This window comes from Microcoleus sp. FACHB-831, from assembly GCF_014695585.1.
In the GTDB taxonomy this organism is placed as follows: domain Bacteria; phylum Cyanobacteriota; class Cyanobacteriia; order Cyanobacteriales; family FACHB-T130; genus FACHB-831.
In genome coordinates, this window is record NZ_JACJON010000075.1 from 57,672 (window position 1) to 223,760 (window position 166,089).

Consider the following 166,089-nt stretch of genomic DNA (forward strand, 5'->3'; position numbering starts at 1 on the left):
AGTAATGCGCTCGCTGCAATGATTGTAGGTATACTCGCTCAAAATAATATCGCAGCCATATTCTTTAGTTACGCTTTCCAGCCGCGAACTCAGGTTAACTCCATCCCCAATCACCGTGTAATCCATTCGTTTTTGCGAACCAATATTTCCGCTTACTACCTCTCCGGAACTAATCCCAATTCCAATATGAATTTGAGGCTGGTTTTCGCAAAACCTACCCCGATTAAACTCTTCCAGACGCCGACGCATATCTAAAGCCGACTGGATAGACATCCAAGCATGATTTTCTTTCAGTGGAAGTGGCGCACCGTAGACAGCCATTAATGCATCGCCGATGAATTTATCCAACGTGCCTTCGTAGTTAAAGACAGCCTCGACCATTGTTTCAAAATACTGATTCAGAAGCGACACCACCTCCGAAGCACCCAGATTTTCTGTCAGTGTCGTGTAGCCGCGAATATCGGAGAACAAAATTGTCACATCCTGGCGAGTGCTGACCATTAGGCCATCCTTGCCTGTTGCCATAACTTGTTCGGCCACTTTGGGCGACATATAGCGATATAGAGTCGCTTTAATGCGTTTTTCGTGGCTGATGTCTTCCAATACTACTAAGCCTCCCTGCGCCCCGCCTTCGGGATTGGTGAGAGGATTAACTGTGAGGTTGATGCTGCGTTCAATTTCCTGAACTTCTGAATTATGAAGGATCGATGACGCATGATGCAGGCCACCTGTATCGGTTGGTGGGTCATTCCAAGGAATGTAAATATGGGGGTTGGTCTTATCGGGAACTGCCAAGATATAAAATTCTTCGCAGCTATCATTTGAGGGATCGCACGCACCTGACTCTTGAGCGCTAACCCCCACTATTAAGCTTTGCTCTGGCACATAATGCTTGGCTCCACACTTTAAACTATCCTTGAGGCGAAACTCTAGATTTTCAATCGGTACCACTTCCCAAACGAAGCGCCCAACGAGTTTCTGCTCCCACAGGTGCTTGTTGCATTTACCCACTGCTTCTTTAATAGGACAACCAAGCAACTCCAACGCCGCTTCATTAATTGTCACTATTCTCCCCTGCATATCTGTTGAAATAACCGCATCAGAGAGGCTTTCTAAAATATCTTTCTGATACTGCTTTTCTAGGAGAACGTTTTCAAATAGTTTGGCATTTTCTAGAGCAATTCCTGCCTGAATATTAAACGCCCGCATGAACTCTTCATCAGAACCTGTGAAGCTACCTTGGTGCTTGTTAATTAGCTGGGTGACGCCAATCAGTTTTTTTTCTGAGTTAAATACTGGCATGCATAAAATATTGCGCGTCAAATATCCCGTTTGCCTGTCTGTTTCAGGATTAAATCGGGGATCTTCGTAAGCATTGGCAATATTCAGCGTCTCGCCAGTCGAGGCAACATATCCAGCAATTCCTCTGTTAGCTGGAATGCGAATTGGTATAATTTGCGTGCCATCTTTGTTGGCTACTTTCGTCCACAGTTCTCCACTCTCTTTACTCAGCATAAATAACGTGCTGCGATCTGCCTGCATTAGGTGTCGAGCTTGTTCCATAACTGAGCGCAGTGTTGCTTCCAAATCCAGGCTTTGACCGAGATAAGTAGTTGCTTTGAGTAGTGCTACCGCTCCTCGCTGATTCCTTGCCGCCATGTAAAATGATTGGCAGCTTTCTAGAATAATGCCTATAGAGGAAGCAAAATCGCGAAATCGCTGCTCGTCCTCTTCATCGAAAGGTTTATCTCCGGCTTTATTCAAAAGCTGAACGACGGCGACGACCTGGTTTTTGCTGCTGTAAATTGGCATGCAAAGCAGGGTGCGGCTGCGGTAGCCAAAGCGTTCGTCAACTTCTTTGTTAAATAGCGGGTGGTTATAGGTGTCGGCAATATTGAGGCATTCTCCTGTCGTAGCGACGTGACCCGCAATGCCAACATTAATGGGAATCCGCAGTTCTCTAGGCTTGCCATTGTCGAGATGGGTTATCTTAGACCATAGCTGACCTTTCTCGGCGTCAACCAGAAATATGGTGGTGCGGTCGGCTTCCAGTATTTGACCGATTTTTAAGGTGAAGGCATCTAACACCTGCTCTAGCATTGTTTCTAGGGCTTCGTTGTTAATCAAGTCGATCGCCCTAATAAATTGCTGGAATTCTGCGGTGATAAAGTCCAGCAAACATATAAATTCTGGAACCGAGAGGTCTTTGACCCGGCTCGTCAGCGCACTCGTGCGATTCAATTGAGTGAGCTGAGTCAGTGTAGCCAGAACGCTACCTGTGTTGGGGAGTGTCATAATCATGACTCTTTCCTAAGCTAATGTGGCCCAGCCGAGCGATAAAAACATCACTAAATAACAATACACTCAAATAACTTTAGTCAAGTTTTAAGCACCCACAACCATACTTTAACTGTCAATGCTAATAATCCCCAGTATCTTTTAGATAATAGAGATCTGCCAAAAGTGTGAAATTTTAATTGCTAATTGTCGATGGCGTTGTTTATGCACGAAACCTGCGAAGCTATGAACCCGCTAGCGCGATCGCTGTTTTAGTATGTCAATCGTAACGGAAACACTGGGTATAGAGTGTGACTGCGATCGCGTCTGCAAAATTTATCACCCCAGCAGCGATCGCTCCATCCTCTCGTCACTTATAAGTTTTATACCTATACCATAAAATCGACAATATTTCAAGATTTATTAACAAAGTTTCTCACAGTTTTTAAATCAACGCAAGGCTATTGATGTCGATAGAAATGTGGTGTTGGGCGGAAATCTGCTCCAACCCACCACGCCTAAGTAGTGGAGAAAAGATTATAATTATCTGCCCTTAATTTATTAACAACGGGGGGATAGAGACGATTAATTGCTAGGCAGTAATATATTTTACTTATCACATACACCGCCAGTTCAAAAAGTGCATCAAGCCAGGAACTTGCTAAAGAAATATCATTAGGTAAAGTCTGATGTTTACCACAAATTCAGATTTTACCTGATGAGATATACAGCTATTAGTGCATCCGACCAGGTTGAGCTTTACGAACTTAAGCAAGAGCCAAAATTAGCTATAAGAGCTATTGCCAAGCTGATGGGATCTCACCCACGTAAGTTGTCTTGTGAATTAAAGCGCAATCAATTTAAAAAAGGCAGCTGCTTACCAGATATTGCTAATCCAAGAGCTTTAGAGAGATGTTTTGAGGCTAAGACAGCGTTTACTAAAATTTGAACGGAGACTTTAACGGAGATTAAACATCATCGTGTAGATGAGCTACTTGATATTTACGCAGAAGTTAAGGGGTAATTAATAAGAGGTAATAGGTAATCGGTAATGGGAATTTATGAGTTATGAATTATGAGGTAGGGGAGGCGATAAATCGCCGTCTCTACAAGAGAGGGGGGGCTGGGCAAAACTCCGATTTTATCCCAATTCCCAAATACCCATTCCCAAATACCCATTCCCAATGAAAATTGCAATTTTCGGTTCTAGCCTTGTCTCCGCTTACTGGAACGATGCGGCAACATATTATCGCGGTATCATTCGAGCATTAAGCGATCGCGGGCATCAAATTACTTTCTACGAGCCAGATGCTTACGACCGCCAAAAGCACCGCGATATCCCAGATCCCGACTGGGCAAAAGTCATTGTTTATCCAGGTACTAGCGAAAATGGCGTTTACCTAGCGCTTGATGATGCTCGTAGGGCTGATTTAATCGTCAAGGCTAGCGGCGTCGGCGTCTTTGATGAATTGCTAGAAGCAGAGGTTTTGAAAATAAAAAGACCTCAAAACTTAGTTGCGTTCTGGGATGTAGACGCACCCGCAACTCTTGAGAGAGTACAACACAACCCAGCCGATCCATTCCGTTCCCTGATCCGGCGCTACGACCTCATTCTCACTTACGGCGGCGGCAAACCTGTCGTTAACGCTTACAAGGCGCTGGGTGCGCGTGAGTGCGTTCCCATATACAACGCCCTCGATCCTGCCACTCACTACCCGGTTGCGCCAGATCTCCGATTTGCTGCCGATCTGGGCTTTCTGGGAAACCGTCTGCCAGACACAGAGGCGCGTGTTGAAGAATTCTTCTTGCGTACAGCATCCCAATTACCACAAAGCAAATTTTTAATGGGTGGTGACGGTTGGGACAATAAGCCAATGTCCAGCAATGTTAAATATCTGGGACACGTTTATACTGGCGACCATAACGCCTTCAACTGCACGCCCCTCGCGGTTTTAAATATCAGCCCCGCGAGTATGGCACGTTACGGCTTTTCGCCAGCGGCGCGAGTGTTTGAGGCTGCGGGTGCGGGTGCTTGTATCATTACGGATGCTTGGGAAGGAATAGAGTTATTCCTGGAGCCGGGACGGGAGATTTTGGTAGCTGAAAATGGGAAAGAGGTGGGAGAACACCTCCGCCAACTGACGCCTGAAAAAGCCCGTGCTATAGGTGACGCTGCCCTCAAGCGGGTTTTAGCTTCACATACTTACGCCCACCGCGCCGTCCAACTTGAAGCTTTACTCGCTGGAAAATTGAAGTGCTAAGCTCAATCTCTCATTTGCTCTTCCTACTTGCTCTAAACGGGGCAGTTTAAATTTTTAGGGCAAAGTGGAAGATGGCAAAATCAATTGTAGGCAATCGGTAATTTTGCTTTGTCCGATATGTTAACCACAAAACTAATTGCCAATTACCAATATTGATGAAACTTGTCATCTTGGGATTAGCAATCACTTCCTCTTGGGGAAATGAACGCGCTACCAGCTACAGGGGGTTGGTGCGCGAATTGGTGACTCTTGGGCATGATGTTCTGTTTGTTGAGCGAGATGTGCTTTGGTACGCGGCAAATCGCGACTTACCCAGTCGTCCTTACGGTCGTACTAAGCTTTATTTAAGTCTTAATCAGCTAAAAGACAGGTTTGCTTCTGATATCGGTGATGCCGATTTTGTGAGGGGTGGATCTTATGTGCCCAGCGGCGTGGCGTTGGGTGAGTGGGCGATCGCAGCTTTTCCTCGTGCCCGCGTGTTGGCAGAACATACAGCTTCCCACCGCGCCGCACAATTGGAAGACTACGTGTTTGAAGTACTAAAGTGGCGATCGCAGCAATCTTAGATTTTAGAGATTAAATTTTAGTTTTTTCTCAATAAAAAATCCCTCTGTCGTATCATTATTGCTAAATGATAAATCTGGAAAGATCAGTGTTTTTACATAGGTGAAAACATTCATCGATCTATCTTTAGGGCTACTAAAGTAGCTTCATGTTTGTTTAAGGTTGAATAGGCCTAACTAACGCATCTACATTTCAATATTTAGTTGGTCAAATAACCTTGGGGCTTGGCAAGACTGCCTAATGCCGGATAGCTACAAATAACACGTAAAAATCCTTACGCAATAAGGAGTATCAAATTTGAGACATAATATAGTAATAATACTAGCCTGATTGTTCGAGCTGTTTAACCTTATCTTCATAATTCAGTTTCATGGCAAACCAGCAAGCCAATTGTGGTGCGATCCAAAACCTCTCCCCAGAGTGGATGTATGACGGCGCTCTGGCAGCAACATGCTGCGGAGTTGTCATCGCCGATGCAAGCCAGCGGGGATATCCGATTATCTATTGCAATCCGGCTTTCGAGACGATAACTGGCTATTCACAAAATGAGGTTATAGGGCGCAGTTGCCGATTTTTACAGGGCGCAGACACCGATAAAAATGCTTTGGAAAAGCTGCGTCAGGCGCTGGGTGAAAAGCGAGAATGTCAGGTAGTTATAAAGAATTACCGGAAAAATGGGGCTGTTTTCTGGAATGAGTTAACAATTTCTCCGCTGCGCGACACAACTGGTACGGTGACGCACTTTATCGGAGTCCAGAAGGATATCACCGAGCAGAAGGAGGCTCAAGAAGCACTGCGAGAAAGCGAGACGCGGCTGAGGCTGGCACTAAACGCGGCGAATATGGGCGTTTGGGACTGGGATGTGCAAACTGGCAAGCTAAATTGGTCTGAGGAAGTCGAATCGCTCTTTGGTCTGGCGGCGGGTTCGTTTGAGGGCACATATGAGGCTTATCTCCAGCGCATTCCTTCTTCAGATTGCTACCGCGTGACTCAGGAAATAGTCTCTGTCATGCAGGCAAAAAACGATTATCGTTTAGAACATCCTATTTTGCGTCCCGATGGGACGATTCGGTGGGTGCAAAGCAGGGGTGCGGTTTTGCGAGACGAAACCGGGAAAGCGATCAGGATGACCGGGACAGTCATGGACATTACCGATCGCAAAGCGGCTGAGGAGGAGTTGCGACAGCAAGCGGAAAGAGAGCAGTTGACGGGAGCGATCGCCCAACGCATCCGCCAATCTCTTAACTTGGATGAAGTCCTCAACACTGCTGTGGCAGAAGTACGGGAATTTCTCAAGACTGACCGCGTAGTGCTTTATCGGTTTTACCCCGACGGAAACGGGGTTGTGATCGTAGAATCGGCTGGCGATGGTGTGACGCCAATTCTGGGAAGTAATATAAAAGACCCCTGCTTTGGGGAAAAATACGTGCTTCCGTACCAACAAGGTAGAATTCGAGCGATTGAAGATATCTATAATGCAGGTATCAAGCAGTGCCACATCGATTTACTAGAGCGGTTTGGGGTAAAAGCAAACTTGGTAGTGCCAGTTCTGCAAGGACAAGACTTGTGGGGACTGTTGATTGCCCATGACTGCTCGAATCCAAGGAAATGGGAGCAATCGGAAGTAAAATTGCTGCAACAGTTGAGCGTGCAACTGGCGATCGCAATTCAACAATCCAGCCTAGTCGAACAACTTAGAACTGAACTCAAAGAACGCTTAATAGCAGAAAGGCACTTGCGCGAGTCAGAAAATTGCTTGAGGCAAAAAGCTACTGAACTAGAACAAGCACTATCCGAGCTGCGACAGACCCAAGCACAGCTAATCCAGATCGAAAAAATGTCCAGCCTGGGGCAGTTGGTTGCTGGTGTTGCCCACGAAATTAATAACCCAGTTTCCTTTATATATGGCAATCTGGAGTATGCCAATCAGTATGTCCAAGATCTCCTCCAGCTATTGCAAGTCTATCGTGTCGCCTATCCCCAACCAGCGCCATCTGTTGTAGACGAAGCTGAAAAGATTGATTTAGACTTCCTAATTCAAGATTTCCCCAAACTACTGACTTCTATGAAAATGGGAGCAGACCGCATCCGCGATCTAGTGCTGTCGTTGCGTAACTTCTCCCGCCACGATCAAGCTGAGAAGAAGCCAGTTGATATTCATCAAGGCATTGATAACACTCTGTTGATTTTGCAACACCGATTGAAGGCAGAAGGAGAAAATCCCGCCATTCAAATTGTTAAAGAATACGGTGATTTACCTCCAGTAGAGTGCTACCCTGGCCAACTTAACCAAGTATTTATGAATATCCTCAGCAATGCTATTGATGCTTTGGATGAGCCAAAAAACCAAGGAGGCGCACAGAAATACGCAATTCACAATCAAAAATCTAAAATCCCAAATCGGCAAATTAGGATTTGCACCGAACTTCAAGACCAAAATCGAGTGATAATTCGGATTGCAGACAATGGCTCCGGCATTCCGGAAACTGTCAAGGAAAGAATATTTGACCCTTTCTTTACAACTAAACCTGTAGGAGAAGGTACGGGGCTGGGCTTGTCTATTAGTTACCAGGTTGTTGTCGATCGTCACGGCGGTCAGCTCAAGTGTTTATCAACACCGGGACAGGGTACAGAGTTTATTGTGGAAATTCCTCTAAAGCAAACGGCTGCTGTTGCGCCAATAGCCGCTTACTGTCGCCTACCCCTACAAGATAAGGCTCCGTGTGTGGCCTAGAAAGTTTACCGATTTTTAGATTTTTAATTGGGAATATTCCCAAAAACACAACTCTTGTAGTAAGTCGTTGTAATTAGATGTTTGACATTTAATTTGCCTATAGCCAATAGCTATCAGTGCAACAGCTTTTTGTGTTTTGCCTGACAGCTTTTTGATTTACTTATTAGGCGGAAAAATTAAAACCCGCAGAAGTTTGGAGAGCATGGTTTCAACTTAAACAGGTTGTATGTATGCTCGCGCGGTTAGGCTGCGGGTATATTTATGTTGTAACACAATGCGGCTAAAATAGCCAAATTTTTACATAGCAAAAGGTTTGACAGCAAAATCGCCCAAAGTTACCGTGAAACTTTGCCGCTGCCCAGCCGCAGCAAAGTTAACGATGACTTCCGAGGCTACAGCAACACTCAGCATGACTAAATTGCGTGCTAGCGGGTAGTCGCAGACATCATCATTTGCTGGGGAGGGGACGCGATAGATTTCGTTCCAGATGATTTCGGCATAATCGCCACCTAGTCCAACGTGGAGACACGGGAGATTAGCATTAGCGCAGTAATCTTTAACTGCGCCACGCGCTACGCTGTTGTCGAAGGTATCGATTACTAAGGCGCTACCTTCTAACATTTGGGCGGCGTTTGCAGGTGTAAGTTCTTTGGGACGCGCATCGAGGGAGACTCCCAAGGCGCGATAGAGGGTATTGGTGAGGATTTTGGCTTTATAAGCGCCAACATCGGAACGATAGTAAGGTTGGGTGGAGAGGTTGCGTTCTTCGATGCGATCGCGGTCGATAACTCTCAGTTTGCCAAAGCCAGAACGTGCAAGATTTTCAGTAATATTAGCGCCTAAAGCTCCAGCACCGCAGACAGTTACGGGGAAATTTTTTAATTTCTCCATAATTGTTGGTGTTCTTTGCAGTTGTTCGTGGAAGAAGATAGACATTTTAGGAATTGGGAATGCGAATTGGGAATTTTAGATTCAATCCAAAATCCAAAATCTAAAATCTAAAATCAAAAGTCCCAGTAGCCTCGCGCTTCGATAACGCCGACGAGAGATTGCAAGTCAAAATCGCGATCGCGTCCGCTTAGACAGATGCCAGAACTAATGACTGTAAGATGTTTTTTGTCAATAGCAGATGTGTGACGTTCGCCTCTAGTGGTAGTCCATTCAATTTGCCAAAAGTCACCGCGATCGCGGAATTCTTCTAGTTCGCCGCCACCCATTTGCAGCGCATTCCGCAAACGTTTTTCATCGCTGTTTTGTATCTTGAGATATTGAGCGCGATCGCGCCGTTCTTTTTGCTTGAGTTTTTGATTTTCCCGTAACTGTTTTTTGCGTTCTTGCTGCTGTTGCTGGCGTTGTATTCGAGCTTGATATACTGCCGTTTGTTGCAATGCCAAATCGTAGACTGTACGCATCTCTGGTGTCATTCCAGCAAAGCGCAATGTTTCTAATGGCGTTAGCTGGCGGAGATGTTCTCTGAGTTGTTGAGCTACTATTGGATCGGCGCGGCGATCGAGTTCGTCAAACCACCAAGCACGACCATCAAAACGCGCGATCGCAGGCTCAAAAGGATCGCCTTCAGTTACCAAATATACCGGAAATGGTTTGGCGATACCGATGCGCTGCTGCATATCGGATTCGTTGACAGGGTAAGCGAGCCACGTTTGTCCTTCCAAAACATAGGCGAGCCGCAGGCGCACAGGCTTTAGCAGGCGCAGGTATTCTGCAACTTGGGGTAAGTTTGCCTCCTCCACGAGTTCTGCTGTTTTGGAGTTTTCCGGCTGGAAAATACCCCAGCCTTCAAAGTCTTGCGGTTTGGGGGTGAAGGTATAAACCATGCCCGCGACGGATGCCCGTACAGATCCGCCCCGCACGCAAGGAGCAAAAAATTGAGTATTGCCTAGCTGGGATTCCTGGGCGGCAATTTGGTTGAGGAGATTGCGGATATCTGCCACGATATTGCCCTAATTGTTTGATTCTGAGGAGTTGGGCGGTAATAAGTCTGTAGTGGTACTGAGCATCTGCGATCGCAGGCTGGCAACTTGTTCAAGCATGAATTTCTCCATCGTACCCGCTTCCATTGCGTTCATCCAGCGAATTGTAGAGGAGACAAATAGCTCTTTCAGGTAAGCGAAAGAGAAGCCATCGGTTAATTCAGCAATCTGAGTTACAACCTCTCCAGACAAACGCATTGCTGGCTTTAAGCTATCGTTCCAAAATGTTATATAAGCCAAGCGTTCTGTCAAAGCTGGTAACTCGAAATGATACTTGCGATCGAAGCGGCTAGGTCTGTTAAGAATCGCCGGATCTAAACGTTCTGGATGGTTAGTTGTAGCCAGAGTTAAGATACCTTCGTTTGCAGCAAAACCATCAAGTTCATTGAGGAAGAAAGAACGATTTTCTCCAGTTACCAGAGAATCTATATCTTCCAAAACTAGAATGCATGGCGCGGACTGGCGAGCGCGATCGAATACTTCGCGGATATTTGCGTTATCAATAGCAGAGGAAGACTTGACGCTTTTGACATACAAGCAGTTTTGCTGCATTTTATTGATTAGCGCTTTAACCGCGTGGGTTTTGCCATTTCCAGGAGAACCGATAAACATAATTCCGCGCTTCCAAGGTACGTCATAAGCTTTATAAGTCTCGCGGGAAGCAAAGAAGTTTGCTACATCATCTTGGATATCTTGTTTGAGGCGATCGCGCAGAACAAGGTTATCAAAAGTTGCACTTTTGATTGCCTTAGATAGTTCTTCACTTTTCTGCCAGTAACCATTTTCAAATACTAGAATCTCATCATCTTCAATCTGACAGTACCACTCGCATACAGCAGCAAAAAATGATTCTGCAATTTCTTTAGTATCTGCGAGTATCCAGTAATATCGAGTAGTAGAGCAACCTTCTGGCCAAGTCATTAAGATTACCTCAAGCTTATTTCCTTGCCAAGCCACACGGAAATAGGCGTGTTCTGCATTAGCAGTTATTGATTTTTTCCACGAGTTCCAGCTAGTTGAAATCTGGTTGTGGATATACGATTGAGGTTCAAGCGTACAAAAATTTTCTGCTGCATAGCCTTGGACATTGAACGACCACTCACTACCTTCGATAATGGCTTTATCGGGATAAAGGGCGCTCAATCCTTGGCTGACATTGTAGGAAATAGCAGCCATAGGAAGCGAGAGCGATTTTGAAATTAACTTGTTTATCTTCATTAGATTTGTTCGGCAATTTTTTTACTAAAACTAGGAGCAATTTGCCTCAATTCCCCTTTAATAAATGCGTTTTGTGCAAGTTCAATACTTCTCATATAACCCCTCTCCTTGCAGGAGAGGGGCAGGGGGTGAGGTTGGTGGGAAGCTTGCGTAAATTTTGTCTACAAAACATTTGGGATAGATTCCTGATATCTCACCTAAAAATTCTGGACTCATCTTCCTTAAAATACTTATCTAACTCTGCAAGCAAAGGATTGATAGTCTTTTTTTGAATCGCATGTGGTGGCTTCCATTCCATCCATATAAAACTATCGTGTTCGCTGACTTGTATATTTACATCCTCTTTCAACCATCCCAAAAATATCACCACAGTCTTGTTAACTATTTGATTCCCAAAGCGCGGGGACTGGGTTTGATAATTAGTAGTAAAACGAAATGTATTATCCAAGTCTAAATTGCTAGCTTGAATACCAGTTTCCTCATATAGTTCGCGTAAAGCGCAACTCCACTCATCCTCGCCAAATTCCATGTGACCTTTTGGCAAGTCGTAGCGGTGGGGATGCTGCATCAATAGAAAGCTCAATTGCGGCTTATTTCGCATCACTATTACACCGCAAGACTTTTTCTCTAGCATAGCTATATATGAAATTAGAGTTGATGTAAATACTCAGGGGGAACGTTATCCACTAGCCATACACCATTTTCAGAACAGTAAAACGTGTATCCGGCTTTGTGCATTGCAGCGGCATCTACAGCAAAAACAATGGGACGACCGTGCCTAGCGCCGACAGCTTTTGCTGTTGCTATGTCGGCTGATAGATGGACGTGGTGACGCGACATTTTGCACAAACCCTTGCTAAGAATTGCATCGACTGCTTTATGACCCGTACCGTGATAAAGCACATCTAGGGGGACAGCAGGAGCTAATTGTAAATCTACTTCTACGCTGTGTCCTTGATTGGCGCGAATTAGACCTCCTGTTTCGTCGAATGAAAAGCGTTTTTTGTCGTTATTTGCGACAATTTCATTCAACTCGGCACGGTCGATAGGGAAGCGATCCTTTTTACAGGCGGCTAATAGTTCATCTACAGAAATCCAGCCGCCTTCGCCAAGTTCTAGACCAATTTTATCGGGACGATGCCGAAGCACGTAGCTGAGATATTTGCTGATTTTAACTAGCCGAAACTCGTTCATCATACAAATCGGTGAATAAATTCATAGGTAAAATCAACTCTACCCTTGCGTAACATAGCTGGATCTAGTCTTTCAGTAGTGTTGCAAGTCATCAATACAACAAGTTTCTGCTCTGCTTGAATACCAGCTTCGTCAATTACGCTTTGATACAGAGTTCCATCTAGCAAACTCAAAATATGCTCAGTTTTGCTATTATTCTGGGCTGCTTCCGAGGCGCGGTCTTTAGCTAAGTTATCAGCTTCGTTGATAATGATACAAATTTTCTCCAAATAGGTTGGTGGTACAAAGTTCTCAACTGCATCGTGATCGAGGATAAAAATTACATACCCTAGAGGTGCAAGAATTTCTTTAGCTACTGCTTGCGTCCAGACTGTTTTCCCCGTACCAGGCTTACCGTATACAAGAACAGCTAATTTATTACTGTTAATAATCTCCTGCTGTACGTTGTCAGTAAAGCTTTGAATGTCTGCGGGAAATGTGCGAATTGGGTACTGGCTGTTAACTTTTCCTACGCGGCTTTGATACCCGCTAAGCATCACTGCTAGATTGTAAGTTGCCTTGTTAACAAGTTGCCCTAATTCTTTCGCGGTGAGCGTATAACGTCGCTGTCTCTTACCACAATTGACGATATGCAGCCAGATGTCATGCTTCGACCAATATGCTAAAACTGTGCCTGCTATTTCGATGCGGTTCCAGTCAACAAATTTATGTACGGGGTAATAAAAATGACGCTCTTCGTAAGCTTGGGTAATGAGATCGGGACGTCCTAATAATTCAACGACTTTGAGGACTGCGATCTCTTGTAGCCGCTTAAGAACGTGTTCGATGGGAATGGTGTCGCGGCTGACTGATTGGTTGAGAGGTGTTTCGGTACTGAGATTCTCGTCATAGCGATCGTCGGGTGCTGGGGGTGCGGGGGTAATATAGTTCCAATATTCATCAACTCTGTCCCGCGTGTTTTCATAGAAAACATTCAATATATTTGCCCACCAAGCATAGTCGTTGCGCCCTAAAGCATCAGCAATATAACTGGCTAAGTCTACAGTTTTGTGAGTTATCTCTAGAGGTTCGTTAGACGCAAGCTGCCACAGATAGCCCCAATCAACTTCTCGGTATAATGGTTGCCAACCAGCTCCAAGTAATTCTTGCGTTTTGCTTTTTTTGTACATGGAGTTTGTTCTTAGTTACTAAAGTATCTATGCGCGATCGCTTCTTATATTCCCAGTAACGGGGACGGACATTATTTAACTACACAACAAGTGCAAAAGATTCCAGATGTCTAAGCGGAAAATAGCTGCGATCGCGTTGATACTTTTAATGTAACTCAGTTCCGTTTTGGCGGAGCAGGTAGCGATCGCTTATCAATTTCAACACAACTCGTCCTATTTCTGGATGCGTCTTCTCTACAAGCGGCTGTACAACAACACCCTCCATCATGCAATCTGGACTCAGCACGCTATCAGCATTGTTAAACTGCGATACCGCTTCCCAGCTATAACCGCCAGCATAGAGTACAGGCACTCTGGGCAAAGAAAACTCTTCGCAAAAGGCCACAAACTCTTCCCAATTCAAGAAGTTAGCGCCCCGCCGAATGGCAAATATAGCAATGCCAATTTTGCCATTATTCAAACCATACTTAATATCTTGCACCCCATATATTTCCCCAAATACCTGAGTGCCTGTTGGCAATTTTTGCAAATATAGATTCTCGTTGTACGCTCGGATATACACGAGATTTTTATTATTCTCGTTGTTCTTCCAAAAGTAGTTATGGCTGCCAATGTGCGTCGTTCCATTAGCATCTACTAAAACACTAAAATTGGTTCCGTGAATCTTCTCCGTCACCACAACTTCTTCCCCATAATGGAGAATATCTCGATAGCGCTTCAAATTCTCTGGGCTGGGGAACTTGTAATGACCAATCGGGGCTTCTGCATCCCCATTCATGCTTTGCGGCAGAGGGTATTCATACTTTGTAACCCCGAAATATTCTGTGCAATCATCCCCCACATTCCCCTGGAAATTATCCCCAACAGGGATAAGCAAACCTTCAGAGAAAATCCCGCGCAGTTTAGCTGCCCGCAGTTTCTTAGAATAGTAAGAACCAATTCCAAATTCATCTACAAACTTGTCGGGAATAATGCTATCGATGGGGAAGTAATACGCCAAATCACCAGACTTAAAATTACCTTTGGCAGTAATTACCTGATACGCCATTCCTTCAAAGGTCGCAATGTCCAGCCTGTCTGCATTGGGGTGAGAAGCGATACTATTTATTTTTACAACTTCTACTTTAAACGTACTCATCTATTGCCTGTGTGAGTTGAGTAAATTTCACGAATTTGTTGAAAATTTTCACGTTTACCTTAACCCGGCGAATTTGCTGGATTACCTCTAAATCATCAGGATGAATTTCGGTAAGTCGTTGCTGGACTGCAAGCGCTACCAGTTTGTAAGCTGTTTTGATATCGCTCATGCGCTTAACTCCAATTAGATAAAACAGAGGCAGAGCCTCTTAACCTCGTTCCCAGGCTCAGCCTGGGAACCAGAAACGGGAGGCTGAGCCTGAGAACGAGAATCTGGAGGGAGTGCCTCCCCAGGGTCTCTACCACTCAAAACTACTTGTCATCGCGAACTGGCAAAGGTATCTCCAGAATTTCCATCAGCAACTCTAGACGCGAAGAAGTGCTTAAGAATGGAATTAGATTAGGCAGCGAGTAGTAGTCACCTGCAAAGGTAAAAGTATCTACCTGTGCTTGTCGTTCTTTCAACTTTTTTTCTAGCCAATTGTAGGGATAACCCACTTTAACTATTAGGACGCTTGGCTCTACTTTTAAATCGCGCTTGTAAGCGTCGTAAGTTTCGGTAAAGTAAGGCGCTGCGTTTTCTCCTTCGTCTGTCACTATGATGATTTGCTCAACCAGTTGCTTTCTCAAACGCATTGCTTCCAACGCACACCCGATGCTGGTTGCACCGCTTGCTTTTAGGTGTTGAAATGCTCGTTCCCAGTCGCTTAATTCTTTGCCATTCGCTTTGATTGGGTAAGGCATAGTATCGAAGGCGTAGACGAATAAATCTGCCTGGGTAATGCCAGAAATTAGCGCGGCGATGCGCTTTCCCACATCAATTGCAGTATCCATAGAACTGGATTTGTCTACTAGCAAAGCTGTAGGCTTGCTAATTTTTCCACGCTTTTTTACCTGCTCGTCGGTAATGCGTTCTAGTCGCGCTACTGTCTCTGCATCTAACTCGGTAGCGTCGGCGGCGACACGAGCTTTAAATGCCGATACGTTTGTGCTTTTAGCGGCTTGCTCTAATTTTTCATCAATCAGCGCTTTGACTTGCGGGTTATCCATCGCACCCCGCGATCGCAGCGAGTTGAGGTTATTAATTACCTCTTGTGGCGACATGGAATTAATTAGCGCCACCAGCACTGTAGGCGTCATTTGCTTGACAGCACCTACTGCAACCGTGTAGGGGATTTTGTATTCTACAATTAGTTGCGCTTGCTCTAGAGGAGAGGATGCGATCGCCAGCAGTTTCATCACGTAAGCTAAACTATCTTCTGGCGGATTGTCTTTAAATAAAACTGCATCGGCACGCTCCCCAGGCTTAATATGTAAGCTAGCATACAGATGCTTCATAGCATCACGCGCTCTTAATGCCGCTCTATCAAAAAACGCAGTATTCTTCTCCCTTTGCTTTAAATAACGCTGCACTGCTGTACGAGTTGAACGCGGCATTTTACCGCGATGTTTCTTCATGAAATCTACAATTCGCGCCACCTGATAAGGCGGAAGTTCTTGCAGCATCATGAAACCAGCATCGCGATGTTCTGTTAGCTTGCTAGTTAACAAATTGCCAATAAATACTTCTTTGTGGTCGCGTACATCGCCTTTTTTTTGATACCATACGGCTAAGTGTCCGTAAAATATCGGATCGTTTTGCACCATCTCGTCATGGATTTTTGCTACCTGCTCTACTTCTCGGTGCGGCGTTGTCAGCAGACTATTAAGAATATCTAAACGCAAGTCGCGCTCGGTTGCTTGCATGGAAACCACCTCAATCTAGACAAATAAAAAAAATCCCTTTCTAGGATGTCGCACGCTTGCGAGTACAGTTTACCGCGCAAGTCGAGAAAGTAAATTAGTGCTTTTACTTTTTCAGTTGGGACGCGGCGACAACCACTATTATTCAAATAAAATTCAATATCCTGGTTTTAGTGAAACTTTCGCTCCAGCTGCTTCTAGCTGTCGCTTAATATCCTCAGCTTTACTCCCATATACTCCTTTCTCAACCAAATTCGGCGCTGCTTCTACAAACTTTTTTACTTGTGGTAAAGTCCAATCTGTCAGATGGCGTAACACTCTAATAACAGCGATCTTATTATCTACGGGTACTTCTTCTAAAACAACCTCATATAAAGGATCGTATTCGCCATCATCCCAAACTTTACAACGTAGATATCTACCTGTAACATCAACACCAAAACATTCTTCGATTTGAGAAACCAGATCCGCAGCTTCAAGTAAAGTTATTGATTTTAATTGTTCCAGGATTTCGCTGGTTTTCATTTTTGATTTTGGATTAAACAAACTAAGGGTATTGTCCATCAAAACACCTGGAACCAAAATTAGATCGGATGGTGGGCAATGCCCTCATACAATTTTGAATTTGGGATTGTAAAAACAAAGTCCTCAGTCATGAGTAATTGGGTTAAAAATAGCGATCGCGCAAGTTGATAAAGCTTGTGGTTACTTTAACGAAGTATGTAAGCTTTATTCGTTAGGGCGCGAGCGCTCCAAAATTATCAATTTGTGGGCATTATCTAAAGAAAGCTGCTACAAAGCAACGAGCAATGATGTCTTTGCTTCACCAGTCAGCTCGCAGAGTGGAAAACTTAGCCGTATACTGCTACTTAGTTGTAGGGAACTGTGCTAACTTACACAACGAACTACAACTTATGCACTGCGGACTGCGGACGATTTATGTGTCATTTTTATACTACATAAATAATACAAGACTGTCAAGCGACTGGCAAAATATTTTTTAGAGCGGTGGATGGAATGCCTGACTTATATCAGCGACCGATTGCTGTTGATTTATTTGCTGGTGTCGGTGGATTTTCGCTGGGGATTGAGCAGGCTGGCTTTGACGTGCTGGTAGCTGTTGAACAAGATCCCGTTCACGCCGCCGTGCATAGTTTTAACTTCCCCCGCACTAAGGTTCTGTGCGCTGATATTACCAAGCTGTCGGGTGAGGAAATTCGGCAAGCGTGCAAGGGAAACCCAATTGACTTGGTGTTTGGAGGGCCACCCTGTCAAGGTTTCTCAGTCATGGGTAAGCGCTTAATTGATGATGACCGCAACGACTTAGTGTTTGATTTCTACCGTTTGGTAGTAGAACTCCGACCCCGCTACTTTGTAATGGAGAACGTACCGGGGATTTGCCAGGGGAAACACGCTGTTTATCTCCACCAACTGTGCGAGAAGTTTGTCTCAGCAGGATACGAGATTGCAAAGCCGCGAGTTTTGAATGCGGCTGATTTTGGCGTGCCGCAAAATCGTAAAAGGCTGTTTTTGCTGGGTTCTCGCATTGGGGAACGGCCTTTAGCCTATCCCGAACCAAGTTGTAGTAGCAAAACTACAGTCAGGGACGCGATCGCATCCCTCCCCAACCTGGACGACTTCCCCGAACTACGCCAAACCGATGAAGTCTGGCTCGACGACACGCACCTGCACCAAATGCAGGTATCAGCCAGCAAATATGCCAAAATGCTGCTAGGCTTGGAACCCGACGCGGATAATTTTGGTTATCCCCGGCAGTGGTATACCAAAATGCTGACTAGCTCAATGCGAACCCAGCACAGCGATACCTCAATTGAGCGATTCAATAGCCTAAGCTGTGGGCACTTAGAACCGATTAGCCGACTGCGACGCCTCGACTGGGACGGACTTTCACATACTTTGCGTGCTGGAACGGGTGCGGGGCGCGGTCGCTACACATCTCCCCGTCCCATCCATCCAGATTATCCCAGAGTTATTTCTGTGCGAGAAGCGGCTAGGTTGCACTCATTTCCCGACTGGTTCCGCTTCCATGCAACCAAGTGGCACGGGTTTCGGCAGGTTGGCAACGCCGTTCCCCCCATGCAAGCAAGAGCAGTTGGTAGGCAAGTTATTAACGCTCTTGGTATTAAACCACCTAAGTACGTCGAACCGATGCATCCCTTGCTGCCGCTTGGTTTCGCGCCCTCAAACACGCAGTTGCTCAGGTTTAACCTCAAAGAAGCAGGACAATATTGGAAACAAGTCAAGCCGTGTCGTTACAGTTTCACTCCATTGTATGAGGACAGGCATCCGTAAAGTAAGCCATGCTAGTTGTAGTAGATAGATATAGACAAGACCCTAGCTGTGTTGGAGGGAAATCAAGATGAAACTGAAGATTTTTGCTACTTTAGCTTTACTAACGACTCTATCGGTAGCAAATCCGGTTAAAGCTGACAACCCCGAACACGTCAAGCAGTTACTGGAAACCAGTGCATGTGCCAAGTGTGACTTGACAGGAGCAGATTTGACAGGCGCTCACCTTATTGGTGCTGATTTGAGAGATGCCAATTTACAGGGAGCAATCCTAGTCAATGCCAATTTAGAGGGCGCTGACTTAACTGGTGCTAATTTAAGCGGAGCAAATTTGAAGGGCGCTTTTGTTAGCGGTACTAGCTTAAATTTGGCTAACCTGACCAATGTTAATTTTAGTCAGGCTATGTTGCATAATGCTGACGTAACTGGTGCTACTTTGGTTGATATCACCTTAACCGACGCTGATGTATTTAACACAGGGATAAGTATTGGTGGAGAATATCCCAGCGATAATTAGGTAATATTATTGGTGTTGCACTGATTAGTTTACAGGTCGGGCGGCAATTGAAAATATATTGTTTATTTTGCCTTAGTCGCTGACTTAACAAGATGAGGTAAGTTTCTATGAACTGGCATGAACTATTAACCTTAGTGCTGATGCTCACTCCCGGTCTTTTGCTATCTATCTTGATAATGGGAGCGTTCGCAGCAGGCGGCTGATTTTATCTATAGAAGGTAAGAGTAGTGAAGTAAATTAGCACTTCTTATCCTGCTTGGAATAATAAGAACCAAGCTATTAGCTTAAGGAAAAACGGTGTACGGCGTCAGGCGCGTTTAGCAGCCACTAGAAGACGCCGTTTTACCTTGTTTTTGGCGGCTCATTTCCATGGCTGACTTGAGTAGAGTCAGTTTATGGCAGTCAATCACTTGATTTGTCGCCGCTACCTGGTTTACGAGGCAAAGAACCAGTGCCTGCGATCGCATCATCTAGTTCCATGCGTTGTTCCATCTGACGCAAGAAATATCCCGTCATCATTGCTGAGGCAAGCAGACCAGCTAAGTTTTCTCGGTCTGTGGTAATTTGAACGTTGAAATGGTCAGACGGTAGCATACCTACCAATCCTTGAACGTTTTGCGAGATGATTTGTTTGATGTCAGGAGTTGCTGACTTGGCTACTCGCGCTAAAACTTCGGGAGATTGGTGTTGCAGATATTTCAAAAGCTGATTGACTTGGGTATCTTCAGCATCGCAATTGAAAAAGTCAGAGTTAAATGCCATTTCGACTGTTAGGTATTTGACTTGTTATTTCTACTCTAAACGATCGTGTTAGCCGCTCACTTCGTACTTAAAGACTAGGTTTTAAGACTCAGAAGCCTGGTTGAGTTGCTGGGGTAGTTGATTCAATTCAAAATATTGAGGGAATTTGTCTGTAACCTGCAACCAGTAAGAGCGACTATCGGCTTGGCGGCGTTTGCGGATAAAACCTAGTTCTACGAGTTCTTGGACGTGCTGATAAGCTCCAGAACCGCGCATATTAACAAGGTCAGATTGAGTGAGGGGGCCTTTAAGCGCGATCGCGGCTAGGGTTCTTAATGCTCCCACTCCTAAGTTTAGGGGTACTAAAGTTTCTACCAGATTTTGAAAGGGCGATCGCAGTTGTAAGCTGTAGCCATCTGAACTTTCAACTACTTCCAAGGCACTATCTCTATGGGCGTAGTCGGACATTAATTCAATTATCGCGTCTTTAGCGTCATCGCGATCGCATCCGGCATATTCCGCGATCGCCCCAATTGACAGCGGCTGTCCTTTCAAGTATAGAATCGCTTCTATTTTTGTAGCTAGGTTAGGCATGGAGATTTTGCATTTTAGATTTTAGATTTTAGATTGAGTCTTCGTAGGAGTCCAGAGGGGAAACCTCTACAATCTGCAAATCCTAAATCATCCCTGCCCCAACCTCCCTAGTGCGAAATCCAAAAATCACCCATCTTCAAAATAATGCTTCCTCATCAAGCATTGAGCTTAAAGTATTGCCACCAACATCAAAGGCTACTAAAATTTCACTTTCTTGGTCTTCTCTCTCTTGTAAAGATTGCCAGCCAGCTTGCCATTGAGAGCGGTCTTTTAGCAGTTTGGCATTAGTCCAAAAACGGACGTTGGGATCGCACGCGGAGACCATTTCGGCAAAGACAAAACTACCTTGGTTTTTACGATTGACGACTTGAAAATGTCGCCATCCCCACATTTTTTGCTGAGCCGTCCATTTGGAACCGACCAGGTAGGGAAATTTCTGCTTCTTCTGCATTTCCTAATCAATCAGATATTTCTTGAGGGAATACGCTCGGCATTCCAACCCATTTTTTTCTATACATATTACTAGCCGATCTACTTTTGGTTCCCAAATCCACCTGACCCGGTTGGCAATTTTTTGTCGCTTCTGGATCAGGCGTTTTAGTATGACTTCGTTGGGGCAAAGTATCTGGAAAGTAATTTGTCCGTCTTCTTCTATCTCGCGAAACAGGCAATCGCGAAGTATTGCACGGATGCTGCTGTCGAATTGACTGTGAAACTCCTTTAGCTGCTCAATCCAAGTTGTTTCCCTACAGTAAGGTGGTAGATTTTCTTCGTCGTCGTTAGGGTAGATGGGAAACATAGTTTTTAGAGGCTAAGGTTTTGTCCATCTTAGTGATATTTTGGGGTTTAAAAATCTAACCGGGCGATCGCTGCTTTGATTTAGCCAAGATTCGTGCGGCTATTACTCCGCCGATTAATCCAAACAAGTGCCCCTCCCAAGATATGCCAACTCGTGAAGGCAAAACTCCCCAGAGAACGCCGCCGTAGAAGAAACAAACTATTAAGGATAAGATAACGGCGATCGCGCTGCGTTCAAAAAAGCCGCGTAGCAACAAAAATCCTAGATAGCCAAATATAACCCCACTCGCGCCAATGTGGATGCTATTGGGTGCGCCAAACAGCCACACGCCAAGTCCGCCGACCAACATGGATGCGGCGGTTACGATGAAAAAGTCGCTAATCTCTCTGAGCATAATCAGCCAGCCAAGCACCAAGAATGGTACGGTGTTAGCGACTACGTGAGGCAAATTTGCGTGTAGAAAAGGTGCGAACAGAATGCCCCGCAGCCCGATAGTGGTGCGCGGTGCTATACCGTACAAGTTAAGCCTGCCTCTAAAAAACGCTAAATCAGCGATTTCCAGTATCCAAAAGATAGCGACGAATCCACCTAAGATAATGGCTTGGGTTTTAAGTTCGCGAGCGATCGCTGCTTTGTCTTCCCTGCTCATGCCTTTGCCTCTGGGCTAGCCCATTTTGGAGTGATATTTCCAAGGTAGCAATTTGCTCCCGGATGGTCAAAGCGCGATCGCTCCTTTTGGCTAATCTAATCTAATTCCAAATTCAGCGCTTCTAGAATTTTGTCGATATACCAAGCGCGATCCTGGCTTGCACTGATGCAACATATTACGCAGGCTGCATTATTAGCGCCCTGCACCGTCATTTTTAACTGATTTTAGGTTTATTTTGCCTTAAACTCAAACGCGGGATGCTAGTAAATAGTCAATCTTGGCCTAGCCTTTCCGTTTTTATCTCTGGGGCTTTTTTAGGTAAATCTTCAGTATTTTCTATCCCAGCAGCTTCTTTTGCATTTTGTTCATCAACTTGCTCCTGGAACTCCGTCAGCGTCTTAAACATCTCTGGGCTAATCTGGAATACTGGCTTTTCTTCTGACATATATTTACCTCGATTTTTCTATTTATAGCCCAAGACAGTAATGTAATCGGTTTAAGTTCCGCATTCGCTTCCCCTAGCTCACCTTAAAAAAGGTGAACCATGAGCATTTGCGATCGCCGCCTCGTTTTTGAAAGTAAACTATCTTTTATAGCCACCCTTCAAAAGAGGCATTGAGTGGCTCTATTCGCTATTATCACACTTCTCTATGATATCGATTCAAACACCATCTGCGGAACTAGCAGATGTTCATCGCCTGAATTAACTAACTGAGCGATACCTAAAAAAACGCCATCTTCGCGATAAACCTGCAACAGTTCAGGTAGCGATCGCTCTGCGATATCCTCCCATAAAATCCGCTGTCCCTGACGCCATTTGTGTGCTTGTGTTGATGCTAAACTTACAGATGCTAAATGCTCTAAAGCTGCTGCTGGTGTAATTGGGTTAAATGTTCCTTCCTGTAGCTTAGTTTCTAATTCTTCTAAGGTTAAACTATCTGCAAGTTGCAACCCGCAACTTTCCGTACGGATTAATTTAGCAAGAGTTCCACCAGTTTGAAGTGCTGCACCTAAATCGCGAGCGATCGCTCTAATATAAGTACCAGGACCACACGCGATCGCTACTTCCAATTCTGGAAATTCACCATCCCGCCAATCCAAAATTTCTATTTTATTGACTTCAACAGTCCGCGCCTCAACTTCTATAGTTTCCCCAGCCCGTGCTAACTCATAAAGACGCTTACCCTGTCGCTGAATAGCACTATAATTAGGTGGCACTTGTTGAATCTTTCCCTCAAATTGCCCTAGTGCTTGTTTGACCTCTTCCAAACTTAACCCCGTTACGGGGTTAGAAGTTATAATTTCTCCTTGTAAATCGTCAGTTGTTGTGGCGACTCCCAGGCGAATTGTGGCGCGGTAAGCTTTATCCCCACGCAGATATTGTAAGAGGCGAGTAGCCTTCCCCAGAGCAATAGGTAAAACGCCAGTAGCAGCGGGGTCTAAAGTCCCCCCATGTCCCACACGTTTGAGGCGCAAAAGTCGGCGCGATCGCGCTACACAATCGTGGGAAGTAATTCCAAATGGTTTGTTTAAATTAAGAAAACCTTCCACTACAAAATCCTATAATTTTCTACTTATTTGAGCATAGCCTTGAACGAAACGCATCGTCTTAACTTTAGCTGACGCTTAATTTCAAAACTATGCTTATGCTTAAAGACAGCTTTTGACGCTCGTTAACTAACTGAACATAATACAATAAGAGGCTTGTAAAATATCCAAATTTAATTATTTGTAGGATGGGTAGAGTGCCAGCGAAACCCATTAAATTATTTAAAGCTTTGGGTTTCGTACCTCAATCCCACCTACAAAATGACATAAATTAATTCAATTCTCCTACTTATCGTGGTGGTATTGGTGGTGGAGTGGAATTAGCGCGTTCTTGCTTCTTTTTGATATCAGTGAGTGACTGAATGAGGTTCAAAGGCATTGCATATTGACTAATACTATTGGCATAAGAAGCGCTAAGGTAGGGCTGATATTCTGGATTACCTGCGATGTATGTTTGAAAAAAAGCTAGGCTCAAAGCTTTTACATAATCAAAAGCTATCCTTTGATCTGGCCCAAGCGCTCCTTCGGGAAGCGGTATATCCTTCGGCGATCGCGCTAACGTAGAAAAATGCGTTCCCTCTTTGAACAGAGCAAGATATTTATTTTGCTCCGTCACCCACGTAAATGGTTGAATCTGTTCTGGTAAAGCAGGTGTTACCGTATCCGCACTGCTAGCAACAAGCATCAGCGGTACTTGGATGTCACTCATGCCAGGTTGGCCAAAAACAGTGCTAGAAATTGGATTAATAGCGATCGCTGCCTTAATTCTTTCATCCTGCAAATTATAATCAGTAGGCGGCACTAAAAGCGCACGGCACTGAAGCAACAGGGACACATTTAAAGAATCATTCGATAGCTGGCAATCTTTCTGGATTTGCTCAAAATTAAGCTTTGCACCAGCAACAGCCAAAGCTGTATAGCCTCCAAAAGACTGACCAATTGCACCAACTTTTTGCAAATTCAGCCGACCTCTATATATTCGCTGCAATTCATTAAGCAGATCCTTCACATCTAAAGGTCGGTCAATAAATTCTCGCGGAGGAGCAGGTTCCCGCGCAAATCCGTTGATAACCTCCTGCAATCTATCGGCATTGCTGCCAGGATGTTCCGGTACGGCAACAGCAAATCCATAAGATGCTAAATGTTTAGCTAAATAAACAAAAGTTTCGCGGTTATTTCCCAGTCCGTGAGAAATTACTATTACTTGTGCATCACGTCCGCTCAACTGGGGAAGATAAATATCAACAGAAAAAGAACGGTTGCGGGCAATATTATTAACAGTAAATGTTTCTTTATCCCAGCTTAAGGGGCCTGGTTTTCGCAAATCTCGCATCAAGCGATCGCCTACCACTACTTGGTCAGCGCCAGCAGTTGGTCGAAACAAAGGCATCAGACGAACGCTATCGCTAGGAGTTTCGGCTGCTAGTTCAGCAAGCGCCTGCTGTTCAACAGCGCCGATTGCTTGCCCCGATTGACGGATAGTGTTTGATAGCTCGTCAATAATATCAAAGCCGCGCTGTGAGTTGATGCGAATGCCGTAAGTGGGAAACTTTCGTAAGACGTTCAGCGGTGTCAAGCCTTCATTTTTATCAGCAGCTGCTTGAATTAAAGCCGCGCGAATCGCATAAAAACCCGATTGGCCCGATTTCGTTTGAATTACCTCGCCCACCCGTCGCAAGATAGTTTCGCCCTGCGGCGAGTAGAGAAACTGGGCGATCGCTACAGGACCAACATCAGCCTTCGTTTGCAGAACCTGTCGCAACTGCGCTAACTGATCCGGCTTAAGATATCCAGCATAATTTGCTAAGTCGCCGCCAATTTTCCCTTCCTTCGCATAAAATTCCAGATCTTCTATAGGGAGAGTAAATTGCAATGGGCCGTAGTTAATATAAATTCGCTCCGCGCTCAAGGCTTTTTGCGTCATTGCAGTCCCGCTGCACAGCAAAAATCCCAGGTTTAACAGTGCGATTCCCAACTTAGCCTGTGAGGGCAGCCTATACCTTGCTCTCGCAGAAATCTGTTGGGGAGAAAGTTTGCTCGTTACATTGAGCGCATCAGGAGAAAGCCAGTTCATGTTAAGCTCCATGCGTTTAAAGCGCACAACTAAAGATGAAAATGTCCTTGTCGCTTCCGACTCCCGCACTTTCTTAGTGAAAAAGGGCAGGAGGAGCGCAACTTTTTCCAAATAGCGGCTATTGCCGTATGGACTGAAGATGCACTAGAGTTTAAGGTTTAAAGTTTGTAGACTCATCGGGGACAAGAGTTTGGAAGCACTGAAAGGAAGAGATTTACTGAGTTTGGCAGACCTGAATGCTGAGGAAATTCAGGGACTTTTGCACCTAGCCACACAGCTAAAAAGCGGTGAGGTAAAGTTGCGCTGTAACAAAGTTTTGGGACTGTTGTTTTACAAAGCTTCTACCCGCACCAGGGTTAGCTTTTCTGTTGCGATGTACCAACTAGGAGGACAGGTTATCGATCTCAACCCTAATGTAACTCAAGTCAGCCGAGGAGAACCGCTGGCAGATACAGCACGGGTATTAGACAGGTACCTGGACATTATGGCGATTCGGACGTTCGATCAGCGGGATTTGGAAGCGTTTGCCAGCTATGCCAAAATCCCGGTTATTAATGCTTTGAGCGACTTGGAGCATCCCTGTCAGGTTTTGGCGGATTTATTAACCGTTCAAGAGTGCTTTGGTTCTTTGGCGGGGCTGACTTTGACTTATTTGGGAGATGGCAATAATATGGCTAATTCTCTCATGCTGGGTTGCGCTCTGATGGGTATGAATGTCAGAATTGCCACGCCCCCAGAATACGAGCCGGACATCAGCATTCTAGAGCAGGCGCGGGCGATCGCTGCTGGACGTAGTGAAGTGATGGTGACAAATGATGCTAAAGCTGCGGTTTCCGGAGCGCAGGTACTATATACCGATGTCTGGGCGAGTATGGGGCAAGAAGATTCCGCTGATGCCAGGATTCCGATTTTTCAACCTTATCAGGTGAACGATCAACTGTTGAAGGGTGCGGCAAAAAACGCTATTGTCCTGCACTGTTTGCCCGCCCACCGCGACGAAGAAATTACTGATGCTGTCATAGAAGGTTCTCAGTCGCGAGTTTGGGATCAGGCGGAAAACAGAATGCACGCTCAAAAAGCTTTGCTGGTGAGTTTACTGGGAGCCGATTAAAGTTTGGGACGCACCACAAAACCCCGAATACTTTCTTGTGCGGCAGGCATCCCTCTTAGATAAGTGGAGGTAAGGGGGATTATCTGCCATTCCAGGCAAATTTATATTTTAAGTTTATTTTTTCTAAGCTATTTTATGGCTAATTAGCTAATCGCTACTAGACAGATTAGGGTATTTAGTAGTACGAATGTTCTATGAGGCAACTGTAAAAAAAAGATGAAGGCTAAAATTTCATACTTCAAAGTTAATACTTTGTACTTCAAACTTTTGCCTCTACACCAAAGCCTGTAGCTATATTGCCTTTAATTATGCAACTTCTAACTGACGCACAACAACAACTCTATGACTGGCTGGCAGATTACATTCGCCAGCATCAACACTCTCCTTCTATTAGACAGATGATGGAAGCGATGAACTTAAAGTCGCCAGCCCCGGTACAAAGCCGCTTGGAACACTTGCGCGATAAAGGATATATTGACTGGGCGGAAGGCAAAGCCCGCACAATTAGGATTTTGCGACAAACTGCTCAGGGATTGCCAGTTTTGGGAACGATAGTAGCTGGTGCTTGTGTTGAACCGTTCACTGATGCTGTAGAACAACTGGATTTGTCTCACTTATTCCAGCAGCCAGATTACTTTGCTCTGCGGGTGACTGGAGACAGCATGATTGACGATTTGATTGCCGAAGGTGATGTGGCAATAATGCGATCGCTGCCAGAATCAGACAAGGTAAAAAATGGCACGATTGTGGCAGCAAGAGTGGAAGGACAGGGCACAACATTGAAGCGCTTCTATCGTCGGGGCGATCGCGTTACCCTCAAACCAGCTAACTCTAAATACGAGCCAATTGAAGCCAAGGCGGCTGATGTCCAAGTGCAAGGTGTCCTCGTCGGCGTCTGGCGCGGATATGACCCCGTTCCCGTCAGGGTAGGAACAAAGAGGCGATTTTCCAAAACAGATGGGAAGCTTCCGCATTAGCTTATGGCACAACTCTTCTAAGCTCTAAAAAGCCAAGCATTTCAGGCTATCTTCCGCCCCTATGGGGAACAAGATCTGCATTTAGTTAAAAGCCAACAGGGTGCATAGATAAGCTATTTGCAACCAGTCTTTATTTACCTTCTCCGGAAATAAGCTCTCTCCTATGGCAAGATATCTCAAGTCATAGGAGTTATCGCATTTGCCGTGAAACCAACTCAATCGTTGCTGCAAGTTTTTCAAAGCCGTAAGATGGCGGCGCTTTTGTTCATCGGCTTTTCGTCAGGTTTACCCCTGTTCTTGACGAGTAAAACGCTGCAAGCCTGGATGACTTTAGAAAAAGTGGATCTGGGTGCGATTGGGTTGTTCAGCTTAGTGGGGTTGCCTTACTCGCTCAAGTTTATTTGGTCGCCTTTCCTGGATAGGTTTGTGCCACCATTTTTGGGGCGTCGTCGCGGCTGGCTGGTTGTGACGCAGGTGGCGTTGCTGCTAGCGATCGCCGCCATGTCTATCCAAAATCCCGCTCAATCGCTGCAACTTTTAGCAGTAAATGCCTTACTGATTGCTTTCTTGAGCGCTAGTCAAGACATCGCCGCTGACGCCTATCGCACGGATGTACTCGAACCCCTAGAAATGGGTGCGGGTGCAGCAGTTTTCGTCTTAGGTTATCGTATTGCCCTGCTCGTTACTGCTTGGCTAGCATTCAGATTAGCCGATCAAATGCCTTGGCCAGTTGTCTATTTGTTGATGTCGGCTTTGATGATAGTGGGCATCGTAAGTGCGATTTTTGCTCCAGAACCAGAGACACGCGATCGCCCCCCGGAATCTTTAGCAGATGCTGTCATCAAGCCGTTCATTGAATTTTTCCAACGTCACGGTCAGATACGTGCATTTTTCATGCTGCTGTTCATCGTCCTCTACAAATTTGGCGATGCTCTAGTTAACAATATGTCTACGCCCTTTTTGATCCAAACTGGCTTCACCCAAAGCGAACTTGGGGATATTCAGGGCGGCATGGGGCTAATAGCTACTATTGTTGGAACCTTATGCGGCGGGTCGCTTCTGAGCAAAATCGGCATTAATCGCTCGCTTTGGGTGTTTGGCGCACTGCAAGCCGTAAGTAACTTAGCCTACTTGGTTCTAGCGCAGGCTGGTAAAAGTTATCAGGTTTTGGTAATTACCATCAACATTGAAAACTTTTGTGCTGGATTGGGTACAACCGCCTTTATTGCCTTTTTGATGAGTCTGTGCAACCAGCGCTTCTCGGCTACTCAGTATGCCTTACTCTCTAGCTTGATGGCTGTAAGTCGGGATATCCTAGTTGCCCCAGCAGGGGCGATCGCGCAAGGAACTGGCTGGCCAATGTTTTTCCTGATTAGCGTCCTCGCTGCTTTACCCGGATTACTCCTGCTACCTGTCTTTGCCCCCTGGAACTCTCGCCCAGTAACAGATATGCCCAGATCGGGACTCGATGACGACGACGATGGCTCCGGTCGGTTGTAGGATAGAAATAGCAAGCTTTACAAAACTTAAGCTTAGTTTTCAGAAAACTCCCCCGCTGTCATCGCAGGCGAGATGCCTGCACCACAAAAATAAATATGGTTATCATTCGTCAGTACATCGCCCCTTTAATCGCAGTGCTAGTATTTTTCGTGGCGCTAGTAGCAGTAAGCGCTCGTATCTTTTTGCCCGCCGATATGGCTTCCCCCGCACCAATTGAAGAAGTCAGTCCCCAGCCTGAAAACGTCCAGACACCGACGCGCAGCCCAATTATGTAGCCCGGCAGTTAACCCCCCTTACAACTAAATTCACCCATGTCTGATGTGCTGCTACCGGGCTACCAGCTTCGCAATGGCTCTGGGATAGATCGAGCGTTGCTGGTAAAGTTTATGCGGCTAACTTACCAGGAGCTTTTTCCAAACCAGAATTTTTCCCATCTGGCTGAAACTGTTGAGCAATATTTTTCTAGAGATACACCTTTGTGGTGGGTGGAGCGATCGCTAGACACAAACCAGCTCGTTGCTTGTCTGTGGTTGGGGAATGCAATAGATCAAGTAACGGGCGATCGCCACGCTCACATTTTTTTACTCTACGTCTTGCCAGAACACCGCCGTTGTGGTCTAGCAAAAGCATTGATGAATCATGCCGAAGACTGGGCCAGAGCAAGGGGCGATCGCCAAATGGGTCTGCAAGTCTTCCAAATCAACCAACCTGCTTTGAATCTTTACCAGCAGCTAGGCTATCAAAATCAGTCCATTTGGATGCTAAAACCCCTGTCCCAAAGGCAACCTGAATGAGTCGAACAGGGGAATGGGGAAAGTTTTGAGTTTTGATTTTTGAATTAATAACTCAGACCTCATAACTCCTAACTCTATTCCCCATATCCAACTCAATACCTATCACTTTTTAGAACTGCCAAAGCCTTTAGCTTGTTTCTTAGCCTTACCTCGACTATGGGCGGGCTTAGCTGGCATACTTTTGCTAGACTGAGCCTCTAAGGCAGGATCGGCGATCGCAAACTGTCTGCCGCAGTCTTTACAAACGTACCTTTGCTTTTCGTTACGATGCCCATTTTTTCTGAGTTCGGTAGAATCGCATTTGGGACATTTAATCTCGATTTTCTCTTCTTTAGCCGCTGCTTCTACCGCAGGTGCTGGGGTATTTTTCTCGGTCGCATCAGCTATCGCTGACTGCCGATCCTCTGCGGCTGCATTATCCAGAGGCGCTGGTGTTGACTCAACAAGAGGCGAAACTTTCTCTAAGCGTACTGTCGAATCCTTCGTCGCCCACTGTGGGGATAGAACCCCAGGTAGAAAAGCGGTTAAGCGCCTATCTGCTTGAGACTCCTTCGCGCTTTCTTGAGCATTTTCTGTTTCTGTCCCGTTCGCCTCGGTTGGTGTCTGTTCAACTAGAGCAACAGTAGGCATGGTGGCTGCAACATTATCCTCAGATTGATCTTGATCTAACGATGGTGCTGCCTCTAGCGGTGTTTTTTCTATCTCAACTGTTGCCAACTTTGCATCAGTATCTGGGGCAGCATTGGTTGGTTCTTCTACTACTGCTTCATCAGCAACTAAATCTTGGTCAGTAGTTTCGGCAAGATTTATAGTTGGTTCTTCTACTACTGCTTCATCAGCAACTAAATCTTGGTCAGTAGTTTCGGCAAGATTTGTAGTTGGTTCTTCTACTGCTTCATCAGCAACTAAATCTTGGTCAGTAGTTTCGGCAAGATTTGTAGTTGGTTCTTCTACTGCTTCATCAGCAACTAAAGCTTGGTCAGTAGTTTTGGCAAGATTTGTATTTGCTTCTTCTACTTTTTCTAGGGCAACTAAATCTTGTAGAGGAGTTTCTGCAACTTCTGTTGCTGGTTCTTCTACTACTGTTTCCTCACCAACTAAATCTTGTAGAGGAGTTTCTGCAACTTCTGTTGCTGGTTCTTCTACTACTGTTTCCTCAGTAACTAAATCTTCTTCAGTAGCATCATCCTCAATATCGGTAGCTGGAGCTTTTACTTGAACAGTTTCAGCCGCGATCGCAGTTGGTGCAGAGGTTTCCCAGCCAGTCACCCTATGCTCTTGTACAACAGTAGGAGCAGGCTTCCAGTTGGGGTCTGGTTGGGGAATTTTGGGCTGAATAATAACGTGATTTACTACCTTGGGGGGAGCCAATCGACTGATGCGATCGCCTATATTTTCTGCGATCGCATACGTTACGGGAACAACCGTTGGCTTCGAGACAGCATCCCGAACCAAAGCAGCGATGTGTTCAGAATGATTGGGGGTTGGCCCATGTACATATTCAGGGGCAGTAGATACCCACGAATTTTGATTTGAGTTAATCGGTGGCGGTGGTAGTACTGGCTGCTGGTTAGACTCTTTAAGCGCGAGTGGCGGCATAAATCGCAGCGATCGCACCATCCGTCGATAAGGCTCTAAGTGATCTGTCATATCAAATCCGTCTGAATACTCATTGTTAATCTTTCTACCGTGCCTCTGTGTCCCTTAGCCCCTAATACCCGTGCTACCCTGACTCATCGGCTCTTAAAAAGCTCTTAATGTGGTGTAATATACCAAATTCACCTTCTTTGAAAGGCTAACCAGCGTCGGAATGTTAGTTTTCTTAACTTTTATTGAACCCCATATTGCCGATAGAGCCTCTTGGAATCAGGTAGGATAGGTTACAAAACGCCTGCCAAAGACAATGCCCATACCATGCGCGGGGAGTGGGAGTCAATTTAACAGCTATGTATGACGAAGACGACCTAACGGTACTCGATGATATCGATGCCGAGCTAGAAAGCCCCCTGGATACCATAGAACCGCTCGATGCCGAGTCAGTTGCACCAGCGCCAGATCCAGAAGCTATGCTGGCACTGCTGGAAGCACCAGAGACACAGCAACGCATGCTGGCAACGCGAGCCTTTTGCGAACTTCAGGATGAACGAGCAATCCCCCATCTAATTCGCTTGCTAGCAGATGGATGCCCGTTAGTGCGCGTGAGTGCTGCCTATGCGTTGGGGCGCAATCCCAGTCCAACCGCAGTAGAGCCATTAATAGTACAGCTAAACCGAGATTGGAATGGCTATGTCCGCAAGGGAGTAGTTTGGGCATTGGGAAACTGCCGCGATCGCCGATCTCTTGTACCGCTTACCGATGCCTTAAAAACTGATATTTCTGCCGTGCGTCTTTGGGCTGCAAGTGGATTGGCTCAAATGGCCTCAGTCGGCTACGAAGCAGTCGTAGCATCAATTCCACCATTAATTGAAGCATTAATGCAAGACCCCGTAGCCGCAGTCCGCAGTAACTGTGCCTGGTCATTAGGGCAACTCTGTCGCGAACTACCCTCTAACGTCGTCTACGCTGGTGCTATTGATGGATTGATAGAAGCATTAGCGGAAGACGAAGATCTAAGCGTCCGCGAAGATGCCAAATCAGCTTTGTTAAGAGTCGGAGATCCGCGCGGACTACAAATAATTGAAACGTTAGAAATGGAAGGAATATAGCAAAAAGAAACAGGGCATAATTCTATGTCTGCCCTGTTTAATATCTAGGTATCAATTGACCGCCCAGCACATAGCTAATAGTGGGGATGAGCAACAGCTTTCTGCTTCCCCACACTTGTAACAAAAAAGGCTATTTTCCTAACTGCTTAATCGGAGCTAGCGTATTAGTCGTTTTCCCCTGTAACTTTTTCCAGAGCCTTCTGGACTTTTTGTTCGATTGACAAGGTACCTTGGGAATTTTCGGGCCGTTTCATTTTATCTATATCAGCGGCTCCTTGGATTTCATTGAGACCTTCATTCGCTTTCTTCTGTGTCTTGTCCAGCGAGTAGGGGTCGTCTAAAACCGCCTCTTGTGCCTCTTTTTCAATCTTCAGCAGATTAGCCTCTCCGCTTGTAGGGCTAGATTTGGGGCTGCTGTAAGCAGGCATAGCCTGAGAGAACAACACCAAGGCGCAAACAAACGCAGCTAGAAGCACGCGCACCGGACGCACCCAAGCAGACAGGTTGAAGCGGAGCGATTTCATAAAGTAAGTTCTCCTAATTTTTTGAAGTTGGCACAATTTACGTCGTTGACCACTCCAAACATAGGTCACGACATTATTTTATTTCATCAAAATTTTGAGCCAGTGACATCTATAGCAGGGTAGATCTCCTATAATGCTTTAATGAGCAATTATTTGCCAAATATCGCCTCAACTGGGGGATAAAAACTCAATTCTGGGTATTAAAGGGTCTTGAACGAGTCCGAACCCGGTAAACCCCCACCTTTGAACCAAATTTTTTAACTGGCTTGCAGAAACCGACTCGACAGCAAAACGCGAAGCAACATCTGAGCCGTGAGTGTTGAGATAGCTAAGGGCATCAAAGTTTTCGCGAAACATCAACACATACCCGGCTCCAGTTTGCTCTGTATCTGGGTTGGGATGGGCAACGACATAGCGCCCATCGGCTGTTGAACGCAGCAAATAGTATACAGATGAAAGCATGGCAACTACAAAGTTAAGTGAGAAAAAGGGATTAGGGATTGAGGATTAGGGGTTGGGAAGAGGAAGGAGCCATCAATATTTTTCCCATTCCCCATTTCTTATTACCCATTCCCCCATTCACTATTCGCTTATTTAAGATTTTCTAGCTTGATTCGAGGATCAACAGCCTTTAGCAGCAAGTCTGCCAATAAGTTACCCAAAATTAGCATAAAGCCGCCCATCATCAAGCTTGCCAAGACCAGGTAGAGGTCTTGAATCAGCAACCCCTGTAAAATTAGTCGCCCTAAACCAGGCCAGTTAAAGAAAAATTCCGCAATAAATGCACCACTTAATAAGCTGGCGAATTCAAAACCTAGTAGCGTCACTAGGGGATTGATAGCATTGCGGAGGGCGTGAATGTAGATGACGCGGTTTTCTGGAAGCCCCTTAGCGCGAGCAGTCTGGATGTAGTCTTGGCGCAGAACGTCTAGCAATTCCCCTCTGGTAATCCGCTGCAAACCAGCAAAGCTGGTGATCGATAGAGCAATGGTAGGCAAAATCATGTGCCAGCCGATGTCTAAAATTTGACCCAATGGGGTTAAATCTATGTGATTGATGCTGGTTCTGCCTCCGACGGGGAAAAGCGGGGAGGTCAACTGGGCAAAGATCAGCAGTATCAGGGCGGTGATGAAGCTAGGAAACCCTTGACCCATGTAGCTCAAGACTTGCAGTATGCGATCTGCCCAACGGTTTTGGTTAACAGCGCCGACAATGCCAAGGGGAAGAGCGATCGCCCAAGTGACAATTAACGACGCGATCGCTAGTTCCAACGTCGCCCGTACCCGGTCCCACAACAGCGATGACACTGGTTGTAAATACACAAAACTCGTCCCAAAGTCCCCCTTGGTTATTACCCTCGAAAGCCACAAAAAATACTGCACCGTTGCTGATTTATCCAGCCCAAATTGTTGCTTGTATTCCTCAATTCGTTCCGGCGTAATCTTAGGATTCTGTCGCAGCGTATCCAGATAATTCCCCGGAGCAAGCTGAATAATTGCAAAACTCAGAACCGACGCTATAAGCAGGGTTAAAAGCGCCTGCCCCAGACGCTTTACTAAATAGAGAAAGGTTTCACTTGATATCAGTCTTTTGAACCAATTCCAACCAGAATCCGAACCCTTCTCAATCGAAGAATCATTACTAGAAGTCATAACAAGTGTATGAAGTATGAAGCCCTAGTTTTAGCGGCGCAACACACGTAATAATAGCTAATAGCTAATATTCAACCAGCGTTACAATTGGGACATCAGGCAGCCGTTGCCGCCCACCCAAATCCTTTAACTCAATAATGAAACCAAATCCTACCAACTGACAGCCAATTTGCTGGAGTAGCTCAGCCGTAGCACTCGCCGTCCCCCCAGTCGCAATCAGATCGTCCACAATGAGAACGCGACTTCCCGGATGCAGAGCATCCTGGTGTACTTCCAGGCTATCCGTACCATACTCCAGTTCATACTCTACCCTGTGAACAAGTGCAGGTAGCTTCCCAGGCTTCCGAACCGGGATAAAGCCAATTCCCAGCTTGTAGGCTAGGGCTGCCCCAAAGATAAAGCCACGCGACTCCATCCCAACTATATATTCTGGGGATAAGCTAGCGCACTTTTCGGCTAATGTGTCAATCGTGTAGCGCAGTCCCTCTGGCTCTCGCAGGAGGGTAGTTATATCCCGAAATAGAATTCCTGGCTTGGGAAAATCTGGAATGTCGCGAATCAGAGACTTTAGATCCATAACGCTCGTTATATGTGGGTTGCAAGTAAAATCAACCTCTATTGCCTGGGAGAAAAGTCTACCCAATAAAGTGCAAAGAGATACCTGAAAAATCGTACACTAGAAGGTTGCACACTTTTTGGCTCTTTGGTTATCGCTCGACCGCCCACATCTCCGGTTCCACCCACACCGCCATCAAATTGCCCAACATTTGGGTTAAGACATTGGCTAATGTGGCTTTCTGGCTGGAGGGAAAAATAGACACAAGCTTAACCGCGCTTGTAGCTAACGGGCACAAAGACGCGCTCCACAAGTCAATTATCCTGATGCAAAATATGTTTGAGTGAAAACTATAAACTATGGACTATAAACTATGGACTAAGAACGCGGGTCATTAGTAATTTCTCCGCGATATGTAGGATTCTAAAGGCTGCATACTTAGCTCGTTGGTGAAAAGCTTTAAAGTTTGAACCAAAAACAAGGGCGGCGTCTAAAGTTTAGAATCTCAGTCTAAAGCGTAAAGTCTAAAGTTAGTTTTACTCAGTCTAGTTCACCTGAAAACAGCTTTTCCAAGGAATCGTTCTGTGAGCGTAATGCCATTAAACAGTTCGCCTGCCCAGTCAACGCCTTTGATTTTGGACAGTCTGCCAGATCCACCCATTTCTCAGAGTGGGTGTCCGCGTAGAACTCGGATGCAAATTGACCTGATTTTACTGGCAATAGAAGCCCTGGAATTGGGAGGTTCGGAAGCAATGTTGGCTGTAACCTACGAGCTGGAACTTCAGGGTATTATCAAAAATCGAGTTATGCTGTGGCGGCTACGCAGTACCAACCCTCTGCGCCGTTCTCATACGCGGCGACAACTTAGCTTGGTAGAGGCGAAAGCGTTAGTAGCGATCGCCAGCTCTTTGGCACGACGCTTAAATGGTAATATCCGCCAACTGCTACTCTACAATCAACAACTCAGCCAAAAGGATCTACCCCTCGATACTAACTATCGCTTGTCTGAATATCTAGAACGTTTCCGCGCTCACTTCCGCAGCCGGATGAATCGACGACGAGCGATTATTGCTGCCTACAGTTCCGATGATAAGTTGAACGAGCTAGCAATTGAGCTATTGGGTAAACTCCTATTCTGTACGGGAATGTCAGGAATGCAGCGGTTTTGGAGCAGTCTGTTTGATGGAGAGGTAATATGACGATTCGGCGGCAGTATAGTTTGCCCAATTGCACGCTGATCTTGGAAGGGTATCCTGACGCAAGCACTACTGGTCAGCTAGACCCACGCCCCTTGATGTCTATTCTGATCAATGCAGAGTGCCATTTTGTGGGTAATAAATCGTCCCTGAGTGGCGGACGAGAATTTTTTGAAAGTTTAGTGACATCCGTCAGCAGCTATGCTCAGGGATTCTTGAGTGGAGTGCCTCACCCGCATATCCAAGGGGATAAGCCAGTTGGGGTACAGTTACACAAGGTCAGCGACCAGTTGCACAGGTTGACAGTTCAACCAACCACAGAAAATACCCAACCAGCCCAGATTGATTTGACGACTTTGCAGCTGTTTGATTTGGTGGATGCCATAGATCAATTTCTGGCTGATAGTCGCACGCTGCCCGACTTACGTCTGGCAATACATCCAATTTCCAAGCGCTATGTTGTGGCGAACGAACCGCTGGCAAAGCGCGCTGCTCCAGCGGCGGTGGGGGTATCGACTTTGGCCGCAGCAGCACTTCTCTTTGGCTTGGTTCCGATTCCCAAAGTTGAAAAACAAAACGATCCCTTACCACAGCCCCAAGCTAGCGCAACGCCAACGAGCAGCCCCACAGCCACACTAACGCCAACACCCGCACCCACTGATAGCCCTACACCAACAGCCACACTAACGCCAACACCAACAGCCACACCAACAGCCACACTAACGCCAACACCCACTGATAGCCCTACACCCACACCAACAGCATCAGACTTACAGGCTCTTTTGACCTCCGGGCAAGAAATAACCGATCCGACCATACTGCGCTTTTTGGAACGGAAACTTCAAAGGAAGATAAACGAAGTCTGGCAAACCAGACAGCGGTTTGGCGAACCATTAGCCTATAAAGTGGGCGTGGGCAAAGATGGAGCAATTGTAGGTTACGAAGGCGTCAATCAAGCTGCCAGAAATCGCGTGCAGGAAACGCCGCTACCCAAATTGGGCTATATCCCAGCTAACAGCAGCGTCCCCAACAACGAGCCTATTGCTCAATACAAAGTAGTGTTTACAGCACGGGGCGTTCCCCAAGTTAGTCCCTGGAACGGCTACAAAGGTAAACCTGGATTAGGGCCAGAAATTACCGATCCTACACAGTTGCAGGCTTTGCAAGGGCAGCTACAAAATCAGCTCGGCCAAAACTTGCCAACAACCCCCGCTTACTCGCGGAATTTGGTCTACCGCGTCGCTGTAACCAAAGATGGTGCTATTGCTGACTACGAGCCAAAAAATCAATCTGCTTTCGACTATGAAAAAGAAACTCCCCTGCCTAACTTAATCAAGTCCAGCGATGCAACGCCTGCTATTCCCCAAGAACCTATGGCTCAATTCCAAGTAGTGTTCAAACCCCAGCAGGGTGTAGAAGTCGCGCCGTTACCTGACAGACGCTAATCCGTTTTAAGTTGTAGAGGCGGTTGTTTGTTATGCACCAAATATTTCTGAAATCCGAAATATTTGGTGCAGATGGAATTAAAAATTGAGTTCGGCAGTTTACTTATCGGACAACCCGACGCATATAGTTTCCCCAAAGTTGGGCGGCTTGGGCACTGCTACCATTGGTCGGGTTGTTGTTGTCGTTTCCCAACCAGATACCTGTTACTAAGTCGCGACTGGGAATATAGCCAACAAACCAGAGGTCAACGCCGCTGTTGGTGGTGCCAGTTTTACCTGCTTCTTCTCCCAGTCCAATATTTGCGGCTTTACCCGTACCGCGTTGAACGACACCTTGAAATAAGTTGGTCATGGTGTCTGCAACGCCACGTTCTAGCACTTTCTTAGACTCAGATTCATCTTGGTTGAACTTGTAAATTACCCGGCAGGTTTGCCAGTCTTTGTAATCCTTACAATCCGAGCTGTCGCGTACTTGTTTGATGGCGTGCGGGCGGTTCCAGACGCCGTGATTGGCTACAGTACCGAAAGCACCTGTCATTTCCAAGACTGTGGTTTCGCTTTCACCGAGTACTAAGCCGGGGGTAGATCTAAGTTCAGAGTTGACACCCAGCCGTTTAGCCATTTCGATTACTCTATCTAGACCGACATCCTGGGCAACGCGCAGAGCGATCGCATTCTCCGACTGAGCAAGCCCAGTGGTAATATCTGTACCTGCGCCGCCAACCCTTTCGCAGCCTTTATAACGCTGGCCCTGCCAGAATACTGGAGCGCAAGAATAAAACTTTCCTGGCGAGATACCTTGTTCGATGGCGCTAGTGTATGCAAACAGCTTGAACGTCGATCCCGGCTGTCGCTTGGCTTGAAAGGCGCGATTAAATTGGCTTTGTTGGTAGTCTCGACCGCCAACTAATGCTTTGATTTCCCCAGTGCTGGAGTCGAGAGTTACAAGAGCAGCTTGAGAAAATCTCGCGCTTGCTCCATTGGTGGTTATGGCGTTCCGTACAGCGGTTTCTGCCTTCTCTTGTGCTGAGAGATCCAGGCCAGTTTCAATAATAAAGTTGCCCTCTTTGGCTAGATCTGCGCCTACTACGTTTGGCAGTTCGTTGAACACGTAGCTGTAAAAGTATGGGGCAGTAGTGCCGCTGAGGGTGAATGCTTCTCTGGCTTTAGGGCTGACATCTATGCGCGATCGCCTTGCTCTATCTGCTTCTTCTTGCGTAATAAACCGCAGCGACGCCATACGATCTATCACCCGATTTCGCAGCCCGAATGAAGTTTTATAATCTTTGATTGGATTAAAAGCATTAGGCGCAGGCAAAATTGCCACCAAAGTCGCCGCCTCTGAAAGATCCAAATTTGCAGCCGACTTGTCAAAGTAAAACCGCGCCGCATCTTCAAACCCCGTCGTACCTTGCCCTAAATAGATGCGGTTTAGATAATTCCGCAATAACTCGTCCTTACTGTAAAACGTCTCCAACTTCAGGGCAATTACCGCCTCGCGGATTTTCCGACCAGCATTATCTTCCCTTCCCACATATGCGCTAAACATAGTACGAGCTAGCTGCTGCGTGACCGTACTACCTCCTTGCTTAGTTCCACCCGCCCGCACATTAGTCACTACGGCTCGCAAAGTGCCATAAGGATCTACGCCCGGATGCCAATAAAAACGGCTGTCTTCCGAAGCAATAACAGCCTTGGGCAGGTAAGGGGAAAAATCTTTAAGCCTGCGAAATTCTCTATGAGCCTCTATCCGGCGACGCTGCAAGGTGGTTTTTTTGTCACCTGCATAGACTAGCACTGGCTGCTGAAGATTGACGGGCAATCTTGTAACTGATGGCGAGTTTAGCAACGCCCCGCCCAGCCATAACGCTGCCAAGCCGACCAGTCCGCCCGCACCGTAAAGGCTGTAACGAATTGCCAGCACGTACCAGGGCGGCGGATCGTAAAATTGTACGCGGACAGCATCTGCCAGTTCCGGTGGGCCAAGGGTTAGCACATCGCCGTGTCGCAGGGGGATGCTGTTTAAGCGTTTTCTGCCTCGGTAAACTCCATTGGTGGAGTTTTCATCTTTGAGGACAAAGTGGTTCTGCCGTCGCCCAGCCCGCGATAGGGAGAGATGAACCTGGCTGACAACTGGGTTTTTTACCACAATGTCGCAGGATTTAGAACTGCGTCCCAAGACGTATCTTTCTCCCAATAGCGGATAGACATCTGCTTTGGGGGCACCTGCTTGCTGCACCCAGAGTTGAGGCACTCTGGCATTGGGTTTCAAGGATACCTGAGAAAAATTAACCTTGGCTTGAATTGTCTGTATGGCCTGGGTTACTTGACCCAGAATGGTTTGAGGCTGGCGAGGGGGCTGGGGAGGAGTCATTCTTGCGACAATTCCGCGATTGGCTTCGTCAGCAGTCAGCAAAGATTCAATTACTCTGACTTGCTTTGCTTGCTGGATATTGACTATTCTACTCGCAAGGTTAGGAAGGCGTTGTCTCTCCCTTTGCCTATCTGCGATCTTTGATGGGCGATCGCATCCTTATTTCAACCGCATCACCCAGCTAAAACCAGCTTTTTACCAAGTTAAGGCAACTTAAATTAAATATGGCCACGCATACAGAATTTTGGTTTCTATTTGCAATTTATAATTAATATCGAAAATATCAGCGCCCAAGCTGCCTGCTCGGAGAAATATGTGTGAGGACAAACCAAGCAGGAAAATACAGGCTAGTGAAGCGTCTGCGTGCTTAAGCAATTTAAAATCAACTCAAATTGCGCTTAAGCGCTCGCCTTAGTCGATGCGATCGCCATCCTTTTTTTCGTTGCCGAAGTGGGCAATCAGCCAGCAGGCAATTCCCACATTAATAAACACATCTGCGAAATTAAACACGGGAAATTGAATCAAGCGAAAGTCCAAAAAATCGACAACTCGACCGTCTATAAACCGATCGATCCCATTGCCCAGCGCTCCTCCTAAAATGAAGCCATAGCCCAGTTGTTCCCAGCGGTTAAAAGCGGGGCCAAATAAAGCAAATGCTATCAAAGCAAGACTCACCAACAAAGACAGCCAGCGCAACCAGCCAACCCCATCTTTAAAAAAACTAAACGCTGCGCCTGTATTCGTAACATACGTGAAGTGGAATACACCGGGCAATAGAGGCAAAGTTTGGCCCAGGACAAAATTTTGCACTAGCCAATATTTGGTCAGTCGGTCTATAAGCAGACTGACCAAAGCGGCAATCCAAAAAAGGTGATTTTTGAAATTCATTGCGATCGCTTAAAGCTAATAGCTAATACTCTATAGATGCCATTAATAGCATCTCCACTAGCTTCTTTAATAAAACATTAGCTGCCGCAGAGCCAATGCCAATACCGTAACCGCACAAACAACCACCAATTGTCCGGGCAATGGATAGAAGGAGTACGTCTCAACCGCCTGCAAAAGTGACAGCGACTTGGTAGCGGACGGAGTAAAAAACTGAGTGGCAATCAAATACGTTAGTCCGCACATATGGACGATCAACAAGCCAGAGATACAGCTGACAGCCAAAGACTCCAAGCGGGGAGGTACTTTAAAAGCCAGAAAACCGCACAACCAAGCACCGGGAACAAAGCCCAGCAAGTAGCCAAAGCTGGGTTCTTTGAGATAAGCCAGCCCTCCTCCTTGGTAAAAAACTGGAAACCAAGGAGTTAAGCCCAACACTAAGTAAGCTATTTGCGATAGTGCCCCCGCATTCTTTCCTCCCATACAGCCGACTAGGAGGACGGCACCAATCTGATAACTGACGCCAAGCGATTGAGTCTGAATGCCTTGCTGACTCCAATTCCAGGGAAGGTTGGTGACGTGCGCTTCTAGAAACGTGCCACCAATGGTGAGCAGCAAGCCAATCAAAGCCCACAGTAGTTCATGGGGAGCAGACACTATGCGGTGTTTTGGTTTTCGCGTCTTGGATCTTTGGTTTCGGGTCTTATATCTTGGGGATTGGGTCAACAGTCCTACCTAACACCTAAAAGTAACACTCCTAACCGGGGTGATATTCACCAGGGATCGGTGCTTCACCGCCAATGAGTCCAAGGGATTCGAGCATGGATTGGTCTTGATCTGGGGCTTGTCCGAGGGTAGTTAGGTAGTGTCCAATTAGCATGGCGTTAATCCCGGCTTTTAGACCCAAGCTTTGCAGTTCGCCCATTACGGCTTCTCGCCCTCCAGCATAGCGCAGGATTTGGGAGGGGAGGATGAGTCGAAAAATAGCGATCGCTTTTAGTGCTTCATACGGATCTAGTTTGGGGCGATCGCCTAGTGGTGTGCCTGCCCTTGGATTTAATAAATTCAACGGCACGGATTCTACTTCCAACTCTCGCAATGCTAGGGCTAAGTCTACGCGATCTTCCCAGCTTTCCCCCAGTCCAAGTATTCCCCCGGTGCAGGCTTGAATCCCCGCAGCTTTGAGATTTTTGATAGTCTCGACGCGATCGCGCCATTTATGACTTGTTACTATCTGCGGGAAAAAATTCTCCGACGCTTCCAAATTATGGTTGTAGCGCGTTACTCCAGCTTCTTTAAGTGCCTGGGCTTGTTCTAGGGTAACTTCTCCCAATGCACAACAAGGCTTAATGCCAGTTTCACCAACAATTTGACGTACTGTTTCCAGAACTTGTTCAAATTCTGTAGATTTGGGGCTGCTGTACTTTGGCCCGCGTCCTTGAGAAACTAAGCAAAACCGTTTTGCGCCTGCGGCTTCGGCTGAAGCGGCTTGAGAGAGAATTTCCGCACTAGATTTTAGCCCGTATATCGGCGAATCTTCCCCAGGATGGTGGGCAGATTGAGAGCAAAAACCGCAGTTTTCAGAACAGTTGCCAGATTTGACGTTGACAATGCTGCACAAGTCTACAGTGTTGCCGCAGCAAGCTTCACGTACTTTGTCCGCCGCTTCGCATAGCAGCAAAATATTTTCTTCACCTTCTATCTGGGCGATCGCGATCGCTTCCTCTCTTCCAATGCGATCGCCACCAATTATTCGGTTTGTAAGGTTATTTAGCCACTCGCGCAATGAAGATGGCGACTCGCAAATGTCTGCGACGTCTGGCTGCTCGATAGATGTTGACAGCGGTGCTTGAACCACGTTCGGCCCTTTAATTACATCTTGAACCGTAGGCATTGTATCAAACTCCGCGACAGCAGTATAAGGTAGTGCTGTCTTTTGCTTAACCTTATCTTTACATTTGAGCGTTAAACTTTAAGAAAAATGCAGCGGTAAACACTTAAGTAATTTCCCTAATTGACAAACTCACTTCTCAGGTTGAGACTGCTCTATCAGGCAGCTATGCCCACTTTATGATAAAGGCGTTATATAGTTTTTTACCCCACCAGTGCTAGAGGAAAAAATATCGTGAGTTCGCTAACCAGCAATACCCAGACAATAATTAAGCCTCGCTCGGAGTTAGATCGAAACCTGGATCGAGGGTTTATTTTGCTCACAATGCTATTTGCCCTAGCGGTTGCTGGCATATTGATCTGGATAACCATTTTGGTGGCAAATATAGCTCTCCCTGCAATTCAACAATTTGGTCTGGGGTTCATCATTTCCAGCACATGGGACCCTAACCGCAATCTGTACGGAGCGCTTCCCCAAATTTACGGAACTGTAGTCAGCTCAATCATCGCTCTAGTAATCGCTATTCCCATTGGCCTTGGTGTGGCTCTGTTCCTGAGCGAAGATTATTTGCCGCCAAAAATCCAGCTAGTATTAGTTTTTCTAGTAGAACTTCTGGCAGCTATCCCCAGCGTGGTATATGGCCTTTGGGGAATTTTTGTGCTGATTCCTTTCTTAAAGGGGCCAGCAGCGTTACTTAACGCTTATTTAGGTTGGGTACCAATTTTTAGCACTCCACTGAGGGGGCCAGGAATGTTCCCAGCAGCCGTTGTCCTGGGAATTATGGTTTTACCAACTATCGCTGCTCTTTCTCGCGATGCTCTTATATCTCTACCACCAGACTTGCGACAGGCAGCGGTGGGACTGGGAGCAACGCGCTGGGAGGCAATTATCAATGTGATGCTACCAGCGGCTTTCTCCGGAATTGTTGGTGCTGTCATGCTGGCACTGGGTAGAGCCTTGGGGGAAACGATGGCTGTAACGATGTTGATTGGGAATTCAAATAATATCAACCCGTCGATTTTGGCTCCCTCAAACACGATCGCTTCTCTGCTTGCCAGTCAATTTGCCGAAGCTAGCGCTCTGCAACGCTCTTCACTGCTATATGCGGCGTTAATTTTATTTGGCCTGACATTGGTCGTCAATATGCTCGCTCAGTTACTGGTTCGGCGAGTACAGCGAATTTAAATACTTTGGCGATCGCGAAATGCTTAAGACCTAATAAACAAACAACAAACAACATCTACAATGTCTGAAATTCAGGATCGTAGTCCTTCGGGATTTCCTAGCGGTACTCTGAGGCGATCGCCCTCTTCTCCCCGAACGCTATTTGGGCTGGTGATGACGGGATTGACTTTTCTGTGCGCTGCCCTTGCTATCTTGCCTCTACTAGCAGTGCTTTTCTACGTTGTCGTCCAAGGTGCCAGCCGCCTCAATTTGACCGTACTAACCAGTTTGCCACCGCCTCCATGTTCGGGTACTGGCTGCGTCGGCCTTCCCCAAGGCGGTTTTGGCAATGCCATTATGGGCACCTTAGCTATGGTGGGCATTGGCGCTCTCATTAGCATTCCCTTTGGTGTCTTGGCAGCAGTTTATTTGTCTGAGTTTAGTGCTAATAGTAAGCTGGCCTACTGGATTCGCTTTGCCACCAATGTCCTGGCTGGCGTTCCTTCGATCATTGTTGGCGTTTTCGCCTATGGAGTTGCAGTTCTTGGAATGCAAAAATTTCTAAACCTTTCTGTTCCTTTCACTGCATGGGCTGGAGGGTTTGCTTTATCGATATTGATGTTGCCGATTGTGGTTCGCGCCACTGAGGAAGCGTTGAGGTTAGTCCCCCAAGAAGTAAGACAAGCAGCGGTAGGGTTGGGAGCTAGTAACTTTCAAACTGTGTCGCGGGTGGTGTTACCTGCTGCGCTCCCGGCAATTGTAACTGGCACAACTCTAGCAGTTGCAAGGGCGGCTGGTGAAACCGCACCCCTGCTATTTACCGCATCATTTACCCAGTTTTGGCCTAACTGGAATAATGGCATGCTGGAGCCAACTGCTTCTTTAGCGGTTTTGGTTTACAACTTCGCTACGGGATCGTTTCAAAATCAGCAGGAACTCGCTTGGGCAGCTTCTTTTATCTTGGTTTTACTGGTTCTCTTTACCAGTATTGTTTCGCGTCTGGCAACGGCGCGGAGAGTTTATTAAGCAAACTTCAAGCAAATATTGTAGGGGTAGGGCGGCGATAAGCGGGGAAAATAATTTACTGCAAAATTGGATACATTTCAACTTTCAACAGTATGATAATTGGAGGCAATATTAAAAATTAGGGTTAAAACCTAGTAAATGTGTGGTAAAGAGAAAGCCTAATCTAAAAATTGGCTGTTGAAGTGAATGTTAAATATGCATCAGTGGGTGAGTTACTAGGGCGATCGCTTTCTCGCTCTTGGTGGAGCAAATAGTGGGTTGAGTTTTACAGAACCCTGTAAGTTTCACCTTTGCAGTCTTAGCGGAAATGTCAACTTAAAAGAGATACTTGGACTCTTTATGTCTTCTAATAATCAGACAGTTAATCGCACGGAAACCGTTTTAAGGGCACAGAATGTTAATGTCTACTACGGGAATTTTCTAGCGCTTCGGGATATTAATTTAGATATTCCAAAGAACAGCGTGACGGCCTTTATTGGCCCTTCAGGGTGTGGCAAAAGTACGTTGCTGCGATGCTATAACCGCCTCAATGACTTAATTAAGAGTTTTCGTGCAGAGGGCAGCATAACTTATCACGGTCAAAACCTCTATGCGCCTGAGATTGACCCAGTAGAGGTACGGCGTCGGATTGGGATGGTGTTTCAAAGACCGAACCCTTTTCCGAAGTCTATTTATGAGAATATTGCTTTTGGTGCGCGGATTAATGGTTATCGCGGCGATATGGATGAGCTTGTGGAGCGATCGCTTCGTCAAGCTGCTTTGTGGGATGAAGTGAAAGATAAACTTAAGACCAGCGGACTGGCGCTATCGGGTGGTCAACAACAACGTTTGTGTATTGCTAGAGCGATCGCGGTTCAGCCAGATGTTGTCTTGATGGATGAACCATGTTCTGCGCTTGACCCCATTTCGACGCTGCGAGTGGAAGAACTGATCCACGAACTCAAGGAGCAGTACACTATTGTTATTGTCACCCACAATATGCAGCAAGCCTCCCGGCTGGCGGATTTGACGGCATTTTTTAATGTTGAGCCGACTGAAAAAGGCGGAAGAATGGGTTATTTGGTAGAGTGCGATCGCACCGAGGTCATTTTTCAAAGTCCCAAACAGAAAGCTACGCAGGAATACGTTAGCGGTCGCTTCGGCTAAACTATTCCAATCGCTCAGTCACAAATTAAGCGTTCCCCAATAAAATCAGTTTGCCCATCCAAACCTGGTATTGGGGAACGCATGAGCATCAAATTAGTAAAGTTACCATAAGCTAGCGGCACCCACAGACGCAATTAAAGCAGATGAAACCGCTTCATTAACAGGAGTGGGTTCTGAGACCAAAGAGTTTACTCCTCTGACTATGCAGGGTAATCCCCTCAAGACAGAGACAGAAGTTATTCTTTCTAACCCACTTTTAAAGAAAACCATAAACCAATTAAATCTCAAAGATAAAACAGGAAAGATCAACAATGAGTTAACCCTAAAACGTCAGATAAAAGTAAAAAATATTAGTGGCACAGATTCACAGCCTAAGTATGCGGCTCCTTAAGGTGGGGCTAAAATTGTCTTATTTGTTACAACTTATGTTGCGAGTAAAGGCGTAAAGCCATGTATGCTATGGAAGTCTTGCGCTCGGCTGCTCCAATCCAGGATAGGATTAAATATAATTTGCAAAGTTTTGTATAGTGTCGGAATTGGGAATAATGCTTATGAAGCGCTACTTGTCACGTCTGCTTGCCTTGGCTATGGTTGTGACCATTGGGTTGATGGGCTGTTCTTCAACCAGCGCCAGCGGTCTAACAGGTGATTATCGCCAGGATACGCTGAGCGTAGTGAATAGCTTGAGAACGGCCATCCAATTACCAGAAGATGCACCGGAAAAAGCACCTGCCCAAGCAGACGCGAAGCAGAAAATTAATGATTTTGCATCTCGCTACCAGCGAGATACTTCAGTAGCCAAGCTTAATTCCTTCACTACAATGAGAACAGCTTTGAACTCTCTAGCTGGTCATTACAGCTCTTATCCCAATCGTCCCGTGCCACAAAAGCTGAAGGATCGTCTAGAGCAGGAGTTCAAGCAAGTCGAGACTGCTTTGAATAGAGGGTATTAGAAGAATATGAAATATGAATTAATTCATATTTCATGCCTGAAAAGTGAGAACTTCTACCCAGCTAATTGTTCAGTTTTTACCCTTGAGCGTAAGGCATAAAAATGGTGCTAGCCTTCGCCAAGGGTAAGGCACGGAAGTGAGAAATTGCCAAATAGCCCCGTTAGGGGCGTAGGCTTAATACCAGAACCAGGGTGCATAGTTGCAGATACTTGAGCTTATAATTGACCGGAAACGCTGTTCATGAGCGTAATTAAGTCAACATTAAGTTCAAAGGAACGGTAGTTGCTTCCATCAGTCTAATGAGATTGATAATGCCTGGTTTTGGTTTATTTGTGGTGGTTGCAGGAATGTCCAACGGTTCGATGAAAAGGACGCAATACAGGCGTAGTATATATCGCGGCATAGTTGCAGCGCTAGTGACCACTGGTAGTTCGCTTGGTCAGTGCTGGTTTAGCCAACCCGCGACTGCACAGACGAAGGCATATTGCCAGTTTCCACAAGACGCGATCGCTCAAAAAGATAGCCTTCGCCTGACGGCATTGAAAGGAAATTCAGATGCCCAGAATAACTACAGAGCCGTTATAAAACAACACTCAGAACGCTTGCGGCAGTGCCGCAGCCAGACTTGGCCCCGCATTCAGGCAATATGGCTGCGCCTGCACCCCTGCGATGCACGTCCGGGAGCGCTGGATGAAATTTTCGATCGCCTCGTAAACCTGGGTTACAACCAGGTTTACTTGGAAGTCTTTTATGATGGCCAGGTGCTGCTACCTGCTTCTGAGAACTCGACACCTTGGCCGTCAGTGCTGAGGACGCCTGGAAGTGAGAAAGTAGACTTGTTCGCGCAAGCCCTGCAAAAAGGACGCGATCGCGGTATGCGCGTTTATGCTTGGATGTTTGCCATGAATTTTGGCTACTCCTACGCCCAGCGTTCTGACAGACAAAGCGCCCTAGCCCGCGACGGTAAGGGAAATATCAGTTTGGATGTTGTTGATGATGGCTCTCAAGTCTTCATCGATCCCTATAATCGGCAAGCCAAAGCAGATTACTACCAGATGGTTCAGGCGCTCGTTAGACGCCGCCCTGATGGTGTGCTGTTTGACTATATTCGGTATCCGAGGCAGGGGGGAGCAGATTCGATAGCCAACGATGTCAAAGATTTATGGATTTACGGTGAGGGTGCCCAGCAAGCTTTGTTTGAACGCGCCCAGAACAGTAAAGGGCTAGAGCTGATCCGGCGATTCGTGAGTCAGGGATACATTAATACCGGCGATATTCAAGCGGTAGATAAGTTATATCCTCAAGAGGGTTCGCCCCTTTGGCAGGGACGCAATCCCCCTACGGACGAAGTAAAAATAAGCGCTGCAAAGCGTCGCCCAACCTTGCAGTGGGAACTCTGGCAGTTGACTGTTGCTCACGCCGCGCAAGGCGTCGTTGATTTTCTGGCATTAGCCAGCACGCCAGCGCGTCAGGTCGGCATCCCAACCGGGTCAGTATTTTTCCCCGAGGGGAACCAAGCCATCGGTCAAGGATATGATTCGCGAGTGCAACCTTGGAACAGGTTTAGCAGTACCCCTGAGTGGCATCCGATGTCTTATGCTCTTTGTGGAAATTCTAGCAGCTGTATTGCGGCGCAAGTTAAAAGGGTGCTGACTGACGCACAACCTGGAACTCTAGTAATTCCGGCACTTGCGGGGGTTTGGGGCAAGTCCTATAAAGAGCGCCCGCCTCTGGAAGCGCAGATGCAAGCCGTGCGCGAAATAGCACCACAACTCAATGGGGTGAGCCATTTTGCATATTCTTGGCAAGAACCAGAATATGACCGCGATCGCAAGTCTTGTAGTGCGCGATAAGCGAGCGAGTTGGGGCTTTTTTGTCTCCAACTCACGTTAATTAAATGGTAAGAAAGATCGCTCTTTTTCTCTAAACTGAGTGTTTGAAAGGAGTGCGATCGCACTCCTTTTTTTTAACCCACTACAAAATTCACCAACTTCCCAGGCACGACAATAACCTTCTTTATCTCCTTACCCTCAATAAACCGCTGCACAACTTCTGATTCGCGGGCGTATTTTTCCAACGCTTCCTTGTCAGCTTGCGACGGAACCTGAATAGTCCCCCTTACTTTGCCCATGACTTGAATCACTAAGGTAATTTCATCGACAACTAGGGCAGTTGGATCGGCTTTAGGCCAACTTTGGGTGTGTACCGACTCCTTGTGACCGATAGCGTACCAAAGTTCATCCGCGACGTGAGGCGCAAAGGGTGCCATCAATAGAATTAGGGTTTCAATTGCTTCCGTATAAACTGGGGAGTTTTTGCTAGTAGAGTCAGCGATCGCATTACTCAACTTCATCAACTCCGACACAGCCGTATTAAATTGATATTCCCCTTCCAAATCCTCAGTAACTGACTTAATCGCCAAGTGAATTGCTCTTCGCAAATCCTTGTCAATTTTAGATTTGGGATTTTGAGTTTTTGCTTTTTCTGTTCCCTGTGTTAGTTGCTGAGTGTTAAAATCTGCAACCAAACGCCAGACACGATTTAAAAAGCGGAATTGTCCCTCAACATCCGCATCATCCCATTCCAAATCTTTCTCTGGCGGTGCTTTAAAAAGCACAAACATCCGCGCCGTATCAGCGCCATACTTACCTAAAACTTCCAGCGGATCGATGCCGTTGTACTTAGACTTAGACATTTTTTCATAAAAGACTTTCAACGGTTTACCCGTCTCTGGATCTTTTGGATCTTCTGGATTTACTTGTGCTGCTGGGATGTATTTTCCCGTGTCAGGGTTTTTGTAAGTTACCCCCTGAACCATACCTTGAGTTAGCAGGCGTTGGAAAGGTTCGTCGAAATTTAACAGGGAGCGATCGCGCAAAACTTTAGTAAAAAACCGCGAATACAATAAGTGTAAAATCGCGTGTTCAATTCCACCCACATACTGATCTACAGGCATCCAGTCATTAGTTTTCGCGGGGTCGAAAACTTGCTCTTCGTTCCTAGCATCTGGATAGCGCAAGAAATACCACGACGAATCAATAAAAGTATCCATCGTGTCAGTTTCGCGCTTCGCCGACGAACCGCAAGTCGGACAAGAAACATTCACCCAATTCGATATCTGAGCTAAGGGAGAAGCACCGCGACCAGTGAATTCTACATCTTCTGGCAACTTAACGGGCAACTGGTCGTCAGGAACCGGAACCATCCCACAACTAGGACAGTGAACTACAGGAATCGGCGCACCCCAATAGCGTTGCCGAGATATTAACCAATCTCTCAAGCGATATTGTACCCGTGCCTTACCGATACCTTCTTTCTCGGCATATTCGATAATTGCCTGTTTCCCTTTAACCGAATCCACCCCATCGAAGGAACCGGAATTAATCATAACTCCCGGTTCTGTATAAGCTGCTTGCAGTACAGGTGTCTCGCCTGCATTATCTCCTGCGGGGACAATTACAACCTTAATAGGGAGTTGATTTCCCTTAGCAAATTGGAAATCCCGCGTATCGTGAGCAGGTACGCCCATTACCGCACCCGTGCCATACTCGTAAAGCACGTAATCGGCAATCCAGATAGGAATTTCTTCCCCAGTGAACGGGTTAACTGCCTTCCCGCCAGTGGGAATCCCCCGCTTGGGCTTATCTTCAGCGGTGCGTTCCAACTCGCTTTGGCTAGAAACTTCTTTGACAAATGCTTCTACCTCAGCTTGTCTTTCTGGCGTAGTAACGCGCTTGGTCAAAGGATGTTCTGGCGCTAATACAACGTAGGTGACGCCATAAACCGTATCGGGACGAGTGGTATAAACACCAATCTTTTCATCCATCCCGACGATGGGAAATTCTAAGTAAGCGCCAACAGATTTACCAATCCAGTTGGCCTGCATCAACTTAACCCGTTCTGGCCATCCCGTCAATTTGTCTAAGTCGTTGAGCAATTGCTCGGCGTAGTCGGTAATCTTGAGGAACCACTGGCGCAACATTTTGCGCTCGACTTTTGCACCGGAACGCCAGGATTTACCCTCGTTATCGACTTGTTCGTTAGCTAGAACGGTTTGGTCGATGGGGTCCCAGTTTACGGCAGATTCTTTCTGATAAGCTAGTCCTGCTTTAAAGAACTGCAAGAATATCCACTGAGTCCACTTGTAATAATCTGGCGAACAGGTGGTGACTTCTCGGTTCCAATCGATGGAAAGACCCAGTTGCTGCAATTGTTGCCGCATTTGGGCAATATTTTGCTCTGTCCATTTTCCTGGGGGAACGCCTCTATCGATGGCGGCGTTTTCTGCTGGCAAACCAAAGGCATCCCAACCCATGGGGTGAAGTACGCGATACCCTTGCATCCGCTTGAGTCGGGCAATTACATCCGTAATGGTGTAGTTGCGGACGTGCCCCATGTGCAAACTACCCGATGGATAGGGGAACATGGACAGGGCGTAAAATTTCGGCTTATTACTATCTGTAGGGGTCTGGTCTAAGCCAAGTTCTGCCCAATTTTTTTGCCACTTTTCCTCGATTGATGCTGGGTTGTAACGGGACTCCACACTAATGCTCCTACTGGACTTGGCGATCGCGTCTGTCCCCATATTTTGACACATCCAATTATCCATAATCGGCAAAACCGCTGTGTATTACAATTGTAATACACAGCGGTTAGCGAAGATATTTTGAATAAACTAAAAGTTTTTGTCTACGGTACTCTCAAACCAGGAGAGCGCAATTATCAAAAATACTGTGCGGGTAAAGTAGTCGAGGCGAAAAGAGCGATCGCATTCGGTCAACTTTTTGCCTTGCCTATGGGATATCCAGCCATGACCCCCGGCGATACCCCAGTTAGCGGCTTTTTGCTTTCGTTTGCCAATCCAGATATTTTACACATCCTGGATGAACTAGAAGATTATGACCCTAATAGAGCGCAGGCACAAAATGGTTACAACCGCGTGCAAATCGACACTTATAAACCAGGCGGCGAACCTCTAGCAACAGCATGGGTATATTTGATGACGCCGGAGCGGGTTAGCCTTCATAGAGGGGTGCTGCTGCCCTTGGGTTGGTGGAGCAGTAGCGGGCGATCGCCAAGCGCATAACTAAAGCTACTTGCCAGCCTACCATTAAGGTGTTTCCTGGGTTATACCAGTTCTGTTTAAGATTGTGGCGTTAAACTCCCCAAACTACCTACTGGGGAGGCTCGCCAAATCCCAACTCCAAAATGGTATTACGCCCAACCTACTGCTTTTCTAGCGTGCTATTGACAGCTTCTGGTGGAGCTGCTATTGCGGCTTTGGGAATCTCGATAACTGGGCGATTCAAGGCAACCATTAAAGGTGCGGGAGCTGGTGCTGGAGCTTCTACCACCAGCAGTGGCTGGCGACTTCCAGGGGCAATGCTTGAGATAGCGCCAACAAAGAGGGCGGCGATCGCTGCTCCTCCCCACACAACACGTCGCTTGTTCTGACGACGGTCGATTTCTGCAAATACTCTCTGTGTCGTCTGTTGTACCGATCGCTGCGATTGAGGTACTGTCAGCGTCTGCATACCTCCGCGTATCATTACCAGACGGCTATACATACCTTTCACCTCTGGATCGTTTGCCAGCCATTCCTGCACTTGCTGGCGTTCCGAGGCTGTCACCTCACCATCGAGATAGGCACTTACCAATTCAAAGCGATCGCGTTGTAAAATATCCATTTTTTTGGAGGTTTGGGTTTCGGCAGGTATCCGTTGCCCAGAATACTTGCGCTCTTCAAATTCAGGGTTCATTTTCACGTCACCACCACGTCAAAGAAGGGGGTCATAATACTAGGTAACGCTAAAGGCTAGTCTACTAGGCTGCTGGTTAGGATCGCAATATCTAAAATGCAGATTTAGCAGCCATCGCAAGCGATGCACAACCATGACTGCTAGACTAGCCACCGTTCAAATAGTTTTGCAGTTGAGATTGCAGACGTTGACGCGCTCTAGCAATTCTAGATTTTACGGTTCCTAGCGATACGCCTGTGATTTCGGCAATTTCCTCATAAGCCATGCCTTCGATTTCTCTAAGGACAATGGTTGTACGAAATACCTCTGGCAGATCGGCGATCGCTTCGCGCAGTTGTTCGTAGAACTCCCGCGTTGTCATATCTTCGTCTGGACTGGGATTATCTGATGCAATTTCCCAATCCATCTCCCCGTCGTCCATCATGCGGGGAGCATCAAGAGAGAGCGGATTAGATACCCGCTTGCGTTTTCTCAGTTCGTCGTAAAACAGGTTTGTGGCAATACGGCTCAACCACCCCCGGAACTTTTCTGGTTCTTGCAGGCGTTTGATATTGCGGTAAACCCGAATCCAGACTTCTTGAGCTAGGTCTGCCCGATCCTGCCAGTCAGGAGCTAGGTGGTACAAAATTTTATCGACGTGAGACTGATAGCGACGCATAAGTTCCGCAAAGGCGGAACGTTCCGGGCGCGCATCGGCCTGACACCGTAAAATCAAGTCATAGTTCGGAAGTTTTTCTACTTGTTGCACCGGCGTTGGAGGAACCGTTGCGTCAACCGTTGACCAGGATACAGTCGATTGGCTCATGGATGGAATGGGATACTACAACATCCTTCCCTCAATGACGCGGTACTTTAATTAAGGTTCCCGCCTTTATTTGGGGGTTGGACAAGTTGTTTACTCATCCCAGCTAATTAGATCCAATTCATTAACTGTAAGTGTCTCATTTTTAAAGTTTAAGGTCATCCCCCACAAGGATAATTTAAGACTCTGGCCGTTTGGTTACCGCAACTGTCTATAGTATTGTGAGAAATCAAACACAAGGATAATTTAAGCCTCTAGCGGTTTGTTTGCCGCAACTGGCTGTAGTATTGTGAGAAATCAAAGCTTGTGGATAGCCACTGTTGAGGCTGCATAACTACACCCACTAATACGCAGCAAATCCATCCTTCTTCCGGATAGCGTTTGGGGGAAAATGATTTGGGATTTTGAAGTTAAGACGAGCGCTAAAATCTCAAATTATAAATAGACTAACTTTATGAGAAGAGATGAAACCCTTTCTCGCAGCTTAATGCTCCTCTGTTTTGGGACAGCGATCGCCTTGTTCTTTGCTTTACCGCAGACAAATTCGACAATAAAGCAAGCAGGCAATCGCGACAGTCAAGATGGTGTTAGCAGCGCTCGTTTTGCGCCCCGCGAACCAAACAATAAACCTGTGCCGCAGTCGGTTTCGCGATCGCGCCTCGCGAAACCGACTGCGGCAAATATTGATAACGCTGAGTTAGTGGTGGATTTAAGCGATCGCCGCGTATACGTTTACCGCACTGGCAAGCTAAAAGCCAAATACCCCATAGCTGTTGGGCAGAAAGGTTGGCAAACTCCAACGGGCACGTTCCCAGTTCTAGCAAAGTACCGCAACCCATCATGGCTTCACCCAATCACCGGGGAGGTGGTGAAAACTGGCCCTAAAAATCCTTTAGGAGATAGATGGATTGGCTTTTGGTCTGACGGACGCCATCAAATCGGCTTTCACGGCACTAATCAAGAGAAGATGGTGGGACAAGCCGTTTCTCACGGCTGCTTGCGAATGCGAAATCAGGATATTCGGGCGCTATACGAGCAAGTGGGCAAAGGGACGCCAGTTGTTGTCCGCAACTAGGCGTTACGGGAGCGATGCACTATGGCTACATAGCTCCCGTAGCTAACTACTCGCTAATATTGTGACTCGGTTTTGGTTCGTAGTCGGGAGCGTAGATTTGCAGCCAGTTATTGATCTGATTGAGGACTTCGTTACCGGAACTTTTGCCAATGGGTTCCCGTTCGGGGAAGAATTCAGGTCGATCCAGGTTGCGGGCGATCGCTTCGCTCACTTGCTGAGTAATCAACTCCTGTAGTTCCTCCTTTGCCCGTTGCCGTTGGTAGCGTGCGCCTTCTTCGGTCGTGGCATAGAGTGGGGGCAGTCGATTTAGGGCGTAGGCGGCAATATCTCCTACATCAAGGACTTGATCGCTGGTGGCTTCAATTTCTGCCGATCGCGCGATCGCTTCCGTCAGCACCAACTCTTCCATGACATTGATGAACTGTTTCCTGGGCACCGCAACAACTTCCCCGGTCAGCAGCGCTCCCATCAGCCGATCCAGAGCCATGTATTCTTCAATGGACAGCTCCGATGCCGTGTCACAGATCCGTCCCACCTCTGCTTCCATTGCTGGTGTCAGATAACCATCTTGCAGGGCTTGTTCAACAATCTTTTCAATACTCATGACTTCTGCTGTAGTTCGCGGTACCATCTCCAATCCAGCCACCCTGCTACAATCTTTCTTCAAGTGAACACAAAATTTATCAACCTCTCCTAAAATTTCATTAAAACTTTAAAAAGAGGTCATTATTATTATTCCTTAGCCCTTAGTCATTCGGGGAACTTTGCACGTAGGACAAAGTATGAATGACTAAGATAAGCTGTCCAGAGTCAGCTTTATTCAACTCCCGATCCGCGCCAAGGTGCTGGATCGATAGACTTTCCATTAACATACAATCCCCAGTGTAGATGTGGCCCCGTTGAAGCACCTGTTGAGCCAATGGCACCAATCCTTTGCCCTGGTTGCACGATATCTCCTTCCTGCACGTCAATGCGGCTCAGGTGCATAAATATACTGGTGACGCCTTGACCGTGATCGATTCCAACGGCGTTGCCGTGAACTCGGAAACCCTGAGACACCCGACCCACCATAGCAACCCGGCCTGCGGCTGGTGCTGTAACTGCTGAACCATACCCACCAGCATAGTCTACCCCCCGATGGTAATAGTCGTTAGCAAATTTACCATTGTAGTAGCGGCGAACTCCATACACAGATGAAATTCGTCCTTTGTTGGGCTGGCGGAAAGCACCATTCCAGAATTTTTCTGGTGTCGCTAGCCTTTTCAAAGCTGCTACGCGGTTGAGTTCAAACTCTGTCGCACTTTGTCCGGCTTTTCCGGGGGGTAGAGTAATGCGCTGTACGGGAAATTTGCGATCGCGCAGTGACACAGCCAATGTCTTCACCTCACCATCACCAGCCACCTGAATAGCCAATTTTCCAGGCTTATCTAAAGGTGTTGTTGGTACAAAAGCCCGATAACGATTTCCTCCCATAGGAAACGCTGGGTAAGTCTCACCTTTCATTGAAACCCTTGGATTCTCCGAGCTTTGTGAATCCACCTGAAAGATAACTGATAGCGTATCCCCTAGCTGAGGATTGCTAGGAGTCACTTGCACCTGAACGGCAGAGAGGGGTAAAGAAAAAGCAAGCGGTAACAAGCAAGAGACAACAGCCAACAGGGACAACAAAAATTTGCTTTGGCTTTTTACCTTACGTCTTACCCATCCCAACAAGGTATTAGGCTTGGTCGAGTCAGATTGTGGCAGATTAAGTTTAAATTTTACCAGAGAGAAAAGCGAAGACACAGATAGTACTGCCCCGATCGGGGTTTTAACAACGGCGTAGGGATAGACTATCATTCTGCCGCTGCTGTTTCCAAGCGAGTGCAAATTTTATATTTGCGCTTATAATTTTAAGTTCTTTAATTCGCACTATCCCCATTTATCGAAAACTCGTATCCTAAAGTTAATACAGCTTAATACTTTGCTCATAAAAGAAACTTGTGCAAGAAGACTTCAGACTAATCGTAGATTTAGTAACCGTTCTAGCTGCTGCTGCCACAGGTGGAGTATTGGCAGCGCTATGCCGTCAACCAGCCTTACTTGGCTATATTGTGGGAGGAATGATTGTTGGGCCAGCAGGGTTAGGGCTAATAAAAGAATTGGTTCAGATAGAAACCCTGGCTCAGTTTGGCGTAGCCTTTTTGTTGTTCGCTTTAGGGGTTGAGTTCTCGTTTACGGAACTTAAGAAAGTCAAGGCGATCGCTCTGGGAGGAGGCGCACTGCAAATTACCCTAACCATTGCGTTCACCGTTTTTGTATGTTGGGCAACTGGAGCCTGGGCCACCTTACCAGCCAAAGGAATATTTCTGGGGGCGATACTCTCCCTCTCTTCAACCGCCGTCGTTCTCAAGTGCCTGATGGAACGGAACGAAATGGCAACCCCTCACGGACAGGTAATGCTCGGCATTTTAGTAGTACAAGACCTGGCGCTGGGCTTGATGCTAGCAGTGTTACCAGCCCTCGATCAACCACCAGAAGCCATCGGCCAAGCTGTCGCTTTAGCAGTATTAAGAATAGCGTTATTTGCTGGTGGTGCTGTGGCGGCAGGCATCTGGCTAATTCCACCCTTGCTGCAACTGCTAGCTAAAACAGAAAGCAAAGAACTATTTTTACTTGGCGTAGTTACGCTGTGCTTAGGCATTGCCCTGCTTACAGAACAACTAGGGCTTTCCATCGAAATGGGAGCTTTTGTCGCTGGTTTAACAATCTCAGAAGTCGAGTACGCCGACCAAACCCTAACCTATGTAGAGCCGTTGCGAGATGTGTTTGCGGCGCTATTTTTTGCTGCAATAGGGATGCTAATAGACCCAGTTTTCCTGTGGAACAATCTGGAATTAATTCTGGGATTGGTACTTCTGGTATTTGTCGGCAAGTTTTTGATTGTGACGCCAATAGTCAGGGCGTTTCGGTATCCCTGGAAAACCGCATTAATTGCAGGGTTGGGTTTATCTCAGATTGGGGAATTCTCCTTTGTGCTGGCAAGTTCCGGACAAGCGCTGGGATTGGTTTCTCGCCAGATTTATTTATTAATTTTGGGGACAACAGCAGTCACGCTGGTGTTAACGCCGTTTGTACTGCGCCTAGTGTCGCAATTATTCGAGATGCCAGGGATACAGCAGTATTTCGATCCGATCGACGCTCCTCTGGAAGTTTCATGCGATTTGCCCATGCAAAACCATGTCGTGGTGTGCGGCTATGGAGGAGTGGGGCGCAATTTAGTACGACTCTTACAGGAGCATAACTGCCCCGTGTTGGCGATCGACCAGTCGGAAAGAACTATTCAAAAATTGCGAGATCAGGGCATACCGTATGTTTATGGGAATGCTGCTAGCTTGCACGTATTGGAAAAAGCGGGAGTGGGGAAGGCGCAGTCGATGGCGATCGCTCTCCCAGACTCTATGAGTACCCGACTCGCTATCAAACGCGCCCTAGAAATAGACCCAAGCTTGGATATTGTAGTTCGCGCTAACCACGATCGCGATATCGAACTGCTGTACCAGTTGGGAGCGCGTGAGGTTGTGCAGCCAGAATTTGAGGCAAGTTTGGAAATAACTACCCACGTACTCACGCGGCGGGGAATGCCTCTGTGGGGCGTTCAACGGGAAATGCAGCAAATTCGCAACTCTCACTATCTAGATTTGCGACCGCAAACGCCTGCTGAAATTTCGAGAGATATGCAGGCGGCGCTCAACGGAACGGGGATGAATAGCAAGTGGTATCCCCTACCAGATAATTCGCCTCTAGTTGGCATGACGCTAGAAGAAACTAACTTGCGCTGGTTGACTGGCGCCAGCGTGGTGGCGATTCGCAGAGCGTCGGGAGGCGAGATAGACTATCCCTCGGAGCGCACAATTATGGAAGTGGGCGATCGCCTGCTGCTGGTGGGAGACCGGGAAGAACTTGCCGCCTTTAACGAACTGGCTAAGGGAGAGCTAACGATTCCGGGAGCAAGTACCCCTTGTCAGTGGTTGGTGGTGTCAGATGATAGCCCAGCTATAGGCAAAACATTGTCAGAGCTACATTTCCGGCGTCAGTACGGCATCCAGGTGCAATCAATTCGCCGAGAAGGAAAATTTATCCGCTTCCCAGATGGACGCGAGCATGTGCGCTCAGGCGATCGCTTGCTCTTGTGCGGCGGCAGTTATCCCCTAAATCAGTTGCGACAATGGATTGCGCCCTCATCAGCGACGCCGAGTGTTTCTGTTCCTGTAATTAAGGCTCCCGTAAGCGAAGCTATGCAAGAGTACCTGCCACTAGATACTCAGCGAGAAGTTTAAATTGGGCATGGGGTATTGGAAATCGGTAATTGCTCTTCCCAATTCCCCATTAACCAACTCAGCCTTTGGCCTTGAGATAGGCGATCGCCCCACGCCAAACTATTGTCTGCTGCTCGTTCTCGTCCATGAGACACACGCATTGTGTATCCTGCCAGTGGATATTACCAACCAGCGATTCCTGGGTAATGAGTTTCAGCTCGACTTGCTTTTTGTCTCTTATCAAACTTTGAATTTGGCGAAAGCTAGGCAATCCTGTTTCTAATTCAGCCATATCAGTCCTTAATCAAATGTTTTTAATCTGTTGTCTGTTGGAGGTGCGGGGGTTATATTTCCCAGCACATATGTCCCTTGTCCTTACTACCGAGAGGTGTCACCGCTGATAGTTGACGGGGGCTAATAACCCGTTAACAATGCCAGGGGCACAAATCTGATAGCTTGTATTTGATAGCGCTTTGCGGAGAAGTGAATGGCCATCGAATTTACAAAGTATCACGGACTGGGAAATGATTTTATTTTGATTGATAACCGCTCGTCTGAAGAACCGTTTCTGACTCAGGAACAGGCTGTTAAGGTGTGCGATCGCCATTTTGGGATTGGCGCTGATGGCGTCATCTTTGCTCTACCCGGACAATCGGGCACTGACTACACGATGCGGATTTTCAACTCTGATGGCTCTGAGCCAGAAATGTGCGGCAATGGCATCCGCTGTTTAGCTAAGTTTCTATCTGACTTAGAGGCTGGCTCAAACCAGAGTAGAAATGAATATCGCATTCATACCCTTGCTGGTGTTATGGCACCCCAAGTGCGGCCTGACGGTCAAGTCACTGTCGATATGGGTTTGCCGCGATTGCTAGCAGGTGAAATTCCGACAACGCTTTGCTCGCCTGACGAGAAAGTTATCCAGCGATCGCTCGAAGTTGCTGGTACTACATGGTCTGTCACCTGCGTCAGCATGGGTAATCCCCACTGCATTACTTTTGTCGAAGATGTGGCGGCTGTTCCCCTAGAAAGTATTGGCCCTCTGTTTGAGCATCACCCCGTTTTCCCCCAGCGCACCAATACAGAATTTATTCAAATGATACGACGCGACTATCTAAAAATGCGCGTTTGGGAACGGGGGGCTGGTGTCACCTTAGCCTGCGGTACGGGGGCTTGTGCGTCTCTAGTTGCTGCTGTTTTAACCGGAAGGAGCGATCGCGTAGCCACAGTGGAACTCCCTGGTGGCTGTCTGCAAATTGAATGGTCGCAATTAGACCAACGGCTTTTTATGACTGGGCCAGCCGAGTTAGTTTTTACAGGTCGGCTGTAAGTTAGCGGCTAATAAAATTTTAAATTTTATTAGCCGTTTCTAGAGGCGATTAACTGTTTAGTTTGCTGCAAAATTTCTTCTAACCCAGCATCTTTAGAAAAAAAGTCATCAGCTTGAGGACAAATCTGTTTCCCTGCTTCTAAATTGTTTTTGCTGACAAATCCTGTCGCTAAAACTAGCAAAGGAGGATTTTGTAAAGTTGCTTTTAAATGGCAAATTAGTTGGCAACCATCCATGTCCTTTTCATAAGAAGCTGGTGGTATAGAAAAATCAACTATCACTAGATCGTAGTTACTTGGTTCGTGTAAAAAAATAGAGATTCTTTTAAAAGTTGATACTTCAAAATCATTTCTAAAAAATCGCTTAATTACCAAACACCAGTTTTCATCGTCATCTACTACTGCTATTTTGTGCATACCTGGTCTTTCCTACATCGAAAAAGGGAGTTTATTTTATTAAACATACTTTTTTATTATTTTAAATAAATTTATTTAAAATCAGCGTTTTTAAACTTTGATATTTTATAAAATATACTTTTAATACTGCTAAATTTAATCTACCTAAATGGATATTTGCTAAAATGCTCTTGGATGAAAGCTCATGGTTATTGCTTCATCAGAATCTGTTAAGTCAGTACAGTTGTCAAAGTTGAGCAATCAATTCTAAAAATTCTTCATAATTGGTGATAGGTTTGGCGCAAAACTTATCTGCACGAGAGGTTTCTAACAGAGTTTTCTGTTCAAACAACATAGCATAAGCTGTAACTAAAATGATGGGAATATGAGCAGTTTGATGTTGAGTTTTGAGGATGTAAGACACATCTGCTCCGCTAACTGGCTTACCCTGCCACAGCGCTCCCCCCAGGTTAACATCCATCATCACCAAATCCACCACTCCCGACTCACATCGCTGAAAAATTTCTGCTGGTTCGCCCGTAATATGGACTTGATGCCCTCCAAGGCGCTCAAGAAGTTTAGCAGTACTCTTGGCTAAGATGTAATCGTCATCAACAAGTAATATGTTCATTTTCTGGCAAATTAGTAATTAGTAAAAAGAAGGAGCGAGGAGGCACGTAATTTACAAATTGCTAGTTGGCTACGCTAACAAAACTGGATGTAGAACGCCTCCGGCTCCGCGCCAAACTTTGCCATTACTCAAAACTTACAAGTGAGGAGGGACGTAATTTAAAACGTGCTGCTTGGCTACGTTAACAAAGTTCAAAAATTCCCTAGCTATTACCAATTTGCGTTAACTTCTTTGGCAGGGAGAGTAAAAGTTACAGTTGTACCCCGATCGATGCCCGGACTTTCCAACCAGATTTGACCGCCCATAAGTTCTACCAGACGTTTGCAAATGGTCAAACCAAGCCCAGTCCCACCATAGCGACGTTTAATGGAACCATCTGCTTGAACAAAAGGCTCAAACAATGGATCTTCTTTACTAAGCTCGATACCTATTCCGGTGTCAGCGATGGAAAATTCGATTACAGGTTCTACGACTCGTTGGATTACTCTGAGCTTAACCTTACCTTGTTCGGTAAATTTAAAGGCATTAGAAAGTAGGTTTGCCAGAATTTGTCTGAGCTTTATTTTATCAGCCCAGACGCTATCAACTTCGCATTCCATTATCAGGTCGATATGTTTGCGATCGCTCTCCAAACGGAATAAACATCGTTGCTCTTCCAGCAGCCGATCTAGATTAATTAATTCCCAATTCACACTCATCCGCCCTGCTTCGATTTTGGCAATGTCTAAAACATCGTTAATAATAGCAACTAGATTTTCAGCAGATTGATAGGCAACACTAATAAATTCTTTTAACTCTTCTTCATTGTCGTATAAACCTTCTTTGAGCAGTTTTAAGTAGTTGAGTGTAGAGGCTAGAGGCGTCCGCAGTTCGTGGCTGGTAGTTGAGAGAAAATCTGATTTCAAACGCGAAGCTTCCTCGGCTGTATTACGGGCATTATTAAGTTCTTTGTTCCGCATTTCTACGAGAACGCGCTGCTGGCGTTCGCACGCTGTTAGGCGATACTGCATTACTGCCATAGTTACGTGTGTTGCTATAGATCTAACGAGTTCTATTTCTCCACCAATCCATTTTCTTGTCTGGCCGTGTTTCAGTTCTCGCCAAGCCTCAAAGGAAGTTCTTACCCTTGAATTGCGCTCGTCTGGATCTAATCTTCCTGCCCAGAGTATGTCGGTATCAATTTCGTCTCGAAATAGAGTTAAGCAACCTAGTGATTTGCCACTATACTGAAGCGGTACGATCAGTATGCTGCGAATGCTAGTAGAGCGGAAGAAAGGGGCAATTTCTATTAGTTGCGGTTCTTGGTAAAGATCGGCGATCGCGCCTAAGTAAGAAACTGATTTATTATCAATATCACTTCTTAAATATGCAAAATTAACCATTTCGACAAATGGGTTTTCTGGGTTTAGCAGTTGTTGCCAAAACGGGTAATTTTCCAGCCTTGCTTCAGGCGTACCTACTGACAAGCTGGGCTGATTTCCATCGATGTAGAGTTCATCTTCCCAGTCGCAAGTTGAGGTGAGATAAAGCCTCCCACCGCTAGCATCAACGGCTTCAACAATTTGCTCTATAACGATTTGGAGAATTTTTTGGATTGCTAGGGGTGAGTGTAGGAAGGTAGAAATTTGATTGATCAGTGCTTCGCGATCCGCTTTTTCGCGGGCTTGGGCGAGGAGATGGGATTGAGCGATCGCTATCGAAACCTGATCCGCTACAGTCTGAACTATTTCTAAGTCTTCCTGGCTGAAAATTTTTGCTTGCGAATGATGCGAAGCCAGCAAACCCCACAAATTCTGGTTGTACAGAATAGGAACGACAAGCGATGACTGCACGCCCATTGCAGTGAGGTATTCAACATGGCAGGGGTCTACAGGGCGCTGTATTATATTTGCGTCCGCAGCCTGCTGGCGATCGCTGCTTGTGTCTGCACAATCGAGGTGATTCAGGGTAGTTAGTTGAGCCGCAACATCTACAATTACCCGCGTTCTAGCATGAATAAACATCTCGCGGGCATGGGGGGGAACGTCTCCGGCGGGAAAGTGCAACCCCAGCAGCGATGGTAGGCGATTTTGAGCGATGGATTCGGCAATCACTTGCCCCGTACCATCAGCAGCAAATCGGTATATTTTTACACGGTCTGTATCCAGAAACGAGCGCATTTCTTGCACGGCGCATGACAGAATTTCCTGTAACTCTAAAGATTGTCGGATGCGGTTTGTCATCCGATTCAATAAATTGCCCTGAGTTACCGCGTGTTCTGTACTGGTGCTTGTGGGTCTGCGCTCCATTTACCCTCCTTTGTTATCTATCTTTATGCATAAATTTTAACTTATTTATAGTTTTTTTAGAATTAATAAATCCCGCTACTAGCAGTATATTTAAAATAAAAAAGTATCGTTAGTTACATTTACTTAAATTAGAGTAAGCCAGATTTGACATTGGTGGCTAAAAGCTAAATCCAGTTAAAAAATACTATAAATATGCAATATAAATAGGTTAAAACGGCATTTACCCGCGATCGCAGGTATCAAAAAATTTACATTTTCACTAAATCTATTGAGCTGTAATATGCATTTACGCCCGCTCAAATAAGTAGAAAAATAGAATTAAAAAATATCATTTTCTAGCGCGGTGTTTAAAGTACAAAACCCAACGTTTAGTAGGATTTGATGGGTTTCGCTGTCGCTCTACCCCTAGTTTGGCGAATTAATTTATGAAGACACGTTATGGTGTTAGGTTAGGGAGGATTTAAACAAGCGATCGCTCCAGAACCGTTTTAATAAATCTATCAAGTTTTATTTAGCTAGCACATTTACAAAAAAACTGTCTCACTTGCAGACAAAACTAGCGATGGTTGTTAGCAAAATACCTGGATCGACGGGCTTAGACAGGTGAATTTGGAAACCTGCGGCGATCGCTCTGTCTTGTTCCTCAAGTCGAGTGTAAGCTGTCAGCGCGATCGCCTGAATCTGAGAATTTTTATTTTGTTTTGCCTCCATTGCTCTCAGCTTGCGAATCAGGCTGTAGCCATTTTCTCCAGGCATCCCAATATCGCTCACCAAGACATCAAAATTATCTTGTGTCAAAGCTTGTAGCGCCTCTTGCGCGGAGGAAGCGACAACTGCGATCGCGCCGCACTGTTTGAGAGCAATTCTAATAAACTCCCTCACGTCAGCTTCGTCATCTACCACAAGTACCCGCAAGCTATCTAAATAGGAATTGGGCAATAAACAAGCAGTTGGTGAAAGTTGAGCGCTCGTTTCTAACTCAAAACTTGTATCTGTATCATTTTCATCTCCCCTTGCCCATTGATTGGTAGCAACCGACAAAGGTAAAAGGGGCATTTGGACGGTAAATGTCGCCCCTTGATTTTCCCCGGGACTTTCCACACCAACAGTCCCGCCGTGCAGTTCGACTAAATTCCGCACAATCGCTAATCCCAAGCCGAGTTTACCTTGCAGCTTGGTCATGCTGCTGTCAGCTTGACGAAAACGTTCAAAGATCGATGGCAACATCTCAGGATTTATTCCTATTCCCGTGTCGCTTACCCGCAGAGTCGCATGGTGATCGCTTTGTTCCAATCTGACTTCAACACGTCCCCCGCTTGGGGTAAATTTGATGGCGTTGTCTATCAGATTCCAGACAATTTGTTGCAAGCGTACCGCATCCCCCAATACCCATAGCGGTGGAGAAGATGATTGAGAATTGAATTGTGCCCTAGCTTCTGTGTATTTCTGCTCCTCAATTTGGGGAAATACCACATCAAGTGCGATCGCTTTATACGAAGCCTGCTCCGCCACAATTTTTAGTGCTGCCTCAACAACAGATATCAGATTGACTTGATTTACATTAAGCCGAAGCGTGCCCCTGATCGTGCGCGAGATATCCGCAAGATCGTCAAGGCGTTGAGCCTGCACGCGGGCGTTGCGCTCGATTATTTCCAGGGCGCGAACAGTGATGCCTTCGTCAAAATTGCGAGTAGAAAGCAGCCTAGACCACCCCAGAATAGAGCTGAGGGGCGATCGCAGTTCGTGGGAAACTATGGCTAAAAACTCGTCTTTGGCGCGGCTAGCCTCTTCTGCCGCCCTCCTTGCTGCTTGCTCGTCAGCCAATAACCGCTGATATTCTTCCTCCGTCCACTTGCGCTCATCTATCTCGCGCTGAATGGATATCCAGTGAGTGTACCAGCCTTTTTCATTGGCGACGGGCGTAATGCTCAGTTCCACCCAAAATTGCGTGCCATTTTTGCGGTAGTTCATCAGATCGACTTCTACTGGTTCCCAGCGTTCTAGCGCCGTGCGAAGTTTATCTAGTTTGGCGCGGTCTGTTTTTGGCCCTTGCAGCAAGCGCGGGCTTTTCCCAAGTACCTCCTCAGCGCTGTAGCCTGTCATCCGGGAGAACGCTTCGTTGACGTACAATATTCTCGGCCCAGGATAGTTAATCGGCTCTGCTTCGGTGATTAGTATGGCGTCGTTGGCGTTGACGACCACTGACTCAAGCAGCCGCAACCGTTCTTCACTTTGTTTGTGGTCTGTGATGTCGGCGATTAACGCCATAATGCCGCAGATATTGCCTTCGCTGTCATGTACTGGCGCTGTCCACAACCGGATCTCATAGGTATCTGGGCTGGGGGAAACCTCAGATTGAGTATTTTTATTAGGAATTGAAGTTAAATCGGCACTTGCCACAATTCCGCCTTGCAGCGTAGTTGCGAACATTGTCCAGAATTCTTGCTGTTGATTTTCGGGAACGATTGCCAGAGGGCGATCTAGCACCTCTTGCGGACTCCAACCGAACATTCGTTCCGCTGCCTGACTCCACGCCTTGACATTTCCGTTATTATCTAGGCTGATAGTAGCCATCGATCGGGCTTCAATTAGCGTCTCCAGCGCCTGATTTTTTTGTTGCAATTCCTCCAAGGCTTGCAAGTTTTGGGTGAATTCAGCCAGCAGTTGTTCCTCGCGGCTATAACTTTCCTCCCTCACGCGATCGCTATAGTTGCGGAAGAAGTCAGCTAAACGCGGTTCTTCTACAAACAACATACCAATGCGATCGTAAGCTGGCTTGTCAAGTTGATAGGCAAGTTGTGGGTGTGCTTCTACCCAAAGATGACAGGTTTTTATATAACCCAAGAACGCCATCAAGTTGTTGTAATTCTCAGATCCCAGCATCCGTTTTAGCTGTGAGCCAACAGTAGCAGCGATCGCGCCTCCACCAACAATGTTGGGGTGCAAAAACATGAAAATAGCACATGAAAATATAGCTTTTTCCCCTTCCCAATCTGCTTCTAGCCAGATTTCCTCTGAAAGCGACGGCACAGCATTCAATTCTTCTTCAATGTTCTTTGCTGTTGGCGTCGGCGTTTCCAGAAGTTCCAATATTGCTTTTGATTGCATCCCCAAGCTGCGAGCTTCACAACTGTGGCAAATGATGCAGTATGCGACGCTACAATAACGTGAAAGGTACGCAAAAAGCTTTTCTTTGAACAATACTGGAAGCGGATTGTTGACATAGCAGATCTGCATCTGCTGCCACAGGTTTTCCAGCACTAAAGGCGTATCACTTGCAGCAATCAAAAAGGCTGGTATAAAGCCCAACTCGGACTCGATTTCTAAACTTTTTTGTCTACTAATCACGGATTACACTCCGCAGGTCAAATGCCCGTGCGATTCTTTATTCAGAAAATATTTCATATCAAATTCGGCATTTTTCCCACATTTTATGTAACCTTGGGAAATTTGGGAAATAGTAGTTGTACCCTTTTACCCTGAAAAGCAACTGTAAAAAGCAAAAGAAATTATATTTTTTCTTTTGCTTTTTATTTGTGAGTTGTTAGCTGCAACTATCTACTTTATAAATTTTAACATTATATCGGCTAACTCCTGTTAATTTACTGTAAAAGCTGTGGATTATTGTTGATATTACCAATAAGTATTCCTTACCCTAGCGGCTTTTGAGAACCACCTGCAATTATTTTTGTGTTTCTTCTACCGAAAGAGATAGGTTATTTTTAAATAAATTTGTATCTTTGTATACAATAAACGCCTCTTGTGGGGTCAACTCTAACTAAAACGAAATTTTGATTAATAGTTAGCCATAACAAATCCCCAGCCGCGATCGCCAGCTACTCAGATTAATCCATGTGTGCGATCGCTACTACATTCTAATCTCATACCTAGCTCTTATAAACATAGGTTTGGTTTACCATAGTAAAACCAAACCTACAATCACAAGACTTATCCGCCATACTAGACATACAGGAGGAATGCATAGCTATGCGTCCCTACAAATGGCTGCTAAGTTGTCAGTTTTTGTAAAACCTAGATTATCCTTAAGCGAATTGATATTTTAATAGATACCTATTCTCAATCTGCCGCTTTTTCAGCATCAAGAAAGCAGCGAATAAAATCCCCATAAGCGTCTTTCATCGGCAGTTCCTCATCCACTTTCAACCGCCGCCGCTTAGTCACAACTGCTTTATTTTCAATTGGGTTAAAACCTTCTTTCTCGTATTCTTCCCAATACAAACCTACCCCCCGACGCTGCCAAGTAGGTAACTCATTAAAATTGATTCCGTGTTGAAACAGCAATTCATTCTTAAAAGCAGTAGACTGACCCTCAAGCGCCGCCGTAGCCGCAGCCTCACTTGCACCCGAAGAACGTAGCGTCCAGTAACACCAGCCATTTAAAGCGCAGCGCGTAGCATCAGCCTGACGCCAGCGAAAGTAATCTACCACCTGCGACTTAGAAGCACCCAGCCAGACGCGGCTATCGAAATTTACTATAGTTCCGCAGGCGTGGGTAAAAGTCGCACTGGCAATGCTGGCAGAAATTGACACAACTTTTTCCAAACTGCGGTCAAAAAAATCCCAATTTGGACGAAACAGCAAGGATATTTCATCGCTTTCCGTATACGCATAGATGCCTTGCAATTGTTCCAGAAGGGATGAGGTTGTTTGCACCATTAGTTCGTGGAATCTTAGGTCAAAAGGCTTATCAAATTTTGACGACGCCGTAAACCCCGAAAAAGAGCGACCATCTAGGCGAATTACTACCCAAACACCAGGCAACAAACGCAGCGAGTGGAAGTACTCCAAATCGCGCATTTGTTGTTCAAAGGTATCGTTATCCATCTATTACCTCATCTTCAATCCAATCAGAAACTTCAAAAGTCGATTTGCTAACAATTCGCACGTAGAACAATTTGTGAAATCCTTCCGCATAAGAGGGAGGTTCCAGCTTCTTAATTGTGCTGTAAATTGCCACATCAGGTACTCTGGCTTTACCCTGGCGTTGCTGATTGCGATCGCGGCACTGGCTCACTTGCGATTCAAAGTAGTAACCAACAACAGAGGCATCATACTTACAACCCAACTCAATTATTGACTTTCGCTCCTCTCTTGTTGGGTTGGTGTTATCGACTACAACTGAAAGTTGAGCTTGAAATGCTGTTTCCATCAGTTGCGCTTGCCTCCTAGAAGGTTTTTTATTGTTAGGGAATAAGTCTTTGCTGATATGCTCGTGGTTTGCGGCAAAATGGGTGCTAAAAAAAGTGCTTTTGCCGCTACCTTGCAAGCCTATAAAAATAACTAACTCCACAACGATAGTTCATAGTCCATGTTAATTTAGCGGCTCGATAGTGGCTTTTAAAGCTTTGCTATTGAGGGTTTGCAGCATTTCTTCAGCGTAAATGCGATCGCTATAAATTCCCACTTGCAGCACCCGCCGACCTTGAGAGACAACGTGAAAAGCATTAGGTACGAGGCTGCGTACCTTATTTTCTTCACCTCCATTTTTCGTATCGACCACAACCCGGTAACGCATACCTCGCGCCGCTACAGGCGATGCTTTTCTGGTCGCAGCCACGTCGTCTTCAGGTGCGGTTCGGTTAGCCCCAAGAGGGCTAGAAATACGAGCCATTCCAACAAAATTCTGGCTGTTTCCAGTGTTTGTAGCTGGGGTATTCTGGCTCAAAGTGGAAGAAGTGGAAATTCCTTGTTGAACGCCGGATTGCGTAGGTGTTCCCAAGGGTTGCTCGAATACTAACGAACGATTGATGTCGTTTTGGTTTGAGGTAGGTGTTGGTACGGGGATGTCAATTTTCGCTGGTTGCTGGTTGCTGGATGCGACTGGTGAGGAATTACCCAAGCTAGTTGGAACAGGAAAAGAGGAAGCCGAAACGCGAGATGGGCGGGGTAGCACTGGCGATGTGTTTGGTATAGCAATACTGGCGCGATCGCTCGTTTGTGTAGGCTGTGAGGGTAAAGCAGTCGGTTGACTATTGTTGGCTATAGGGCGATCGCCATTTAGGGGATTGACGCTGCTAACGCTCGTTTGTGTAATCTGTGAGGGTAAGGCAGTAGGTTGACTATTGTTGGCTATAGGGCGATCGCTCGTTTGTGTAGGCGGCGAGGGTAAGGCAGTAGGTTGACTATTGTTGGCTATAGGGCGATCGCCATTTAGGGGATTGACGCTGCTAACGCTTGCTTGTGTAATCTGTGAGGGTAAGGCAGCACCCCCAGTATTGTTAGCAATAGGGCGATCGCTATTTTGAGAATTGGGACTGCTAACGCTTGCTTGTGTAGGCGGCGAGGGTAAGGCAGTACCCCCAGTATTGTTAGCAATAGGGCGATCGCTATTTTGAGAATTGGGACTGCTAACGCTTGCTTGTGTAGGCTGTGAGGGTAAGGCAGTACTTTGACTATTGTTGGCTATAGGGCGATCGCCTGAAGGATTATTGGTTGTTACGGGGTTTTTCGGGGTAAGCGGTGACGGGCTGGGGCTGCTAACAATTGCTTGTGTAGGCTGTGAGGGTAAGGCAGCACTTTGAGTATTATTTGCAATAGCGCCTGAAGAATTTCTCGAAGGCTGGTTATTGGCGATCGCCGGGGAGTTAGAGGGCTTTGAAGCAACTGGCTCCTGCTGTGCTTGTCTTGGGGAATTTTCTCCTCTGCTTGGCGTTGCTGTTACCTGGGCTGGGGTGGCGACAGGAGGGCGATTGGTTGAGACAGTTGGGGTGGGAATCGGGGAATTTTGACTTCCAGCCAAATCAAGCCGCCCATCTATTCGCTGACTCATCTGATTTCCAAAGGCTGAAAAAATCTGATTAACAGTTTTATTACTAATATCGAAGCGACCGTTACCGCGAAAAATGTTGCCCCCAGGCTGACTGGAGATTCCCAAATCGGGACGCGACCAGTCGATCGCTACTAACCCATCTTCCTGGTTATTTTCAATAATGTTGTTTCGCAACACAGGTTGAGCGTTACCTTCTACCGCAACACCAGCTTTATTGTTGCTAATGCGATTGCCAGTTAACCGAGGCGCGGCATCCTGGGTAATGTTGAGCGCGTATCCCGTATTGGAAAACACATTATCGCGGACTTCTGGCCGCGATGTCCCAGATATAATAATTCCGTTGCCGCTATTGTCATAAAAATAGTTGCTGCGGATCAAGGGCGCACTATTTCCATTGACTGAAATAGCACCTTGTTTGCTGCCCGTGAAGGTATTCTCCACCACTACAGGGCTGCTGGATTCAATCCAAACAGCATAGCCCCGCTGATTTGGATTGGTGATAGTGAGGCCAGTTATACCAGCGTGGGACGCGCCCACTATCGTAACGTCAACATCACCAGCAGTACGGCTGGCAAATATACCGCCCCCAGCAATAACAATATACTCACCTCGGGTGCGGGGGTTGCCCTGAATTGTCACGCTGGGTTTAAGCATCAGAGGGAAAGTTTCGCCGCCTGCTTTACTGTAGGTTCCAGGTGATAGGAGAATTACCGTGTTTTGCCCAGCCACGCGCAGCGCTTGGCTAATGGTTTTGAAAGGCGATCGCTCCATTCCAGTATTAGCTATGTCATTCCCCGTCGTTGGGTTGACAAATAACTTATTAACTTGCGACGCCACCTTCCCCTGGCTTACCGTCTGTGCCATCGCTGGCAAAGTGAAATCGAGACTAAAGCAACTAACGACAGGCACAAGAGAAGCCAAAACGCAGCCTGTGAAAATTTTTCTTAATTTCGCCATTTGGAGTGCGGATAGGGGGGGGAAGGGGCATGGTAGAGATCTTGTCTGCAACGTCTCTAGGGCGATCGCGTTGTACGTGTGGGGGCGTCTTAAACTCACGGCTCTACTCCTGGGCGGGGGATTATTTAAACTAGGGACTGCAATCAGTCGATCATCTTCTATGCGAGTAAGTCTTGTCCCCAAAGGGAATCGCTTGATAAAGGTGTTTTTGTACGGTAATCTTTGGGTTCTAGTAGATTCCGCTGAGGGCTGCAACTTTCCAAGTTAGCAATTTTTAGCAATCCTTACAGCCAAATTTTTTGATTTTTAACTCTTAGCTAATCGCTATTTAAGTTTCGATAGAAGCATTTTGGTAGTATCGAGTAATAAGGGAGTAATTGCTGATGGGTCAGAAACACAGCCAGGGTAAATTTGCACAACCAGCAGTTTGCCGCATTTTAGACGCCAATTTAGACCGCGCCAGGGAAGGGCTGCGGATAATTGAAGAATGGTGTCGATTTGGTTTAAACAGCATGCAGCTAGCGGCTGAATGCAAACAAATGCGTCAGGAGTTGGCTAGCTGGCATACTCCTGAGATCCGGGCATCGCGGAACACGCCGGGAGATCCGGGCACCAGTCTTACACACCCCCAAGAAGAACAACGCTCTAGCATTCAGCAATTGTTGCAGGCGAACTTTGGTCGCGTCGAAGAGGCGATGCGGGTAGTGGAAGAATATGGCAAGCTTTACAACCCAGATATGGGCGGCGTATTTAAGCAAATGCGCTATAAAGTTTATACGCTAGAGAGCAATTTGCTGGCTTATCGTCGCCATCAATTGCTGGCGCGATCGCGTCTCTACCTTGTCACGTCGCCCTCAGACAATTTATTTAGTACTGTTGAAGCCTCTCTGCAAGGTGGCTTGACCCTCTTACAGTACCGCGACAAAACGGCAGATGATTCCATCCGTCTCAGCCACGCCCACAAACTCCGCCAGATGTGCCATCACTACGGCGCTCTGTTTATTATGAACGACCGCGTGGATCTGGCTCTAGCTGTCGATGCTGATGGCGTTCATCTAGGACAGCAAGACATCCCAATTGCCCTAGCGCGGCAGTTGTTGGGGCCGCAACGCATTATAGGACGCTCCACCACCAACCCCGACGAAATGCAACGAGCCATCCAAGAAGGCGCGGATTACATTGGAGTTGGCCCTGTCTTTGAAACCCCCACTAAACCGGGCAAACCTGCCGCAGGCTTCGATTATGTCCGCCACGCATCTGAAAATTCCCCTATCCCTTGGTTCGCTATTGGGGGAATTGATATGAATAACTTGAACGAAGTATTGGCGGTGGGGGCTGAACGAGTCGCAGTTGTCCGCGCTATTACCACTGCTGAACAGCCGACTCTGGTGACGCAGTATTTGCTATCCCAACTGTCGAGAGTACAAACTCTCCGCAAATTTGAAGCCGACGTTGACCTCTCCTATGCATAGCGCCGATGCTAACCTGAAGCTCCAGGTGAATGGCGAACCCTGTACTTGTTCGCCGCAAACCAATCTGCCACAACTCCTCGAACAACTGGGGTTAAATCCCCGGTTAGTTGCCGTAGAATACAACGGCGAGATTCTCCATCGGCAGTTTTGGTCTGAGACACACATGCAAGAGGGCGATCGCCTCGAAATTGTCACCATTGTCGGTGGTGGCTAATGTTATGGAGGCTCTGCCTCCAACCCTCTTTCCCAGGTTGAACCTGGGAACGAGAATTTTTGGGCGGCTGCCTCTAGATTCGTTACTGTGCAAAGACAAAAGCGAAAAAACCAAAATTATTTAATAGTTTCTTTATTTTGATATTTTTCTCTTTTTTTTGCCCTCGTTCCCAGGCTCCCGCCTGGGAATTCTTTCTACTTTTTACTTCTCAAGGTACGGATATCTACCCCTGCAATCCGCTCTGAGAGCAGACCTAAGCTTGGAGCAGAAGCGATAGATTAAATATAAGGCTGGTTGAAGGATGCTTAAAGCCGCCATAACCGCTACAGTTTAATGAGTTTGAATAGGCACAGCGTATATGCGTAACAAACTGCTTTCAGCAATAAAACCAATTTTGAAATCTCTTTTCCTCGCTGGTCTTGTCCTCAGCCTAGCTCTAGGCAACGCTGACGGAGCATTGGCTGCTCGCAGTGGCGGGCGGATTGGCGGCGGTTCTTTCAGAGCGCCCAGCCGCACCTATTCGCCTCCTTCTCGCACCTATGCACCGCCATCTGGGGGATACTACCCAGGCGGTGGTGGATATTATCCAGGCGGTGGAATTGGCTTCCCGTTCCTGTTCCCCTTCTTTGGTATTGGGGGTGGATTTGGCGGTCTATTTACTATCTTGCTTTTCCTGGGTCTAGCTAACTTTCTAGTGCAAACCTTCCGCAACATCGGCACTAGCAATGAAGAAGTAGACTCGCTTGGCTACAGCAATTCTAAAGTTTCCGTCGCTAAAGTACAGGTGGGTTTATTATCTCAAGCCCGCAGCCTGCAAGGTGAACTAAACGAGCTAGCTAATAGCGCTGATACTGGTACTGCCGAGGGTCGCGCCCAAGTGCTGCAAGAAAGCACGCTAGCTTTACTACGTCACCCCGAATACTGGGTATATGGCGCGACTGAAGCTCAACAAACAGCTTTAGTAGCCGCAGAAGCTAAATTTAATCAACTTGCTCTGGGCGAACGCAGCAAATTTAGCGCCGAAACTCTCTCCAATGTAAACAATCAACTGCGTCAAGCGCCTGCAACCGCGTCTTTGCCTGCTGCTGGTGGGGAATTGGCAGAACAGTTGAAACAATTGTCTGGTGAGTACATTGTTGTGACGATTGTTGTGGGTGCCGAGGGCAATCTGCAACTACCCAAGATCGACAATACAGACGATTTGCGTCAAGCGTTGCGTCAGATTGGGGGAATATCGAGCGAGCGCCTGCTAGCTGTCGAAATTCTCTGGACGCCTCAAGCAGAAGGCGACACGCTGACTACTGACGATATGCTCGCCGAGTATCCCGACCTGAAGTTAGTGTAAGCAGTCATCCAATAGTTTAGTTAAGTAGGGTGGGCAGTGCCCACCTTTTTTTATGCTATGTAAGTCCTGCTGCATTAATCAAAATTAGATTATGCTTTGCTACTTTTTACTGCTTATTTGATACGTTTTTGTTCGCTTTGATAAGTGATGTATTGGGCAAGAAATCCTGCTACGCCTGAGATTATCATCAACATAACGCTGAGGGCATTGATATCTGGTTTAACGCCAGTGCGTATGCGGCTAAAAATTTCCATTGGTAGAGTACCCGAACCGGTTCCGGAAGTGAAGCTGGCAATCAGAAAATCATCCATGCTGAGAACAAATGCTATCAGACAGCCTGAGATAATACCGGGCAGCAATTCGGGAAGCAAAACTTTGATGAAAGCTTCTACAGGATTTGCACCTAAATCGAGTGCGGCTTCTTCGAGGTGAGGATCTAAGCCGCTGAGTCTAGCAGAGACAGCGATCGCTACATAAGCTAGACAAAAAACGACGTGGGCGGCGACGATTGTCCAGATACTAAGGCGAATCCCAATAACTGCTAGAAATATCAATGTAGCGACTGCGATCGCAATATCGGGAATAATTAAAGGCAGAAAAGAAATCCCCCGATACAAGCTTTTGCCCGTAAACCGATAACGGGCTAAACCTACAGCCATAAGAGTACCCAAAACAGCCGCAATCCCCACAGCGCTGAACGCCACTGTGAGACTATTTTGCAATGCTGTAAAAATACGCCCGTCTTTAAGTAAATTGCCGTACCATTTCAACGTGAATCCTTCCCAATTTGCGCTGTAAGGAGACTCATTAAAGCTATACAAAGCTAGTACCAGGATCGGCAGGTACATATAAAAAAACATCACAATGGAGAAAATGGCCTGCCAAGAGAAACCGGGTTTATCCTTAGATTTCACCATATCTACGGGTATTTCCTCCTGTTTAAGCCTCATGTCTACCATCAAATATCACCATTAGCTAAGGTGCGATATAACTCTTTAAGGTTTGGTTGTATTATCGCCGTATTTAATTAAAAGCGCGATCGCAATACTCACGGCCATTATTAACACCATACTCAAAGCCGAACCAAAGCCCCAATTTTGAGTTGCCCCCAAAAACTGGTTATAAATCATGCGGGATACTGTCATGCTTTGCGCTCCGCCCAGTAATTCTGGATCGACAAAATCCCCTAAAGTATTAATAAAAACTAGCAAACACCCAGCAGCAATTCCCGGCAATGTTTGGGGGACAGTTACTTTCCAGAAACTTTGAATCGGATTAGCACCCAAATCGGCTGATGCCTCAAGTAAACGCTTATCAAGTTTTTCTATAGAGGCGTATAAAATTAACACCATATAGGGAAGATAACTGTAGCCCATGCCGATAAAAACGGCTGGCCAGTCGTTGAGTAAATCTAAAGCAGGCAATCCTATACTTGTCAGTAAAGTGTTGAGGACGCCAGTTCGCCGCAAAATTGTCACCCAGGCGTAAGAACGCAGGAGGGATGATGTCCACAAAGGCAACACAAACCCCAACAGCAGCAAATTACGCCACTTCTGGGGTGCCATTTGACCAATCCAGTAAGCGACGGGGAATCCTAGAAGCAGAGAAACCAGCATAGTGCCAAAGGCGAAGAAAAGCGATCGCTTTATCACCTGTAAATATATTGGCTGGAATACTTGGGCGTAGTTCTCAAATCCACTGGGATTGACGATATCTCCCGGTCGAATATTTGGCACCAAACTCAGCTCAAAAATCACCAAGGTCGGTAGCACCAACAACAGTATCAACCAGATACCAGCTGGGCCAAGCAACGCTACAGGTTCCAACAACTTTGACCACGCCAGACGCTTGCTGGTATCTGGCTGGGAGTTTGGAGAGGGGGGTGAGGATTTGCTAGACAAAACCACAATTAAAAAATTTTTGAATTTTAAGTTTTTAGCTTTGAGTTATTAGTTGGGCATCTGAAGAAGAGATTTGAGGTTTGAGTTATTAATTAAAAACTAATTACTAACTCAAAACTCTTTCCCATTCCCAGTTACTAACTACGTTCTCAATTGAGTCCAATATCTGTCATAAACTTCAGCAACTTTACCAATTTGGGCAACACTTTCACATTTTTGCAGCACTTCTTCTGGCGGAAACAGGCCGAGATTGTTGCGTACTGGGGGGGGTAATTCGTTGAAAGCAGCTTGATTTGGGGTCGCAAACTTTAATCGTTCGCATATTTGCGCTGCTACATCTGGCTGCAACAAAAAATTAATCCAAGCATAAGCACCATCAGGGTTGCGTGCTGTTTTAGGAATTACCAGCGTATCCGTCCACACCGAAGAACCACTGCGGGGAATAACATACTGTAATTTATTGTTTTCTTGGACAACTTTAATAGCATCTGATGAGTAAGACATGGCGAGCAGTAAATCTCCTGCTACGATTAGAGGTTGCCATGCGTCGGTAGTAAAATTGGCGATCGCAGGTTTCAGAAGCGATAACTTTTCATAAGCCTGCCTGAGTTGTTGGGGATCGGTGGAGTTGTAAGAATACCCCAAACTTTTTAACGTTGCCCCCATCACTTCTCTGACATCATCAAGCAAAGTCATCCGCCCCGATAGTTGCTTCTGATATTCCCAAAGGTAATTCCAATCCTCTGGTGGTGGTGAGAGCTTTTCGCTGTTGAAAATCAAAACAGTTGTTCCCCAGGCCGTTGGTATGCTGTGGCGCAGATCTGGGTCAGCAGTAGGGTTCTGGAACCGGGGAAAGAGATTTTTTAGACCGTTAAGGCGAGAATGATCTAATTCAGCCAGCAGATCCAGCTCCACCATTCTGCTCACAGTATAGTCAGAGGGGTAGATGATGCTGTAGTCCCCGCCTCCAGACGCTTGAATTTTGGCTAGCATCTCGTCATTAGAACCATATACGTCCGCACGCACCTTAATGCCAGTCTCAGCGGTAAACCGCTTTAGCAAAGCATCATCTGTGTAGCCCGCCCAAGTGTAAATGTCCAAGGACTTTGGATCGCCACTGCCGCTTCGGTTCGGTGTTGCTTTCACTTCGGCAAGCTTCCAGCCGCAACTAGACAATGCCATGCAAGATAGCGCTGCTGCTGAGGTTTGTAAGAAACTACGCCTACCCTTGGATGTAGGATTTTGGTGGGTGGGCTTGAACAAAGGGAGATAGGGTGGGTTGGATTTTGGATTAATCGGCATTCCTCTAACTTCTAGCCCAAAGCCTGGGGCATTTTGGATTTTTGATGGGTGGATAGTTGGATTAATAGGTTGCTTGCCAGTTGTAATAGCCTCTGGGTCGCCTGTATAACCAAATCCAAAATCGGCAATCTAAAATCTAAAATTTTCTAGTCCCTAGTTAACAGTATCGTACTGATTGCTTTAACGGGAGGGGTTCGCCCGTTTCGGCGTGGGTGTTTTGACAGGTAAGCATGTAAGGACGAAGCAGAAGAGTTTTTTATGGGTAGCCAGGTGATACCATTTTGGATTTTGGATTTTGGATTGGAAACGCCGATGCCTGTAGGAAATTTCAGCTCTTCAAATGTAGCCAGATTAAAGCCAAATGGTATGAGTTAATCGATTTGTGGACTACAAGAGGGCAAATCAGGAATAATTCTCTGGATAGCCGTAAGTCACAAGATTGGCGTATTCCTGTCAACTCAACGCCGGAAATCCTCGCCACGAATTGATATAAAAGTGGCGATCGCTCTTTGAGGGCGAGATTTTAACTGGTGTAAAAACCATAAAAATCTATTCCCGCAAAGCCAGACAATCTATTGCTGCCCAGTGGGCGTATATTGGGGTGTTGAGATCTGGCAAGCTACCAACAGTGTTTGGCTGGCGAACTGTCAAGCGATCGCCTGTTGCTAACTCCACCACATAATTAACGTGGGTTCCTAAGTACATTACGTGCGCCAAACGCCCTTCAAAAGTGTTAGTCTCGACGGTGGGCGCATAAAGGCTGAGGTGGATTTTCTCAGGTCGCACGCTTACGACAACCTCCGTGCCTTTCCCACCAAGATCGACACTATCTATTGGCTGCACGAAAAGTTTTAGCCCGTTGCCCGTGACAATCTGGATACTGGTACTGTCAGACGATTCGATTCGCCCTTGAAATAAATTCGTATCGCCAATGAAATCAGCCACAAATGGCGTCTTGGGACGTTCGTAAATTTCGGTAGGCGTACCGATTTGCTCGATTTTGCCACCCCGCATTACCGCAATCCGATCGGAAAGGCTCAGGGCTTCTTCTTGGTCGTGAGTGACCATAACAAAGGTCAAGCCCAAGTCTTGATGCAAATTGGACAGTTCCACTTGCATTTCTTTACGGAGTTTTAAATCCAATGCTCCCAAGGGTTCATCTAGCAAAACCACAGCGGGACGATTTACCAACGCTCGTGCCAAAGCTACCCTTTGCTGCTGTCCCCCAGACATCTGGTTGGGAAACCTATTGGCGAAGGATTCCATTTTTACCAGCTTTAGGGCTTCTTTTACCCTAGCTTCAATTTCTGCCCCAGACAGCTTCTTAATCCGCAGGCCAAAGGCGATATTCTCCCAGACACTTAAGTGCTTAAACAGAGCATAGCTCTGAAAGACGGTGTTCACAGGACGGCGGTAGGGGGGGACGTTGTTCATAGACTGTCCCTGAATCAGCACCTCGCCAGCCGATGGCATATCAAACCCAGCCATTAAGCGCAGGGTTGTAGTTTTTCCACAGCCAGAAGGCCCAAGTATACTAAAGAATTCTCCACGATGGATGTCCAAGTCAACACCACGAACAGCGGTTTCTCCATTGAAAACCTTGAAAACCTTGCGGAGTTCAACATCCAGGTGAGTAGCTGTATCCGGAGAAGAGAGTTTTTGCACAGAAGTTTGAGACATAGTGACCATTCCCGGCGGCGATGCCCCACATAGTTAGATAGTTTTGTAGGTTAGGGGGAACCCCTCCATACAGATTTTTTAGTTATGTGAGTGCTAGTTCTAGAGTAGTTTGCTCTCGCGTTATCGTACTTGGGTTTATTTTATCCGGCCTGCAACTCGGGGTCGCGTTGTGATGACGTGCAAAATACAGGCGGTACACTATTTACAAATCGCTTGTAATTTTTTGTTTCAATCCAAAAAGCTGATTATTTCTTGCTATGACTTTGGTTAATTCTTCCTCTAGCGTTCGTCAACCTAATTCTCGCACTGTTGGACGCAGTTACCAGTCGATTCTGATCATGCTGGGCATTACCGTCCTCATGCTGGGTGGTATTGGCTCGCGTCTGGCTTATCTGCAACTGGTGCAGGGCGAGAGCAGTATCAAGCTAGCTGATAAAAACCGCATTCGCACAATTCGCAAACTGCCAGTGCGGGGTAATATTTTCGACCGCAAGGGCAGACTTTTGGCCAGCAGCAAGTTATCCCACTCTGTCTTTTTATGGCCAGTGGCTCGCAAAAAGGAAGATTGGCCAGCGACGATCCAACAACTTGCGCCAATTTTGAACATGTCGGAAGCTGAGATTAAAGAACGCCTGGAAGAGGCAGGCTATGGCTATCGAGAGCCGTTGCGGATTGCGCGTGGTATTACTCCAGAACAGATAACAGCGTTGGCAGAACACAAAACCGAGCTGGAGGGGGTGGAGGTTGATATTGAACCCGTGCGGAACTATCCTAACGGAGAGATTGGCTCTCACGTTCTAGGGTACACGGGCGAGATGAGCGATCGCGAACTCACTAAGCGCAAAGATGAGAACTATCGCTTAGGCGATGTGGTTGGCAAGATGGGGGTTGAATCGGCTTTTGAGCAAAACCTGCGGGGAGAATGGGGGGGTCAGCAGTTTGAGGTAGATGGCAAAGGGCAAGTGATACGCTTTTTGGGTCAAAAAGCAGCGAGGGCGGGGAAGGATGTACATTTAACTTTAGATTTGGAGTTGCAGAAGACGGCTGAAAAGGCGCTTGGCAATCGCAGGGGCGCGATCGTGGCCATAGACCCCAACAACGGTGCTATCTTAGCCCTTGCCAGCCGTCCCGGCTTCGACCCGAATATCTTCTCTACTCGGATCAAACCACAGACCTGGAAGGAACTGCAAAAAAAGGATCACCCCTTTGTTAACCGCGCCCTGCGGGTCTTTCCACCTGCGAGTACGTTCAAAATTGTCACAACTACTGCTGCTCTTGAATCTGGTAAGTTTTCTCCCCATACCGTGTTGCAAACTTATGGTTCGCTAACTATCGGCGGGGTGCGGTTTGGAGAATGGAACCATGCTGGATTTGGCCCGTTAGGATTTGTGGGTGGGCTTGCTATGAGTAGCGATACCTTTTTCTATCAAATTGCCAAGGGAATTGGTGGGCCAACCCTGATTGACTGGACTAGGCGCTATGGCTTTGGCAAAAAAACGGGTATTGAGTTGACGAGCGAAGAATCCGCTGGTTTGGTCGCCGATGATGCCTGGAAGCGGAAGAGGATGAAGCAAGAGTGGACGATAGGGGACACGGTAAATATGTCAATTGGTCAGGGATTTCTCCAGACCAGTCCGCTACAAGTGGCGGTGATGTTTGCCGTACCTGCTAATGGTGGCTATCTGGTTAAGCCGCACTTGCTCAAGGATGATGAAGACTCTAAAAAATGGCGAGAGTCTTTGAATCTCAAGCCAGAGACTATTCGCATCCTGCGCCAAGGTTTGCGGACTGTGGTAACTGGCGGTACTGGTAAAGTGATGAGTTCGCCAACTATACCGCCTGCGGCTGGTAAAAGCGGTACGGCTGAGGCTCCTCCGGGAGAGTCTCACGTTTGGTTTGGTAGCTATGCGCCTCATGATAAACCGGAGATTGTGGTAGTGGCTTTTGGCGAACACTTGGGCGGCGGTGGCGGTAAGGTGGCGGCACCTATGGTGTTACAGGTAATAGAGACTTATTTTAATAGTAAGAAGTCTGGAAAGCCTGATGCCAAGAAGTCAGTAAAGAGAATTTAGTTAAATTGAGTATTCGTTGTTGGTTGTTCGTGGTTCATCGCCAGCAAAAATCAACAACGAATGCTAACAAGTAGCTAAATATTGGGGGCGATCGCGTTTGCCTTCTGGCGTTAGTCAGATTTGACTTAGAGGGCGGTTAACTCTCTCAATAGCGATCGCTTACTCAAATACTACTGTCCGATTTCCATAAACTAAGACGCGATTTTGTAAGTGCGATCGCACTGCTCTCGCTAACACTACTCTCTCTAAATCTTTCCCCTTCCTTACCAAATCTTCTACGTCATCCCGGTGACTTACCCTCACCACATCCTGCTCGATAATTGGCCCTGCATCCAATTCCGCTGTAACATAGTGAGCAGTTGCACCAATAATTTTTACTCCTCTTTCGTAAGCTTTGTGATACGGATTTGCCCCCACAAATGCAGGTAAAAATGAATGGTGAATATTTATAACTCGCGAAAATTTTGATACAAAATCATCGCTGACAATTTGCATATACTTCGCCAGCACAACTAAATCAATTTTGTACTGTTGCAGCAATTCTAATTGCTTCGCTTCCTGCTCTACTTTATTCTCTTTATTAATAGTAATGTGATGATATTCGATGCCAAATTGAGCGGCGACATCTTTTAAATCTGGATGGTTACTGATAATTAGCGGAATTTCAGCAGCAAATTCTTTTGCTCTGTGTCGCCAAATTAGGTCAAACAAACAATGATCTTGTTTGCTCACCCAAATTGCCATTCGGGGTACTGTGTCGGAAAAGTGCAATTCCCACTTAGCTTGCAAAGGTTGAGCGATCGCATTAAATGCTGGAGCAATATACTCTCGTGGTAAATTAAAATCTTCTAACTGCCATTCAATGCGCGTGAGAAACAACCCAGCGGCAAAATCCGTGTGCTGATCGGCATGAATAATATTGCCCCCATTAGAGTAAATAAAGTTGGCAATTTTTGCTACTAATCCCCGCTGATCTGGACAAGAAACTAGCAGCGTTGCAGTCGGTTTAAGCATGGTTATGGTGATGGAGTTGGACTAGCTTTATCTAATTTAGACGGCGTAGCTTTATCCGACTTAGCAGGCGATGGAGTCGGGCTAGCTTTATCTAATTTAGACGGTTTAGCTTTATCCGACTTAATAGGCGATGGAGTGGGACTCGCTTTATCCGACTTAGCAGGCGATGGAGTGGGACTCGCTTTATCTAATTTAGATGGCGTAACTTTATCCGACTTAGCAGGCGATGGAATTGGACTCGCCGGGGGTGAATTTCCTGGCGTAGCTTTACCAGACGGAGTGGGTGATGGCGAAGGACTGGCGGTGGGTGATGGCGAAGTTATTGAGGTATCGGGAACTTCTTCTTTAACTTGTTTCCATTCTGATAAAGGGCGCTTCACAGCATTCTCAAAATCTATCGGAACTAAAAGCACGTCTAGTTTTTGAGGCGCGATCGCGGGTGGATTCGTCTGAGCATAATAGAAACTGCGGTTGAAGTTAGGCTTACCCAAAACTAGCTTATAATTTTGCTGATTTTTCAGCGATACTTCTACAGTAGCTAGAGGTTTGTCTAGACCATATTCCTGAATTTGATTAGCAGGAACAGAAAGAGTGCGATCGCTCTTTCCCTTCGCCAGTAAATCCAGCAAATAAGACACTACTGCATCGCTAGCTGGTTCGTCACTTGGCTCCTTCATTTGCCATCGAGACAGCTTCGACTTATCAGCAGCTTTCCCATCAGCACGCTCAAATCTTAACGTCGTCTCCTCGCTTCTAACTATCAAAGATTGAATCTGATCTTCTTCAAAAGAAAAGATTTTATTCTGCTTAGCTTGCGCCGCTTCGCGTTGAGCAGCACCCTGAATCTCATAGAAATAAACGAAACCACCCAAACCCAGTGCCAAAAGTATCAGAATTAGAGTTGTTCGCTGCAATTTCATAATCGACAGAAGATTTGATTTGAGATTCTAACCAAAATTAACGCCGACGCCACCACGTAACCAAAGCTGTAATAAAGCCAACCAAGGGCATGATAATCAGAGCAGTCCAAGCGAGGCTTCTTGATTGCTGAACTGACATATTGATGCGGCGATTTTTTACTTCCTTGGGGCGGATAGAAAGAACCTGCTCATCCCGTTTGCTCAACCAGGAGATGGAGTTAATAAACACATCTCCATTTAGCTGTTTGTCAAATAGATTATCAGTAGCAAAGTCAGAATTGCCCAAGACTACCAAGCGCGACACGGGTAGTTTCTGGTTAGGATTTGCAAGTGTTGGTGTCGGGGATGGCGTTGGTGCAGCCGTCGGACTAGCACTAGGCGACGAAGGGGGTAAACTGCTGGGCGTCGGTGTCGGAGAGGGCGATGCTGCTGTTGTAGGCGAGGCGGAAGGGCTGCTTGTTGGCGACGGCGTGGGTTCTAAAGACGCAGTTTGGGGGGGATACGTGCGGCTGAGGGCGACACCTATAGCAAGAGGCCCTTGGCGATCGCTTTGTGGATTAAACTCCAGCGGTGTCTTGTCTGGGTTGCTCTCCCCCCAACTCTGGTCGCTGGTAATCAGCAAAGGTGATTGATCGATACCAGTTATCGGCGTCACATCCACTGGTCGCGCTAGGGGATAGAAGGAAAATCCCTCAACAAAATCTTTAGTTATTGGATGCTGACCGTAGCGGGTCACTAGGGGAGTCACTGGCCCCAAATCGAAATTGCGATCGTTATCAGAAGCGTCAACAATTAGACGATTATCCAGCTTCACGCCCCATTCTTGCAGCAGGGTGTCCAGTCCGGGATTTATATTTGGATCTACCATCAGTAGCACGCTACCGCCGCGCTGGAGATAATCCCTAATAGCGGAAACTTCTGCCTCAAATAAAGCCCGTTTAGGCCCAGCGATGACGATAGCTGCTGCATTTAGGGGAATTTCCAGGCGTTCGTCCAGCTTTAGCGGTTGAACGATGTAATTTTTTTCCTTTAGCGCCGCCAACGCCTGAGATATTCCACCTTGGACAGCTTCGAGGGGATGTTCGCCGTGTCCTTGGAGGAAGTATATGTTGTCAGTGCGATCGCTGAGTATTTTTCCTATTTCCAGAGTTAACTTTGCCTCAGATATGCGATCGCCTGGGTTCACCACTTGCACTAGCGGTCGCTTCTCGCCAGATTCTAGATAAACTTCACCTGCATTTGACGCGCCAACGCCAAACTTTTGTGCCAGCGTGGGGTTTGCATCTGGGTCAACAAACTCAAAACTAAATTGGGAATTATATTTGCGGTAATTTTCTAGCAATTCGCGATTGGCTGGGTCTTGGTTGCGGTCAAATACCAAAACTTTAACGGGCTGCTGTAAAGTCCGCACTAGCTGTTGCGTTTCCGGCGCAAGCGTATACAGTTGATTTTCAGTGAAGTCAACGCGGACTGTATAGCGAGTTGCCAGAAAGTTAACTAGAGCCAAAATTACCACAACTGAGAGGCTGGCGATCGCGGCATTAGTCCCCACAGATGTAGACCGCTTTCCCCAAAATCCATTTGACGAACTGACTACATATACCAGCCACAACCCAATTATTACTAACCCGCTAATCAGCAACCCCAAGGTTATAGCATTCCAAATGCCAGAGATAAACCCAGCGGTTAAACCCATTATGGTTAGTATTGGGCCTAGCCAAAACAGATTTGTTAAATATTTCCAATTATTCTTGATTTGTTTCATAGTTCATCTTTTATCGTTCCCCATTCCCCAATATTTAAGAACGCTGAAAGCGCAACGCATCAATTGATTGAGCAGTTAGGAACACGCCTAAAAATATATAACTGGCCAATACAATCAGGCTGCTCGTATCCACAACGCCTAGCACCAAGTTATTGTAGTGTTTCAGCAAAGATAGATGCCCTAAAGCATCTCCCAAAAAGCCGCCTATATTTTTTCCCACTAAATCGATTACCCAGAGAAACAACATTAGCGCGAAGGTGAAAACCGCCGCGATAATCGAACTTTCGGTGAGTGAAGAGATAAACATTCCCAGCGATAAAACAGCCGCCGCCAGTAAAATTAAGGCCAGATGACCCAATAAGGGCACTTCCGGGCGGATGGGTGGAGTTGATGCACTAAACGCGATCGCTTCATACGCTAGCAACGGCACTATCATTGTGATAAAAAACGTCAGCACTCCCAATAATTTACCCACAGCTACCGCCCAGTTGGTAACTGGCGATGTCGCTAATAATTCCAAAGTCCCCCGCTTGCGTTCCTCGGAATAAAGCCCCATCGATAAAATTGGCAGCACGAACAAAGCCAGCGTTCCCATTACGCCTAAAAATATTTGTAGGAACACGTAAGGGACATCAAAAGACTGTGTTTCCCCGCTTGGTTGTCCTTGGACATCGCTGAAAGCTGCTTGCTGAATTAGGCCATCCTGTCCTAATAGAATTGCCACAAAAAAGTATCCAGATAAGAGCCAGAAAACTCCAGCCACCACATATGCTAATGGCGAAGCAAAATAACCCTGTAATTCCTTGCGGTAAATCGCCACAATGTTACTAATCGCAATTAACATTTATATTTTTCTCCTAACTTTGATAACGATATAAATCGGTCTATATACAAATTTACTAACTGTCAAATGCAACTTATAACAGCTTTCCTTCCTAACTTACAAACTCACTAAAGCGGAGTTTATACAATTTCTTTAACTGCAAAACCCAACTTTTAATCAGCTAGACATAAATAAACTAAAAAAATCTAACCCCAAAAAACCTTTCCCTACAAGTGAAGGAGACAAAGTTCTCCCTTTGCCTTGCAGTAGAGGGTTTGGGGGTGAGATCAATATTTTATGTTTAATTATGTCCATCTAATCATCAGCTATCAACTTTTTGTTCGTTATTGTCTGTTGTATCTACGGGAATTTCTGTTCCCCCAAATCCCTGGCCGGGAAGCGCTAATGGCTCCGGTATCTTTTCTTCGGTTGTCAGTTCTAAAAACACATCCTCAAGGCTAGCCTTAGTGCGTCGCATTTCATACAATACCAATCCTGCGCCAACTAATACAGCCGAAATATCGCGTCCCGGTTCCGCACCAGGTTCGGAGATGACGCGGATCTGACATCTATTATTTTCGGATAAATCTGACGCTTCTCCAATTGGTTCTACCAGTCGCACTCCTGGCAAAATCTTGATCAACTGTTGCACTTGTTCGATGTCTCCCTCTACATCTATTTCATAACCCGAACCACCAGCTAACTGCGCCATCAAGTTTTCTATGGTGTTCGTCGCCACAACCTTGCCACGATTGATAATTGCTACGCGGTTACAGGTCATGCTGACTTCTGGCAAAATATGGGTCGAGAGGATGATGGTGTGAGTACCAGCGAGGCTTTTAATTAAGTTGCGTACTTCTATGATTTGCCTGGGGTCAAGGCCAATGGTGGGTTCATCTAAAATGATCGCGGGTGGGTCGTGGACTATTGCTTGAGCAATGCCAACTCGCTGTTTATATCCTTTAGACAGCTTGCGGATTATTACTTTGCGCTTGTCTGTTATATTGCAGCGCTCCATTGCATCGTTTACCCTAGATTTGCGATCGCGCCCTTTAACTCCCTTGATCTGCGCCACAAAATCCAAAAATCCCTCAACGGTCATGTCTGGATATAAAGGCGGTATCTCTGGTAAATACCCAATCCGCCGCCTCACTTCCATCGAATTTTCATGCACGTCATACCCGGCAATTCTCGCCGTTCCCCTGGTGGCGGGTAAATACCCCGCCAATATCCGCATGGTTGTTGTTTTACCAGCTCCGTTGGGGCCGAGGAATCCCACAATTTCCCCTGGCTCTACAGAGAATGTAACATCCTCAATGGCTGGCGTGGAGCCATAAATTTTGCTTAAATTCTCAACTTCAATCATAAGAGGCGCTTGCGCTAGGGGAAGAGAGGAACTAAAAATTAGCGACTAGATAGGGCTATTAATCAGCTTTGCAGCTTGACAGACAATATCAGAATATTAAACTAATAGCCGTTATCCTGTTCCTTAAGCCTGTTCGTGGTTCATGCCTAATGGGTAATGGGACATGGGCGTGGGGTAGAAAAAAGAATCAAACTGATGATCTCCAATACCCAATTCCCAATTACTCATTACCTAAGACAATTAGCCCAGAAGCAAATATGGCTCCATCAACCTTATATGTCAACGCAACAACTGGCAAGGATAGTGGCACAGGCACTCAATCTGCCCCATTGAAGACGATTGCTAGGGCGCTGCAACTAATTACCTCTGGAACTAGAATTCAACTGGCTGCTGGCACTTACAGCACCGCCAGCGGTGAGGTGTTTCCCCTGGTTATTCCTGCTGGCGTTGTGGTGGTGGGCAATGAAAGCACTAAAGGCAAGGGGATTGCGATCGCAGGTGGTGGAGCATACGCCAGTCCCACTCTTGGCAACCAAAATATCGCTCTGCGGTTAGATGCCAATTCCCAATTGCGCGGGGTCACAGTAACGAATTCTGCCCCACAGGGAACGGGAGTCTGGATTGAAGCGGGAAACCCTACGCTAGCTAACAATACTTTCACGGGTTGCGGTCTAGGCGGCGTTTTTGCGACGGGAACGGCAAAACCAATTATTCTTGATAATCTGTTTGTTCAAAATGACACGCGCGGTTTGTACTTGGGACGCAACGCCAAAGGCGAAGTGCGCCGAAATGTTGTAGAGAGATCCGGCAATGGCATGGCGATAAGCGATCGCTCTGCTCCCTTAATTGCTGATAACAAAATTTTTGCCAATACCGCTGGAATCGTTCTCTCTAACGATGCGCGTCCTGTTTTGCGCCGCAATCTTATAGAAAAAAACTCACAAGCTGGTTTAATTGTCAAGGATAACGCCAGACCAGCTTTGGGCAGCAACCAAGACCCCGCGGGGAACATCCTGCGCGATAATGGTTCAGTCGATTTACAAAATGCTACAAACTTTAAGCTAGTTTCCTCTGGAAATCAGCTTAATCCGGCACGAGTGCAAGGCCAGATGGAATTTGTTGCAGCTATTGTTCCCCAACGTCCTCTCGGCCCTGCACAATTTAGCGATGTTGCTGGTTATTGGGCGGAGGTGTTTATTCAGGGATTGGTTACAAGAGGTCTAATTAGTGGCTTCCCCGATGGCAGCTTTAAGCCAGAAGCTAATATTACTAGAGCTGAGTATGCGGCAATTATTGCCAAAACTTTTAAATTGCCCCCACAGGCGGGACGGACTGGGGTTTTCAAGGATGTGCCAACCAATTTTTGGGCGGCGCCAGCAATTCGCTCTTCAGCACAAATGGGGTTTATTTCTGGGTTTCCCGATGGCACGTTTCGACCGGGGCAAAATCTTACTCGCATCCAGGCGATTGTATCCTTGGTGAGCGGTTTGGGATGGAGTGGAGGAAATACTAATTTGGTGAGTATATATCGCGATCGCGCCCAAATTCCCAGCTATGCCACAAATGCCGCCGCAACCGCCACGCAAAAACGTCTGATTGTGAACTATCCCCAAGTTGACCAACTCGAACCGATGCGCGATATTACCCGCGCCTCCGTTGCAGCACTAATCTACCAAGCATTAGTCGCAACGGGACAAGCATCGGCAATTAATTCGCCCTACATTGTCAATCCCGACCCATCAGCCCCCAGTTTTACGGATATTCAGCAACACTGGTCAGAACCTTTTGTGCGCGGATTAGCAACCCAAGACTTAATCGGAGGATTTGCCGATGGTAGTTTTAAACCAGACGAGCAGTTAAATCGCGCAGCTTATGCCGCTTTGTTGGTAAAAGCCTTTAACCCGCCTCCCAAACGTCCAGCCATAGAATTCAGCGATGTCCCGCCTGATTTTTGGGCATATAAAGCGATTCAGCAAGCAACAATGGGCGGCTTTATGTCTGGATATCCCGACGGAAAATTCCGTCCAACCCAAAATCTGCTAAGACTTCAGTTGATAGTGTCCCTAGCCAATGGTTTGGGACTACCCGCCGGAGACGAAAAAATTTTAACCCGCTACGATGATTATTTGGCGATTCCCGCCTCTGTCCGCTCCAGTGTCGCTAGTGCAACACAAAAAGGAATAAATATCAACTATTCGGGTATGGAGCAAATAAATCCCACCCGCGAAGTCACAAGAGGCGAGGCAGCTGCTATGGTTTATCAGGCGTTAGTCACGGCAGGGCGATTGCCTGCCATTAAATCGCCTTATGTTGTTATTGAGCGAAGCGTTGCGAATGCGCGATCGCATTAATGTTGGATGATAGAGCAACAGTCCCAAGACTCAGCAGCCGCCTACGCAGAGGTATTGCTAGTTCACTACTCTTTTGAACTGGCAGGGTACAAAGCTGAGGAATTAATTGGCCAGTGGCTGAAAAACTATTCAGCCAGTTGGGTTCGTCTGGCTGTTATTGAGGCGCTATATCAGGGACGTTACAAATCGATTTCTGTTGAGCAAATCTTAGCCGTCTGGTCTCGACGCGGCAGAGCTTTGTATCACTTTAACCACGAATTTGAACGTCTAATTTGTCGTAAGTTTCCTCAAAATCTACTAGAAGTTTGGATGGATGATGCCACACTTCCCAAGGCCGAAACAGAAGCACGCTCCATCTCGCCCGTCCCTGCCAGCGTTCGACCCCCCTCAGAGTCAGAAATTAAAACTCACGATATTCCAGAGGTGAAACCGCAAGAAAAAGTCACCCCTCAAGAATGGCCAACTCCCACCTATGCCCTAGAAGGCCGGGAAGGGGCAAAACTCAGAACTCAAAATTACCCCCAAGTGGGGGCGGTGTCGGCTGAAACCGCTCAGAACCATTTCAAGCCTAAAGAACACCTCCCAGAGCAGCCAACTGATATCGGCAAAGCCACCGGGGCGCTAGTGCGGCAAAGTCCCGCACAAATTGTTTCTTACCAAGCGGATTGGTCGCGCTGGGATGCCAGCAAGCGCCCGATTGACCAGTTTACCCCCCCGCCAGATGCTTCTGACTTTTACCAGAAGCTTAAGTCTGTTGCCCAGCACCAAAAAGAAAAAGGGACTGGGAAAAGTTAGAAGTTTTGTCTCGACGCGATGCATCGCGTCTGAGTTTTGAGTTGGGAGTTAAAAAACTCTTCAACTGATAGCGCCTAATTTATATAGCGGTTCTCACTCGCATTCATAAAATTTAATCTAGGGGCGCAAAGCTTTGCACCCCTGCAATATTAATCGAGCCGAATTGAGAACCGCTATAACTTTTAACCGTGTTATCTTCAAACACTGGCAGCGGCATCGGTTGCCTTTGCGGGTGTCTGAGTGCCGCCCATGCGAATCTCTGAGCAGAAAGACGCCATGCTAAAGCCGCCAAATCGCTTTAAAATGCTGGTGCGTAGCCGCAGGTTTGGGCTGGCAAACCAAATGCGCTCTTCCGAGTACATGGTTTCGTAGTCGGTAATCAGGGTCATTGCATCATCGCTGCCCATTATGTACCGACCCGCAACAGAGGCTTTTTCGGCATAGCCAACGTCCCGCAGTAACTTGCCTTCGTTGGGTTTATCAGCATCTGGGATGGGGACGAGAATGGTGGAACCAGCGTGTTTTTCTTTATCCCATTCCATTGTGCCGTCCCAAGTGACGCGAGCTGCCCCCCAAGCTAAGGCTGGGTCGATTTCGTATTGCTCGCACAGCTTGATTACTTCTGGATCGTCTTTAGGGAGCATCTCAATCTTGATTTCTGACTTACCGCTTTCGGCTTGTCTAAAAGCCAGATGGTGACTGGTGCGTTGTGAAGACCAGTTGCCAGCGCTCTGCTGAAAAAACTCTTGAATATCCATCAATCAAATTATCCTGTGGCTGGGGTGTTTAGATTGCTTTCAATATCTTAAATGACCATTCGCAAGAGAGAGCCTTAGCGATCGCGTGCGATCTATAAAAAAAGAACTAATTCCTTTGTTGAGTGTCTTGCTATTTCTAGGTAAAAGTGCATCATGTCAAGAATTCACGGTACTCCCGGCAATGATTGTATAAACGCCACCCCAGGCGATGATGTTATTCTCGGCTATGCAGGCGATGATAAGCTGATCGGTCGCTGTGGGAATGACCTTATTCACGGCGGTCAAGGCAATGACACCATCGAAGGGGGAGAAGGCGACGACTCTCTGTTCGGCGAAGCTGGGGAAGATTATTTAGTAGGTGGAGCGGGACGCGATCGCTTATTCGGCGGCAACGGTAATGATATCTTGGTTGGCGGCGAAGGTAACGATCGCCTCAACGGGGGCGCTGGCAATGACCTATACGTTTACTGTCCCCGTGATGGCTTTGACATAATTGAGGACGAATCCGGAATTGATGTGCTACACCTACAGGGCATCTTTTCTGATGATGTCGAGGTCAATTTTGTCATCGGTGGTTGGCTGTGTGTATACTATCGCGGCCAGCCCATCGTTAAAATGCGGGGTTTGGAGTATATCCAAACTGAAGACGGGCGCTTTTCCGTCGTTCGATGGCTGATGGCTAGCTGAGTTATGAATGCTGAATTTAGCATTCATTATTCTGGATTGAGGATTGGGCATCTACCATCAGGTATTCCCCATTTACTATTGCCGCTAATCTCCCAGTCCCTTCACGATTGATAAATTCTTTATTGGTTGTTGCTTTCAGACAAGCGCTGGAGCGAGATGGTGGCAGCTTGAGAAACTTGGGTATGAGCGTCTTTTTCCAGATATTTTAGAGCTGAGATGCTCTTTTCGCTGGGAAGATGACCCAAAGCTTCTGCTAAACGCTGACGTACAAGCCAATCTTCTGACTGAGCAAAGCGAAGAATTTTATCGACAGATTCTATAGCTTTGATTTCTCCTAAAGCGGCGATCGCTGCCTGTTGCAACACCACTTCTTCGCAATCTAAAGCTTGAACTAAGACGTCGTAGGCGCGGATATCTTTCAAGTTGCCCAAGCTAACGGCGGCGCTGAAACGCACGAGCCAGTCTGTATCTTCGTAAAATGCCCGCGCTAGGGGTTCAAATGCTCTCCCATCAGCTAGATAACCCAATGCACCAGCAGCATCAGCACGAATGCCGTAATCTGGGTCATTTTCGAGCAATTTCACGAGAATCGCATAGCATTCATCGGTCTGTTTTATCCCCAGCGCAAAGACTGCCATTGACCGTATTTGCAGGTTTTCGTCATCTAAAACCTTTTTAATCAACGGTACTGCATCTACTGCTGGGAAGTTCCGCAGTCCGGCAAGCGCCAACATGCGATCGCGCGAGTTGCTGCTGTCTAGCTGAGTGGATATTTGATCTAGGCTCGTATGATTCATGGATTTTCCCATTCTTCTTAACAAATTTTAATATATATTCTCAGGAATCGACCTTTACGGTTAACCGAAAGGCGGTGTAGGGTGAGCTATTTTTAGGCTAGATGAGCCGATGCACGGGGGCGATCGCTATAACCGCGACAAAACTCCAAAAACTGACTTTTGAGGAGTTTCTGGCACAGTACCCAGATGGCTGTGGCATCTACGAACTTGTAAATGGGTTTGTCCAAGTAGAGTTAACCAAAGCGCATAAGAATGTAGCCAGGTTTTTACTGTTTGCCTTTAACGATCGAATCAGCCGCCGAACTAGAGCTAACTGTTGAGAGAATTGTCCAAAGCAGTCAAATCAGAAAGCTATAACAGGCTGGGATGGCAAATTCACTTGAGGCGAAAACGACCTAAATGCTCCTCACCTGCACGTTGCGGGATGGAATTAGTTACTGGTTCTAGAGAAAGAATTTCAAAATCTGCCTCAAAGTATTGGCGAATCTCACTAGGGGTGGAGCCAAAAGGAGGGCCACCCGGTCGATTGTGAGTAAAAAACAAGCCAATTATTTCTCCTTGGGGTTTTAACAACGAGCGGACTAATTGCACGTAAGATGGTCGTTGAGAGGGGAGAATAGCGCAAAAGCAAGTATGCTCTACCACATAGTCAAAATAAGTAGAAAAATCACTTATTAAATCAAAAATATTGCTTTCGACGAAACGAGCGGTACTACCGGTTTCTTTAGCCAGAGATTTTGCCTGCGCGATCGCAGAAGGGGAAAAATCAAACCCGATTGCCTCAAATCCATAGCTTGCAAACAGCAAGGCTTCATAACCGCGACCGCAACCGAGAACCGCAACGCGACCCGGTAAGGGTGCCAGCGATGACTCTAGCAAGCCGACGATGGGCGGCGCAGCAAAGCCCAAATCCCAGCGCGTTGTGAGTTCCTGATATTGTTGTTCCCAATAGTTAGAATCATTCACAGATACCATAGTTATTACCCTCCCATTGGCAGCTAGTTTATCAAGATTAATTAGCCCGGTGGGGACATTTGTTACATACATCGACAGGCAATCGAGCAAAGTTTAAATTGATACCATACCCCATCTGGCCTGATTGGGGCATTCAACAGCGCCGCTATGACACCTGAACAGCTCCAAATCCTGCGTGAATGTTGTCGAGATGATGCAACCTTTGAACAGTTGCAACAATTTTTTTTAGGACTAGAAACAAAATACAAAGGGGTGAGCGAACAAAGTCGCTTGCAAGCTTCACTCCTAGAGCAAGTTTCTAACGCTGTAATTGCTACCGACACAGAAGGTATTATCTTCTACTGGAATCGTTTTGCCCAAAAGCTTTATCAATGGAAAGCTGAAGAAGTTATTGGTAAAAATATATGCGAAGTGATATTTACTAGCGAGCATCGCCAGAAGGCAGAAGCAACTCTAGCTTTAAGGCTCCAGTCGGAAATATCTTCAGAAGAACTTGTAGTTCAGCGCAAAGACGGCAGCCAGTTTGTTGCCGAAACGACATATTCCCTCATCCGAGATGCTAATGGCATAACGGGAATTGTTGGCATTTCTGTCGATGCCACCCGTCGCAAGCAAGCAGAAGAGGCATTAAAACAGTCAGAAGCAAAATTGAAGGCAATTTTTAACAGCAGCCTACAAAGTGTTTTGTTAATTGACAGGGAGCAGAAGATTCAAGCTTATAATAAAACTGCTAATGCCTGGAGTAAAAGAATTAGTAACAAGGAGCTTGAAGAAGGAAAGCTGTTTTATGAATTTATTGCTTTAGAAAGTTTAGCTGACTTTAAGGCTAATTTTAATAGAGCTATTCAAGGTGAATTAATTAGTGCAGAGAATTATATTGAAGCTGTTGATGGTAGTTTGTATTGGTTTGAAATAAGCTATTGTCCAGTATTTGATGATAATGGAGTTTGGGGAGTTTGTCAAACTTTCGCGAGTATTGATAATAAAAAAGAAAACGATCTTGAATTTTTAAAAATTCAAGATCGTTTTCGCTCGCTTGTACAAAATTCCTCCGATCTAATCGCAATTTTAGAAGCAGATGGGACTATTAGTTATGTAAGCCCCTCGGCAGAGCGAATTTTGGGTTACAAACCTAAAGAACTTATTGGCAAAAATGCTTTAGATTACATTCATTCATCTGATATAACGACAGCTTCAAGCAGATTCAGCGACGCACTTAAACAGCCGGGAGTTGTTATTTTAGGTGCGTTTAGAGTGCGCCATGCGGATGGTTTCTGGATTTATCTAGAAGCGGCTGCTAATAATCTCTTAAACGAGGCGAGTACAAAAGGCGTGGTGGTAAACTCGCGGGACATCACAGAACGGAAAGCATCGATAGAGGCGCTGCGACAGCAAACAGAACGGGAAAAGTTAATGGCGGCGATCGCTCATCGCATTCGTCAGTCTCTAAACTTTGAAGAAATTCTCAATACAACTGTGGCGGAAGTGCGGCAATTTCTCAAAGCAGATCGCGTAGTCATCTATCAGTTTCAGCGCGATTGGAGCGGGGTCATTGTAGTAGAATCTGTCGCTGATGGTTGGTCTTCAGTCGTGGGGATGAAGGTTCGAGATTCTTGGTTTGCAGCCAACTATATCGAGCCTTACCAAAACGGAGCTATGCAAGTTGTAGAAGATATCTATAAATCTGGTTTGAGCGAGTGTCACATCGAGTTGTTGGCTCAGTTTCAGATAAGAGCAAATCTGGTAGTTCCGATTCTGAAAACCGAACAACAAGGAGAATCGAAAACTCAAAATCAATTGTGGGGACTTTTGCTTGCTCATCAGTGTAGCGAACCGCGTCAGTGGCAGCAGTGGGAAATTGATATGCTTGCGTCACTGGGAACGCAGGTAGGGATGGCGATTCAGCAGAGCCTTCTTTACAGGCAAACTCAACAACAGGCTCAACGGGAGCAAGCTCTTAACAGGTTCACGGGCACGATCCGCAGCTATTTAGATCTAGATACAATATTTGCTACTGCTGCCAAAGAAATTAGCCAATTATTGCAGGTAGATAGGGTAAAAATTCAGCAACATTTGTTGAGAAAGCAAGTTTGGCTAACAGTTTCAGAACATCGAAAACAGGGTGGCGTTCCCAGCAAGTTGGATATAGAAGTTGTCGATGATGATAATGAAATTAGTCGCACGCTAAAGCAGTTAAAAGTAGTGCGAATTAACGATACAAATATTTTAGAGGATGAGGCGAGTAGAGGGTTAGCTGAAACTTTTGGGGGTGCGTGGTTGATGGTGCCGCTGCATTTTCAAGGGGGTTTATGGGGAAGTTTGTGGCTGATGATAATTGGTCGCTCTTATGAGTGGGAAGACTCAGAAGTGGAATTTGTTTGGGCGATCGCGAGCCAACTGGCAATGGCTATTGGACAAGCTCAGTTGTACGAGCAGATTTCCTCACTCAACGCCGACTTAGAACGCCAAGTACGCGATCGCACCCTAGAACTAGAACAAAAAGTTCAGGAACTGCAACAACTAAATATCCTCAAAGACGAATTTCTCAGCACCGTATCCCACGAGTTGCGGACGCCCTTGACTAATATGAAAATGGCTATGCAAATGCTAAAAATTGCTCCAGCAGGCGATCGCCGTCAGCGCTATATGGAAATTTTGGAAGCTGAGTGTGCCCGCGAAACCGAGCTAATAAATGACTTACTGGATTTGCAGCGGCTAGAAGCCGCTGCATACCCTATCCGCCTCGAACCTGTAAACCTGCAAACTTGGTTGCCAGTGCTGGTTGCACCTTTTTACTCTCGCGTTCAGGAACATCAGCAAACCCTCTTAGTAGACCTACCAGAGTCTATTCCCGCCCCAATGGCAGACCCCCTAAGTTTGGGACGAATGCTCGCAGAATTGCTTAATAATGCCTGCAAATACACCGCTAGCGGCCACCAGATCGTTCTCAGGGTCGCTTACGACGAAGCTGTGGCTCCTGCACCAGTAATAAAATTTATTGTTAGCAATCAAGCTGAAATTCCTGCAAACCTTCTGCCGCGCATCTTTGAGAAGTTCTACCGGGTTCCCAAAGCAGACCGCTGGAACCAAGGCGGTACTGGCTTGGGGTTGGCTTTAGTCAAGAGGTTTGCCGAGCAACTAGAAGGAACAGTTCAGGTGGAAAGCAGCGGGGGATGGACGACTTTCACCATTCAAATCCCCGCTACTCCCGGCGAACAGCTTAAGAGTATTAGCAAAGTTGTCTTAATCTGAAATGGCGTTGGGGAGTAGGGAATGAGTTTTGAGTTTAATCTCCCACTCTCGCGCTATACCACAACAGGCAACTTAAAGGCGTGACAGCTTACTAAGTCGGCTATGTCTCACATTAACAATGTATGAAGCTTTTGCTTTTTGCTGGCTCAGTCGTTGGAAAATAGCGCTACGGTGTAAGTGAGAGCCATATGTCCTTGTTTTGGGGATAAATTTGGCAATCTTTATGCAAATCATTCGCCACGAGCGTTATCCATCTATCTGCTAATTACTATGCGACTTTTTAACCGTCCTCCTCAGTCAGAGGAACAAACGCGCACCCGGATTTTACGATCGGCATTGCGGCTGTTTGCCCGCCAAGGTTATGATGGCACGACGACACGGGATCTGGCTGCCGATGCTGGTGTTGCTGAAGGAACATTATTTCGCCACTTTCCCAACAAAAAGGCGATCTTGATAGAAGTGGCAACTCAGGGATGGGTGGAGATTTTGACGGATTTGCTGACTGAATTGAGCGAAATGGGCAGCTATAAGGCTGTGGCTCAGGTAATGCAACGCCGGATGTTGCATTTGCACAAAAATGCAGATATGCTGCGCGTTTGTTTTATGGAGGCGCAGTTTCACCCCGATTTGCGCGATCGCATCCAAACTGAAGTTATCGTCAAAATGACTGACGTGGCTGAAGCTTTTTTTCAAACAGCAATGGACAAAGGCATTTATCGCCGCACGAATCCTAGAGTTGTAGCTCAGGTGTTTTTAGGAATGTTTACTGTTGCAGGGTTTAGCCAAAATACCATTATGGAGGAGGGATCATCACCCACAGAAATGCTAGAAATGGCAGAAGGGCTGGCTGATATTTTCCTCAATGGTGTGTTAGCTAAAGACTAATTTTCAATCACCAAGGTCTGAGGAAAACGATAGCTTAGGGATACTGGCGGGCAAAAGGTTTTACCCCCCTCCATCAGCCAAAATAGATTAATCCCCTGATATTAGGCTTCTGCTATGTACTTCCCGAGCGTTCCTGCAAACCTTGCAAAAACCCTGCGCGATCGCCGCTCAAGACTAGCCGCACTTGTTGATTTCCCTGTTATTCTTTGGTCTGGACGCAGCACTCCGCGCAATTATCCGGCAAATACTTTTCCCTTTCGGGCTAGCAGTCACTTTCTCTACTTTGCCGGGATACCGCTGGAATATGCTGCGATTCGGCTAGAAGCAGGTTCGCTAGAACTCTTCATGGATGACGCTTCGCCCGCTAGTGCGCTTTGGCATGGAGAAATGCCAAAACGCTCGGAAATCGCCCAACTTATTGGCGCTGATGCCGCATTTCCCCTAGCAAAACTGGCGTCACGCGCAGCGCGTGCGGCGACGCTTGCCGTGCAAGATGCTTCTACCTACTTGCAACAGTGCGAAGTCCTCAACCGCCTGGTGTCCCTAGCTTCTTCACCTCTGGGGATTGATTTGGAATTAGTGCGGGCAATTATATCCCTGCGCCTTACTCACGACGCTGATGCTCTAACAGAGGTGCGACAGGCAGCTGCTTGTACTGTTGCAGCGCATAAGGCTGGGATGGCTGCAACCCCCGGCGCTAAGACAGAAGCCGACATCCGCGCCGCAATGGAGGCAGTAATCATATCGCGCAATATGACTTGTGCCTACCCAAGTATTGTTAGCGTGCATGGGGAAGTTTTACACAACGAGCAGTATCACCACCAGCTACAGCCTGGAGATTTGTTGCTAGCGGATGTCGGTGCTGAAAGCCATATGGGTTGGGCATCTGACGTGACGCGCACTTGGCCTGTTTCGGGCACTTTTTCCCCTACGCAGCGAGATATTTATAATGTGGTGCTGGCGGCGCACGATGCTTGCATCGACAAAATCCACGCTGGTGTAGAGTATCGAGATATTCATTTGCTGGCTTGCAAGGTTATTGCCGAAGGATTGGTGGATTTAGGCATTTTGCGCGGCGATCCAGAATACTTGGTAGAGATAGATGCTCACGCGCTATTTTTCCCCCACGGAGTTGGCCATCTGTTGGGCTTAGACGTGCATGATATGGAGGATTTGGGGGATTTAGCGGGGTATGAAGAGGGGAGAGCGAGGAGCGATCGCTTTGGATTAAACTATCTGCGTTTAAATCGAGTTTTGCAACCAGGAATGTTAGTAACTATTGAGCCTGGTTTCTATCAAGTACCAGCAATTTTGAATAACAGCGATCGCCGTTTAAAATTTCAGGATGTCGTGAATTGGGAGCGCCTTGCTCAATTTGCCGACGTGCGCGGTATTCGCATTGAAGATGATGTCTTGGTCACGGAAACAGGAAGCGAAATTTTGACAGCAGCTTTGCCGACACAAGCTAATGATATTGAGCAATTAATCCAGGGAGAACGCACCTCAAATGTAGGTTGGACGGCGGGTAAATTTGGGTTAAAATCCCAGCCTCGTGGGGGATATATGAAGCGCTGTCGGGAAATTTTTGAGAAAATACGTCCGCAACTAATCGAGGAGCGCTCTGGCTGGTTTGTTGCCATTGAAGGATATAGCGGGGATTATTTTGTTGATGCTGATAAAGCAGTTGCCAAACAAAAGGCGCGTCAGAAATATCCAGAGGGGAGACCTGTTATTTTTCAGCTAAAATCTGTCGAACAAGAAGCTAAAGAAAAGGCTGAATATGAAGTCGGCGACCAGCGCGGTCGAGAAATTTTTGAGCAAATACGCGATGAATTAATAAAAACTCACTACAACTGTATTGTGATAGTTGAACCAGAGAGTGGAGATTATTTCATTGGTAGTAAAGAAAGCGTTGCTCTAAAAAATGCTCGTGAAAAACACCCGCATAGCAGGCTTTACGTTTTTTGTTTGAATTAGACAGGAGCGTTGAGGGGAATGCTATTTTAATAGCAATCAGAGTTTAAGTAAGATCGCCTCGCTGGGGTAGGGGCGATCGCTTTCTCGCTTGCCTTTACTAAAAAGCTTCTATAATTGCACGGAAGTTTCTTTTTTTCCACTTTGCAAAAGCAGCCAACCAATTACAGCAACGGTTGCACCAAAAATCAAAAATCCGATATCCCAAGCTAACTCGTTCGGGCCTGCTTTAACGTGATGAATACCTAAAATTTGGTGGTCTATAATCCCTTCAACCACATCAAATAATCCAGCACCGATGAGTATAGAGCCAACGAATATTTTGGAAGACCAAGCAACGGCTTTATTACCACCTGCACGCCACAGTAACGAGATTCCAATTACAGTTATTATCCAATTAGCAGCATGAAATATACCATCGCCTAAAGTATTTATCTCTATATTAGGCAAATTAACAGCAGGACGAAGACCCGTAAACATATGATGCCATTGGAGGATTTCGTGCAGCAATATACCATCAACGAAACCTGAAAGACCTGTGCCAATCAAGAAGCCACTAGCAATCAGAATTCCGCTGCGATTAGATTGCTCAGTATTAGATTGCATATAGGATATTAGGATAGTGTTTGTGTTTAAGCTTAAGTTCGCACAATCGATAAAGAGCGGCTTCCACCATTGGTTAGAGTTTATGTGCAAGCTGCATTATGTAGGGTTCGGCGATCGCTACAGCAATATGCTAAATAAATTATGGAAAAACAGAAGCTAAATTCAGAGATAATTCGGGAAAGTTGGGAACTGCGATCGCTGCATTTTGCAAGCTAATGCGCTTTGATATATAGCCAAAATTTCCTTGCATATCTTGATAAGGTTCGCTGTAAGCTTCCACCTGATTAGCTACTAAGTTAAATATCCAGTAATCAGAAACACCTGATTCCGCATAAAGAGATAATTTCGTAGTTTAGTCATACTTCAGCGTAGAATCAGAAACCTCAATTATTAATAAAATATCAGCAGGATCGGGATGACTAGATAGGTAACGATCTGCTCGATTTCGTGCAATGACGACATCAGGTTCAGGTTCGCTGTCAGGAGGTAAAATAATCGGTTCTTGTCCTCGGACGACTGCGTTCTCTCCCACCAGCATGACTAACTCCCCAAACACTGCTGAATTGCAAACAGAGTGAAGCGTACTTTTTGCCGCCATTTGCATGATTTCTCCGCGAATTAATTCAACTCGGTCATCCTCACCGAGGAATCCTAGTTCTCCCAGACGGTTATATTCAGCTATGGTAAAGCGCTTACGAGTAACAACATTCATAGACAAATCATTAGTATTGGTAAAAAGGTTTAGCTGTCATTTTATCGCGGAATTCACGCTAACCCTCCTCAAAAATTCCCCCCCGCTGCTTCAACTCAACTTTCATCGACTGCGAAAGTCCTATCCCCGCTCCAAATAGTGCATTTTCTACATTTGCACCGCTGAAATCTGTACGCTTAAGTTCAGCATTTTTCAGATTGGCGCAATGGAGATTAACACCGCTCATATCTGCATCATTCAAACCAGCACCGGATAAATCTGCTTTACTAAGATTCGCCTTCGGTAGATAAGCACTCGTCAAATTCGCTCTGCTCAAATTAGCTCCGCTGAGATCGGCGCGAGGCATTTTAGTCCGCAAATCCGCTCTACTAAAATTAGTTCCCACCAATATTGCATCGCGCAGATTAGCATTAATCAAGCAGGCTTCTTCTAAGTTTGCGCCACTTAAATTAACCCGGCTCAAATCGGCAAATGTCAAGTCAGCGCCGTCTAGGTTTGCATAAACTAAGTTGGCATTTTTCAATTCAGCAAAACTGAGATTTGTCCCGCTCAAATCCGCACCGTGCAAATCCGCGCCTCTCAATGCACAGCGGGTAAGATTAACTTGACTCAAATTAGCTCCAGCTAAATCCTCAAATGGATCTAAACCCACTAGCTGCGCTATGTTTGTAAAGTCATCTGATGACCCTGCTAATAACATTTCTCGCGCTATTAATATCTGCTGCTGCTGGTAATCTTTTGCTTGTGTCAAATTTCCTAGTGAAGTGTAAGCTAGGCGCAGATTTTTAACAGCCGCGATTCTTAGGCGATTGTCCTGCAATTCGAGAGCGATCGCTTGTTGCTGCGTGCAAGCCTCAATTGCTTTGGTATATTCCTCTAAATAATAGTAAGCAGCGCCTAAATTACCCAGCGTTTGCCCTTCGGCTTGGCGATCGCGCAGTTCCCTGACAATAGCTAAACGTTGTAGATAATATTCAATTGCTTTTGCATCATCACCCAGCGCGTAATAAGCATTTCCCAAGTTCCCTAACGCATTCGCTTGACCTTTGGTGTCTGGAATTTGCTGTGATATGCTCAAATGCTGCGAGAAGCAAGCGATCGCTTGTGGTAAATCTCCCAGAAGTTGATATGCTGCTCCCAAATTTCCTAAAGCTGCTCCCTCACCCTGCAAATTTTGTCTTGTTCGATACAGACTAAGAGCCTGTTGCCAAGATTGCAACGCCGCCTCCAACTGTCTCGACTGATATTGCTCAAGTCCTTGTTGTAGCAGATCGTCTGGAGTCATATCGTGGAAACACCTCGGCTAAATTGAGAGAATTATCCCCCAAAAAGCCAGCGCGAACAGCTCCTATGGGAATAACTGCGCGATCGCGCTGACTTTTTCTAACCTTACCAAAAGTGATTTAAAATCGGGAATTTTTAATCTTCAACTATCGCCTTGCGTCGCTTCAGACTGTGCTTCATATCCTTAGAAAGCCCGGAATTTCCCGCGAACCTAGCCCTTTCGACTTTTACGCTACTTAGGTTAGCGTCGCTTAAGTTAGTACCGCGCAAGTCTGTAAAACTTAAGTCTGCACCGTACAGATCCGCACCGCACATATCTGCATTAGTCACGTTAGCGCGGCGCAGGCTAGCATGACTTAAGTTAGCACCACCCAAGTTAGCACCGCTTAAATTCACATTAAGCATGTTAGCGCGACGGAGGTCTGCACCGCAGAGGTTGACCTCGCTGAGATCGCCATTTATTAAGGTAGCGCTGTACATATTGGCGCTGATCGAGTTAGCGCAACTCAAACTAATAGCGATCGCGCTGGTATTGCTCAAGTTAGCACTAATCAGGTTGGCATTATTCAGTTTTGCATTGTTCAGGTTGGCCTCGCTGAGATTGGCAACGCTCAAGTCAGCATAGCTCAGGTCAGCACTAACTAAAATCGTTCTTATCAAATTGGCACTGCTTAAATCGGCACCGCGCAGGTCAACACCGCTTAAATTAGCACCAGCAAAATCTTTAACAGGGTTTAACCCAGCAATTTGGGCTAATTCAGAGAAATTCTCTGTATCTGCCTCTACAACGCGACGGATCAGGTCTCTCAGTCTTTGGAGAGATTTCTCCTTACGAAGATTCAAACTTTGATTGACCTGCATAGGAATTTAGTTTGCACTCTAATACCCACAGGGCAATAACTCTTTCTATTACTGCCCTCTTGTTACGGTTAATATTCTTCCCCCGTAGGTCAGACGCATCCGGATGAAAATCTTTAAATCCATTTTCTTTTTCTAGTTCCCCCAAAACTCCTTCTAACAACAATGGCAGATCCTCGCCTGATTGGTTATAAAGCTGCTCTAGTTGAAATTTTGTAGAATTACGGGATTGCATTTTTAGTCTCCGGGTAATTGCTTAGTTATTTAATACAAAGCTAGCCCACAAGCCGCGATTTGTGTAGGAAGGGGCGACAAAAATTTAGCTCTATGCGCGGCGAACTTATCCCGCATGACTAATACGATTTAGTATTTTGGATTGTTTACCAACTGTTCAGCAACTTTGCGGAATTTTAGCTCTTCAAAGTATATTTTTTAGTAAGTTTTATTTGCTCTAATGAGAAAAATACTGATTTGTTCTATGTCGCAGACTACACAGCGTATTTACTTAGCAATATTTGTGGACTACTTTTAAGCCCAAACTGGTGCTTATATGTGTTCTTCACCTAAGAATCCCAGTTCACCCAAACGGTGATATCCAGCAATAGTGAAGCGCTTAACAGTGAGAGCAGTCATAGGTGAGCAACAACTAGAGGAGCGATCGCGTGAGACGGTGAGCAATGTCGGGCTACTACTACTATAGAACCCATTTGAGATCTATTCCTGAAACTAAAAGCCTTGCAGCTAGCTGGTTTTATCCCTGTTCTTGCAAAAAACAGTCGAGTTTAAGCAGGCTCTATCATTGATCGCAAAGTAACGGGTTACTTCAAAGCCAAGCACCCCAGCAAAAGATGTCAAATGGGTTCTATACAAGAGGGCAATCGAATTTGGGTGAACTACGAGCTAAGTTACAAATTTTATAGATTGATCGTCAGGATTTTTTTCTTGCTTTTTTTGTCGCTCAACACGACTGTATTGTAGGGTGATGTATCCGTTCCCAGCGGAATTGGCAGACTAAAAATGTGGCTTTTATTATGATCATCGAGTTCGCCTAAATCAATGCTTTTCGTTATATCGCCATCTGTTGCCAGATAAGCGGTAAGTTCGCCTTTATAATCTTCAATTAAAAAGTCTCTAAAGAAAAGGGCTTCCCCAGCATCAGGATCTATACCAAGGATGACCGTACCGCTGAAAGTTGCGCCTTTTCGTTCTTCATCAACCGTTGCCATTATGATTTCCGAGGGGTCTTGACCGGACATATCTGCCATAAACTTTTTCCTGGGCGAATTCTCAACAATTGAAAATGATTTTACAAGAGCGCTATGGGCGATCGCAAAACTCTCAGGACGTATTTCTGCATCGGTCTTGCAAATGTATAGCCAAGTTACTTCGGGTTTAACGCCTAATTGGAAGATTGAGTAGGGATGAGTAGAGGCTGAAAGCGATCGCGTTAGCGAAGCGAGGCGTTAGCCTAGCGTTGCTGCTCTTCAGAGCGCATCGCAGAAACCTGATAGAGGGGAGACGTTGAGAAGTTTCCGGATTCTGTTCTAGCAACCTACGAGAGCTACGGGAAGGGGTAGGCAGACCAAGGTCAAATGCTTGTAGGTCATTTTCAAGGGGTCAGGAAGCGATCGCCTAAACAGCATCCCAGCACAAAAGGGTAGTACAGAGATAAGCTTTGCCATGCCTATACAAGAGGGTCTAAAGTATTTATGTACAAGAGGACAAGGCAGGGATAAGCTGACCATGCATACACAAGAGGATAATGCAGGGATAGAGAGGCTTATGCCTATACAAGAGGGTCTAAGGTATCTATGTACAAGAGGATAATGCAGAGATAGGGGCTACCATCCCTATAGAACCCATTTTAGATCTATTCCTGAAACTAAAAGCCTTGCAGCTAGCTGGTTTTATCCCTGTTCTTGCAAAAAACAGTCGAGTTTAAGCAGGCTCTATCATTGATCGCAAAGTAACGGCTTACTTCAAAGCCAAGCACCCCAGCAAAAGATGTCAAATGGGTTCTATAAAAGCCCGCCTTAATGGCGGGCTTGGTTTCTATTGCCCCAGGTTTCACCCTGCGTACAGCCCTATTATTTGACAGCGATATAATCCTGAAGCGCCTTCACCTCTAAAGGAGTTGACTGCAAAGATCGTATCGCCGCCGCTGTCGCCTTCGCACCCGCAATCGTCGTGATCATCGGAATCTTATAACCCAAAGCGGTGCGACGAATTAAACGCCCGTCAGCTTGCGCTTCCGACCCTGAAGGGGTAGTAATAATTAGCTGAATCTGACTGTTTTTAATCGCATCCAAGACATTAGGACGACCCTCGTGCAGTTTCAGCACCAACCCTACATCAAGTCCATTCTCTTTAAGGACTTTGCGCGTGCCTTCAGTCGCTACCACCTGAAAGCCCATCTGGAGAAAGTCCTTGACAACGGGCACAAGCGGTAATTTATCGCGTTCGTTCATAGAAACGAACACCGTCCCCGATAACGGCAATCGCTGATTAGCGCCCAACTCTGCCTTAGCAAAAGCCGTACCGAAATCGGCGTCAATGCCCATCACCTCGCCAGTAGAGCGCATTTCTGGCCCCAAAATCGTGTCTGTGCCAGCGAATTTCTCAAATGGCAGGACGGCTTCTTTTACCGCAACGTGGCTGGGAATGACCTCCTTAGTGAAGCCCAAAGATTCCAAAGTTGCACCCGCCATAATCCGCGATGCATACGCAGCTAGAGGAACTCCCGTTGCTTTGGCGACGAAAGGCACAGTCCGCGAGGCGCGGGGGTTGGCTTCGATGATGTATACCTGGGGTTCGTAGCCGTGCGCCCCGACTACGGCAAACTGGATATTCATTAGCCCCACTACTTTGAGTGCTTTGGCTAGCTCGAAAGTCCACTTGCGAATTTTATCTACAGTCGGTGGAGTTAAGGAGACATAAGGCAAAGAGCAAGCGGAGTCGCCGGAGTGAATTCCTGCTTGTTCGATATGCTCCATGATGCCGCCGATTACTACCATGCCAGTATGGTCGGCGATCGCATCCACATCTACTTCAATCGCATTCTCCAAAAACTTATCTACTAAGATAGGATGATCTGGCTCCACTTGCACGGCATAAAGCATATACCGTTCTAAGTCAAAATCCGAGTAGACTATCTCCATCGCTCTTCCGCCCAACACATAAGAAGGACGCACCACGACTGGGTAGCCAATCTTAGTAGCGACAATCTGAGCATCTTGATAATTCCGAGCCATGCCATTCGCTGGCTGCTTGATGTCCAGTTGGCGGAGAATTTTCTCAAATCGCTCTCTATCTTCAGCGGTGTCAATCGAATCTGGTGATGTTCCCCAAATTTTTGTTTTTGAGTTGCTTTCGGTTAAATATTTCTGCAATGGAACTGCCAACTTCAGCGGCGTTTGTCCGCCAAACTGGACGATAATCCCCTCTGGATTTTCCGCTTCGATGATGTTGAGGACATCTTCTTTAGTTAGGGGTTCAAAATAGAGGCGATCGCTTGTGTCGTAGTCAGTCGAAACTGTCTCTGGGTTCGAGTTGACCATAATAGTCTCAAACCCTTCTTTCCGCAGAGCATAAGACGCATGACAACAACAATAATCAAACTCAATTCCCTGCCCGATCCTATTAGGCCCGCCCCCCAAAATCATCACCTTACGCTTATTAGAAGGCAATACTTCTGATTCTTCCTCGTAAGTCGAATAGTAATAAGGAGTAAACGCCTCAAACTCAGCCGCACAAGTATCTACAAGTTTGTATGCTGGCACTATACCCAACTGCTTGCGGTAAGCGCGGACTTCATCTTCCCCTGTTTTAGTAGCATAAGCAATTTGGCGATCGCTAAAACCTTGCCGCTTAATATCCCAAAGTTCTTCCTTTGTCAGATCGCCCAACTTGCTGCGCTTGAGAAACTTTTCTGTTTCTAGCAATTCCTGCATCTTATCCAAAAACCAAGGATCGATCGCAGTAAGCTCGTAGATTTCCTCAACCGTCATCCCCATCAACATCGCGTGACGGACTGTAAATATCCGCTCTGGATTAGGCGTTCTCAAACCAGCGCGAATTTGCTCCAAACTCGGCAATTTCTCTGGCTTGTCGCAACCCCATCCAGCACGTCCAGTTTCTAAACTCCTTAACGCCTTCTGAAAAGACTCATTGAACGTTCGTCCCATCGCCATCGCTTCACCGACGGACTTCATCGCTGTAGTTAGTCTTGGTTCAGAGCCGGGAAACTTTTCAAACGCAAACCGAGGAATTTTTGTTACTACATAGTCAATTGTCGGCTCAAAACTCGCTGGCGTTTTCTTTGTGATGTCGTTAGAAATTTCATTTAGCGTATAACCTACAGCCAATTTAGCCGCAAATTTAGCAATCGGGAACCCAGTCGCCTTGGAAGCTAAAGCAGAACTGCGAGAAACGCGGGGGTTCATCTCAATGACAATAAAATCACCCGTGACAGGATTAACCGCAAACTGGATATTAGAACCGCCAGTTTCTACACCAATCTCGCGAATAATCTTAATCGAGGCATCGCGCAAACGCTGATATTCTTTATCAGTCAGCGTTTGTGCTGGAGCGACTGTAATGGAGTCGCCCGTGTGAATGCCCATTGGGTCGATGTTTTCAATCGAGCAGATAATAACTACGTTATCTGCCAAATCTCTCATTACCTCTAACTCATATTCTTTCCAGCCGAGTAGCGACTGCTCAACCAGGATTTGCGATACTGGGCTAGCCTCAATACCCACTTGAGCCATTTCTTCATATTCTTCCTGGTTGTAGGCAATGCCTCCTCCCGTACCGCCGAGGGTAAAAGCAGGACGAATAATCAGGGGATAAGAGCCAATTTTTTGGCCAACGGCTTTTGCCTCATCCAGGGTCGAAGCAATACCCGAAGGGCAAACCGCAACGCCAATTTTTTCCATCGCTTCTTTGAACAGTTGCCTGTCTTCCGCCTTTTCAATTGCCGGAAGCTTCGCCCCAATTAACTCAACGCCGTACTTTTCTAGCACCCCATTTTTAGCCAAGGCGACGGCTAAATTTAGGGCAGTTTGTCCCCCCATTGTTGGTAGCAGGGCATCAGGACGCTCCTTGGCAATTACCTTTTCTACCAATTCGGGCGTCAGTGGCTCAATATAAGTTCGGTCGGCTGTTTCTGGGTCGGTCATAATGGTAGCTGGGTTTGAGTTCACCAGCACCACTTCGTAGCCTTCTTCTTTAAGTGCTTTACAAGCTTGTGTGCCGGAATAATCGAACTCACAGCCTTGTCCAATCACAATGGCACCAGAACCGAGTAGCAGGATTTTGCGGAGGTCGTTGCGTCGCGGCATAGTTGTTCGTAGCTTTACACTATCTGAATCCAGACCATTTTAAGGGTATTCATCCCAATAACAACCCCATAGGCTGCCAAGTTTGACAAGATTCGATGACTTTGAGGATTTGGTGGCTACAGTTCTCCAAGCGCCATGCACCAGCCAGACGCGATCGCCATTCTGGGTAGAAGGCTGCATTGTCCAAAGTAGTAAGCCCACAGGTATTGACGCGAGCCAGCTCCTTTTGCTACGGTTTGTTGTTATAGGTAAATAATCAATTGTCAAACTATACAAGCGAACAAATGTTCACTAGCAGCTATTACTTTTATTTTTGGTTCCCCGCGGTTCACAGGCAGTGAATCCAGTGTAAGCATTGGAACCGCCAAGTGAACCGCAGACCAAAAATCTGCGGTTTTTTGTTTTTTACAAGTAGTTGAATTTTATGGCGATCGCTCATCTTCTTAGCTGGTTTTATGGCTTTTACTTTTGGCACGGCGCAAGTTCCGGGTAAGTAGAGTCATGCAGCTTATTCTCAGCCCGGAACTGCCAGACAGTTCCGGGCTTTTTGTTTGTCTATCTGTTTTCAAGACCGCATGTTCCAATTCACTCAGTCCGCACTTATTTAAGGAGAAACTCTCATGTTCAACACCAAACTAGCAACCCAATCTCATCCAAACCACCAAACTATTGTCAAACTCTCCAATCGTGTCGCCATTGGTGGCAAAGATCTTGTTATCATCGGCGGACCTTGTACCGTAGAAAGCGCCGAACAGATGGAAATAGTCGCCAGCCAGCTTGCATATGCTCCCATCCAAGCTTTGCGCGGCGGTGTCTACAAACCCCGCACTTCTCCCTACGCTTTCCAGGGAATGGGACTAGAAGGACTGGATATTTTGGCTTCAGTGCGATCGCGCTATGGATTGCCTATCGTCACAGAGGTAATGTCCATCGGGCAAATTGAAGATCTTGCAGCAAGCGCTGATATGCTTCAGGTTGGCAGCCGCAATATGCAAAATTTCGATCTTCTTAAAGCTTTGGGTAGTGCTGGCAAGCCCATCCTCCTCAAGCGCGGGTTAGCCGCAACTATAGAGGAGTTTATCAATGCGGCAGAATATATCTTAAGTCACGGCAATCCTGACGTGGTGCTGTGCGAACGCGGTATCCGCAGCTTCGATACTTATACGCGCAATGTATTAGATTTAGCAGCAGTTGCGGCGCTGAAGCAGCTAACTCACTTGCCAGTTATTGTTGACCCATCACATGCGGTAGGCAAGCGAGAACTGGTAGCACCGTTGGCTAAAGCAGCGATCGCCTGTGGGGCAGATGGATTGATAATTGAGTGTCACCCAGAACCAGAAAAATCAGTTTCCGATGCGCGTCAGGCGCTTTCTTTAGAAGATATGGTGAAATTGGTTGACGAATTAAGACCTGTAGCCACAGCAGTGGGACGTAATATAAGAGCGATCGCGCCAGAAAAGCCCGCGATCGCTCTTATTTCTTGTTCAGCCTAATTTCGTCTTAGGGTGGGCGATGCCCACCTTATTCCAAGCAATCCTAGTTAGCCCCAGCCTTCATAAATCCCAGAGTCAGGCTGTCCTGAGCGAGGAAGTGAGATAGATGATATGCTCGCTCCTCGGTTTTTAGCAAGATTTGTTCGTAGAGATAGCGGGTGGCGCGATCGCCCAAACTTTCCGCTTGCGCCGCCTGACGCCGGATTAGCTGGATGATAGCTTGCTCTGCTGCCAAGTCGTGTTCTACCATTTGGCGGCAAGAAAATACACCTTCTTCTTCTGGAGTAAAGCAGCAAAGTTCCGCTAACTTAGCAAAGCCCGCTACTGGCACGCCTCCTAGCCCATCCAAGCGCTCGCCAATGTCGTGGACGTGCCCTTGCACTTCTTCGTAGCTTTCCGAGAAGAACTGGTGCAGCATATAAAATTCCGCACCTTCAACCACAAAATGATGCTTTTGGTATTGCAGGTATAGCGCCTGAAAACTTGCCAGTGCTATGTTAAAACCCTCGCAGATGGGCGCTGTAACATTGCGATCCAGCAAGATCGGATTGTCATAAACCTGACCGAAGGAGCGTAATACGCTTTGAGTTTCTGACATGGTTCTCCTCTCTGTGGCAATTTTGGTTGCCTGAGTGTATCAAATTATTACAATTTTAGTCTCGTCAAGCCTTACTGAGACCTTGATAAACGTGTCTTCCCTCTATGGGGGGAATTTTTTTTGCTTTTTAACGCTGCCTACAACTAACCAAATCTTGAGGCAGAGCTAAAGCGATCGCCTGTATATAACGCTTTAGCTTATACCTCTCCCTATATACAGCGCCGAATTGAGTATTAGTACTTAGACATAAGTAAGAATCATTTGCACTTGTTAGAGCTATATAAAAAGGATCGCTTTTCCGGAAAAGTTGAGAAATTACGGGAAGTAGTAGTAGAATAATTGAGAATTGATTGCAGTAGTGGGAGAAAATGAATCCATTAAATCTAGACGCAGCAGTCCAGGAGGCTGTGGAGGTGAACCGAGCCGACAGGTGGCAAGTTTATCTACGCTTGCAAGATTTAGGTATCCCTTGTGAGTGTCCGAGCGACCAACCGTTGAGAGTTCAGATACAAAGTGCTACCGCAGCAATGCAACTCTGGAGCGTGGTAAAGCAATTGACAGCTTCTCGGCAAGATTTAGTGGAATGGCTTGAACGCTGCTTCGATAGATAGTTTTAAGTTTTGAAGTGTGAGTTTTGAGTTAAAGCGAATTATTAATTGTTTCGCTTGACTGCCTGCTCAGAACTCATTTTGACCGCTGACTGCTTGGAGTAAAATTTCTCGATTTCCAAATTAGGAGCAAAATGAGTAAGCACAGTCAAGTTGAAGAATTTACTATCGAGGGACGCTTGTTAGGGTTTGTAGTAGAAGATGGCTACCAACTCAAATACTTGCGACTGGGTACTGGGACGGGCGAGTTTTGGTTCAAGCTCTCTAAAGAGTTACGTGCGTCTCTTGATAGTGGCTTAGTTGCAGGCGAGTGGATTCACGTTAGCGGTGAGAAAAAGCTCGACCTGAAAAAAGGCAAAATCAAACTGAAAGCTTATTCTTTAACGCGGGTTGCTCCTCATTCTGGGAAACAAGAGGATGCTTTGCCAGTTAACAGCGAAAATGCCTCTGCCAAAAGTCCTAAAACTACAAAACCAAAAGCAGCTATCTTAGTATGTCAGAAGTCTGATTGCTGCAAGCTAGGAGCCAAAGCGGTTAGTCAGGCTATACAAGAAGAGTTGCGCGATCGCGGTCTAGAAGACCAAATTACTATTAAGGGCACTGGTTGCATGAAGCGTTGTAAAGCAGGGCCAAATATAGTTATGCCAGATAAAACTCGCTACACTCGGATTGACTCGTCCGAAGTATCTGAAATTATAGATAAACATTTTCCCGCCGAGACTATAGCGGAACCGTTAACTGCACAATGCTTGGCGTGTGAAGCTGTAAGCATTCATTAATAAATATAAATTCCCCAATCCCTACATTCCCTAGCGGAAAAAGGGGGGTTTGAGCGAAGCTTTCCAGTGTTTTGGCACTGGGAAGCTTTGTTGTTGAAGGAGACAAGCGATCGCGCTGCATTATTTAAAATAAAATAACCAAACAATAGCTTTTATTTCCCTGGAAGTTTGGCGACGCGATCGCATATTAGCCAATAAGATTAGTAGCTAACGCAACTGGTTTATACACGCCGTCTCGCAGCGCGATCGCTGGGTAAAAACCAGCAGCGTGTATCGTTAAAAACTAGATAATTTAACATAAAGCCATTCGCTTGGTACACGAGCGAGCTTTGCTGGCTAAGTAAGCTGATCGATAATACGTTTTATAGGACAAAGGCGATCGCTGCTTTGATGAGACGGCGGCATATACTCCGCGTTGGGATAGCAGGCACCGCTGGGGCAATGGCGGCAGCGTGCGCCACTTTTGGCAGGCCAAGGAGAGACTCTATGACAACAGATAAACAAAATCAGTACGGTAGACACGCTGCCGAAAATGGACGCCTGCGGGCGCGACCGGGTCAGCCAGAACAAAATGCACCAGTTGGCCTGCAACCGTTGGGGCTAGATGGCAGACGTGACGGTTTCCTATATGTACCCAAAACCTACCAGGCTTCTCGACCCGCACCCTTAGTGATGATGCTGCACGGCGCGGGTGGCAACGCACGCGACAGCCTAGCGCCGTTAATGCATGGGGCTGATGCGGCTGGACTGCTTTTGTTGGCGATTGACTCGCGCCGCCAGACGTGGGATTGGGATATGCTCGTTGGCGGGTATGGTTCCGATATCACCTTTATCGATGGGGCGCTAGGGCAAACTTTCAGCCGCTACGCTGTAGACCCCACTCGGTTGGCAGTGGCGGGTTTTTCTGATGGTGCGTCGTATGCGCTGAGTGTCGGCATTACCAACGGCGACCTGTTCACTCATGTCATCGCATTTTCGCCAGGGTTTATGAAGCCAGCAGCGCAAATTGGTTTGCCCCGCTTGTTTATTTCGCACGGCACGCGAGATGAGGTTTTACCAATCGATGTTTGCAGCCGTCGGCTCGTGCCGCAGCTAAAGCGTGCTGGCTACGATTTGCTATATCGGGAGTTTGATGGCCCCCATATAATCCCCCCAGAAATTGTTCGCGAGGGACTGGCTTGGTTTGGTTAGAGAATTGATTGGATGACGCAAGCAGAGTTTTGATTTTTAACTCTTTTTGCTGCGATCGCTCTTAACATCTAATTTCCAGGCTGACAATTATTCTGATGGCTAGAGATGGGCAATAGCGGGCTACATTGCTTCTAGCTTTTGGCGCAGCTTACTACTCAAAGCATCGATCGCAGTCACAACTACCAACAACACCAGCATCATCGTAGTTGCCTTAGTATACTCAAAGCCACGAATGTAATTAACTAACTCAAAGCCAATACCACCCGCACCTACAACACCCAACACAGAGGCGGCGCGAATATTGTACTCAAACATCCACAAGGTATAACCCAATCCCAAGGGCAATACTTGTGGCAAAATTCCATATTGGGCAATTTGGAACGGCGATGCTCCCGATACTTGCAAAGATTCTATAGAACGCGGATCGACTGCTTCTATTGCTTGTTGATAAAATTTTCCTAAATATCCAATCGTGTATATTCCTAATGCCAAAGTACCCGCTGGTGCGCCTAACCCTGTTGCGGCTACAAATAACAGACCTAATACAATAGAAGGAACAGACCGCACGGCATTTTGTAGCAAGTTAGCCAACCATTGCAGCCAAACTGGTGATAAATTGCGGGAACTAAGCATCGCAATTGGTAGAGAAACAATAGCGCCGATTGTAGTTCCCCAAACCGACATTTGTATTGTCTCAATCAGCTTTTCTACAGCAATATGTAATACTTTTAAATCGGGTGGCCACAACCGCGATATAAAATCAATTACATATGGCCAACTGTTTTTAAGTAGTTCTAAATCTACCTTAAGACCGCGCAACGCCCAACCGTAAACAAGTATGACGCTGCCTAAGATGAGCAGGCGATTAATCCAGGGATAGCGCCTCCAAAACTCAGCAATATTTTTCACTAAGATGAGCAGGCGATTAATCCAGGGATAGCGTCTCCAAAACTCAGCAGTATTTTTCATGTTTAGATAGTTTTATAACCCTGATTTAGATCGTGCGGGGAGTTGAGCAAATTGCGATTCTAAATTGGTACATTCGCCATTGTAAACAACACGACCAGCATCAAGAACGATCGCTCGTTGCGCGTAATTTGCGGCTATGCTTAAATCGTGCAATACCACCACAATAGTCATTGCGCGATCGCGGTGCAATTCTGCTAGTATGTCCATCACTTGTTTAGCTGCCATTACATCTAAACCAGCAATGGGTTCATCTGCTAAAAGAATTTTTGGGGATTGAATTAAAGCACGCGCGATCGCTACTCTTTGTTGCTGTCCGCCGCTGAGTTGTCCAGTTTTTTGATAAGCGCGATCCTTTAACCCTAACTGATGCAGCAAATCCAGAGCATGACGCCTATCATGTTTGCTAAATCCCCACAGGGTTTTCCAAGTTGACAATTCACCCAAACGCCCGCAAAGTACATTTTCTAGAGCAGAAAGCTGACGAATCAACCCTCCCCCCTGAAAAATTAACCCAACATCGCGCCTAATTTGAGGCAAATTGCGGGGTGTTATTGCCACATTATTAATGCGAATTTCTCCCCGCTGTATGGGAACTAAACCAACAAGCGATCGCAATAGTGTAGACTTACCCGCACCATTCAACCCCAACAAAGCGACAAACTCACCCTGCCGAATTTCGCAGTCTATCCCATTAAGAATGGGACGATTTAGAGATGGGGCATAGGGAGTTTGTACCTGTTGACACTCAATGGTCATAGTTCATTGTTCATTGTTCATTGTTCATCGCTCATGGTTCATGCCAATCCACAATGAACCATCAGCATTGTTCATCGTTCATTGCTGATAGTTCATGCCAATCCACAAGGAACCATCAGCAATGAACCATCAGCAAATATCTATGGTTAAAACCCAGCGCGTTTTAGCGCATCGCGCATTGGTTGCAAGTGACTGTTGTGTTCGACCTTAACCAATTCATTTGAGTTATACAAACTCTTTAGCAATTGATTGTTGGCTGGCTGATTTAACTTCAGCATCGCATTGATAATTCTTTGCCGCGTTGCAGCCGGAACGTCATCATCAATAGCAATTCCGTGCGCTGGTACGCCTGAAATTGCATGAAGAATCCGCAACTTACTAGCTTCCTCCGCCGTAATGTACGGGGGATACATCGCGTATTCTGATACAGCGGCAACATCTGCCTGACCTCTCAGAACAGCTTGCAAAGCTCCACTGTAGTTATTACCGTAAGCGACTTGTCCGAAGAAACCATTTAAGCGATCGCGGTTTGGTACTAATCCTGACTTCACCAACTCTCCAACTGGGAAAATAAACCCAGATCCAGAAGTAGGAGAAGTAAAGGCCATTTTCTTGCCGCGCAATTGTTCTAGCGTCTGCTTCGCGGAAGATTTGCCTTGCAGCGGACTATTTTTGGGTACTACAAAAATCGAGCGATAGGTGTGTTTTCCAGAATAATTTGGACGCACTTCAGCCAGATACAACCGTGCGTTTGCCAACTCCTGTGCTTTCAGCGCCGGACGGCTGCTCAAGAACGCAACATCAGCGCGATTAGCTCTCAAAGCTTCTACCGTTGCTGTCTCATCGGCTACTACAGCATTAACTGGCATTCCCAGTTCTTTAGACAAAAACTGTGCAACACCATTTGCCTTGGTTTGTAAATCTGTCGAGTCAGCGCGACCGGGGAAAGCAATTGTCAGAGGTGTGCCAGGAGCCTGAGCGAGTAAACGCGATCCCTGATGAGCGGAAGTTTGTTGCGCGATCGCTGGTGGGGTTTTCTCCGCTGCGCCTATACTCAAACCAGTCACCGCTACCAGCGCAGCACCGACACCCAATAAAATCTTTTTTCTCACGACTCTTATCAACTCTCCATCAAAGACAATATCTTTGCCAATCTTTATAGAGAAATACTGGCAATAAGCACTTAATCAAGTCTTAAACGTTTGCTCGCAAAAGTCAATGACTTTTGCGAAATAAAGTCAATAAGAATTGAAAGCAGCGCGAGGCGCTAGAACCATCAGCAAAACTGTAGCTTTAAATCACCGCAATACAATCAATTTCTACAAGCACATCTTTAGGCAGACGAGAAACCTGAACGCAAGCACGAGCGGGAGCTGTGGCCTCATCAAAATATTTGGCATAAACCGCATTCACTGCGGCGAAATCGTTCATATCTGCCAGAAAGACTGTTGTTTTTACAACATCTTGAAAAGTAGCGCCAGCAGCAGTCAGGATTGCTTGCAGATGAGCCATTACTTGTTCTGTCTGTTTGGCTACATCGTCTCTGTAGAGAATATCTCCGAGTCTGGGGTCGATGGCAATTTGACCAGCAACAAAGATTGTTTGACCGGAGGCGACAATGGCTTGATTATATGGCCCCACTGGTGCGGGTGCTTGTTCGGTACGAATTACTTTACGAGTCATGGGGATTACTTTTTCTAACGATGCTTGAGGTTTGCGGGTTTCTGTATCAGAGTCTGCCGACCTGTAGAATTCTCCATCAGGCATTATCGCATCAGTTAAGTCTGCATCCTCAAAACTCGCTCGATAGATGTTTGCGCCAGTCAAGTCTGCTCTGTTCAGGTTTGCTTTATCCAGATTTGCCCCGATCAAATTTGCCCAGCGCAGATTTGCTCTTTCTAGATTTACCCCTCGAAGACAGGATTTTCTAAGGTTTGCACTTTGAAGGCGTGCTGCTTTTAAATCTGCATCAGCTAAATTCATGCCTGACAGATCAACTTGATAGAAATTAGTTTTCTGGAGTTTAGCTTGCTGAAGCTTTGCATCTTTAATGGTTCCCTCAGCCAAGGTTGCCAAACTTAAATCTGCTCCAATCAAGTATGCTTCGCTCAAATTTGCCTTATTCAGGTTGGCTCTACTTAGGTCTGCTTCAGCCAAAGAAGCTACGCTTAGGTCTGCACTGCTCAGGTTTGTACCACTCAGTTTTGTTTTGTCTAAGTTGGCATAGACCAAGTTGGCGCTAGTTAGGTTTGCCCCTGTCAAATCCGCCTTTTCTAGGTTGGCATAATTCAAGTTAGCACTACTCAGGTTTGACCAACTCAAGTCAGCATTACTTAGATTTGCCCAACTTAAATTTGCTGAAGAACCCTGCACCCCGCTCAAATTTGCTCCTAGCAGGGATGCCTTATAGAGGTTTGCACTGTTGAGGATTGCCCCACTCAAGTTTGCCTTACTTAAGTCGGCTCCGCTCAAATTTGCACTAGATAGGTCTATCCCGCTCAGGTCTAGACCTGTGAGGTTTTCCTCACTCAAATTTGCCCCATGAAATTTCCGTTGCCCTGCTTCGTATTTTTCTATAAATTCTTTAGCATCCATAGTCAGCCACCGCGATCGCCCCTGCATCAGTTTAGCGCCGGGATACCCTGGCGATTGGAAATCGCGGCTACACAAACAAAACCCGCCTGCGCGGGTTTCAAATTATTAGTCCGCGAAGGCGGACTTCGTTCGTATAGCCCCAGACTTCCAGTCTGAGGGCAATATGCGCTCCCTACACCGACAAACTCGGTCTTACCCCATAATGCCGATAACGCCAATAATCCCGCAAAATGCGATCGTGGTCAAAACACAAATTACCCGGAACCCGCCAAGACTCAAAAACCCCCAACCCCTTCGCATCATCCCCCGCCTTCGGTTCCCCCGTCGCCGTTGCAATAAACACAACGCTCATAGTGTGCTGGCGCGGATCGCGGTTCGGGTCAGAATAAACATGGAACTGCTCTATCAACTCCACATTTAAACCAGTTTCTTCCTCTGCTTCCCGCCGCGCCGCCGTTTCCACCGTTTCTCCATAATCAACAAAACCGCCCGGAAGCGCCCAGCCTAGCGGTGCATTGTGGCGCTCAATTAGCACTATTGGTCGATGCGGTCGGTCAAGCAGCTCGATAATTATATCGACTGTAGGTGTGGGATTTCTGTAAGTAGTCATAATCAATATTTTCCCTTAAATATGATTCATCGCTGCGGAAATAACCCTAACCCTGCGGGCGTCTTGCAACTGCCGATCCCATACCCTCATGTGCGATCGCCATTTTGCTTGTACCATCCGTGATAAATTCGTCAAATCGATTGCTCATCGTTCAGGTAAAGTATGCCTTTTCCCAGATCCAGCGGCATTTTGCTGCATCCCACTTCTTTCCCCAGTCGGTTTGGTATTGGGGACTTGGGGTTAGAAGCATATAAATTTATCGATTTTTTGGCCGAAAGTTCTCAATCTTACTGGCAAGTATTGCCCTTGGGGCCTACTGGGTTTGGCAATTCTCCGTATGCATCTTATAGCGCGATCGCGGGCAATCCTCTACTAATTAGCCCCGAACTGCTACGAGATGCCGGGTTGCTCTATGAAGAAGAATTGGCTAATTTTCCAGATTGTCCCGCTGAAACCGTAGATTTTGACCGCCTTATTCCACGGAAGATGGAATTGCTTTGGGCTGCTTACGAGCGTTTCACATCTCAACCAGAACATAAACAAGAAGAATTTGAAAAATTCTGCGGGGAAAAAGCTGGCTGGCTAGATGATTATGCCTTATTTATGGCGATCAAAAAAGTCAATCGGGGAAGAGCTTGGAATGCTTGGGAACCGGAAGTCGCCAAACGCAACCCCGAAACATTAAAAGCCTGTCAGCAATGTTTGAGAACTGAAATTCAGTTTCACAAATATCTTCAATTCGAGTTTTTCCGTCAGTGGTCGCAGTTAAAGCGCTATGCAAACGAGCGTTATGGGAGCGATCGCAATGGCAACAAACAGGGTATAGAAATAATTGGCGATATCCCCATCTATGTCGCTCACGATAGCGCCGATGTTTGGTCAAATCCCGAAATCTTTTGCCTAGATGACGAAACAGGCGAACCATCTCTAATGGCTGGCGTTCCCCCCGACTACTTTAGCGCAACGGGACAACTCTGGGGCAACCCCGTCTATCACTGGGAACGATTGCAAAAAGATAACTTTAAATGGTGGATCGGGCGCTTTGAGGCTCTGCTAGATTATGTAGACATCATTCGCATCGACCACTTCCGAGGCTTCGAGGCTTACTGGGCGGTGAAGCAGGGAGAACCAACAGCTCTCAATGGCCAGTGGCTTAAGGCTCCGGGCGATGAATTCTTTCAGGTACTTAACCAGAAGTTAGGCAAACTGCCCATCTTAGCTGAAGATTTGGGAGTAATTACCCCAGATGTTGAAGCGCTGCGCGACAAATTTGCATTCCCTGGCATGAAGATTTTGCAGTTTGCATTTGGTTCAGACCCAGGTAATGGCTTTTTGCCCTTCAACTATGTTCGCAACAGTGTTGTTTACACGGGCACTCACGACAACGATACAACAGTAGGCTGGTTTAACAGTCTGTCAGATGGCGAAAAGCAACACGTAATGCTTTATTTGGGTTGTATCAGTTCTGAAGGCATCAACTGGGATTTAATCCGCCTAGCTTTGAGTTCGATAAGCAACCAAGCGATTATTCCAGTCCAAGATTTATTGGGTTTGGATACTGAAGCGAGGATGAACTTTCCCAGTAAAGCTGAAGGGAACTGGGGGTGGCGCTATCGTTCTGATGCTTTAACTGACGAAATTAAGGAGCGGCTTAAGACTCTAACGCACGTCTTTGGCCGCGATCCGATTAGACAGACATAGAGTGGGGATTGGGAAGCAATACGGTTGAGTTAAGAACAATTTGTACTAAGTGAACCGTCTTGGAGGGGCAAGAGGAAGGCAAAAGGCAAAAGGAGGAATATTCTCTTTTTACTTTTGCCTTTTTACTTTTTACTTAAGCTGGGCTTAAGACCTTGATTTTGCCCCAAAGGTAACTTCCTTCACTTTACCGGGAGCGCCCATTTTTTCGGCTTTTCCATCATTAACAGCAACCAAGACATTACCAGCATCGCCTGCTCTTACAGTTAATTGCTCGTCAGCACCCCAACTCAGTTGAGCGCCTTTGGGCAAATCGCCCTCAAACAACGTCTTGCCATCAGCCACAACGCGCAGCCACGATGGAGCTTTGAGCGTAACGCCAACACGTACTGGCTTGCCATTTGAAGCAAGCTTGGTTGTTGTATCTGGTAGGACTGGGCCTAATTTTTCTAGCGACGTTATCTGTATTTCTTTGGCTTTTACAGCTGATTGTTGGGGCGATCGCTGTTGATATCCTTGTATATTATTAGCCTGCACGACAGAACGGTTGAGCAGGTAAGATAGCCCATTCACCGAGCAGAAAATTATAAACACGTACAACAAATAAAGATGAACTGGTCGCAGTTGAGTGCCTGAGAAATGCTGCCAGTAAGGCCGTATAGACGGCAACACATACCTGGGAGTGGGAAAGTCTTTAGAAAACTCTTTGCCATTTAAGCCAAGCGCAGAAGCATATTGCTTGATAAATCCCTGAATGTAAATTGGCTCCGGCAATTCTTCCATTCTGGCTTCTTCAATTGCTTTGAGCAGTCGTGCTTGTATCCGAGTTTTGGCAGCTACGTCATCTAAGGAAACAGACTGTTGTTCGCGAAGCTGCCGGAGATGAACCCCCAAATCTTTCAGCTTCTCGAACTGTTGCTGCTGAATATAGAGTTGATTCTCCTTCATACACGGCGCTCCTTCAGGTCTGCTGATACCTTTACTGATGTTAGGTTGAGTTGGTCTTGGAGAAAAGCAATTTCAAAATCTTCGAGAGGACGATATTGGCCTCGGGGCAAACTAGGCTTTCCCGGTTGTTTTAATTGAATAGGGCCAATCGCTGTTCTGTGGAGATGCACCACTGGATAGCCCAATAACTCTGCAACGCGACGAATCTGCCGATTTCTCCCCTCAGTTAAAATAACTTCTAGGAGTGTTTCGGAACCACGTCGCTCTAGCACCCTGACTTGAGCGGGTAAAGTTTTTCTACCCGACAGAACAATACCACTTCTCCACGCTTGCACGGCCAAGTCGGGTATATTCCCCTCTAGGCAAACGTGATATGTTTTGGGAACGCAATGGCGGGGATGGGTTAGGTGAAACGTCAGTTCCCCGTCATTGGTTAGTAGCAATGCGCCCGTAGATTCAGCATCTAAACGTCCCACAGGATGGATGCCCTGACTTTCTCGAAGTTCGGGGGGCAGTAAATCGAGAACCGTGCGGCGGTTTCTAGGATCGTGACATGTTGAAACCACTCCGGCTGGCTTGTGTAGTAAAAGGTATATCGGTTTGGGACGCGAAGCTGTTTTGACAGGGATGCCATCGATTTCAATTTGGTCTTGTTCTGGATTAGCTTTTTGTCCCAGATGCACGACGGTGCCATTAAGTCGCACTCGTCCTGAGAGGATCATTTTCTCAGCTTCTCGCCGAGAGGCAATTCCCCATTGGGATAGAATTTTTTGTAGCCTTTCGGCCATAGTTGAGATTTGCAGTTTTAGACTTTCTAGTGGGCTAAGGTCAAACCAAATCCAAGTACGGATCTGGCTACCCTATGTACAAATATTACAGTAAGAAGGAAAATCATTGACGACCCAGCAGAGCCGGATTATTAGCAAAGTGTTGTCGCCTGCGGTGCGACTGTGGTTGCGATCGCAGCTTGAGCAAGTAGAAGACCTGAATGTAAAAATTGAAGGGCGCTCCGGCCAAATCTTCACGGGCTATGTTCCCAGCGTGTCTGTTGCGGCTCGCAAGGCTGTCTATCAAGGACTGCACTTAAGCCAAATTCAGCTAGGCGGGGAAAACATTCGCATCAACTTGGGTGGGGTTCTTAAGGGTCAGCCCCTGCGCCTCCTGGAACCCGTTCCTGTCAGCGGCTCTCTGCTTCTAGAAGAAGCCGACCTCAAGGCTTCCCTCCATTCTCCCTTATTATCCACTGCCTTGACGGAATTGTTCGCTACGCTTGTCCCCAAGCATATCCTAACTAACTCAGGAATTGACTTAAAAAACTGCAAAATTACTTGGGAAAAGGTTGCTATTGACAGCAACTCTTTGACTCTGGGGGGTACTTTAGCAACGGCTACGGGAAATCAAACGCCTTTTGTCCTTTCTGCTGGTTTGCAGCTTGCTTCTAGTCATCAACTACGACTCGCTCCCCTGCAAATACAATTACTCCCAAGCTTGTCACAAAGCAATTTAGAGGCGTTTGAGGTCGATTTGGGTGAGGAAGTTGATATCGAGGAATTAACCCTTATTAGCGGGCAAATTGTTTGTCGCGGTAGCCTTCGAGTGATTCCGTAAAACTGTAATAAATCTTTAATTCTAATTTTTTTATTAAGCTTTGTGTTTTTGTTACATATGCTACGGAATGGCTATGATGTAATGAAAGTAGCAACACAGAACTGGCGAAGAGTTTGGTAGTTGGATAGATTCCAATTAAGTAAATAAAGCTCGATAAAACAACTGCCACGCGATCGCGATCGTTTGCTAATTAACCCTTAAGACTCCGGCTGCGGAATGTTTATAATCTCCAGCCAAAGTCTAAAATTCTTGCATCTAAATTCTAAAGTCTGTACGAGCATATTGCTATGCATTCGTACAAAGTTTAAGCAGTCTCAATTGTGGAGAATCTGTGAGATGTCTGATTCACTATTTGCTGATGCCAGTAAGAGACTAGAAGAAGCAATGAAATATGTTGCTATTTCTGACGATGCTCTCGAACATTTAAAATATCCCAAATCAAGTTTAGCTGTTTCTATACCAGTCCGAATGGACGATGGCTCTTTGAAAATTTTTCAGGGATATCGCGTGCGGTACGACGATACCAGAGGGCCGACAAAAGGAGGAGTGCGATATCATCCAAATGTTTGCATGGATGAAGTGCAATCGTTAGCATTTTGGATGACCTTTAAATGTGCGGTATTAAACCTGCCATTTGGGGGTGCAAAAGGTGGGATAACATTGAATCCCAAAGAACTTTCTAAGATGGAATTAGAGAGATTGAGCCGGGGATATGTGGATGCGATCGCAGACTTCATCGGCCCCGACATAGACATTCCCGCACCCGACGTTTATACCAACCCCATGATCATGGGTTGGATGATGGATCAATACAATATTATCCGGCGGCAGATCACCCCAGCCGTTGTCACAGGAAAACCGATTTCAATGGGGGGTAGCTTAGGGCGAGATACCGCAACAGCAACAGGGGCTTTCTATGCGATTCAAATAATCATGCCCAAATTTGATAAGCTGCCCGAAGACACAACAGTAGCCATTCAAGGATTTGGCAATGCTGGTGCGTGGCTGGCAGAATTACTATTCACAGCAGGTTATAAAGTCGTCGCAGTCAGCGATTCCCAAGGAGGAATTTATGCTAAAAACGGGTTAGATATTCCCAGAATTCGGCAATACAAAACATCCAGTAAAGGCATCAAAGCGCTGTACTGCCAAGATACAGTTTGCGACATTGCTGACAATCAAAGTATTACTAACGAAGAACTCTTAGCTTTAGATGTAGACATTCTAATTCCAGCGGCTCTGGAAAATCAAATTACTCAAGAGAATGTCAACGATGTAAAAGCTAAGTTTATCTTTGAAGTAGCCAACGGCCCGGTCGCATCTGGCGCTGACAAAATATTGGAAGAAAGAGGAATTTATGTCTTTCCTGATATTTTAGTTAATGCAGGGGGAGTCACAGTTAGCTATTTTGAATGGGTGCAAAATCGCAGCGGTCTTTACTGGACGCTAGAGGAAGTCAACCAACGCTTAAGACAGAAAATGGTAGAAGAAACCGAGCATATTTGGAAGATTTCCCAGGAACTAGCCATATCCATGCGAACAGCCGCTTATGTCCATGCCCTACATCGACTTGGCGAAGCCATTAATGCCAAGGGTACGAGAGACTACTACATCAACGGTGGCATGTCATAGGCATCAGCAGCCTCGGCATAGACTAGCTATGCCGGGGTGTAAGGCAACTAATAATTTTAGATTTTTTGGTCTCCGTACTTAAGAGCTACTGTTAAGATGCAGTGAGTTCCGCCACTTCATCTTCATGAGTAAAACACTCTTCAATCTTGGCAACGTTCTAGCTCAACCCTCGGTGAAGAGCAAGTTGATTGCCTCCAGCCTGCTAATATCACTTCTAGGCGTAACGGGTACAACAGTCAGTGCCCAACAACAAACGACGCCGCCTGCTACTCAACCTCAACCAGCTGGAGTAACCAAGGCTACTGCCCAGCAACTGATGGGACAATGGCAAACAAAAGATGCCATTTCTGGCGATAAAGTCATGTTTGTTTTTACGCCAGAAGGCCAATTATTCATGGTGTTCCCGCCGCCGCCTCGGTCTAATATTAAATCTCCTGTTGCCATCAAAATGGCTTACAAGATCGATACGACGACCAAACCCATGCAAATCGATGTGATTACTGGGGCTGACAAGGCTGCCACGATATTCGATCTCACGACTGATGGCAAACTCCGTATGGAGTTAGACGGCATCCGCCCCGGACAAGCCAGACCTGCGGGTTTTGGTCCCAATGCGTTGTCATTTGAGAAAGTTTCCTCAGCAACAACGTTGCCTGAGAACGTTCAAGTGTTTGACCCTGAAAATCCACCAAAAGAGACGCCACAAGCGCCTCAGACGCCCCAGAAGCCAAATGGAGCAGCAAAGTAATTAAGTATTAGGCAATGGGGTATGAGTTTTGAGTTGTCCCAGACGCGATTCCCAGTCGTCTAAGTTTTGAGTTTAATCTCCCTCATCCCCAACCCTTCTCCCAGACTCCGGACTCCGGACTCCGGACTCCGGACTCACTCGATTTCGCGTTTCTGGATACAGAAATATCCATATTGCTGCCATGAAGATGGGATCGATTGTTAAGATCCAGTTAATTTCCGTATTGGACTGCAATGAGTTACACAGTTTTAAACGTCCGCAACCTGCAAGTTGAGTTTCAGACTGATGAGAAGCGAGTTTTGGCCGTTGACGATATATCGTTTGAGCTGAAGCGATCGCAGACTCTGGGTATTGTAGGCGAGTCAGGTTCGGGTAAATCTGTCACCTCCCTTGCATTAATGGGTTTGGTTCCTAGTCCTGGCAAAATTGCTGCTGGCGAGATTTGGTTTCGTTCCTACGAGGATAATTTAGCACCTGTCAATCTACGGGATCTGAGTGCTGACCAAATGCGGCAATACCGGGGCGGTAAAATTTCCATGATTTTCCAGGAACCGATGAGTTCCCTCAACCCGGTCTTTACCTGTGGGTTTCAACTAACAGAAGCAATTCGGCTGCAACAAAATGTAACGCCCGCCGAAGCACGGCGTCAGGCTTGCGCCCGCCTCCAAGAAGTGAAGCTGTTACCCAGCGATGAAGAATTGAAGCAATCTTATTTAAAAGAAGGATTTGAGAAATTTAGTGAAAGGGAAATTAATCGCCTGATCAACGAGCAAAAACTGGCGATGCTGGACAGATATCCCCACGAATTGTCTGGCGGTCAGTTGCAGCGAATGATGATTGCGATGGCGATATCTTGTAACCCAGATATATTAATTGCTGACGAACCTACTACTGCTCTAGATGTAACAGTCCAAGCGACTATCCTAGATTTGCTGCGCGAGTTGCGCGACCAGCGGGGTATGTCGATGCTGTTTATCACCCACGACTTAGGCATCATCGCCGAGATTGCTGATGTTGTGGCGGTGATGTATCAGGGCAAAATTGTTGAATACGGGCCTGTAGAGCAAATTTTTTCCAACCCGCAACACCCTTACACTAAGGGATTGTTGACGTGTCGCCCCCGTTTAGATAAGCGGTTGCGCCGTTTACCTACTGTGTCTGACTTCATGGAAGTGGTGACTGCGCCTAACGGCGAAGTAGAGATTCGAGAAAAGAAAATAGAAACCAACGGTGCCGGGAAAAGGGGAGCAAATGATGAAGAAGCAGATCCCTGGGAGTCAGATATCAATCTCGCGCCTTTCTCTGAAGAAGTATCGCCAGCGCAGATGAACGAACGGTTGGCGGAATTACAGCAGAATACGCCTATTTTGTCGGTCAATAATTTGCAGGTTGGCTTTCCAGTGCGCGGCGTATTGGGTGAAACTAAACGCTATTTTATGGCGGTAGATAATGTTTCATTTGATGTCTATCCTGGCGAAACATTGGGATTAGTGGGAGAGTCTGGCTGCGGAAAAAGTACGCTAGCCCGCACGATACTGCGATTGATTAAACCGATGAGCGGTCAGATCAAATTTAACGGTAGAGATGTTACCTACTTAAATAACAACCAGTTGCGAATATTGCGGCGGGAGATGCAAATAATTTTCCAAAATCCGTTTAGTTCGCTCGATCCGCGCATGAAGATTGGGCCAGCGGTGATGGAACCGCTGTTAATTCATGGAATTGCTTATAAAAGCCGCCGGGAGAAAAGCGATCGCGTGGCTTATTTGTTAGACCGCGTGGGCTTAAATCCTAATTGGATAAACCGCTATCCTCACGAACTTTCTGGCGGTCAACGCCAAAGGGTGTCCATTGCAAGGGCTTTGGCGCTGAATCCTAAATTTGTTATTTGCGATGAATCTGTTTCCGCGCTGGATGTTTCCGTCCAAGCGCAGGTGTTGAATTTGTTAAAAGAATTGCAGGGTGAGTTTAAGTTAACTTACATTTTTATTTCCCACGACTTGAGCGTGGTGAAATTTATGAGCGATCGCATCCTTGTGATGAACAAAGGCAAAATAGAAGAAATTGGCCCTTCCGAGCGCATCTACCGCGAACCGCAACAGGAGTACACTCGCAAGCTAATCGCCTCTATTCCCACTGGTACGCTAGAACGAATACACGAACGCCAAGCCCAGCGGACAGCGGTTAGATAAGCTTTATTTGCATATTTAGTAGAGCAAGCAATATGCCTGTTCTACACAAAATACCATACAAAAAATTAAATACGCTCCCCTCCCGTTCGGCAAAATAGCGGATTAAAACCACTTCCTACGAACGGGTGAATCTTTCAGGTGCTTTTTTGTTCATGCAAGTGGATGACCTGAATGTAGGAAGCGATCGCCCAACACAAAGATTTAACTTAGAGCTTATAAAGCAATAGCGCGGGCAAGCTTACGTGTTGTCCACCCTGCGATCGCAGTACCAAGAATTACGTCAGTCTAATTTTTGATATCTTTCACAGTTCCCTGTGATGTCAGTTACTTTGCGGCTAGCAAACGAACAAAATATTGCACCTGTAAAGCTAAGGCAAAAAAGGTAAATACAACATTTTGTATTATTCCTCATGCCTAAGTTTGTAACCGCTTGTAATTCCTTACCCTCTACCTGAATCTTATGACCGCTTTAACTGTTTTGAAAAAATTCTCAATGGTTATTACTGGAGCCACAGTTGTTGCTCTGGGAACAGGGACATCAGCACGCGCAGCATTACTCACAAGTCCTACAGATTCAGAATTATTAGGTAGTAAAGTTATTGACTTTGAAACTGCTCCACTGGGAAGTTTTAGTTCGCTAACACTTGGGGACGTGACTTTTTCAACCACTTCCGGGCGTTTAGCTTACATCAGCGATTGGTATTCCGGCGAGTGGAACGCACAGGGTAAGTCTTTGCAGAGTTCTTATGAGGATAATGTCACCTTTACAGCTCTAAAAATAGATTTTGCCAACCCAGTAACTGCATTTGGCTTTAACTGGGGAGCAGCTGATGAGTTTTGGAGTTTGACTGCATTTGACTCGGCTGGTAATGTGCTTGATTCTCAATATCTACCCACTCATCAGGGAGGTAATGACGACCAATTTTTTGGAATTAAAAATGCGACAGCACCTATCAGCTATGCAACCTTAGTACAAAAAAGTTACCCCCAGGCAGAGGTGGACTATGTGCTATTGGACAACTTTAAATATAGTTCGTTGCCTCAACCCATACCATCTAAACCTGTCCCGGAAGCTACTTCTACTTTAGGTGTGTTAGCTATCGGTGCTTTTGGTGCTGGTTCGTTGCTGAAGCGCAAGCAGGAACTAAAAATTTAAAAGTAAAAAAGCAAAAGCAAGATGGAAGATTATCCACATCATCTGCTTTTTGCTTTTGACTCGTTACTATTATCAACCCCGCGATTTAGGAGCGGGGTTATCTATTCTTTTGCCTTTTTACTTTATTAGCCGTTTGCTCTTTATTTCACGAGGGCGCGTAAGGCAAATTGGGGCAAAGCCATCATCCGTCGCCACCGCCAAGGTTCTTGATACAGCCGATAAAGCCATTCCAGGTGATTGTCAGCCATCCACGCAGGTGCGCGTGTTTTGACGCCAGCCCAGATATCTAAACTTCCGCCTACGCCAATCCAAACCGCATTGGGTACTAGATGGCGGTTTTGGGCAATCCACAATTCCTGACGGGGTACGCCTAAACCGACGAAAATTAAGCGGGGTTGTAAGTCTTTGAGGGTTTGTTGCAATTGTGGTTGTGCATCTGGCTCAACATAGCCGTGCTGGATACCTGCGATCGCTAACCCCTCTAATCGCTGTTGCCAAACATCTGCCGCAGTCTGCGCGACTCCCGGTGCGCCTCCATAGAAAAAAACTGGGCATGACTTACCTAATTGCCCAGCTTGTCGCAATAAAGCTTCTGCCAATTCTATTCCCGGACAACGCCGCAGGCGTCTGCCTTGGAGCCGCAAGTAAAGTACAACACCCGCACCATCGGGAATTACAAGCTCTGCCTGCTGAATGATATTAGCCAGAGTGGGATTCTGCTCTGCCTGCATAACCATTTCTGCATTCAGCGTCACCACATGACTTCCGATATTTTGGTGCAGGCGCGATAACAGCCAGCCCGAATAGTCATCAAACACGTGAACTGGTAAACCCAGGACCGGAAATTGTTCCAAAAATTGTGCGATCGCCTCAGACATAATCCAGTTTTTACACAGCCTCTGAACACACTACCATGAAAAGTTATCGCCTCCGGATGCTTTAAGTTATTAGGCTGTTTTACCCCTGCTTTACTGCCTCCTCTAGAGTTTAGCTAGCACGCTTTACAGAGCCATCAGCATATAGCTCTAGGGGTACTAACTCAACTTTACCGTTGATTTTTACTTTAGAGTAGACAATTCTGACTAATGGTGAATAATTTTGGTTGTAACGATGAGACATATAACTTGCCTCCTACCCTTTCAAGGCGAACATACGCTTTTTTATCTATTTATGTAATACAACTAATTAGTTAAAATTTTAACAAAAAAGATATTCTTTCTTGTAAAGATTTAAACAAGTTTTTTGTTCCGTGTAATTACGGGTTGCAGCATAATTTGGCGTTACATCAAAACAGCCTTTTAAACACCGAAATTACTGACTAATGCTTGCTGTTAGCGTAAGCTTGGGCTTAGTAACCCTATTCCTGATGCTAGATTGGCGCTCCTGTGGGTACGCCTCTCCCCTTATCAAATATGTATTAGTCGCATTTTTCTTAACAATCCAGAAGGCTTATGCGATCGCAGTTTTAAAGTATAGCTTAATAGTTCTTAACCATCCTTGACTGAAGCAGAACGAGCCAGCTGGCATGAAATTTTCCAAACGTTGAAGTATTGCATAAATTTCGTACAATTAATCGCCTTCCCTGTGTTGCAAGTTGAATGGGGGATCTATAAATACTGAACAAGCAGCTTCATAACTTATAAATAGACCCCTACTTTATTACACTGCGGCAATATATCTATTGCACCAGACCTGGTAAACCATCGCCCTTTTGACCCACAAATTTAACCTTACGATCTGCGCCAACATCATACTGCCAACTGTGTTTATAAACATTATCTTTACCCCAAGTAGATGCAAAAATAACGCTGTAACCCCCTCTCGGCTTACGGGAATTAACTATTAACGTCAGCGTCATCGCTTTATTGCAATTCTTCATCAGTTCTGGCGGAGGCGGTGCGCCGCAAGTATTGTAACCCGTCTGCACTGAACCGGGTTGATCTGGCCATGCCGCAGGGTAGCTACCTACTACTGTTGGCCCTTCGTAAGCATAGATTCGAGGCCCAGATTTTTGTTGTCTTGCCACCTCTTTAACTAATTTAATGGCTTCTCTAACGCTAAGTTGCTTGCTTATCCTCGCTTGCGTAGGACGTTGCACAATAAATTGATGGTTGGGTTGCAGTAGTAATGGCGATATGCCTGCTATCTGCAAGCTTAAAAGTAAAGCCGGAAAGATCATTTTAACCGCGCCACTTGGGAGATTGTTCTTCCCATCTAGAGCGCCGGATATTTGCTAAAGTTCCCCTGCTATCATCTTTTTTCAGCAAGGATACGGCCCCTCATAGTATGAAATTAAGCGATCGCCTGTTTCCCCAATAAAACTAACTTGATTACCTACAGCAATATGGAAATACCAGCTATGCTTAAATTTATCTATATTGGAATGGCTACTGCCCCATTTTGATGTTAATATAACGTTTTTGCTTTCTACAGCTAAGTAGGCTTTTGCAGTGTCTGATTTAATATTAAATAAGCGTTTTAATTTTTGAACTAAAGTTAGTGAATTATCTTCTTCAGAGGCAATTTTTCCTTCAACTACTATTGAAACCAACTTAATTGCGGGCATCATCTCAAGTGGAATCGGAGTGCCGGTAATATACTGTAAGTAAAGAATCTTTTCTTCGCCAGGTATAGATGGCCATTTTTCAACACACTCACCGCGATTTTCATAAATGCGAGGCGGAGATGGCAGGAGAATGGCTACTTCTTTAGCTAAAATAATTGCTTCAGTAGGACTTAGTTCTGAGTGCATATAAAGTGTGAGGAGGTAGATTAATCTCTTCTACGTCCTCACACTCTATAATTCCCGACTATTTCATTTGTACGGGAACTTTCAAACCTTCTGCCGATAGCTTACCATCTGGTTGGATAGATTCGCCTTCGATGAAGGAACGCAACATCCAAGCCATTTCTTCGTGCTGTTCCATCAAGCCAGTTAAGAAATCAGCTGTTCCCTGATCGTGGAAACTTTCACCAGACTGATCTACGTGGTCGCGCAGATTGCGGATAACTTGCTCGTGATCTGCCACTAGGTTTTCTACCATCCCAAAGGCATTGGGCAAACTACCTGGATCTTCCTTGATAGAAGCGTATTTCAAAAAGCCTTCAGCTGTACCAACTGGATATCCACCCAACTGGCGAACCCGTTCAGCTAATTTGTCAATGTTTTCAGTCAATGCAGTATAGTGTTCCTCGAACAAGGTATGCAGGGAACGGAACTGGGGCCCAACGACATCCCAGTGGTACTTTTTGGTTTTTATCAACAGCAGATAGGCATCTGCTAGATCTTTATTCAACAAATCAACGACGCCTTGACGCTGCTCTTGTGATAAACCTATGTTTAAAGGGCGCATTAAGTTTTTCTCCACTATTTGACACTATATCTAGTGCAACAAATCTATACAGAAGCGCCATCAGTCATAAGAGCGATCGCCCGATCCTTCGTTGGTACTAATAGCATCACCCTAAGTAGCCACACAAATCAGGCTTTGTGAATATTGCCAATAGCGCTAACTTTGACGCGGTGCAAAAGTTTTTCTCCGTGTCTGTAGCCGATGTTACGCACTCTCACGGTTTGCCCTGGTTGTGCGGTTCCCTCGATTAGTTGATGCAACTGGGGATCGTAAGCTATTTCTTCACCGACGGATGCGATCGCTTCCACTCCCCACTGTTGCACCAGCTTTTCCACCGGACTCACCAGACGCAACAAGTTCACCGCAGGTAGCTGGGGATTTTCCTGCGCTTTGTACGCAGCGGTCGGCCAAAATAGTAAAAAAGATTCCAGCGCTTGCAAACTCGATTGCTGAAATTCCTGCTTCAGCGTCTCCCGCTGCTGTTCGAGTTGCGTCTGTAGCCTCTGATACTCTTTCCTCAGCGCCACTACACCTGATTCTGCTTCAATTTGCCCAAAAGTCTCCAGTAACTCGCTAGCGGACACTTTCAGTACTTGACTCAGCTTGACGAGGGTCTCTACTCGCATCTGCGCCACCTCCCCCCGCCGCAAGCGCATCACTTGACGTTCTGAAACTCCAGCTGTGCGACTCAGCTGTTTAAAAGTAGAAACACCCCCCTGCTGCATTAATTGCTGCAACTGGTGGGTGAAATTTTGCTGGTCCTGATTCATGGTTCGTGGTTCAGTGTTTATCGTTCCTGAGTATCAACAATGAACCATGAACCATCAACACTAAATGCTCAAAACTACTCTTCCAGCAGGCTTCTTAGCATCCAGGCCGTCTTTTCATGTACTTGCAGCCGCTGGGTTAACAGGTCTGCTGTGGGTTCATCGTTCACTCGTTCAACTGTGGGGTAGATAGACCGAGCCGTTCGCGCTACAGCTTCTTGACCTTCCACAAGCAGGCGGATCATGTCGGTTGCCTTGGGAACGCCTGGAGTCTCTTCAATCGAGCTTAAGCGTGCAAAGTCGCTGTAAGTGCCAGGAGCAGGGAATCCTAGCGCTCGTATCCGTTCGGCAATCAGATCGACAGCTAGCGCTAGTTCAGTGTATTGTGTCTCGAACATTAAATGCAAGGTTTGGAACATCGGGCCAGTGACATTCCAGTGGAAGTTGTGAGTTTTCAGGTAAAGCGAATAGGTATCAGCCAATAGTCTTGACAGCCCTTGGGCAATTTCTCCCCGGTCTTTGTCGTCAATTCCGATGTTGATTTTCATGCCTTGGTCTTGAGCTTGCATAAATTTCTCCTTTTAGGTAGAAAAACTCGTTTATTGCTTAAGTTTATGCCATATGCATCCGCAGGACTGAGCGGGGCGCCCTGCGAACGCGGGCGAGAATTGTTTCCTTGCCAAGACGCTGGCAAGCTTCGTAGCGGTGACAGCCTGAGAAGCCGTAATACTTTCCATCCACTTCAAGTACGTCGATGGGTTCTTGTTGACCAATTTCTCGAATTGATTCCATCAAAGCTGCTACCTTCGTCTGGTCATTTTCTCGCGGTAGCGGACGGTGAATCTGTCGCAGGGGAATCTCTTGTACCCTGATCATGAGACTTGTCGCTGACTCCATATTGCTTTGTTCTCTAATCATACTCGTTATGAGTTTGAGTTACCACTAATTAGACAAAAAAATTAGCTGGATAATTGCTAATTACCAATTAGCAAAAAGCAATAACGACCTCTAACCGAAAAATTGTTGAAAGACGTACAAGATTGTTCTAGGCTGTCTAGGAACATATATCGAGCCACAAAGAACCCGGTTCAGCTAAAAAAGTTAGGTTATAGAAATTGTCCAGTCTTCTATCCTGAAAGAGTTCATGGAAAAAAAGGGTTGTATCTTGAGGAAAAGTAATTACCCCACCCAGCAGCCCAATAGGGAAATGATTTGTCATACTCCGACGGTGAAAAGATTAAGCCACTGGCCGCGCACCCTTCTGGCGGCAATGTGTTTGGTCGGGCTTACTGCTGCATCTGAACCTGCTCCGAAACCGACGGATGTGGAACTGAAGGTGGGTATCGTGCAGCGATTTGGCGACGAACCAACCGATCAACTGACATTGCGGGCAACAGATGGCGATCGCTTGATTTTACGATTTTTGGGTGGCGACATGAAACCGCAAACCCAGCAAGTCAAGACCGTCAAAGTGGAAGTGCAGATGCAACCGCTGCCTTCCCCAACAGTCGAAGAACAGCTTGTACTCGGCAACTACCGCAGCTTCGAGACTGCGGAAAACAGCGCTCTTTCTTGGCAGGCAAAGGGAATTGAGGTCGAGGTGACTCAGCCAGATCGCTGGCAAGTGTGGGCAAAACGGGATGTTTATAAGACACCTTTAGTAAGGCGGCTGCTGCTGGAAAGTCTCAACGCCCAAGGCAATAAAACAGCTTACCTAGATACCCAAGTCCAACCGCTGGTTCCACGAGTTAGTTGGCTAGTGAATGGCTTTCGCTACACCCGACAAGAGTTGGATATTAGCAGTGGCAAAAATCCGATTAAAGTCAGTAAAGGTGAAAAGGACAAATCACCTCGCGTGTATGGTGGCAGCCTGCGAATACAGCCAAATGCTTATGGCACTTACACTGTAGTTAACCAAGTACCGCTAGAAACCTATCTGCGGGGCGTCGTACCGCACGAAATTGATGGCGGTGCGCCTTATGCAGCAAATGAAGCACAGGCTATCATAGCGAGGACTTATGCCTTGCGGAACCTACGACGATTTGCCCCTGATGGTTATGAGCTGTGTGCCGATACGCAGTGCCAAGTTTATTACGGCTTGACGGGTACGGTGAAAATAGCAGATCGGGCGATCGCGGCTACGCGAGGCCAAGTGCTAACTTATCAAAACGAGCTGGTCGATGCCCTTTATTCAAGTACAACGGGCGGCATTACAGCACAGTTTAGCGATGTGTGGAATGGCCCAGAGCGTCCTTATTTGCAAGCTGTCGTTGATTCCTCCTCAAATATTTGGGATTTGTCGCGGCAGAGTTTGGCGGACGAGAAAAATTTCCGCACCTTTATTAACCTGAAGGATGGATTTAATGAAAAGGGCTGGAGTACATTCCGCTGGCGCAGGCAAAGTACTTTGACGCAAATAACGCAGGATATGCAGCGTTATTTAACAAAAACCAAAAATCCCCTAGCGGGCTTTAAAACTATTAAGCAGTTGCAAGTAGTACAGCGATCGCCCTCTGGACGAATTCTCAAACTTGCTGTCCACACCGATAAAGGCATCGTTGAAATCCAAAAAGATGATGTCCGCAGCGCCTTCATGGCACCCCGCAGCACGCTTTTTTACCTCGATCCAATTTTGGACAAGGATAACAAAACTCTAAAGGGTTATGCTTTCGTAGGTGGCGGTTTTGGGCATGGCGTAGGTATGAGCCAAACTGGCGCTTCTAATCTGGCTAAAATGGGTTGGTCGAGCCAGCAGATTCTCAACTTCTACTATCCGGCTGCTCAACTTCAGTCCCTCAATGATTCAATTATCTTTTGGCAAGATAAACCCGCACAACCCACAGCCGGAGCTAAAAAACACGGCGACCTGAGCCTACGATGAGTCGCTCATCAGCTTCTTAGCAGAGCCGGGGGTGAGAGAGGGAAAAATTCCCATCAATTACCCCTTTATACTTACCAATTACCTATTTTCCCTTCACATTAAATACAAACTAATTAAGCAGGAAAACCTGTAGGTTTCCTGCTCCATAAATCAACTATTCGATTGTCTTTTGGCAATGTGTCTCTGCCATCCCGACACCGACATGAGCTGTAACTTATGAGTGATGAGTTTTCAGTTAAATTCCTCTTGCACTAATTACTCATCACTCATCGCTTATGACTTTTAGTACAGTTCTTCTTCTTGGTGGGTAAGAATTGTGCAGTCAGATTTGGGGTAAGCTACACAGGTAAGGACATAGCCAGCTTCAATTTGATCGTCATCCAGGAAAGACTGGTCAGACTGGTCAACTTCGCCACTTTCGATTTTGCCAGCACAGGTCGAGCAAGCACCAGCCCGACAAGAGTAAGGTAGGTCGATTCCCTGCTCCTCAGCGGCGTCGAGAATGTAGGTATCGTCGCTAACATCAATTGTGGTGTTCAGTCCTTCTGTGTCGTTCTTTAACGTTACTTTATAAGTTGCCATGCAGCGTTCCTCTCAAGGTTTTAAACGGCAGGGGAAATCATTTGAAGCAAACTCTGAATGCTATTTTCGTTCAGGCGTTGGTCTTCTAGGATTCATTCCCTTCAATTCTGATACTACGAGAAAAACCATAGGCTTTTTCACTAAATTTGTGGCTGGGGTGAATGGTATTCGTAATGAAATTTCACAAATACATCCTATTTACTTATAGCTATCAGACTGCTGGTAGAGTGATGGTAGGATATTTAGCTGCAATATTTTCTTAGGTCTTTAGAGTTCATTCTGAACAGTTAACTGCCCTTAAAAGGCAAACTATATTAGTAAGGGTTATAAATAAAGTTAATAAAAACAATTAATCCTTAGATTAGCAGCAAAGAGAGGCAATAGGATGCACGATAAAGGAGGGGAATAGTTTAGTGTTAGAACCACATTCACATAATGCCAATATCGGTCAACAGCCCTAGTAAATATTGTCAGCAGCCGATTCGCGTAGGTCTCGTGGGAACAGGTTATGCTGCTAAACTGCGAGCGGAAACATTGCAAGCTGACCCGCGATCGCATATTGTTGCAGTTAGCGGCCATACACCAGCGAATACTGAAGAATTTAGTCAAAGTTACCAAGCCCTTGCCTTAACATCTTGGGGAGATCTGGTGGATCGTCAGGATGTGGATTTGGTAATAATCTGCACCGTTAATAGAGATCACAGCGCGATCGCCAGAGCAGCCCTAGAAAAAGGCAAGCACGTTGTCGTCGAATATCCTCTATCCCTAGATGTGGATGAAGCCGAAGAACTAATCGCCCTAGCTGAATCTAAAGATAAACTTCTACATGTAGAACATATTGAACTGCTCGGTGGATTGCATCAAGCATTGCAGCAATTTTTACCCGCAATTGGTAATACTTTTTATGCACGCTACAGCACCATCAATCCACAGCGACCAGCACCCCGCAAGTGGACTTACAACAAAGAGCTGTTCGGCTTTCCCCTCAGCGCCGCCCTCTCTCGCATCCAACGCTTTACCGACTTATTTGGACAAGTTTCATCTGTTTCTTGTCAAACCCAGTATGTGGAGAGTGACGACGAATTTTACAAGAGTTGTATCTGCACAGCAGGGCTGAAATTTACCAGCGGTTTGGTGGCTGAGGTAATTTATGGAAAAGGGGAAAGTTTCTGGCAACCCAGCCGCCTTTTTGAAGTTCACGGCGAACAAGGAGCGTTAATTTTTGATGGAGATCAAGGTAAGCTGCTCAACGAAAATGGAACCACGCCAATTGAAGTAGGAACGAGGCGGGGCTTGTTTGCCAAAGAAACGAGTATGGTGTTAGACCACTTGATTGATGGTACGCCGCTGTATATTACCCCAGAGGCTAGCGTGTACGCGCTAAAGGTTGCAGATGCTGCCCATCGTTCTGCTCAAACAGGTGAGACAATACTGCTGTGAATTGAAATTAGATAATTTATCTAATTGGCTCCAAGGTCAGAAGATTTTACATAATAAAATCTGACAAGTCACAAATTGCCGCATTTGCCAATCTCTAGAATTTGCCAGCCCAGAGACGCTTCGCGGGAGTCCAATTCGTCAATTTAGACCCCGGCAATACTTAGGACAAATTTGACGCACTTGTTGGTACTTTAAACTGGGGAAAGTTATCCTCTAAAGGGTAAATTTGGCCTGGTAAAGCCGCCTTATAACTGGAGCAAATGCGAAAAATTTCTGCATTTGACTAATGAGTAATGACCAATTGGACGCCTATCCACGCAAAGCTACAGCGATCGCTAAAACAGCGCCACTTATTTGAGCGAAACCAGCGTTTGTTAGTGGCTCTATCTGGGGGACAAGATTCGCTGTGCTTAGGCAAATTACTGTTAGATTTACAACCTAAGTGGGGTTGGCAATTAGCGATCGCTCACTGCGACCACCGCTGGGAGTACGATACTGGCATCGCTGCTCATGTTGAAGGCGTAGTGCAGTCTTGGCAATTACCCTTCTACCTCAAAACCGCTATTGAAGTGACCCAAAGTGAGGGTGCGGCGCGGCAGTGGCGCTATAAAGCTTTGAGCGAGATAGCTACCGAACATGGATATGAATGCGTCGTTACCGCCCATACTCAGAGCGATCGCGCCGAAACTCTCCTGTTTAACTTGATGCGCGGTTCCGGTGCTGATGGATTGCAATCCCTATCGTGGCGACGACATTTGGCTGAGGGAATACAACTGGTGCGCCCGTTATTAGAAGTAAGCAGGGCTGAGACATTACAGTTTTGTCAGGAATTGCAGTTGCCCATTTGGGAAGACGTTTACAATCAAGACCTTAAGTATTCTCGCAACCGCATTCGTCTGGAGTTACTACCGCAACTAAGAACCCACTTTAACCCCCAAGTTGAGCAAGCCTTAGCCCAAACTGCTGAACTTTTAAGAGCAGATGTGGAATATTTGGAGGAGCAAGCAAGCCTACTGCGACAAGAAATTATGACAGATAACCAAGGGCTAGGATTAAATCGCCGAGTGTTGGGCGATGCGCCCTTGGCTCTACAACGCCGCGTCGTGCGACAGTTTCTCCAGCAATTGCTAGCCAGCGCCCCTAGTTTTGAGCAAATAGAAAAGGTAACTGCTTTAATTACAGCCCCGAATAAATCGCGAACCGACCCTTTTCCTGGAGGAGCGATCGCAGAAGTTAATGGCGAATGGATAATTTTGAATTATGAATTTTGAATTATCGAGTCAAAAAACCTAACTTAGCACTATCTTAAACAACTCGCAAAGCTATTTTTTTGCTGGGCAGCGATCGCAGAAGTTAGAGGCGAGTGGATTAAGCCAAAAGGCAAAATTTAAAGGAAAAAGAACTAATTCTTTCCTGGCTTTTGCCTTTTCACCTTTTACTTTTTACTTTAATTACGCTGCGTTCGCCTGACCGTTCATCAAATTCATCATAACTTGCCGCATTTCAGCAACTGATTGCAGTTGATAATTAGCCGTTTCTTGAATTTGATTGATAGCACCCGCCATAGCTTCCAACCTTTGTTTGGTTTCATCAAGCTTATCCTGCATTGGTTGCAGCATTTCTTGATAGATATTCACCTTGCCCCAAAGTTCGGCTGCTTGCGATCGCAGGTTCTGCAAATTTTGCTCCATGTTTTGCAGCTCGTTTTGCTTCGACTGGTGTTCGCTGGCTTGATGATTAATCATGTCCTGCGCTTGCTGAATGCTTGAGCGCATCTGCTCAACCTCGCGTTCCAGCTTTTGCAAGTGTTCCCCTTGTTGTTGTCTTTGCGACTCTAGGGTAGTCAAAACGGGACCCAAGTCAATCTTGTGGCTATCTGGCCCATCATTTTCCGCAATTCCTTGTCGCCGCCGCAGGACGCGAGAGTGTTGATTTAAAACTTCTTCTCGCTCCCGCAAACTGCGGCGTTGACCGACGAGGGTTTCATCGAGCATTTGGTAGCGATCTTGCTCTTCTGCTAGCTGGTTTTCCAGGCCTAAGCGATCGTACTCGCTAGCTTGGTTTATCTTATTTTTTAATTCTTCAATGTCGTCGCTCTGCAAAGTCAGCTCTTCTTCCTGGTCATTAACAAAGCGTTTTACTTTCTCTAAATCTTGTTGGAGATTGTTTACAACTCCTTGCAACTCTCCTAAAGGCATTTTTTCGAGTGCCGCAATATCGACCTGCTGGCCAATTTTCACATCTGCGGATGTTGTAGCCATCCGAGAAAGTTGCTGGTGCAGCTCTTCGTGTGTCTGTAGCTGTAGACGAAGCATCGAGGCTGACTCCTGCTTCATTTCTAGGGCATTTTGCTGAACTTTTAGAGCAGTTTTTGCCTGTTCAAGAGATGTTTGCACTTGTTGCAACTCTTGCTTGCGGTTTTGCAAATCTTGCATCTTTTGGTCAACTTCGGCTTGGCGCTGTTGAGCGGCTTGGTTCAGCTGCTCCAACTGCTGCCAGTGGTTAATGAGTACAGCCTGCTGCCCGTTGCTTACTTCAAAGGCTTGATTCAGTTGTTCTTGTACTGCGTCTGTTGGCGCGATCGCTCCCGACAGGCGATTTAGTAAGTCTTGAATCTTAAGCGCTTGCTCGTCATCTAATACAGCTGACTGCTGATACTCAGCGGAGCGTTCCTCCAATCGGCGCTGTTCGCCTCGCAGGTGTTCCCACGCACCCTCCATTTCAGCGGTTTTGCGCTCAAACTCCTCCCGAAGCTTTTCAGCTTCTTCCCTAGCGCTTTCTATTTCCTGACGTTGCTGTTCTAGCCGTTCCAGGTCTTCGTCTATTTGGGGTAACTGTTCGAGCCGCGCTTCCAATTCCATCTCGCGCCGATTTAGCTCCTGACTTTGATACGTCAGCGACTGCTTCCACTGTTCAATTTCTTCTTCCTGAGTTTTGGTTTTTTCTATCTGTTTGGAGAAATTTTGTAAGATGCTGACCAACTGACGCCCAGCCTCTGTTGGCGGACGCTGCACTTGTCGATTACCACCCAGATCGATTAGCACCAAAACCCCAGCATTCATGTTATTGGCTTCTTCGGGAGCCGGAATAGTTTCTTCACCAGGGACGGCGCTCCAACTCTGGTCAGTCCGCTGACAAGCCAGCAGTTTAAGCTCAGTCTTAAAGCCCATGATTCCAGTTTTCTGCTTTTGTACTTCTGCTAGATACAGCACACTGATCGTCCTCTTGATGTGTCTTGTGCCCGAATGCGCGATCTATGAAAGCGTATGCGCCTGCAAGCGCTGTTCGCGTGTTGTGTAAATGCCCTACTTGCTGCTTTTTGTAGGGTTCGTGACGTATCCCAATCGTGCGTTAGATTTTGTATTTTGGAACGTTGCCTCCACTAATAGTTTAGTTTCTTTGATTAAACCAAGTTTAGGAAGACAACTTCTCACCGACTGCTTAGTACGCGACCCTGTACCATTTTTTATCAGCAAAACAACTCTTGCGGATTTTGTACAGACTACCTATAGCAGTCTCTACCAAGTCGATCCTCCGAAAGTACTACTCATTACAATTGATAGCAACCTTTTAGATAAACTTACGCAACTTAAATCTATAATTACATTCCCCGACCGTTAGCTCAACGAGGGAGGCGCGATCGCCGATCTCTGAGTGGGCGATCGCTACAAATACCCTACGCCAGAGCCAGACGGGACACTTGGCGATTAACTCACTCCTCGCTTAAGAGAGTAATACTAACCTGGATAGGCCCTGTTATGGAAGTCTCAGTCGAACAAAGAGCCGAAAAGGGCAGCCTACGGCTAAAAATAGAGAATCAAGCCCCCGAACCATTACACAAAACAGGCGAGTGTTAGCCGCAACGCCAAGTCTTAAATTAAACTAAACCTATATCTGGATTTAGCATGCGGCTCATGTCTAAGTTGAAACGCGAGCAGCGGCGTATAGCGTTATACCCTTTGCGATCGCAAATATTTACAAGCTAATGGGCTAGTTAATTTTCAATTTAGCATTGCCCCGCAAACAGTGGTAGAGAATTGGCGCTACCAGCGCCAGTTACACAGATAATATCGCAGCTGCCAAAACAGCCTTCTCCAGATACTCAACGGTAGCGGCATTCGGAAAAGTTCACGACGGCACAGCTTAAATTAGAGTACATACTTCGTGCCAACACCCCTTCTCATAATAAAACCTCAATAAAAAAGTAGGTGAGAGCGGTATTAAAAGCTCAAAGCAGCATAGGCAGGATTCGGCTGTAAAAATTTATATAGAAGGTGTGTAGTCTGGAAATACAACTAAAACGATGGCCAGAAGCAAAAAACAGCTATTGGCCGATGGCGCGGATGGCATGGCCTTAAGGCCAGAGTTCAAATCATAATAACTCATGCGGCACGAGCGCACTCCCACCGATGCTTGTCCTCAACCCTTAGTTTATTTATTAAACGGTTTTTAGGAGCGCGTTTTCATTACATGCAGGGAACCTTAAATGAAATTGATATTCGCAGCATCCTGCAACTGATCGAATTAGGTCAGAGAACGGGCGAACTGCTCGTAGAGACATACAGCTCTATTGAAGTATACGGCTCTCTAGGACGGTCGCGTGGCTCCAACCGTGAAGCGAAACGTCGTCAAACAGGGTCTTTTTGGCTTGTCTTCTTCCTCAACGGCCAAATTGCATATGCTGCTGATGGGGACGCGAGTTTGTCACGTCTGGGAGACTACTTGCGACGCTACAAAGCCAAAGCTGCACTTGATAGCTTGGAAGTTCCATTAAGTGCTTCTACCAATTCGCTTGAATACGGCTACCTGTGGGCGCTACTAGAAAATCGGGTTTTGACACCAGCTCAAGGACGCAGCATTATCAAAGGCATGGTGCATGAAACTCTGTTTGACTTGCTTAGCCTACACAGTGGTTCTTTTATATTCGAGATTGGTCCGGCTTTAGCACCGCAACTAACGACCTTGGAGATTGGGCCTTTAGTGACTCAGATTATGAAGCAGGTGCAGGAGTGGAAGCAGTTTCATCCACATATCCAGTCACCCAATCAGTGTCCGGCGATCGCTGATGCTGCCCAATTACAAACTAGCCTGCCCAAAAATGTTTTTAATACTCTCCACGTTTTTGCTGACGGCAAAACATCCCTGCGTCAGATAGCCAGAATACTAAATCGCGATGTGTTAACGGTCGCTAAAGCGATTTATCCTTATGTACAAAGCGGCTCAGTGCAACTTCTAAGTTCACACAGCGCAGTTTCTACTACCCCTACAGATATGCCAAGCCTAAAACAGGAATTGGGGATGGGGGAAACCCAAATCGTTCCTCACGTTGTTTGTATTGATGATGACGTAGCGATTGGGAAGGCTGTGGAGTATATTCTGCAAGCTAAGGGGTATCAAGTTACTGTGATTAGGAATCCCCTTTCGGCACTTAGTCTCGTATTCCAATTGAAACCTAACTTGCTATTGTGCGATATTGCCATGCCAGAACTGGATGGATACGAGATTTGTGCGATGCTACGCAAGTCAACTGCCTTTCGGCAGACTCCAATCATCATGCTGACTGGTAAAGATGGATTTATTGACCGGGTTAGAGCGCGAATGGTAGGGTCAACTGACTACCTAACTAAGCCTTTTGGAGAAAGTGAGTTATTGATGCTAATGGAAAAATATATAGGGCCTGGTGACAGGTCAGCATATAAACCCCTCGTCAGAACAGGCGCAAATGCGTTAGAAGATGAGATAGAAGAAAAAGATAAAAATGTAATAGAAAATCAGGAGCCAACTGGATTAGGCACAGATCCCTCATAGAAGTAGCGAGAGGGTGGTGGCTCTAAGATGAGCAAGGTGTAGTAAAAGATTAATGATGTAATGGGATACTTGAGTCAATACAAGTAAGCAAAGGTGAAAGCCACCTAGATCGCTAACCATTGATGTTGAATTGGCTTTTGAGGTAGGTAGAGAGTTATGAGTACAGTTCTGGTTGTGGAAGATCAGCGATCGCAACGGGAGATGATCGCAGACCTTCTCAAAGGAAGTGGATTAACAGTTACAGTAGCCACCGATGGCGTCGAAGCTTTAGAACAAATCCAGGGGCATTGCCCAGACCTGGTTTTGTTGGATATAGTCATGCCCCGAATGAATGGTTACGAGGTTTGCAGGCGTCTCAAGGCGGACCCGAAAACCCAAAGTATGCCAGTTGTAATGTGTTCTTCCAAAGGGGAAGAATTTGACCGCTATTGGGGCATGAAGCAAGGTGCTGATGCATATATAGCCAAACCCTTTCAGCCAACAGAGCTGATCGGCACGGTCAAACAGCTGCTACGAGGCTAATACCCTCGTATAGGCAGAGGCGAGTCTGGCTCGGCTAGAAATCAGCTTTTGTCTAGAGCATTCAGCTCCACAGTCTAAAATCTAAAGACCAAAGTATAAAGTTTAAGATCTAACCTCTATGGTAGGCAATCCAGACTTTTTAACCGCCAGCGCTGGGGATCACGCACCCGAATTTCAGGAACTGGAGAGTCCTGAAGGTGAACTGCACCTGCGGTTTTTCGTGGCTTCTGGTAGCGAATTTGCTCTACCGGCCACAGGAATTCGCGAAGTACTATCGCGATCGCCAGATCAAATTACCCCCATTCCCAATGCTTCTCCCTTGCTCTTGGGAACGCTCAACTGGCGCGGACAGGTAATTTGGGTCGCAGATTTAGGACAATTTCTGGGTGATGGGGCTGTATTAAATACGGATAGACCAGAAATACCCGTCATTGCCGTCGAAGACCAAGACACAACAATGTTAGGTTTGGCTGTTGAGCGTATTTATGGCATGGACTGGCTAGATCTTGATGATTTGCAAATGTCAGCGAACGTGCCGGACAGCATGGCCGCCTTCCTCCGAGGTGAGTGGGTGATAGACGAAGGGACGAATCAGTATCTCCGCCTGTTAGACCAAGTAGCAATTCTTCGTTCAGCCCGATGGGCAGCATGAAAAAATAGTTTTGAGTGTATGGGTGAAGTATACGCTAACAAAATTTATGAATCCTCCCCTGGCTATTCACCATGATTTTCTGCTACTAGGCAACCATAACCCGCCCTTACAGAGTTTTGAATTGGAAAAAACAAAAAAGTATGATTTAACTCAAAACTAAGGGGGATATTTAGTTGTCAATCTATTGGTTTTTATTTGTTAGTCGTTGAGTTAATTAAAATTTTTCTCAAACCTCATGCCGAAGCTAAACACTCAAAACTCTCCAGGGAGGAGGCAAATGGGATCAGGTACTGATTACGGCCAAGAATATCAACAGGCTGAAAAAGCCTACATACAGGGCAACTACGAACAGGCTGCTGTCTTTATTGACAAGTTGGTCGAACACTTCCCCGATGAAGCGAGTGCCCTTTTACTTCGAGGCCATATCTACTGCGGCTTAGGACAGTACGATATCGCACGGGAACAGTACGAATCGGTGCTGGGACTGAATGCCTCTCCCGATTTTATTGATTATGCGAACAATGGCCTGGAATACGTCAATCAATGCCTCGCTTCGGTACAAGTAGCCGATGGGGGAGCAGCTTTAGAAGACCCGAATATTGATTATCAAGACAATGACGACAATTACCTCGGAGCCGGGGATGCTGTTGAGAGCTGGCAGGAATTAGAAGACCCCAACTTTCAAGTGGCGAGTGATTTTGACTATGCCAGCTTGGATGCTGAATATCCCGATTTCCAGCATGGGGAATTGGCATCATCAGATCCCTTTACAAACGGACTGGCCTCCGGGGAAGAGATAGATTATGGGTTAGGACATAACGAGGGCAGTGCAAATCCCTTTGCTTTTACTGAATCGTCCTCAGACCATGATTGGCAACAGGTTGAGGAAACCGATACGCCTGACTTATTCCCCTTAGGTTCGCAAACATATCTAGACGAAAGCATTGACGATCCAGAAGTTTTTAGTTCTGAATCTAACTTGTTTGCAGATTCTGGACACCATTCATCAGAAGAGCAGACGCTTTATGACCCTTTAGCTAACCAAAATTACCAAGAAACAATTAATTTACCTAACGTAAGTTCTCCACCTCATGCCTTTGAGGACGAAACATTGTTAATGAGGTCAGGAGAGCTTGAAAACACGTTTACAAGCGGCTCGGACGACTTTATAAAGTCCAGAGGGGGTTCTTCTGACGACACAGAACCTTTTGCTGCGAATATTTACGGTCAGGATAATGAAACTTTGTTTGCTCCCTCTGGCCAGAATGGATTTAACCCCCCAGAACACTTCGACTTTGACGCATTTGACTCAGCCTTTGGAGAAGAAGATTCCTTGGGGATAAACTCGGCAGCTTCTCTTGATGCTGACGAGATGAACTCGCTTGGTTCTGGGTATTCAAGTAGTTCTCGAATGGACTTCTTGGATGAATTCGATGAATTTGACGATCTTGGCTCGATCCCAGATTTTGATATGTCGGATCGGGACAATGGCTTGCCGTCGTCTGGTAGTAATGGGTCTGACTCGGGTTTCTCTAGCAGCACGGGGCCGATATCTGGGAGATTAGCCAGCCGCGATCGCAACGGCATGGAAAGTTCAGGGCGCGGCTCTCGAAGCACTCTGGGTGGCGATGAAGATATATTCAGCATTACAGGAACATCTGACCTGAATAATATCGGCGGCGCACCTGAACAAGTACCAACCTTTACGCAACAGTCGGTCGGCAACCTCGATCCGGCGGTAACGGTTGAGCAAGGCTGGCTAGCACCCTTTGAAAATACTCCTCTGCCTAAAAAACCCTTGATTACTGCGGCTGCTACGGGGGTTGTATCTGCAATATGCGTGGCAGCAATTAGCTTCTTGGCAGCAAGTACAGCTCCGAAAGAAGGCCAAGCTGTTACAATTTCCCATCTTCGCAATACTGGGTGGGTAATGAGTCTGGCAGCAGGATTCGCCGGGTTTGGCACAAGCCTGTTTTTAGGTCAAGTTACTACTCGTCAGATAAAGCGTGCTAGTGAAGATTTGCAAAACCAGTTCGAGGCAGTCTCGCAAGGTAATCTCTCCGCCCAAGCTACCGTTTATTCTGAGGATGAATTTGGGCGTTTAGCAGCTGGCTTCAACCAGATGGCGCGGGTGATGATGACGACTATGGGCGAGGCTCAACGCAAGGCCGAAGAGCAAGAGCAGGCTAAGGAAGACCTGCAACGCCAAGTGATTCGACTCCTAGATGATGTGGAGGGTGCGGCACGGGGAGACTTAACCGTTCAGGCAGAAGTCACAGCCGACGTTTTGGGAGCCGTCGCGGATTCGTTTAACCTGACAATTCAGAACCTGCGGGAAATTGTGCAGCAGGTGAAAGAGGCGGCGCGTAAGGTAACAAAGGGTTCTGCTGAAAGCGAAATGTTTGCTCGCGGCTTGTCTTCAGATGCTTTGCGGCAGGCGGAGGAACTGGCTGTCACCCTCAACTCGGTGCAGGTGATGACCGATCTAATTGGTCGCGTTGCCGATAATGCGCGAGAGGCCGAGAAAGTGGCTCAGTTATCCTCGACGACTGCTATTAAGGGCGGCGAGGCTGTCGAAAGAACTGTCGGCGGTATTTTGCAAATTAGAGAAACCGTTGCAGAAACAACCCGAAAAGTCAAGAGGTTAGCAGAAGCTTCCCAGGAAATTTCCAAAATTGTAGCGTTGATTGCCGGAATTGCCTCGCGCACCAATTTACTAGCACTCAACGCTAGTATTGAGGCAGCGAGAGCAGGAGAAGCGGGTCGCGGGTTCGCGATAGTAGCGGATGAGGTTCGTCAGTTAGCCGACAGGTCAGCGAAAGCCTTGAAGGAAATTGAGATTATCGTGCTGCAAATACAGAGCGAGACCGGAGCCGTGATGATGGCGATGGAGGAAGGAACCCAGCAGGTAATTGAAGGGACTAAACGGGCAGAACAAGCCAAGCGCTCGCTCGAAGACATCATTCAAGTGTCCAATCACATCGATGCCTTGGTGCGTTCTATTACCGCAGACACTGTAGAACAGACAGAAACCTCAAAGGCAGTAGCTGCGGTGATGCAATCTGTCGAATTGACCGCACAAGAGACATCGCAGGAAGCACAGCGGGTGTCAGGAGCGCTGCAAAGCCTGGTCGGTGTTGCACGCGACTTGTTGACATCTGTGGAGCGCTTCCGAGTAGAAGCAACGGAGGGTAAATAAGGCAAAAGTAAAAGTTAAAAAGGCTAAACAACAAAAAAAAGTAATTAAACCTTAAAACGAGTATTGCTTTTATTGTTGCTGTCAGTTGATTTTGACTTTTGCCTTTTATCAATTTAGTTGTGACGCCTCTGACAGTTTTGATGTCGATTCGGCGTAGATTGGGTACATTAAAAGCAATCTATGCTAAAAAACGAGCGAGGGCGAGGATGAAAGTTGTGGAGGCTATTGGGGGAAACCAAAGCTCGCATTAGTATAGCTGGCCTCGCTCGTTGCATTAGGTTAAATAGTTACGACGCATTACAAGCGTGAGGATAGCACGCAAGAGCGATCGCTATGATGGCGACGTATCATCTGATGATTAAAGGATCTATTCGCTCAAAATTCTTTGAGGGACACTGCCATGCAGCCGGAACAACAACAGCGAATCATGGGCTACTTCATTGAGGAGGCTAAAGACCACCTCAATACTATTGAACAGGGTTTAGTGCATTTGCAAAGCACCCTTGAAGATCCTGAAAGGGTGAATGAAGTATTCCGCGCCGCCCACTCAGTCAAAGGCGGCGCGGCAATGCTGGGAATAAATAGCATACAAAAAATAGCGCACCGCTTAGAAGATAGTTTTAAAATCCTCAAAGAGTCTCCGGTAAAAATTGACAAAAAGCTGGAATCGCTATTCCTGCGGACTTCTGATGCCCTGAAAGAGCTTTTGGAACGCCTCACTGCCACACCATTTGGCCTTAGTGATGAAAGTGCTAGCGGTATCATGTCGGGCGTAGAGCCAGTGTTTGATGAACTCAACAATCACATGGCTTTCCTGCTCAAGGGAGCCGATGCTGCTGCGAGTCAAGAAAGACAACCTGCAACGCATTCCTCAGCCCATTCTGGCTCAAGCAAAGATAGAAAAGGCGTGCCAGCGACGTTTCAAAGGGACGTACTTACTTCGCTTAGGGAGATGTTGCAGCTGTTTAAGCAAGCTGAACAACCAGCATCTCGGCAACAGCTTCAGCACATATGTGGCACGCTAAAGCAACTGGGCGAAACCTCAGACTTAAGGGCTTGGGCGTACCTGCTAGATACAGCAGGTAGAGCGATCGCGTCGCCTACAAACTCCTATCGTACCCTCGCCTCGGTAGTTATTAAAGAAATCAAACAAGCCCAAGAACTGGTGGTGGCAGGCCGAATAGACGAAGTGGAAGCAACTGCTCAATTGAAAGCACTCCTGCCCTACGAGAATGCCAAGGTTGAAACCGCAGCCTATGGAAAGGGAAAAACAGCAGTTGAGATAAGCGAACAAGTTAATAATTTAAAATACAATTCCTCCAATTCGGCGAACGGTAAATCTACTACCCGCAGCAATACAAAATCAGTTGAGGCAGGAAGCAGCAAGGGCGCGGCAGGTTTGGAGCGCACCCCTGTTGCCGCCAGCCAATCAATAGCTACAAACCGCAGTATCAAAGAAACATTTATCCAAGAGGAAACCGACAGCAACTATCGCGGCAATAACAGCGAAGTAGAAACAATAATTCAGCCTTCAGCCTTTAACGTTCAGCCAACAGATGCGGGTGCTAGCAACCGCAAAAAACGTATAGAACCATCTGTAGGCAGAGCAACAGCAGACCCCAACGGGCCAGAAGTTGGTATGGCAGAACTCAACAGTTTGGCTGACCTGTTTGAAGGAGAAGCGCCCGAGTTGGATGAAACTTGGCAAGAAGAAGTAATTATTAGCCCCTCTAGCAGCGATCGCAGCGGGATAGCTTCACACCAAACCGAAGATTTAGACCGCATAAGCGATTTTTCTGACCTACTAGGTGACTTAGATGACACTTCGGCATCCGCAGCGGCTGCTGTGTCTCCCAAGGACGATCTAATGAGTTTGTTTGGTGATGACTTTCTTGAAGAGCCTAGTTCGGAAGAGTCAACACCTAACAACTTTGCAAGAGAAGCAGACATTCCTACATCCAAAGCTATGGATGTAGGAATGTCTAGAGGAGAATTAAATACCCAATATTCTATGCCCAATCTTCCGAGGGTAGCTGATGAAGATTTTGCAGGCTCGCTAGAAGCTAGCAATTTCTTTGATGACGAACTAGAAACAGGCGATGTCGGAGATGACTTTAGCGACTTTATGGCAAGCCCCGCTATAGGCGGAGACTATGAAGGATTGAGTATGGATGAAGAATTACCACATGCTGAATACGATTTCATACTTAATTCAGATATAGAGGCAGAATCAGAGCGGGATGCCAGTGCCGCACTAGACTTCAATTGGGCAGAAATCTCAGAGCGAGAACAGCAGGAACTGGATAACAGCTTGTTGGCTGGGTTCGCAGACACGGATGAAATTGAGAATAGCTCAGAAGAATTAATTGCGCCTTCATCCTTTAGAATTGATGATTCTGAAGATGCCACAGCTTTGGAACTTAACTTTGATGAGATAGGTACGCTTACCAATTCCCATACAATTAACCTGCCTTTAGGTATGGAAAGTGATGAGGATATGGGGGGATGGTTTAGTGAGACATACTCTGAACCAGAAACAGAAGCTTTCGAGGGCGAGTTGTTCGCTTTCGAGCCTACTGTTGTAGAGTCAGAAGAAGATAACAGCAATTGGTTGAGGAGCGAGCCAGATGCTGCACTCGACGAAGCTGGCCAAGATGCACAACCTCTGAACTTGGATTTTCTCGAAGACCAGCAAGAAGATCTGGATTTGGAAGGATTGGACAATGTATTTGAGCCACACCCAGAAGTAACAAACCATTTTGATATCGATAGCAGTACAAGCTTCGACCTGTACGAGCCTACCTTTGATGTCCTAGACGATGGGGGACTACAGACAGACGAAGAAGACACAGAGAATATGTCAGGTCTGTTTGGTATCCCAGATGGCGAAACATTGTGGGGTATAGAGGAACCAACAGAGGCGCGATCGCCTTGGGAAGCACCAAACAATGCAGCCGATTCAGATCTAGATGGGCTATTGGGTACACAGCCAGAGTCAGAAAACTCTATTCTGGATTTAGATAATTCACATGAATGGAATCTGACACAAAACGACAATGCAGAACCGCTATTAACGCTAGAAGACGAGGAAGCAGCAGATGCAAGTACAAATATAGATGCGTTATTCGGTAACTCATCAGAACGAGACAACGAAAGTCTTAACTTAGATGCATCCTTTGAAGATGAGTGGAACGTTACACCCTCAGCAGAAGACAACGAAAGTCTGGATTTGGATACTTCAAATGAATGGGATCTGATACAAAACTCCGATAATTCAGAATCACTCTTAACTCTAGAAGATGAGGAGGTAGCAGAGTCGGCAAATCAAAATATAGACGCGCTATTTGGTAATTCATTAGCGCCAGACAGCGAAAGTCTAGATATAGGTGCTTCATTTGAAGATGAGTGGAACGTTACACCATCAGCACAAGACAACGAAAGCCTTGATTTAGGTGCTTCATTTGGAGATGAGTGGAATCTCACACAAAACGATGATGCACAATCGCTGTTAACTCTAGAAGATGAGGAAGTAGCAGAGTCGGCAAATCAAAATATAGACGCGCTATTTGGTAATTCATTAACGCCAGACAACGAAAGTCTAGATTTAGGTGCTTCATTTGAAGATGAGTGGAACGTTACACCATCAGCAGAAGATAACGAAAGCCTTGATTTAGGTGCTTCATTTGAAGATGAGTGGAATCTCGCACAAGATGATGCAGAATCGCTGTTAACAATCGAAAGCGAGGAAATACCACAGTCGGCAGTCACAAATCTAGAGGCGCTATTCGATACAGACTCAGAGTTAGAAAACTCAAGCCTGGACTTCGATGCCTCCTCAATGTGGGACTCGTCTTCAGAGGAGTGGAATGTTGCCCAAAACGAGTTGGACGATACAGATTCGCTATTAACACTAGAAGACGAGGACATAGCAGAGTCGAGTGCTGGTTGGGCGGATATTAATGGTACGAATTGGTTAACAGAGGATGAACAATCCGCTGGCGCAGATGATTGGTCTTTAGAAACGGCTGAGGAAGACGATCGGAGTTTGGCTGCTGCATTCGCCCCTGACGATGGGTTTGGGGAGCTGGAAGCCTTCTTGGATGAAAGCTCTGAACCTGCGATCGCTCTAAGAGATGAATTTGACGAATTAGAGGCGTTTCTGGGAGAAGATGATTCGTCCCCTGCTTTAGCAATGGATGGAGGGGATGAATTTGACGAATTGGAGGCGTTACTGGGTGAGAAGGCTGACGCTACTGCTGAGGAACTTAGAATTCCAGGGGATGAGTTTGATGAACTAGAAGCTTTACTGGGTGAGGACTCCCTAGAAACGGTCGGACGAAAGGGAAGAGAAAAAGAAACAGTGGGAGCCTCACGTCAAGGGCGATCGCAAGCTCAGCCAGTAGAAGATGAATTTGGCGATCTGGAGAAACTGTTGCTCTTGGCAGACGAGAACATGGGGGGGCCGCCGACGGTGGCATCAAACAAACTGGCTCGCCCTAACGTTCGTCGTCCTGGTTGGAAAGGCGGTTATGAGCAGATGATGAAGGTTCCGGTGAAGCACCTAGATAACCTCAGCAACTTGGTGGGGGAACTGGTGGTGAACCGCAATAGCCTGGAGCAGGATCAGGAACGCTTGCGCCAATTTCTGGATAACTTGCTGCATCAAGTGCAGCAACTTAGCGATGTGGGTGCGCGAATGCAGGATCTCTACGAGCGATCGCTCCTAGAAAGCTCCCTCCTAGCCAGCCGTCAGAGCTATCGCTCCTCCCGACCCGATGAACGAGGGCGTACCAACGCTAGCAGCAGCGGCGGAGGCCAAGCTGACACTCACGCGACGGGGATGGCCTTCGATGCTCTAGAAATGGACAAGTTCACAGGCTTCCACTTGCTCTCGCAAGAAATGATCGAGCTAATTGTCCGGGTGCGGGAATCGGCCAGTGACATTGAGTTCCTCGTCGATGAAACAGATCAAGTCGCCCGCATGCTTCGGCAGATAACGACCCAACTGCAAGAAGGTCTTACTCGCGCCCGAATGGTGCCTTTTGCTAATACCGCAGACCGCTTGCCTCGTGCAGTGCGCGAAATATCCCTCAAATGTGGTAAAGAAGCCGAACTATACATTGAAGGCCGGGAAACCTTACTCGACAAGGTACTCCAAGATCACCTTTACGATCCGATGACCCATCTGGTTAACAACGCCATTACACACGGCATAGAACCACCAGATGTGCGGCAACGAGCTGGCAAGTCGCCCATCGGTCGAATTACCATCCGCGCTTTCCACCAAGGCAACCAAACAGTTATTTCTGTATCGGATGATGGAGCAGGAATCGATCCAGAACGGGTGAAAGCCAAGGCCATAGAAAAGGGTCTGATCGGCGCTGCTGAGGCTAAAACCATGTCTCGCTTAGACGTGTACGACCTCCTATTCCACCCCGGTTTTAGTACCAAAGATAAGGCTGACGACTTTTCGGGTCGAGGAGTCGGTATGGATGTGGTGCGTACCAGCCTCACTGAGATCAGGGGCACGATTATAACTGACTCTACTATAGGCAAAGGCACCACCTTTACTATTCGTCTGCCCCTCACCCTCAGTATTTGCAAAGCACTTTGCTGCCTGAGCAACAAAGCCCGCATTGCCTTCCCGATGGATGGTGTGGAAGATATGATGGATGTCCCCAACGATCGCATTCAAACCAATGCTGAAGGACAAACCTGTATTCCCTGGCGCGACTCGCTACTGCCCTTCCAGCCCCTGGGGCAACTGCTGACATACAATCGTCAGATCGGCCGGGGCGGTGTCTACGGCGGACAACGGGAAGATGACATGATTTCCATCGTCGTACTGCGTAGCGCTGGTAGCTTCATCGCCATAGAGATCGATCAGGTTATAGGCGAGCAGGAAATCGTGATCAAGCAACTGGAAGGCCCAGTGCCCAAGCCTGTGGGGGTGGCTGGCGCGACGGTTCTGGGGGATGGTCGGATCATGCCAATTGCCGACGTATTGGAGCTGATTGACATCTCTCTGGGTCGGACGCGAGCTGACAGCGGTATGTGGAAGGACTCTGTTCCTGTTGTTCCAGAAGTAGCTGCTGTTAAACAAGATCCGATGGTTCTAATAGTGGATGACTCGATCACGGTGCGCGAACTGCTCTCGTTGACTTTTAACAAGGCTGGTTATCGAGTGGAACAGGCGCGTGACGGTCAGGAAGCTTGGGATAAGCTGCGGTCGGGTCTGCCTTGCCAAATCGTCTTCTGTGATATTGAAATGCCCAGAATGGACGGTCTGGAGCTGCTGTCTCGGATTCAGAAAGAGGAGAGTCTCAACCATCTGCCCGTAGCAATGTTGACTTCTCGCGGCGCTGACCGACATCGGCAAATGGCGGCTCAACTGGGGGCTAGCGGTTATTTCACGAAGCCTTATCTGGAAGAAGCGCTACTCGATGCTGCCCAGCGGATGATGAGAGGGGAGGTATTGCTTACCGCTAGTACCAACGCCTAATTAACTGCTAAGTAGGGTGGGCAGCGCCCACCTTACTTAAATTTCTATGAGAAAGAAGAGGCGCGATCGCCTCTTTTTTCTTTAATTCCCTTCTTCCTAATAAGGGAATTTGTGCTGCTGGCAATTTGCGGTTATCAAAGGATAAACTTGACAAAATATACCGCGATCGCTACTATGTCGCATCCTCAGCCGCCAGAAGCACCCAGCAGCCAATTTGACCCCGAACTCCTCGAACTAGAAGCCCTCTTCAACGCAGCAGCAGTGGCAAATGACGCTGTTGAAGATGAATTTACACAAATATTGACAGAATTTGAAAAACAGCTAGAGCCGCGAAGCGTTACGGAAAAACCAGCTAGAGTCGCCAACGCTGTTGAGGATGAATTTGGCGACTTGGAAAAACTGCTAGAGGAAGCAGACAAGCCGATAGCATCGGTAAATCGTGCATGCAGTTATCGACAACCAGTTGAACCGACACCGACAATGCGAGTGCCAATTAAGCCTCTCGACAACATAGGCAAATTGGTTGGAGAATTGGCGAACGAGGGCAACACCTTGAAACAGGATGGTCAACTACTGAAGCAATTCCTGGATAACTTGCTCGATCGCGTGCAGCAACTAAGTTATGTGACGGCGCAGGTGCAGGAACTGTCTGAGCGATCGCTACCAACTCCTCCCGAAAAAATTAACACCCCCATACCTTCCCTGTACCAGACGATGACCCAGCTTATGGCACAGGTGCAGGAGGCGGCGCTTGATATCAAGAACATCGCCGATAAAACCGATGCAAGGACTGAAAGCCTGCACAAAGTCGCCAACGGTCTGCAAGATAGTCTGAAGCAAGCGCGAATGGTGTCATTTTCCAAGACAAGCGATCGCCTGCAACGTGCCGTGCGCGAAATTTCCCTTCGGCATGGCAAGCAAGTGGAACTGCACGTTGCAGGCAAAGAAACGTTAATTGATAAATTGATTCTGGAACACCTCTACGACCCGCTAACCGCAATACTCGACAAAACTATTCACGCAATTGAAAAACCACAGGAGCGCATAGCGGCTGGAAAGTCGGTTGCAGGTCGGATCGATATACAAGCTTTTCATCAAGGCAACCAAGTTGTAATCTCCATCTCCGATGACGGACGCGGAATCGATCCACAACGTATAAAAGCCAGCGCTATCAGAGACGGACTGGTTAGCCCAGATGAGGCAAAAGTTATGTCCCCTAGCGATGCCTTTGAGTTTCTATTCTTCCCGGGTTTTAGTATAAAATCCCGTCTAAAGATGGATGAATTTTTTGGTACGTGTCGTACTTTAGAAGGGAGCTATATTCGCACTGCTTTGAGTGAAATTGGCGGTGTAATTAGCGTTAATTCTGCCGTTGGCAAAGGAACCACTACTACAATTCGCCTACCTTTAAACCCCTGGTGTGATGGGAATTAGTTAATTTAAAAAACACCCTTAACGAGCAAGCGTATTTTTAGGATAATACCACAGGCGATCGCGGCCTTTCCAACCAAATCTGGAGCTAAACTAGACAATGTTGCCTACAATATTGCACCATGTCAAAGCCTCTCCCGCCATACCCGGCCAGCCGCAAAGTTGACCAAATTGACGAGTATCATGGAACCAAAGTTCAGGATTCCTATCGTTGGTTAGAAGACCCCGACTCAGAGGAAACTAAAGCTTGGGTTGAAGCTCAAAATCAAGTAACATTTGCTTACCTAAACGAAATCCCAGAACGAGAAAAAATTAAGCAGCGCCTCACACAATTATGGGATTACGAAAAATACGGTATTCCTTTTAAAGAAGGCAACCGATATTTTTACTATAAAAATGATGGATTGCAAAATCAAAGCGTACTTTATACTTTAACGTCTCTTGATGCTGAACCAAGAGTGCTGCTGGACCCCAACAAGCTATCAGAAGATGGCACAGTTGCGCTTTCCGGTATAGCCATTAGTGACGATGGAAACTTAATGGCATATGGTTTATCAACTTCCGGTTCTGATTGGCAAGAGTGGAAAATCCGCGATGTTGAAACAGCAGAAGATCTCGCAGATCATCTGAAGTGGATTAAATTCTCTGGCGCATCTTGGACTAAGGACAATAAAGGTTTTTTCTACAGTCGCTATGACGAACCTAACGAAAAAACAAAATTAGAAGACGTTAATTATTTTCAGAAGCTATACTACCATCGCTTTGGTACGCCACAATCTGAAGATATCCTCATCTATCATCGACCCGATCAGAAAGAATGGGGATTTAGTGCTGGTGTTACAGAAGATGGCAAATATCTAATTATTTCCGTTTGGCTGGGAACTGACCCCAAAAACCTCGTTTTCTACAAAGATTTAACAGCTCCATCTGCCGAAGTAGTAGAACTAATTAGCGAGTTTGAAGCTAGCTATAGTTTTATAGATACTGATGGCTCAGTTTTCTGGTTTCAAACTGATTTAGATGCCCCACGCGGTCGTGTGATTGCTATTAATATTAGCAATCCATCTCGTGACAATTGGAAAGAAATTATTCCCCAAGCCGATGAAGTCCTGGAAAGTGTCGGTTTGCTGAACAATCAGTTTGTTGCTGATTATCTGAAAGATGCCCGCACTCAGATTAAAATATTTAACTTAGATGGCGCGTTTGTGCGGGAAATCGAATTACCTGGCATTGGTTCTGCTGGTGGATTTGGTGGTAAGCGTTACGATACGGAAACCTTTTACAGCTTCACAGGTTTTACTACACCAGCGACTATTTACCGCTATGACATGATAAGCGGCAAAAGTACAACTTACCGTCAGCCGAAGGTTGATTTCAACCCAGACGAGTATGAGACAAAGCAGATATTTTATACCAGCAAAGATGGCACGCAAGTGCCCATGTTTATTACCCATAAAAAGGGTCTGAACATGGATGGAAGTAACCCCACTTATCTATATGGATATGGCGGGTTTAATGTCTCGCTGACACCTAGTTTTTCTGTTAGTAATGTCGTGTGGATGGAGATGGGCGGCGTTTATGCTGTTCCCAATCTGCGCGGCGGCGGCGAATATGGTGAAGAGTGGCATCAAGCTGGAACTAAGGTTAATAAGCAAAATGTTTTTGATGATTTCATTGCGGCGGCTGAGTGGCTGATTGCTAACAAGTACACATCACCAGCAAAACTTGCTATCGGCGGGGGTAGTAATGGGGGATTGTTGGTGGGTGCTTGCATGACTCAACGCCCAGATTTATTTGCCGTTGCTGTGCCTGCTGTGGGGGTGCTGGATATGCTGCGCTTCCATAAGTTTACGATTGGCTGGGCGTGGTGTTCTGATTATGGTTCTCCTGAGAATCCGGATGAGTTTAAAGCGCTTTATGCTTATTCGCCGCTGCACAATCTTAAGCCTGGAACATCTTATCCAGCTACGATGATTACTACTGCTGACCATGATGACCGCGTGGTTCCTGCACATAGTTTCAAGTTTGCCGCAGCTTTGCAAGAGGCGCACGCGGGTGAGAATCCTGTTTTGATCAGAATTGATACTAAAGCGGGACACGGTGCTGGAAAGCCGACTGCTAAAATTATTGAAGAAATTGCGGATAAGTGGGCTTTTTTGGTGCGTAGCTTTAGCGAAAGTGCTTAGCTTATCGCCGTATAACGGCTAGAGTTAGCCTTATGTAAGGTGGGCAATGCCCACCCTACTTTTATAGTTTCCAGAATATATGAGGTTTAGTTTTTAAATTAATAAGGCATCGACGGTTAGATGAGCGATCGCTATTTATAATTTTTAAAAATTAAGTTTATTTATGCTAGGCTACGCCCGCTGCAATAGTTATTAAATTTAGGGGGCAATACGGTAAAAAAACTACTAAAAAGATTTCTGCGTATGGTTCCCAAACCAGCTATGTTCTTTAAACAATCCGCAGTAATTCCGTATCGAATCAAAGACGGAAAAATCCAATTATTGCTGATTACTTCTTCGGCAGGGAAACGCTGGGTTATTCCAAAAGGAACGATCGAGCCTTTTATGACTCCGCAAGACTCGGCAGCAAAGGAAGCGTGGGAAGAGGCGGGTATAGTAGGTATTGTTGCGCCTACCTTAATGGGCACTTACGAGTATCAAAAGTTGGGGAGAACTTGGGAAGTTCAGGTGTTCTTGATGCAGGTGGAAAAAGTCTTGGAAGATTGGCCGGAAGCCAAAATTAGACAGCGACAGTGGGTGAGCGTTAAACAAGCAGTCAAGCGCGTTGAAGAACCAGGACTCAAACAAATACTAATGAGTGTTCCCGATAACGTTATTAAACTTCTAGAAACGCCTAGCAAATAGCTGATGAGGGCATTTATGCTAGCCAAATGTTAGTGCGATCGCGCTTATAGGAATTTATCTTTTGCCAAGAGTTGGATTTAAGTGAATCTCCAACAACCACTCGGTTTTAAAGTTCCTTAAGCGCGAATTTATTGCTAAAAGCGGGTAAGCTAGGGACTTAGGATGCTATCTTTTTCGTCAACAACCCCGCAAATCCTAAGACTCCCAATCCTAAGAGCGAACTAGGTTCCGGAACGGGAGTGGCTGCCACAACCCGTTGATAATTTATGTTAGTACTCACTCCATAACTCCTCTCTTGAAGGGTGAATAACTCACTCCTATACTCCACTAAAGGGCCGCTGCTATTAGGATTGCGATAATTCTGAAAACTCGCGTAAATCTGACAATACCCCCGCGCCGCCTCCGCTGGCATTCCATAGCTAAGATACTCTGCAAAACACGTCGGATCTACACCGTTAACGTTCCCGCTTAATCCCACAAAATTACCATAGCTAAACAAAACTGCGGCACTATTGTATGGCTGAAAGTCAGATTCTGTAAATGTCACCCCCCGATAGTCAAAATTCAAATCTAACAAAGGAATATACTCGGTCTCCGCTCCCGTTACCGTCGCGTCATCAAAACTCAACCTGCTAGAACCGCCGAAAGTATAAGTCAGAGTGGCGGCGATCGCTCCTTGATTATCCAATGCTGTTAAGCTCAATGCTAAACCTGCGATCGCGAATGCTATTTTTGAAAAAATCTTTACAGCCATATTTATTCCTTTAGTTAACACATAAGTTATAAACAGTCTATTTAATCTGTTAATTAACTGCTAGTAGCTTTACTGAATCTTTGCACAAACTAGCGCATCAAACTTTGTAACTTTACTACTGCTATTTATAGGGATTAGGAGAAAAATATTTTTTTGCAATCTTATAAATTATGCGATATTTGCCTCTCCCCAAAGAAGTATTTATTGAATAAAGCTGGTGTAAAGTTGATAACATCATTACAATACAAGCCGCATACCCCAGGCTAAAGGGGAAGAGTTAACTTAGCTCTTAGCTCTGGAGAAGCTAAGAGCTAGGAAGAGCAAGCCTTCCAATGATTCAGACGCCAGCTTTGTTAAGCATTCCCTGATAGAAAAGCTAAATTTTTAGCAACGGGATCTTTAACTGTAACCCCCTGCTCTCTTGCCCAAAACTCACTTAAAAAGTGAATTTGTCTCAATCCAACTATCAAATTCAACCCAGGTACAAATATCCACCAAACTACCAGCGGCTCTTTCATCCCTGCGTCGCGGTAAAGTTGATTTACAGTTTTGTAGAGCTTGACCTGGACAATGTAAATCCACGCCACGCCCAGCAAAGAAAACCAACCAAACCACCCTGGAACATCAGGGTCAAATATACGCAGTGCTTGGGGAATGGCTACTCCTAAAACAAATGGTGCTAAACACAGCGTTCCCGACCACCCATAGCCGTTGTAGCGTCGTAATTCTTCCTGAATAATCCACTTGTACCAGCCATAGTAGAGCATTAACGTGGCTACAGATAAGAAAATTACTTGCCATAGGGGGCGGGGTTTGCCTAAAGGCTTAGCGGACATATTCTTGCATACAGTAATAAAGGTTGCTACTATTTTATTTACATTTCGTAATATTAAGAAAGCGATCGCAGCCCCAAGGTTGTACAAAAACTTGCGTGTTGCGCGTCGTATAGTTTCATCGGCTACAGTGTGTGTTGCGGATGTATGTTGGTATGTGTTAGTAGCACCGCCACCTTAATCGGAAGAAACCAGCCTTGGAGAATATGCAAAATATTGGGCTTTAAATAATACTGGGCAGAATGCGATCGCTTGGGGCACAATCATATAAAGATGAAGCTTTTAGGAAGGTTTTCCTAAAAAATTTCGTCACCAAAAATGGGTCTTTTCAGGAATCTACTAGAGGATACGGTGATTACTCTAACCTTGGTGCATCTACTACAGCCTAGCCCCGTTCAGAGTTGGACTTTTGATGACGAATCGGTTATTAAAGTCGGACGCTCTAACGATAACCATGTAATTCTCTATAGCGCCGTCGTTTCTCGACACCACTTAAAATTGCAGCGCTTTGGTATCAATTGGCGCATTATTAGTTTGGGTGGTAACGGGACATATTGGGACGGTAAACGCATCAGCGAAGCTACCGTTATAGATGGGATGATACTGCGTTTGGCGACCTCTGGCCCTCAAATCAAAATTCACACGGGGACGGCTGCTTTTCATAACGCGCCCACAGCCCGTTTCAAGAGTCGGTGCTGATGCTAGCCAAGACTTAGGGTAATCGCATCGCGAATAGTTATGGCAGTTGCTGGTGCAAGTAATACTCCGTTGCGATAGTGACCTGTAGCTAAGAGTACGTTGCTGTAACCGGGCAACTTGCCAATTATCGGTGCTGGGCGTCCTTCGGGGCGGGGACGCAAACCAGACCAAGTTTTAATAATATTGGCTTCGGCTAGACTAGGGCAGAATGCGATCGCATTCTGCCTAACTTTTTCTAGAAGTTCTGAAGAGGCGACAACATCACCTTCATTTGCAGAAAACTCAACCGTCGCCCCTACCCAATATTCGTTTGCGCCACAAGGTACGATGTGGACATCATCACCAGTAATCGCAGGCTGAAAATCGCGATTCCCTATTGGATGCGGTAGCTGTAGGTGTAAAGCTTGTCCCAAAACTGGCCTGATATCAACGTTTTGGTTTAAAGAGGCAGTAATTGGAGTTGAACCCAATCCAGCCGCTATGACAGCGCGATCGCACTCTAACTCTCCAGCAGTTGTATGAATTTGCTTCAAAACTCCTGAAGTTGTCGATTCATTTCCCAACACAGTGACGCCAAATTTAAAATTAACGCCATTAAGCTGGGCGGCTTCAACCAAAGCTAAAGTTAAAGCAACTGGTTCAACTTGTCTATCTTGCGGAGAATAGATAGCAGCGATAATGCGATCGCAACTTAAATGAGGACAGCGATCGCGTACTTTAGCAGCATCCCAAATTTCTAAATGCCAGCCTTGAGATTTACGAATTTCTACTAACTTTTCCCATTTAGACATATCCTCACCTTCAAAGCACAGCATAAGAATGCCCTGCCGATTGAAAGGAATTTTGCGATTGGTTAGCGCTTCTAATTCGGGAATTAGAGTTTCATAGCGCTGGATGCTAGTTTGTCGCAGTTGCCAAGCATTGCCCTTAATTTTGTGGCTGATCGCACCCATCATGACGCCCAGTGCTGCACCAGTCGCACCCTGCGCGGGCTGTTGTTTGTCAATAACTGTAATTTTCAGCCCTGGAATTAGACTAAGTTCGTATGCGATCGCAGCGCCAACAACCCCACACCCAATAATTACAACTCTGCTCATAATTGTTCGTTGTTCATGGTTCATTGCTCAACGGCTCATTTCTATGAACCATGAACTATGAACCATGAACCACTAGCTATGAAGAGGGAACCAACTGTAAGAAGGTATCAAAAGCCTTAATTGCCAATCGATAGTTACTCACAGCTTGCTGGTAGTTACCCTGTTTAGCAACTTGGTCAATTCTCACCAAAGCGCCATATAAATCTTTTGTTGCCTCACGCGCCGTCTTTTGATCTTCCGGGCTTAGAGTGCGAGCAACAGAGTTCATATCGTACCGCAGTTGTCCAAGTGGCCCGTGAATGTAAGTGCCCACATCTACCCAATTTTTCTTTTGGATAAAGGTTTGGAGCTTTTGCAGGCGATCGCGCTGCTCCTCAATTGCCGGAACGTAGCGCTGAATTTGCTCTATCTGCGCGGGTGTATAGGTCGCAGCCTTCGACGTAGCAGCAAGACTGCTAAAACTCACCATAAACGTCGCGCAAACTGCCAAAATCAAGGCCAAAATAGACCTGTAACGTGCCATAATCCTAATTTCTTCAACCATATAATGCTATTGCCCCTGTAATTTTAAAGAATAATGGGGCGAGTGAGAGAGTTACAGACAACAGAGTTATAAGTTCCTCACCTCAAATTATTAACGCTCCCCTATTGAGTGCTAAGTCTTCCCCATACCCTTTGCTCTAAACTACCGTGCGCCGCAGGAAGGGTACGAGCGCGTCGCTGATGTCTCCCGGAAAATGCTCTTGAGGATAATGCCCTGCATTTTCGAGTTGGACAATTTCTGCATTTTTGGCAGAATTAGCCAAACTTTGGGCTTGAGCGAACGGTAGCCAGGGGTCTTTCATGCCCCAAACAATTAAGGTAGGGTGCGTCCACTGTCCCCAGCTTGCTTCCATTTCTGCCATTGACTGCTTTAGCTGGAGATTTTGCACCGTTGCTAGAAGGCTGCGCCCCGCATCGGAACTCTTGAGGAACGGACGGCGATAAATATCCAAATCCTTATCTTCTATGCGATAACCGCTTCCACCCTCTAGGGTGCGGTCAACTAAGAGGGGGTCTTGCGTCATCATATCCCCCACCAAAGGTATTCCTAGCTGCTTGATCTTCCAGGGTAATTTGGCCGTAGATGACACTGGTGCATTGAGGATTGCCAAGCGCTCGATTTGTTCTGGGTGACGTAGAGCGTACTGGATGCCGACAGACCCCACAAATCCCTGAGCTACTAGGGAAAATCGCTCTATTTCCAGAGCTTTGATGAATCCTGCAAAGGCGTTAATAAACGCATCTGGCGTATAGGCAAAGTCTCGCTTGTCTGGTTTTGCCGAGAAGCCGCTACCAATCCAATCTGGAGCGATCGCTCTAAATCCTTTTTCGGCTAACTCTGGCAATACCCCGCCCCAACTGTAACTCTGCGCTGGCAAACCGTGAAGCAGCAGCACTGGCGGCTTATCATTGCTTTTAATTGGAGTCGCTTCCCGATAAAACCATTCCAGCGAACCAACTTTAATTAATTCCTCTTTCGTTGCCACAAACGTTCCTACTCTGCTCCCAGTTGTTTGAGCTTACCGTCCAACGGTCGCTCTGAGCAAGCTTTAGCTTCATTGGTTGACATCCACCCAAGATGCCCAAACGCCTCTCCCAAGTAAGAGAAACAAACAAGAATTACTTCTCCCCTTCTCCCTTAACGGCAGATGCGATTTGCCGTAAGGGTGGTTACTATTCGTAATTGAACGAGTGCGATCGCGACAATCCGCGATGCTTACATTAGGTACATGAGGAGTAACATTCTGTGATTGCTAATCAACACGAGAAGGGGTGGGAAATAATTTATCATCGCGCCCACGCCTTGCTAGCTGCTCAATTGGGAGGACATTGGAAAAAAGAAAATTCTCCCCCTCGCTTATACGAGACCATAGCAGCAATTTCCCATCACGACGATTTAGAGCGCGAATGGGAAGGAAATCACCTCACAGAAGTTGGCACGCCTTTAGACTTTACTCTCGTAAAGACAACTGATACCAAACAGTTTCGGGAACTGACTAAGAATGCCCGCTACCGGGGACGCTGGGTAGCAATGCTAATTTCCATGCACATGAGCTTTTTAACTGAAGGTCTGCGAGGGCAATCAGCCGACATCGATAGCTTTTTGGACGAACAACTCGAACATCAAAAGCAATGGCGGAAGGAGTTGAAGATTAGCAAAAAGGATGCTGAGGATGCATATGCCTTTATGCAATTTTGCGATCGCCTCTCGCTTATCCTCTGCAACGGCGAAATACCAGAAGACGAACGTGCATTAGAGATTTGCAAAGGGCCGGGCGGCAAGCGATACGATGTGAAGCAGCGCAGCGATGGCAATCTCACGGTCGAACCCTGGCCTTTCGACAACGAACCGTTTATTGTCAACGTTGAAGCCTGCTATCTCCACCAAGTCACGTTTAAAGATAACGCCGAACTCACAGAAGCGCTTCAAACTGCACCAATCAAAATATTGGATTGGACATTTGTTAAATAACAAACAATTCCATTTTGTTGCATAACACCGCCTCCCCTGCGCCAAACACTCTAAATCCGAGTTTCTCAAACATACTTCTTTGATGACCGATACTCTGCTCTCTGACCCAAGAAAGATGCATTATTGTTGCAAAATGTGCAGCATACTTATCAGATCGTCACCCAAAATGAGTGAAAGCTCTCAAGTCTGGGGAAGCAAAATCAATCGCCATCGCTAATTAGAGGAGTATTTGAGTGAACGCAGCGGAACAGGCAACGGACATCGAATTCACCAGTAAAATTGCTGCCATCGTCAATTTGTTCAAGTCTGAGTTTCCTGATGCTAAGGCTGATTTAAAACCTTGGGCAAATGACCCTCATACCAAAAAATTAGTCGATCCCGATTCAATCGATATCGGGTTTCATTTACCAGGCTGGAGCAGACGTTTCCAAAGCCGCAGCATACTGGTGCAAATTCGGTTTTACCAAGATCCGCTTAACGGTTCGCGTCGGGCAATTGGCGTAGAGGCGGCTGGATTCGACCATCGCGGTAAAGCGTGGCGACTTTCAACAGTAGAAAACTGGCGTTTTGTAGGAGAATCTCAGCCAGTACCGGAGGTGGGAGAAAAGCTGAGACACTATTGCAGACAGATATTTGAGTTATTTAATAACTCTCAAGCTGCCTAAGAATTTTTAGCTATCCTGCAACCAATTGGGTAGGCAGATTGATATGTTGTATCGCGCTTGCCAAAGATGGTGTAGCGATTATCGCGGATTTGTTCGTAGAAGCGATCGCCCGCCCATTTTACTCCTGGTATGGCGCGGTAAGCTGCAACAAATGCATCAGCTACTGGCAACAAACGCGCAATTTCTTCAGCAGCATCGCTACCTTGCCAGCGTTGTTCCGGGGTATCGGCGTTTATCAAAATCATCCCCATTTCGCAGTCTTGGGATGTTATCCCAAATCGGTTCAAAGTGTCTTCGTCCTGCATTGGGGTGTATTCAAACAGTTGCCCTTTGTCTAAGTTTTCCAGAGCTTGGACTAGGGTAACGCAGAGATTGCAGTTGCCGTCGTAGATAACGTTGTAAGTCATAAAAAAGGGAAATAGCAGATCTACTACTATTTTCTCCTAATAAATGCTGGTTTTTCCAAATTTACTCAATCAACAAATTGCCATAGCACATAGGGACGCAACCCAATTATTTTATGTTCGATTATTCCAGCCCCAAAACCTTCAGGGGTGTTGGTGAGATCGACAGAAAAATAAACTTTGCCATTCTGGAATCGAAACCTGTAACTAGCATCTAAGGTGTTAGGGCGTTTCGGGGAATTAGCCATCCCGACACATGAAGAATAAGTTTTTTGCAGCGGTGCTTGGTATTCGACAAACCTATTACGCGATGAGGCTAATTTTGCAGAACCACTAGCGATCGCTAAAGTATCAGCAATGACGATTGTTTCAGATTGTGCGGCGATATTTCTATAGCCAAGAGAGATAGTCCAAAAACCAACTGTCTTAGGGCAGGTTCCCCCTTTACGTTGCACGGCAAAAACCTTATTAGGCTGCGGGTTTGATTGGACTTCTGTTATTGATTGCGCTTGAACAGGGGTTGTTGCTTCAGGGGGTGACAAGCACCCCCAAACCATTACGCCCAAAGGATTTTGCGGTTCATGCCCCAGCTCAAAAATCTGAGCTTATTGATAACATACTTTGAGCAGAGAAAAGAGTA

General features: G+C 46.3%; 144 protein-coding genes and 2 pseudogenes (1 of these 146 cut by a window edge). 60 read left to right on the forward strand and 86 right to left on the reverse strand.

Translation table 11 applies throughout. From position 1 onward, the window contains the following. Window positions 1-2,295, reverse strand: the 5' portion of a protein-coding gene (locus H6F77_RS23700) for a GAF domain-containing protein (protein ID WP_190491506.1). It extends 303 nt beyond the left edge of the window; the window shows 2,295 of its 2,598 coding nt (coding positions 1-2,295); its start codon is at window positions 2,293-2,295; its stop codon lies beyond the left edge, outside the window. A gap of 259 nt (window positions 2,296-2,554) precedes the next feature. On the opposite strand from H6F77_RS23700, the gene H6F77_RS28585 reads away from it, so the two are divergent. The 5 genes from H6F77_RS28585 (at window position 2,555) to H6F77_RS23720 (ending at window position 7,836) form a co-directional block, all read left to right on the forward strand. Continuing rightward, complete coding sequence (locus H6F77_RS28585; protein WP_255515861.1) at window positions 2,555-2,677, forward strand: hypothetical protein; 123 nt, start codon at window positions 2,555-2,557, stop codon at window positions 2,675-2,677. 318 nt (window positions 2,678-2,995) lie between these two features. Then, complete coding sequence (locus tag H6F77_RS23705) at window positions 2,996-3,226, forward strand: hypothetical protein (RefSeq protein ID WP_190491378.1); 231 nt, start codon at window positions 2,996-2,998, stop codon at window positions 3,224-3,226. Between the two features lie 235 nt (window positions 3,227-3,461). Continuing rightward, window positions 3,462-4,538, forward strand: a complete 1,077-nt coding sequence (locus H6F77_RS23710; RefSeq protein ID WP_190491379.1) for a CgeB family protein — start codon at window positions 3,462-3,464, stop codon at window positions 4,536-4,538. A gap of 155 nt (window positions 4,539-4,693) precedes the next feature. After that, window positions 4,694-5,104, forward strand: coding sequence for a glycosyltransferase (locus H6F77_RS23715; RefSeq protein WP_190491380.1), 411 nt, complete (start codon window positions 4,694-4,696; stop codon window positions 5,102-5,104). Window positions 5,105-5,472: 368 nt separating this feature from the next. Further along, window positions 5,473-7,836 (forward strand): PAS domain-containing sensor histidine kinase, encoded by a 2,364-nt coding sequence (locus tag H6F77_RS23720; RefSeq protein ID WP_190491381.1) that lies wholly within the window; start codon window positions 5,473-5,475, stop codon window positions 7,834-7,836. A 297-nt stretch (window positions 7,837-8,133) separates the two neighbouring features. On the opposite strand, the gene H6F77_RS23725 is transcribed toward H6F77_RS23720, so the two are convergent. From H6F77_RS23725 to H6F77_RS23770, 10 genes are all read right to left on the reverse strand, one after another. Beyond that, window positions 8,134-8,772, reverse strand: coding sequence for a ThiF family adenylyltransferase (locus tag H6F77_RS23725; protein ID WP_190491382.1), 639 nt, complete (start codon window positions 8,770-8,772; stop codon window positions 8,134-8,136). Between the two features lie 68 nt (window positions 8,773-8,840). Further along, entirely contained in the window at window positions 8,841-9,788 is a 948-nt protein-coding gene (locus H6F77_RS23730) for a hypothetical protein (protein ID WP_190491383.1), read from the reverse strand. A 9-nt stretch (window positions 9,789-9,797) separates the two neighbouring features. Further along, window positions 9,798-11,045, reverse strand: a complete 1,248-nt coding sequence (locus H6F77_RS23735; RefSeq protein WP_190491384.1) for an AAA family ATPase — start codon at window positions 11,043-11,045, stop codon at window positions 9,798-9,800. Between the two features lie 193 nt (window positions 11,046-11,238). Then, window positions 11,239-11,679 carry a bis(5'-nucleosyl)-tetraphosphatase gene (locus tag H6F77_RS23740; protein ID WP_190491385.1) on the reverse strand — a complete coding sequence of 147 codons (441 nt, stop codon included), beginning with the start codon at window positions 11,677-11,679 and terminating at the stop codon, window positions 11,239-11,241. Window positions 11,680-11,693: 14 nt separating this feature from the next. Then, entirely contained in the window at window positions 11,694-12,242 is a 549-nt protein-coding gene (locus H6F77_RS23745) for an RNA 2'-phosphotransferase (protein WP_514131603.1), read from the reverse strand. Continuing rightward, window positions 12,239-13,408, reverse strand: a complete 1,170-nt coding sequence (locus H6F77_RS23750; RefSeq protein ID WP_190491386.1) for an AAA family ATPase — start codon at window positions 13,406-13,408, stop codon at window positions 12,239-12,241. The genes H6F77_RS23745 and H6F77_RS23750 overlap by 4 nt, the downstream gene beginning before the upstream one ends. 145 nt (window positions 13,409-13,553) lie before the next feature. After that, window positions 13,554-14,546 (reverse strand): RNA ligase family protein, encoded by a 993-nt coding sequence (locus H6F77_RS23755; RefSeq protein ID WP_190491387.1) that lies wholly within the window; start codon window positions 14,544-14,546, stop codon window positions 13,554-13,556. Further along, entirely contained in the window at window positions 14,533-14,715 is a 183-nt protein-coding gene (locus tag H6F77_RS23760; RefSeq protein ID WP_190491388.1) for a hypothetical protein, read from the reverse strand. The genes H6F77_RS23755 and H6F77_RS23760 overlap by 14 nt, the downstream gene beginning before the upstream one ends. Window positions 14,716-14,857: 142 nt before the next feature. Beyond that, entirely contained in the window at window positions 14,858-16,291 is a 1,434-nt protein-coding gene (locus tag H6F77_RS23765) for a hypothetical protein (protein WP_190491389.1), read from the reverse strand. A 153-nt stretch (window positions 16,292-16,444) separates the two neighbouring features. Then, window positions 16,445-16,813 carry a ribosomal protein L7/L12 gene (locus H6F77_RS23770; RefSeq protein WP_190491508.1) on the reverse strand — a complete coding sequence of 123 codons (369 nt, stop codon included), beginning with the start codon at window positions 16,811-16,813 and terminating at the stop codon, window positions 16,445-16,447. A 492-nt stretch (window positions 16,814-17,305) separates the two neighbouring features. On the opposite strand from H6F77_RS23770, the gene H6F77_RS23775 reads away from it, so the two are divergent. Together H6F77_RS23775 and H6F77_RS23780 are read left to right on the forward strand one after the other, a co-directional pair. After that, window positions 17,306-18,601, forward strand: a complete 1,296-nt coding sequence (locus tag H6F77_RS23775; protein ID WP_190491390.1) for a DNA cytosine methyltransferase — start codon at window positions 17,306-17,308, stop codon at window positions 18,599-18,601. Between the two features lie 67 nt (window positions 18,602-18,668). After that, the gene (locus H6F77_RS23780) at window positions 18,669-19,115 is read left to right on the forward strand and encodes a pentapeptide repeat-containing protein (RefSeq protein WP_190491391.1); all 447 of its coding nucleotides are present in this window, start codon (window positions 18,669-18,671) and stop codon (window positions 19,113-19,115) included. Window positions 19,116-19,517: 402 nt separating this feature from the next. Here the strand turns inward: H6F77_RS23780 and H6F77_RS23785 are convergent, their stop codons facing one another. The 8 genes from H6F77_RS23785 to H6F77_RS23820 all read right to left on the reverse strand — a co-directional run bounded on the left by H6F77_RS23785 (window position 19,518) and on the right by H6F77_RS23820 (window position 25,520). Then, the gene (locus tag H6F77_RS23785; protein ID WP_190491392.1) at window positions 19,518-19,877 is read right to left on the reverse strand and encodes a DUF760 domain-containing protein; all 360 of its coding nucleotides are present in this window, start codon (window positions 19,875-19,877) and stop codon (window positions 19,518-19,520) included. An 81-nt stretch (window positions 19,878-19,958) separates the two neighbouring features. Further along, on the reverse strand, window positions 19,959-20,450 hold the full coding sequence (gene scpB, locus H6F77_RS23790) for an SMC-Scp complex subunit ScpB (protein ID WP_190491393.1): 492 nt from the start codon (window positions 20,448-20,450) through the stop codon (window positions 19,959-19,961). A 136-nt stretch (window positions 20,451-20,586) separates the two neighbouring features. Continuing rightward, window positions 20,587-20,901 (reverse strand): TIGR02450 family Trp-rich protein, encoded by a 315-nt coding sequence (locus H6F77_RS23795; RefSeq protein WP_190491394.1) that lies wholly within the window; start codon window positions 20,899-20,901, stop codon window positions 20,587-20,589. Between the two features lie 3 nt (window positions 20,902-20,904). Further along, entirely contained in the window at window positions 20,905-21,249 is a 345-nt protein-coding gene (locus H6F77_RS23800) for a hypothetical protein (RefSeq protein ID WP_190491395.1), read from the reverse strand. A gap of 55 nt (window positions 21,250-21,304) precedes the next feature. Further along, window positions 21,305-21,898 carry a rhomboid family intramembrane serine protease gene (locus tag H6F77_RS23805; RefSeq protein WP_190491396.1) on the reverse strand — a complete coding sequence of 198 codons (594 nt, stop codon included), beginning with the start codon at window positions 21,896-21,898 and terminating at the stop codon, window positions 21,305-21,307. Between the two features lie 271 nt (window positions 21,899-22,169). Next, entirely contained in the window at window positions 22,170-22,343 is a 174-nt protein-coding gene (locus H6F77_RS23810) for a hypothetical protein (protein WP_190491397.1), read from the reverse strand. A 203-nt stretch (window positions 22,344-22,546) separates the two neighbouring features. Then, window positions 22,547-23,449: a tRNA pseudouridine(55) synthase TruB gene (gene truB, locus H6F77_RS23815; RefSeq protein ID WP_190491398.1), complete on the reverse strand. Its 903-nt coding sequence runs from the start codon at window positions 23,447-23,449 to the stop codon at window positions 22,547-22,549. 286 nt (window positions 23,450-23,735) lie between these two features. Next, the gene (locus H6F77_RS23820; protein WP_190491399.1) at window positions 23,736-25,520 is read right to left on the reverse strand and encodes an alpha/beta hydrolase; all 1,785 of its coding nucleotides are present in this window, start codon (window positions 25,518-25,520) and stop codon (window positions 23,736-23,738) included. Window positions 25,521-25,710: 190 nt separating this feature from the next. Here H6F77_RS23820 and argF point away from each other — a divergent pair, with 190 nt between their 5' ends. From argF to H6F77_RS23845, 5 genes are all read left to right on the forward strand, one after another. Then, a complete protein-coding gene (gene argF / locus H6F77_RS23825; RefSeq protein WP_190491400.1) occupies window positions 25,711-26,631 on the forward strand; it encodes an ornithine carbamoyltransferase in 921 nt (306 codons plus the stop codon). 308 nt (window positions 26,632-26,939) lie between these two features. Further along, a complete protein-coding gene (lexA, locus tag H6F77_RS23830) occupies window positions 26,940-27,608 on the forward strand; it encodes a transcriptional repressor LexA (RefSeq protein ID WP_190491401.1) in 669 nt (222 codons plus the stop codon). Window positions 27,609-27,812: 204 nt separating this feature from the next. Next, on the forward strand, window positions 27,813-29,108 hold the full coding sequence (locus tag H6F77_RS23835; RefSeq protein WP_190491402.1) for an AmpG family muropeptide MFS transporter: 1,296 nt from the start codon (window positions 27,813-27,815) through the stop codon (window positions 29,106-29,108). A 95-nt stretch (window positions 29,109-29,203) separates the two neighbouring features. Next, on the forward strand, window positions 29,204-29,383 hold the full coding sequence (locus H6F77_RS23840; RefSeq protein ID WP_190491403.1) for a DUF8624 family small hydrophobic protein: 180 nt from the start codon (window positions 29,204-29,206) through the stop codon (window positions 29,381-29,383). Window positions 29,384-29,419: 36 nt separating this feature from the next. After that, entirely contained in the window at window positions 29,420-29,902 is a 483-nt protein-coding gene (locus tag H6F77_RS23845; protein WP_190491404.1) for a GNAT family N-acetyltransferase, read from the forward strand. Window positions 29,903-30,004: 102 nt separating this feature from the next. Here H6F77_RS23845 and H6F77_RS27505 read toward each other — a convergent pair whose 3' ends face one another. Beyond that, window positions 30,005-31,552 carry an IS1/IS1595 family N-terminal zinc-binding domain-containing protein gene (locus H6F77_RS27505; protein ID WP_199321516.1) on the reverse strand — a complete coding sequence of 516 codons (1,548 nt, stop codon included), beginning with the start codon at window positions 31,550-31,552 and terminating at the stop codon, window positions 30,005-30,007. 296 nt (window positions 31,553-31,848) lie between these two features. Between H6F77_RS27505 and H6F77_RS23855 the strand changes: the two genes are divergently transcribed. Continuing rightward, window positions 31,849-32,607 carry a HEAT repeat domain-containing protein gene (locus tag H6F77_RS23855; RefSeq protein WP_190491405.1) on the forward strand — a complete coding sequence of 253 codons (759 nt, stop codon included), beginning with the start codon at window positions 31,849-31,851 and terminating at the stop codon, window positions 32,605-32,607. 164 nt (window positions 32,608-32,771) lie between these two features. Here H6F77_RS23855 and H6F77_RS23860 read toward each other — a convergent pair whose 3' ends face one another. The 4 genes from H6F77_RS23860 to H6F77_RS23875 form a co-directional block, all read right to left on the reverse strand. Then, the gene (locus H6F77_RS23860; RefSeq protein WP_190491406.1) at window positions 32,772-33,131 is read right to left on the reverse strand and encodes a low temperature-induced protein; all 360 of its coding nucleotides are present in this window, start codon (window positions 33,129-33,131) and stop codon (window positions 32,772-32,774) included. Between the two features lie 168 nt (window positions 33,132-33,299). Next, the gene (locus tag H6F77_RS23865) at window positions 33,300-33,593 is read right to left on the reverse strand and encodes a hypothetical protein (protein WP_190491407.1); all 294 of its coding nucleotides are present in this window, start codon (window positions 33,591-33,593) and stop codon (window positions 33,300-33,302) included. Between the two features lie 128 nt (window positions 33,594-33,721). Beyond that, window positions 33,722-34,783, reverse strand: coding sequence for an ABC transporter permease (locus H6F77_RS23870; protein ID WP_190491408.1), 1,062 nt, complete (start codon window positions 34,781-34,783; stop codon window positions 33,722-33,724). Between the two features lie 64 nt (window positions 34,784-34,847). Beyond that, window positions 34,848-35,360, reverse strand: coding sequence for an adenine phosphoribosyltransferase (locus tag H6F77_RS23875; protein WP_190491409.1), 513 nt, complete (start codon window positions 35,358-35,360; stop codon window positions 34,848-34,850). Between the two features lie 572 nt (window positions 35,361-35,932). Here H6F77_RS23875 and H6F77_RS23880 point away from each other — a divergent pair. Further along, window positions 35,933-36,538: a DUF3038 domain-containing protein gene (locus tag H6F77_RS23880; RefSeq protein WP_190491410.1), complete on the forward strand. Its 606-nt coding sequence runs from the start codon at window positions 35,933-35,935 to the stop codon at window positions 36,536-36,538. Next, complete coding sequence (locus tag H6F77_RS23885) at window positions 36,535-37,980, forward strand: DUF4335 domain-containing protein (protein WP_190491411.1); 1,446 nt, start codon at window positions 36,535-36,537, stop codon at window positions 37,978-37,980. The genes H6F77_RS23880 and H6F77_RS23885 overlap by 4 nt, the downstream gene beginning before the upstream one ends. 103 nt (window positions 37,981-38,083) lie before the next feature. Here the strand turns inward: H6F77_RS23885 and H6F77_RS23890 are convergent, their stop codons facing one another. From H6F77_RS23890 to bioB, 4 genes are all read right to left on the reverse strand, one after another. Further along, window positions 38,084-40,354, reverse strand: coding sequence for a transglycosylase domain-containing protein (locus tag H6F77_RS23890; RefSeq protein ID WP_190491509.1), 2,271 nt, complete (start codon window positions 40,352-40,354; stop codon window positions 38,084-38,086). A gap of 411 nt (window positions 40,355-40,765) precedes the next feature. Beyond that, window positions 40,766-41,242 carry a signal peptidase II gene (gene lspA / locus H6F77_RS23895; RefSeq protein ID WP_190491412.1) on the reverse strand — a complete coding sequence of 159 codons (477 nt, stop codon included), beginning with the start codon at window positions 41,240-41,242 and terminating at the stop codon, window positions 40,766-40,768. 66 nt (window positions 41,243-41,308) lie between these two features. After that, window positions 41,309-41,896: a biotin transporter BioY gene (locus tag H6F77_RS23900; RefSeq protein ID WP_309228910.1), complete on the reverse strand. Its 588-nt coding sequence runs from the start codon at window positions 41,894-41,896 to the stop codon at window positions 41,309-41,311. 100 nt (window positions 41,897-41,996) lie between these two features. After that, entirely contained in the window at window positions 41,997-43,133 is a 1,137-nt protein-coding gene (gene bioB, locus H6F77_RS23905) for a biotin synthase BioB (RefSeq protein WP_199321518.1), read from the reverse strand. 231 nt (window positions 43,134-43,364) lie between these two features. Between bioB and pstC the strand changes: the two genes are divergently transcribed. The 6 genes from pstC (at window position 43,365) to H6F77_RS23935 (ending at window position 49,272) form a co-directional block, all read left to right on the forward strand. Then, complete coding sequence (pstC, locus tag H6F77_RS23910; RefSeq protein WP_309228911.1) at window positions 43,365-44,315, forward strand: phosphate ABC transporter permease subunit PstC; 951 nt, start codon at window positions 43,365-43,367, stop codon at window positions 44,313-44,315. A 60-nt stretch (window positions 44,316-44,375) separates the two neighbouring features. Beyond that, the gene (pstA, locus tag H6F77_RS23915) at window positions 44,376-45,320 is read left to right on the forward strand and encodes a phosphate ABC transporter permease PstA (RefSeq protein WP_190491413.1); all 945 of its coding nucleotides are present in this window, start codon (window positions 44,376-44,378) and stop codon (window positions 45,318-45,320) included. Between the two features lie 339 nt (window positions 45,321-45,659). Further along, window positions 45,660-46,466 carry a phosphate ABC transporter ATP-binding protein PstB gene (gene pstB, locus H6F77_RS23920; RefSeq protein WP_190491414.1) on the forward strand — a complete coding sequence of 269 codons (807 nt, stop codon included), beginning with the start codon at window positions 45,660-45,662 and terminating at the stop codon, window positions 46,464-46,466. 166 nt (window positions 46,467-46,632) lie between these two features. Beyond that, a complete protein-coding gene (locus H6F77_RS23925; RefSeq protein WP_190491415.1) occupies window positions 46,633-46,857 on the forward strand; it encodes a hypothetical protein in 225 nt (74 codons plus the stop codon). A 160-nt stretch (window positions 46,858-47,017) separates the two neighbouring features. Further along, on the forward strand, window positions 47,018-47,419 hold the full coding sequence (gene psb27 / locus H6F77_RS23930) for a photosystem II protein Psb27 (protein WP_190491416.1): 402 nt from the start codon (window positions 47,018-47,020) through the stop codon (window positions 47,417-47,419). A 299-nt stretch (window positions 47,420-47,718) separates the two neighbouring features. Beyond that, on the forward strand, window positions 47,719-49,272 hold the full coding sequence (locus tag H6F77_RS23935; protein WP_242022548.1) for a family 10 glycosylhydrolase: 1,554 nt from the start codon (window positions 47,719-47,721) through the stop codon (window positions 49,270-49,272). 113 nt (window positions 49,273-49,385) lie between these two features. Here the strand turns inward: H6F77_RS23935 and leuS are convergent, their stop codons facing one another. Continuing rightward, window positions 49,386-51,962 carry a leucine--tRNA ligase gene (gene leuS / locus H6F77_RS23940; RefSeq protein ID WP_309228916.1) on the reverse strand — a complete coding sequence of 859 codons (2,577 nt, stop codon included), beginning with the start codon at window positions 51,960-51,962 and terminating at the stop codon, window positions 49,386-49,388. Between the two features lie 123 nt (window positions 51,963-52,085). On the opposite strand from leuS, the gene H6F77_RS23945 reads away from it, so the two are divergent. Continuing rightward, window positions 52,086-52,505 (forward strand): gamma-glutamylcyclotransferase family protein, encoded by a 420-nt coding sequence (locus tag H6F77_RS23945; RefSeq protein WP_199321519.1) that lies wholly within the window; start codon window positions 52,086-52,088, stop codon window positions 52,503-52,505. Window positions 52,506-52,644: 139 nt separating this feature from the next. Here H6F77_RS23945 and H6F77_RS23950 read toward each other — a convergent pair whose 3' ends face one another. Continuing rightward, window positions 52,645-53,178: an anti-sigma factor family protein gene (locus H6F77_RS23950; protein ID WP_242022551.1), complete on the reverse strand. Its 534-nt coding sequence runs from the start codon at window positions 53,176-53,178 to the stop codon at window positions 52,645-52,647. Between the two features lie 145 nt (window positions 53,179-53,323). After that, on the reverse strand, window positions 53,324-53,983 hold the full coding sequence (gene sigG, locus H6F77_RS23955; protein ID WP_190491417.1) for an RNA polymerase sigma factor SigG: 660 nt from the start codon (window positions 53,981-53,983) through the stop codon (window positions 53,324-53,326). Window positions 53,984-54,434: 451 nt separating this feature from the next. Here sigG and H6F77_RS23960 point away from each other — a divergent pair, with 451 nt between their 5' ends. Then, window positions 54,435-55,055, forward strand: coding sequence for a L,D-transpeptidase (locus tag H6F77_RS23960; RefSeq protein ID WP_190491418.1), 621 nt, complete (start codon window positions 54,435-54,437; stop codon window positions 55,053-55,055). A 46-nt stretch (window positions 55,056-55,101) separates the two neighbouring features. Here the strand turns inward: H6F77_RS23960 and H6F77_RS23965 are convergent, their stop codons facing one another. Both H6F77_RS23965 and H6F77_RS23970 read right to left on the reverse strand, forming a co-directional pair. Beyond that, window positions 55,102-55,659: a late competence development ComFB family protein gene (locus H6F77_RS23965; protein WP_190491419.1), complete on the reverse strand. Its 558-nt coding sequence runs from the start codon at window positions 55,657-55,659 to the stop codon at window positions 55,102-55,104. A 212-nt stretch (window positions 55,660-55,871) separates the two neighbouring features. Then, window positions 55,872-56,768 (reverse strand): M23 family metallopeptidase, encoded by an 897-nt coding sequence (locus tag H6F77_RS23970; RefSeq protein ID WP_242022566.1) that lies wholly within the window; start codon window positions 56,766-56,768, stop codon window positions 55,872-55,874. Between the two features lie 269 nt (window positions 56,769-57,037). Between H6F77_RS23970 and H6F77_RS23975 the strand changes: the two genes are divergently transcribed. Beyond that, window positions 57,038-59,374, forward strand: coding sequence for a monovalent cation:proton antiporter family protein (locus H6F77_RS23975; protein WP_190491421.1), 2,337 nt, complete (start codon window positions 57,038-57,040; stop codon window positions 59,372-59,374). 58 nt (window positions 59,375-59,432) lie between these two features. On the opposite strand, the gene H6F77_RS23980 is transcribed toward H6F77_RS23975, so the two are convergent. After that, window positions 59,433-59,645 (reverse strand): Hfq-related RNA-binding protein, encoded by a 213-nt coding sequence (locus H6F77_RS23980; RefSeq protein ID WP_190491422.1) that lies wholly within the window; start codon window positions 59,643-59,645, stop codon window positions 59,433-59,435. 195 nt (window positions 59,646-59,840) lie between these two features. Here H6F77_RS23980 and dapF point away from each other — a divergent pair, with 195 nt between their 5' ends. Beyond that, window positions 59,841-60,683, forward strand: coding sequence for a diaminopimelate epimerase (dapF, locus tag H6F77_RS23985; RefSeq protein WP_190491423.1), 843 nt, complete (start codon window positions 59,841-59,843; stop codon window positions 60,681-60,683). Between the two features lie 29 nt (window positions 60,684-60,712). On the opposite strand, the gene H6F77_RS23990 is transcribed toward dapF, so the two are convergent. From H6F77_RS23990 to H6F77_RS24020, 7 genes are all read right to left on the reverse strand, one after another. After that, window positions 60,713-61,099 carry a response regulator transcription factor gene (locus H6F77_RS23990; RefSeq protein ID WP_190491424.1) on the reverse strand — a complete coding sequence of 129 codons (387 nt, stop codon included), beginning with the start codon at window positions 61,097-61,099 and terminating at the stop codon, window positions 60,713-60,715. A 226-nt stretch (window positions 61,100-61,325) separates the two neighbouring features. Then, window positions 61,326-61,709, reverse strand: a complete 384-nt coding sequence (locus H6F77_RS23995; RefSeq protein ID WP_190491425.1) for a response regulator — start codon at window positions 61,707-61,709, stop codon at window positions 61,326-61,328. A 209-nt stretch (window positions 61,710-61,918) separates the two neighbouring features. Next, window positions 61,919-63,997 (reverse strand): ATP-binding protein, encoded by a 2,079-nt coding sequence (locus H6F77_RS24000; protein ID WP_190491426.1) that lies wholly within the window; start codon window positions 63,995-63,997, stop codon window positions 61,919-61,921. A 540-nt stretch (window positions 63,998-64,537) separates the two neighbouring features. Next, a complete protein-coding gene (locus tag H6F77_RS24005; protein WP_190491427.1) occupies window positions 64,538-67,345 on the reverse strand; it encodes a PAS domain-containing hybrid sensor histidine kinase/response regulator in 2,808 nt (935 codons plus the stop codon). A 729-nt stretch (window positions 67,346-68,074) separates the two neighbouring features. After that, on the reverse strand, window positions 68,075-68,842 hold the full coding sequence (locus H6F77_RS24010; RefSeq protein ID WP_190491428.1) for a tRNA(His) guanylyltransferase Thg1 family protein: 768 nt from the start codon (window positions 68,840-68,842) through the stop codon (window positions 68,075-68,077). Continuing rightward, the gene (locus tag H6F77_RS24015) at window positions 68,835-69,308 is read right to left on the reverse strand and encodes an AAA family ATPase (protein WP_190491429.1); all 474 of its coding nucleotides are present in this window, start codon (window positions 69,306-69,308) and stop codon (window positions 68,835-68,837) included. Before H6F77_RS24015 ends, H6F77_RS24010 begins: the two co-directional genes overlap by 8 nt. A gap of 21 nt (window positions 69,309-69,329) precedes the next feature. Next, window positions 69,330-71,843 carry a DUF1565 domain-containing protein gene (locus H6F77_RS24020; RefSeq protein ID WP_190491430.1) on the reverse strand — a complete coding sequence of 838 codons (2,514 nt, stop codon included), beginning with the start codon at window positions 71,841-71,843 and terminating at the stop codon, window positions 69,330-69,332. Window positions 71,844-72,127: 284 nt separating this feature from the next. Here H6F77_RS24020 and H6F77_RS24025 point away from each other — a divergent pair, with 284 nt between their 5' ends. The 3 genes from H6F77_RS24025 to H6F77_RS24035 all read left to right on the forward strand — a co-directional run bounded on the left by H6F77_RS24025 (window position 72,128) and on the right by H6F77_RS24035 (window position 74,775). Beyond that, window positions 72,128-73,216 (forward strand): thiamine phosphate synthase, encoded by a 1,089-nt coding sequence (locus H6F77_RS24025; protein WP_190491431.1) that lies wholly within the window; start codon window positions 72,128-72,130, stop codon window positions 73,214-73,216. Further along, window positions 73,209-73,430, forward strand: a complete 222-nt coding sequence (gene thiS, locus H6F77_RS24030; RefSeq protein ID WP_190491517.1) for a sulfur carrier protein ThiS — start codon at window positions 73,209-73,211, stop codon at window positions 73,428-73,430. The genes H6F77_RS24025 and thiS overlap by 8 nt, the downstream gene beginning before the upstream one ends. Window positions 73,431-73,788: 358 nt before the next feature. Beyond that, window positions 73,789-74,775, forward strand: a complete 987-nt coding sequence (locus tag H6F77_RS24035) for a DUF1517 domain-containing protein (RefSeq protein ID WP_190491432.1) — start codon at window positions 73,789-73,791, stop codon at window positions 74,773-74,775. 113 nt (window positions 74,776-74,888) lie between these two features. On the opposite strand, the gene H6F77_RS24040 is transcribed toward H6F77_RS24035, so the two are convergent. From H6F77_RS24040 to H6F77_RS24055, 4 genes are all read right to left on the reverse strand, one after another. Then, window positions 74,889-75,725 (reverse strand): ABC transporter permease, encoded by an 837-nt coding sequence (locus H6F77_RS24040; protein ID WP_375335970.1) that lies wholly within the window; start codon window positions 75,723-75,725, stop codon window positions 74,889-74,891. 45 nt (window positions 75,726-75,770) lie between these two features. Further along, window positions 75,771-76,682 carry an ABC transporter permease gene (locus tag H6F77_RS24045; protein WP_190491434.1) on the reverse strand — a complete coding sequence of 304 codons (912 nt, stop codon included), beginning with the start codon at window positions 76,680-76,682 and terminating at the stop codon, window positions 75,771-75,773. Between the two features lie 135 nt (window positions 76,683-76,817). Then, window positions 76,818-77,978: a polyamine ABC transporter substrate-binding protein gene (locus H6F77_RS24050; protein WP_190491435.1), complete on the reverse strand. Its 1,161-nt coding sequence runs from the start codon at window positions 77,976-77,978 to the stop codon at window positions 76,818-76,820. 549 nt (window positions 77,979-78,527) lie between these two features. Next, on the reverse strand, window positions 78,528-79,658 hold the full coding sequence (locus H6F77_RS24055) for an ABC transporter ATP-binding protein (protein WP_190491436.1): 1,131 nt from the start codon (window positions 79,656-79,658) through the stop codon (window positions 78,528-78,530). Window positions 79,659-79,915: 257 nt separating this feature from the next. Between H6F77_RS24055 and mrdA the strand changes: the two genes are divergently transcribed. Beyond that, window positions 79,916-81,730, forward strand: a complete 1,815-nt coding sequence (gene mrdA, locus H6F77_RS24060; protein ID WP_190491437.1) for a penicillin-binding protein 2 — start codon at window positions 79,916-79,918, stop codon at window positions 81,728-81,730. Between the two features lie 159 nt (window positions 81,731-81,889). Here mrdA and purU read toward each other — a convergent pair whose 3' ends face one another. The 5 genes from purU to H6F77_RS24085 all read right to left on the reverse strand — a co-directional run bounded on the left by purU (window position 81,890) and on the right by H6F77_RS24085 (window position 87,618). Next, a complete protein-coding gene (purU, locus tag H6F77_RS24065) occupies window positions 81,890-82,744 on the reverse strand; it encodes a formyltetrahydrofolate deformylase (RefSeq protein ID WP_190491438.1) in 855 nt (284 codons plus the stop codon). A 2-nt stretch (window positions 82,745-82,746) separates the two neighbouring features. Beyond that, window positions 82,747-83,664, reverse strand: a complete 918-nt coding sequence (locus H6F77_RS24070; RefSeq protein ID WP_190491439.1) for a DUF4340 domain-containing protein — start codon at window positions 83,662-83,664, stop codon at window positions 82,747-82,749. 37 nt (window positions 83,665-83,701) lie between these two features. Next, window positions 83,702-85,429: a GldG family protein gene (locus H6F77_RS24075; RefSeq protein WP_190491440.1), complete on the reverse strand. Its 1,728-nt coding sequence runs from the start codon at window positions 85,427-85,429 to the stop codon at window positions 83,702-83,704. 34 nt (window positions 85,430-85,463) lie between these two features. Next, window positions 85,464-86,273 carry an ABC transporter permease gene (locus H6F77_RS24080; RefSeq protein ID WP_190491441.1) on the reverse strand — a complete coding sequence of 270 codons (810 nt, stop codon included), beginning with the start codon at window positions 86,271-86,273 and terminating at the stop codon, window positions 85,464-85,466. 301 nt (window positions 86,274-86,574) lie between these two features. After that, the gene (locus H6F77_RS24085; RefSeq protein WP_190491442.1) at window positions 86,575-87,618 is read right to left on the reverse strand and encodes an ABC transporter ATP-binding protein; all 1,044 of its coding nucleotides are present in this window, start codon (window positions 87,616-87,618) and stop codon (window positions 86,575-86,577) included. Between the two features lie 257 nt (window positions 87,619-87,875). Here H6F77_RS24085 and H6F77_RS24090 point away from each other — a divergent pair, with 257 nt between their 5' ends. Continuing rightward, window positions 87,876-89,969, forward strand: a complete 2,094-nt coding sequence (locus H6F77_RS24090; RefSeq protein WP_190491443.1) for an S-layer homology domain-containing protein — start codon at window positions 87,876-87,878, stop codon at window positions 89,967-89,969. Between the two features lie 6 nt (window positions 89,970-89,975). Continuing rightward, a complete protein-coding gene (locus H6F77_RS24095; protein WP_190491444.1) occupies window positions 89,976-90,764 on the forward strand; it encodes a hypothetical protein in 789 nt (262 codons plus the stop codon). A gap of 197 nt (window positions 90,765-90,961) precedes the next feature. On the opposite strand, the gene H6F77_RS24100 is transcribed toward H6F77_RS24095, so the two are convergent. Further along, window positions 90,962-91,522: a phycobiliprotein lyase gene (locus H6F77_RS24100; protein ID WP_190491518.1), complete on the reverse strand. Its 561-nt coding sequence runs from the start codon at window positions 91,520-91,522 to the stop codon at window positions 90,962-90,964. A gap of 153 nt (window positions 91,523-91,675) precedes the next feature. Between H6F77_RS24100 and H6F77_RS28665 the strand changes: the two genes are divergently transcribed. Next, complete coding sequence (locus H6F77_RS28665) at window positions 91,676-92,209, forward strand: calcium-binding protein (RefSeq protein WP_190491445.1); 534 nt, start codon at window positions 91,676-91,678, stop codon at window positions 92,207-92,209. A gap of 119 nt (window positions 92,210-92,328) precedes the next feature. On the opposite strand, the gene H6F77_RS24110 is transcribed toward H6F77_RS28665, so the two are convergent. After that, on the reverse strand, window positions 92,329-93,006 hold the full coding sequence (locus tag H6F77_RS24110; protein WP_190491446.1) for a HEAT repeat domain-containing protein: 678 nt from the start codon (window positions 93,004-93,006) through the stop codon (window positions 92,329-92,331). Between the two features lie 101 nt (window positions 93,007-93,107). On the opposite strand from H6F77_RS24110, the gene H6F77_RS24115 reads away from it, so the two are divergent. Continuing rightward, entirely contained in the window at window positions 93,108-93,326 is a 219-nt protein-coding gene (locus H6F77_RS24115; protein ID WP_190491447.1) for a hypothetical protein, read from the forward strand. A 55-nt stretch (window positions 93,327-93,381) separates the two neighbouring features. On the opposite strand, the gene H6F77_RS24120 is transcribed toward H6F77_RS24115, so the two are convergent. Further along, window positions 93,382-93,981, reverse strand: a complete 600-nt coding sequence (locus tag H6F77_RS24120) for a methyltransferase domain-containing protein (protein ID WP_190491448.1) — start codon at window positions 93,979-93,981, stop codon at window positions 93,382-93,384. 147 nt (window positions 93,982-94,128) lie between these two features. Between H6F77_RS24120 and H6F77_RS24125 the strand changes: the two genes are divergently transcribed. The 3 genes and pseudogenes from H6F77_RS24125 to H6F77_RS24135 form a co-directional block, all read left to right on the forward strand. Beyond that, window positions 94,129-97,233, forward strand: a complete 3,105-nt coding sequence (locus H6F77_RS24125) for a PAS domain S-box protein (protein ID WP_190491449.1) — start codon at window positions 94,129-94,131, stop codon at window positions 97,231-97,233. Between the two features lie 270 nt (window positions 97,234-97,503). Beyond that, on the forward strand, window positions 97,504-98,118 hold the full coding sequence (locus H6F77_RS24130) for a TetR/AcrR family transcriptional regulator (protein ID WP_190491450.1): 615 nt from the start codon (window positions 97,504-97,506) through the stop codon (window positions 98,116-98,118). A gap of 114 nt (window positions 98,119-98,232) precedes the next feature. Further along, window positions 98,233-99,606 (forward strand): annotated as a pseudogene (locus H6F77_RS24135) (aminopeptidase P family protein); the annotation flags it as partial. A 597-nt stretch (window positions 99,607-100,203) separates the two neighbouring features. Here H6F77_RS24135 and H6F77_RS24140 read toward each other — a convergent pair. From H6F77_RS24140 to H6F77_RS24175, 8 genes and pseudogenes are all read right to left on the reverse strand, one after another. Beyond that, window positions 100,204-100,698, reverse strand: coding sequence for a DUF2243 domain-containing protein (locus H6F77_RS24140; RefSeq protein ID WP_190491452.1), 495 nt, complete (start codon window positions 100,696-100,698; stop codon window positions 100,204-100,206). A 139-nt stretch (window positions 100,699-100,837) separates the two neighbouring features. After that, window positions 100,838-101,410: pseudogene (locus H6F77_RS24145) on the reverse strand (Uma2 family endonuclease). 58 nt (window positions 101,411-101,468) lie between these two features. Then, window positions 101,469-102,695, reverse strand: a complete 1,227-nt coding sequence (locus H6F77_RS24150; protein WP_190491453.1) for a pentapeptide repeat-containing protein — start codon at window positions 102,693-102,695, stop codon at window positions 101,469-101,471. Between the two features lie 134 nt (window positions 102,696-102,829). Beyond that, a complete protein-coding gene (locus tag H6F77_RS24155; RefSeq protein WP_190491454.1) occupies window positions 102,830-103,555 on the reverse strand; it encodes a pentapeptide repeat-containing protein in 726 nt (241 codons plus the stop codon). Then, the gene (locus tag H6F77_RS24160; RefSeq protein WP_190491455.1) at window positions 103,524-103,787 is read right to left on the reverse strand and encodes a hypothetical protein; all 264 of its coding nucleotides are present in this window, start codon (window positions 103,785-103,787) and stop codon (window positions 103,524-103,526) included. The genes H6F77_RS24155 and H6F77_RS24160 overlap by 32 nt, the downstream gene beginning before the upstream one ends. 679 nt (window positions 103,788-104,466) lie before the next feature. Then, entirely contained in the window at window positions 104,467-104,817 is a 351-nt protein-coding gene (locus H6F77_RS24165) for a hypothetical protein (RefSeq protein WP_190491456.1), read from the reverse strand. An 822-nt stretch (window positions 104,818-105,639) separates the two neighbouring features. Next, entirely contained in the window at window positions 105,640-108,894 is a 3,255-nt protein-coding gene (gene carB, locus H6F77_RS24170; protein WP_190491457.1) for a carbamoyl-phosphate synthase large subunit, read from the reverse strand. Between the two features lie 49 nt (window positions 108,895-108,943). Then, window positions 108,944-109,081: a hypothetical protein gene (locus H6F77_RS24175; protein WP_190491458.1), complete on the reverse strand. Its 138-nt coding sequence runs from the start codon at window positions 109,079-109,081 to the stop codon at window positions 108,944-108,946. A 433-nt stretch (window positions 109,082-109,514) separates the two neighbouring features. Here H6F77_RS24175 and aroF point away from each other — a divergent pair, with 433 nt between their 5' ends. Next, window positions 109,515-110,387 (forward strand): 3-deoxy-7-phosphoheptulonate synthase, encoded by an 873-nt coding sequence (gene aroF / locus H6F77_RS24180; RefSeq protein ID WP_190491459.1) that lies wholly within the window; start codon window positions 109,515-109,517, stop codon window positions 110,385-110,387. A 43-nt stretch (window positions 110,388-110,430) separates the two neighbouring features. Here the strand turns inward: aroF and dpsA are convergent, their stop codons facing one another. Next, window positions 110,431-110,985: a DNA starvation/stress protection protein DpsA gene (gene dpsA, locus H6F77_RS24185; RefSeq protein WP_190491460.1), complete on the reverse strand. Its 555-nt coding sequence runs from the start codon at window positions 110,983-110,985 to the stop codon at window positions 110,431-110,433. 368 nt (window positions 110,986-111,353) lie between these two features. Here dpsA and H6F77_RS24190 point away from each other — a divergent pair, with 368 nt between their 5' ends. From H6F77_RS24190 to H6F77_RS24200, 3 genes are all read left to right on the forward strand, one after another. Further along, window positions 111,354-111,596, forward strand: a complete 243-nt coding sequence (locus tag H6F77_RS24190; protein WP_190491461.1) for an Asr1405/Asl0597 family protein — start codon at window positions 111,354-111,356, stop codon at window positions 111,594-111,596. A 131-nt stretch (window positions 111,597-111,727) separates the two neighbouring features. Next, the gene (locus H6F77_RS24195; RefSeq protein ID WP_190491462.1) at window positions 111,728-112,372 is read left to right on the forward strand and encodes a (2Fe-2S) ferredoxin domain-containing protein; all 645 of its coding nucleotides are present in this window, start codon (window positions 111,728-111,730) and stop codon (window positions 112,370-112,372) included. Between the two features lie 486 nt (window positions 112,373-112,858). After that, complete coding sequence (locus tag H6F77_RS24200; protein ID WP_190491463.1) at window positions 112,859-113,563, forward strand: alpha/beta hydrolase; 705 nt, start codon at window positions 112,859-112,861, stop codon at window positions 113,561-113,563. Window positions 113,564-113,683: 120 nt separating this feature from the next. On the opposite strand, the gene phnE is transcribed toward H6F77_RS24200, so the two are convergent. From phnE to H6F77_RS24225, 5 genes are all read right to left on the reverse strand, one after another. Beyond that, a complete protein-coding gene (phnE, locus tag H6F77_RS24205) occupies window positions 113,684-114,532 on the reverse strand; it encodes a phosphonate ABC transporter, permease protein PhnE (RefSeq protein ID WP_190491464.1) in 849 nt (282 codons plus the stop codon). Between the two features lie 12 nt (window positions 114,533-114,544). Next, window positions 114,545-115,288 carry a phosphonate ABC transporter ATP-binding protein gene (locus H6F77_RS24210; protein ID WP_190491465.1) on the reverse strand — a complete coding sequence of 248 codons (744 nt, stop codon included), beginning with the start codon at window positions 115,286-115,288 and terminating at the stop codon, window positions 114,545-114,547. A gap of 146 nt (window positions 115,289-115,434) precedes the next feature. After that, window positions 115,435-116,400, reverse strand: coding sequence for a phosphate/phosphite/phosphonate ABC transporter substrate-binding protein (locus tag H6F77_RS24215; RefSeq protein ID WP_309228913.1), 966 nt, complete (start codon window positions 116,398-116,400; stop codon window positions 115,435-115,437). Window positions 116,401-116,581: 181 nt separating this feature from the next. Further along, complete coding sequence (locus H6F77_RS28670; RefSeq protein WP_309228914.1) at window positions 116,582-117,958, reverse strand: Rid family detoxifying hydrolase; 1,377 nt, start codon at window positions 117,956-117,958, stop codon at window positions 116,582-116,584. Window positions 117,959-118,055: 97 nt separating this feature from the next. Continuing rightward, window positions 118,056-118,493, reverse strand: a complete 438-nt coding sequence (locus H6F77_RS24225; protein ID WP_190491466.1) for an NUDIX domain-containing protein — start codon at window positions 118,491-118,493, stop codon at window positions 118,056-118,058. 162 nt (window positions 118,494-118,655) lie between these two features. On the opposite strand from H6F77_RS24225, the gene malQ reads away from it, so the two are divergent. Then, the gene (malQ, locus tag H6F77_RS24230; protein WP_190491467.1) at window positions 118,656-120,194 is read left to right on the forward strand and encodes a 4-alpha-glucanotransferase; all 1,539 of its coding nucleotides are present in this window, start codon (window positions 118,656-118,658) and stop codon (window positions 120,192-120,194) included. Window positions 120,195-120,338: 144 nt separating this feature from the next. Here the strand turns inward: malQ and H6F77_RS24235 are convergent, their stop codons facing one another. Together H6F77_RS24235 and H6F77_RS24240 are read right to left on the reverse strand one after the other, a co-directional pair. After that, window positions 120,339-121,139 carry a helix-turn-helix domain-containing protein gene (locus H6F77_RS24235; protein ID WP_190491468.1) on the reverse strand — a complete coding sequence of 267 codons (801 nt, stop codon included), beginning with the start codon at window positions 121,137-121,139 and terminating at the stop codon, window positions 120,339-120,341. Continuing rightward, window positions 121,136-121,927 (reverse strand): pseudouridine synthase, encoded by a 792-nt coding sequence (locus tag H6F77_RS24240; protein ID WP_190491469.1) that lies wholly within the window; start codon window positions 121,925-121,927, stop codon window positions 121,136-121,138. The genes H6F77_RS24235 and H6F77_RS24240 overlap by 4 nt, the downstream gene beginning before the upstream one ends. Window positions 121,928-122,033: 106 nt before the next feature. Between H6F77_RS24240 and H6F77_RS24245 the strand changes: the two genes are divergently transcribed. The 5 genes from H6F77_RS24245 to H6F77_RS24270 all read left to right on the forward strand — a co-directional run bounded on the left by H6F77_RS24245 (window position 122,034) and on the right by H6F77_RS24270 (window position 128,475). Further along, window positions 122,034-122,747, forward strand: a complete 714-nt coding sequence (locus H6F77_RS24245) for an LmeA family phospholipid-binding protein (RefSeq protein WP_190491470.1) — start codon at window positions 122,034-122,036, stop codon at window positions 122,745-122,747. A gap of 336 nt (window positions 122,748-123,083) precedes the next feature. Beyond that, the gene (locus H6F77_RS24250; protein ID WP_190491471.1) at window positions 123,084-124,379 is read left to right on the forward strand and encodes a Glu/Leu/Phe/Val family dehydrogenase; all 1,296 of its coding nucleotides are present in this window, start codon (window positions 123,084-123,086) and stop codon (window positions 124,377-124,379) included. 124 nt (window positions 124,380-124,503) lie between these two features. After that, window positions 124,504-125,127: a hypothetical protein gene (locus H6F77_RS24255; protein WP_190491472.1), complete on the forward strand. Its 624-nt coding sequence runs from the start codon at window positions 124,504-124,506 to the stop codon at window positions 125,125-125,127. Window positions 125,128-125,360: 233 nt separating this feature from the next. After that, a complete protein-coding gene (locus tag H6F77_RS24265; protein WP_190491474.1) occupies window positions 125,361-127,319 on the forward strand; it encodes an ABC transporter ATP-binding protein in 1,959 nt (652 codons plus the stop codon). 460 nt (window positions 127,320-127,779) lie between these two features. Further along, the gene (locus H6F77_RS24270; protein WP_190491475.1) at window positions 127,780-128,475 is read left to right on the forward strand and encodes a hypothetical protein; all 696 of its coding nucleotides are present in this window, start codon (window positions 127,780-127,782) and stop codon (window positions 128,473-128,475) included. Between the two features lie 140 nt (window positions 128,476-128,615). Here H6F77_RS24270 and H6F77_RS24275 read toward each other — a convergent pair whose 3' ends face one another. From H6F77_RS24275 to H6F77_RS24305, 8 genes are all read right to left on the reverse strand, one after another. Further along, entirely contained in the window at window positions 128,616-129,353 is a 738-nt protein-coding gene (locus H6F77_RS24275; protein ID WP_190491476.1) for a WecB/TagA/CpsF family glycosyltransferase, read from the reverse strand. A gap of 109 nt (window positions 129,354-129,462) precedes the next feature. Continuing rightward, a complete protein-coding gene (locus H6F77_RS28600; protein ID WP_255515865.1) occupies window positions 129,463-129,594 on the reverse strand; it encodes a hypothetical protein in 132 nt (43 codons plus the stop codon). 559 nt (window positions 129,595-130,153) lie between these two features. Continuing rightward, window positions 130,154-130,654 carry a hypothetical protein gene (locus H6F77_RS24280; protein ID WP_190491477.1) on the reverse strand — a complete coding sequence of 167 codons (501 nt, stop codon included), beginning with the start codon at window positions 130,652-130,654 and terminating at the stop codon, window positions 130,154-130,156. Window positions 130,655-130,735: 81 nt separating this feature from the next. Next, entirely contained in the window at window positions 130,736-131,227 is a 492-nt protein-coding gene (locus H6F77_RS24285; RefSeq protein ID WP_190491478.1) for a hypothetical protein, read from the reverse strand. A gap of 58 nt (window positions 131,228-131,285) precedes the next feature. Further along, on the reverse strand, window positions 131,286-131,828 hold the full coding sequence (locus H6F77_RS24290; protein ID WP_190491479.1) for a Dps family protein: 543 nt from the start codon (window positions 131,826-131,828) through the stop codon (window positions 131,286-131,288). Window positions 131,829-131,956: 128 nt separating this feature from the next. Beyond that, window positions 131,957-132,598 (reverse strand): helix-turn-helix domain-containing protein, encoded by a 642-nt coding sequence (locus H6F77_RS24295; RefSeq protein ID WP_190491480.1) that lies wholly within the window; start codon window positions 132,596-132,598, stop codon window positions 131,957-131,959. A gap of 74 nt (window positions 132,599-132,672) precedes the next feature. After that, a complete protein-coding gene (locus H6F77_RS24300; RefSeq protein WP_190491481.1) occupies window positions 132,673-133,164 on the reverse strand; it encodes a Dps family protein in 492 nt (163 codons plus the stop codon). Between the two features lie 43 nt (window positions 133,165-133,207). Continuing rightward, on the reverse strand, window positions 133,208-133,468 hold the full coding sequence (locus H6F77_RS24305; RefSeq protein WP_514131604.1) for a ParB N-terminal domain-containing protein: 261 nt from the start codon (window positions 133,466-133,468) through the stop codon (window positions 133,208-133,210). A gap of 271 nt (window positions 133,469-133,739) precedes the next feature. Between H6F77_RS24305 and H6F77_RS24310 the strand changes: the two genes are divergently transcribed. After that, window positions 133,740-135,476: a SpoIID/LytB domain-containing protein gene (locus H6F77_RS24310; protein ID WP_375335968.1), complete on the forward strand. Its 1,737-nt coding sequence runs from the start codon at window positions 133,740-133,742 to the stop codon at window positions 135,474-135,476. Between the two features lie 282 nt (window positions 135,477-135,758). Here the strand turns inward: H6F77_RS24310 and H6F77_RS24315 are convergent, their stop codons facing one another. Continuing rightward, the gene (locus tag H6F77_RS24315; RefSeq protein ID WP_190491483.1) at window positions 135,759-136,058 is read right to left on the reverse strand and encodes a ferredoxin; all 300 of its coding nucleotides are present in this window, start codon (window positions 136,056-136,058) and stop codon (window positions 135,759-135,761) included. Between the two features lie 435 nt (window positions 136,059-136,493). On the opposite strand from H6F77_RS24315, the gene H6F77_RS24320 reads away from it, so the two are divergent. Then, window positions 136,494-137,498, forward strand: coding sequence for a Gfo/Idh/MocA family protein (locus H6F77_RS24320; RefSeq protein ID WP_190491484.1), 1,005 nt, complete (start codon window positions 136,494-136,496; stop codon window positions 137,496-137,498). A 293-nt stretch (window positions 137,499-137,791) separates the two neighbouring features. Continuing rightward, the gene (tilS, locus tag H6F77_RS24325) at window positions 137,792-138,769 is read left to right on the forward strand and encodes a tRNA lysidine(34) synthetase TilS (protein ID WP_190491485.1); all 978 of its coding nucleotides are present in this window, start codon (window positions 137,792-137,794) and stop codon (window positions 138,767-138,769) included. 180 nt (window positions 138,770-138,949) lie between these two features. Here the strand turns inward: tilS and hmpF are convergent, their stop codons facing one another. Further along, window positions 138,950-140,710 (reverse strand): pilus motility taxis protein HmpF, encoded by a 1,761-nt coding sequence (gene hmpF / locus H6F77_RS24330; RefSeq protein ID WP_190491486.1) that lies wholly within the window; start codon window positions 140,708-140,710, stop codon window positions 138,950-138,952. A gap of 1,258 nt (window positions 140,711-141,968) precedes the next feature. Here hmpF and H6F77_RS24335 point away from each other — a divergent pair. The 8 genes from H6F77_RS24335 to H6F77_RS24375 all read left to right on the forward strand — a co-directional run bounded on the left by H6F77_RS24335 (window position 141,969) and on the right by H6F77_RS24375 (window position 158,482). Beyond that, window positions 141,969-143,306 (forward strand): response regulator, encoded by a 1,338-nt coding sequence (locus H6F77_RS24335; protein ID WP_190491487.1) that lies wholly within the window; start codon window positions 141,969-141,971, stop codon window positions 143,304-143,306. Window positions 143,307-143,462: 156 nt separating this feature from the next. Further along, window positions 143,463-143,828 (forward strand): response regulator transcription factor, encoded by a 366-nt coding sequence (locus tag H6F77_RS24340; RefSeq protein WP_190491488.1) that lies wholly within the window; start codon window positions 143,463-143,465, stop codon window positions 143,826-143,828. Between the two features lie 118 nt (window positions 143,829-143,946). Beyond that, window positions 143,947-144,480: a chemotaxis protein CheW gene (locus H6F77_RS24345; protein ID WP_190491489.1), complete on the forward strand. Its 534-nt coding sequence runs from the start codon at window positions 143,947-143,949 to the stop codon at window positions 144,478-144,480. A 277-nt stretch (window positions 144,481-144,757) separates the two neighbouring features. Then, a complete protein-coding gene (locus H6F77_RS24350) occupies window positions 144,758-147,679 on the forward strand; it encodes a methyl-accepting chemotaxis protein (RefSeq protein ID WP_190491490.1) in 2,922 nt (973 codons plus the stop codon). 400 nt (window positions 147,680-148,079) lie between these two features. Continuing rightward, window positions 148,080-154,181, forward strand: a complete 6,102-nt coding sequence (locus tag H6F77_RS27510) for a hybrid sensor histidine kinase/response regulator (RefSeq protein WP_199321522.1) — start codon at window positions 148,080-148,082, stop codon at window positions 154,179-154,181. A 147-nt stretch (window positions 154,182-154,328) separates the two neighbouring features. Further along, the gene (locus H6F77_RS24365) at window positions 154,329-155,615 is read left to right on the forward strand and encodes an ATP-binding protein (protein ID WP_190491491.1); all 1,287 of its coding nucleotides are present in this window, start codon (window positions 154,329-154,331) and stop codon (window positions 155,613-155,615) included. A 119-nt stretch (window positions 155,616-155,734) separates the two neighbouring features. Further along, window positions 155,735-157,798 carry a prolyl oligopeptidase family serine peptidase gene (locus H6F77_RS24370; RefSeq protein WP_190491492.1) on the forward strand — a complete coding sequence of 688 codons (2,064 nt, stop codon included), beginning with the start codon at window positions 155,735-155,737 and terminating at the stop codon, window positions 157,796-157,798. Window positions 157,799-158,041: 243 nt separating this feature from the next. Further along, window positions 158,042-158,482, forward strand: a complete 441-nt coding sequence (locus H6F77_RS24375; protein ID WP_190491493.1) for an NUDIX hydrolase — start codon at window positions 158,042-158,044, stop codon at window positions 158,480-158,482. Window positions 158,483-158,639: 157 nt separating this feature from the next. Here H6F77_RS24375 and H6F77_RS24380 read toward each other — a convergent pair whose 3' ends face one another. Both H6F77_RS24380 and H6F77_RS24385 read right to left on the reverse strand, forming a co-directional pair. Then, entirely contained in the window at window positions 158,640-159,236 is a 597-nt protein-coding gene (locus H6F77_RS24380; RefSeq protein ID WP_190491494.1) for a PEP-CTERM sorting domain-containing protein, read from the reverse strand. Window positions 159,237-159,589: 353 nt separating this feature from the next. Beyond that, a complete protein-coding gene (locus tag H6F77_RS24385; protein WP_190491495.1) occupies window positions 159,590-160,072 on the reverse strand; it encodes a hypothetical protein in 483 nt (160 codons plus the stop codon). A gap of 315 nt (window positions 160,073-160,387) precedes the next feature. Here H6F77_RS24385 and H6F77_RS24390 point away from each other — a divergent pair, with 315 nt between their 5' ends. Beyond that, a complete protein-coding gene (locus H6F77_RS24390; RefSeq protein ID WP_199321523.1) occupies window positions 160,388-160,768 on the forward strand; it encodes an FHA domain-containing protein in 381 nt (126 codons plus the stop codon). Window positions 160,769-160,770: 2 nt separating this feature from the next. Here H6F77_RS24390 and H6F77_RS24395 read toward each other — a convergent pair whose 3' ends face one another. The 3 genes from H6F77_RS24395 to H6F77_RS24405 all read right to left on the reverse strand — a co-directional run bounded on the left by H6F77_RS24395 (window position 160,771) and on the right by H6F77_RS24405 (window position 163,394). Beyond that, window positions 160,771-161,865, reverse strand: coding sequence for an NAD(P)/FAD-dependent oxidoreductase (locus H6F77_RS24395; protein ID WP_190491524.1), 1,095 nt, complete (start codon window positions 161,863-161,865; stop codon window positions 160,771-160,773). Window positions 161,866-161,941: 76 nt separating this feature from the next. Beyond that, complete coding sequence (gene psbQ / locus H6F77_RS24400) at window positions 161,942-162,409, reverse strand: photosystem II protein PsbQ (protein WP_242022555.1); 468 nt, start codon at window positions 162,407-162,409, stop codon at window positions 161,942-161,944. A gap of 136 nt (window positions 162,410-162,545) precedes the next feature. Next, a complete protein-coding gene (locus tag H6F77_RS24405) occupies window positions 162,546-163,394 on the reverse strand; it encodes an alpha/beta fold hydrolase (RefSeq protein ID WP_190491496.1) in 849 nt (282 codons plus the stop codon). Window positions 163,395-163,654: 260 nt separating this feature from the next. Between H6F77_RS24405 and H6F77_RS24410 the strand changes: the two genes are divergently transcribed. Both H6F77_RS24410 and H6F77_RS24415 read left to right on the forward strand, forming a co-directional pair. Beyond that, complete coding sequence (locus tag H6F77_RS24410; RefSeq protein WP_190491497.1) at window positions 163,655-164,380, forward strand: DUF3891 family protein; 726 nt, start codon at window positions 163,655-163,657, stop codon at window positions 164,378-164,380. 233 nt (window positions 164,381-164,613) lie between these two features. Further along, on the forward strand, window positions 164,614-165,045 hold the full coding sequence (locus tag H6F77_RS24415) for a Tery_1686 family protein (RefSeq protein WP_190491498.1): 432 nt from the start codon (window positions 164,614-164,616) through the stop codon (window positions 165,043-165,045). Here H6F77_RS24415 and H6F77_RS24420 read toward each other — a convergent pair. Next, a complete protein-coding gene (locus H6F77_RS24420; RefSeq protein ID WP_190491499.1) occupies window positions 165,042-165,452 on the reverse strand; it encodes a thiol-disulfide oxidoreductase DCC family protein in 411 nt (136 codons plus the stop codon). The two genes, H6F77_RS24415 and H6F77_RS24420, sit on opposite strands and share 4 nt — an antisense overlap. Window positions 165,453-165,517: 65 nt before the next feature. After that, window positions 165,518-165,904 carry a hypothetical protein gene (locus H6F77_RS24425; RefSeq protein ID WP_190491500.1) on the reverse strand — a complete coding sequence of 129 codons (387 nt, stop codon included), beginning with the start codon at window positions 165,902-165,904 and terminating at the stop codon, window positions 165,518-165,520. Between the last annotated feature and the right edge of the window lie 185 nt (window positions 165,905-166,089).

What these genes read in the sequence shown, in the direction of transcription:
- H6F77_RS28585 (WP_255515861.1), top strand. Translation starts at nt 2,555, where the DNA reads ATGTCAATCGTAACGGAAACACTGGGTATAGAGTGTGACTGCGATCGC.
- H6F77_RS23705 (WP_190491378.1), top strand. Translation starts at nt 2,996, where the DNA reads ATGAGATATACAGCTATTAGTGCATCCGACCAGGTTGAGCTTTACGAA.
- H6F77_RS23710 (WP_190491379.1), top strand. Translation starts at nt 3,462, where the DNA reads ATGAAAATTGCAATTTTCGGTTCTAGCCTTGTCTCCGCTTACTGGAAC.
- H6F77_RS23715 (WP_190491380.1), top strand. Translation starts at nt 4,694, where the DNA reads ATGAAACTTGTCATCTTGGGATTAGCAATCACTTCCTCTTGGGGAAAT.
- H6F77_RS23720 (WP_190491381.1), top strand. Translation starts at nt 5,473, where the DNA reads ATGGCAAACCAGCAAGCCAATTGTGGTGCGATCCAAAACCTCTCCCCA.
- H6F77_RS23725 (WP_190491382.1), bottom strand. Translation starts at nt 8,772, where the DNA reads ATGTCTATCTTCTTCCACGAACAACTGCAAAGAACACCAACAATTATG.
- H6F77_RS23735 (WP_190491384.1), bottom strand. Translation starts at nt 11,045, where the DNA reads ATGAAGATAAACAAGTTAATTTCAAAATCGCTCTCGCTTCCTATGGCT.
- H6F77_RS23740 (WP_190491385.1), bottom strand. Translation starts at nt 11,679, where the DNA reads ATGCTAGAGAAAAAGTCTTGCGGTGTAATAGTGATGCGAAATAAGCCG.
- H6F77_RS23745 (WP_514131603.1), bottom strand. Translation starts at nt 12,242, where the DNA reads ATGATGAACGAGTTTCGGCTAGTTAAAATCAGCAAATATCTCAGCTAC.
- H6F77_RS23750 (WP_190491386.1), bottom strand. Translation starts at nt 13,408, where the DNA reads ATGTACAAAAAAAGCAAAACGCAAGAATTACTTGGAGCTGGTTGGCAA.
- H6F77_RS23755 (WP_190491387.1), bottom strand. Translation starts at nt 14,546, where the DNA reads ATGAGTACGTTTAAAGTAGAAGTTGTAAAAATAAATAGTATCGCTTCT.
- H6F77_RS23760 (WP_190491388.1), bottom strand. Translation starts at nt 14,715, where the DNA reads ATGAGCGATATCAAAACAGCTTACAAACTGGTAGCGCTTGCAGTCCAG.
- H6F77_RS23765 (WP_190491389.1), bottom strand. Translation starts at nt 16,291, where the DNA reads ATGCAAGCAACCGAGCGCGACTTGCGTTTAGATATTCTTAATAGTCTG.
- H6F77_RS23770 (WP_190491508.1), bottom strand. Translation starts at nt 16,813, where the DNA reads ATGAAAACCAGCGAAATCCTGGAACAATTAAAATCAATAACTTTACTT.
- H6F77_RS23775 (WP_190491390.1), top strand. Translation starts at nt 17,306, where the DNA reads ATGCCTGACTTATATCAGCGACCGATTGCTGTTGATTTATTTGCTGGT.
- H6F77_RS23780 (WP_190491391.1), top strand. Translation starts at nt 18,669, where the DNA reads ATGAAACTGAAGATTTTTGCTACTTTAGCTTTACTAACGACTCTATCG.
- H6F77_RS23785 (WP_190491392.1), bottom strand. Translation starts at nt 19,877, where the DNA reads ATGGCATTTAACTCTGACTTTTTCAATTGCGATGCTGAAGATACCCAA.
- scpB (WP_190491393.1), bottom strand. Translation starts at nt 20,450, where the DNA reads ATGCCTAACCTAGCTACAAAAATAGAAGCGATTCTATACTTGAAAGGA.
- H6F77_RS23795 (WP_190491394.1), bottom strand. Translation starts at nt 20,901, where the DNA reads ATGCAGAAGAAGCAGAAATTTCCCTACCTGGTCGGTTCCAAATGGACG.
- H6F77_RS23800 (WP_190491395.1), bottom strand. Translation starts at nt 21,249, where the DNA reads ATGTTTCCCATCTACCCTAACGACGACGAAGAAAATCTACCACCTTAC.
- H6F77_RS23805 (WP_190491396.1), bottom strand. Translation starts at nt 21,898, where the DNA reads ATGAGCAGGGAAGACAAAGCAGCGATCGCTCGCGAACTTAAAACCCAA.
- H6F77_RS23810 (WP_190491397.1), bottom strand. Translation starts at nt 22,343, where the DNA reads ATGTCAGAAGAAAAGCCAGTATTCCAGATTAGCCCAGAGATGTTTAAG.
- H6F77_RS23820 (WP_190491399.1), bottom strand. Translation starts at nt 25,520, where the DNA reads ATGAACTGGCTTTCTCCTGATGCGCTCAATGTAACGAGCAAACTTTCT.
- lexA (WP_190491401.1), top strand. Translation starts at nt 26,940, where the DNA reads ATGCAACTTCTAACTGACGCACAACAACAACTCTATGACTGGCTGGCA.
- H6F77_RS23840 (WP_190491403.1), top strand. Translation starts at nt 29,204, where the DNA reads ATGGTTATCATTCGTCAGTACATCGCCCCTTTAATCGCAGTGCTAGTA.
- H6F77_RS23845 (WP_190491404.1), top strand. Translation starts at nt 29,420, where the DNA reads ATGTCTGATGTGCTGCTACCGGGCTACCAGCTTCGCAATGGCTCTGGG.
- H6F77_RS27505 (WP_199321516.1), bottom strand. Translation starts at nt 31,552, where the DNA reads ATGACAGATCACTTAGAGCCTTATCGACGGATGGTGCGATCGCTGCGA.
- H6F77_RS23855 (WP_190491405.1), top strand. Translation starts at nt 31,849, where the DNA reads ATGTATGACGAAGACGACCTAACGGTACTCGATGATATCGATGCCGAG.
- H6F77_RS23860 (WP_190491406.1), bottom strand. Translation starts at nt 33,131, where the DNA reads ATGAAATCGCTCCGCTTCAACCTGTCTGCTTGGGTGCGTCCGGTGCGC.
- H6F77_RS23865 (WP_190491407.1), bottom strand. Translation starts at nt 33,593, where the DNA reads ATGCTTTCATCTGTATACTATTTGCTGCGTTCAACAGCCGATGGGCGC.
- H6F77_RS23870 (WP_190491408.1), bottom strand. Translation starts at nt 34,783, where the DNA reads ATGACTTCTAGTAATGATTCTTCGATTGAGAAGGGTTCGGATTCTGGT.
- H6F77_RS23875 (WP_190491409.1), bottom strand. Translation starts at nt 35,360, where the DNA reads ATGGATCTAAAGTCTCTGATTCGCGACATTCCAGATTTTCCCAAGCCA.
- H6F77_RS23880 (WP_190491410.1), top strand. Translation starts at nt 35,933, where the DNA reads ATGCCATTAAACAGTTCGCCTGCCCAGTCAACGCCTTTGATTTTGGAC.
- H6F77_RS23885 (WP_190491411.1), top strand. Translation starts at nt 36,535, where the DNA reads ATGACGATTCGGCGGCAGTATAGTTTGCCCAATTGCACGCTGATCTTG.
- H6F77_RS23890 (WP_190491509.1), bottom strand. Translation starts at nt 40,354, where the DNA reads ATGACTCCTCCCCAGCCCCCTCGCCAGCCTCAAACCATTCTGGGTCAA.
- lspA (WP_190491412.1), bottom strand. Translation starts at nt 41,242, where the DNA reads ATGAATTTCAAAAATCACCTTTTTTGGATTGCCGCTTTGGTCAGTCTG.
- bioB (WP_199321518.1), bottom strand. Translation starts at nt 43,133, where the DNA reads ATGCCTACGGTTCAAGATGTAATTAAAGGGCCGAACGTGGTTCAAGCA.
- pstA (WP_190491413.1), top strand. Translation starts at nt 44,376, where the DNA reads ATGTCTGAAATTCAGGATCGTAGTCCTTCGGGATTTCCTAGCGGTACT.
- pstB (WP_190491414.1), top strand. Translation starts at nt 45,660, where the DNA reads ATGTCTTCTAATAATCAGACAGTTAATCGCACGGAAACCGTTTTAAGG.
- psb27 (WP_190491416.1), top strand. Translation starts at nt 47,018, where the DNA reads ATGAAGCGCTACTTGTCACGTCTGCTTGCCTTGGCTATGGTTGTGACC.
- H6F77_RS23935 (WP_242022548.1), top strand. Translation starts at nt 47,719, where the DNA reads ATGAGATTGATAATGCCTGGTTTTGGTTTATTTGTGGTGGTTGCAGGA.
- H6F77_RS23950 (WP_242022551.1), bottom strand. Translation starts at nt 53,178, where the DNA reads ATGAACCCTGAATTTGAAGAGCGCAAGTATTCTGGGCAACGGATACCT.
- sigG (WP_190491417.1), bottom strand. Translation starts at nt 53,983, where the DNA reads ATGAGCCAATCGACTGTATCCTGGTCAACGGTTGACGCAACGGTTCCT.
- H6F77_RS23960 (WP_190491418.1), top strand. Translation starts at nt 54,435, where the DNA reads ATGAGAAGAGATGAAACCCTTTCTCGCAGCTTAATGCTCCTCTGTTTT.
- H6F77_RS23965 (WP_190491419.1), bottom strand. Translation starts at nt 55,659, where the DNA reads ATGAGTATTGAAAAGATTGTTGAACAAGCCCTGCAAGATGGTTATCTG.
- H6F77_RS23980 (WP_190491422.1), bottom strand. Translation starts at nt 59,645, where the DNA reads ATGGCTGAATTAGAAACAGGATTGCCTAGCTTTCGCCAAATTCAAAGT.
- dapF (WP_190491423.1), top strand. Translation starts at nt 59,841, where the DNA reads ATGGCCATCGAATTTACAAAGTATCACGGACTGGGAAATGATTTTATT.
- H6F77_RS23990 (WP_190491424.1), bottom strand. Translation starts at nt 61,099, where the DNA reads ATGCACAAAATAGCAGTAGTAGATGACGATGAAAACTGGTGTTTGGTA.
- H6F77_RS23995 (WP_190491425.1), bottom strand. Translation starts at nt 61,709, where the DNA reads ATGAACATATTACTTGTTGATGACGATTACATCTTAGCCAAGAGTACT.
- H6F77_RS24000 (WP_190491426.1), bottom strand. Translation starts at nt 63,997, where the DNA reads ATGGAGCGCAGACCCACAAGCACCAGTACAGAACACGCGGTAACTCAG.
- H6F77_RS24010 (WP_190491428.1), bottom strand. Translation starts at nt 68,842, where the DNA reads ATGGATAACGATACCTTTGAACAACAAATGCGCGATTTGGAGTACTTC.
- H6F77_RS24025 (WP_190491431.1), top strand. Translation starts at nt 72,128, where the DNA reads ATGGGTCAGAAACACAGCCAGGGTAAATTTGCACAACCAGCAGTTTGC.
- thiS (WP_190491517.1), top strand. Translation starts at nt 73,209, where the DNA reads ATGCATAGCGCCGATGCTAACCTGAAGCTCCAGGTGAATGGCGAACCC.
- H6F77_RS24035 (WP_190491432.1), top strand. Translation starts at nt 73,789, where the DNA reads ATGCGTAACAAACTGCTTTCAGCAATAAAACCAATTTTGAAATCTCTT.
- H6F77_RS24040 (WP_375335970.1), bottom strand. Translation starts at nt 75,725, where the DNA reads ATGAGGCTTAAACAGGAGGAAATACCCGTAGATATGGTGAAATCTAAG.
- H6F77_RS24050 (WP_190491435.1), bottom strand. Translation starts at nt 77,978, where the DNA reads ATGCCGATTAATCCAAAATCCAACCCACCCTATCTCCCTTTGTTCAAG.
- H6F77_RS24055 (WP_190491436.1), bottom strand. Translation starts at nt 79,658, where the DNA reads ATGTCTCAAACTTCTGTGCAAAAACTCTCTTCTCCGGATACAGCTACT.
- mrdA (WP_190491437.1), top strand. Translation starts at nt 79,916, where the DNA reads ATGACTTTGGTTAATTCTTCCTCTAGCGTTCGTCAACCTAATTCTCGC.
- purU (WP_190491438.1), bottom strand. Translation starts at nt 82,744, where the DNA reads ATGCTTAAACCGACTGCAACGCTGCTAGTTTCTTGTCCAGATCAGCGG.
- H6F77_RS24070 (WP_190491439.1), bottom strand. Translation starts at nt 83,664, where the DNA reads ATGAAATTGCAGCGAACAACTCTAATTCTGATACTTTTGGCACTGGGT.
- H6F77_RS24075 (WP_190491440.1), bottom strand. Translation starts at nt 85,429, where the DNA reads ATGAAACAAATCAAGAATAATTGGAAATATTTAACAAATCTGTTTTGG.
- H6F77_RS24080 (WP_190491441.1), bottom strand. Translation starts at nt 86,273, where the DNA reads ATGTTAATTGCGATTAGTAACATTGTGGCGATTTACCGCAAGGAATTA.
- H6F77_RS24085 (WP_190491442.1), bottom strand. Translation starts at nt 87,618, where the DNA reads ATGATTGAAGTTGAGAATTTAAGCAAAATTTATGGCTCCACGCCAGCC.
- H6F77_RS24090 (WP_190491443.1), top strand. Translation starts at nt 87,876, where the DNA reads ATGGCTCCATCAACCTTATATGTCAACGCAACAACTGGCAAGGATAGT.
- H6F77_RS24095 (WP_190491444.1), top strand. Translation starts at nt 89,976, where the DNA reads ATGATAGAGCAACAGTCCCAAGACTCAGCAGCCGCCTACGCAGAGGTA.
- H6F77_RS24100 (WP_190491518.1), bottom strand. Translation starts at nt 91,522, where the DNA reads ATGGATATTCAAGAGTTTTTTCAGCAGAGCGCTGGCAACTGGTCTTCA.
- H6F77_RS28665 (WP_190491445.1), top strand. Translation starts at nt 91,676, where the DNA reads ATGTCAAGAATTCACGGTACTCCCGGCAATGATTGTATAAACGCCACC.
- H6F77_RS24110 (WP_190491446.1), bottom strand. Translation starts at nt 93,006, where the DNA reads ATGAATCATACGAGCCTAGATCAAATATCCACTCAGCTAGACAGCAGC.
- H6F77_RS24115 (WP_190491447.1), top strand. Translation starts at nt 93,108, where the DNA reads ATGAGCCGATGCACGGGGGCGATCGCTATAACCGCGACAAAACTCCAA.
- H6F77_RS24120 (WP_190491448.1), bottom strand. Translation starts at nt 93,981, where the DNA reads ATGGTATCTGTGAATGATTCTAACTATTGGGAACAACAATATCAGGAA.
- H6F77_RS24125 (WP_190491449.1), top strand. Translation starts at nt 94,129, where the DNA reads ATGACACCTGAACAGCTCCAAATCCTGCGTGAATGTTGTCGAGATGAT.
- H6F77_RS24130 (WP_190491450.1), top strand. Translation starts at nt 97,504, where the DNA reads ATGCGACTTTTTAACCGTCCTCCTCAGTCAGAGGAACAAACGCGCACC.
- H6F77_RS24140 (WP_190491452.1), bottom strand. Translation starts at nt 100,698, where the DNA reads ATGCAATCTAATACTGAGCAATCTAATCGCAGCGGAATTCTGATTGCT.
- H6F77_RS24150 (WP_190491453.1), bottom strand. Translation starts at nt 102,695, where the DNA reads ATGACTCCAGACGATCTGCTACAACAAGGACTTGAGCAATATCAGTCG.
- H6F77_RS24155 (WP_190491454.1), bottom strand. Translation starts at nt 103,555, where the DNA reads ATGCAGGTCAATCAAAGTTTGAATCTTCGTAAGGAGAAATCTCTCCAA.
- H6F77_RS24160 (WP_190491455.1), bottom strand. Translation starts at nt 103,787, where the DNA reads ATGCAATCCCGTAATTCTACAAAATTTCAACTAGAGCAGCTTTATAAC.
- H6F77_RS24165 (WP_190491456.1), bottom strand. Translation starts at nt 104,817, where the DNA reads ATGGCAGATATGTCCGGTCAAGACCCCTCGGAAATCATAATGGCAACG.
- carB (WP_190491457.1), bottom strand. Translation starts at nt 108,894, where the DNA reads ATGCCGCGACGCAACGACCTCCGCAAAATCCTGCTACTCGGTTCTGGT.
- aroF (WP_190491459.1), top strand. Translation starts at nt 109,515, where the DNA reads ATGTTCAACACCAAACTAGCAACCCAATCTCATCCAAACCACCAAACT.
- dpsA (WP_190491460.1), bottom strand. Translation starts at nt 110,985, where the DNA reads ATGTCAGAAACTCAAAGCGTATTACGCTCCTTCGGTCAGGTTTATGAC.
- H6F77_RS24190 (WP_190491461.1), top strand. Translation starts at nt 111,354, where the DNA reads ATGAATCCATTAAATCTAGACGCAGCAGTCCAGGAGGCTGTGGAGGTG.
- H6F77_RS24195 (WP_190491462.1), top strand. Translation starts at nt 111,728, where the DNA reads ATGAGTAAGCACAGTCAAGTTGAAGAATTTACTATCGAGGGACGCTTG.
- H6F77_RS24200 (WP_190491463.1), top strand. Translation starts at nt 112,859, where the DNA reads ATGACAACAGATAAACAAAATCAGTACGGTAGACACGCTGCCGAAAAT.
- phnE (WP_190491464.1), bottom strand. Translation starts at nt 114,532, where the DNA reads ATGAAAAATACTGCTGAGTTTTGGAGACGCTATCCCTGGATTAATCGC.
- H6F77_RS24210 (WP_190491465.1), bottom strand. Translation starts at nt 115,288, where the DNA reads ATGACCATTGAGTGTCAACAGGTACAAACTCCCTATGCCCCATCTCTA.
- H6F77_RS24225 (WP_190491466.1), bottom strand. Translation starts at nt 118,493, where the DNA reads ATGACTACTTACAGAAATCCCACACCTACAGTCGATATAATTATCGAG.
- malQ (WP_190491467.1), top strand. Translation starts at nt 118,656, where the DNA reads ATGCCTTTTCCCAGATCCAGCGGCATTTTGCTGCATCCCACTTCTTTC.
- H6F77_RS24235 (WP_190491468.1), bottom strand. Translation starts at nt 121,139, where the DNA reads ATGAAGGAGAATCAACTCTATATTCAGCAGCAACAGTTCGAGAAGCTG.
- H6F77_RS24240 (WP_190491469.1), bottom strand. Translation starts at nt 121,927, where the DNA reads ATGGCCGAAAGGCTACAAAAAATTCTATCCCAATGGGGAATTGCCTCT.
- H6F77_RS24250 (WP_190491471.1), top strand. Translation starts at nt 123,084, where the DNA reads ATGTCTGATTCACTATTTGCTGATGCCAGTAAGAGACTAGAAGAAGCA.
- H6F77_RS24255 (WP_190491472.1), top strand. Translation starts at nt 124,504, where the DNA reads ATGAGTAAAACACTCTTCAATCTTGGCAACGTTCTAGCTCAACCCTCG.
- H6F77_RS24265 (WP_190491474.1), top strand. Translation starts at nt 125,361, where the DNA reads ATGAGTTACACAGTTTTAAACGTCCGCAACCTGCAAGTTGAGTTTCAG.
- H6F77_RS24270 (WP_190491475.1), top strand. Translation starts at nt 127,780, where the DNA reads ATGACCGCTTTAACTGTTTTGAAAAAATTCTCAATGGTTATTACTGGA.
- H6F77_RS24275 (WP_190491476.1), bottom strand. Translation starts at nt 129,353, where the DNA reads ATGTCTGAGGCGATCGCACAATTTTTGGAACAATTTCCGGTCCTGGGT.
- H6F77_RS28600 (WP_255515865.1), bottom strand. Translation starts at nt 129,594, where the DNA reads ATGTCTCATCGTTACAACCAAAATTATTCACCATTAGTCAGAATTGTC.
- H6F77_RS24280 (WP_190491477.1), bottom strand. Translation starts at nt 130,654, where the DNA reads ATGATCTTTCCGGCTTTACTTTTAAGCTTGCAGATAGCAGGCATATCG.
- H6F77_RS24285 (WP_190491478.1), bottom strand. Translation starts at nt 131,227, where the DNA reads ATGCACTCAGAACTAAGTCCTACTGAAGCAATTATTTTAGCTAAAGAA.
- H6F77_RS24290 (WP_190491479.1), bottom strand. Translation starts at nt 131,828, where the DNA reads ATGCGCCCTTTAAACATAGGTTTATCACAAGAGCAGCGTCAAGGCGTC.
- H6F77_RS24295 (WP_190491480.1), bottom strand. Translation starts at nt 132,598, where the DNA reads ATGAATCAGGACCAGCAAAATTTCACCCACCAGTTGCAGCAATTAATG.
- H6F77_RS24300 (WP_190491481.1), bottom strand. Translation starts at nt 133,164, where the DNA reads ATGCAAGCTCAAGACCAAGGCATGAAAATCAACATCGGAATTGACGAC.
- H6F77_RS24310 (WP_375335968.1), top strand. Translation starts at nt 133,740, where the DNA reads ATGGAAAAAAAGGGTTGTATCTTGAGGAAAAGTAATTACCCCACCCAG.
- H6F77_RS24315 (WP_190491483.1), bottom strand. Translation starts at nt 136,058, where the DNA reads ATGGCAACTTATAAAGTAACGTTAAAGAACGACACAGAAGGACTGAAC.
- H6F77_RS24320 (WP_190491484.1), top strand. Translation starts at nt 136,494, where the DNA reads ATGCCAATATCGGTCAACAGCCCTAGTAAATATTGTCAGCAGCCGATT.
- tilS (WP_190491485.1), top strand. Translation starts at nt 137,792, where the DNA reads ATGACCAATTGGACGCCTATCCACGCAAAGCTACAGCGATCGCTAAAA.
- H6F77_RS24335 (WP_190491487.1), top strand. Translation starts at nt 141,969, where the DNA reads ATGCAGGGAACCTTAAATGAAATTGATATTCGCAGCATCCTGCAACTG.
- H6F77_RS24340 (WP_190491488.1), top strand. Translation starts at nt 143,463, where the DNA reads ATGAGTACAGTTCTGGTTGTGGAAGATCAGCGATCGCAACGGGAGATG.
- H6F77_RS24345 (WP_190491489.1), top strand. Translation starts at nt 143,947, where the DNA reads ATGGTAGGCAATCCAGACTTTTTAACCGCCAGCGCTGGGGATCACGCA.
- H6F77_RS24350 (WP_190491490.1), top strand. Translation starts at nt 144,758, where the DNA reads ATGGGATCAGGTACTGATTACGGCCAAGAATATCAACAGGCTGAAAAA.
- H6F77_RS27510 (WP_199321522.1), top strand. Translation starts at nt 148,080, where the DNA reads ATGCAGCCGGAACAACAACAGCGAATCATGGGCTACTTCATTGAGGAG.
- H6F77_RS24370 (WP_190491492.1), top strand. Translation starts at nt 155,735, where the DNA reads ATGTCAAAGCCTCTCCCGCCATACCCGGCCAGCCGCAAAGTTGACCAA.
- H6F77_RS24375 (WP_190491493.1), top strand. Translation starts at nt 158,042, where the DNA reads ATGGTTCCCAAACCAGCTATGTTCTTTAAACAATCCGCAGTAATTCCG.
- H6F77_RS24380 (WP_190491494.1), bottom strand. Translation starts at nt 159,236, where the DNA reads ATGGCTGTAAAGATTTTTTCAAAAATAGCATTCGCGATCGCAGGTTTA.
- H6F77_RS24385 (WP_190491495.1), bottom strand. Translation starts at nt 160,072, where the DNA reads ATGTCCGCTAAGCCTTTAGGCAAACCCCGCCCCCTATGGCAAGTAATT.
- H6F77_RS24390 (WP_199321523.1), top strand. Translation starts at nt 160,388, where the DNA reads ATGGGTCTTTTCAGGAATCTACTAGAGGATACGGTGATTACTCTAACC.
- H6F77_RS24395 (WP_190491524.1), bottom strand. Translation starts at nt 161,865, where the DNA reads ATGAGCAGAGTTGTAATTATTGGGTGTGGGGTTGTTGGCGCTGCGATC.
- psbQ (WP_242022555.1), bottom strand. Translation starts at nt 162,409, where the DNA reads ATGGTTGAAGAAATTAGGATTATGGCACGTTACAGGTCTATTTTGGCC.
- H6F77_RS24420 (WP_190491499.1), bottom strand. Translation starts at nt 165,452, where the DNA reads ATGACTTACAACGTTATCTACGACGGCAACTGCAATCTCTGCGTTACC.